Source organism: Kitasatospora sp. NBC_00070, from assembly GCF_045041205.1.
In the GTDB taxonomy this organism is placed as follows: Bacteria; Actinomycetota; Actinomycetes; order Streptomycetales; family Streptomycetaceae; genus Kitasatospora.
The window spans coordinates 5,523,771-5,752,652 of the sequence record NZ_CP108247.1; the positions used below are offsets into that span (position 1 = coordinate 5,523,771).

At 72.3% G+C, this 228,882-nt stretch carries 194 protein-coding genes, 3 rRNA genes, 2 pseudogenes and 1 riboswitch (1 of these 200 cut by a window edge); of the genes and pseudogenes, 118 read left to right on the forward strand and 81 right to left on the reverse strand.

The features are described from left to right. Positions 1–253 precede the first annotated feature (253 nt). Together OHV05_RS25300 and OHV05_RS25305 are read left to right on the forward strand one after the other, a co-directional pair. Positions 254–1,306: a hypothetical protein gene (locus OHV05_RS25300; RefSeq protein ID WP_405019679.1), complete on the forward strand. Its 1,053-nt coding sequence runs from the start codon at positions 254–256 to the stop codon at positions 1,304–1,306. A gap of 64 nt (positions 1,307–1,370) precedes the next feature. Then, positions 1,371–1,784, forward strand: coding sequence for a RidA family protein (locus tag OHV05_RS25305; protein WP_405019680.1), 414 nt, complete (start codon positions 1,371–1,373; stop codon positions 1,782–1,784). Here OHV05_RS25305 and OHV05_RS25310 read toward each other — a convergent pair. Beyond that, positions 1,772–2,176: a DUF3224 domain-containing protein gene (locus OHV05_RS25310; RefSeq protein WP_403036196.1), complete on the reverse strand. Its 405-nt coding sequence runs from the start codon at positions 2,174–2,176 to the stop codon at positions 1,772–1,774. The two genes, OHV05_RS25305 and OHV05_RS25310, sit on opposite strands and share 13 nt — an antisense overlap. 150 nt (positions 2,177–2,326) lie before the next feature. On the opposite strand from OHV05_RS25310, the gene OHV05_RS25315 reads away from it, so the two are divergent. Beyond that, a complete protein-coding gene (locus tag OHV05_RS25315; RefSeq protein WP_405019681.1) occupies positions 2,327–3,424 on the forward strand; it encodes a hypothetical protein in 1,098 nt (365 codons plus the stop codon). A 40-nt stretch (positions 3,425–3,464) separates the two neighbouring features. Here OHV05_RS25315 and OHV05_RS25320 read toward each other — a convergent pair whose 3' ends face one another. The 9 genes from OHV05_RS25320 to OHV05_RS25360 form a co-directional block, all read right to left on the reverse strand. Next, positions 3,465–4,049: an exonuclease domain-containing protein gene (locus OHV05_RS25320; protein ID WP_405019682.1), complete on the reverse strand. Its 585-nt coding sequence runs from the start codon at positions 4,047–4,049 to the stop codon at positions 3,465–3,467. Between the two features lie 46 nt (positions 4,050–4,095). Beyond that, positions 4,096–6,060, reverse strand: coding sequence for a phosphocholine-specific phospholipase C (locus OHV05_RS25325; protein WP_405019683.1), 1,965 nt, complete (start codon positions 6,058–6,060; stop codon positions 4,096–4,098). A gap of 13 nt (positions 6,061–6,073) precedes the next feature. Continuing rightward, entirely contained in the window at positions 6,074–7,474 is a 1,401-nt protein-coding gene (locus OHV05_RS25330) for a hypothetical protein (protein WP_405019684.1), read from the reverse strand. 130 nt (positions 7,475–7,604) lie between these two features. Next, the gene (locus tag OHV05_RS25335; RefSeq protein WP_403036210.1) at positions 7,605–7,925 is read right to left on the reverse strand and encodes a DMT family transporter; all 321 of its coding nucleotides are present in this window, start codon (positions 7,923–7,925) and stop codon (positions 7,605–7,607) included. After that, positions 7,925–8,608 carry an HAD family hydrolase gene (locus OHV05_RS25340; protein ID WP_405019685.1) on the reverse strand — a complete coding sequence of 228 codons (684 nt, stop codon included), beginning with the start codon at positions 8,606–8,608 and terminating at the stop codon, positions 7,925–7,927. Before OHV05_RS25340 ends, OHV05_RS25335 begins: the two co-directional genes overlap by 1 nt. A 21-nt stretch (positions 8,609–8,629) precedes the next feature. Next, positions 8,630–9,703 (reverse strand): ABC transporter ATP-binding protein, encoded by a 1,074-nt coding sequence (locus tag OHV05_RS25345; RefSeq protein WP_405019686.1) that lies wholly within the window; start codon positions 9,701–9,703, stop codon positions 8,630–8,632. Between the two features lie 21 nt (positions 9,704–9,724). Next, complete coding sequence (locus OHV05_RS25350; RefSeq protein ID WP_403036218.1) at positions 9,725–10,564, reverse strand: ABC transporter permease subunit; 840 nt, start codon at positions 10,562–10,564, stop codon at positions 9,725–9,727. Then, complete coding sequence (locus OHV05_RS25355; protein ID WP_405019687.1) at positions 10,552–11,508, reverse strand: ABC transporter permease; 957 nt, start codon at positions 11,506–11,508, stop codon at positions 10,552–10,554. The genes OHV05_RS25350 and OHV05_RS25355 overlap by 13 nt, the downstream gene beginning before the upstream one ends. An 8-nt stretch (positions 11,509–11,516) precedes the next feature. Then, a complete protein-coding gene (locus OHV05_RS25360) occupies positions 11,517–12,689 on the reverse strand; it encodes an ABC transporter substrate-binding protein (protein WP_405019688.1) in 1,173 nt (390 codons plus the stop codon). Between the two features lie 260 nt (positions 12,690–12,949). Here OHV05_RS25360 and OHV05_RS25365 point away from each other — a divergent pair, with 260 nt between their 5' ends. Beyond that, positions 12,950–13,717: a GntR family transcriptional regulator gene (locus tag OHV05_RS25365; RefSeq protein ID WP_403036226.1), complete on the forward strand. Its 768-nt coding sequence runs from the start codon at positions 12,950–12,952 to the stop codon at positions 13,715–13,717. A gap of 303 nt (positions 13,718–14,020) precedes the next feature. Here the strand turns inward: OHV05_RS25365 and OHV05_RS25370 are convergent, their stop codons facing one another. The 6 genes from OHV05_RS25370 to OHV05_RS25395 all read right to left on the reverse strand — a co-directional run bounded on the left by OHV05_RS25370 (position 14,021) and on the right by OHV05_RS25395 (position 21,152). Beyond that, positions 14,021–15,601, reverse strand: a complete 1,581-nt coding sequence (locus OHV05_RS25370; protein WP_405019689.1) for a TauD/TfdA family dioxygenase — start codon at positions 15,599–15,601, stop codon at positions 14,021–14,023. A gap of 134 nt (positions 15,602–15,735) precedes the next feature. Next, entirely contained in the window at positions 15,736–16,731 is a 996-nt protein-coding gene (locus OHV05_RS25375) for a zinc metalloprotease (RefSeq protein ID WP_405019690.1), read from the reverse strand. 209 nt (positions 16,732–16,940) lie between these two features. Continuing rightward, a complete protein-coding gene (locus tag OHV05_RS25380) occupies positions 16,941–17,987 on the reverse strand; it encodes a LacI family DNA-binding transcriptional regulator (RefSeq protein WP_405019691.1) in 1,047 nt (348 codons plus the stop codon). Positions 17,988–18,019: 32 nt separating this feature from the next. Further along, complete coding sequence (locus OHV05_RS25385; protein ID WP_405019692.1) at positions 18,020–18,856, reverse strand: carbohydrate ABC transporter permease; 837 nt, start codon at positions 18,854–18,856, stop codon at positions 18,020–18,022. Further along, positions 18,856–19,770 (reverse strand): carbohydrate ABC transporter permease, encoded by a 915-nt coding sequence (locus OHV05_RS25390; RefSeq protein WP_405019693.1) that lies wholly within the window; start codon positions 19,768–19,770, stop codon positions 18,856–18,858. Before OHV05_RS25390 ends, OHV05_RS25385 begins: the two co-directional genes overlap by 1 nt. 71 nt (positions 19,771–19,841) lie before the next feature. Continuing rightward, positions 19,842–21,152, reverse strand: a complete 1,311-nt coding sequence (locus tag OHV05_RS25395; protein ID WP_405019694.1) for an ABC transporter substrate-binding protein — start codon at positions 21,150–21,152, stop codon at positions 19,842–19,844. Between the two features lie 198 nt (positions 21,153–21,350). Here OHV05_RS25395 and OHV05_RS25400 point away from each other — a divergent pair, with 198 nt between their 5' ends. Further along, positions 21,351–23,366, forward strand: coding sequence for a beta-galactosidase (locus OHV05_RS25400; RefSeq protein WP_405019695.1), 2,016 nt, complete (start codon positions 21,351–21,353; stop codon positions 23,364–23,366). A 175-nt stretch (positions 23,367–23,541) separates the two neighbouring features. Then, complete coding sequence (locus tag OHV05_RS25405) at positions 23,542–25,113, forward strand: arabinogalactan endo-beta-1,4-galactanase (protein WP_405019696.1); 1,572 nt, start codon at positions 23,542–23,544, stop codon at positions 25,111–25,113. Between the two features lie 19 nt (positions 25,114–25,132). Here OHV05_RS25405 and OHV05_RS25410 read toward each other — a convergent pair whose 3' ends face one another. Further along, the gene (locus tag OHV05_RS25410; RefSeq protein ID WP_405019697.1) at positions 25,133–26,215 is read right to left on the reverse strand and encodes a pyridoxal-phosphate-dependent aminotransferase family protein; all 1,083 of its coding nucleotides are present in this window, start codon (positions 26,213–26,215) and stop codon (positions 25,133–25,135) included. 99 nt (positions 26,216–26,314) lie between these two features. Here OHV05_RS25410 and OHV05_RS25415 point away from each other — a divergent pair, with 99 nt between their 5' ends. From OHV05_RS25415 to OHV05_RS25440, 6 genes are all read left to right on the forward strand, one after another. After that, entirely contained in the window at positions 26,315–27,397 is a 1,083-nt protein-coding gene (locus OHV05_RS25415; protein WP_405019698.1) for an amidohydrolase family protein, read from the forward strand. Between the two features lie 167 nt (positions 27,398–27,564). Then, a complete protein-coding gene (locus OHV05_RS25420) occupies positions 27,565–28,242 on the forward strand; it encodes a uracil-DNA glycosylase (RefSeq protein WP_405019699.1) in 678 nt (225 codons plus the stop codon). 186 nt (positions 28,243–28,428) lie between these two features. Then, the gene (locus tag OHV05_RS25425) at positions 28,429–29,352 is read left to right on the forward strand and encodes an SCO1860 family LAETG-anchored protein (protein WP_405019700.1); all 924 of its coding nucleotides are present in this window, start codon (positions 28,429–28,431) and stop codon (positions 29,350–29,352) included. Positions 29,353–29,531: 179 nt separating this feature from the next. Next, positions 29,532–30,554: a glutamine synthetase gene (gene glnII, locus OHV05_RS25430; protein ID WP_403036244.1), complete on the forward strand. Its 1,023-nt coding sequence runs from the start codon at positions 29,532–29,534 to the stop codon at positions 30,552–30,554. An 86-nt stretch (positions 30,555–30,640) separates the two neighbouring features. After that, the gene (locus OHV05_RS25435; RefSeq protein ID WP_405019701.1) at positions 30,641–31,777 is read left to right on the forward strand and encodes a M48 family metalloprotease; all 1,137 of its coding nucleotides are present in this window, start codon (positions 30,641–30,643) and stop codon (positions 31,775–31,777) included. 49 nt (positions 31,778–31,826) lie between these two features. Continuing rightward, positions 31,827–32,216, forward strand: a complete 390-nt coding sequence (locus OHV05_RS25440; RefSeq protein WP_405019702.1) for a glyoxalase superfamily protein — start codon at positions 31,827–31,829, stop codon at positions 32,214–32,216. Positions 32,217–32,242: 26 nt separating this feature from the next. On the opposite strand, the gene OHV05_RS25445 is transcribed toward OHV05_RS25440, so the two are convergent. Together OHV05_RS25445 and OHV05_RS25450 are read right to left on the reverse strand one after the other, a co-directional pair. Then, positions 32,243–32,548: a hypothetical protein gene (locus OHV05_RS25445; protein WP_405019703.1), complete on the reverse strand. Its 306-nt coding sequence runs from the start codon at positions 32,546–32,548 to the stop codon at positions 32,243–32,245. A gap of 130 nt (positions 32,549–32,678) precedes the next feature. Continuing rightward, entirely contained in the window at positions 32,679–33,608 is a 930-nt protein-coding gene (locus tag OHV05_RS25450) for a phosphatidylinositol-specific phospholipase C (RefSeq protein ID WP_405019704.1), read from the reverse strand. A 146-nt stretch (positions 33,609–33,754) separates the two neighbouring features. Here OHV05_RS25450 and OHV05_RS25455 point away from each other — a divergent pair, with 146 nt between their 5' ends. The 3 genes from OHV05_RS25455 (at position 33,755) to OHV05_RS25465 (ending at position 35,308) form a co-directional block, all read left to right on the forward strand. Further along, on the forward strand, positions 33,755–34,309 hold the full coding sequence (locus OHV05_RS25455) for a hypothetical protein (protein ID WP_405019705.1): 555 nt from the start codon (positions 33,755–33,757) through the stop codon (positions 34,307–34,309). A gap of 18 nt (positions 34,310–34,327) precedes the next feature. Continuing rightward, complete coding sequence (locus tag OHV05_RS25460) at positions 34,328–34,705, forward strand: ribbon-helix-helix protein, CopG family (RefSeq protein ID WP_405019706.1); 378 nt, start codon at positions 34,328–34,330, stop codon at positions 34,703–34,705. 114 nt (positions 34,706–34,819) lie between these two features. Beyond that, positions 34,820–35,308, forward strand: coding sequence for a hypothetical protein (locus tag OHV05_RS25465; protein ID WP_405019707.1), 489 nt, complete (start codon positions 34,820–34,822; stop codon positions 35,306–35,308). 15 nt (positions 35,309–35,323) lie between these two features. Here the strand turns inward: OHV05_RS25465 and OHV05_RS25470 are convergent, their stop codons facing one another. Together OHV05_RS25470 and cobC are read right to left on the reverse strand one after the other, a co-directional pair. Continuing rightward, on the reverse strand, positions 35,324–36,205 hold the full coding sequence (locus tag OHV05_RS25470; RefSeq protein ID WP_405019708.1) for a protocatechuate dioxygenase: 882 nt from the start codon (positions 36,203–36,205) through the stop codon (positions 35,324–35,326). Positions 36,206–36,292: 87 nt separating this feature from the next. After that, the gene (gene cobC, locus OHV05_RS25475; RefSeq protein ID WP_405019709.1) at positions 36,293–37,696 is read right to left on the reverse strand and encodes an Rv2231c family pyridoxal phosphate-dependent protein CobC; all 1,404 of its coding nucleotides are present in this window, start codon (positions 37,694–37,696) and stop codon (positions 36,293–36,295) included. Between the two features lie 136 nt (positions 37,697–37,832). On the opposite strand from cobC, the gene OHV05_RS25480 reads away from it, so the two are divergent. Then, the gene (locus OHV05_RS25480) at positions 37,833–38,384 is read left to right on the forward strand and encodes a GNAT family N-acetyltransferase (RefSeq protein WP_405019710.1); all 552 of its coding nucleotides are present in this window, start codon (positions 37,833–37,835) and stop codon (positions 38,382–38,384) included. Here OHV05_RS25480 and OHV05_RS25485 read toward each other — a convergent pair. Genes OHV05_RS25485 through OHV05_RS25505 form a run of 5 tightly spaced genes read right to left on the reverse strand, consistent with a single transcriptional unit; the run spans position 38,357 to position 44,840 of the window. Beyond that, positions 38,357–39,733, reverse strand: coding sequence for a cobyrinate a,c-diamide synthase (locus OHV05_RS25485; RefSeq protein ID WP_405019711.1), 1,377 nt, complete (start codon positions 39,731–39,733; stop codon positions 38,357–38,359). The two genes, OHV05_RS25480 and OHV05_RS25485, sit on opposite strands and share 28 nt — an antisense overlap. A 4-nt stretch (positions 39,734–39,737) precedes the next feature. After that, positions 39,738–40,343 (reverse strand): cob(I)yrinic acid a,c-diamide adenosyltransferase, encoded by a 606-nt coding sequence (cobO, locus tag OHV05_RS25490; RefSeq protein WP_405019712.1) that lies wholly within the window; start codon positions 40,341–40,343, stop codon positions 39,738–39,740. A gap of 2 nt (positions 40,344–40,345) precedes the next feature. Continuing rightward, entirely contained in the window at positions 40,346–42,364 is a 2,019-nt protein-coding gene (locus OHV05_RS25495; RefSeq protein ID WP_405019713.1) for a putative cobaltochelatase, read from the reverse strand. Further along, positions 42,361–43,902 carry a cobyric acid synthase gene (locus OHV05_RS25500; protein WP_405019714.1) on the reverse strand — a complete coding sequence of 514 codons (1,542 nt, stop codon included), beginning with the start codon at positions 43,900–43,902 and terminating at the stop codon, positions 42,361–42,363. The genes OHV05_RS25495 and OHV05_RS25500 overlap by 4 nt, the downstream gene beginning before the upstream one ends. Continuing rightward, a complete protein-coding gene (locus OHV05_RS25505) occupies positions 43,899–44,840 on the reverse strand; it encodes a cobalamin biosynthesis protein (RefSeq protein WP_405021541.1) in 942 nt (313 codons plus the stop codon). The genes OHV05_RS25500 and OHV05_RS25505 overlap by 4 nt, the downstream gene beginning before the upstream one ends. A gap of 82 nt (positions 44,841–44,922) precedes the next feature. Then, a riboswitch (cobalamin riboswitch) is annotated at positions 44,923–45,123 on the reverse strand. 123 nt (positions 45,124–45,246) lie between these two features. Here OHV05_RS25505 and OHV05_RS25510 point away from each other — a divergent pair. The 4 genes from OHV05_RS25510 to OHV05_RS25525 all read left to right on the forward strand — a co-directional run bounded on the left by OHV05_RS25510 (position 45,247) and on the right by OHV05_RS25525 (position 49,665). Then, the gene (locus OHV05_RS25510; protein WP_405019715.1) at positions 45,247–45,654 is read left to right on the forward strand and encodes a YidB family protein; all 408 of its coding nucleotides are present in this window, start codon (positions 45,247–45,249) and stop codon (positions 45,652–45,654) included. Positions 45,655–46,091: 437 nt separating this feature from the next. Continuing rightward, the gene (locus OHV05_RS25515; protein ID WP_405019716.1) at positions 46,092–46,781 is read left to right on the forward strand and encodes an XRE family transcriptional regulator; all 690 of its coding nucleotides are present in this window, start codon (positions 46,092–46,094) and stop codon (positions 46,779–46,781) included. Positions 46,782–46,905: 124 nt separating this feature from the next. After that, positions 46,906–48,024, forward strand: a complete 1,119-nt coding sequence (locus OHV05_RS25520; protein ID WP_405019717.1) for an alpha/beta hydrolase family protein — start codon at positions 46,906–46,908, stop codon at positions 48,022–48,024. 195 nt (positions 48,025–48,219) lie between these two features. Then, complete coding sequence (locus OHV05_RS25525) at positions 48,220–49,665, forward strand: hypothetical protein (protein ID WP_405019718.1); 1,446 nt, start codon at positions 48,220–48,222, stop codon at positions 49,663–49,665. A 224-nt stretch (positions 49,666–49,889) separates the two neighbouring features. On the opposite strand, the gene OHV05_RS25530 is transcribed toward OHV05_RS25525, so the two are convergent. The 11 genes from OHV05_RS25530 to OHV05_RS25580 all read right to left on the reverse strand — a co-directional run bounded on the left by OHV05_RS25530 (position 49,890) and on the right by OHV05_RS25580 (position 63,957). Beyond that, positions 49,890–50,774 (reverse strand): phosphatidylcholine/phosphatidylserine synthase, encoded by an 885-nt coding sequence (locus OHV05_RS25530; RefSeq protein ID WP_057240193.1) that lies wholly within the window; start codon positions 50,772–50,774, stop codon positions 49,890–49,892. Then, positions 50,761–51,450: a phosphatidylserine decarboxylase gene (locus OHV05_RS25535; protein WP_221503563.1), complete on the reverse strand. Its 690-nt coding sequence runs from the start codon at positions 51,448–51,450 to the stop codon at positions 50,761–50,763. Before OHV05_RS25535 ends, OHV05_RS25530 begins: the two co-directional genes overlap by 14 nt. A gap of 382 nt (positions 51,451–51,832) precedes the next feature. Beyond that, positions 51,833–53,035, reverse strand: a complete 1,203-nt coding sequence (locus OHV05_RS25540) for an acyl-CoA dehydrogenase family protein (RefSeq protein ID WP_405019719.1) — start codon at positions 53,033–53,035, stop codon at positions 51,833–51,835. Between the two features lie 118 nt (positions 53,036–53,153). Further along, on the reverse strand, positions 53,154–53,651 hold the full coding sequence (locus OHV05_RS25545; protein WP_405019720.1) for a MaoC family dehydratase: 498 nt from the start codon (positions 53,649–53,651) through the stop codon (positions 53,154–53,156). A 1-nt stretch (position 53,652) separates the two neighbouring features. Continuing rightward, complete coding sequence (locus tag OHV05_RS25550) at positions 53,653–54,612, reverse strand: HpcH/HpaI aldolase/citrate lyase family protein (protein WP_403036301.1); 960 nt, start codon at positions 54,610–54,612, stop codon at positions 53,653–53,655. Between the two features lie 23 nt (positions 54,613–54,635). After that, positions 54,636–56,660: a protein meaA gene (locus tag OHV05_RS25555; protein WP_405019721.1), complete on the reverse strand. Its 2,025-nt coding sequence runs from the start codon at positions 56,658–56,660 to the stop codon at positions 54,636–54,638. After that, entirely contained in the window at positions 56,660–58,030 is a 1,371-nt protein-coding gene (ccrA, locus tag OHV05_RS25560; protein ID WP_405019722.1) for a crotonyl-CoA carboxylase/reductase, read from the reverse strand. Before ccrA ends, OHV05_RS25555 begins: the two co-directional genes overlap by 1 nt. Positions 58,031–58,369: 339 nt before the next feature. Then, positions 58,370–59,272 (reverse strand): TetR family transcriptional regulator, encoded by a 903-nt coding sequence (locus OHV05_RS25565; RefSeq protein ID WP_405019723.1) that lies wholly within the window; start codon positions 59,270–59,272, stop codon positions 58,370–58,372. 191 nt (positions 59,273–59,463) lie between these two features. Beyond that, positions 59,464–61,239: a 3-hydroxyacyl-CoA dehydrogenase family protein gene (locus OHV05_RS25570; protein ID WP_405019724.1), complete on the reverse strand. Its 1,776-nt coding sequence runs from the start codon at positions 61,237–61,239 to the stop codon at positions 59,464–59,466. A 433-nt stretch (positions 61,240–61,672) separates the two neighbouring features. Next, positions 61,673–63,169 carry an MFS transporter gene (locus OHV05_RS25575; protein WP_405019725.1) on the reverse strand — a complete coding sequence of 499 codons (1,497 nt, stop codon included), beginning with the start codon at positions 63,167–63,169 and terminating at the stop codon, positions 61,673–61,675. 140 nt (positions 63,170–63,309) lie between these two features. After that, on the reverse strand, positions 63,310–63,957 hold the full coding sequence (locus OHV05_RS25580; RefSeq protein ID WP_405019726.1) for a TetR/AcrR family transcriptional regulator: 648 nt from the start codon (positions 63,955–63,957) through the stop codon (positions 63,310–63,312). Between the two features lie 304 nt (positions 63,958–64,261). Here OHV05_RS25580 and OHV05_RS25585 point away from each other — a divergent pair, with 304 nt between their 5' ends. The 7 genes from OHV05_RS25585 to OHV05_RS25615 all read left to right on the forward strand — a co-directional run bounded on the left by OHV05_RS25585 (position 64,262) and on the right by OHV05_RS25615 (position 72,602). After that, positions 64,262–66,826 carry an MXAN_6230/SCO0854 family RING domain-containing protein gene (locus OHV05_RS25585; protein ID WP_405019727.1) on the forward strand — a complete coding sequence of 855 codons (2,565 nt, stop codon included), beginning with the start codon at positions 64,262–64,264 and terminating at the stop codon, positions 66,824–66,826. A gap of 106 nt (positions 66,827–66,932) precedes the next feature. Beyond that, a complete protein-coding gene (locus OHV05_RS25590) occupies positions 66,933–67,433 on the forward strand; it encodes a SigE family RNA polymerase sigma factor (protein WP_405019728.1) in 501 nt (166 codons plus the stop codon). A 47-nt stretch (positions 67,434–67,480) separates the two neighbouring features. After that, positions 67,481–68,275 (forward strand): hypothetical protein, encoded by a 795-nt coding sequence (locus tag OHV05_RS25595; RefSeq protein WP_405019729.1) that lies wholly within the window; start codon positions 67,481–67,483, stop codon positions 68,273–68,275. Between the two features lie 216 nt (positions 68,276–68,491). Continuing rightward, complete coding sequence (locus OHV05_RS25600; protein ID WP_405019730.1) at positions 68,492–69,160, forward strand: DUF4097 family beta strand repeat-containing protein; 669 nt, start codon at positions 68,492–68,494, stop codon at positions 69,158–69,160. Between the two features lie 48 nt (positions 69,161–69,208). Further along, on the forward strand, positions 69,209–70,051 hold the full coding sequence (locus tag OHV05_RS25605) for an alpha/beta fold hydrolase (protein WP_405019731.1): 843 nt from the start codon (positions 69,209–69,211) through the stop codon (positions 70,049–70,051). A gap of 115 nt (positions 70,052–70,166) precedes the next feature. After that, on the forward strand, positions 70,167–71,507 hold the full coding sequence (locus OHV05_RS25610; RefSeq protein ID WP_405019732.1) for a glutamine synthetase: 1,341 nt from the start codon (positions 70,167–70,169) through the stop codon (positions 71,505–71,507). Between the two features lie 3 nt (positions 71,508–71,510). Then, a complete protein-coding gene (locus OHV05_RS25615) occupies positions 71,511–72,602 on the forward strand; it encodes an amidohydrolase family protein (RefSeq protein ID WP_405019733.1) in 1,092 nt (363 codons plus the stop codon). Between the two features lie 28 nt (positions 72,603–72,630). On the opposite strand, the gene OHV05_RS25620 is transcribed toward OHV05_RS25615, so the two are convergent. Further along, a complete protein-coding gene (locus OHV05_RS25620) occupies positions 72,631–74,163 on the reverse strand; it encodes a cellulase family glycosylhydrolase (protein ID WP_405019734.1) in 1,533 nt (510 codons plus the stop codon). 211 nt (positions 74,164–74,374) lie between these two features. On the opposite strand from OHV05_RS25620, the gene OHV05_RS25625 reads away from it, so the two are divergent. Together OHV05_RS25625 and OHV05_RS25630 are read left to right on the forward strand one after the other, a co-directional pair. Then, positions 74,375–77,290: a glycoside hydrolase family 48 protein gene (locus OHV05_RS25625; RefSeq protein WP_405019735.1), complete on the forward strand. Its 2,916-nt coding sequence runs from the start codon at positions 74,375–74,377 to the stop codon at positions 77,288–77,290. Between the two features lie 205 nt (positions 77,291–77,495). Continuing rightward, on the forward strand, positions 77,496–78,953 hold the full coding sequence (locus tag OHV05_RS25630; protein ID WP_405019736.1) for a S8 family peptidase: 1,458 nt from the start codon (positions 77,496–77,498) through the stop codon (positions 78,951–78,953). Positions 78,954–79,006: 53 nt separating this feature from the next. Here OHV05_RS25630 and OHV05_RS25635 read toward each other — a convergent pair whose 3' ends face one another. Further along, positions 79,007–79,876: a HipA family kinase gene (locus tag OHV05_RS25635; protein ID WP_405019737.1), complete on the reverse strand. Its 870-nt coding sequence runs from the start codon at positions 79,874–79,876 to the stop codon at positions 79,007–79,009. 129 nt (positions 79,877–80,005) lie between these two features. On the opposite strand from OHV05_RS25635, the gene OHV05_RS25640 reads away from it, so the two are divergent. The 8 genes from OHV05_RS25640 (at position 80,006) to OHV05_RS25675 (ending at position 90,586) form a co-directional block, all read left to right on the forward strand. Next, complete coding sequence (locus OHV05_RS25640; protein WP_403040725.1) at positions 80,006–80,443, forward strand: SRPBCC family protein; 438 nt, start codon at positions 80,006–80,008, stop codon at positions 80,441–80,443. Between the two features lie 111 nt (positions 80,444–80,554). Beyond that, positions 80,555–81,730: a glycosyltransferase gene (locus tag OHV05_RS25645; protein WP_405019738.1), complete on the forward strand. Its 1,176-nt coding sequence runs from the start codon at positions 80,555–80,557 to the stop codon at positions 81,728–81,730. Positions 81,731–82,063: 333 nt separating this feature from the next. Continuing rightward, complete coding sequence (locus OHV05_RS25650) at positions 82,064–83,569, forward strand: sugar transferase (RefSeq protein WP_405019739.1); 1,506 nt, start codon at positions 82,064–82,066, stop codon at positions 83,567–83,569. A 16-nt stretch (positions 83,570–83,585) separates the two neighbouring features. Next, positions 83,586–84,941 (forward strand): O-antigen ligase family protein, encoded by a 1,356-nt coding sequence (locus tag OHV05_RS25655; RefSeq protein WP_405019740.1) that lies wholly within the window; start codon positions 83,586–83,588, stop codon positions 84,939–84,941. Continuing rightward, on the forward strand, positions 84,938–87,499 hold the full coding sequence (locus tag OHV05_RS25660) for a lipid II flippase MurJ (RefSeq protein ID WP_405019741.1): 2,562 nt from the start codon (positions 84,938–84,940) through the stop codon (positions 87,497–87,499). Before OHV05_RS25655 ends, OHV05_RS25660 begins: the two co-directional genes overlap by 4 nt. Then, positions 87,496–88,677 (forward strand): glycosyltransferase, encoded by a 1,182-nt coding sequence (locus OHV05_RS25665; protein WP_405019742.1) that lies wholly within the window; start codon positions 87,496–87,498, stop codon positions 88,675–88,677. The genes OHV05_RS25660 and OHV05_RS25665 overlap by 4 nt, the downstream gene beginning before the upstream one ends. A gap of 65 nt (positions 88,678–88,742) precedes the next feature. Then, the gene (locus OHV05_RS25670) at positions 88,743–89,432 is read left to right on the forward strand and encodes a lipopolysaccharide biosynthesis protein (RefSeq protein ID WP_405019743.1); all 690 of its coding nucleotides are present in this window, start codon (positions 88,743–88,745) and stop codon (positions 89,430–89,432) included. Beyond that, positions 89,429–90,586: a GNAT family N-acetyltransferase gene (locus OHV05_RS25675; protein WP_405019744.1), complete on the forward strand. Its 1,158-nt coding sequence runs from the start codon at positions 89,429–89,431 to the stop codon at positions 90,584–90,586. Before OHV05_RS25670 ends, OHV05_RS25675 begins: the two co-directional genes overlap by 4 nt. Here OHV05_RS25675 and OHV05_RS25680 read toward each other — a convergent pair. Next, entirely contained in the window at positions 90,563–91,636 is a 1,074-nt protein-coding gene (locus OHV05_RS25680; RefSeq protein ID WP_405019745.1) for a glycoside hydrolase family 26 protein, read from the reverse strand. The two genes, OHV05_RS25675 and OHV05_RS25680, sit on opposite strands and share 24 nt — an antisense overlap. Positions 91,637–91,785: 149 nt before the next feature. After that, a complete protein-coding gene (locus tag OHV05_RS25685; protein WP_405019746.1) occupies positions 91,786–92,667 on the reverse strand; it encodes a neutral zinc metallopeptidase in 882 nt (293 codons plus the stop codon). A 185-nt stretch (positions 92,668–92,852) separates the two neighbouring features. Here OHV05_RS25685 and OHV05_RS25690 point away from each other — a divergent pair, with 185 nt between their 5' ends. The 9 genes from OHV05_RS25690 to OHV05_RS25730 all read left to right on the forward strand — a co-directional run bounded on the left by OHV05_RS25690 (position 92,853) and on the right by OHV05_RS25730 (position 99,721). Beyond that, entirely contained in the window at positions 92,853–93,770 is a 918-nt protein-coding gene (locus tag OHV05_RS25690) for a hypothetical protein (RefSeq protein WP_405019747.1), read from the forward strand. A 414-nt stretch (positions 93,771–94,184) separates the two neighbouring features. Then, positions 94,185–95,783: an ABC-F family ATP-binding cassette domain-containing protein gene (locus OHV05_RS25695; RefSeq protein ID WP_405019748.1), complete on the forward strand. Its 1,599-nt coding sequence runs from the start codon at positions 94,185–94,187 to the stop codon at positions 95,781–95,783. 341 nt (positions 95,784–96,124) lie between these two features. Then, positions 96,125–96,358 carry a helix-turn-helix domain-containing protein gene (locus OHV05_RS25700; protein ID WP_405019749.1) on the forward strand — a complete coding sequence of 78 codons (234 nt, stop codon included), beginning with the start codon at positions 96,125–96,127 and terminating at the stop codon, positions 96,356–96,358. A 240-nt stretch (positions 96,359–96,598) separates the two neighbouring features. Beyond that, positions 96,599–97,405, forward strand: a complete 807-nt coding sequence (locus OHV05_RS25705; RefSeq protein WP_405019750.1) for an enoyl-CoA hydratase/isomerase family protein — start codon at positions 96,599–96,601, stop codon at positions 97,403–97,405. A gap of 176 nt (positions 97,406–97,581) precedes the next feature. Further along, complete coding sequence (locus OHV05_RS25710; protein WP_405021542.1) at positions 97,582–98,040, forward strand: Asp23/Gls24 family envelope stress response protein; 459 nt, start codon at positions 97,582–97,584, stop codon at positions 98,038–98,040. A gap of 25 nt (positions 98,041–98,065) precedes the next feature. Next, on the forward strand, positions 98,066–98,257 hold the full coding sequence (locus OHV05_RS25715; RefSeq protein ID WP_403040739.1) for a hypothetical protein: 192 nt from the start codon (positions 98,066–98,068) through the stop codon (positions 98,255–98,257). After that, on the forward strand, positions 98,257–98,577 hold the full coding sequence (locus OHV05_RS25720; protein WP_405019751.1) for a hypothetical protein: 321 nt from the start codon (positions 98,257–98,259) through the stop codon (positions 98,575–98,577). The genes OHV05_RS25715 and OHV05_RS25720 overlap by 1 nt, the downstream gene beginning before the upstream one ends. Further along, positions 98,574–99,107 (forward strand): DUF6286 domain-containing protein, encoded by a 534-nt coding sequence (locus OHV05_RS25725; RefSeq protein ID WP_405019752.1) that lies wholly within the window; start codon positions 98,574–98,576, stop codon positions 99,105–99,107. Before OHV05_RS25720 ends, OHV05_RS25725 begins: the two co-directional genes overlap by 4 nt. Then, positions 99,104–99,721, forward strand: coding sequence for an alkaline shock response membrane anchor protein AmaP (locus OHV05_RS25730; RefSeq protein WP_405019753.1), 618 nt, complete (start codon positions 99,104–99,106; stop codon positions 99,719–99,721). The genes OHV05_RS25725 and OHV05_RS25730 overlap by 4 nt, the downstream gene beginning before the upstream one ends. 190 nt (positions 99,722–99,911) lie before the next feature. Here the strand turns inward: OHV05_RS25730 and OHV05_RS25735 are convergent, their stop codons facing one another. The 3 genes from OHV05_RS25735 to OHV05_RS25745 are packed head-to-tail and all read right to left on the reverse strand — an operon-like array spanning position 99,912 to position 102,526. Further along, on the reverse strand, positions 99,912–100,673 hold the full coding sequence (locus OHV05_RS25735; RefSeq protein ID WP_405019754.1) for an SDR family oxidoreductase: 762 nt from the start codon (positions 100,671–100,673) through the stop codon (positions 99,912–99,914). Positions 100,674–100,702: 29 nt separating this feature from the next. After that, positions 100,703–101,506, reverse strand: a complete 804-nt coding sequence (locus OHV05_RS25740) for an SURF1 family protein (RefSeq protein WP_405019755.1) — start codon at positions 101,504–101,506, stop codon at positions 100,703–100,705. A 30-nt stretch (positions 101,507–101,536) separates the two neighbouring features. Further along, the gene (locus OHV05_RS25745) at positions 101,537–102,526 is read right to left on the reverse strand and encodes a DEDDh family exonuclease (protein WP_403040745.1); all 990 of its coding nucleotides are present in this window, start codon (positions 102,524–102,526) and stop codon (positions 101,537–101,539) included. Between the two features lie 168 nt (positions 102,527–102,694). Here OHV05_RS25745 and OHV05_RS25750 point away from each other — a divergent pair, with 168 nt between their 5' ends. The 4 genes from OHV05_RS25750 to moaA all read left to right on the forward strand — a co-directional run bounded on the left by OHV05_RS25750 (position 102,695) and on the right by moaA (position 107,011). Beyond that, positions 102,695–103,738: a zinc-dependent alcohol dehydrogenase family protein gene (locus OHV05_RS25750; RefSeq protein WP_405019756.1), complete on the forward strand. Its 1,044-nt coding sequence runs from the start codon at positions 102,695–102,697 to the stop codon at positions 103,736–103,738. A gap of 208 nt (positions 103,739–103,946) precedes the next feature. After that, the gene (locus tag OHV05_RS25755) at positions 103,947–104,300 is read left to right on the forward strand and encodes a DUF485 domain-containing protein (protein ID WP_405019757.1); all 354 of its coding nucleotides are present in this window, start codon (positions 103,947–103,949) and stop codon (positions 104,298–104,300) included. Next, positions 104,297–105,907, forward strand: a complete 1,611-nt coding sequence (locus OHV05_RS25760; protein WP_405019758.1) for a cation acetate symporter — start codon at positions 104,297–104,299, stop codon at positions 105,905–105,907. The genes OHV05_RS25755 and OHV05_RS25760 overlap by 4 nt, the downstream gene beginning before the upstream one ends. Positions 105,908–106,021: 114 nt before the next feature. Beyond that, positions 106,022–107,011, forward strand: a complete 990-nt coding sequence (moaA, locus tag OHV05_RS25765; protein WP_405019759.1) for a GTP 3',8-cyclase MoaA — start codon at positions 106,022–106,024, stop codon at positions 107,009–107,011. A gap of 7 nt (positions 107,012–107,018) precedes the next feature. Here moaA and OHV05_RS25770 read toward each other — a convergent pair whose 3' ends face one another. Both OHV05_RS25770 and OHV05_RS25775 read right to left on the reverse strand, forming a co-directional pair. Further along, the gene (locus OHV05_RS25770) at positions 107,019–107,264 is read right to left on the reverse strand and encodes a hypothetical protein (RefSeq protein WP_405019760.1); all 246 of its coding nucleotides are present in this window, start codon (positions 107,262–107,264) and stop codon (positions 107,019–107,021) included. 273 nt (positions 107,265–107,537) lie between these two features. Then, complete coding sequence (locus OHV05_RS25775) at positions 107,538–107,906, reverse strand: DUF3099 domain-containing protein (protein ID WP_405019761.1); 369 nt, start codon at positions 107,904–107,906, stop codon at positions 107,538–107,540. Between the two features lie 146 nt (positions 107,907–108,052). Here OHV05_RS25775 and OHV05_RS25780 point away from each other — a divergent pair, with 146 nt between their 5' ends. Next, complete coding sequence (locus tag OHV05_RS25780) at positions 108,053–108,319, forward strand: GlsB/YeaQ/YmgE family stress response membrane protein (RefSeq protein ID WP_405019762.1); 267 nt, start codon at positions 108,053–108,055, stop codon at positions 108,317–108,319. On the opposite strand, the gene OHV05_RS25785 is transcribed toward OHV05_RS25780, so the two are convergent. The 4 genes from OHV05_RS25785 to OHV05_RS25800 all read right to left on the reverse strand — a co-directional run bounded on the left by OHV05_RS25785 (position 108,302) and on the right by OHV05_RS25800 (position 113,078). Continuing rightward, on the reverse strand, positions 108,302–108,856 hold the full coding sequence (locus OHV05_RS25785; RefSeq protein WP_405019763.1) for an RNA 2'-phosphotransferase: 555 nt from the start codon (positions 108,854–108,856) through the stop codon (positions 108,302–108,304). The two genes, OHV05_RS25780 and OHV05_RS25785, sit on opposite strands and share 18 nt — an antisense overlap. Then, positions 108,853–110,250 (reverse strand): metallopeptidase TldD-related protein, encoded by a 1,398-nt coding sequence (locus OHV05_RS25790; protein WP_405019764.1) that lies wholly within the window; start codon positions 110,248–110,250, stop codon positions 108,853–108,855. The genes OHV05_RS25785 and OHV05_RS25790 overlap by 4 nt, the downstream gene beginning before the upstream one ends. After that, positions 110,250–111,803 (reverse strand): TldD/PmbA family protein, encoded by a 1,554-nt coding sequence (locus tag OHV05_RS25795; protein WP_405019765.1) that lies wholly within the window; start codon positions 111,801–111,803, stop codon positions 110,250–110,252. Before OHV05_RS25795 ends, OHV05_RS25790 begins: the two co-directional genes overlap by 1 nt. Positions 111,804–111,944: 141 nt before the next feature. Beyond that, the gene (locus OHV05_RS25800) at positions 111,945–113,078 is read right to left on the reverse strand and encodes an MBL fold metallo-hydrolase (protein ID WP_405019766.1); all 1,134 of its coding nucleotides are present in this window, start codon (positions 113,076–113,078) and stop codon (positions 111,945–111,947) included. Positions 113,079–113,374: 296 nt separating this feature from the next. Between OHV05_RS25800 and fabG the strand changes: the two genes are divergently transcribed. Both fabG and fabI read left to right on the forward strand, forming a co-directional pair. Continuing rightward, a complete protein-coding gene (gene fabG / locus OHV05_RS25805) occupies positions 113,375–114,094 on the forward strand; it encodes a 3-oxoacyl-[acyl-carrier-protein] reductase (protein WP_403040757.1) in 720 nt (239 codons plus the stop codon). Between the two features lie 2 nt (positions 114,095–114,096). Then, positions 114,097–114,867, forward strand: coding sequence for an enoyl-ACP reductase FabI (gene fabI, locus OHV05_RS25810; RefSeq protein ID WP_405019767.1), 771 nt, complete (start codon positions 114,097–114,099; stop codon positions 114,865–114,867). Between the two features lie 52 nt (positions 114,868–114,919). Here fabI and OHV05_RS25815 read toward each other — a convergent pair whose 3' ends face one another. Beyond that, complete coding sequence (locus tag OHV05_RS25815) at positions 114,920–115,591, reverse strand: FadR/GntR family transcriptional regulator (protein ID WP_405019768.1); 672 nt, start codon at positions 115,589–115,591, stop codon at positions 114,920–114,922. Between the two features lie 71 nt (positions 115,592–115,662). Here OHV05_RS25815 and OHV05_RS25820 point away from each other — a divergent pair, with 71 nt between their 5' ends. The 5 genes from OHV05_RS25820 to OHV05_RS25840 all read left to right on the forward strand — a co-directional run bounded on the left by OHV05_RS25820 (position 115,663) and on the right by OHV05_RS25840 (position 122,168). After that, positions 115,663–116,937: a CynX/NimT family MFS transporter gene (locus tag OHV05_RS25820; RefSeq protein WP_405019769.1), complete on the forward strand. Its 1,275-nt coding sequence runs from the start codon at positions 115,663–115,665 to the stop codon at positions 116,935–116,937. A gap of 43 nt (positions 116,938–116,980) precedes the next feature. Further along, positions 116,981–117,103 (forward strand): SGM_5486 family transporter-associated protein, encoded by a 123-nt coding sequence (locus tag OHV05_RS25825; protein WP_403040761.1) that lies wholly within the window; start codon positions 116,981–116,983, stop codon positions 117,101–117,103. A gap of 73 nt (positions 117,104–117,176) precedes the next feature. Beyond that, complete coding sequence (locus OHV05_RS25830; RefSeq protein ID WP_405019770.1) at positions 117,177–117,707, forward strand: SixA phosphatase family protein; 531 nt, start codon at positions 117,177–117,179, stop codon at positions 117,705–117,707. A 179-nt stretch (positions 117,708–117,886) separates the two neighbouring features. Next, a complete protein-coding gene (locus tag OHV05_RS25835) occupies positions 117,887–119,821 on the forward strand; it encodes an RICIN domain-containing protein (protein WP_405019771.1) in 1,935 nt (644 codons plus the stop codon). Between the two features lie 25 nt (positions 119,822–119,846). Beyond that, positions 119,847–122,168, forward strand: coding sequence for a family 20 glycosylhydrolase (locus OHV05_RS25840; protein ID WP_405019772.1), 2,322 nt, complete (start codon positions 119,847–119,849; stop codon positions 122,166–122,168). A gap of 8 nt (positions 122,169–122,176) precedes the next feature. Here OHV05_RS25840 and serB read toward each other — a convergent pair whose 3' ends face one another. Beyond that, positions 122,177–123,427 carry a phosphoserine phosphatase SerB gene (gene serB / locus OHV05_RS25845; RefSeq protein WP_405019773.1) on the reverse strand — a complete coding sequence of 417 codons (1,251 nt, stop codon included), beginning with the start codon at positions 123,425–123,427 and terminating at the stop codon, positions 122,177–122,179. A 161-nt stretch (positions 123,428–123,588) separates the two neighbouring features. Between serB and OHV05_RS25850 the strand changes: the two genes are divergently transcribed. The 3 genes from OHV05_RS25850 to OHV05_RS25860 all read left to right on the forward strand — a co-directional run bounded on the left by OHV05_RS25850 (position 123,589) and on the right by OHV05_RS25860 (position 127,856). Beyond that, positions 123,589–126,009: an FHA domain-containing protein gene (locus OHV05_RS25850; RefSeq protein WP_405019774.1), complete on the forward strand. Its 2,421-nt coding sequence runs from the start codon at positions 123,589–123,591 to the stop codon at positions 126,007–126,009. Positions 126,010–126,070: 61 nt separating this feature from the next. After that, positions 126,071–127,216, forward strand: a complete 1,146-nt coding sequence (locus OHV05_RS25855) for a GAF domain-containing sensor histidine kinase (protein WP_403040767.1) — start codon at positions 126,071–126,073, stop codon at positions 127,214–127,216. Continuing rightward, positions 127,209–127,856: a response regulator gene (locus OHV05_RS25860; RefSeq protein WP_405019775.1), complete on the forward strand. Its 648-nt coding sequence runs from the start codon at positions 127,209–127,211 to the stop codon at positions 127,854–127,856. Before OHV05_RS25855 ends, OHV05_RS25860 begins: the two co-directional genes overlap by 8 nt. Positions 127,857–127,934: 78 nt before the next feature. Here OHV05_RS25860 and OHV05_RS25865 read toward each other — a convergent pair whose 3' ends face one another. After that, positions 127,935–128,732 carry a hypothetical protein gene (locus tag OHV05_RS25865; RefSeq protein WP_405019776.1) on the reverse strand — a complete coding sequence of 266 codons (798 nt, stop codon included), beginning with the start codon at positions 128,730–128,732 and terminating at the stop codon, positions 127,935–127,937. 202 nt (positions 128,733–128,934) lie between these two features. Here OHV05_RS25865 and OHV05_RS25870 point away from each other — a divergent pair, with 202 nt between their 5' ends. From OHV05_RS25870 to OHV05_RS25895, 6 genes are all read left to right on the forward strand, one after another. Next, entirely contained in the window at positions 128,935–129,726 is a 792-nt protein-coding gene (locus OHV05_RS25870) for an ABC transporter ATP-binding protein (protein ID WP_403040770.1), read from the forward strand. Between the two features lie 115 nt (positions 129,727–129,841). After that, positions 129,842–130,273 (forward strand): NfeD family protein, encoded by a 432-nt coding sequence (locus tag OHV05_RS25875; protein ID WP_403040771.1) that lies wholly within the window; start codon positions 129,842–129,844, stop codon positions 130,271–130,273. 10 nt (positions 130,274–130,283) lie between these two features. Next, positions 130,284–131,297 carry an SPFH domain-containing protein gene (locus tag OHV05_RS25880; protein WP_403040772.1) on the forward strand — a complete coding sequence of 338 codons (1,014 nt, stop codon included), beginning with the start codon at positions 130,284–130,286 and terminating at the stop codon, positions 131,295–131,297. 171 nt (positions 131,298–131,468) lie between these two features. Further along, positions 131,469–132,227, forward strand: coding sequence for a sulfite exporter TauE/SafE family protein (locus OHV05_RS25885; protein WP_403040773.1), 759 nt, complete (start codon positions 131,469–131,471; stop codon positions 132,225–132,227). A 34-nt stretch (positions 132,228–132,261) separates the two neighbouring features. Then, the gene (locus OHV05_RS25890; RefSeq protein ID WP_405019777.1) at positions 132,262–132,558 is read left to right on the forward strand and encodes a 4a-hydroxytetrahydrobiopterin dehydratase; all 297 of its coding nucleotides are present in this window, start codon (positions 132,262–132,264) and stop codon (positions 132,556–132,558) included. A gap of 99 nt (positions 132,559–132,657) precedes the next feature. Then, positions 132,658–134,415, forward strand: a complete 1,758-nt coding sequence (locus OHV05_RS25895; protein WP_405019778.1) for a PQQ-binding-like beta-propeller repeat protein — start codon at positions 132,658–132,660, stop codon at positions 134,413–134,415. 69 nt (positions 134,416–134,484) lie between these two features. Here OHV05_RS25895 and OHV05_RS25900 read toward each other — a convergent pair whose 3' ends face one another. Beyond that, positions 134,485–135,000, reverse strand: coding sequence for an HNH endonuclease (locus OHV05_RS25900; protein WP_184913067.1), 516 nt, complete (start codon positions 134,998–135,000; stop codon positions 134,485–134,487). A 248-nt stretch (positions 135,001–135,248) separates the two neighbouring features. Here OHV05_RS25900 and tyrS point away from each other — a divergent pair, with 248 nt between their 5' ends. The 6 genes and pseudogenes from tyrS to OHV05_RS25930 form a co-directional block, all read left to right on the forward strand. Next, on the forward strand, positions 135,249–136,514 hold the full coding sequence (tyrS, locus tag OHV05_RS25905) for a tyrosine--tRNA ligase (protein WP_405021543.1): 1,266 nt from the start codon (positions 135,249–135,251) through the stop codon (positions 136,512–136,514). Positions 136,515–137,083: 569 nt separating this feature from the next. After that, positions 137,084–138,607: ribosomal RNA gene (locus OHV05_RS25910) — 16S ribosomal RNA — on the forward strand. 275 nt (positions 138,608–138,882) lie between these two features. Then, positions 138,883–142,003: ribosomal RNA gene (locus tag OHV05_RS25915) — 23S ribosomal RNA — on the forward strand. Between the two features lie 108 nt (positions 142,004–142,111). Continuing rightward, positions 142,112–142,228 (forward strand): 5S ribosomal RNA (gene rrf, locus OHV05_RS25920). The 16S, 23S and 5S rRNA genes sit together here, the layout of an rRNA operon. Positions 142,229–142,786: 558 nt before the next feature. Next, entirely contained in the window at positions 142,787–144,091 is a 1,305-nt protein-coding gene (locus tag OHV05_RS25925; protein WP_405021607.1) for a hypothetical protein, read from the forward strand. After that, positions 144,031–144,724: pseudogene (locus OHV05_RS25930) on the forward strand (tetratricopeptide repeat protein); the annotation flags it as partial. The gene OHV05_RS25925 and the pseudogene OHV05_RS25930, both read left to right, overlap by 61 nt. Before the next feature lie 368 nt (positions 144,725–145,092). On the opposite strand, the gene OHV05_RS25935 reads toward OHV05_RS25930, so the two are convergent. Next, positions 145,093–146,445 carry a DUF1015 family protein gene (locus OHV05_RS25935; RefSeq protein WP_405019779.1) on the reverse strand — a complete coding sequence of 451 codons (1,353 nt, stop codon included), beginning with the start codon at positions 146,443–146,445 and terminating at the stop codon, positions 145,093–145,095. A 108-nt stretch (positions 146,446–146,553) separates the two neighbouring features. On the opposite strand from OHV05_RS25935, the gene OHV05_RS25940 reads away from it, so the two are divergent. Then, entirely contained in the window at positions 146,554–147,015 is a 462-nt protein-coding gene (locus OHV05_RS25940) for a tetratricopeptide repeat protein (RefSeq protein WP_405019780.1), read from the forward strand. Between the two features lie 43 nt (positions 147,016–147,058). Further along, complete coding sequence (locus OHV05_RS25945; RefSeq protein ID WP_405019781.1) at positions 147,059–148,096, forward strand: HAD-IIA family hydrolase; 1,038 nt, start codon at positions 147,059–147,061, stop codon at positions 148,094–148,096. A 247-nt stretch (positions 148,097–148,343) separates the two neighbouring features. Here OHV05_RS25945 and OHV05_RS25950 read toward each other — a convergent pair whose 3' ends face one another. Next, positions 148,344–148,691, reverse strand: a complete 348-nt coding sequence (locus OHV05_RS25950; protein ID WP_405019782.1) for an SCP2 sterol-binding domain-containing protein — start codon at positions 148,689–148,691, stop codon at positions 148,344–148,346. Between the two features lie 131 nt (positions 148,692–148,822). On the opposite strand from OHV05_RS25950, the gene OHV05_RS25955 reads away from it, so the two are divergent. The 4 genes from OHV05_RS25955 (at position 148,823) to OHV05_RS25970 (ending at position 151,430) form a co-directional block, all read left to right on the forward strand. Further along, positions 148,823–149,452: a hypothetical protein gene (locus OHV05_RS25955; protein WP_405019783.1), complete on the forward strand. Its 630-nt coding sequence runs from the start codon at positions 148,823–148,825 to the stop codon at positions 149,450–149,452. After that, positions 149,445–149,612 carry a hypothetical protein gene (locus OHV05_RS25960; protein ID WP_405019784.1) on the forward strand — a complete coding sequence of 56 codons (168 nt, stop codon included), beginning with the start codon at positions 149,445–149,447 and terminating at the stop codon, positions 149,610–149,612. Before OHV05_RS25955 ends, OHV05_RS25960 begins: the two co-directional genes overlap by 8 nt. Positions 149,613–149,635: 23 nt before the next feature. Continuing rightward, positions 149,636–150,442, forward strand: coding sequence for a TlyA family RNA methyltransferase (locus OHV05_RS25965; RefSeq protein ID WP_405021544.1), 807 nt, complete (start codon positions 149,636–149,638; stop codon positions 150,440–150,442). A gap of 88 nt (positions 150,443–150,530) precedes the next feature. After that, positions 150,531–151,430, forward strand: a complete 900-nt coding sequence (locus OHV05_RS25970; protein ID WP_405019785.1) for an NAD kinase — start codon at positions 150,531–150,533, stop codon at positions 151,428–151,430. Between the two features lie 18 nt (positions 151,431–151,448). On the opposite strand, the gene OHV05_RS25975 is transcribed toward OHV05_RS25970, so the two are convergent. Beyond that, positions 151,449–152,930: a PLP-dependent aminotransferase family protein gene (locus OHV05_RS25975; protein WP_405019786.1), complete on the reverse strand. Its 1,482-nt coding sequence runs from the start codon at positions 152,928–152,930 to the stop codon at positions 151,449–151,451. Between the two features lie 145 nt (positions 152,931–153,075). On the opposite strand from OHV05_RS25975, the gene OHV05_RS25980 reads away from it, so the two are divergent. From OHV05_RS25980 to OHV05_RS25990, 3 genes are all read left to right on the forward strand, one after another. Continuing rightward, positions 153,076–153,708 (forward strand): YitT family protein, encoded by a 633-nt coding sequence (locus OHV05_RS25980; protein WP_405019787.1) that lies wholly within the window; start codon positions 153,076–153,078, stop codon positions 153,706–153,708. 173 nt (positions 153,709–153,881) lie between these two features. Then, on the forward strand, positions 153,882–155,615 hold the full coding sequence (gene recN / locus OHV05_RS25985; RefSeq protein ID WP_405021545.1) for a DNA repair protein RecN: 1,734 nt from the start codon (positions 153,882–153,884) through the stop codon (positions 155,613–155,615). Positions 155,616–155,725: 110 nt separating this feature from the next. After that, a complete protein-coding gene (locus tag OHV05_RS25990; RefSeq protein WP_405019788.1) occupies positions 155,726–156,910 on the forward strand; it encodes a glycosyltransferase family 4 protein in 1,185 nt (394 codons plus the stop codon). Between the two features lie 194 nt (positions 156,911–157,104). On the opposite strand, the gene OHV05_RS25995 is transcribed toward OHV05_RS25990, so the two are convergent. After that, positions 157,105–159,063 carry a glycoside hydrolase family 15 protein gene (locus OHV05_RS25995; RefSeq protein WP_405019789.1) on the reverse strand — a complete coding sequence of 653 codons (1,959 nt, stop codon included), beginning with the start codon at positions 159,061–159,063 and terminating at the stop codon, positions 157,105–157,107. A 679-nt stretch (positions 159,064–159,742) separates the two neighbouring features. Between OHV05_RS25995 and OHV05_RS26000 the strand changes: the two genes are divergently transcribed. From OHV05_RS26000 to OHV05_RS26045, 10 genes are all read left to right on the forward strand, one after another. After that, on the forward strand, positions 159,743–161,377 hold the full coding sequence (locus OHV05_RS26000) for a CTP synthase (protein WP_403041112.1): 1,635 nt from the start codon (positions 159,743–159,745) through the stop codon (positions 161,375–161,377). A gap of 95 nt (positions 161,378–161,472) precedes the next feature. Next, a complete protein-coding gene (locus tag OHV05_RS26005) occupies positions 161,473–162,114 on the forward strand; it encodes an NUDIX domain-containing protein (RefSeq protein ID WP_405019790.1) in 642 nt (213 codons plus the stop codon). A 433-nt stretch (positions 162,115–162,547) separates the two neighbouring features. Continuing rightward, on the forward strand, positions 162,548–164,479 hold the full coding sequence (locus OHV05_RS26010; RefSeq protein ID WP_405019791.1) for a tetratricopeptide repeat protein: 1,932 nt from the start codon (positions 162,548–162,550) through the stop codon (positions 164,477–164,479). Positions 164,480–164,719: 240 nt separating this feature from the next. Next, complete coding sequence (gene ald / locus OHV05_RS26015; protein WP_405019792.1) at positions 164,720–165,835, forward strand: alanine dehydrogenase; 1,116 nt, start codon at positions 164,720–164,722, stop codon at positions 165,833–165,835. A 348-nt stretch (positions 165,836–166,183) separates the two neighbouring features. Continuing rightward, positions 166,184–167,278, forward strand: a complete 1,095-nt coding sequence (locus OHV05_RS26020; RefSeq protein ID WP_403041116.1) for a ParA family protein — start codon at positions 166,184–166,186, stop codon at positions 167,276–167,278. Next, positions 167,275–167,718, forward strand: a complete 444-nt coding sequence (locus OHV05_RS26025) for a hypothetical protein (RefSeq protein WP_405019793.1) — start codon at positions 167,275–167,277, stop codon at positions 167,716–167,718. Before OHV05_RS26020 ends, OHV05_RS26025 begins: the two co-directional genes overlap by 4 nt. Positions 167,719–167,928: 210 nt before the next feature. Further along, on the forward strand, positions 167,929–168,744 hold the full coding sequence (locus OHV05_RS26030) for a segregation and condensation protein A (protein WP_405019794.1): 816 nt from the start codon (positions 167,929–167,931) through the stop codon (positions 168,742–168,744). Further along, positions 168,741–169,520: an SMC-Scp complex subunit ScpB gene (scpB, locus tag OHV05_RS26035; protein WP_405019795.1), complete on the forward strand. Its 780-nt coding sequence runs from the start codon at positions 168,741–168,743 to the stop codon at positions 169,518–169,520. Before OHV05_RS26030 ends, scpB begins: the two co-directional genes overlap by 4 nt. Positions 169,521–169,575: 55 nt before the next feature. Next, positions 169,576–171,096 (forward strand): pseudouridine synthase, encoded by a 1,521-nt coding sequence (locus OHV05_RS26040; RefSeq protein WP_405019796.1) that lies wholly within the window; start codon positions 169,576–169,578, stop codon positions 171,094–171,096. Positions 171,097–171,212: 116 nt separating this feature from the next. Next, positions 171,213–172,280 carry a helix-turn-helix domain-containing protein gene (locus OHV05_RS26045; RefSeq protein ID WP_405019797.1) on the forward strand — a complete coding sequence of 356 codons (1,068 nt, stop codon included), beginning with the start codon at positions 171,213–171,215 and terminating at the stop codon, positions 172,278–172,280. A gap of 164 nt (positions 172,281–172,444) precedes the next feature. On the opposite strand, the gene OHV05_RS26050 is transcribed toward OHV05_RS26045, so the two are convergent. From OHV05_RS26050 to OHV05_RS26060, 3 genes are read right to left on the reverse strand one after another with little or no spacing between them, the layout of a single operon-like run. Next, positions 172,445–172,807 (reverse strand): DUF952 domain-containing protein, encoded by a 363-nt coding sequence (locus OHV05_RS26050; RefSeq protein ID WP_405019798.1) that lies wholly within the window; start codon positions 172,805–172,807, stop codon positions 172,445–172,447. 58 nt (positions 172,808–172,865) lie between these two features. Beyond that, positions 172,866–174,413, reverse strand: coding sequence for a DUF4139 domain-containing protein (locus OHV05_RS26055; protein WP_405019799.1), 1,548 nt, complete (start codon positions 174,411–174,413; stop codon positions 172,866–172,868). Positions 174,414–174,416: 3 nt separating this feature from the next. After that, positions 174,417–176,405 (reverse strand): DUF4139 domain-containing protein, encoded by a 1,989-nt coding sequence (locus tag OHV05_RS26060; RefSeq protein WP_405019800.1) that lies wholly within the window; start codon positions 176,403–176,405, stop codon positions 174,417–174,419. 194 nt (positions 176,406–176,599) lie between these two features. On the opposite strand from OHV05_RS26060, the gene OHV05_RS26065 reads away from it, so the two are divergent. Together OHV05_RS26065 and OHV05_RS26070 are read left to right on the forward strand one after the other, a co-directional pair. Then, complete coding sequence (locus tag OHV05_RS26065; protein WP_403041125.1) at positions 176,600–176,821, forward strand: hypothetical protein; 222 nt, start codon at positions 176,600–176,602, stop codon at positions 176,819–176,821. Positions 176,822–177,009: 188 nt separating this feature from the next. Continuing rightward, entirely contained in the window at positions 177,010–178,095 is a 1,086-nt protein-coding gene (locus OHV05_RS26070; protein ID WP_403041126.1) for a prephenate dehydrogenase, read from the forward strand. 21 nt (positions 178,096–178,116) lie between these two features. On the opposite strand, the gene OHV05_RS26075 is transcribed toward OHV05_RS26070, so the two are convergent. Together OHV05_RS26075 and OHV05_RS26080 are read right to left on the reverse strand one after the other, a co-directional pair. Further along, complete coding sequence (locus tag OHV05_RS26075) at positions 178,117–178,923, reverse strand: alpha/beta fold hydrolase (protein WP_403041127.1); 807 nt, start codon at positions 178,921–178,923, stop codon at positions 178,117–178,119. A 141-nt stretch (positions 178,924–179,064) separates the two neighbouring features. Continuing rightward, positions 179,065–179,295, reverse strand: a complete 231-nt coding sequence (locus OHV05_RS26080; RefSeq protein WP_405019801.1) for a hypothetical protein — start codon at positions 179,293–179,295, stop codon at positions 179,065–179,067. A 108-nt stretch (positions 179,296–179,403) separates the two neighbouring features. Between OHV05_RS26080 and cmk the strand changes: the two genes are divergently transcribed. Together cmk and der are read left to right on the forward strand one after the other, a co-directional pair. Beyond that, positions 179,404–180,117: a (d)CMP kinase gene (gene cmk, locus OHV05_RS26085; protein WP_405019802.1), complete on the forward strand. Its 714-nt coding sequence runs from the start codon at positions 179,404–179,406 to the stop codon at positions 180,115–180,117. A gap of 123 nt (positions 180,118–180,240) precedes the next feature. Next, complete coding sequence (gene der / locus OHV05_RS26090) at positions 180,241–181,674, forward strand: ribosome biogenesis GTPase Der (protein ID WP_403041130.1); 1,434 nt, start codon at positions 180,241–180,243, stop codon at positions 181,672–181,674. Between the two features lie 54 nt (positions 181,675–181,728). Here the strand turns inward: der and OHV05_RS26095 are convergent, their stop codons facing one another. Both OHV05_RS26095 and OHV05_RS26100 read right to left on the reverse strand, forming a co-directional pair. Beyond that, positions 181,729–182,088 carry a hypothetical protein gene (locus OHV05_RS26095; protein WP_403041131.1) on the reverse strand — a complete coding sequence of 120 codons (360 nt, stop codon included), beginning with the start codon at positions 182,086–182,088 and terminating at the stop codon, positions 181,729–181,731. 296 nt (positions 182,089–182,384) lie between these two features. Then, a complete protein-coding gene (locus OHV05_RS26100) occupies positions 182,385–183,200 on the reverse strand; it encodes a hypothetical protein (RefSeq protein ID WP_405019803.1) in 816 nt (271 codons plus the stop codon). A 587-nt stretch (positions 183,201–183,787) separates the two neighbouring features. Here OHV05_RS26100 and OHV05_RS26105 point away from each other — a divergent pair. The 7 genes from OHV05_RS26105 to OHV05_RS26135 all read left to right on the forward strand — a co-directional run bounded on the left by OHV05_RS26105 (position 183,788) and on the right by OHV05_RS26135 (position 190,062). Next, positions 183,788–184,564, forward strand: coding sequence for a transglycosylase family protein (locus OHV05_RS26105; RefSeq protein ID WP_405019804.1), 777 nt, complete (start codon positions 183,788–183,790; stop codon positions 184,562–184,564). Between the two features lie 145 nt (positions 184,565–184,709). Next, positions 184,710–185,057: a transglycosylase family protein gene (locus tag OHV05_RS26110; RefSeq protein ID WP_403041134.1), complete on the forward strand. Its 348-nt coding sequence runs from the start codon at positions 184,710–184,712 to the stop codon at positions 185,055–185,057. Between the two features lie 30 nt (positions 185,058–185,087). Further along, positions 185,088–185,750: an alpha-ketoglutarate-dependent dioxygenase AlkB family protein gene (locus OHV05_RS26115; protein ID WP_405019805.1), complete on the forward strand. Its 663-nt coding sequence runs from the start codon at positions 185,088–185,090 to the stop codon at positions 185,748–185,750. A gap of 125 nt (positions 185,751–185,875) precedes the next feature. After that, entirely contained in the window at positions 185,876–186,157 is a 282-nt protein-coding gene (locus tag OHV05_RS26120) for a hypothetical protein (RefSeq protein WP_405019806.1), read from the forward strand. Positions 186,158–186,185: 28 nt separating this feature from the next. Beyond that, on the forward strand, positions 186,186–187,778 hold the full coding sequence (locus OHV05_RS26125; protein WP_405019807.1) for an alpha/beta hydrolase: 1,593 nt from the start codon (positions 186,186–186,188) through the stop codon (positions 187,776–187,778). A 7-nt stretch (positions 187,779–187,785) separates the two neighbouring features. Beyond that, positions 187,786–188,283 carry a hypothetical protein gene (locus tag OHV05_RS26130; RefSeq protein ID WP_405019808.1) on the forward strand — a complete coding sequence of 166 codons (498 nt, stop codon included), beginning with the start codon at positions 187,786–187,788 and terminating at the stop codon, positions 188,281–188,283. Positions 188,284–188,499: 216 nt separating this feature from the next. Beyond that, complete coding sequence (locus OHV05_RS26135) at positions 188,500–190,062, forward strand: APC family permease (RefSeq protein ID WP_405019809.1); 1,563 nt, start codon at positions 188,500–188,502, stop codon at positions 190,060–190,062. Positions 190,063–190,123: 61 nt separating this feature from the next. Here OHV05_RS26135 and OHV05_RS26140 read toward each other — a convergent pair whose 3' ends face one another. Continuing rightward, positions 190,124–190,918: a VOC family protein gene (locus OHV05_RS26140; protein ID WP_405019810.1), complete on the reverse strand. Its 795-nt coding sequence runs from the start codon at positions 190,916–190,918 to the stop codon at positions 190,124–190,126. A gap of 114 nt (positions 190,919–191,032) precedes the next feature. Next, positions 191,033–191,731 (reverse strand): TetR/AcrR family transcriptional regulator, encoded by a 699-nt coding sequence (locus OHV05_RS26145; protein WP_405019811.1) that lies wholly within the window; start codon positions 191,729–191,731, stop codon positions 191,033–191,035. A gap of 154 nt (positions 191,732–191,885) precedes the next feature. Here OHV05_RS26145 and OHV05_RS26150 point away from each other — a divergent pair, with 154 nt between their 5' ends. From OHV05_RS26150 to OHV05_RS26170, 5 genes are all read left to right on the forward strand, one after another. Next, on the forward strand, positions 191,886–193,340 hold the full coding sequence (locus tag OHV05_RS26150; RefSeq protein WP_405021546.1) for an APC family permease: 1,455 nt from the start codon (positions 191,886–191,888) through the stop codon (positions 193,338–193,340). Positions 193,341–193,369: 29 nt separating this feature from the next. Next, a complete protein-coding gene (locus OHV05_RS26155; protein WP_405019812.1) occupies positions 193,370–195,004 on the forward strand; it encodes an amidohydrolase in 1,635 nt (544 codons plus the stop codon). Positions 195,005–195,107: 103 nt separating this feature from the next. Continuing rightward, positions 195,108–196,046 carry an esterase/lipase family protein gene (locus OHV05_RS26160; protein WP_405019813.1) on the forward strand — a complete coding sequence of 313 codons (939 nt, stop codon included), beginning with the start codon at positions 195,108–195,110 and terminating at the stop codon, positions 196,044–196,046. A 40-nt stretch (positions 196,047–196,086) separates the two neighbouring features. After that, complete coding sequence (locus OHV05_RS26165; RefSeq protein ID WP_405019814.1) at positions 196,087–196,689, forward strand: hypothetical protein; 603 nt, start codon at positions 196,087–196,089, stop codon at positions 196,687–196,689. Beyond that, positions 196,686–197,438, forward strand: a complete 753-nt coding sequence (locus OHV05_RS26170; protein ID WP_405019815.1) for a hypothetical protein — start codon at positions 196,686–196,688, stop codon at positions 197,436–197,438. The genes OHV05_RS26165 and OHV05_RS26170 overlap by 4 nt, the downstream gene beginning before the upstream one ends. On the opposite strand, the gene OHV05_RS26175 is transcribed toward OHV05_RS26170, so the two are convergent. Genes OHV05_RS26175 through OHV05_RS26185 form a run of 3 tightly spaced genes read right to left on the reverse strand, consistent with a single transcriptional unit; the run spans position 197,371 to position 200,137 of the window. Continuing rightward, positions 197,371–198,030 carry a hypothetical protein gene (locus OHV05_RS26175; RefSeq protein WP_405019816.1) on the reverse strand — a complete coding sequence of 220 codons (660 nt, stop codon included), beginning with the start codon at positions 198,028–198,030 and terminating at the stop codon, positions 197,371–197,373. The two genes, OHV05_RS26170 and OHV05_RS26175, sit on opposite strands and share 68 nt — an antisense overlap. Before the next feature lie 56 nt (positions 198,031–198,086). After that, positions 198,087–198,530 carry a PPOX class F420-dependent oxidoreductase gene (locus OHV05_RS26180; protein ID WP_405019817.1) on the reverse strand — a complete coding sequence of 148 codons (444 nt, stop codon included), beginning with the start codon at positions 198,528–198,530 and terminating at the stop codon, positions 198,087–198,089. Between the two features lie 29 nt (positions 198,531–198,559). Further along, positions 198,560–200,137, reverse strand: a complete 1,578-nt coding sequence (locus OHV05_RS26185) for a cytochrome bc complex cytochrome b subunit (RefSeq protein WP_405019818.1) — start codon at positions 200,135–200,137, stop codon at positions 198,560–198,562. Positions 200,138–200,259: 122 nt separating this feature from the next. Between OHV05_RS26185 and OHV05_RS26190 the strand changes: the two genes are divergently transcribed. Beyond that, positions 200,260–200,913, forward strand: coding sequence for a TetR/AcrR family transcriptional regulator (locus OHV05_RS26190; RefSeq protein WP_405019819.1), 654 nt, complete (start codon positions 200,260–200,262; stop codon positions 200,911–200,913). A gap of 42 nt (positions 200,914–200,955) precedes the next feature. Here the strand turns inward: OHV05_RS26190 and OHV05_RS26195 are convergent, their stop codons facing one another. Next, positions 200,956–201,441 (reverse strand): VOC family protein, encoded by a 486-nt coding sequence (locus OHV05_RS26195; RefSeq protein ID WP_405019820.1) that lies wholly within the window; start codon positions 201,439–201,441, stop codon positions 200,956–200,958. Between the two features lie 147 nt (positions 201,442–201,588). Beyond that, entirely contained in the window at positions 201,589–202,779 is a 1,191-nt protein-coding gene (locus OHV05_RS26200) for an aminotransferase class V-fold PLP-dependent enzyme (protein WP_405019821.1), read from the reverse strand. 137 nt (positions 202,780–202,916) lie between these two features. Between OHV05_RS26200 and OHV05_RS26205 the strand changes: the two genes are divergently transcribed. Together OHV05_RS26205 and OHV05_RS26210 are read left to right on the forward strand one after the other, a co-directional pair. Then, positions 202,917–204,110, forward strand: coding sequence for an FUSC family protein (locus OHV05_RS26205; protein ID WP_405019822.1), 1,194 nt, complete (start codon positions 202,917–202,919; stop codon positions 204,108–204,110). 257 nt (positions 204,111–204,367) lie between these two features. Beyond that, positions 204,368–205,432, forward strand: coding sequence for a cobalamin-independent methionine synthase II family protein (locus tag OHV05_RS26210; protein WP_405019823.1), 1,065 nt, complete (start codon positions 204,368–204,370; stop codon positions 205,430–205,432). Positions 205,433–205,518: 86 nt separating this feature from the next. On the opposite strand, the gene OHV05_RS26215 is transcribed toward OHV05_RS26210, so the two are convergent. From OHV05_RS26215 to OHV05_RS26225, 3 genes are read right to left on the reverse strand one after another with little or no spacing between them, the layout of a single operon-like run. Then, the gene (locus OHV05_RS26215; RefSeq protein ID WP_405019824.1) at positions 205,519–206,652 is read right to left on the reverse strand and encodes an aminotransferase class I/II-fold pyridoxal phosphate-dependent enzyme; all 1,134 of its coding nucleotides are present in this window, start codon (positions 206,650–206,652) and stop codon (positions 205,519–205,521) included. Further along, entirely contained in the window at positions 206,649–207,296 is a 648-nt protein-coding gene (locus OHV05_RS26220; RefSeq protein ID WP_405019825.1) for a transcriptional regulator, read from the reverse strand. Before OHV05_RS26220 ends, OHV05_RS26215 begins: the two co-directional genes overlap by 4 nt. Beyond that, the gene (locus OHV05_RS26225; RefSeq protein WP_405019826.1) at positions 207,293–207,937 is read right to left on the reverse strand and encodes a DUF2306 domain-containing protein; all 645 of its coding nucleotides are present in this window, start codon (positions 207,935–207,937) and stop codon (positions 207,293–207,295) included. The genes OHV05_RS26220 and OHV05_RS26225 overlap by 4 nt, the downstream gene beginning before the upstream one ends. A gap of 110 nt (positions 207,938–208,047) precedes the next feature. Here OHV05_RS26225 and OHV05_RS26230 point away from each other — a divergent pair, with 110 nt between their 5' ends. Together OHV05_RS26230 and OHV05_RS26235 are read left to right on the forward strand one after the other, a co-directional pair. Then, a complete protein-coding gene (locus OHV05_RS26230) occupies positions 208,048–209,181 on the forward strand; it encodes a sensor histidine kinase (RefSeq protein ID WP_405019827.1) in 1,134 nt (377 codons plus the stop codon). Continuing rightward, positions 209,178–209,849, forward strand: coding sequence for a response regulator (locus OHV05_RS26235; RefSeq protein WP_405019828.1), 672 nt, complete (start codon positions 209,178–209,180; stop codon positions 209,847–209,849). Before OHV05_RS26230 ends, OHV05_RS26235 begins: the two co-directional genes overlap by 4 nt. Positions 209,850–209,851: 2 nt before the next feature. Here the strand turns inward: OHV05_RS26235 and ligA are convergent, their stop codons facing one another. Beyond that, on the reverse strand, positions 209,852–211,885 hold the full coding sequence (gene ligA, locus OHV05_RS26240; RefSeq protein WP_405019829.1) for an NAD-dependent DNA ligase LigA: 2,034 nt from the start codon (positions 211,883–211,885) through the stop codon (positions 209,852–209,854). A gap of 49 nt (positions 211,886–211,934) precedes the next feature. Next, positions 211,935–213,830: an FG-GAP-like repeat-containing protein gene (locus OHV05_RS26245; RefSeq protein WP_405019830.1), complete on the reverse strand. Its 1,896-nt coding sequence runs from the start codon at positions 213,828–213,830 to the stop codon at positions 211,935–211,937. A gap of 269 nt (positions 213,831–214,099) precedes the next feature. Here OHV05_RS26245 and OHV05_RS26250 point away from each other — a divergent pair, with 269 nt between their 5' ends. Then, a complete protein-coding gene (locus OHV05_RS26250; RefSeq protein WP_403041163.1) occupies positions 214,100–214,720 on the forward strand; it encodes a TetR/AcrR family transcriptional regulator in 621 nt (206 codons plus the stop codon). Between the two features lie 121 nt (positions 214,721–214,841). Here the strand turns inward: OHV05_RS26250 and OHV05_RS26255 are convergent, their stop codons facing one another. Beyond that, positions 214,842–215,876, reverse strand: a complete 1,035-nt coding sequence (locus OHV05_RS26255; protein ID WP_405019831.1) for a gluconolaconase — start codon at positions 215,874–215,876, stop codon at positions 214,842–214,844. A gap of 196 nt (positions 215,877–216,072) precedes the next feature. Beyond that, positions 216,073–217,350, reverse strand: coding sequence for a cytochrome P450 (locus OHV05_RS26260; RefSeq protein ID WP_405019832.1), 1,278 nt, complete (start codon positions 217,348–217,350; stop codon positions 216,073–216,075). A gap of 297 nt (positions 217,351–217,647) precedes the next feature. Between OHV05_RS26260 and OHV05_RS26265 the strand changes: the two genes are divergently transcribed. The 3 genes from OHV05_RS26265 to OHV05_RS26275 are packed head-to-tail and all read left to right on the forward strand — an operon-like array spanning position 217,648 to position 220,215. Continuing rightward, positions 217,648–219,189 carry an acyl-CoA carboxylase subunit beta gene (locus tag OHV05_RS26265; protein ID WP_403041179.1) on the forward strand — a complete coding sequence of 514 codons (1,542 nt, stop codon included), beginning with the start codon at positions 217,648–217,650 and terminating at the stop codon, positions 219,187–219,189. 2 nt (positions 219,190–219,191) lie between these two features. Further along, positions 219,192–219,407: an acyl-CoA carboxylase epsilon subunit gene (locus OHV05_RS26270; protein WP_405019833.1), complete on the forward strand. Its 216-nt coding sequence runs from the start codon at positions 219,192–219,194 to the stop codon at positions 219,405–219,407. 58 nt (positions 219,408–219,465) lie between these two features. Then, positions 219,466–220,215: a thioesterase II family protein gene (locus tag OHV05_RS26275; protein ID WP_403041167.1), complete on the forward strand. Its 750-nt coding sequence runs from the start codon at positions 219,466–219,468 to the stop codon at positions 220,213–220,215. Between the two features lie 73 nt (positions 220,216–220,288). Here OHV05_RS26275 and OHV05_RS26280 read toward each other — a convergent pair whose 3' ends face one another. Beyond that, on the reverse strand, positions 220,289–221,914 hold the full coding sequence (locus OHV05_RS26280; protein WP_403041168.1) for an MFS transporter: 1,626 nt from the start codon (positions 221,912–221,914) through the stop codon (positions 220,289–220,291). A gap of 189 nt (positions 221,915–222,103) precedes the next feature. Next, the gene (locus tag OHV05_RS26285) at positions 222,104–222,952 is read right to left on the reverse strand and encodes a mycofactocin-coupled SDR family oxidoreductase (protein ID WP_405019834.1); all 849 of its coding nucleotides are present in this window, start codon (positions 222,950–222,952) and stop codon (positions 222,104–222,106) included. Between the two features lie 423 nt (positions 222,953–223,375). Between OHV05_RS26285 and OHV05_RS26290 the strand changes: the two are divergent. Next, positions 223,376–228,882 (forward strand): annotated as a pseudogene (locus OHV05_RS26290) (type I polyketide synthase); its annotated part runs 529 nt beyond the window's last position; the annotation flags it as partial.

Below are 228,882 nucleotides of genomic sequence, written 5' to 3' on the forward strand. Positions count from 1 at the left end.
GATCCGCGGACGGGGTGTCGTTCTGCTCCCCATCGTGCGGAGCCCGCTGTCCCGGACGCCTGGGGCAGGCGTCACCAGACGGTCCCGGTCCGGGGGAGGCTTCCTCTGACAGGGACGCGTCGATGTGCGAACATGTCGACCGCGCAAGCGATCTGACGATCTGCCAGGGGGACTCGCATGATCAGAACGGGTACGTCTTGAGTGGCGGGGCGGGCGGTGCGGCCGACCTGTGGTCGGCCCGTGCCGCCCGGGGGTGACGGTGGACCGGCGGGAGCCCGGCATCCTGGTGGGTGCCGACGGCGCGGGCGGGCACACCGCCTGGGCCGCGCTGCGGATCACACCGGCCCCGGGGCCGGACGCGCACCGGGGCCGGGTCGAGGCTCGGGACGGGGCCGCGGCCGGGGGCGCCGAGCTGGCCTGGCTGTCCGCGCGCTGCCGTCCCGGCGGCCGGTTCGAACTGCGCTGCACCGGCGGTACGGGCGGCCCGCTCCGGGTCGTCCTGCTCGCCCGGGCGGACGCCCCGACCCCGGCCGCGGCGGTCGCCGCCGCCCGGGCCGTGCTGGCCGGTCCGGCCGGGCCGTCCAGCCGGCTGGTCGGTGAACCGGTGGACGTGACCGCCGAGTTGACCGCCCTGACGGCGGACGGCCGCCCGCCCGCGACGGCGGACCTGCGGGAGATCCGGAAGCGGATCGACGTCCGGACCATCGCCCGGGCCGGCTCGCCCCGCCGGCAGGCCGCCACCGCCGCCCGGCTGGTGCCGAGCGGCCGGTCCTGGCGGCTGCTCTGGGCCGAGCTTGCCGGGCAGCCGGTGCCCACCACCCTCTCGGTGGCCCTGGAACCGGTCCAACTGCGCCCCGAGGCCGGGCTGTTGTTCCACCAGTTCGCCGAGCTGTACACCCGGCTGGCCGGTCCGCCGTGGCAGCAGGGCGGCCGCCGGGGCGACCCGGCGGCCGAGGCCGGCCGGGAGTTCTTCGAGGACGCGATCCGCCGCTACCTCGGCCCGGTCTTCCGGCTGCGGATCACCCTGGCCGCTGCCGGCCCGCTGCCTCCCGGCCTGACCCAGCTGGCCGCCGACCAGATCGGCGGCGCGGCCCTGACCCCCGTCCCGTCCGAACGCGGCCTGGCCTGGCGCAACTTCACCACCCTCGCCCTCGACCCGCTGCCCTGGACCCACCGCCCCCCGGTCCACCCGGGCGACTGGGGCGACGTCGAACGCGAACTCTCGGGCCTGGTCGACCGCCAGGAGGCAGCAGCCGCCTTCCGGCTCCCGCCCCCGTACCCCGACGACCCCGGCCACCCGTCCTAGCGGGCGGCGGACCAGGATGGGGGCGGTGCCGGGGCGGCCCGGCCGTTCGAACGAGTAGTGTGCGATGTCCCAGCTCGACCGCATCAGCGACCCGACCGGGGTCGCGCCCAGCAGCCGGTACAGCCATGTTGTGGCGGGCCGTGGGCGGCAGGTGTTCGTGGCCGGGCAGGTGGCCTTCGACGAGAACGGGCAACTGGTCGGGGCGGGGGACGCGTTGGCGCAGGCCCGGCAGGTGTTCGCGAACATCGGGCACTGCCTGGCGGCGGCCGGGGCGGGCTTCGAGCACCTGGCGAAGCTGACCGTCTTCGTCACCGACATCGGCCACCTGCCGGCCGTGCGGACGGCGTGGGACGAGGCGCTCGGCACCGCGCACGCCCCGGCCAGTTCGGCCGTCCAGGTGGCCGGGCTGTTCCAGCCGGGGCTGCTGCTGGAGATCGAGGCGTACGCGATCGTGCCGGAGCCTGGTCAGAGCTCGTAGTCGAACCAGATCCGGTGGGTGCCGTCGGCGTCCACCTGGAGGCCGCCGGCACCGGTGATGCCCGCCAGCTCACCGGTGCCGCTGGACGGCACGATCAGGAAGAACCGGTCGGTCGGCTCGGCACCCGCCGTGGTCATCGAGTGGACGAAGTTGAACGCCCCGGAGCGTCCGTTCAGCGTGCCTTCGAAGGACTCCATCGCCAGGTAGGTGCCGACCCCGGCCGCCTGGTCGTACGCCCCGGTGAAGACGGTGGCCGAGCGGCCCTCGGCCTCGCCCTCGAACTGCTTCTCCATGGTCGCCAGGCCGACCGGCAGCGCGGTCGCCACCACCGGATCGGCCGTCAGCTCGACCGGGACGAAGCTCTTTACGGTGAAGGTGCCGGAAGCTCTCATGCGGCGGATCGTACGGGGAGCCTGCGACATCCCCGTGCGGCCCGGGCTCGTGGCGGACGGGCTGTCGGTGCTTGAACCGATGATGCGCGGGCGGGGCCCTGCAGGTCGCACGACCGGCAGTACGACGAGACGAAGGCACGAAAGATCTCCATGAGCATGGTGGGTTGGCTGTTCGGTCACGTGTTTTCGTGGTGGATGGCCTTCGGCACGGTCGGCATCGGCACGTTGATCATGGTTGAGCTGCAGTTCTGCCGGCAGCGCGGACGTCGTCAGCTCCCGCTTCTCGGCCGGGTCGGCCTGTCGCACGGCTCCGCCCGGGCTGCGGCACGGTCGGCCGCGGACCTGCGGAGGACGCTGAAGGCCAGGGAGCTGACGGTCCCGCACCATCTGCTGCGGGACACGACGGCCTGGCAGGTGGTGACCCGTCGGCAGCACGTGGAACAGGGATGGACCCTCGGGCTGGCTGTTCCGCCGACCCTGCTCAGCCTGGTCGCCCTGTGGAAGCTCGGTTTCGGCTGGCTCGTCGTGGCCGGTGCGTTCCTGCCGACCTTCTCGTTGTTGGGACTGTGCATCGTGCTGTTGCTGTTGGACTCGCGGGCCGTCGAGCGGGGGCAGAGCGACGAGCGGCTGCGTGCGGCGGTCCTGCGGGTGCTGACGGTGAGCGTCGAGCGGTTCGGCTCCAAGGACCGTCGCGGTCAGTTCCGGCTCGCCGAGGCGTTGCGGGCCCTGGATGTGGCCTTGGCCGACCACGCCCGGTACGGGGTGTCGCCGGACCCCGGTGACCAGCAGGCACTGCTGGGACAGGCGAAGGCGATGAGCCTTGAGCTGCACGCCCGCTTCCGTGCCACCGCCGACCGGGACCCGGCTTCCCTGCGCGCCTTCGTGGCCGCCGTCACCGGGCTGCTGGCAGCCGTTCAGGAGCAGCGCTACCTCGCCCTGGTGGATGCGGAGAAGGGCCGGGCCCAGGAGCCGGAGGTGGTGGCGGAGGCCGGATTCGGCTGGCGGACGGCTGCCACCGCCGCAGCGTTCGGCCTCGCGGTCGCTGCCGTGTACCTCGCGGAGTGGGCGGGCATCAGCGGCGAGGGGATGGCCCTGATCGCGGCTCCGGTGATTGCGGTGTCGCAGGTGCCCCACCTGCTGCTGCTGCGCGCCGGACGGCGGTCGGCGATCGGGGCGACTGCCGTGCCCCAGGCGGAGGTTCCTTCCCCGCGCGGCGTCGTCGAGGTCGGTCGGCCGGAGCGTCGGTGACGCCGGCCGGCGGCGCACCGGGCGGGCCGGTCGCGACCGGTCAGGGACGGGCGGCGTCGGGCGGGGCGTCGGGCCAGTCGCCGCGGGCCGCCAGGTCGAGGACCAGGGCGGCGATGTTCCAGGCGTCGTCCTCGCCCCGGTGGTGGCGGCCCTCCAGGGGGAGGCCGGCCAGGGTGAGGGCCTGGGCCATGCCCGGGCGCTTGCGGAGGCCGTGCGCCTCGGTGAAGACGGCCTTGGCGTTCAGGTGGCGGTGCCCGAAGGGGTAGCGGACCCGGGCGGCCGCGCACTGGCGGGTGAACTGCTTGCGGTCGTAGTCGCCCCAACTCGCCCACGGGAGCGCCCCGCTGAGGTGTTCGGCGGCCAGCAGTCGGCACGCCTCGGCGAAGGTCACTCCGCCGTCCACCTCGGCCTGGGTCAGGCCGGTCAGCTCGGTGCAGAAGGCGCCGACCGAGGAGCGGGCGGGGCGCACCACGATCCGGTGCCGCCCCACCCGCTGCCTGCTGCCGAGGTCGACCACGGTCAGCCCGATCTCGATGATCTCGCTCACCGCGCCCGCCGGGGGAGTGCCCTCCCAGCAGGTCGCCTCGATGTCCACCACGTTCAGCAGTCCGGTCGTCCTGTCCATCTGCCGAGGGTAGGACGACCGGGTCTGACGGGCACTCGGATATCGGTCAGTGCAGGGTGCCCGCGTAGCGCTGGGTGAACCGGGTGCCGGTGGCGGCGGTCACCGTGACGTCGTAACGGCCCTGGTCGAGCGCCCAGTTGAGGGTCCGGGTGGACTGGGCCGGGACCCAGACGGACTGCGCCGGGGTGCCGAAGTCGTTCGGTGTGGCGGCGAAGTACCCGGGCGTCCGCCCGGCGTTGGTGAGGGTCAGGGTCAGCGCGGAGCCGGCCACGGCGGCGGTCACCACCGGGACGGCGACGTCGTCCTGCCCGGTCGGCACCACCGCACCGGCGAACCGGCGGACGAAGCCATCCGGGCCGTGCACGGTGAAGTCGTACCGGCCGTCGGTGCCGGCGGTGTCCCACAGGTAGCTCGCGGTGGCCCCGGCGGGCACCGTGTACGGGGTGCCCGCGAAGGTGTACACGATGTTCGGGTAGACCGCGTAGGGGAAGGCCACCGAACCGGAGTTGGTCATGGTGCAGGTGACCCTGCCGGTGCTCCGGTCGACCGCGACCTCGGCCCACGGCCGGTACGGCAGCCTCCGGTGCGGCCGGCTGCCGGACTCCTGGACGGGCATCGCCTGGGCGCCGAGGGCGGGCAGCTTGACGGCCGGGAGACCGGCGGCGGCGTCCGCCTTGGCCATCAGGGCGGCGGTGTCCGGCAGGGTCGGCAGCGAGAGGTCGGGGGAGCCGAAGTCGAAGCAGCTGGTCAGGTCGCCGCTGACGGCCCGGCGCCAGGCGGAGATGTTGGGTTCCTGCACCCCGGTCACCACCTCCAGCAGCCGGAGCACCGAAGTGTGGTCGAAGACCTGGGAGTTGACCCAGCCGCCACGCGACCACGGGGAGGCGACCCAGAGCGGCACCCGGTTGCCGAAACCGATCGCCCGGCCCTGGGTGAACTCGTTCGCGGTGCCCGGCTCGGGGGTGGGCGGCACCATGTGGTCGAAGTAGCCGTCGTTCTCGTCGTACATCACCAGGTAGGCAGTGTGCTTCCACACCTCCGGGTTGGCCATCAGCGACTGCAGCGCGGTGTTCACCCAGTGCGCCCCGTAGTTGGGGTTGGCCGCCGGGTGCTCGCTGAACAGGTACGGCGCGACCAGCCAGGAGACGGTGGGCAGGGTGCCCGCCTTGCAGTGCTGGTCGAAGGCGGTGAGGTCGAACTTGGTCATCGCGTTGATGTAACGCGGGTCGGTGGCGGGGAAGTTGTGGAACTGCTTGAAGTACGACAGCGCGTTGTCGTCGTAGTCGCCGGTCCGGTCGTCCTTGCTGGGGTTGTGGTACACCCGCCAGCTCACCCCGGCGGCGTGCAGCCGCTCGGCGTAGGTGGTCCAGTCGGCCACCGGGTTGTCGGTGACCGGGGTGTTGTCGATCCACGGCCCGGTGGTGCCGTCCACCCCGGGGCCCGAGGTACCGGTCCACAGGTACAGGCGGTTGGGGTCGGTCGGGCCGGCCAGCGAGGTGAAGTAGGCGTCGCAGAGGGTGAACGCGTCGGCCAGCGCGTACTGGTAGGGGATGTCCTCGCGGTTGAAGTACCCCATCGCGCGCTCGCCCTTGGCAGCGATCCACTTGTTCATCGCGCCGTTGTTGATGGCCTGGTGCCCGGTGGCCCAGTCGTGCGCCAGGCCGCCCGCGTTCTGCGCGTTGTACTTGGTGGTGTCCATCCGGTACGGCAGCATCACACCGCCGTCGCTGCGCCCGGCGTCGGGTTGGCGGAACACGTTGCCGCCGTCCGGGAACTGCAGTGCCTGCTTGTCGTCGAAGCCCCGGACACCGTTCAGGGTGCCGAAGTAGTGGTCGAAGGAGCGGTTCTCCTGCATCAGGATCACCACGTGCCGGATGTCGGCGACCGTGCCGGAGAGGCCGACGGATCCCGGGGTGACGGCGGCGGCGGTCTCGGCGGGCAGGCCGATCAGTGCGGCGGCGCCGGCGGCCGCGGTGGCCCCGACGAAGGTGCGACGGCTGAACTCGGTCATCAGGAACAGCCTTTCAGAGGGTGAAGGTCGCGACGGCGGCGGCGGTGTCGGAGGGCCATTCGTTGCCGGTGACGGCCGGGTCGGGCTGCGGGCGGCCGGTGGCCAGGGTGTGCGCCTCGACCAGGGTGAGCGGGCCCGCGTACTGGACCTGGTCGATCCGGTCCTGCGGTTCCGGCTTGCTGCCGCGCTGCTTGCGGGTCGGCGACCAGGTCGCGCCCGGGAAGGCCACCGGGTCGGGGTGCGCGGCGCGGTAGGCGTCGGTCAGCCCGGCGTTCTGCAGGGCCACCGTGACCGGCCAGTTGAGCGGGCGTCCGGTGGCGGCCGTCCAGTCCAGGTGCGAGGGCGAGGCCAGCCCGGCGGCCAGCAGCACCGGGACGCCGGTGGCGATGTCGGCCTTGACGGCGGTGGCCAGCGCGGTGGCCTGCTGCCCCCGGGTGGACGCGGCCTCGGCGGCTGCCACCTGGGTGGCGGTCTGGCCGTCCTGGATCGCGTACGGGCCGTAGCCGGTCTCGTCCAGGTGCGCGCCCCAGAGCCGGGCCGAACGGCCGCCCGGCAGCTGGACGGTGACGCCGACGGCGGGCAGCGCCGGGGTGGTCGCGGCGGCCAGCGGGTAGCGGCTGAGGATGCCCACGCTGCCGGCCGTCTGCTGGGCGTACCAGCCGAGCGCGGTGGCCAGGGTCTGCGCGGCGGTGCCCGCCGTCTCCTGGAGCGCGAGCACGTCCAGGCCCTGGGTGAGGATCACCCGGAGCTGCTTCTCCACCGGGTCGGTGAAGGCGGCGCCCGCGTTGGCCAGGTTCCAGGCCGCGACCTTCAGGCGGAGCGGCGCGCCGGCCGCCTGCACCGGTACCAGCAGGGTGAGGGTGTCGGTGTTGCCCGCCGTGTCCTTGGCCTCCACCGTGAGCACGGCGGGGTCCGCGAGCGCGGTCGCCGGGGCGGTGCCGGTGACCTGGCCGGCCGAGCTGACGGACAGCCAGGAGACACCGCCGGTGCGGCGGAAGGTGACCGCGCCCGCCGCCCGGACCCAGAGGCCGCCGAGCTTCACGCCGACCGCCGCCCCCGGGGCGACCGGGGTGGCGGTCAGCGCGTCCACCGCGAGGTGCGGGCGGACCGGCGCGGGCTTGGGCCGGAAGCTGAACGGCGCGGTCTGGGCCAGGATGCCGTAGCCGTCCTTGGCCAGCAGATAGGCGGTGTACGGGCCGCCGGTCAGCGCCGAGGTGTCCAGCTGCACGTCACCCGAGGCGCCCGGGGTGTACTTCCAGAGCAGCGAGGAGCCGGTCCCGGGCAGCCGGGTGCCGTCGTAGACGCCGACCCAGTTCTTGGCGTCGGGCGCGTCGGTGGTCCAGTGGAAGGTGAGCTTGTCGCCCTCGGCGGGGTTGGTCGGCGTGCTGAGCGCGAGCGTGCTGCCGGTCGCCACGGAGCTCCTGTCCGCCGCACCAACGCTGGTGCGGCTGGGTCGAGTTGGCTGTACAACTGACCCAATTCACTCTAGCCCCGGCGGACTTCGCGTGAACAGGACATGACGGAGCGACGGGAGAACCGCTAACTCAGTGGCTGCTCCGGAGATTGAGGACTATTACCCCCACGATCACCAGGGCGATGCCGATCCACTGCGCCTTGCCGAGCTGCTCGCCGAAGGCCACCACGCCGATCGCCGCGACGGCGGCGGTGCCCGCGCCGGACCAGACGGCGTAGGCGACCGAGACCGGGATGTGCTTCAGCGCCCGGCCGAGCAGCACGAAGGAGAGCGTGTAGCCCAGGCCCACCCCGATGCTCGGCCACAACCGGCTGAAGCCCTCGGTGAGTTTGAGGCAGCTGGTGGCGCAGACCTCGCTCAGGATGGCCAGCGCCAGCAGCAGGTACGGCATCAGCGCGGTCCGGTGAGCCCGGCCAGCAGGGCCAGGTCCACCTGCTCCAGGCTGTCCAGCAGGGTGATCCGCTCGGCGGCGGCGATCGGCACGGCGGAGGACGGCACGGCCAGCACCGCGCAGCCCGCCGCGTACGCCGAGGCGACCCCGGTCGGGGTGTCCTCGACCGCGACGCAGAGCGCCGGGTCCAGGCCGAGCCGGGCTGCGGCGGCCAGGTACGGGTCGGGCTCGGGCTTGGTGCGCGGGGTGTCCTCGGCGGCCAGCGTGACGGCGAACCAGTCCCGGCCGAGGGTGCCGAGCACCAGGTCGACCACCCGCCGGGGCGAGGCGGAGACCAGCGCGGTCGGCACGGCGGCGTCCCGCAGTTCGGCCAGCAGGGCCAGCGCGCCGGGGCGGGGCACCACCTCGGCGGCCACCTTGTCGGTGAACGAGTCGTTCAGCCGCACCGCGAGCTCGAGCTCGCTGAGCGTGGTGCGGCTGGCCCGGTGCAGGTGTGCGGCGGTGTGTTCGACCGCCTGCCCGAGCACCTCGGGCAGGTCGGCGTCGGTGAGCGTGAGGTCGAGCTCGGCCGCGCACTCGACGGCGGCGTCCCACCAGAGTTGCTCGGTGTCGACCAGGGTGCCGTCCATGTCGAACAGGACGGCGGCGGGCTTGCGGGCAGCGGATGTCGCGGCTTCAGGCATGGCGGTACCTTCGGTGGTGGATCAGGCGGTGCGGCGGTCGACCAGCACCGGGCGGTCGGGCAGGGTGAGTTCGGCGTTGCTGCCGATCGGCAGCACGGCGGCCGCCTCGGTCGGCAGGTCGGCCTTCACCTCGGTGCCGTCGGCCAACCGTACGGTGAGCCGGGTGACGCTGCCCAGGAACGAGGCGGAGACCACCAGGGCCGGGCCGGTCGCCGACGGGGTCAGGCCGACGTTCTCCGGCCGGACCAGCACGTCGAGTTCGCCGTCGTACGGCAGGGTGCCGTCCACCGCGAAGGGGCGGCCGAACAGCACCACGGAGTCGCCGGAGCGGACGCACGGGATCCGGCTCATGGTGCCGACGAACTCCGCGACGAACGCGGTGGCCGGGCGGGCGTACAGCTCGGACGGGGTGGCGCACTGCTCCAGCCGCCCGGCCCGCAGCACCGCGACCCGGTCGGCCATCGACAGCGCCTCCTCCTGGTCGTGCGTGACGAACAGCGTGGTGATGCCCAACTCCTGCTGGAGGCGCCGGATCTCGTCCCGCAGGTTCAGCCGGACCTTGGCGTCCAGTGCGGAGAGCGGCTCGTCCAGCAGCAGCACGCGCGGCTGCAGGGCCAGCGCGCGGGCCAGCGCGATCCGCTGCTGCTGACCGCCGGAGAGCTGGTGCGGGTAGCGGTCGGCGTGCTGCGGCAGGCCGACCAGCTCCAGCAACTCCTGCGCCCGGTTGCGTCGTTCGGCCTTGCCGGTGCCGCGCATCCGCAGGCCGAAGGCCACGTTGTCGGCGGCGCTCAGGTGCGGGAAGAGGCTGTAGGACTGGAACACCATGCCGGCGTCCCGGCGGTGGGCGGGCACCCCGGTGATGTCCTCGCCGTCCACCAGCACCTGGCCCGAGTCGTGCGACTCGAAGCCGGCCAGGATGCGCAGCGCGGTGGTCTTGCCGCAGCCGGACGGGCCGAGCAGCGCCACCAGCTCGCCCGGGTTGATGGTCAGGTCCAGGCCGTCCAGCGCGGTGGTGGCACCGAAGGACCGGCGCAGCGCCTTGAACTCGACGGTGGCGCCGACGGCCGTCTTCTTGTCAACAGTGGTGGTACTCATGGGGGTTGTCTCCGCAGAGGGTCAGTGGGTGGTGGCGCGGCGGCGCCGCTCACGGCCGGCCGTGGACAGCAGGAGGAGCAGTACCCAGGTGATCAGCAGGCTCAGCACGGAGACCGCGACGGACATCTGGCCCTGGCTGTTGCCGACGTTGTAGATCCAGACCGCGAACGGCTGGTAGCCGAGGATCGAGGAGGCGGTGAACTCGCCGAGCACCAGCGCCAGGGTCAGGAAGGAGGCGTTCAACAGGGCGCCGCGCAGGTTCGGCAGCACCACCGTGAGCACCGCGCGCGGCCAGCCGGCCCCGCAGTTGCGGGCGGCCTCGACCAGGGTGCGGACGTCCACCGCGCGCAGCCCGGCGTCCAGCGCCCGGTAGGCCAGCGGCAGCGACATCAGCACGTACGCGATCACCAGCACCAGCGGGAACTTCGGGTCCTGGATGAACACCATGGTCTGGAAGAACGGGGTGTCCATCAGGTAGTCGGGACCCCAGCGCAGGACGCCGATCAGTCCGGCGGTCAGCGCCACCGGGGGGACCACCAGCGGAAGGGTGCAGACCACTTCGAGCAGCACCCGCAGCCGGGGCGAACCCAGCCGGACCGCGATCAGCGCCGGCACCAGCAGGAGCAGCAGCACCACGACCGTGACGGCGGCCAGCTCCAGGGTGAGCAGCAGGCTGTCGGTGAAGCCGGGGGCGCTGAGCAGGCCGGTGTAGGCGGCGAAGTCGATGCCCTGGTGGCTGTCGATCGAGAACCAGACCGAGGCCCCCATCGGCACCAGGAAGTACACCCCGGCCAGCAGCAGGACGAGGCCGCGCCAGACGCGCAGTCGGCCCAACGGATTCTTTCGGGTCAGCTGAGCCATCGGGCGCTCCGGCGCTGGAGGGGGAGGTAGACGGCCATCACCAGGACGGCGACCAGGATCATGTCCAGGCTGAGCGCGAGCGCCAGGTTGCCCTGTCCGACCAGCACGTTGCCGGAGAGCGCGTCCGCGATCGAACGGCTGATCAGCGGCACGGTGGCGCCGACCATCGCGGCCGCCGTGGCGTACGCGGCGAACGCGCTGCCGAACAGCAGCACGAAACCGCCGAGCAGCGAGGGGAACAGGATCGGCAGCGCGACGTGCCGCCAGTACTGGAAGCCGGTCGCCCGGTTGTTCTGCGCGGCCTCGCGCCACTGCACCCGCAGCCCGTCCAGCGCCGGGGTGACGGTGAGCACCATCAGCGGCACCAGGAAGTACAGGTACACCACGGTCAGGCCGGTGAACGAGTAGAGCGACCAGCCGTGGTCGGTCAGGTTGAACATCTTGGTGATCTCACCGGCGTTGCCGAGGGTGGCGACGAAGGCGAAGGCGAGCGGCAGGCCACCGAAGTTGGCCAGCACGCCGGAGGCGGTGAGCACCGCCTCGCGCAGCGCGCGGAACCGGGAGGTGACGATCGCCTGGGCGATCGGCAGACCGATCAGGGTGGCGAGCAGCGCGGTCAGCGCGGAGAGCTTGACGCTGCTCCACAGGGCGGTCTGGTAGGCGCCCTGGACCGAGTCGGTCAGGTTGGCCGTGGTGAACTGCCCGGCACCGGTCTCGGCGTCGCTCGACGCGGTGAACGCGCCGATCACGATCGCGACGGCCGGCAGGCCGAAGCCGACCAGGAAGAACAGCAGCAGCGGGACGGTGGCCAGCCAGGAGCCGCCGAGGCGGCTCAGCGACCGGACACGCTTGTGGGGGACGGGAGTTGCGGTGGGGACCCGCGCGCCGCCACTGACCTGGTCAGTGGCGGCGGGGGTCGGCACCGGGGTGGGAGCCGTGGTCATTTCGGTGATCAGCCCGCGATCGCCTTGGTCCAGTTCTCGGTCACGACCTTCTTCACGGCCGTGATCTGCTCGGGGGTCGGGAAGACCGTGAACGGCTTCTCGATCACCGGCAGCTTGGCCGCAGCGGCCGCGTCCAGCGTGTTGTCCTTCTTCATGGCGTCGAACAGCGCCGGGTTGGCGTAGCCGCCCAGGAAGAGGTTCTGGCCCTCGACGCTGAACAGGTACTCCTGCCACAGCCGCGCGGCGGCCGGGTGCGGGGCGAACTTGTTGACGCCCTGGTTGTAGTACTGCGCGTAGCTGCCGTCGACCGGGATCGAGACCTGCCAGTCGATGCCCTTGGGCTTGAACTGGTCGGTGTAGCCGGCGTTCAGGTAGGACCAGTCGATCGAGATCGGGGTCTCACCCTTCTCGATGGTGGCCGGGGTGGACTCGACCGGGTTGAAGTTGCCGTTCGCCTTCAGCTTGCCGAAGAAGTCGATGCCGGGCTGGATGTTGTCCAGCGAACCGCCGTTGGCCAGCGCGGCCGCGTAGACGCCACCGAAGGCCGAGCCGGACTTGGTCGGGTTGCCGTTCAGCGCGACCTTGCCCTTGTACTCGGGCTTGAGCAGGTCCGCGAAGGTCTTCGGGCAGGTCGGGATCTTCTTGGCGTCGCAGCCGATCGAGATGTAGCCGCCGTAGTCGTTGACCCGGGCGCCGCTCGGGTCCTTCATGGTCTCGGCGACCTTGTCGAAGCTCGCGACCTTGTACGGGGCCAGCAGGCCGTCCTTGACCGCCTGGATGGCGAAGGCGCTGCCGAGGTCCACCACGTCGGGGGCGCGGTCCTGGCCCTTGCGGGAGGTGATCGCGTTGATCTCGTCCTGGCTGGAGCCGTCCGGGTTCTCCTCCTCGACCTCGATGCCGTACTTCGCCTTGAAGCCATCGATGATCTTGCCGTAGTTCGCCCAGTCCCGGGGCAGCGTGATGACGTGCAGCTTGCCCTCCTTCTTGGCGGCGGCGATCAGGGCGTCCATGCCGCCGAGGTCGGCCGCGGAGGCGGCGTCCTTGGCCTCCTTGGTGCCCGCCTTCGAGGCGGTGTCGCCGGACTTGGCGGTCGAGCCCGCCGAGCCGCAGGCCGACAGGGAGAGCGCGGCGGCGGTCAGCACGGCCGCGAGGGCGGCGGCACGGGAACGGTGCGTGATCACGGGTGGATCTCCTGAGGAAGGGGAGTTCGCGAGGGGAGGGCCAGCTGACGCTGTGCCAAGTTGGCCAGCCAACTTGGCTGCCGGAGGTAAGTACGCCGGAGCCCGGTGACGGGAAGGTGAACGGATCCCCCAGTACAGGGGGCGGCTGCGGGAACGGTGGCGGCCGACCCCTGCACGGTGATCGGCAGCGGCTACAGTCGGTGGCGTCCGTGCACCATCTGGGTGGACAGGACGTCGCGCTGGGAAGGACTTTGACGCACGTGGCACTCGACCAGGACCGCGCCGCCGGCTCGCTCTACCGCAAGGTGGCCGCCGACCTGCGCGAAGCCATCACCTCCGGCTCCTACGGCGACGCCGGACGGCTGCCCGCCGAGGGTGCCCTGGCCGAGCAGTACGGCGTCTCCCGGGGCACCGTCCGGCAGGCCCTCGCCGTGCTGCGCGCCGACGGGCTGGTCACCTCCCGTCGCGGCACCCGCCGGGTGGTGCTCGGCACCGCCCGGGTGCAGAGCTTCTCCGAGCTGCTCTCCTTCACCCACTGGGCCCGCTCGATGGGCGAGGAGCCCGGTGGCCGGCTGGAGTCCCTGGTCCGCCGGCCCGCCGACGCCGCCGAACGCGAGCAGCTCCGCCTGGAGCCCGGCACGGACGTGTACGTGACGCTCCGTCTGCGCACCCTCTCCGGCACCCCCGTGATGGTGGAACGGACGGTTTACCCGCCGCTGGTCGGCGAGTTGGTCGCCCAGCTCCCCCCGGACGTGGTCTCCCACACCGAGCCCCTGCGCGAACACGGCATCCTCTTCACCGACGCCGACCACACCATCGACGTGGTCGCCGCCAACGCCGACGACGCCCGCCTCCTCACCTGCCGCCGGGGCAGCCCCCTGCTCCGCGAGAAGCGCCGCACCACCGACCCCACCGGCACCCCCGTCGAGTGGTCCCAGGACCGCTACCTCCCCGGCACCGTCGCCTTCAGCATCCACAACTCCCTCGCCTCCTCCGCCCTCTCCCGCCACGCCCGCGAAAGCGACTGACCGTCACCGCGCCATGTGGCAGCTGCTCAGCCCGCTACGGAGTCAGGGGCTCGGGGCTCTGCTGTTGTGCGGCTCCGCCGCGTGGGCGACGCCGATCTTCTGGCACGAGGTGCACCACCAGGGGCTCGGGGAACTGCGACGCCGGCCTCGGAAAAGGTGATCCGTGCGTAAGGGGTCAGGCACTTTCGCAGTGACCCGCACGCCAGATCTCCTCGCAGCTCCCCGAGCCCCTGGGTAGTGCAACTGGACGCACTGCCGAGAGCGCAGCCCCGAGCCCCGAACCGTAGATGCTCGATCGCCTGCCTAGAGCGCAGCTCCCAGCAGTCGGGCCAGCAGCGGCCGGAAGTGGTCGAAGCCCGGGGTGGCCGCGTCGGCGTCCTTCGCCTGGTCGTCCCAGCGCCGGACGGCCACTGCGTCGGCCGCCCCCGCCAGTGCGGCGAACTCCGCCGCCTCCTCCGGCGTCATCGGACCGCCCTGCACCTGGAGGGTGAAGACCGAGGCCTCGGAGAGCAGCGCCAGGTAGGCCGGCTCGACCGCGCACAGGTACCGCTTCGCGGCCACGTGCAGCCGGATCGGTCCGGTCACCTCGGGCCCGAACCACCGGGCGAGCCACTCCGCGCCGGTGTGGCTGTGCCGGTTGTCCCGACCCGCCATCAACTCCGGGCCGGAGCCGCCGAAGTGGCCGATGTCGTGCAGCAGGGCGGCGGCCACCAGGTGGTCGGGGGCACCCGCGGCCTCGGCCAGCGCCCCGCACTGGAGCATGTGCTCGGCCATCGTGACCGCCTCGCCGAGGTACTCCCCGGCGCCCTCGCCCTCGAACAGCCCGGCGACGGTGTCGATCGCGGCGGCCCGCCGGTCCAGCACCGCGAGCGTGGAGGCGAGCGAGTCCAGGTCGGCGTAGCAGCCCTGGAGGTGCCGGGCGCCGTCCCGTTCGAAGGCGGTCCGGGCGTGCAGCAGGCGGGTGTTGTCGAAGATCAGGCAGTCGCCGGGGCCGAGCCGGAAGTCCAGCTGGAGCTCCGGCCGCAGGGTGATCCCGGCGAACCGCCGGTACGCCCGGTAGAACGCCTCGACGTCACCGCCCCGCAGGGTGCCGATCGAACGGTTGTTGAACCGCACCTCGCGGATCCGCCCCAGCGCGTCGACCTCGATCAGCGGCCGGTCGGCCCGCAGCTCGGTGCCCCGGTCGCGGAACACGAACGGCACCGGCGTACCGGTGAGCACCGCGAAGTCCGCCGGGTGCTCGGCCCGCAGCAGGGCGGCCGCCCGGAAGCCGTCCACCAGGCCGGAGTCGCCGCCCTCGGCCTCGTTGCGCAGGCAGTGCAGCAGCTGCAGCGTCGGCACCGGGTCGCGGTAGGGGTTGTCGGTGTGCGGCGCGATCGCCACGTTGGTGAAGGCCAGGTTGTTGGCGTCGGCCTCGACCCGGACGTCGAACAGGTCGCCGTAGTTGGTCTCCCGGACGTACCCGAAGGTCCGGGCCACCGCCAGCACCTGCCGCTCGACCGTCGGCACGCCGCGCAGCAGCGCGAAGCCGAACTGCCGGACCGAGCCCAACACCGCCGCCCGCTCGGCCGGTTCGGCCAGGTAGGTGGACCAGTCGGCCTCCGGCAGCCCGGTGGCGAAGTCCGCGGCGGCCCAGAGCGGCTTGCCCTGCTCGGTCCGCCCGTCGTCGCCCGGCTGCTCCTGCTCGGCCAGGAAGTCGAGCGGGTAGCGGGAGGCGTGTCCGTCCGACCACTCGACCGCCAGCACCCCGTCCGCCTCGGCCGAGGCGGCGATCGTCAGATCGGCGGGCAGGTCGGTGATCTGGAACAGCTTCTGCCCGGTGCGCGGATCGCGGCAGTCGGTGCAGGGGCAGTTGTCGCGCAGCCAGTACGGCGAGAGAGCCATCGGAACGTCCTCCAGGAGCAGAAGTTGTACATACAACTCTGGCCGCCGAAGGTGTCCCCCAGAGGGCCGCGAAACGAACAACGGCCGACGGGCGCCCCTCCGGAAGGAGGAGCGCCCGTCGGCCGTCGACCGGATCAGGCGCGGTACGAGGCCCAGGAGTTGGCCATCCGGGTGACCTGGCCCGGGGTGAACTGGGTCATGCAGGAGTCGTAGGTGTAGTCCATGAAGTTCTTGATCGGGTCCAGGCCCGGCTTGCCGGCGCAGGAGTCGCGGCCGGTCGGGCACTGGAAGGCGGCGCTGCCCTCGGCGGGGGTGTCGCTGACGTAGTCGCCGTTGCCGTTGCAGCCGCCCTGGAAGGTGTGGTAGAGCCCGAGCCAGTGGCCGACCTCGTGGGTGGCGGTGTCACCCTCGTTGTAGTTGGTGGCCGAGCCGCCGGGGAACGAGCTGTCCAGGATCATCACGCCGTCGTCCTTGGGGTTCGACGCGTAGGAGCTCGGGAAGGTGGCCCAACCCAGCAGGTCCTGGCCGAGCTTGGCGGTGTACAGGTTGAGCGCGTTGGCGCCGCCCTTGCGCAGCGTGGTCTTGATGCTCTTCTCGGCGGCCGAGCCCGGCGCGACGCCGTTGTACCAGCTGGAGTTGTCGGTGTAGTCGGTGGAGATCAGCTGGAACTTGAACGGGGTGGCGGTGTTGCCCGACCCCTGCCCGCCGTAGGCCGCGTTCAGGACCGCCAGCTGGCTGCTGACCGTGGCCGCGCTGAGCTTGCCGGTGGTGCCGCTGTGGATCACGTGGACGTAGACCGGGATGGTGGTGGCCGCCAGTGCGCTGCCCGAGAGCAGCTGCTGACCCTGCGCCGACTTCCTCAACTGGGCGACCTTGCCGCTCAGTTCGGCGTCCATCGCCTTGGCCTGGGCGTCGGTCAGCGCGTTCGGCTCGGCGGCGTGGCCGCCCTTGGCCTGACGGGCCGAGGCGTTCTCGCGGGCGGGGCTGTCGACGCAGGTGGAGCCCGGAGCGGCGGCCGCGCCGATCACGGTGGGCATCGCGAACTGACCCGCGGTCAGCATTCCGGCGAGGGCCGCCACACCGAGCAGCCGGCTGGAGGCGTGGGCGAGGGAACGGACAGGACGACGCATCTGCTCTCCTGGTGAAGCCGTGGGGGTCCGGCGGTGAGGGGCCGCCGTGCAAGGAGGCTACGCAGTCTCGACGTGCACGCGTCAGACTTGATCCGGCCGTAAAAAATCCCGCCCCACCGCTCCCGGCCCCCGGGTCCGCCCTGCTGACGGCCCCGCCGCGCCCAGGTGTTACCGCCGCGCAACACCGGGCGCTGTCCGGAAATCGCCGCTCAGGCGGAGTCGCGGATCACCAGTTCGGTCGGGAGGATCACCGTGGAGGGGTCGTCGCCGGCGATCTGGGCGAGCAGCAGGCGGACCATCTCCTCGCTGATCCGGTCCCAGGGCTGCCTGATCGTGGTCAACGGCGGGCGGGTGGTGGGTGCCACCGAGGAGTCGTCGAAGCCGCCGACCGCCACCTGGCCGGGGACGGCCCGCCCGGCCCGGGCCAGCGCGGTGAGGGCGCCGTCGGCCATCAGGTCGGAGGCGACGAACAGGGCGTCCAGGTCGGGGGAGCGGCCCAGCAGCAGGTCGGTGGCGGCCTCGCCGCCCGCGCGGCTGTAGTCCCCCTCGGCGACCAGGCGCTCGTCGTACGGGAGCCCGTACTCGGCCAGCACCTCGCGGTAGCCGGCCAGCCGCTCGACCCCGCCGGGGGTGTCCTGCGGGCCGGTCACGGTGGCCACCCGGCGGCGGCCGGAGTCCAGCAGGTGCCGGACCATCTCCTTGGCGCCCTCCCGGTCGTCGGCCGCGACGTAGGCGAGCCGGCCGCGGTGGCCGAGCGGCTTGCCGCAGGAGACCACCGGGAGTTCGGCCTGCCGGAGCTCGGCCAGGATCGGGTTGCCCGCGTGCGAGGAGACCAGCAGCACGCCGTCCGCGTGCCCGGCCGCCAGGTAGCGGGTGACCCGGCGGCGCTCGGCCTCGTTGCCCGCCGTCATCAGGATCAGCGGGATGTCGTGCTCGGCCAGCGCCGCGGTGCAACCCCGCAGCAGTGAGACGAAGTTGGGGTCCTCGAAGAAGCGCTCCTGCGGCTCGGTGAGCAGGAAGGCGACCGAGCCCGAGCGCTGGGTGACCAGGCTCCGGGCGGCCCGGTTGACCACGTAGCCGAGCTTCCTGATCGCCGCGTTCACCGCCTCCAGGGCGGCCGGGCTGACGTTGTGCCCGCCCTGGAGGACGCGGGAGACGGTGCCGCGCGAGACGCCCGCCTCGGCGGCCACGTCGTGGATGGTCGGCGGGCGCCGGGTACGGCCGGTGGGCCGGGAGCGGGGCGCTGGCTCCGTCATGTGATCCCTCGGGAGATGGTGCTGGCGGACAGTCAGGACTTTACGGCGCCGGAGAGCAGATCCATGCGCCAGTAGCGCTGGAGTCCCAGGAAGAGCGCGATCAGCGGGACGATCGAGAGCAGCGCCCCGGTGATCACCAGGGTGTACAGCGCGGGGGCGTTGGCACCCTGCTGGAGCAGCGAGTACAGGCCCACGGTGACCGGGAACTTCGAGTCGTCGCCGAGCATGATGTACGGCAGCAGGAAGTTGTTCCAGATCGCCACGAACTGGAACAGGAAGACGGTCACCAGACCGGGCAGCATCATCGGCAGCGCCACGCTGCGGAACAGTCGGAACTCCCGGGCGCCGTCCACCCGGGCGGCCTCCACCACCTCGTCCGGGATCGCGCCGGCCGCGTAGATCCTGGCCAGGTAGATGCCGTACGGGCTGAGGATGCTGGGCAGCAGCACCGACCAGTAGCTGTCGGCCAGCCCGGCCTCGGCCATCAGCAGGTACTGCGGGATGGCCAGCGTGATCGGCGGCATCAGCACCCCGGCGAGCAGGGTGGAGAACAGCGCGTTCCGGCCCCGGAAGCGGTACTTGGCCAGTGCGTAACCGGTCACCCCGGAGAGCGCGGCGGAGAGCAGCGCACCCAGACCCGCGTACAGCGCGGAGTTGAGCATCCAGCGCCAGTAGACGCCGTCCCGGTAGGCGGACAGCTCGGCCAGGTTGTCCAGGAAGCCGGAGCCCGGGGCGAAGGTGAAGGTGGTGAACAGCTCCTGGCCGCTCTTGGTCGAGGCCGTCAGCACCCAGAGGATCGGCACCAGGCAGTAGACCGCGCCGAGCAGCAGGATCAGGGTGGGGACCCACCGGGTCGACTTGGTACGCATCAGCTGCCCCCGTCGGTGCGCTTGTTGACCAGCTTGAGGAAGCCGAAGGAGAGGAGCAGGGTGGCGACCGCGACGACCACCGAGGTGGCGGCGGCGGAGTGGATGTCGCCCTGCACGAAGGCGTCCCGGTAGACCTTCATCAGCGGGCTCCAGGTGGAACTGAGCGCGTTGGTCATCGGCTTGAGCGTCATCGGCTCGCTGAACACCTGCAGGGTGGCGATCATCGAGAAGAAGAAGGTCAGCACCAGCGCGGGCAGCACCATCGGGATCTTGATCTTCAGGGCGATCGCCGGCTCCGAGCAGCCGTCCAGCCGGGCCGCCTCGTACAGCTCGACCGGGATCGAGCGCAGCGAGGTGTAGATGACGATCATGTTGAAGCCGGTGCCGCCCCAGACCGCGATGTTGGCCAGCGCGACGTAGAGGCCGTGGCCGGAGAGCAGGTCGGGCCCCGCCATCCCGGCCTGGTCCAGCAGGAAGTAGCCGGGGCTGACGGTCGGCAGGTAGAGGAAGCCCCAGAGCAGCGAGGCCACGATGCCGGGCACCGCGTACGGCAGGAAGATCGCCAGCCGGGAGAACGCGCCGAACCGGATCGCCGGGGTGTCCAGCAGCAGCGCGAGGAGCAGCGCGGCGCCGAGCATCGTGGGCACCAGCAGGATCCCGTAGAGCAGGGTCCGGCCGGCGCCGCCGAGCAGTTCGGGGTCGCTCAGGGCCGAGGTGTAGTTGGCGAGCCCGGCCCAGACCTCGGTGCGGGCGCCGGAGCCGAGGCCGAGGCCCTTGACCCGGACCGCGCGGAAGCTCAGGTAGACCGCGTAACCGATCGGCAGGGCGAAGAACAGGGCGAACAGCAGGGTGGCGGGGGCGAGGAAGGCGTACGGGGCGAGTCGCCTGGTCGGCCTGGGCTGAGGGGGCGCCATGGCGGTCCTTGGGTCGGGGAGGGCGCCCGGAGCTGACAGCGGATCAGCCCCGGGCCTGGTCAACGGGCCGGTCAGCCTTCGGTCTTGAAGCCGTTCTTCTTCAGGTCCGCGACGGTGGCCTGCTGCATCGCGGTCAGCGCGGCGGCGAAGTCGCCCTTCTCCTGGGCGGCCTTGCCGAAGGCGTCCTTGAAGGTGGAGTAGGCGACGTTGACGTTCGGTCCCCAGGCGGCGGCCGCGGTGCCCTTGGCGATCTCGGCGGCCTTCGGGTAGAAGTCGGCCTGGTTGGCGAAGAACTCCGGCGCAGTGGCCAGGGCGGCGCCGGTCTGGGCGGAGGTGGCGGCCGGGTAGACGCCCGCCTCCTTGACCAGCGCGGCGACGGCGGCCGGGTCGGTGTTCAGCCAGGTGGCGAACTGCGCGGCGGCGTCGGCGTGTCCGGCCTTGGCCGCACCGGTGGTGACGCCGGTGCTGGAGCCGCCCCAGCTGCCGGTGACCGACTCGCCCGCGGTCCACTGCGGCAGCGGGGCCATCGCCCACTTGCCCTTGGTGTCGGGCGCCGAGCCGGTGAGGACGCCGGGTGCCCAGACCGCGCTGACCCAGGCGAGCTGCGAACCGTCGTTCAGCGCCTTGCTCCAGGCCGGGGTGTACATCGGCTGGTTGTCGATGGCGCCCTCCTTGACCAGGCCGCCCCAGAAGTCGGCCACCTTCCTGGTGGCGGCGTCGTCGATGCCGACCTTCCAGGTCTCACCGGCGGCGGTCCACCACTTGGCGCCGGCCTGCTGGGCCAGCCCGGCGAACAGGCCGGAGTCGTTGGCGGAGAAGGTGGTGAGCGCCCGGCCCGGCTCCTTCTGCTTCAACTGGCGCGCCGTGTCGGCGAATTCGGCCCAGGTGGCGGGGACCTTGAGGCCGTACTGCTGGAACAGGTCGGTGCGGTAGTAGAGCGCGAGCGGGGCGGTGTCCTGCGGGATCGCGTACACCGCGTCGGTGCCGAGCGAGACCTGCTGCCAGACCCCGGCGGCGAACTGGCCCTTCGCCGCGCCCGCCTGCCGGGAGATGTCGGCCAGCACGTCGTTGGAGACCAGCGTGGGCAGCGCCTGGAACTCGGCCTGCACCAGGTCGGGGGCGTTGCCGGCCTTGGCGGCGGTGATCGTCTTGGTGACCAGGTCGTCGCCGCTGGCCTGCTTCTGCACGCTCACCCGGATGTCGGGGTGGGCCTGGTTCCAGAGCTCCACCACCTTGTCCATGTTCGGGGTCCAGGACCAGAAGGTCAGGTTCACCGGGCCGGCGGCGGCCTTGGACCCGGTGTCGGCCGAGCTGGAACAGGCGGCGAGCACCAGCGTGCCGACCAGGGCGGCGGCGGCCGGGGCGAGGGCGCGACGGTTCATGGGGATCCTCCGGGGATCACTGCTGCGAGGGGAGTGGCGGGGGCAGCCGGAGCGGGTGGGGCCGCGGTCATCGGCTGTGCACGTTCACAGTACGGAAACCAGTCGGACACTTGTCAATGCTTGGAGTCTTACGGTTATCTAGGTGAGACACGCAGCCCGACGGCTGTGCACGTTCACAGAATTCCCCTGGAGTCTGACATGGAACACCCGCTGACCTGGCCCGTCGGGTTGGACGCGCTCGCCTTCGGCGGGGACTACAACCCGGAGCAGTGGCCCGAGGGGGTCTGGCAGCAGGACGTCGAGCTGATGCGCGCGGCCGGGGTCACCATGGTCAGCGTCGGGATCTTCTCCTGGGCCCTGCTGGAGACCGAGCGCGGCAGCTACGACTTCGGCTGGCTGGACCGGCTGCTCGACCTGCTGCACGGGAACGGCATCCGGGTGGACCTCGGCACCCCCACCGTGGTGCCGCCCGCCTGGTTCTACCGCGAGCACCCCGAGGCGCTGCCGGTCAGCAAGGACGGGGTGCGGTACGAGTTCGGCGGGCGCGGCGCGATCTGCCACAGCTCGCCCGCCTACCAGCAGGCCGCCGCGAGCATCACCGAGCAGCTCGGCCTGCGCTACGGCGCCCACCCGGCGGTCGCGCTCTGGCACGTGCACAACGAGTACGGCGTCCCGGTCAGCGCCTGCTACTGCGAGACCTCCGCTGCGCACTTCCGGCGCTGGCTGGCCGACCGCTACCCGAGCCTGGACGAGCTCAACTCGGCCTGGGGCACCACCTTCTGGGGCCAGCGGTACAACCGCTGGGACGACATCCGGCCGCCCCGGACCACCCCCACGGCGGGCAACCCGGCGCAGCAGCTGGACTGGGCCCGGTTCACCAACGACGCCATCCTGGCCAACTTCAAGCGCGAGCGGGACGTACTGCATCGCCGGTCGCCGGGCGTCCCGGTCACCACCAACTTCATGACCGCGCTGTCCCAGTGCGAGTCGCTGGACTACTGGGCCTGGGGCCGCGAGGTGGACATCGTCTCGAACGACCACTACCTGGTCGCCGAGGCGCCGCGCAACCACGTCAACCTCGCGATGTCGGCGGACCTCACCCGCTCGGTGGCCGGCGGCCGCCCCTGGCTGCTACTGGAGCACTCCACCGGCGCGGTCAACTGGCAGCCCCGCAACCTGGCCAAGCAGCCCGGCGAGCTGGCCCGCAACAGCCTGGCGCACGTCGCCCGGGGCTCGGACGGCGCGATGTTCTTCCAGTGGCGGGCCTCCCGCCAGGGCGCCGAGAAGTTCCACTCCGCGATGCTGCCGCACGCCGGGACGGACAGCCGGATCTGGCGCGAGGTGGTCGCACTCGGCGCCGACCTCGGCGCGCTCGGCGCCGTCCGGGGCAGTCGGGTCCGGGCCGACGCGGCGATCCTCTGGGACTGGCAGTCCTGGTGGGCACAGAAGCTGGAGTGGCGGCCGAGCGAGGACCTGGACGCCCGCGAGCGGGCCGACGCCTGGTACGCCGCCGCCTACGACCGGCACCTGACGGTCGACTTCGCACACCCCGAGGCCGACCTCGCCGGCTACCCGCTGGTGCTGGTCCCGGCGCTGTACCTGATGACCGAGGCCGCCTCGCGCAACCTCCGGGAGTACGTGGCCGGCGGCGGCACCCTGGCGGTCTCCTACTTCTCCGGCATCGTGGACGAGCACGACGCCGTCCAGCCGGGCCCGCACCCCGGCGCGCTGCGCGACGTACTCGGCCTCACGGTCGAGGAGTTCGCGCCGCTGCGGGCCGGGGAGCAGGTCCGACTGGACGGGCCTGACGGTCCGTTGACCGGGGACGTGTGGTCCGAGTTCGTCGTCCCGCGCGGGGCCGAACCGGTCTGGACGTACGCCGACGGCCCCGCCGCCGGGCACCCCGCCGTCACCCGGCACCTGCTCGGGGACGGCACCGCCTGGTACGTCTCCAGCCGGTTGAACGGCGCCGACCTGGACACCGTGCTGGCCCGGGCCTGCGCCGACGCGGGCCTGGCCGCGCGGGAACTCCCGCGTGACGTCGAGCTGGTGGAGCGGATCGGCGAGCAGGGGCGCTACCTGTTCGCGATCAACCACGGCTCCGTCGCGGTGCGGCTCCCGCTGCCGACGGCGGGCGTCGAACTGATCACCGGCAAGCCGGTCACGGACCGGCTCGACCTGCCCGCCAACTCCACCCGGGTGGTCAGCAGCTGACCCCGGCCCGAAACCACCTGCCGGAGCCGCCGAGGGTCGGCCCCGGCAGGGCCCGCCGGTCCGGCTCCCCCGGACCGGCCCCGGTGGGGCGCCCGCACCCCCCAGGCGCGGCGCCCCACCGGCACACCCTCGTGGCACCACCTCCCCCACCCCACCTCCATCGCCAAGGATGACGATGCACCAGGGAATCCAGCGCCTGCTGAGCGGCGCCGCCACACTCCTGCTCGCCACCGCCGGTGCGGTCGCGCTCCCCGCCACGGGCGCCGAAGCCGCCACCGGCCTCACCAACCCCGGCTTCGAGTCGGACGGTTCGGCCACCGCCACCTCCACCGGCTGGTCGACCTACTCGGCGGCGGGCCGGAACGCCGCCTCGTACACCGAGGCCGGCGGGCAGGCCGGCTCGTACCGGCTCACCCACTGGTCCGCCACCGCCTACCAGGTGGAGACCTACCAGTACCTCTCCGGGCTGGCCAACGGGAACTACACCCTGACCGCCTGGGTCCGCTCCAGCGGCGGGCAGAACTCCGCCTACCTCGCGCTGCGCAACTGCGGCTCCGCCGAGCAGCGCACCGACCTGCCGCCCACTCCCAACGGCGGCTGGATCCGGCTGGTCACCTCGGTCGCGGTGACCGGCGGCCAGTGCACGGTGAGCATCAACTCCGATGCCAACGCCGGGAACTGGCTGAACGTCGACGCGCTGACCTTCACCCCGGGCGGGACCGGCCTGGCGGTCAAGGGCGGTGACGTCTCCTCGCTGAAGAAGAGCGAGGACAAGGGCGGCGTCTACCGGAACGCGGCCGGGACCACCGGCGACGCCCTGACCGTCCTGAACTCCGCCGGGATGAACTACGTCCGCCTCAAGGTCTGGGTGAACCCGGCCGACGGCTACAACACCAAGGCCCAGGTGCTGGCCATGGCCAGGCGGGCCAAGGCACTCGGGATGGGCGTCCTGGTGGACTTCCACTACTCCGACCACTGGGCCCACCCGGGCCAGCAGGACAAGCCCGCCGCCTGGGCCTCGTACACCACGGCCCAGCTCGGCACCGCCGTCTACAACCACACCTACGACGTGCTGAACGCCCTCAAGGCACAGGGCACCACGGCGGACCTGGTGCAGATCGGCAACGAGATCAACGGCGGGATGCTGCTCCCGACCGGCTCCGCCTCGAACTGGGCCGACCTGGCCGGGCTGCTCAAGCAGGGCGTCAACGCGGCCAAGGCGGTGAGCAGTTCGACCAGGGTCGCGCTGCACCTGGCCAAGGGCGGCGACCTGGCCGGCACCCGGGTCTTCTTCGACAACGCGGTGGCCGACGGCGTGCCCTTCGACCTGATCGGGCTGTCCTACTACGGCTACTGGCACGGCCCGTTGAACGACCTGCAGGCCACCCTCGACGACGCGGCCGCCCGCTACGGCAAGCCGGTCTTCGTCGCCGAGACCGCCTACGCCTTCACCACCGCGAACAACGACGCGCTGGAGAACAACTTCCTCGCGGCGAACGTGCAGAGCGGCTACCCCGCCACCCAGGCGGGGCAGGCCGCCAACCTGCGCGACGTGCTGAACGTGGTCGAGGCGGTCCCGAACGGCCGCGGCCTGGGCGTCTTCTACTGGGAGCCGACCTGGACCGCCGTCGCGGGCAACGGCTGGGATCCGGCGGACGCCGGTTCGGGCAACGCCTGGGAGAACCAGGCGCTGTTCGACTACACCAACAAGGTGACCAGCGCGGCCAGTTGGTTCAAGCACCGCTGACCGTGACGGTGCGTCGACCTCAGCCCGCGAGCGCGGCGGTCCAGGCCGCCTCGGCCGCCTCGGCGACGCCGTCCGCGTCGGGTACCAGCCCGGCCAGCGCGGTCAGGCAGGCCAGCACGGTGTCCAGTGCGGCCGCGCGACCGTAGTGGTTGACGCGGAGCATCCCGCCGGCCAGGGCACCGCCGCCGGCCTGGATCGGCAGCGCCCGGTCCAGGCCGGCCACCAGGGCGGTGGCGTCCACGCCCGGCGGGGTGCGGATCGTGGTGGCGACCGGGGCGGCGTCCCGGTCGGCCGGGACGAACAGCGAGAACCCGCCGAGGGCCCGGACCCCCGCCCGGGTGGCGGCCGCCGCCGCGCGGTGCCGGGCGATGGTGCCGGCCAGCGTCTCGGCCTCGATCCGGTCCAGGCAGGCACCGAGCGCGAGCATCTCCAACTGGGCCGGGGCGTGCGGCAGTACGGTGCGTCCGGCGTCGGTCCAGCGCTCCTTCCAGTCCAGCAGCGAGAGGTACGAGCGGCGCGGGGCGGCCGGGTTGGCGAGGATCCGCTCCCAGGCCCGGTCGCTGACCGAGACGGCGGACACCCCGGCCGGCCCGGCCATCGCCTTCTGGCCACCGACCACGCAGAGGTCGACACCCCAGGCGTCGGTGGGCAGCGGCTCGGCCGCCACCGAGGCGACCGCGTCCAGCATCAGCAGCGCCCCGTGCTCGCGGACCACGTCGGCGATCTCGGCCACCGGGTTGGTGTTCCCGGTGGCCGCCTCGGCGTGCACCAGCGAGACGAAGTCGATCTCCGGCCGGCCCGCCAGCACCTCGGCCACCTGCCCGGCCGTCACGGCGGTGCTGAACGGCACCGTCAGGTCCACCGCCTTGCTGCCGCAGTCCCGCAGCCAGTTGCCGAAGGTCTGCCCGTACGGACCGGTGACGATGTTGAGCGCGGTGGAGCCCGGGTGCGCGGCACTCCGGATCGCGGCCTCCAGCGGGAGCAGCGCCTCGCCCTGGGTGACGATCACGTCGGCCCGGGTCTGCAGCAGCTCGGCGACCTGGTCCTCGATCGCGGCGAACCGGGCGGCGCCGAGCGGCGGGAGGTCGAGGAAGGTGCTCACGGTGGGGCCTTTCGGGAGGGGCCGGGCGGAGGGCTGCCGAGGACAGTTTGCCCCAGTCCGTCCCTCGGCAGGGAGTTCGGGGCTCGGTAGAGTGCGGGCATGGGTGATGCTGCGGTGCTGCACGTCAAGGGCCGGGTGCTGGTCGGTCCGGACGATGTCCGGGACGAACTCTGGGTACTGGACGGCCGGGTGACGTACCAACGGCCCGCCGCCGAGTCCCGTACGGTGCACGGCTGGGCGGTGCCCGGCCTGGTCGACGCGCACTGTCACGTCGGTCTGGACGCGCACGGCGCCGTGGACGCCGCGACCAGCGAGAAGCAGGCCATCACCGACCGGGACGCCGGCACCCTGCTGATCCGGGACGCCGGTTCGGCCGCCGACACCCGCTGGGTGGACGCCCGCGAGGACCTGCCCCGGATCATCCGGGCGGGCCGTCACATCGCCCGTACCAGGCGCTACATCCGCAACTACGCGCACGAGATCGAGCCCGGTGACCTGCCCGCGTACGTCCGGGCCGAGGCCCGGCGCGGCGACGGCTGGGTCAAGCTGGTCGGCGACTGGATCGACCGCGAGCGCGGCGACCTGGCCGCCTGCTGGCCCGGCGACGCCCTGCGGGAGGCCGTCGCGGCGGCGCACCAGGAGGGGGCCCGGGTCACCGCGCACTGCTTCGCCGCCGAGTCGCTGCCCGACCTGCTGGCCGCCGGGATCGACTGCGTGGAGCACGCCACCGGCCTGACCGAGGAGTTGATCCCGCAGTTCGCCGAGCGCGGGGTGGCGATCGTGCCCACGCTGGTGAACATCGCGACCTTTCCCAAGCTGGCCTCGGTCGGCGCGGAACGCTTTCCGGCCTGGGCGGCGCACATGCGGCGGCTGCACGAGCGGCGCTACGACACGGTCGGTGCCGCCCACGATGCGGGCGTCCCGATCTACGTCGGCACCGACGCGGGCGGTTCGCTCGCCCACGGCCTGGTCGCCGAGGAGGTGGCCGAACTGGTCAAGGCCGGGCTCTCCCCGCTCGCCGCGCTCGGCGCCACCACCTGGACCGCCCGTAAGTGGCTGGGCCGCCCGGGCCTCACCGAGGGCGCCCCGGCCGACCTGGTCGTCTACGCCGCCGACCCCCGCACCGACATCCGCATCCTCGCCGACCCCCAACTCGTCGTCCTCCGCGGCCGAATCGTCTGACGCCGCCCTTTGGCACGTGGAGCCCCTGGACAGTGCAACCGAACGCCCTGCCACACGCGCAGCCCCGAGCCCCTGGACCGTAGATGTCGGAGCGCCTGCCTACAGCGCAGCCCTCGGCCGCTGGGCGTCTGCAAAAGGTGCGGCCCGGGCCCGTTAGGGTGGTCCGTATGGCTGCACGTCCGTTGAACGAGATTGTCGAGCCCGGCTGGGCCAAGGCGCTGGAGCCGGTGGCCGGACGGGTCGCCGCGATGGGGGACTTCCTGCGCGCGGAGCTGGCTGCGGGCCGGACCTACCTGCCGTCCGGGCCGAACGTGCTGCGGGCGTTCCAGCAGCCCTTCGACCAGGTCCGGGTGCTGATCGTGGGTCAGGACCCGTACCCGACGCCGGGCCATGCGGTGGGCCTGAGCTTCTCGGTGGCCCCCGAGGTCCGCCCGATCCCGGGCAGCCTGATCAACATCTTCCAGGAGTACGGCCGCGACCTCGGCTTCCCGCCGCCCGCCAACGGCGACCTCACGCCCTGGACCGGGCAGGGCGTGCTGCTGCTCAACCGGGCGCTGACCACCGCGCCGGGCAAGCCGGCCGCGCACCGGGGCAAGGGCTGGGAAGAGGTCACCGAGCAGGCGATCCGGGCCCTGGTGGACCGGGGCGGGCCGCTGGTGGCGATCCTCTGGGGGCGGGACGCCCGCAACCTGCGTCCGCTGCTCGGCGAGGTGCCGGCCGTCGAGTCGGCGCACCCGAGCCCGATGTCGGCGAGCGGCGGCTTCTTCGGCTCCCGCCCGTTCAGCCGGGCCAACCAGATGCTGCTCGGCCAGGGCGCCCAGCCGGTGGACTGGCGCCTGCCGTAGCGGCGCCCCGTCAGCACTCCGCGTCAACTCGACCCGAAAGAGTGAACTGACGCTCAGTGGTGCTCATGTGACGGATTGTTCGAAGAGACTGACGGCAGTCGAGAGCACCGCCCCCTCCCCGTGCCTGTGCCGAGGAGCTTCCGTGGCCGGCTCTGCCCACTCTTCCTCCCTGGGGGTTCCTCCGTCATGCCCGTGCGCCACTCCGTACTCCGTGCCTCGGCTGCCACCGCCCTGACCGCCGCGCTGGTCCTACCTGGCACCGCCCGGGCGGCCGACCCGGCGGGCGGCTCGCCCGGCCGGGCCTCCGCCGTCACGGCCGAACTCGACCTGAAGGTCGCCCTGGTGGCCGGTGCGGCCGCCGTCCCGGTCCGGATCTCGCTGAACAAGGTGGAGTCCCCGGCCAGCCTGGACGGCTCGGTGCTGACCGCCAAGGTGGACGGGGTGGACCAGGGGCGGCCGGTCACCCTGGTGCGGGCGGAGGTCGGCAAGTCGAGCACCAGGGCGGATGCCACCGGCTCGGCCGCCAAGGTCGAACTGCTGGACGCCGACGTCCGGGCCCCCGGTCTGCTGGGGGCGGCGCTGCTCGGTCTCGAGGCGCTGAGCGCCGAGGTGACCTGCCCGGTGGACGGGCCGCCGACCGCGAAGGTGAACTCGCCCGCCCGGATCACCGTGCTGGGCAAGTCCGTCACGCTGGGGCTGAACGGCCCGACCCACGTGGACGTGCCGGGGGTCGGCTCGGTCGACATCCAGTTCTCCCGGCGGACCACCACCTCCGCCACGGCCGCCGCCTCCGCCCTGGAGGTCGCGCTGGACGTGAACCCGCTGCAGCTGAACGTCGCCAAGGTCACCGGCCGGATCACGGTGGCCTCGGTCAGCTGCGAGAAGCCCGTCCCGGCGGCCACCCCGAGCGCCGCCACCGGCAGCACCCCGGCCCGGGCCAACCGGGCGGTCCCCGCGGTGGCGGGCGAGAGCCCCGAGGGCCGGACGCTGGCCGCCACCGGCAGCAGCGGGACCGGCACCGTACTGGCCGCCGCCGGAACCCTGCTGGCGGTCGGGGCGGTGGCACTGGGGATGACCCGGCGGCGCCGCGCGCACGTCCGGAAGCACTGAGCGGTACCGCTCAAGGGGTGGGACCAACTGTCCGGGATGTGGACGTGGCACTTTCCGACCGTACTCGTGCCGCTGCGGACGGTTGGTTCACATGGGCGTTACATAGGAGGAACAACTGGGAAACGGCGGCTTGCGACGCTACGCGGGCACCCACCACCCAAGCAGTGAGGTTCACCGCAATGGCAATCAAGGCCGAGTACATCTGGATCGACGGCACCAAGCCGACCGCCAAGCTCCGTTCCAAGACTCGGGTGCTGGCCAACGCGGACAAGATCCCCACCTGGGGCTTCGACGGCTCGTCGACCAACCAGGCCGAGGGTCACGCCTCGGACCGTGTGCTCGACCCGGTCAAGGTCGTGAAGGACCCGATCCGCGGCGGCGACCACATCCTGGTCCTCTGTGAGGTCCTGGAGACGGACGGTACCCCGCACGAGTCCAACACCCGCGCGCTGCTGCGTCCGGTCGCCGAGCAGTTCTCCGCTCAGGAGGCCATCTTCGGCATCGAGCAGGAGTACACCTTCTTCAAGGGCTCCCGCCCGCTCGGCTTCCCGGAGGGCGGCTACCCGGCCCCGCAGGGTGGTTACTACTGCGGCATCGGCGCCGAGGAGGTCTTCGGCCGCGAGATCGTCGAGCTGCACCTCGACCGCTGCATCGACGCCGGCCTGGCGATCTGCGGCATCAACGCCGAGGTCATGCCCGGCCAGTGGGAGTTCCAGATCGGCCCGGTCGACGCGCTGACCGTCTCGGACGACCTGTGGATCGCCCGCTACCTGCTCTACCGCACCGCCGAGGAGTTCGGCATCGACGCGACCCTGGACGCCAAGCCGGTGCGCGGCGACTGGAACGGCGCGGGTGCGCACACCAACTTCTCCACCAAGGCGATGCGTGAGGGCTACGACGCCATCATCACCGCCTGCGAGTCGCTCGGTGCCTCGCAGGAGAAGGTCCTGGAGCACGTCAACCAGTACGGTGACGACATCCAGTCCCGCCTGACCGGCAAGCACGAGACCGCCCCGTGGAACGTCTACTCCTACGGCGCGTCCGACCGCGGCGCCTCGGTCCGCATCCCGTGGCAGGTCGAGGTGGACCGCAAGGGCTACATCGAGGACCGTCGCCCGAACGCGAACGTCGACCCGTACGTGGTCACCCGCCTGATCGTCAACACCTGCTGCTCGGCCCTGGAGAAGGCCGGCCAGGTCTGATCCGGCTGAACGCCCGTCACGTCGCCCGGCCCGCCCGCCCCTCCGGGGGTGGGCGGGCCGCCGCCGTTCTGCCACCCTTGGCTGTCATGGACGACTTCACCCCCGAGCAGGTGGCCCGGGGCCGGGCGCTGCGCCGGGCCCAACTGCCCTGGGCGCTCGGCGCCCGCGCCGCCGGGCCGGCCGCGTTGCTGCTGCTCGGCCTCACCCCGGCCGGGGCCGGACTGGTCGGCCGGGCCGGCGACCTGTTCGGCGGCACCCGGACGGCGCAGGTGCTGGCCGGGATCGCCGCCCTGCTGCTGATCGGCGAGCTGGTCCAACTCCCGTCCACCGCACGGTTGTGGGTGATCCGCCGGGCGTACGGGCTGATCACCCAGGGCTGGGCCGGCTGGGCGGCCGACCGGCTGCGCGGGCTGGCCCTCGGCCTGCTGCTCGGGCTGCCGGTCGGGTACGGGCTGTACGCGCTCACCGACCGGTCGCCGGAGGGCTGGTGGCTGCCCGCCGCGCTGCTCGCGGCCCTGCTGGTGCCGCTGCTCTCGTTCCTCTTCCCGCTGCTGGTCGAGCCGCTGTTCAACCGGTTCACCCCGCTGCCCGCCGGTGAACTGCGCACCGCGCTGCTGGACTTGGCCGCACGGGACGCGATCCGGGTCCGCGAGGTGCTGGTCGCCGACGCCTCCCGCCGGACCACCGCGCTGAACGCCTACGTCTCCGGGCTCGGCGCGACCCGTCGGATCGTCGCGTACGACACCCTGATCGGCACCGCCGACCCGCGCGAGGTCGAACTCGTGGTCGCCCACGAACTCGGCCACGTCAAGCACCGGGACGTCCTCACCGGCACCCTGCTCGGCTCGCTCGGCGCCGCCGTCGCGGTCGTCCTGCTCGGACTGCTCACCTCCTGGCGGCCGCTGCTCGACGCCGCTTCGGCCGCTTCGGCCGCCGACCCGCGCTCGCTCTTCCTGTTCGCGGCCTGCGCGGCCGTGCTCGGTGCCCTGGCCGGGCCGTTCCAGTGCGCCGCGAGCCGCCGGATCGAGGCCAGGGCCGACCGCCACGCCCTCGAACTCACCTCGGACCCCGAGCAGTTCATCGCGATGCAGCACCGGCTGGCGGTGGCCAACATCGCCGACGTCGACCCGCCCCGGCTGCTCCAGCTGCTCTTCGCCAGTCACCCCAGCACCACTGCCCGGATCGCCGCCGCCCGGGCCTGGGCGGCGGCGCACGCGGGCTGAAGCGCGTGTCGGGGTGAGCGGGCGGCCGGTGTTCGGTAGCGTCGCCGGTATGGACTGGAAACTCGAACTGGTGGCGGTCCCGGTCACGGACGTGGACCGGGCCAAGGCGTTCTACACCGATCAGGTCGGCTTCCACGCCGACCACGACCACACGGTCAGTGACACGGTCCGCTTCGTCCAGCTCACGCCCCCGGGCTCGGCCTGCTCGATCGCCCTGGGGACGGGGCTGCTGGACACGCCGCCGGGCTCGGCCCAGGGGCTCCAGCTGGTGGTCGCGGACATCCACGCCGCGCACGCGGAACTAGCCGCACGGGGTGTGGCGGTGAGCGAGGTCCAGGAGTTCCCGTGGGGCTCGTTCGTCTTCTTCGCGGACCCGGACGGCAACGGCTGGGCGGTCCAGCAGCTGCCCGCCCGGGACGGCTCCGCGCCGGCCGGCTGACCCGGTGTCAGCAGGCCGGGCGGGCGTCAGCCGACCAGCGGCCCGCTGCCGGCCAGCGACGGCGCCCCGCTGAGGGCGTGCATGAGTTCGGCGTCGCCCTCCACCGAGAGGGCGCTGTCGGTGCACTGCTGGACCGGCCCGGCCACCGGCAGCGGCTGGGCGGCGATCGCGGTCATCGCGAAGGCCTGCTGGGCGCCGAGCTTGCCGACCTCCGAGCAGGTGGTGTCCAGCGCCGCACCGGTCGGGTCGGGGGCGGCCCAGGCGACGGCGGGCGCCGCCCCCAGCACGGCGAGTGCGACGGCGGAGACGGAGGCGGCGGTCTTGCGGATCATCAGGTCTCTTTCCCAGGGTGTGCCGGAATCATCGGTGATCATCCCGCCCCGGGCCGCCGCGGCCCCGCCGGACACGCGCCGGTTCCCCGGAAGGGATGACGGCGGGGCGCCGACGGGCTGACGGAGCCGGTCAGATGAAGTTCTTGTCGATCAGGAGCTGCAGGGCGTTGGTGTGGAAGTCGGGGAAGTCCATCGGCACCACGCCGAGGTTCGCCCGCTGCTGCTTGCGGGCCTCCAGGTACTCCCAGACCTTCTGCATGACGGTCTGCGAGGAGTACTTCGGCCACTCGCCGTTCCCGATGCTGGCGAAGTTGAGGTAGAGCTTCGCCGAGTTCTGGTCGTTGAAGGCGTTGTCGAACTGCCGCTGCACGTACGAGGTCCACTTGGTGCCGCTGCTGATGCCGGTGTACCGGTCCTGCAGGTCGATCACGTCGTTGGACAGGAAGCCGTTGTCCCCGCCCGGCCAGTGCAGCACGGACCAGTCGTTGGCGAAGTCGGTCAGCAGCACGATCCGCCCCCGGGCCTGGCCGAGGGTGGGGAACCACGGATTCGTCCAGAACAGCGGCCGGTACCCCTTGGTGTCCAGATAGCCGTTGAAGATCCGGGCGAAGTCCGCGCCGACGTCGTTGTTGGTCCCGTTCTCCTTCTTCACCCGCATCAGCAGCACCTCGCCCGGGTGCCCGGCCAGGAAGCTCCGGCACTGGTTCAGCACCTGGTCGAAGGTGGTGCCCTGGTACCACCCGCCGTGGTAGATCCCGAACGAATCCGGCGCGCCCGCCAGGCCGTTGCACCGGATGTCGAGGAAGCGGATGCCGCGCTCCAACTGCTCCGGTACGCCCCAGTTCTGGGTGTGCGACCACTCGCTGCCGTTCGCCGGGTCGGTGCAGCAGGAGTCGTGCGTGCCCGGGATGGTCATCCGCAGCAGCGACCGCCCGTCCGGCAGGCCGGCCATCCAGGACGCCCCCGCTCTCGGGGCGGCCACGGCCGGGCCGCTGCCGAGCGCCCCCGTGACCAGGGTGGCGGCGGCGGTGCTGAGGAGCGTACGGCGGGTCAGCTGCATCGGTGCCTCCGGTACGGGAGTTGACGGCGTACGGCCACCACGGTCCCGCCGCCCGGGCCCGCTCCACAAGCCCCCCGACGAAATCCGGCGGCGCCCGGCCGTCGGAGTGTCCAGGGTTCCCCCACGTACCGTCCCGAGGAGTCCCGATGCCCCGACCGCTGCTCCTGCTCGACGTGGACGGCCCGCTGAACCCGTACAACGCCAAGCCGCACCGCCGCCCCGAGGGCTACCTGACCCACCGGGTCAGGCCCGCCTCCTGGATCGCCCGGCAGATGCAGTGGCAGCACCGGCCCGCCGACCGGGTCCGCCCGCTCCGGCTCTGGCTCAACCCGGAGCACGGCCCGGCCCTGCTGGCGCTCCCGTACGACCTGGTCTGGTGCACCACCTGGACCGACGAGGCCAACACCTGGGTCTCCCCGCTGCTCGGCCTGCCCCGACTCCCGTACGTGGACTGGCCGACCATGCACCAGGGCGACCCCGAGGACCTGCACTGGAAGACCCGCCACCTGGTCACCTGGGCCGCCGGCCGCCCCTTCGCCTGGGTGGACGACGAACTGACCGAACGCGACACCGCCTGGATCGCGGCCCACCACCCGGCCCCGGCCCTCACCGTGCACGTCGACCACCGCTTCGGGCTCCAGCCCGAGCACTTCACGGCCCTCGCCGAGTGGGCCGCCGGGCTGGTGCCCGGCCGGTCGTAATACGCGTCATACGCTGGTGTGCAGGCCAAGACCAGGATCAGCATCAGCCTCGATCGCGATCACGCCGAGCGTATCCGGGAGCATGCCGAACGAGCGGGCACGGACGTTTCGGCCTACCTCGTGAACGCCGCCACCCGGCAGATGGCCGAGGCCGAGGCAGCCGAAGCACAGTTCGCCCGGATCGACGCGATGATCGCTGCGGCGGAAGCGGAAGCGGAAGCCGCCGAGCTGCCACCGCTGCGGAGGTCGCCGACGGCGAGCTCACGGAGGAGGAGCGGCGGGAAGTGGCGGAGACGCTGGGGCTCGTCTACGGCGATGATGGCCCGGTCACGCGTCCGGGCCACGGCTTGTCTGGCGGCGGTGGACGCCCATGACGTCCACGTGGTTCAGATCTGACGCCGTTTGCCAGGCGGCGAATCTGTTTGACTTCGCGCGGGTGGGGCGGTCACCATGCGTCGATCTCCGTACCGATGTGCGGGTGACGTTTCGAGCAGAGAGCAGCGCCCGCGCATGGACATCACCGCCACCTTCCGGCTGACCGAGCAGGACCTCCGGAGGGCGATCCGGAACGTTCCGGCGCTGCGGCGGATGGTCATGGCCAGTGCGCTCATCACGGTGGTCGGACTGCTGAAATGGGCGGTGGACGGGAAGCCCAACCTGTGGCTGCTGGTCCTGGGGCCGGTGCTGATGGTGTTGTGCGAGGTGATGGTGGTCCGGGGCGGGGCGAAGAAGAGCGCCGAGCTGATCGCGGAGCCGTGGACGGTGCGGGTGACGGAGCAGTCGTACTCGCTGCGGACGGCCGCCAGCGACGCGACGGCGGAGTGGCGGCTGTACCGCGAGGTGACCGAGCGGGCGGGGTTCTGGTACCTCCAGCAGACCAACAAGGCGGTCGGGTTCATGCCGCAGGGGGTGTTCGACGAGGGGCAGCGCGCGGAGCTGGCGGAGTTCTTCGCCCGCGCGCTGCCGCCGGTCAAGCGGCCCTGGTACCGCCCGTTCTGACGATCCGGCAGGTCGCTACTTCCCGTCCTTGTCGGGGTCGACGCCGAAGGTGATGGCGCCGAGGTAGCCGTCGGCGTCCTCGGTGATCTTGAGGAGCATGGGCTCCTTGTAGATGCTGTCGCCGTCGTTGAAGGTGTCGCGGTTGGTGTGCCGGGAGTAGGGCTGCTGGGCGAAGACCTTCGAGTTGAGCGACTCGTCCGTCATCAGCTGGGTGGTGAGGGTGCGGTCGTCGCCGACGTGCACCATGGCGTGGATGTGGACGGTCCGACCGGTGTACCAGCCCGGCCAGACGGTGGTGAACCGGACGATGCCGTCGCCGTTGGTGACCTGGGCGCCGCGCAGGTAGCGCTTGTCGTCCGTCGGCGTGAGGTCCGCGCCGGCACCACCCGAGCCGCCCGGCCCGCCGGACGGGGGAGCGCCGGTCGGTGCCCCCGACGGCGGAGCGCCGCCGCCGCCCGGGCCGCCGCCGGTGCCACCGCCGCCCGAGGAGAGGGATTCGGCGCCGGAGTAGAGGCCGGCCGCGTCGCAGTGCCAGATCTCGACCACGGCGTCGGCCAGCGGCCCGCAGGTCTCGCTGTCCTGGACCCGGATGGCGATGCGGAGCTTGACGCCCTCGCGGTCCTCGCGGATGTCGCTGCGGATCTTGTCGGCGTCGAAGTAGTACGGGCCCTGGGTGGCCTGGGGGGAGAGCGAGCAGGTGCCCGCGCCCGCGAACAGGGCGGTGAGGTCCTCCGACGTGCTGGGGGAGATGCCGGCGGTGGCTCCGGTCGTGGTGGTCGCGGTGCCGGACTTCGGGCTCCCGCAGGCGGCGAGCAGCGCGCCCAGCCCGATGCTGCCGATCCCCGCCAGGGCGGCCCGGCGGCTGACCCGTTGGCCCTCGTGGTGGTCGTGTCCCACGGCTGTGCTCCTCGGTCTCCTGGGTCAACTGCCGGGGAGCCTAGGAACGCCGGGTGAGAGCGGGCTGTGCGCCGGATGAGGGCGGGGTCAGTTCCGGACGAGAGCCGAGAGTGCGTCGAGGAAGCGGTCGCTGGTGGCCTCGTCCCGGACCGCGATCCGCAGCCAGTCCGGGCCGAGGCCGGGAAAGGTGTCGCCCCGGCGCAGCGCGAAGCCGGCGGCCCGCAGCCGGGTGCGCAGCTCCGCTGCGCCGGGCGTGTGGACCAGCACGAACGAGGCGGCCGGCGAGCCGTGCACGGTGATCCCCGGCAGCGCCGCCAACCCCCGCAGCAGGTGGGCGCGTTGACCGGCCAGGGTGTGGGTGGCGGCCTCTGCCTCGGCCAGCGCGGCGAGCGTGCTGCACGCCTCGGCGGCGGCCAGCGCCGGGGTGGAGACCGGCCAGAGCGGCTGGGCCGCACCGAGCCGGGCGATCAGGTCGGCGGGGGCGAGCACGTAGCCGATCCGCAGGCCGGCCAGGCCCCAGGTCTTGGTCAGGCTGCGCAGCACCACCACCTCGCCGGGCAGGTCCCGGACGGCGGCCAGGCTCTCCCGCTCACCGGGGACGGTGTCGACGAACGCCTCGTCCACCACCAGGGTCCGCCCGGGGCGGGCGAGTTCGGCCAGGCCCGGGTGCAGGACGGAGGTGGGGTTGGTCGGGTTGCCGATCACCACCAGGTCGGCCGCCTCCGGCACCGCGCCGGGCGTCAGCCGGAAGCCGTCGGCGGGGGAGAGCAGCACCCGGTGCACCCGGTGCCCGGCGTCCCGCAGCGCGGCCTCCGGCTCGGTGAACTGCGGGTGCACCACCACCGCGTGCCGCGGCCTCAGCACCCGGGCCAGCAGCACGAACGCCTCGGCCGCCCCCGCCGTGAGCAGCACCTCCTCGACCGGCCGGCCGTGCCGGGCGGCGACGGCGGCCCGGGCGGCGGTGCCGTCGGGGTAGGCGGCCAGGTCGGCGAGGGTGGCGGCGAGGTGCTCGCGGAGCCAGTCCGGCGGGGTGCCGGTGCGGACGTTCACGGCCAGGTCGACCAGGCCGCCGGTACGCACCTCGGCGTCCCCGTGGTGGCGCAGGTCGGGGCCGGGACCGGCGACGGCCACCGTGGCGCTCGCGGACTTCCGCTTGGCGGCGAGGAGTTGGCCGCCGGGAGCGGCGGAGAGCAGGGCGGCGGCCTCGGCCACCCCTGGAGTGCCGGTGGCGGCGAGGACGACGTCGGACGGGGTCGGCACCGGGACGGCCGCCAGCTCCTCGGCGGAGTGGCCGACCAGCGGGACGGCGAGGGCCCGTGCGGCGGCCAGCAGACCGGGCTCGCCGGCCCGGGTGGTGACGGTGGCCAGCCGGGCCACCTCGCCCCGGCTCCGCCCGAGCGCGGTCAGGGCGGCGTCGATCAGGCCGAGCAGCTCGGCGGCGGCCACGCCGCTGCGGGCGCCGACCCCGACCGTGAGAGAGGGGTGGTTCACTGCTGGTTCCTCTCGACGGCCGGTGCTCCGGAAATCCCACCACGGTGCCGCTGAACTGGTCAATCGTGCGGGTTGTGAGCTGCGACGCGCCGGAAATCCGGTGGACACCGCCGGTCGGCTGGACGAGCATCCGCCTGTGACCGAACGATCAGCACCCTGGACCTCCGCCCCTTCCGCCGCCACCCGGGTCAGCCTGGTGCAGGTGCCCCGCGCCGCGATGGCCGCCCTGATGGTGGGCGACCTGGACGGCGCGGCCGCCGCGAGCGGCCTCGACTTCCCCGCCGACCTGGCCGACGGCCGGATGCCGGGCGTCTGGGCCCGCCGCTACCACCAGACCGGTGACGACCCGTCGAGTGCCGAGTGGGTGACCCGGGCGGTGCTGGTCGACGGCGTGGTGATCGGTGCGGCCGGGTTCCACGGCCCGCCGGACGAGCGCGGCATGGTCGAGGTCGGCTACGGCGTGGCCGAGGGGCAGCGCCGCCAGGGGTACGCCAAGGCGATCCTGGCCGCGCTGCTCCGGCGAGCCGTGGAAGAGCCGACGGTGACCGTGCTGCGGGCCACCATCAGCCCGGACAACGCCGCCTCGCTCGCCACCGTCGCGGGTTTCGGCCTGGTGCACGTCGGCGAGCAGTGGGACGAGGAGGACGGCCGCGAGCTGATCTACGAACTCCCCACCCCGGCGGCGTAGTCGGCGGCCGCCCGGACGAACCGCGAGGCGAGTTCGGGTGCCCCGGCCCAGTGCAGGTGCAGGTACGAGGCGTGCACCGAGCCGCTCACGAAGCCCTCGGTGCAGGACCCGGCCGGGCCCCGCCAGCCCCAGGCCGGCGGCTCGCCCGCGCCCGGCTCGCAGACCGTCCGGTGGAACTCGTGCCCGCGCAGCCGCGAGCCGGTCGGCGCCAGCACGCTGTCGGTGAGCGCGACCGCCTCCCGGTAGCCCAGGGTGAGCCGTTCGGTCATCCGGGCGGTGGTCGTCAGCACGCCGCACATCGGCGCGCCGTCCAACTCCTGCCCCAGGTACAGCAGTCCGGCGCACTCGGCGCTGACCGGCGCCCCGGCGGCGGCCAGCGCGGCGATCGAGGCGCGCAGCCCGGCGTTCGCACTGAGCTCCTTGACGTACATCTCCGGGAAGCCGCCGCCGATCACCAACCCGGCCGCGCCCGCCGGGAGTTCCGGGGCGTGCAGCGGGTCGAACGGGACCACCTCGGCACCCGCCGCCGCCAGCAGCTCGGCGTTCTCCGCGTACGAGAACGAGAACGCCGCACCGGCCGCCAGCGCGACCCGGGGCCGGCCGGGCACCGGCTCGACCTCGGCGGCGGCCGACCACGGCTCGGCGTCCAACGGCGGTGCACTGCGGGCCAGTTCGAGCAGCGCGTCCAGGTCCACCGAGGCGCCGACCAGCTCGCCCATGTCCCGGACGGCGCGCAGCGCGTCCGCCGACCGCTCGACGGCCGGGATCAGGCCCAGGTGCCGGGACGGTGTGGCGACGGCGGCCGAGCGCCGGACGCAGCCGAGCACCTGCACCCCGCCGCCCTCCTCCAGCGCCTCCCGGAGCAGCTGCTCGTGCCGGTCCGAGGCGACCCGGTTGAGGATCACCCCGGCCAGCCTGACCTCCGGGTCCCAGGAGGCGAAGCCGTGCACCAGCGCGGCCACCGAGCGGGACTGCGAGGAGGCGTCCACCACCAGCACCACCGGCGCCCTGAGCAGCTTGGCGACATGGGCCGTGGAGGCCAGTTCGCCCCGCCCGGCGGCGCCGTCGTAGAGCCCCATCACGCCCTCCACCACGGCCACGTCGGCCCCGGCCGCCCCGTGCAGGAAGAGCGGGGCGACCCGGTCGGGCCCGCACATGAAGGCGTCCAGGTTGCGGCCCGGGCGCCCGGCGGCGAGTGCGTGGTAGCCCGGGTCGATGTAGTCGGGGCCGACCTTGTGCGGGGAGACCGCCAGGCCACGGGCGGCCAGCGCGGCCATCAGGCCGGTGGCGACGGTGGTCTTGCCCGCGCCCGAGGAGGGCGCGGCGACGACGAGACGGGGGATGTTCAACGGACTACCACTCGATACCGCGCTGGCCCTTGCGGCCGGCGTCCATGGGGTGCTTCAGCTTGGTCATCTCGGTGACCAGGTCGGCCAGTTCGAGCAGCTCGTCCTTGGCGTACCGGCCGGTGATCACGACGTGCTGGTTGCCGGGCCGGTTGCGCAGCACCTCGACCACCTCGGCCACGTCGACCCAGCCCCAGTGCATGGGGTAGGTGAACTCGTCCAGCACGTAGAGGCGGTAGGTCTCGGCGGCCAGGTCGCGCTTGACCTGCTCCCAGCCCTCCTTGGCCGCCTCCTCGCTGGACTCGACCATGTCGGCGGAGCGCTGGACCCAGGACCAGCCCTCGCCCATCTTGTGCCAGGCGACCGTGCCGCCCTCGCCGGAGGCGCCGAGCACCTTGAGCGCGTTCTCCTCGCCGACCTTCCACTTGGCCGACTTGACGAACTGGAACACCCCGACCGGCCAGCCCTGGTTCCAAGCCCGCAGCGCCATCCCGAAGGCGGCGGTGGACTTTCCCTTGCCGGGTCCGGTGTGCACGGCGGTGATCGGCTGGGTACGGCGCTGACGGGTGGTCAGGCCGTCGTCGGGGACGGTCTCGGGCTTTCCCTGCGGCATGGTCAGGCTGCCTTTCGGATCGAGGCGGAGGAGGGCCGGTGCGCGTGCACCAGGGCGGCGACGCCCTCGGCCCTGAGGTCGTCCAGGGTGACGGCGGAGGCGTTCAGCTGGGCCGCCAGGGTGTGCGCCAGGCCGAGCCGGACGTGGCCGGACTCGCAGTCCAGCACCACGCTCGCCACGCCCTGGGCGGCCAGCAGCCCGGCCGCCCGGCCGGCCTGCGGCAGCGCGTCCTTGCCGCCGGTGGCCCGGCCGTCGGTGACCACCACCAGCAGCGGGCGGCGGTGCGGGTCGCGCATCCGCTCCACCCGGAGCGTCTCGTGCGCCCGGAGCAGCCCGGCGGCCAGCGGGGTCCGCCCGCCGGTCGGGAGCTGCGCCAGCCGGGCCGCGCCGACCTCGACCGAGGAGGTCGGCGGCAGCGCCAGCTCGGCGCCGCTGCCCCGGAAGGTGATCATGCCGATCTTGTCCCGCCGCTGGTAGGCGTCCATCAGCAGCGAGAGCACCGCGCCCTTGACGGCGGTCATCCGCTGCCGGGCCGCCATCGACCCGGAGGCGTCCACCACGAACAGCACCAGGTTGGACTCCCGTCCCTGGCGCACCTGTTCGCGGAAGTCGTCCTTGCGCAGCACCAGCGCCCGGGAGTCCCGCCCGCGCGCGGCCTGGTGCGGTGCGGCGGCCTGCAGGGTGGCGCTCAGGTGCAGCCGGCTCAGCTGGCCCTGCGGCCGGCGCGAGCGGATGGTGTGCCCGCCGTCGGTCTCGGCGGGGGAGCGGCGCCCCTGGGCGCCCTTGCCGGTGCCCGGCACCTTGAACAGCCGGGTCCGGTACGGCTCCCCGGCCGAGGCCACCGGGGCCTTGCTGCCACCGCCCTGGGCCTGCGAGGGCAGCTCCGGTTCCCCGGCGGGCTCCTCGGCGGCCGTCGAGCCGTCCGGGGCGTCGCCCTGCGGCTCGGGGGCGCCGCCGCCGTCACCGTCCGGGCCGCCGTCGGGGTCGGGGCCGTCGTCCTCCGGTCCCTCGGCGTGCTCGTCCAGGGTGCGGTCGAGCTGCTCCTCGTCCAGCCCGGGGGCGTCGAACGGGTTCCGTCGCCGGCGGTGCGGCAGGGCCAGCTGGGCGGCCTTGCGGACGTCCTGCTCGCTCACCTCGGTCCGGCCCTCCCAGGCGGCCAGCGCGACGGCGGTGCGGGCCATCACGATGTCCGCGCGCAGCCCGTCCACCTCGAACGCCGCGCAGACGGCGGTGATCTGACGCAGCGCCACATCGGTCAGCAGTACGCTCGGCAGCAACTCCCGGGCGGCGGTGATCCGTTCGGCCAGCTCCCGCTCCTCGGCCGCGAACCGGGCCGCGAAGCCGTCCGGGTCGGCGTCGTACGCCAGCCGGCGGCGGACCACCTCGGCCCGCTCGTCCGGCTCCCGGGTGGCGGCGATCTCCACGGTCAGGCCGAACCGGTCCAGCAGCTGCGGCCGCAGCTCGCCCTCCTCCGGGTTCATCGTGCCGACCAGCAGGAAGCGGGCCGCGTGCCGGACCGAGACGCCCTCCCGCTCGACGTAAGAGCGGCCCATCGCGGCGGCGTCCAGCAGCAGGTCCACCACGTGGTCCTGGAGCAGGTTCACCTCGTCGATGTAGAGCACGCCCCGGTGCGCCTTGGCCAGCAGGCCGGGCTCGTACGCCTTGACGCCCTCGGCCAGCGCGCGCTCCAGGTCGAGCGAGCCGACGATCCGGTCCTCGGAGACGCCGACCGGCAGCTCCACCAGGTACGCCGGGCGGCTGTCGCCCCCGGCCGGGGTGTGCGGGCCGTCCGGGCAGCTCTGGTCGAGGGAGGCCGGGTCGCAGGAGAACCGGCAGCCGGGAACGGTGTCGATCGAGGGCAGCAGACCGGCCAGCGCGCGCACCATGGTCGACTTGGCGGTGCCCTTTTCGCCGCGCACCAGCACCCCGCCGACGGCCGGCGAGACGGCGTTCAGCAGCAGCCCGAGCCGCAGGTCGGCCATGCCGACGATCGCGGTGAAGGGGTAACGCACGTCGGTCATCGGTCGGTCTCCGTAGCTCGGGGTGCCCCGGGTGGGACGAACGGCAGGTGGGCGGGTGCGCCGCCCTCGATCAGCTTCCACAGTGCGTCGGTGTCGGCGTGCTCCTCGATCAGGTCGCCCAGGCGGTCGAGACGCTCCTCCCGGGCGGCGGCGAACGAGGTGTCGGGGGCCGGCACGAAGGCCCGGCCCGCCTGCTCGGCCACCTCGCGCAGCAGCGCCCGGCGGAAGCCGTCGTTCTCCAGCGCGCCGTGCCAGGTGGTGCCCCGGACCGAGCCGACCCGGCAGCCGTCCAGGCTCTGCCCCCTGTCATCGGAGATGAACGTGTCACCGCCCTCGACGGTCACCACACCGTGGTGGATCTCGTACCCCTCGACCCGCTCGCCGAAAGCCTCGCCGACCGGCCGGGCCAGCACCTTCTCCCGGCCGAACACCACCCGGGTCGGCAGCAGGCCGAGGCCCTGGACGGTGCCCGTCTTGGACTCCACCTGATCCTCGATCACCTGACCGAGCATCTGGTACCCGCCGCACACCCCGAGCACCGGCCGGCCGGCCGCCGCCCGCGCCTTCAGCACCGGCTCCAGACCGCGTTCGCGCAGCCAGGCCAGGTCCGCCACGGTGGCCCGGGTGCCGGGCAGCACCACCAGATCCGCGTCGGCCAGCTCCTCGGCCCGGGTGGCCCAGCGGACCAGCACCCCGGGCTCCTGGGCCAGCGCGTCCAGGTCGGTGAAGTTGGACAGCCTCGGGAAGCGGACCACCGCGACCCGCAGCACGTCGGCGCCGACCGGGCCGCGCACCGACCCCCGGTCCACCACGGTGGTCAGGTCGAGCGAGTCCTCGGCGTCCAGCCACAGCCCGGACAGCATCGGCAGGGTGCCGAGCACCGGACGGCCCGTCAGCTCGCGCAGCATCTCCAGGCCGGGCGCCAGCAGCCGGGCGTCGCCCCGGAACTTGTTCACGAACCAGCCCGCCACCAGCGCCTGGTCCTCGGCCGAGAGCAGCGCCAGCGTCCCGTACATCGCGGCGAACACCCCGCCCCGGTCGATGTCGCCGACCACCACCACCGGCAGCTTCGCCGCCGTGGCCAGGCCCATGTTGGCGATGTCCCGGTCCCGCAGGTTGATCTCGGCGGGGGAGCCCGCGCCCTCGCAGACCACCACCTCGTACCGGCTGCGCAGGTCGGCCAGGCACTCCAGGGCCCGTTCCAGCAGCACCGGCTTGCGCTCGCGGTAGTCCAGCGCGCCGACCTCGGCGATCGCCCGGCCGAGCAGCACCACCTGACTGCGGCCGTCCGCACCGGGCTTGAGCAGCACCGGGTTCATCGCCGCCTCCGGCTCCACCCGGGCGGCCTGCGCCTGCATCGCCTGCGCCCGGCCGATCTCGGCGCCGTCGGCGGTGACGAAGGAGTTCAGCGACATGTTCTGCGCCTTGAACGGGGCCACCCTGACGCCCTGTCGGGCCAGCCAGCGGCAGATGCCCGCGGTGACCACGCTCTTGCCCGCGTCCGAGGTCGTTCCGGCGACCAGCAGCGAACCGCTCACGACTTCCTCCACGCGTACAGGGCCCGGCCGGTCACGGTGACCGCCAGTGCCAGGGCTCCGACCCGCCGGGACAGCGTGCAGGCCCGTTCGATGTCGTCGACCGTCACCGGCCGCAGCTCGCCGCCGAGTACGGGCCGGTGCTCCACCCGCTCGCCGTACTGGAGGGTGCCACCCAGCCGCACCCCGAGCGCCCCGGCGAAGGCCGACTCGGCCTGCCCGGCGTTGGGGCTCGGGTGTGACGAGCCGTCACGGCGCCAGACCCGCCAAGCGGTCCGCGGCGCGGCCGCGGCCGCCACGGTGAGCAGTGCGGTCAGCCGGGCCCCCGGCCAGCCCGCCAGGTCGTCCAGCCGGGCCGACGCCCAGCCGAACCGCAGGTGGCGGGGGGAACGGTGACCGACCATCGCGTCCAGGGTGTTGACGGCCCGGAACGCGAGCAGGCCGGGCGTACCGGCCAGTGCGCCCCAGGTGAGCGCGTTCACCACGGCGTCGGCGGTGTTCTCGGCGACCGACTCCACCGCCGCGCGGGCGATCTGCGGCCCGTCCAGCGCGCTCGGGTCCCGGCCGCACAGGTGCGGCAGCCGCTCCCGGGCGGCCGCGAGGTCGTCCGCCCGGAGCGAGCGGCCGATGATGCGGGCCTCCCGGGTCAGCGAGGTGCCGCCCAGCACCGTCCAGGTCGCGGCGGCCGCCAGGCCGGCCCGGGCCAGCGGCGCCCGGCGCAGCGCCCGGTCGGCGAGCACCGCCCCGGCCGCGACGGTGCCCACACAGGCGGCGGTGTACGCGGCCCCGGCCGCCCGGTGGTCACGCCAGAGCCGGCCCTCGAGCCGGGACGCGGCGGAGCCGAAGACGGCGACGGGGTGACCCCGACGGGGATCGGCGAACCTCGCGTCGGCCAGGTACCCGGCGACGGACCCGAGCAGGAAGGGGAGCGCGGGGGTCAGTCGGCGCACGACGGGGGAGGGTCGGCTCGGTTCAGGGCTGCCGGCATGGGCGTGGGTGTCCTCACTCAGGGTCCGCGCCCTGGATCGACGTACCGGGGGTGAGAGTCTCCTGGCTTCCGGGTCCGACACACTCCCGGGCCTTCCAACAGCCGCCTGGGCGGGCCGTCGTGACCATGGATCGGGAGTGCTCCCCGGTGACAGTGGCGGGACCGCGCCGGACTCGCACCGGCTTCCTCTACTTGCCTCCGTTTGGCTGAAGGATCCCATCACGCGGCCGGACAGGCAGTCAACAAAGGGTGCGGAGGGGTTGGTCACACGTCTGTTCGCCCCACCGCGCGGGGTGCTCCCGGGCGGGTGAAGCTGGCCCTGGCGCGGCGTGGGTCCGCGACCGGACTGGAGGACGGTCATGACCGATCTCGGCAAGCTTCTCGGGGGTCTGCTCGGCGGCACGGGCGGCGGTGCCGCCGGCGGCGGGGGGAACCTGCTCGCGATGTTGCTCGGCGCACTCGGCGGCGGCCAGGGGGCGGCGGGCGGTCTCGGCGCACTGCTCCAACAACTCACCCAGGGCGGCCTCGGCTCCCAGGCCCAGTCCTGGGTCGGCACCGGTGACAACCACCCGGTCTCCGGCGCGGAGCTCGCCGCCGCCCTGCCCGACCGCGAACTGGACGCCCTGGTCCAGCAGTCCGGCCTCTCCCGCGACGAACTCACCCAACGCCTCGCCGCCCAGCTCCCCACCGCCGTCGACCAGCTCACCCCCACCGGCGAGGTCCCCACCCCGGCCACCCTCGACGAGCTCTTCGGCAAGCAGAACTGACGCTCCGCCGCACAGACGCACGTGGTGCACCACCAGGGGCTCGGGGCTCTGCTGTTGTGCGGCTCCGCCGCGTGGGCGACGCCGGGCTTTTTGGCAGGTGTTCAGCCCGCTACGGAGTCAGGGGCTCGGGGAACTGCGACGCCGGCCTCGTAAAGGGTGATCGTCGCGTGGGCGGTCAGGCACTTTCGCAGTGACCCGAACGCCAGATCTCCTCGCAGAGCCCCGAGCCCCTGGGTAGTAGACCGCTGAGCGCATGCCCAGAGCGCAGCCCCGAGCCCCTGGGCCCGGAGCGCTGCCTCATGGCTACCTCTGAGTAGAGGTCCTGATCAGGCGTCACCATTGGTAGGAATCGCCAACACCCCAGTAGAGGGGACGACGGGGCTTCGTGCGTTCAGCGGGTGCTCGGGCCGCCCGCCCCGGGCCTAGCGTCTGGTGGCATGCGACGAAGACCGCCCGCCCCCACCCCCGTGCCCTTCTCGCCCGCCGCGGCGCGTTCCCACCGCGCCGGCCTGGGCCTGACCCCCGACCAGGTCGTCGAAGGCATGGCCGCGCACGGCGTCCGCCTGCTGCCGATGCACGTGCTCGGCTGGGAGACCGGCGAGTTCCGCCCGTCCGAGGAGGAGTTCATCGCGCTGGCCCGGGCGCTCTGGTGCCCGCCCGCCCAGCTGATGGGCGCGGCCCCGGCCGGCCTGCGCGACTTCCGGGTGGCCCGCGAGCTGTCCCAGGACCAGGCCGCCCAGCGGATCGGCGTCACCCTCCGGGCGTACGAGCACGCCGAGCTGACCGGCAAGTGGGGCGGCGACGCCGGGCAGACGTACGCGCTGGGCCACGTGCTCGGGATCGGCCTGCGGATGCTGGTGCGGGTGACCAACCGTCAGGAGGAGCTGGACCGCTGTCTGCGGCAGTGCGTGGACGGCCGCTGGCAGTCGCAGGTGAAGCCGGTGGCCCGCCTGGTGCCGGTGCCCCGGCCGGTGCTGGAGCAGACCCTCGCGGAGTTCCAGGGCGAGTACCTGGTCCCGATGCACTGGGGCTCCGCGCCGAGCCAGGCCGAGCAGCGGCCGGTGCTGCCGCACGCCGAGCGGTTCTGGGAGCTGCTCTCCGCGCACCGCACCGACATCCCGGTCTGACCGGTCTGACGCCCCGTCCGGGCGGTCACCCGCTCCCGGACGGCCCTGCCCCGGTGGCAGGGCCGGGGCGGCGCCGGTGGAATGGACCGCAACGTCCCGTCCGCCACAGCACACCGGGAGCGCAATGCGTTGGGGAACCGCGGCCATGGTGGCCGCCGCCGCAGTCGGGGCCGGAACCGCGGCCGTCCTGCTGCTCGGCCGCAAGGCGTCCGACGGGGTGGTCAGGCCCGGGCGGGCCGAGCCCGGTGCCGACGCCGACCTGCGGGTGCACGACCTGGCCCCCGGCGGGGTGGTGATCACCCGCAGCACCGCCACCGCCCGGCCGGGCCGGTACGCGCTGGAGTGGCGTGACGGCGGCCACGCGGTGGTCGGCGAGGTGCTCGGCACCGGCCCGCAGACCGTCACCCGCCGCCTGGAGCAGGTGGACGGCGGCTCGCTGCAGATCGGCGACAAGGTCGAGCTGACGCCCCGGGTGTACGTCGGCGACCCCCGCTCGGCGCACGGCCTCGGCTACACCGACACGGTCGCCGAGGGCGAACTCGGCGCGCTGCCCGCCTGGTACGTCGACGGCAAGCGCGGGACCTGGGTGATCCTGGTGCACGGCCCCGGCGCCGACCGTACCCAGGCGCTGCCCGTGCTCCCGGTGCTGCACGCGCTCCAGCTGCCCAGCCTGACCGTCAGCTACCGGGGGGACGCGGGCGCACCGCCCTCCCCGGACCGGCTCGGGCACTTCGGCGAGACCGAGTGGCAGGACGTCGACGCGGCGATCCGGCTGGCCCTCGACAGCGGCGCGGGCCGGGTGATCCTGTACGGCTGGTCGGTGGGCGCCACCATGGTGCTGCAGGCCGCCGCCCGGACGGCCTGGCCGGAGGCGGTGGCCGGCCTGGTGCTGGACTCGCCGGTGCTGGACTGGCCGCAGACCGTCCGGCGGGAACGCGCCAAGGCCGGTGTGCCCGCCGCGCTGGCCGAACTCGGCGCCCTGGCCGCCGAGGGCCGCAGCCGGGTCGACCTGGCCGGGTTCGCCCGGCTCGCCTCGGGTGCCGACCTGCACGTGCCGACGCTGCTGCTGCACAGCCCCGCCGACTCGATCGCCCCCTGGGACGCCGCCGCCCGGCTGGCCGACCTGCGCGGTGACCTGGTCAGCCTGCACCCGGTGCCACGCGCCGAACACGCGGCGCTCTGGAACGCCGACCCGGCCGGCTACGCGGAGACCCTGCGCCGCTGGCTCACCCCGCTGCTCTAGATCACCGGCCCGGAGCGGCGGGCCGGTGACGGTGAAGGAGCCGTGAAATGACCGTTGGCGTCTGGTTTGCCCCCGGCCCGGGAAAAGGCGATGTGACAGAAGGCCGTCGCACGGGGAAGACTGCACGGCGTGACGTCTCGGAATTCGCGCGACCGTGATGCCCCGCTCCCGCCGACGATCGGTACCGGGGCGACGGTGACCCGTCTCCCCGGCACGGCCCGCCGCGGTGACACCGCACAGCCGGGCAGCACCCCCAGCACCTCCCCCACCCCCCGCCGCCGCACCCCCGTACCGAAGCCCGGCCGTGGCCGGGCCCCGGTCCCGGAGGGCTTCCCCGCACCCGCCGAGCTGGCCCCGCTGGCCCGCCGGATGCTCGCCGACGCCGTCCGGATCGCCCGCTGGGCCGGTGAGCTGGGCGAGGTCGACAAGCGCGGCGAACTGCTCCCCGAGGACGCCAGGGCAGCCGGCCGGGCGCTCGCCATGACCGTCGGCGCCGCCGCCAACGCCTGGGGCCAGGCCCTGCTGGTCGGCCTGGTCGAGGCCCGGGACGGCGGTGCCACCCCCGGGTGGCGGCTGCACGCCTGGGAGCACGACGACGAGGCCGTGGTCCGTGGCTGGTCGGCGCTCTTCGACGCCTGGACGCTGGTCGCCCCGATGCCGCCCGCCGCGATGCGCGGCGTGTTCGCCGTGCTGGCCGGGCAGGCCGTGGACCAGGCCCCGCAGCTGCTCTCCTTCCTGCACCTGGTGGACGGTCCGGTGGCCGACAGCGAGCTGCTGGAGCTGCTCCGCCGGGGCCTGGACGAGCGCCGGGTGGCCGCCGGTGCCACGCCGCTGTCGCCCGTCCCGCACGCCGCCTCCGCGGTCTCCGCCGTCCGCGGCACCTGCCGCGAGCCGCAGATCGACACCCCGCACTCGCCGTCCGACGTGGCGGCCGTGCTGGACTGGATGCTCGACGGCCTGGCCGCCGTCGGCGCGCTCACCCGGCGGGACGAGGCGGCCGAGCTCTCGCCGCTCGGCCACTGGGCGGTCCGGGCCAAGCTGGAGGAGATCTGCACCGTCGCGCAGACCGCCGCCGGCCACATCGAGCAGAGCGCGCTGGAACTGCTGGACGCCTGCGCCAGCTACTCGCCGGGACCGGCCAGGGCCGAGTACCGGGCCTGGGTCGCAGCCCGGCCGGTGGACCGCGCGGTGGCCGAGCTGCTGGACGCCGCCCGGGGGGACGACGCGCTGCTGCGCGGCCTCGCCTTCGAGGCGCTCCGGGTCGCCGGGGGCACCGCCGAGCAGGCGGTCCGGGCGGCCGTGGACGAGGGCGTCCTGCGCCCCTACGCGCTGCTCTGGCTGGCCGAGCAGTCGGACGAGGTCGGCGTGTTGCCCTCGGACGTGCTGACCGCCGAGGACGCCGCCTGGCTCTGGGTGGACACCGCGGCCGCCGTGCTGGACCACGGGGAGACCGGCCTGCTGGTCGGTCACGTCGAGGGTGCCTCGGCGGGGGAGCCGGTCCGGCTCTTCAACCGGGCCCGGCAGTCCGGCCACCCGCGCGCCGCCTCCGTGCTCACCGCCGTCGCCGGGGTGCACCCCGACCCGGCGGTGGCCAGGGCGGCCCGCCGGTCGGCCTTTAGCGTGCACAAGGGCGGCGCTTAAGCCGTCCCCCCTAGCCTGCGTTCCAGGGGCTCGGGGAAGGGGCGGCGGGTATGTGGAGTGCGGACCGGCCTGCGACCACGTCCGGCCCTCTGAACGGGTGCGCCGTTCCGAGCGGTCGGCGCTGCTGCTCCCCGGGCTCCTGCCGGTGCGCCCTGACGCGCGACCGGACGCCGAAGGGCCCCTCTCCCGAGCGGGAGAGGGGCCCTTCGTGTGCCGTGCCAGCGTCAGCAGCCGCGCGACTCCGCGCGGCGGGCGCGGACGTCGCCGACCTTCTGGCCCACCTTGCGGCGGATCACCAGCAGCGGCGCCATCGCGGCCAGCGTGATCTGGGCGATCGCACCGACGTGCATCAGGGTGTCGCCACCGGGCAGACCGGCCGCCCAGGCCGCCAGGCAGCCGATCGAGACCACGATCCAGCAGAGCGTGGCGGTGGCCAGCAGGCCCTGCGGCTTCGGGTACTCGATCCGACTGACCATCAGGTACGCGACCCCGAAGATCATCAGCAGACCCGGCACGAACGGCGGGTCCAGCAGGACGATCGCGATCACCGTCATGGCACCCATCGGGCAGGGCATGCCCTGGAAGATCCCCGGCTGCATCTTGACCGCCGAGAACCGGGCCAGCCGGAGCACCACCGCCAACAGCACGGTGAGCGCGATCAGCGCCGAGAAGCGCTGGTCCTGGCCCGGGCTGACGATGCCCCAGACCGCCACGAAGTAGGCCGGGGCGATGCCGAAGCTGATCAGGTCGGCCAGGTTGTCGAGCTCCGCACCCAGCGCCGAGGAGCGCAGCTTGCGGGCCACCAGGCCGTCGAACAGGTCGCACATCGAACCGATCAGCAGCAGCGTCACCGCGGTGGCGGCACTGTGCTTGTCGGGGCCGGCGGCGGACGCGCCGGTGATGTGCGGCATCAGGACCCCGGTGGTGATCGAGTAGATCGCCAGGAAGCCGCAGACGGCGTTCCCCAGGGTCAGGAAGTCGGCGGTGGACAGGTGCTGCGGCGAGCGCGGCGCGCGGAGCTCGCGGTCGCGCGCCCAACGGCGGCGGCGCAGGTCCGTCTCCTCGTCCTCGTTGAGGCCGACTAGCGTCTCAGGATCAGTCACGGTCAAGGCGCGTCACCCCGGCAGTGGTCTTCTGGCCGACCTCGACGCCGACCTCGACGCCGGCCGGCAGGTAGGTGTCGACGCGGGAACCGAAACGGATCAGACCGATCCGGTCGCCCTGCTCGACCTTGGTACCGGCGTCGACGTACGGCACGATGCGACGGGCCACGGCCCCCGCGATCTGCACCATCTCGATGTCGCCGAGCTCGGTGTCGAAGTGCCAGACGACCCGCTCGTTCTGGTCGCTGTCCTTGTTGAACGCCGGGACGAAGCCACCGGCGACGTGCTCGACGGACGTCACGGTGCCGGGCAGCGGCGCGCGGTTGACGTGCACGTTGAGCGGGCTCATGAAGATCGCCACGCGGGTGCGGCCGTCCGGCCAGGCGTCGATCGACTGGACGACACCGTCGGCGGGCGAGATGACCCTGCCGGTCCCGATCTCACGCTCGGGGTCGCGGAAGAACCACAACATGCCCGCGCTGAGCGCACAGGCCGGTACCGCCGCCACGGCCCACTTGCCGCTCCGCCGGGTGAGGGCGGTGGTGAGGGCGGCGGTGGCCAGCGTGGGGACGAACCAGGGGGTGGCTCCGCGCGCGATGGTGACGCGAGGGCGCCGACCGTTCGCCGGGGCGAGGGCATCGCCGACCGGAGCGGAGGAGTGAGGGGACGGGCTGATGGGCATCGAATACCTTAGTCGCGGGCCCCGACTGGCAGAGCTCGGCACCTGGACGGGGGCCACCGCGGGGATCGAGTGATAAAGGGACGGCGTGCTGTCCCGGTGGATGCTATCGGGACCAGGCGGTAGGTGGGCAAGCCGCCTGCTGCTTGAGGTGTCCTGTGCGGTGCCGATCCGTGCCTGCTATGTGTACGACCGTAGCTCGGCCGGCACCGGTTCCCCAAGGGCTCCGACGTGCCGCGTGACCCATGTCTCAGTACGTGGGCGGTCGGTGAGGGGGTGCCGGGAGGCGCGCGGATGCAGCCGTAGGGCGCATACCGGCTGGTACACGCCCTACGGCCGGCCGGGATCCGACCCGCACGTCGGGGCCCGGCCTCCCGGGGTGGTCTCAGTCCGCCAGGCGGTACTCCTCCAGGAGCCGGCGCCCGACGATCATCTTCTGGATCTCCGCCGTGCCTTCACCGATCAGCAGCATCGGGGCCTCCCGGTACAGCCGCTCGATCTCGTACTCCTTGGAGAAGCCGTAGCCGCCGTGGATCCGGAACGAGTCCTCGACGACCTCCTTGCAGTACTCGGAGGCCAGGTACTTGGCCATGCCGGCCTCCAGGTCGTTCCGCTGGCCGCTGTCCTTCTTGCGGGCGGCCATCACCATCATCTGGTGCGCGGCCTCGACCTTGGTGGCCATCTCGGCCAGCTTGAACTGGATCGCCTGGTGCTCGCAGATCTTCTTGCCGAAGGTGGAGCGCTGCTGGGCGTACGAGATGCCCAGCTCGAAGGCGCGACGGGCCACCCCGCAGCCGCGGGCGGCCACGTTGACCCGGCCGACCTCGACGCCGTCCATCATCTGGTAGAAGCCCTTGCCGGGGACGCCGCCGAGCACCCGGTCGGCTGGGATCCGGACGTCCTGGAGCACCAACTCGGTGGTGTCGACGCCCTTGTAGCCCATCTTCTCGATCTTGCCGGGCACGGTCAGGCCCGGGACGGCCGGGTTCGGTCCGAAGCCCGGCGTCTTCTCGATCAGGAAGGTGGTCATGTTCTTGTACGGGCTGGAGCCGCCCTCGTCGGTCTTGCAGAGCACCGCGACCAGGGTGGAGGTGCCGCCGTTGGTCAGCCACATCTTCTGCCCGTTCAGGACGTACTCGTCGCCGTCCCGGACACCCTTGGTGGAGATCGCGGCGACGTCGGAGCCGAGGCCCGGCTCGGACATCGAGAACGCGCCCCGGATCTCACCGGCGGCCATCCGGGGCAGGAAGTACTCCTTCTGCTCCTGGGTGCCGTGCGCGTTGATCATGTGGGCCACGATGAAGTGGGTGTTGACGATGCCGGAGACCGACATCCAGCCACGGGCGATCTCCTCGACCACCAGCGCGTAGGTGAGCAGCGACTCGCCGAGCCCGCCGAACTCCTCGGGGATGGTGAGGCCGAAGAGGCCGAGCTGCTTCATCCCCTCCACGATCGCGGTCGGGTACTCGTCCTTGTGCTCCAGCTCGGTCGCGACCGGAATGATCTCCTTGTCGACAAAGTCCCGCACGGTGGCGAGGATGTCCCGCTGGATCTCGGTGAGGCCGTCGGTCTGTGCGAGGCGTCCCATCGTGCGGCTCCGAATGTCTATGAGGGTGGGGGTGAGTGGCGGGGGCTCCACAGGCGTGACTCCATGGAGCCCCCTTGACCGGAGAGGAGCCGATGACGGCGGCTCCTCGGCCGGAGCTCTAGGAGAGGGGCTCGGGGCGGCCGGGCTGGTCGCCGCCGCGCTCCTTGAGGTACTGCTCGGTCGGCACCATCACCTTGCGGCGGAAGATGCAGACGACCGTGCCGTCCTGCTTGTAGCCCTTGGTCTCGACGTGGACGATGCCGCGGTCGGGCTTCGAGGTCATGTTCTTGTCGAGCACCACGGTCTCGCCGTAGAGGGTGTCGCCGTGGAAGGTCGGCGCGATGTGCCGCAGCGACTCGATCTCCAGGTTGGCGAGCGCCTTGCCGGAGACGTCCTCGACGCTCATGCCGAGCAGCAGCGAGTAGATGTAGTTGCCGACCACGACGTTCTGGCCCTGCACGGTGGTGGTCGCGTAGTTGGCGTCCATGTGGAGCGGGTGGTGGTTCATGGTGAGCAGGCAGAACAGGTGGTCGTCGTACTCGGTGACGGTCTTCCCGGGCCAGTGCTTGTAGACCGCGCCGACCTCGAACTCCTCGTAGGTGCGTCCGAACTGCATGTCAGCTCCCCGGGATCTCGAACTTGGTGGTGCGCTCCAGGCCGGCCGCCCGGCCCTTGCCCGCGATGACCAGGGCCATCTTGCGGCTGGCCTCGTCGATCATCTCGTCGCCGAGCATCGCCGAGCCCTTGGCGCCGCCCGCCTCGGAGGTGCACCAGTCGTACGCGTCGAGGATCAGCTCGGCGTGGTCGTAGTCCTCCTGCGAGGGCGAGAAGATCTCGTTCGCCGCACCGACCTGGTCGGGGTGCAGGACCCACTTGCCGTCGAAGCCGAGCGCGGCGGCCCGGCCGGCCACCTCGCGGTAGCCGTCGGGGTTGCGGATCTGCAGGTAGGGGCCGTCGATCGCCTGCAGGTCGTGCATCCGGGCGGCCATCAGGATCCGCATCAGGATGTAGTGGTAGGCGTCGGCCGGGTAGCCGGGCGGCTGCTGGCCGACCACCAGGGTCTTCATGTTGATCGAGGCCATGAAGTCGGCCGGGCCGAAGATGATGGTCTCCAGCCGGGGCGAGGCGGCGGCGATCTCGTCGACGTTCACCAGGCCCTTGGCGTTCTCGATCTGCGCCTCGATGCCGATCTTGCCGACCTCGAAGCCCATGGTCTTCTCGATCTGGGTGAGCAGCAGGTCGAGGGCCTTGACCTGGGTCGCGTCCTGAACCTTCGGCAGCATGATGCAGTCGAGGTTCGGGCCGGCGCCCTCGACCACGGTGACCACGTCGCGGTACGTCCAGTGGGTGGTCCAGTCGTTGACCCGGACGACCTTGGTCTTGTTGCCCCAGTCGCCGTTGTTGAGGGCGTCCACGATGTTGTGCCGGGCGCTCTCCTTGACCAGCGGGGCGCAGGCGTCCTCCAGGTCGAGGAAGACCTGGTCGGCGGGGAGGCCCTGGGCCTTCTCCAGGAAGCGCGGGTTGCTGCCCGGGACGGCCAGACAGGAGCGGCGGGGGCGCAGGCGGTTGACAGTCATGAGGGTGGGTCGGTCCTTCCGGGTCAGCTGGTCGCGGCGGTGGAGGTCGCGGCCCAGGGCTGAAGCCTGTTGGCGAGCCGGATCTCGTCGACGATCCGGCCGATGATGGTGGTGATGCCGAAGTCCTTCGGAGTGAACACGGCGGCGACGCCGGCGGCCTTGAGGGCCTCGCCGTCCGCTGCGGGGATGATGCCACCGACGATCACGGGCACATCCTCCACCCCGGCCCGGCGGAGCCGGTGCAGGACGTCCGGAACCAGCTCGGGGTGGGCGCCGGACAGGATCGACAGGCCGACGCAGTGCACGTCCTCGGCGACGGCGGCGGAGACGATCTGTTCGGGCGTCAGACGGATGCCCTGGTAGACCACCTCGAAGCCGGCGTCGCGGGCCCGGACGGCGATCTGCTCGGCGCCGTTCGAGTGCCCGTCCAGGCCGGGCTTGCCGACCAGCAGGCGGAGCTTGCCGGTGCCCAGCTCGGCCGCGGTGGCCGCGACCGCCTCCCGGACGGCCGCCAGCTCGCCGCCCGGCTCGGCCGCGACCGCGACCGGGGCGCCGCCCACGCCGGTGGGGGCGCGGTACTCGCCGAAGACGTCCCGCAGGGCGAACGACCACTCGCCCGTGGTGACCCCTGCCCGGGCGCAGGCGAGGGTGGCGGGCATCAGGTTGTCGGTGGTCGCGGCGGTGGCCTTGAGGGCCGCCAGGGCGGCCTGGGCGGCCGGCTCGTCCCGTGCGGCGCGCCACTGCTGGAGCGCCGTCAGGACGGACTGCTCGGAGGCCGGGTCGACCACCATGATGGCGGTGTCCAGATCCGCGGTGAGCGGGCTCTCCTCGGTGGTGTCGAAGCAGTTCACCCCGACGATCTTGTCCTCGCCGGACTCGATCCGGGCCCGCCGGGCGGCGTGCGAGGCCACCAGGTTGGACTTCAGGTAGCCGGACTCGACGGCTGGGATCACCCCGCCCATCTCCAGCACCTTGGCGATCTCGGCCTCGGCGCCGGCCAGCAGCTCGGCGGTCTTGGTCTCGATCACCTCGGAGCCGTTGAAGATGTCGCCGTACTCCAGCAGGTCGGACTCGTAGGCCAGCACCTGCTGGATCCGCAGCGACCACTGCTGGTCCCACGGCCGGGGCAGGCCGAGGGCCTCGTTCCACGCGGGGAGCTGGACGGCGCGGGCCCGGGCGTCCTTGGAGAGCGTGACGGCGAGCATCTCCAGCACGATCCGCTGGACGTTGTTCTCCGGCTGGGCCTCGGTCAGGCCGAGCGAGTTGACCTGGACGCCGTAGCGGAACCGGCGCTGCTTGGGGTCCTCGATGCCGTACCGCTCCAGCGTGACCTTCTCCCAGAGCCGGGCGAAGGCGCGCATCTTGCACATCTCCTCGACGAAGCGGACGCCCGCGTTCACGAAGAAGCTGATCCGGGCCACCACCTCGCCCATCCGCTCGGCCGGGACCTGCCCGGAGTCGCGGACCGCGTCCAGCACCGAGATCGCCGTGCACATCGCGTACGCGATCTCCTGGACCGGAGTGGCCCCGGCCTCCTGGAGGTGGTAGCTGCAGATGTTGATCGGATTCCACTTCGGGAGGTGCCCGACCGTGTAGGCGATCATGTCGGTGATCAGGCGCACCGAGGGCCCGGGCGGGAAGACGTGCGTCCCGCGCGAGAGGTACTCCTTGACGATGTCGTTCTGGGTGGTGCCGGTGAGCTTGGCGACCTCGGCGCCCTGCTCCTCGGCGACCACCTGGTAGAGCGCCAGCAGCCACATCGCGGTGGCGTTGATGGTCATCGAGGTGTTGGTGCGCTCGACCGGGATACCGTCGAACAGCGTCCGCATGTCGCCGACGTGGCCGACCGGCACCCCGACCCGGCCGACCTCGCCGCGGGCCAGGATGTGGTCCGAGTCGTAGCCGGTCTGGGTGGGCAGGTCGAAGGCGACCGAGAGGCCGGTCTGACCCTTCGCCAGGTTCTTCCGGTAGAGCGCGTTGGAGTCACTCGCGGTCGAGTGGCCCGCGTACGTCCGCATCAGCCACGGACGGTCCCGGTCGGCGGCCATCAGATGTTCCGGCCGTGCTGGTCGGTCCGCTCGGAGACCTCGCGGAACAGATTGATGGCCGGCAGGTGCTTCTCCCGGAGCTCCTGGTCGCGGACGCCCAGGCCCTCCTGCGGGGCCAGGCAGAGCACGCCGACCTTGCCCTGGTGCTTGTTCTGGTGGACGTCGAGGGCGGCCTGCCCGGTCTGCTCCAGGGTGTAGACCTTGGAGACGGTCGGGTGGATCTTGCCCTTGGCGACCAGGCGGTTGGCCTCCCACGCCTCGCGGTAGTTGGCGAAGTGCGAGCCGACGATCTTCTTCAGCGACATCCACAGGTAGCGGTTGTCGTACTGGTGCATGAAGCCCGAGGTGGAGGCACAGGTGACGATGGTGCCGCCCTTGCGGGTGACGTAGACCGAGGCGCCGAAGGTCTCCCGGCCGGGGTGCTCGAAGACGATGTCCACGTCCTCACCACCCGTCAGCTCGCGGATCCGGCCGCCCAGGCGCTTCCACTCGCGTGGGTCCTGGGTGTTCTCGTCCTTCCAGAACTTGTACCCCTCGGCGCTCCGGTCGATGATCGCCTCGGCGCCCATGGCGCGGCAGATCTCGGCCTTGGCGTCGTTGGAGACCACGCAGATCGGGGTGGCGCCGCCGGCCAGCGCGTACTGGGTGGCGTACGAGCCGAGGCCGCCGCTGGCGCCCCAGATCAGCACGTTGTCGCCCTGCTTCATGCCCGCGCCGTTCCGCGAGACGAGCTGGCGGTAGGCGGTGGAGTTGACCAGGCCGGGGGAGGCGGCCTCCTCCCAGGTGAGGTGCTTCGGCTTGGGCATCAGCTGGTTGGTCTTCACCAGGGCGATCTGGGCCAGGCCGCCGAAGTTGGTCTCGAAGCCCCAGATCCGCTGCTCCGGGTCCATCATCGTGTCGTTGTGGCCGTCCGAGGACTCCAGCTCGACCGAGAGGCAGTGCGCGACCACCTCGTCGCCCGGCTTCCAGGCGTTGACGCCGGCGCCGGTGCGCAGCACCACGCCCGCCAGGTCGGAGCCGAGCACGTGGTACGGCAGGTCGTGACGCTTGGTCAGCGGCGAGAGGCGGCCGTACCGCTCCAGGAAGCCGAAGGTGGAGACCGGCTCGTAGATCGAGCTCCACACCGTGTTGTAGTTCACCGCGCTGGCCATCACCGCGACCAGGGCCTCGCCCGGGCCGAGCTCGGGCAGGGCGACGTCGTCGAGGTGCAGGGACTGGCGCGGGTCCTTGTCGCGGCTGTCCAGGCCGGCGAACATCTGCTCCTCGTCCTTGTGGAGCGTCACCGCCCGGTAGGACTCCGGCAGCTTGAGCCCGGCGAAGTCCGCCGGGGTGCTGTCGGTGCTGAGGATCGCGTCGAGGATTTCCTTCATGGCTGCCTCCGAAGGCGTACCTGTGTGAGGGCGCACAGGGCGTCTGGGGGAGCCGGGAGCGGACACCGGCTTCGCTGGTTCGGTCTGGGGACGGGAAGTCTGGGTGGCTGCGACGGGTGGTGTTGTCGCATCCGGACACGGCGCGCCGAGGTGGGGAGCCGCGGCGCCGCGACTGGTGAGGAACAAAGTAGTGGCACCCTGTGCCACTAGTAAAGACACCGGGTGCCATCAATTCGAGTGAATCCGACGGCCGTTCGACGCAGCCCCTTGCGGCACACCGAAGGCCCGCCCCGGCGAACCGGAACGGGCCCTCTGAAACTGCTCTGACCTGCGTAAACCTCAGCCGACCGAACCGCTGAGCGCGGCCCTGATCCGGTCCACCACCTGCTCCAGCGGGGCGTCCGTCCGGGTCACTGTGATGAGAACCTCACCCCCGGGGCTGGCACTGAGTGCGCTCACCGCGGCGGCCTCCAGTGAGGACCCGGGTGTCACATTGGCACCGGGTGCCACTACCGTCCCGCGCCGTCGGCCCCCGTTCGGGGCGGTGGCCCAGAACGTCCCGCGGATCACGTCGAACGAGTGGTCCAGCTGTGCCTCCACGTCGCCCATGCCGCCGGCCCGCAGCCAGCGCCGCAGCACGTGGTTGTGCGCCGCGACCACCGCCGCCGCCGAGACCTCGGCCAGCATCGAGTCGTCGTCCCCGCCGCGCTGCCAGCCCGGCGGGATCTCCTCGGCCGCGTCGAACCGGCCCAGCAGGTAGCGGGTGAACAGCCGCTCGTACCGGGAGACCACCGCGATCTCCCGCTCGCGCAGCGCCGCGACCTGACGGATCAGCTGGTACCTGGCCACCGAGACGCCCGGGGTGGAGGCGTACATCCGGAGCACCTCCTTGATCCCGCGGCACACCACGTCGAGCGGGTGCTCCTCGGAGTCGGAGCTGGCCAGCAGGTCGGCCACCCGGACCAGGGTGTCGTCGTGGTCCGGGAAGATCGCCTCCTCCTTGGACCTGAAGTACCGGAAGAAGGTGCGCCGGGCCACCCCGGCGGCGGCCGCGATCTGGTCGACCGTGGTCTCCTCGTACCCCTGGGTGGCGAACAGCTCCATCGCGGCCGAGGCGAGATCCTGCCGCATCTGCTGTCGCTGGGCGGCCGCCCGGCGGTTCCCGGCCCCGGCCTCGGTGGCCGGCCGGACGCCCTCCGGACGCACCGGGGCTGACTGTTCGGATGACTGTTCCCGGTCCATGGCCGGAACGCTACACGTACCGGGTGGCGGGCCAACGGCCTTTGTCCGGCGCAGTGGCGGCACCGGGGCGGCCACCACCGGACGGGGCCAGCGCCCGGTCACCGAGCCCGGGCCCCAGGCGGGCCTGACCGCCCGCCCGCCGGTCGGGTGCGGACCGCCCGGCAGCCCGCCCGGGACCGGCGCCTGGCCGGTCACCGGCGGGCGTGGTCGCGGAATCCGCGACCGGTCTTGCGGCCCAGGCAGCCGGCCGCGACGAGGTGCTCCAACAGCGGTGCGGCGGCCAGCCCGGGCTCGCGGAACTCCTGGTGCAGCACCTTCTCGATGGTCAGCGAGACGTCCAGGCCGACCACGTCCAGCAGCTCGAACGGACCCATCGGGTAGCCGCAGCCGAGCTTCATCGCGGTGTCGATGTCGTCCACCGTGGCGTAGTGCTCCTGGAGCATCCGGACCGCGTCGTTCAGGTACGGGAAGAGCAGCGCGTTCACGATGAAGCCGGCCCGGTCGCCGCACTCCACGGCGTGCTTCTTCACCGTGCCGCAGAGCGCCAGCACGGTGCTGGTGACGTCCGGCGCGGTCAGCACGGTGGAGACCACCTCGACCAGCTTCATCGCCGGGGCCGGGTTGAAGAAGTGCATGCCGATCACGTCCTGCGGCCGCGAGGTGGCGGTCGCGCAGCTGATCACCGGCAGGCTGGAGGTGGTGGTGGCGAGCACCGCGCCGGGCTTGCAGATCTTGTCCAGGGCGGCGAACAGCTCGCGCTTGACCGCCAGGTCCTCGGCCACCGCCTCGACCACCAGGTCGGCCTCGGCGAGATCGGCGTACCGGCCGCTCGGGGTGACCAGGGCCAGCGCAGCGTCGCGCTGCTCGGCGGTCAGCCGGCCCTTGGCCACCGAGCGGTCCAGCGAACGGGCCAGCTGGGCCTTGGCGTTGTCCGCCTTCTCCTGGCTGCGGGCGGTCAGGATCACCGGGTAGCCGGCCTTGGCGAACACCTCGACGATGCCGGTGGCCATCGTGCCGGAGCCGCAGACGCCGACGCCGCGCACCTCGCGCCCGGCCACCGGAGCCGCCGCCGAGCTGCCCGGCTCGGCGACCACCCGGGACGACCCGGGCGCCTGGTAGGTGTAGAAGCCGCGGCCGGTCTTCCGGCCCAGCAGCCCGGCCGCGACCAGCTGGCCGAGGATCGGGGCGGGGGCGTGCAGCCGGTCCTTGGACTGCTCGTACATCGCCTCCAGCACCGTCCGCGCGGTGTCCACGCCGATCAGGTCGAGCAGCGCCAGCGGGCCCATCGGCAGGCCGCAGCCGAGCCGCATCGCGGCGTCGATGTCCTCCCGGGTGGCGTACTTGGACTCGAACATCGCGGCGGCCTGGTTGAGGTAGGCGAACAGCAGCCCGTTCACCACGAACCCGGCCCGGTCGCCGGCCGCGACCGGCTCCTTGCCCAGTTCGCGGGCGAAGTCGGCGGCCTGCTCGGCGACCTGAGGGATGGTCAGCACGGTGCGCACCACCTCGACCAGCTTCATGGTGTGCACGGGGTTGAAGAAGTGCAGGCCGAGCACCCGCTCCGGGCGGGCGGTGGCGGCGGCGATCCGGGTCACCGAGAGAGCGGTGGTACCGGTGGCCAGCACCGTGTCGGGCGGGCAGATCCGGTCCAGCTCGGCGAAGATCTCCCGCTTCAGCTCCAGCTGCTCGGGGACCTCCTCGATCACCAGGTCGGCGGTGGCGGCGGCGTCCAGCCGGTCGCCGACCGAGATCAGCGCCAGCAGCGCGGTGCGCTCCTGCGCGGTCAGCCGGTCGCGGCGGACCGCCTCGGCGGTGCTCTCCTCGATCCGGGCCAGCGAGCGGGCCGCGCTGTCGGGGTTGGCCTCGATGCCGATCACCCGGCGTCCGCTGTGCGCGACGGCGACGGCGATGCCGGCGCCCATGGTGCCGAGTCCGACGACCGCGACGGTGGGGAAGGGACGCTCCATTGTCCTGACTCCTTGTCATGGGACCCCGCGCCGCCCGTCCGTGCCGGGCGCACCCGCTCGTCGTCGAGCGGCGGCCGTCAGGGCAGGGAGGAGGGTACGGCGGAGCGGGGAGAAGGTGATGACGGTTGCGGCGTCACGCGGCAGGCCGGTCCGCTCCGGCCGTGCCGCGGCTGTGCCGTGGTACTCAGGCGAACTGAGAGATGTCGCTGTGCATCGCGCTGAAGTCCCGTACCGCGTCCGGAAGGCGTGCGATCGCACGTCGGACGGCGGCCCCGCCAGTGCGGCTCCCGAAGCCCGGCGGTGGTGCGTGCGGTCACTGTAGCGAAGTTACTCCGAGGTAGGAAGGGGCCCGGCGGGGCGCTTTCGAGTGCGGTGAACGGCCGACGGCCCCCGCTCCTGGTGGGAGCGGGGGCCGTCGGGCGGTACGGGTGGATCAGTGCACGAGCACCGGGACGGCCTCGTCCGCACCGTCGGCCGAGGCCTGGTGGGCGTCCGGACGGCCGGTGTTGATCAGGACCCCGGCGATCGCCCCGGCCAGCACCATGATGCCGAACGAGCACCAGATGGCGATCTGGAAGCCGTGCACCATGGCGTCCAGCTGGAGCACCTTCGGGTTGGTGGCGCCGGCCGCGTGCGAGGTGAAGTACGAGGTGGTGGCGCTGGCCGCGATGGTGTTCAGCAGCGCGGTGCCGATGGCGCCGCCGACCTGCTGGGAGGTGTTCACCATGGCCGAGGCGACGCCCGCGTCCCGCGGCTCGACGCCGTAGGTGGCCAGGCTCATGGCCGGCATGAACGCGGTGCCCATGCCGAGGCCCATCAGGACCAGACCCGGCAGGATCACCGTCGGGTAGGAGGTGTCGGTGCCGATCTGGGTGAGGATCAGCAGACCCAGCGAGGCGGTCACGAAACCGGGGGCCATCAGCTTGCGCGGGGCCACCCGGGTCATCAGCCGGGCACCGATCTGGGTGGAGCCGATGATCATGCCCGCCACCATCGGCAGGAACGCGACGCCGGTGAGCACCGGGCTGTAGTCCAGGACGACCTGGAGGTAGTAGGTCAGGAAGAGGAACAGCCCGAACATCCCGATGATCGCGACACCGAGCGAGAGGTACACGCCACCCCGGTTGCGCTCCAGCAGCACGCGCAGCGGCAGCAGCGGGGCCTTCACCTTGGACTCGACCAGGACGAACAGTGCGAGCAGCAGGGCGGAGGCGACGAACAGGCCGATGGTCAGGCCCGCACCCCAGCCGTCCGACTCGGCCCGGGTGAAGCCGTAGACCAGGGCGACCAGACCGGTGGTGACCAGCAGCACCCCGGGGATGTCCAGCTTGCTGCGGTTGCGGCCCTCGGCGGGCTCGCGGATCACCAGGATGGCGCCGGTCGCGGCGACCACCGCGAACGGGATGTTGACGAAGAAGGTCCAGCGCCAGTTCAGGTACTCGGTGAGCAGACCGCCGAGGATCAGACCGATGGCGCCACCGCCACCGGCGATCGCACCGTAGATGCCGAACGCCTTGGCCCGCTCCTGGCCGGTGGTGAACATCACCGCGAGCAGCGAGAGGGCGGCCGGGGCGAGCAGCGCGCCGAACACGCCCTGCAGGGCGCGGGCGCCGAGCAGCATGCCGGTGTTGACGGCGGCGCCGCCCAGCGCGGAGGCCAGCGCGAAGCCGATCAGGCCGACGATGAAGGTGCGGCGACGGCCCCAGAGGTCGGCGATCCGGCCGCCGAACAGGAGCAGGCTGCCGAAGGCGAGCGCGTAGGCCGTGATGACCCACTGGCGGTTGCCGTCGGTGATGCCGAGGTCCGCCTGGGCGGAGGGCAGGGCGATGTTCACGATGGTGGCGTCGAGGACGACCATCAGCTGCGCCAGGCCGATGAAGGCGAGCGCCTTCCAGCGACGTGGATCGGGCGGTGCGACGGTTCCGGACATGGAGGTACCCACTTAGGTGCGAGGTTCTGAACGAGCTGGAGTGCTGACGCGCCGGATGTTCGGGGCGGCGCGGAAGTCGATGGGGTGTCAGACGTGCGGTCGGGGCTGGTGCGGGGCCGGGCGCGGCACTGGGCGCGGCGTCAGTCGGATCGGCGGAGGTCCTCCATGGTCACGGCGTGACCGGGCAGCTCGGAGCGGGCCGGGGCCCGCATCCCGTCGAGCAGGATCTGGAGGTGCCGGTGGACGAAGCCGTCCACCGAGATGCAGTCGCTGCCGGGCAGCGGCCGGGTGAGCTGGGCCACGGTGGCGAGGTAGTCGCCGGCGCCGATGTCGGCGCGGAGCAGCCCGGCCTGCTGGGCCCGGGTGATCAGCTCGACCACGGAGGCCTGCAGCTGCCCGCCCGCCTGCTCGAGCTCGGGGTCGTCGGGGTCGCCGTGCTGGGAGATCATCGGGCAGAGCGCGCTGATCCGCTCGTCGGCGGCCGCGTGGGTGAAGCGGGCGACCGCCGCGAACGCGTCCGGCTCCTCGGCCATCGCGGCCCGCGCGTGACCGACCATCTGGTGCATCACCGAGAGGGTGACGTGGTGGATCAGCTCGCGCCGGTCGGCGAAGTTGCGGTAGACCGTCGCGTTGCCGACACCGGCCCGGCGGGCGATCTCGTCGAGCGGGACGTCGGGCCCCTGCTCGACGAACGCCTCGCGGGCGGCCTCGATGATCCGCGCCCGATTGCGCGAGGCGTCGGCCCGCAGGCGTGGCGCGGTCGCCTTCTCGGCGGCGGTGACAGTCATGGTCCAACTCCCCTCGGGCCCCCGTACCGGGGACTGGTTCCCCGGATAACTCGAACATAGCGTCAAACGGGGAGACTGTCCCCGGATATTTCGGCCGATGATGTGACCCGCGTCACATCTGAAAACCAGTGGGTTGACAGAGCCGCGCCCGGTTAGGGTGAGCGCCGCGGGGGCGGCTCCGCGGCGTGCTTCCTTCTCACTCACTGCAAATGAATCCGAGTGCGCCCATTCTCCGCCCCCGCACTGACATCTCCGCCCGGGGCACCACCCCGTGAGGCGTCCCGAGGGGGAAGAAGCCACCGCGATGAGCCGCGATCTCGACACACTCCTGCTGCACCGCCAGGGCCTGGTCGTCGTCCCGACCCGCCCCGGCGGCGAACCGGACCGGCGCAGCCGGGACGGGCTGACCGTGCTGGAGTCCGACCTCGCGCTCCGCGGCTACCGGCTCACCGCCCCGCTGTACGCCGCGCTGGCCCGGCAGAGCCCGGTCGCGCTCCGGCAGACCGGTACCGAGCTGCTCCGCCGGATCGACCTGCTGCTCGGCAACGAGCGCCGCCACCGGCCGCTGTTCCACGGTTTCCCGGACCAGGTGCCGGCCGACGCGCACCTGCTGTACTCGGCCCGGGTCCTCGCCTTCCTGCGCAACCAGCCGCACCTGGGGTGCAGTTGGTGCGAGGACGGGCCGGTCGTCGAGCTGTTCGGCCCGTGCGGACACCTGCTCTGCCAGGACTGCCAGGACGTCGCCGACCCGCTCGCGGGCTGCCCGCTCTGCGGCACGGTGCCGACCGGCGAGGACCCGCCGCCGCCCAGCCGGGAGATCCCGGCCGACGCGGTGCTGCGGCCGCTCCGGCTCGCGGTCGAACCGGCCGCCGCCACCCAGGTCGAGCTCGGTCGCCTGCTCGCCCGGCAGACCCCGCTCGCCCCGCAGGACCGCGAGGACCTCGCCGTCCTGCTCGACAGCGCGCCCGCCGATCCCGGACGTTGGCTGCCCGCGACGATCCCGGTCCGGGAGACCAAGGCCACCGTGCTGGCCGAACTCCTGCACCGCGACCTGCCCGGCACGCTGCCCGCGCTGGGTGCCCGGCTCGACACCGCCACCGACGTGCTGCGGCTGCTCTGGGCCTGGAGCGGCGCCGAACCCGACCTGCTGGCCGACAAGCCGCCCCGGCTGCTCGCCGTCCCGCGCCCGCTCCGGCGGGCCCTGCTCGCCGCCCTGGACGCCCTGCCGCCGGCCGGAGCAGCCGAGGACATGCTGCGTCACCGGGCCGCCTGGCAGCGCGCGGGCGAGGTGCTGCACCCGTACGAGCACCACCGCCGGTACCCGAACGCGGCCGCCGCCTTCGCGGTGGTCCGGGGCACCGACCTGCTCCAGCACCCGCTCGGCGACCGCCTGTTGGCCGCCCCGCTGCCCGTCGCCGGTACCGCCGGCGGGCGGAACCGACTGACCGTCACCACCTTCGCCGCCCGGGTCGAGGCCGCCCTCGCGACCGGCGACGTGCCCGGCGCCGTCGCGCTGCTCGCCCACCGCCCGGGCGAGCTGGCCCGGCGACTGCACCACCTGCTCCGCACCCACCACCGCTGGGCGCCCGACGCGCCCTGCCCGCCCGCGCTGCTCGCCGTCCTGCCGGAGGCCCTGCGCCGGGTCGCGCCCGGCCCGCTGCTCGGCGCGTACGGACGGCTGCGCGCGCCCCGGCCCGACAACGAGCGCCGGCTGTACTTCCCGCGCGGCCACACCGCGCACACCCATGCCCGTACCGACTGGGGCAGCGCGCTGCCCGCCCGGATCGGTGCGCCCGTCTGCGAGCTGATCGAGGCCGAGCTGCTGCGCCGGGCCGCCGCCCGGCCCCGGTACGATCTCGCCCTGCTGGACGAGGAGTTGACCGGTCTGACGGTGCCGTCGGCGGAGCGGGCCAGTGCCCGTTCGCTGGTCGCGGTGCCGCGCGGCAGCGTGCTCCCGCTGCCGGACGGCGCCCGGCTGCGGCTCTTCCTGTACTGGCTCCAGCCCAAGGGCGTCCGGGTCGACCTCGACCTCTCGGTGGCGTTCTACGACAAGGACTGGGCGCTCACCGGCCTGTGCGACTACACCAAGCTGGTGCACGGTGCCCGGACGGCGGTGCACTCCGGCGACTTCACCTCGGCGCCGAACGGCGCGACCGAGTTCGTCGACCTCGACCTGGCCGGGCTGGCCGCCGCCGGGGCCCGGTACGCCGTGGTCGTGGTGTTCAGCTACAACGACATCCCGTTCGACGAACTCCCGGACGCCTACACCGGTTTCATGACCCTGGGGGAGCTCGGCCGGTCCGCCGGCCCGCTCGACCCGAAGGCCGTCACCCAGCGGCTCGACCTGGCCGGCGCCGCCCGGGTGGCCCTCCCGATGATCGTCGACCTGGCCGGACGCCACTGGACCTGGACCGATCTCAACCTGGGCGGCACCGGCGGCCTGCACGACGTCCGCCGCCACTCCGGCCGGCTCGGCGTGCTCGCCTCCGACGTCCTGCACCACTTCACCCCGGGCGCCCGGGCCACCCTCGGTGACCTGGCCCTGGCCGCCGCGGCGGCCGGCACCGACCAGGTCCTGATCCGTTCGGGCGGTACGGTCGCCACCTACCACCGCGCCCCGGACGAGCCGGTCGGGGCCTTCGCCGCCCGCATCCGCGACCGCCGGCAGCCGGACCGCACCGCCCCGTTCGACCCGGGCGTGCTCACCGGCCGGCACGCCTTCCTGGCCCTCCTGAACGGCGACCTCCCCGCCACCCCCACCCTGACCGGCACCCTCTACCGGCTCTACCCGGGCGGGCTCGACGCCACCCCGGGCCTCGACCGGCTGACGGCCGGCGACCTGGTCGCCCGCTTCGCCCCGGAGGCGTAGCCAGGCGCCCCGCCTACCCTCCCGGAATGTCTTCGTCCGGGTGTGTAACGTCCGTGCGGTCTCGTGGCGTGGGTACGACGACGGCTGAGACTGAGAGGACCATCTGGTGGGGGAAGCACCCGCGGGCTATTTGGAGTTCGCACACGCCCACAGCGGGCAGCTGTTCCGCACGGCGTGCCTGCTGACCGGCGACTGGCACCTGGCGGAGGACCTGGTCCAGGAGACGCTGGCGAAGATGTACCGGTCCTGGCGGCGGATCGACCGTTCCGAGGCGCCCGTGGGGTACGCGCACACGGTGCTGACCCGGACCTTCATCTCCCAGCGGCGGCTGCGCCGCTCCGGGGAGACGCCCACCGGGACGCTGCCCGAGACGGTCGGTCACGTGGAGGACCCGGCGCTGCGGATGGCACTGCTGGAGGCGATGGCCCGGCTGTCGGCGAAGGACCGCACCGTGCTGGTGCTGCGCTACTGGGAGGACCGCTCGGTCGAGGAGACCGCCCAGCTGACCGGGATGAGCGTCGGTTCGGTGCGGGTGCGCAGTCTCCGGGCCCGGGAGCGGCTGCGGCAGGTCCTCGGCCACGACTTCGCCGAGCTGAGCCGAGCGTGACCACGTCGCGCCGCCGCCTGCCGCACCCCGACCGAACGGAGAGCACCGTGCCCCACGACCCGCAGTCCGACCACGAGCTGCACGACGCGCTCGGCCTCGCTGTGCGCGGATTCTCCCCGCACAGCCCCGACCTGGTCCAGCGCGCCGCCGGCCGGGGCAGGCACCTGCGCCGGGTCCGGCAGGCCCAACTGGCGTTCGCTGCAGTGCTGTTGACCGGAACGGCCGGTCTGGGGCTGAGCCAGTTCGGCCCGCAGACCGGGCCGGCGCCGGCCCCGCCGGCCACGTCCCCCACCGTCTCTCCCTCCCCGGCGCCGCGCTCGCATCTCTCGCCCGCCCCCTCCTACCAGCCCACGGCTGCCGCTCGGAAGGGGCCGGTCAGCCGGCAGCTCCTGGCACTGCTGCCCGCCCGCCTCACCGCGACCAGCACCGTCGGCACCAGCCAAGGCGAGTTCACCGACGGACGAGTGGCCGAACCGGCGACCGGGTCGAGGCCGCAGGAGGGCATGAGCAGGAGCGCGAACGGAGTCGTGCGGCTGTTCGGTGACGAGCAGGAAGGGTCACACGTGCAGATCAGCATCGCCGACCTCGCGTCCCCGGAGCTCAGGACCAAGGAGTGCAAGAGCGACCAGGACGAGTGCGCGACGCTCGCCGACGGCACCCTGGTCTTCACCCAGCAGGCGACGGATCCGGGCCAGGCCCGATGGTCCGTCACCACGCTGCGCCCCGACGGCCGTTGGGTGACGGTGGTCCAGTACGACTACTCGGACCGTTCCCGGGCGGAGCGGACTCTCACCCTGGACGAGCTGACCGCCATCGCGGCGAGCCCGCACTGGAGCAGGTGAGCGCCCGCCGGGGTGTGGGGCTTCGGCGTGGCATTCACTTCCCATTCATTGCAACGACGGCATCTCGCTGACGTTGCGTTAGATTCGAATCCATTGCAACAAAACTATGGCCTCTGCCTGCATTGATGGCATTTCTGCGCAATGAATCTGTTGCCAGAACGCTGAAGGCAACGTAGCGTTTCTCTCATCAGAAACCACGAGCCAGAGGACGGCACGATGCAGAAGTTCGACACCCCCGCCCCGATCGCCCTCGCTCTCGACGTCCCCGCAGGACGCGTCCGGCTGATCGCCGCCGACCGCCTCGACAGCACGGTCGAGGTCCGTCCGGCGGACGCCTCGAAGGGCCGCGACGTGAAGGCGGCCGAGCAGGTCACCGTCGAGTACGGCGACGGCGTCCTGCGGATCGGGGCCGCACCGGCCGGCCACCGGATCCTCGGCAACTCCGGGGCCGTCGAGGTGATCGTCCAGCTCCCGGCCGGCTCCCGGGTGGTGGCGACGACGGCCGCCGCCGAGTTCCGGACCGTCGGGCGGCTCGGCGAGGTCACCTTCGAGGGCGCGCAGGGCCCGGTGGACCTCGACGAGACCGCCGGTGCCCGGCTCACCGTGCTGGCCGGCGACGTCTCGATCGGCCGGCTGGGCGGCCCGGCGGAGATCAGCACCCAGCAGGGCTCCATCCGGATCGCCGAGGCGGTGGGCGGCACGGTCGTGCTGAGCACCCGCTCCGGCGACATCACGGTCGGCGCCGCGCCGCACGTCTCGGCGGCCCTGGACGCCGGCACCGGCCACGGCCGGATCCACAACGCGCTGCGCAACGCCGACGGCACGGCCGCCCTCACCATCCGGGCCACCACCGACCACGGCGACATCACCGCCCGCAGCCTCTGATCCCGCCCGGCCCCGACCACACCCCCACTCCTGGAAGAAGGCCCGACCATGACCAGCAAGCAGCAGTCCGCCTGGACCGGCATGGTGTCGATCGAGGACACCGCACTGGCCGTCACCGACACCGGCGGCCCCGGCCGTCCGGTGGTCTACCTGAACGGCTCCTACGCAGACCAGTCGCACTGGCGCCGCGTCATCGCCGAACTCGGCGGCGACTTCCGGCACATCACCTACGACGAGCGCGCCCGGGGCAGGTCTCGGCGCGCCGGCGACTACTCCTTCGAGGCGTGCCTGCGCGACCTGGACGCCGTCCTGACCGCCAGGGGCGTGCAGCGGCCGATCCTGGTGGGCTGGTCCTACGGCGCCATGCTCGCCGTGCACTGGGCCGCCCGGAACCCGGAGCGTGTCCACGGGGTCGTGTCGGTGGACGGAGCACTGCCGCACGAGTGGCTCGACGACGCGGCGCGGGCCCAGATCCGCAAGCTGTTCCGCCGGTTGAGCCCGATCTTCCCGGTGGCCCGCCCGCTCGGGCTGGCCGCGCGGATGAGTGCGGCGCAGCACGCCGAGATCAACATCGAGATCAACGAGCTCTGTGCGCCCGCCGCCCTCGACCCGGTCTTCGACCGGCTGACCGTCCCGACCCGGTACGTGCTCGCCACCGGCGGCAACCTCGGCGGCGACCCGGAGCTGATGGAGCAGATCCGCGCCAACCTCGACCCGGTGCTCGCCCGCAACCCGAACATCCGGCTCAGCAGCAAGGTCCCGAGCAACCACTCCAAGATCCTCCGCCGGGACTTCCGCGCCGTCGCCGACACCGTCCGCGAACTCGACAGCGTCCGCGAGCGCGCCACCGCCCGCGAGCACGCCACCGCCCGTGAACTCCAGGCCGGTTGAGCGGTGCCGCCCGGCGCCGCCCGCCCGCCGGGAGCCACCCGCACGGGTGGCCGAGTACCGCCGGACGAGTGATGGTGCGCACCCCCGAGCGCGGCGGCGGGCGAGCATGGGCAGCATGAACAGCGCCCCGTCCCGCGCCGAGCGGGCTGCCCAGGCCCGGCTGGTCACCGCCCGGCTGACCGGCGAAGGTGTCGACGGGGTGGCGACCAGCTGGGTCGACAACTCCGGCATCAGCCGGGTGAAGACCTTCCCCGTACGGCAGTTGGAGCACGCGGCGGAGTGGGGCCTGGGTGCGGCACCGAGCTTCGACGTGTTCCTGCTGGACGACTCGATCACCAGCAGCCCGTTCAGCCAGGGCCCGGTCGGGGACCTCCGGCTGATCCCCGACCTCGACCGACTGGTGCCACTGGCCGCCCAGCCCGGCTGGGCCTGGGCCCCGGCGGACCGGTACGCGCAGGACGGCACGCCGCACCCCGGCTGCCAACGGCGGTTCGCCCGGCGGACGGTGGCGGCAGCGGCGCGGCGCGGCCTCACCGTGCAGGCCGGGATCGAGGTCGAGTGGGTGGTCACCGACGCCACCGGTGCCCCCGCCACCACCGCGCCGGCCTACGGGCTGCACCGGTTCGCCGACCTCTCCGACTACCTGCGGGACGTGCTCCGTGCGCTGACGGATCAGCAGCTGACGGTGCTCCAGCTCCACCCCGAGTACGCACCGGGCCAGTTCGAGGTCTCGGTGGCCCCGGAGGACCCGGTCGGCGCGGCCGACACCACCGTGCTGGTCCGGCACACCGTCCGAGCCGTCTCGGCCCGGCACGGCCTGCGGTCCACCTTCGCGCCCGCACTCACCCCTGACGGGGTCGGCAACGGCGGCCACCTGCACCTCAGCCTCTGGCGCGACGGTCACAACCTCGGCCACGGCGGCCCCGGCCCGCACGGCCTGCACCCGGAGGCGGAACAGTTCCTGGCCGGCGCGCTGGAGCACCTGCCCGCGCTGCTGGCGCTCGGCGCACCGAGCGTCGCCAGTCACCTGCGGCTGCGACCCGGCCGCTGGTCGGGCCCGTTCCGCTGCTGGGGCCTGGAGAACCGGGAGGCCGCGCTCCGGCTGATCAAGGGCTCCACCGCCGGGCAGGCCAACGCCGAACTCAAGTGCTTCGACGCCACCGCCAACCCCTACCTGATGATCGGCGGCGTACTGGCCGCCGGGCTCGACGGCCTGGACAGCGGCAGACCCCTCCCGGACGAGGTGAACGGCGACCCGGCCGCCCTCGGCACGGTCGACCGACTCCCCGCGAGCCCGGCCGAGTCGGCGGCGGCGTTCGAGTCCTCCGTCCTGCTCCGCGAGGCGCTCGGCGCCTCGCTGCACGCCGCCGTCCTGGCGGTCCGGCAGGCGGAGATCGAACTCTTCGCCGGGAGCACCCCCGAGCAGATCGTCGCGGCGACGGTCGGCAGGTACTGACCGGTGATCGACCAGCACTGCCACAGCGTCACCCTCGCCGACCTCGACGCCCCCGCCTTCGCGAGCCTGCTCACCGAGTCCGACCGGCTGCCCCCACCCTCCATGTGCCGGTCGGTCTTCGACAGCGCCCTCGGCCTGGCGGTCCGCCGCTGGTGCCCACCGGCCCTCGGCCTCCCGGCACACACCCCGATGACCGACTACCTGTCCCGCCGCCGCGAGCTCGGCCCGGCCGAGGCGACCCGCCGCCTGCTGACCGGGACCGGCATCAGCCACTGCCTGGTCGACACCGGCCTCACCGCGGCGGCCGGTCACCCGCTGCTCCCGCTGCCCGCCCTCGCCGAGCTCTCCGGTGCCCAAGTCCGGGAGGTGGTACGGCTGGAGAGCGTTGCCGAGTCGGTCGACGCCCCGGCGGCCGACTGGGCCTCCGCCGTCGAAGCCGCCCTTCACACGGCCTGTGCGCACGCGGTCGCGGTCAAGTCCGTGCTCGCCTACCGCCACGGTCTCGCCATCCCGGCCGACCGCCCCCGGCCCGCCGAGGTCACCCGAGCGGCCGCCGCCCAGCGCCCCGGCCGCCGCCTGACCGACCCGGTCCTGCTCCGCCAACTCCTCTGGACCGCGGTCGACCTGGGTCTGCCGATCCAACTCCACACCGGATTCGGCGACCCCGACCTGACCCTCCACCGGGCCGACCCGTCGCTGCTCACCGACTTCGTCCGAGCCGTCGAACCGACCGGCACCCCGCTGGTCCTGCTGCACGCCTACCCGTACCACCGGCAGGCCGCCTGGCTCGCCCAGGCGTTTCCGCACGTGTACGCCGACCTCGGGCTGACCCTCTCCTACACCGGCCCGCGCGCCGCCGCCGTGCTCGGCGAGTACCTCGACCTCGCGCCGTTCGGCAAGCTGCTGTTCTCCACCGACGCGTACGGCCTCCCCGAGCTCTATGCCGTGGGCGCCGCCCAGTACCGCCACGCCCTGGCCGGGCTGCTCGCCGACTGGCAGGCGGACGGCGCCTGCACGACGGCGGACGCCGGTCGGATCACCGGCCTCCTCTCGGTGGAGAACTCCCGACGGCTGTACCGGCTCGGGTCGCCCTGACCCGACGTCAGGGCGACCCGGCCGTGGGTCAGCCGAGGCTGAGGAGGTGGTCTCGGAAGCCGGCGCCGAAGGCGGTCGGGGTACCGTCGTAGCCGGTGATCAGGGCGGGGCCGGAGCTGCAGTTCCAGGTGTTCCAGGTCCAGCCGAGGTACGAGAGCCGCTTGCCGTCGAGCCAGGACATCACCTGGTCGATGAAGGCGTGGCCGCAGGTGTTCTCGCCGATCTCACCGGCGACCAGCGGGACCTGGGCCACGACCGGGGCCAGGGTGGAGTTCCAGCAGGCCGCGGTGGAGCAGGTGTTGAAGTTGTACACGTGCCAGGCCGCGCCCAGGTTGCCGGTCGGGTCGGTGGGCTTGTGGGCGAGCCACTGGCCGAGGTCGTTGGAGTAGGCCAGGCCGCCGAGCAGGATGACGTTGCCGGCACCGGTGGCCCGGACGGCGTTGACCAGCGTCTGCATGCCACTGACCTGGTACCCGATGCCGGGGCAGGCGCTGCCGCCGTCCCGCCAGCAGAGCCAGCCCTGGGCGGGCGAGGACTCGGACCGGTCCGCGTACGGCTCGTTGAACAGGTCGAAGACCACCGAGCCGGTGCCCTTGAAGGTCTCGGCGACCGAGCTCCAGAACGGGACGGCGTTCGCGCCCGGCATCGGCTTCTGACAGGTGGCGTTGGTGTCGGAGCAGCCGGACGAGTTGCCGGTGTACAGACCCCGGCTCCAGTGCATCTCGACGATCGGCGTCAGCCCGGCGGTTCGCAGTGAGTCGACCCAACCCTTGATGGCAGCACGGTAGTTGGCGCCGCCGTAGGCCGGGTCGACGTTCGGCTGGCCGAGCCAGCAGTCCTCGTTGAGCGGGACCCGGACGGCGTTCACCTTCCAGCTCTTGATCGCGGCGATCGCGGCGGCGTCCACCGGCCCGTCGAAGATCCCGTACCCCTGGACGCACATGTACTCGGTGCCCGAGCGGTTGACCCCGTGCAGCACGACCGGCGAACCGGCGGCGTCGACCAGGGAGTTGCCGGAGACCCTGAGGTCGGGCGCGGCCCCGGGAGGGGTGGACGTCGTCGGTGACGGCGACGGCGACGGCGACGGCGAGGGTGAAGCTGTCGGCGACGGCGACGGCGACGGCGACGGCGAGGGGGACGGCGACGGCTGCCCGTTGCACGCCACCCCGTTGACCGCGAACGACGTCGGTGCCGAATTCACCCCGGAGTAGGCGAAGTTGGCGCCGGGGGTGGCGTTGCCGCCGGGGGCGATGGTGGCGTTCCAGGACAGGCTGTTGACGGTGACGTTCTTGCCGCTCTGGGTCCACACCCCGCTCCAGCCGCTTCCGGAGAGGGTCTGGTTGCCGGTGTAGGCGTAGGTGAGGGTCCAGCCGCTGAGGGCGGCCGTCCCGACGTTGTTGATCTTCACGTTGGCAGTGAAGCCACTGCCCCAGTCGTTCACGGAGTAGTCGACGGTACAGGCGACGGTGGCGGCCGAGGACGAGCCGGCGATCGGCCCGACCAGGGCGGCCGAAGCCGCCAGCGCGGCCCCGAGGGCGAGCGCGGTGTGGCGCAGGGACATGTCCCGCTCCTAGCTGATGACGGCAGAAATGGGCGCGCTCCCACAGGCCCGACCAGAAAGATAGCCAGCGGCCCCGGAGTTGCCAACTGCCCTGACTGCGCGATCTCTTGACAGTCGCTCAGTCGCTCCCGATATTTGGGAGCGCTCCCACATTTGCGAGTGCCATGCCTCGCGCCCCGCGAACCGTCCACCCACCCGCAGGAGCCGTCAGATGTCACCCCCCACCTCCCGCAGTTCCCGCCTGCCCGCGCTCGGCGCGGCCCTCACGCTGCTGGCCGCCGGACTCACCACGTTCGTCGGCACCCCGGCCTCGGCGGCCGTGGTCCAGTGCGCCGTCGACTACTCCGTGAACGACTGGGGCAGTGGCTTCACTGCCAACGTGAAGATCAACAACGTCGGGACGGCCGCCCTCAGTGGCTGGACCCTCACCTACGCCTACACCGGCAACCAGACCCTCTCCGGAAGCGGCTGGAGCGGGGTGTGGACCCAGAGCGGCAAGAACGTCACCGTCAACAGCCTGTCCTGGAACGCCGGCATCGCCCCCGGCGGCAACGCCACCCCCGGCGCCAACTTCGCCTACTCGGGCAGCAATGCCGCCCCCACCGCCTTCGCGGTCAACGGCACCACCTGCACCGGCGCCCACCAGCCCCCGGTCGCCACCCTCACCAGCCCGGCGCCCGGGGCGAGTTACGCCGCCGGGGCGGCCGTCCCGCTGGCCGCCACCGCGTCCGCGAGCGACGGCGCGGCCGTCAGCAAGGTGGAGTTCTACGACAACGCCACCCTGCTGGCCACCGACACCACCGCGCCGTACGCCTTCAGCTGGGCCGGTGCCGCCGCCGGCAGCCACTCGGTCTACGCCAAGGCGTACGACAGCACCGGTGCGACCGGCGAGTCCGTCCCGGCGGGCATCACGGTGGCGGCCGGCCCGGCCGTCACCGCGACGCCGGTCAGCCTCTCGGTCACCCAGGGCAAGACCGGCACCTTCACGGTGAAGCTCTCCGCCCAGCCCACCGCCGACGTGACCGTCAGCACCGCCCGCAGCTCGGGCAACACCGGACTGACCGTCAGCGGCGGCGCCAGTCTGACCTTCACGCCCGCCAACTGGGCCACCGCCCAGACCGTCACGCTCACCGCCGACGCCACCGGCACCGGCTCGGCGACCTTCACCGCCTCGGCCACCGGCCACACCGCCGCCGCCGTCACGGTGACCGAACTGGCCGCCGGTACGGGCGTCTACAACGACCGCTTCCTGCAGCTCTACAACAAGCTGAAGGACCCGGCGAACGGCTACTTCTCGCCGGAGGGCATCCCCTACCACTCGGTGGAGACCCTGCTGGTCGAGGCGCCGGACCAGGGGCACGAGACCACCTCGGAGGCGTACAGCTACCTGCTCTGGCTGGAGGCCCAGTACGGCCGGATCAGCAAGGACTGGTCCAAGTTCAACGCGGCGTGGACGCTGATGGAGACGTACATGATCCCCACCCACGCGGACCAGCCGACCAACGGCTTCTACAACGCGGGCAAGCCCGCCACCTACGCCCCCGAGCTCCCGCTGCCGGGCAACTACCCGGCAAAGCTCGACAGTTCGGTGACCGCCGGGCAGGACCCGATCGCGGCCGAGCTGTCCGGTGCGTACGGCACCAGCGACATCTACGGCATGCACTGGCTGCAGGACGTCGACAACGTCTACGGCTTCGGCAACTCGCCCGGCAAGTGCGAGGCCGGGCCGACCGACACCGGCCCGTCGTACATCAACACCTACCAGCGCGGTGCGCAGGAGTCGGTCTGGGAGACCGTCCCGCAGCCGACCTGCGACAAGTTCACGTACGGCGGGAAGAACGGCTTCCTGGACCTGTTCGTCAAGGACGCCTCGTACGCCAAGCAGTGGAAGTTCACCGACGCGCCGGACGCCGACGCCCGGGCGGTCCAGGCCGCCTACTGGGCGGACACCTGGGCCAAGGCGCAGGGCAACGGCGGCCTGGTCTCGGCCACCGTCGCCAAGGCGGGCAAGATGGGCGACTACCTGCGGTACTCGTTCTTCGACAAGTACTTCAAGCAGGTCGGCAACTGCGTCGGCCCGACCGCCTGCCCGGCCGGCACCGGCAAGAGCTCCGCGCACTACCTGCTCTCCTGGTACTACGCCTGGGGCGGCGCGACCGACAGCAGCGCCGGGTGGGCCTGGCGGATCGGCGACAGTGCCGCGCACGGCGGCTACCAGAACCCGATGGCGGCCTACGCCCTGGTGAACGACCCGGCGCTGGCGCCCAAGTCGGCCACCGGCAAGGCGGACTGGACCACCAGCCTGACCCGGCAGATGGAGTTCGTGCAGTGGCTCCAGTCCAGCGAGGGGGCCATCGCGGGTGGGGCGACCAACAGCTGGGAGGGCAGCTACGCGACCCCGCCGGCCGGGACGCCGACCTTCTACGGGATGTACTACGACGAGGCGCCGGTCTACCACGACCCGCCGAGCAACCAGTGGTTCGGCTTCCAGGTCTGGGGCCTGGAGCGGGTCGCCGAGTACTACTACGCCAGCGGTGACGCCAAGGCCAAGGCCGTGCTGGACAAGTGGGTGACCTGGGCGCTCGGCAAAACGAGCTTCAACACCGACGGCACCTACCGGATCCCGTCCACGCTGGCCTGGAGCGGCAAGCCGGACAGCTGGAACGCCACCGCACCCGGCGCCAACGCCGGACTGCACGTGAGCGTGGTCGACTGGACCCAGGACGTCGGGGTGGCCGGTTCCTACGCCAAGCTGCTCTCGTACTACGCGGCGAAGTCCGGCAACACGGCCGCGCGGACCGCGGCGCAGAAGCTGCTGGACGGGATGTGGGGCAACCACCAGGACGCCCTGGGCATCGCGGTGCCGGAGACCCGGACCGACTACAGCCGGTTCAAGGACAGCGTCTCGGTGCCCGCCGGCTGGACCGGGACGATGCCGAACGGCGACCCGGTCAACTTCGCCTCGACCTTCCTCTCGATGCGGTCCTTCTACCGGAACGACCCCGCCTTCGCCAAGGTCCAGGCGTACCTGGACGGCGGGCCCGCCCCGGTCTTCACCTACCACCGGTTCTGGGCCCAGGCGGACGTGGCCACCGCGATGGCCACCTACGGTGAGCTCTTCGGCTAGCTGACTGATCGTCAACTCCTGCTGGGCACACGGTCGGAAGATCGTGTGCCCAGTACGAGGAGGCGATGCGCACCTCTTGCGGAGGGTGGTCCGGGGTCACTAGCGTCCCGGGCAGTTCATGCACCTGCCATCCGTGGGTGCGGGCGGAGACTCGGGAGGGCCAACCCCTATGAGAGTTCCTCGGACAGGCCGGTTCGGACGCGGGATGGCCGGGCTGGCCCTGCTGGCCGCGGGCACGCTGACGCTGCCGACCGGCACCGCCGTCGCGGCGACAGCCACCTCGGCGGAGACCGGGCCACTGCTCAACTACCTGGTGAACACCAAGGCCAACCACGGTCAGGTCAAGCTGGCCGAGCGCGCGATCGCCCGGGCCGGCGGCACGGTGGTGCAGTCCTACGAGCAGATCGGCGTGATCATCGCCCGCTCGGACTCGACCGCCTTCACGGCCCAGTTGCGTGCGTCCCACCAGGTCGACTCGGTCGGCGCCAGCCGGACCAAGGCCGTCACCGCGGGCATCGGCGACGACACCGTCGAACTCGCCACCCCGCCGGCCGGGTTGCTGGCCGCCGGTGCCGACGAGCCGATGCAGGCCGACCAGTGGTCACTGGGCACCATCGGCGTTCCCGAGGCGCACCGGACCAGCCTGGGCAGTCGCCGGGTGACGGTCGGCGTGTTGGACTCCGGCATCGACGCCACCCACGAGGACCTGGCCGCCAACGTGGACGCCTCGCAGTCGGTGTCCTGCATCGACAACGGCAGGCCGAACACCGACTTCCAGGCCTGGCAGCCCACCAGCAGCGACCACGGCACCCACGTCGCGGGCACCATAGCCGCCGCCAAGAACGGCAAGGGCGTGCTCGGGATCGCCCCGAACGTCCGGCTGGCCGCGGTGAAGGTGGTGGACGACGGCGGCTACATCTATCCGGAGTACGCGGTCTGCGGCTTCGTCTGGGCCGGCGAGCACCACTTCCAGGTCACCAACAACAGCTACTACGTGGACCCCTGGCTGTTCAACTGCGCCAGTGACCCGGACCAGGCGGCCATCCTGACGGCGGTCCGCCGGGCCACCGCCTTCGCCGAGCGCAACGGCGTGCTGAGCGTCGCGGCGGCGGGCAACGAGAACATCGACCTGGCCCACAAGACCACCGACGACAGCAGCCCGGACGACACCGTGCCGGTGCCCCGGCCGGTGGACACCGGCTGCCTGAGCCTGCCGACCGAGCTCCCCGGCGTGGTGAACGTGGCCTCGGTCGGCGTGAACGGCGACAAGTCCTTCTTCTCCAGCTACGGCCAGGGCAAGATCACGGTGGCCGCCCCCGGCGGCGACTCCCGCTACCAGATCCCCGACACCCCGGCGCGCAACGGCCGGGTGCTGTCCACGATCCGGGGCAACCGGTACGCCTACATGCAGGGCACCTCGATGGCCTCCCCGCACGCGGCGGGCGTCGCCGCGCTGCTCGCCTCCAGCCACCCGTGGGCCGGTCCCGACCAGCTCCGGCGGATGCTGACCGGCCAGGCCACCGAGCACGCCTGCCCGACGGTCTTCGACCCGAGCGGCGACGGCGCCTGGGCGGCGGTCTGCCAGGGCGGTACCGGACAGAACGGCTTCTACGGCGCGGGCATCGTGAACGCGGCCACCGCCGTGCAGTGGTGGCGCTGGTAGCCGTACCGAACGGCGGGCCGGCCCGGGGTGAATCCCCCGGGCCGGCCCGCCGTTCAGCGGGTCCGGGGCCGGCCGGAGAGGTCGGGGACGTCCTGGAGCCAGGTCGGGCGGCCCGCCCGGGTGGCGGCGGCCCGGTCGGCGGCGGTCCGCCGGAGCTGCTCGGGGGTGGCGAAGCCGTCCGGCAGCCAGGCGGCCGACTGGGCGGCCCGGGTGGCGAGTTGGGTCACGTACGCGTCCCTGAGCTGCTCGACCGAGTCGAAGCCGGGCTCGTCGGTCAGCCACTCCTCGGGCACCAGCGCGACCACCTCGCGGAGCAGCTTCGGGGTGACCAGCGGGGCCAGCGCGGCGTCGGCGGCCCGGACGTCGGGGTGGTGCACGCCGAGTGCGTGGTCGCTGAGGTCGTACCGCTTGAGCACCGAGCCGGCCGCGCCGGACCAGCGGTGGTGGAAGACCAGCCCGGCGCCGTTGTCGATCAGCCAGAGCCTGCCGTGCCAGACCATCAGGTTGGGGTTGCGGCAGCTGCGGTCCACGTTGCCGGTCAGCGCGTCCAGCCAGACCACCCGGCCGGCCTCGACCGGGTCGACGTCGATCATGCCGGGCTCGAAGTCCCGGGCACCCGGCAGGTAGTCCATGCCGAGGTTGCGCCCGGCGCTGCCGCGCAGGATGTCCTGGATCTCCGGGTCCGGCTCGTGCGCGGCCACCTCGGGGTCGAAGTCCACCAGGACCAGCTCGGGCACCCGCAGGCCGAGCCGCCGGGCCAGTTCGCCGACCACCACCTCGGCGATCAGCGCCTTGTGGCCCTGGGCGGCGCCGCTGAACTTCACCACGTAGGTGCCCAGGTCGTCGGTCTCCACGATGCCGGGGACGGAGCCCCCGGCGCGCAGCGGGTCCAGGTAGCGGAGAGCGGTCACCTCGGTCAGCACACCGGCCAGCCTAGCCCGACCGGCAGCTGGGGGGCGGCCTCGGCCCGGTCGCCGCTGTGGTTGGCTTGGCTCAGTCCGCAGGGCCCGGCGCGGTCGAGCCGGCGCGGTTTCCAGAGGAGAGTACGGATCATGGGACAGGTGTACGCCACCACCGAGCGCAGTTTCCCGGCCAGCCCCGAGCGGGTGTTCGAGGCACTGGCCGACTACGCGGTGACCCGGCCGAAGCTGCTGCCGGAGCAGTACAGCGAGTACGAGGTGCGGGCCGGCGGCACGGGCGCCGGGACGCAGGTGCACTGGCGCCTGCAGGCGACCGAGAAGCGGGTCAGGGACTGCCTGTTCAGCGTGACCGAGCCGGGCACCCGGACGCTGATGGAGACCGACGCCAACTCCTCGATGGTGATCACCTGGAAGGTGGTCGAGCAGGGCGCGGGCAGCAAGGTCACCGTGCAGGCGAGCTGGACCGGGGCGACCGGCATCGGGGGCTTCTTCGAGCGGACCTTCGCCCCCAAGGGCCTGAACCGGATCCACGACCGGATCCTGGTCGCGCTGGCGACCGAGGTGGCCTGAGCCCGACCGGCCGGCGGGGTCCGAATTCCCGAACGAGTGGTTCTGATCGCCGGTCCGGGTGACAGCGGGATCACGTAGCGTACGCGCCGATCTAGGCTCACGGCCGTGCATATGACGATCCTTCATGTCTCCCAGCCCGTGGACGGCGGCGTCGCCCGGGTGGTGGTCGATCTGGTCCGGGGCCAGCGCGAGGCGGGCTGCCGGGTGCTGGTGGCCTGCCCCGCCGACGGCCGGCTGGCGGCCGAGGCGGCCGCGGCCGGCGCCCTGGTGCTGGACTGGCAGGCGGGCCGCTCGCCCGGTCCCGGGACGGTGGCGGAGGCGTGGCGGCTGCGCCGGATCGTCCGCGGCGCCAACCCCGACGTGCTGCACCTGCACAGCGCCAAGGCCGGTTTGGCGGGCCGGCTGGCCGTCCGGGGCGCCGTCCCCACCGTGTTCCAGCCGCACGCCTGGTCGTTCGCCGCCGTGCAGGGTCCGGTGGCGGCGGCCAGCCTGCGTTGGGAGCGGCTCGCCACCCGCTGGACCCGCGCGGTGCTCTGCGTCAGTGCGCAGGAGCGGGAGGACGGCGAGCGGGCCGGCCTGACGGCCCGTTGGCAGGTGATCCCGAACGGGGTGGACCTGCGGCACCACGCGCCCGCCGACTCGGCGGCCCGCCGGGCCGCCCGGATGTCGCTCGGCCTGGACCTGGAGGACCCGCTCGCGGTCTGCGTCGGGCGGCTCTGCCGGCAGAAGGGGCAGGACGTCCTGCTCTCCGCCTGGCCCGCCGTCGCCGGGCAACTGCCGCAGGCCCGACTGGCGTTGGTCGGCGGCGGCCCGGACGCCACCGCGCTGGCCGACCGGGTGCGCGAGCTCCCCGACCCGTCCCGGGTCCGCCTGGCGGGGGACGTCACCGACCCCAGGCCCTGGCTGGCCGCCGCCGACCTGGTGGTGCTGCCGTCCCGCTGGGAGGGGATGGCGCTGGCGCCGCTGGAGGCGATGGCCACCGCCCGTCCGGTGCTGCTCTCTGACGTGCCCGGTGCGCGGGAGTGCCTGCCGCCCGAATTGCTCGGTGGCGGCCTGGTCGCACCGGAGGATCCGGCCGGACTCGCACAGTTGATCGTACGTGCGCTGAAAGATCCGATCGAGTGCGAACGACTTGGTCTGGTGGCTCGTGAACGAATGTCCGATCATCACGATGTCCGAGAGGTGGTCCGCCAGGTGGAGCTGCTCTATCGAAACCTTCTTCGGGACGGTGTTCCCGGCCCCCGTGCGGCGCAGCACCGCGACACCCGTGTCCCAGGGCGGTCCTGATCGTTTCTCAGACCGTGAATGCTCGCCGCGAGGGTGCTGCCGTGTTCGCATCTCGACCGGGTGACCGAGGATTCAAAGTCCGAAAGTCTGATTAATGGGCGGGTGGAATGAAATGGCAAGTCAACTTCCGGCAATCAAGTCAGCGTTCGGTATTGTCTGATTTTGCCTGCTTCGTGGTCATTTCTGAGCGCGGTTCTCGGAGTGGCCCGAATGCCGCCCTTGGCAGCAGGTGCTACCTGGACCGCATCCGTCGGCCGGGATCAACTCGTCGGTCCGACTCCGGGTCCGGGTGTCCCGTCACGGCGGGTACACAGCAGGGGAGTTCGTGCGCTGATGACCATTGACCACGAGAGCGTGCCACGGCCGGGCCAACCCCTGCCGCCCTCCCGCCGGGTCACCACCGAGCTCCTCGACCGGCGCCCGCCCCGGCGCCCGGTGCAGGCCCGACCCGCTCCGCCGGTCGGGCGGCACCGTCGTCCGTTCCGGTCCCGACTCGCCCACCCGGTCGGCCTGCTGACCGCCGACGGCCTGGCGGTCTGCGCGGCCGCGGTACTGACCGCCACCGACCCGGGGCGCCCCCTGCTCGGCGCCGCCGCCGTCCTGCCGCTGCTGCTGCCGCTCAACCTGACCGCCGGCCTGTACCGGAACCGGCTCACCCTCTCCGCCCTGGACGAGTTCCCCGCCCTGGCGGCCCGGGCCACGGTCGCGACGGCCTTCGCCGTCACGCTCTCCGCCTGCCTGGACGGCTGGCCGGACAGCGGCCCGGCCACCCCGCTGCGGCTGCTCTCCCTGCTGGCCGCCTTCCTGCTGGTCGCCTCGGTCGGCCGGGCCTTCGTCTACCACCTGCTCCGCAAGGCCCGCCGCCGCCGCCCCAGCCCCGTGCTGGTGCTCGGTGCCGGGCAGCTCGGCCAGCAGGTGGCCGCCGCCCTGACGGAGCGTCGGGAGTACGGGCTGCGCCCGGTCGGCTTCCTGGATCCCGATCCGGTGCTGCTGGCCGAGGACACCAAGCTTCCGGTGCTCGGCGGCCGCGAGGTGCTGGAGCGGGAGATCCGCCGCCACCGGGTGCACCACGTGGTGGCCACCGAGGGGGCCGCCGACGAGGCCGAGACCGCCGCCGCGCTGCGCGAGGCCGCCCGGCTGGGCTGTCGGGTGTGGCTGGTGCCCGCCCTGCGCGAGTACGGCGCGGTGGCCGACCGGAGCCGGGGGGACCACCTCTGGGGCTTCCCCTGTCTGCAGCTCGACCGCCCGGCGATGCGCCGGCCCGGCTGGGCCGCCAAGCGGCTGCTGGACATCACCGCCGCCCTGTTCGGCCTGCTGCTGGTCTCCCCGCTGCTGGCCGCCTGCGCCCTCGCGGTCCGGGTGGACACCGGCCCCGGCGTGCTCTTCCGCCAGCAGCGCACCGGCCTCGACGGCAAGGTCTTCACCCTGCTGAAGTTCCGCACCCTGCGCCCCGCCAACGAGCACGAGTCGGCCACCCACTGGAACATCGCCCAGGACCACCGGATGAGCCGGGTCGGCCACTTCCTCCGGCACAGCTCGCTGGACGAGCTCCCGCAGCTCTGGAACGTGCTCCGGGGCGACATGAGCCTGGTCGGCCCCCGGCCCGAACGCCCGTACTTCGTCATGCGGTTCAGCCAGGCGTACCCCGAGTACGCGGACCGGCACCGGGTCCCGGTCGGCCTGACCGGGCTGGCCCAGGCGAACGGTCTGCGCGGCGACACCTCGATCGAGGCCAGGGCCCGGTTCGACAACCGCTACATCGAGAGCTGGAGTCTCTGGCTCGACGTCAAGCTGCTGTTCCGCACCGCCGCCCTGATGCTGCACCCGGACGGGAGCTGAGCCGGTGGCCCTCACCATGCCCCTCGCCTTACCCGGCCGGCTGACGGCCCGGCCCAGTCTGCTGGCCGCCGCCACCGTCCTGCTGGTCTGCGTGCCGACCGGCGACAAGGACGTCACCGCCGCCGTGCACGTGACCGCGGCCGACCTGGCCTCGCTGGCGCTGGTCGGCACCATGGCGGTGGGCCTGCTGCGCGGCCGGCTGCCGGCCCTCAACCGCACGGTCTGCCTGCTGTTCGGCGCGGTGGTCTGCTCGGCGGCGGTCGCCACCGTGCACTCGATCGACCCGACGGCCAGCGTCACCGGCTTCGTCCGGCTGGTGCAGGTCTTCGTGCTGGTACCGGCCGGCGTGCTGTGTTCGCTGCGCGACCGGCGGGACCAGCAACTGGTGCTCGGCTCCCTGGTGGTGGCCGCCCTGGTGCAGGGGGTGGTGGGCGCCAAGCAGTTCCTCACCGGGACGGGCGCCTCGTACACCGGGCAGCCGATCCGGGCGATCGGCACCTTCGGGGCGCTCGACATCATGGCGATGTCCACGGTGGTCTGCTTCGGCCTGCTGGCCGCCCTCGCGCTGGCCCTGGGGGAGCGTGGCCGCGGTGGCAACCGCCGCCTGCGGATCGGCTGTTGGGCCATCGCCGGCTTCCTGACCTTCCCGCTCGCGGTCTCCTTCAGCCGGGGCAGCTGGATCGCCTGCGCGGTCGCCGCCACCGTGCTGCTGCTGCGGGCCGACGCCCGGCTGGCGATCCGGGGCGCGGTGCTCGGCGCGGCCCTCGCCCTGGTCCTGGTCGGCGGCCTCGGCCTGGGCGGCTCGGGGGTGACCAACCGGCTCTCCAGCATCGGTGCGGTCTCCGACACCCCCGACCAGTCGGTGACCGACCGCTACGACCTCTGGGGCACCGCCGGACGGATCTGGCAGGACCACCCGGTGACCGGTGCCGGTCCCAAGGCGTTCCAGCAACTCCGGGACAGTCACGCCCCGTTGCGGCTCTCCTCGGGCAGCGACGCGGCCGACTCGCAGATCGGCTTCACCCGCGAGCCGCTGCTCTCGCCGCACAACATGTACTTCCTGGTGCTCAGCGAGCAGGGCCTGATCGGGGTGCTGGCCTATCTGGCGCTGTTCCTCACCCTGTTGGTCAACTGCCTCCGCCGGGTGGGTGCCCCGGCCCCTGACGGACCGTCGGGGGCCGCCGGCACCGCCCGGGCCCCGACGGTCGACGGCCCCCGGCTGGCGGCCCTCGGGCTGCTGGTCTGGGTGCTGGTGGACTTCCTGTACGCCGACATCGGGGGAACCACCACGGTGCTCACCTCGGTGATCCTCGGCCTGGCCGCCCGTACGGCGCTGCCCGGCCCGAACGCCGGTGAGGCACACCAGACATGAGTACGGACCAGCACGTCGCCGCGGTCGGGGCAGCCGCCCCGCCGGGTCACCCGGCGCCCCGGCGGGACTTCCTCGCCAAGGCGTTCGGGGTCACCGCGCTGCTCACCGCCGCCGGCTCCGCCTTCGGCCTGCTCCGCGACCTGCTGCTGGCCAGGTACTTCGGGGCCAACCAGGGCACCGACGCCTTCCTGGTGGCCTGGACGGTCCCGGAGACCGCCGCGCCGCTGCTGATCGAGGACGCGATGGCGTTCCTGATGGTCCCGGCGTTCAGCCTGGCCCTGGTCCTGCGCGAGGAGCGCCCGGCGGGCCCCGACCCGGTGCGGCAGCTGGTCCGGGCCACCCTGCCCTGGCTGCTGCTGACGCTGTGCGGCCTCTCGGTGCTGACCGCCGTCGGCGCCCCGCAACTGGTCCGGTTCCTGGCCCCCGGGCTGGTCGACCCGGCGCTGGCGGTCACCTGCACCCGGATCACCGCGCTGACCATCCTGCCGTTCGGCATCGCGGGGTACCTGGGCAGCGCGCTGCGGGCGCACCACAGCTTCACCGCCCCGGCCGGCATCTACGTCGCGTACAACCTGGCGATCCTCGGCGTCCTGCTGGCCGGCCACACCGCCCTGGGCGTCCGGTCGGCCGCGATCGGGGTCGCGGTCGGCAGCCTGCTGATGGCCGGGGTGCTGGTCGGCCCGTTCCTGCGCCGGCTCCGGGTGAGCCGCCGTCGGCCCCGGAAGTCCCGCCGGGGCGGCCCGGCCGGGCTGGTGCTGATCCCGCTGGCGATACTGCCGGTCGCGGGCTTCACGCTGACCCGGCAGTCCCAGGTCTTCGTCGAGCGCCACCTCGGCTCGGGACTGCCGCCGGGCACCATCTCGCACCTGAACTACGCGGCCAAGGTCTCCCAGCTCGCGATGACCGCCGCCATCCTGATCTGCACCGTCACCTTCCCGCTGGTGGCCCGGGCCCTCGCCGCCGGTGACCTGCGGACCGCCCGGGACCGGGTGGAGAAGGACATCGGCCAGGCCACCGCGCTGGTGCTGGTCGGCACCGCGTTCCTGATGGCCTGTGCGCCCTCGGTGGTGGCGCTGCTGTTCGAGCGCGGCGCGTTCACCCCGCACGACACCGCCGCCACCGCCGCCGTGATCCGGGTCTACAGCTTCGGCCTCCCCGCCCAGGCGCTGATCGGCGTGATGGTCCGGCCGTACTTCTCGGTCCGCCCGGTGGTCCGCCGGGCTGACGAGGACCCGGCCAGCTTCCGGGTCACCCGGCTGGACTGGTACCCGGTCGCCGCGATGGCGATCGGCCTGCTGGTCACCGTCACCGTCGGCCTGGCCGCCACCCCGCACTTCGGCGGCCTGGGCCTGGCCGCCGGGAACGCCGCCGGCATCACCACCACCGCCGGGCTGCTGCTCCGCGGGCTGCTGCTGCGCGGCCTGGCGATCCGGGTGCCGAAGGTGATCACCGGTCAGTCCCGGCTGCTGGCCGCCGCGCTGGGCGCCGCGGCCGTCGGCTACCTGGCCGACGGGCTGACCGCCTCCCCGCTGCCGGCCACCCTGGTCGGCGGGGTCACGGTGCTGCTGGTCTTCGCGGCCCTCGGCGCCGTCTTCGGCGCGGCCGAGGTCCGCGAACCGCTGCTGGCGGGCCTGGCCAGGTTCGGCCCCGGCCCGCGCACCAGGGCCGAACCGGCCGGGCCCGCCCCCACCCCGCCCGCCCCCACCCCCCACCTTCGGCCGCTGAAGGGAAGCTGCCCCATGGACGTCGACTCCGCCCAGCAGTTGCGCCTCCCGGCGCAGGCAACCGCCGGTCGCACCAAACGTCAGGCCGGGTCCGGCCGGAGCGCCCCGTGGATCCTGATGTACCACTCGGTGGCCGATGAGGAGGACGACCCGTACCTGCTCACCGTCAGCCCGGAGCGGTTCGCCGCCCAGATGGCCTGGCTGCACCGCACCGGCCGACGCGGCGTCAGCGTCCGCGAGCTGCTCCGCGCCAGGGCCGAGGGCACCGCCGGGCAGCTGGTCGGCCTGACCTTCGACGACGGCTACGCCGACTTCGCCCGGCACGCCGTCCCGGTGCTGCACGAGTACGGCTTCACCGCCACCGCGTACGTGGTGCCCGACCTGCTCGGCACCGAGAACGGCTGGGACGTCGAGGGCCCGCGCAAGCAGCTGCTGACCCTGGACCAGGTGACCGAACTGGCCCGGGCCGGCTGGGAGATCGGTTCGCACGGCCTCGGCCATCAGGCGCTGCCCGGACTGCCCGCCGCCGATCTCGCGGCGCAGACCCGGGAGAGCCGCCGGGCCCTGGAGGAGCTGATCGGCGGACCGGTCACCGGCTTCTGCTACCCGTACGGCGCGGTCGACCTGGCCGCCGCCCGGGCGGTCCGGGACGCCGGGTACGACTACGCCTGCGCGATCGCGCACGGCGGGCTCACCGGCCGCTACGCCCTGCCCCGGAGCTACGTCGGCGACCGGGACGGCGCCTTGCGGCTGCGGGCCAAGCGGGGCCGGCACCGGGTCCGGGACCTGCTCACCGCCGTGCGTGCGCACCGTCCCCGGCGGGTCGGCCGATGAAGGTCCTGCACGTGATCACCGGCCTGGCCTCCGGCGGCGCCGAACGCCAGCTGGAGCTGATCCTCCGTCACCTGCCCGAGCGGCACCGGTGCGAGGTGGCCACCCTGACCAACCCCGGCACGGTGGCCGCCGCGCTGACCGCCGACGGCGTCCCGGTGCACGACCTGGGGATGCGCGGCAACCGCGACCTCGGCGTGCTGCCCCGGCTCACCGGTCTGATCCGGCACGGCGGGTACGACCTGGTGCACACCCACCTCTACCGGGCCGGGCTGTACGGGCGGCTGGCCGCCCGGCTGGCCGGGGTGCGCCCGGTGCTGGCCACCGAGCACTCGCTGCACGCCACGGTGATCGAGGGCAGGCCGGTCACCCCCGGCGTCAAGGCGCTCTACCTGGCCGCCGAGCGGCTCGGCTCGGCCACCGTCGCGGTCTCCCGGCAGGTCGCCGCCACCCTGGACGACTGGGGGGTGCCGGCGCAGCGGGTGGAGCTGTTGCCGAACGGCATCGAGACCGCCAGGTACTGCCTGCCGACCGCCTCCCGGCTGGCGCTCCGGCAGGGCGTCCGGGCCGAACTCGGCCTGCCGCAGTCGGCCTGGGTGATCGGCGCGGTCGGCCGGCTGGTCCCCGGCAAGCAGTTCGGGCTGCTGGTCCGGGTGCTGGCCGAGCTGACCAGGCTGGCCGCCCAGCACCCGGCGCTGCGGGAGCCCTGGCTGCTGCTGGTCGGCGCCGGGCCGGAGCGGGCGGCGCTGCTCCGGGAGGCCGGGGAGCTCGGTGTGCTGCACCGGGTGCTGCTCACCGGCGAGCGCTCCGACGTGCCCGAACTGCTCACCGCGATGGACGTGTTGGCGGCCCCCTCGGCCGAGGAGACGTTCGGCCTGACCGTGCTGGAGGGCCTGGCGGCCGGACTCCCGGTCCGGCACAGCGCCTGCCCGGCGCTCGACGAGCTGCCCCCCGAGGCGGCCCCGGGGGCGGTCCGGCTGCCCGGCACGGCGGACGCCTACACCACCTCGCTGTGCGAACTCTGGAGCCGTCGCAGCACCGTGCTGCCGCAGCCCCCGGCGGTCGCGCACTACGACATCGCCCGGATCGCCGACCGGCTGGCGCTGCTCTACGACCGGCTCGGGGGAGCGCCCGGCCGGGCGTCGGACGCCCCCGCACCGGTGGCCGCCCGGTCCCGCTGAACCCGGCCCGGGGCGCCGCACGGTGCCCCAGTCCTGAATCGAACGTTCTAGCCAAGGAGCTTCCCATGTCCGAACTGCGCAGGCGCGCGCGCACCCTGACCCGCCGTTGGTGGCCGGTGGCGCTCGCCGTGCCGCTGGGTGCCATGGCCGGCGCCGGATACGCCGTCGTCTCGCACCCCGGCTACGCCGCCAACTCCTACGTAGTGGTGGTCCCGCAGGGGCCGGGGGAGGGTGCCACCGCCGTCAACTTCGCCCAGGCGTACGGGCGGCTGGCGGGCCAGCCGCAGGTGCTGGCGGGTGCGGCGGCCGAGACCGGCCGGACCATCAACGAGCTGGCCGAGCTGGTCCGGGGGACCACCTCGCCGGACGCCCCGGTGATCGAGATCACCGGCTCCGGCAGCGAGGGCGTCGATGCCGCGCGGGCCGCCGACGCGGTGGCCAAGTCGCTGATCGCCTTCGCCAACACCAGCACCAAGGAGACCGGCGTCAAGCTGGTCCCGCTGGCCGGGGCCGCCGTACCGGACCGCCCGGCCACCCCCTCCGCCCAGCTGGACGTCGCGGTCGGCGCGGCCGGCGGGCTGCTGCTCGGCGCGCTGGTGCTGATGACCCGTCGCCCGAAGGCGGCCGGCGCCGCCGGGCCCGGGGCCACCGAGGGGACCCCGTCCGAGCAGACCGTCCCGCTCTCGCCGGAGGTCCCCAAGGGCCGCGCGGAGACCGCGGCCAAGGAGCCGCAGCAGACCGGGAGCCGTGGATGACCACCGAACTCTCCGTCGGTTCGCTGCCCGCGCAGAGCAGCGCCCCGCGCTGGCGCGCCGAGGTCTGCCGGGCGGACGACGCCCTGGACCGGATCGCCGCCGAGTGGGACGGCCTGGCGGCCCGCTGCGCCACCGCCACCTCCTTCCAGTCGGCCGCCTGGCTGGCCTCCTGGTGGCGCCACTACGGCCGCCCGGGCGCGCTGGTGCTGGTGCTGGTCCGCCGGGACGACCGGCTGGTGGCCGCCGCCGCCCTGCGACGCCGGGGCCCGTTCGGCGGGTTGACCAACCTCGGCGCGGGCCTGGTGGACTTCACCGACGTCCTGCTGGACGACTCCTGCGCCGACCGGGCCGCCGCCGAACTGGCCGCCGCGCTGCCGCTGACCCGCCCCTGGCACTCGCTGGAGCTGCGCGAGGTGCGCCCGGAGGCCGCCGTCCAGCAGGTGTTCCGGCAGTGGAGGGGCCGCCGGCACCGGTTCGCCGACTCGCTCTGCCAGTACCTCCCGGCGGTGCCGATGGAGGAGCTGCTCAAGCGGCTGCCCGGCAAGACCGCCCAGCGCAGCCGGGTCAAGCAGCGCAAGATCGCCGAGTCCGGCATCGAGGTCCGCAGCGCCACCCCGGCCGAGGTGCCGGAGGCGATCGCGGGCCTGCTCCGGCTGCACATCGAGCAGTGGCAGGACCGCGGCGTCACCCCCGAGCACCGCACCGAACGGTTCGCCGCCCACCTGGTCGAGTCCACCACCGGACTGGTCGCCACCGGCCGGGCCGCGGTCCACCGGTTCCACCTGGACGGCGAGCTGGTCGCGGTGAACCTGCTGCTGCTCAGCCCGCCGTTCGGCGGCCTGTACATGTACGGCGCCAAGCCCGCGCTGCGCGAGCGGCTCGACATCGCCGGGCTGCTGTTCGGCGCCGCGCTGGACGAGGTCCGGGCGGCCGAGATCCCGGTGCTCAGCCTGCTGCGCGGCCAGGAGCCGTACAAGCAGCGCTGGCGCCCCGACCAACTCCCCAACCAGCGGCTGGTGCTGGGCCCCGGCCGGCTCGCCCCGTGGGCGGCCGGCCGGGCGGTCCGGGTCCGGGTCAGGCAGGCCCTGGTGCACCAGCTGCGCACCAGGCTGCCGGGGGTGAAGCGGGTGCTACTGGCCCGGATGCGGAGCTGACGGTGCGGTGGCCCCCTTCGAGCCGGACATCAGCTGCTTGTACGCCGCGGACGACCTCGGATTCCGGTCGCACTGCCAGAAGCCGTGCGGGCAGTAGTCGGTGACGGTCTGGTAGGCGGTGTCGTGGGTGCGCATCCACTCCACCATCCGCCGGACGAACTCCGGGTTGTCGCCGTTGCGGAACAGCCCCCACTCCGGGTACGAGACCGGCTTGCCGCGCTTGGCGGCGAACTCCACCTGGTCCTGCAGCCCGTACGGCTCGGAGACGTACTCGTCGAAGGTGCCGCCGGCCGGCTGGTCGTAGCTGTCCATGCCGATGATGTCGACCACGTCGTCGCCCGGGTAGCAGCGCGTCCACGGGATGGCGTCCAGCCCCCGGGTCGGGTTGAAGTCGAACTGGAAGTGCTGCCCGGGCACCGAGCGCATCACCGTCACGATCCGCCGCCAGTACGCCTTCCAAGCCGTCGGGTCGGGCTTGCAACGGCTGGTGTAGGTGGTGCCGTTCATCTCCCAGCCCAACGTCAGGATGGTGTCCTGCCCGCCGAGCGCGACCAGCTTCCTGGCCAGCTTGAGGAAGTGCAGGTCGAACTCGCCCTTGTTCGCCCGGGCCAGCAGCCTGGCCACCTCGGCGTCCGGGGTGTTGTTCTCGTTCGGCACCAGCATCGGCACGCCCAGCACCAGCTTGCGCTGCGGGTCGGCCAGCTTCCACTGCGACCAGAGGCCGAGCACCACCGTCTCGCCCTCGACGTCCCCCCAGCCGTTGCCGGCCAGGTAGGTGTGGCCGACCTGCATGTCGGCCCCGTTCAGCCAGGTGGCCATCCGGGCGACGTTCGGGATGTAGTTGTCCCACGATCCGACGAAGGCGCCGAACGGCGGCTCGTGCCTGGCCCGTTGGACGGCCGGGCGGGGGGCCGCGCCGCGCGGTTCGATGGCGTCCGAGGAGAGGGCGGTGTGCCGCTCGGTCTGGCTCAGCGGAGTACCGGAGGGAACGCTCGCCGTGGTCACCAACAGCAGCGCGGCGGCGGCCAGCGTCAGGCGGGCCAATCGCATGGGTCTTCTCCTCGGGACGGCGTGCCGGGCCCGTCCGGCCCGTAGGCACGACGGTAATCCCACAGACCGTCAGAAAAGCCTCATGTCACTCGATAGTGGTAGGTCGCGCAGGGGGTTGGCCCAGCAGACCGGCGGGATCGGCGGTCCGGTCACCCGAACGTGTCGCACCGCGCCATGTCACCCGTTCGGTACCCGGTGGTGAACCACTGCTGCCGCTGCGCCGAGGACCCGTGCGTCCAGCTCTCCGGGTTCACCCGCCCCTGGGCCTGCTGCTGGATCCGGTCGTCGCCGACCGCCGCCGCCGCGTCCAGCCCGGCCGCGATGTCCGCGTCGGTCAGCGAGGTGATCAGCGGCCGCCCGGTGCTCGCCTGCGGCGTCCGGGTCGCGGCGTACGCCCAGACCCCCGCGTAGCAGTCGGCCTGCAGCTCCAGCTTCACCGAGCCGCTGTTCGCGCCCTGCCGGTCCTGGCCGACCTTCTTCATCTGCCCGGTCAGGTTCTGGATGTGGTGCCCGTACTCGTGCGCCACCACGTACGCCTCCGCGAACGGTCCGCCCTTGGCGCCGAACCGGCTGCTCAGCTCGTTGAAGAAGCCGAGGTCGAAGTACGCCTTCCGGTCGCCCGGGCAGTAGAACGGCCCGACCGCCGAGCTCGCCGCCCCGCAGGCGGTCTGCACCTGGTTGGTGAACAGCACCGTCTCGGCCGGCTGGTACGCCCCGGCCCGCCGGGTGAACTCGCTCTGCCAGAAGTTCTGCACGCTGTTCACCACCGCGACCATCCGGCAGTCCTGCCGTTGGTTGGCGTCCGAGCCCTTCTTGCAGCTGTCCTGCACCTGGCCCGCCGAGGTCTGCCCGGCGGTGCCGCCACCGCCGTCGGAGACCCCGAGGGTGCTCGGGTCCACCCCGAGCAGCAGCGCGATGATCAACCCGACGATCCCCACCGCACCACCGCCCAGCGCGACCTTTCCGCCGGACATCCCGCGCCGGTCCTGCACCTGCGAGGTGTCGAGATCCGCCTGGTCGTCAAACTGCATCGCGTACCACCTCTGTAACAGTCCGTCCAGTGACCGCAGTCGCACCCTAGCCGCGCTCAGGGACGGTCGCGCGTTGGCCGACCTGGGCTTCCGGCCTGTGCGGCGGCCCGCCGGACGCCGCCCGGGACGGGGCGCGCCGTCGCGCCTGGCTGACGCGGGGCGCGCGGGTTGGGTACGCTCCGCCAGTGTCCAGGAAGCCGTTGCGTGCCCTCATCCGTCGATCCGTGCTGCCCACGCTCGCCGTCCTGGCGGTCCTCGGGGTGGGTGCCGCCGCGCACGCCAACCGCCCGGTGCCGTTCGGCGACGTCCTGGTCAAGCCGGGTGACACCCAGGGCATGGAGGCCAGCCCGGTCGGCGCCCAGACCCGCTCGGCCGGCAGCCCGGAGCTCCGGGTCGGCCCCGGTCTGGAGGCCTTCGACCGGCTGAGCGGCGAACACCTCTGGTCCTACCGCCGGGAGGGCGCCACCGCACTGCACCAGGTGATGGTCGGCGAGAGCGCCGTGGTGATCTGGGACGACGGCATGGTCACCTCGGTCCGCCCCAGCGACCACGAGGTCCGCTGGCACCGGGCCGTCCCCGGACTGGCCGACTGGCTGCACGGCTCCGACCTCAAGGAGGGCGTCGAGCGGACCGGCGAGGAGAAGCTGGCCGGCTCGGTCCGGCGGGCCGCAGCGGCCCTCCAGCCGGTCGACGGCGAGGAGACCTGGGTGGCGGTGGTCACCCCGGCCCTGACCATGGGCTTCCGCGACAGTGACGGCGACCTCCGCTTCAACTCCCGCCCACTGGCCGGGTGTTCGTACGACCCGCTGCGGGCGGTGCACACCGCCTACGCGGTCCTGGTGCCGCGCTCCTGCACCGGTACCAACGGCGCGGGCAACCCGCTGCCCGGCGGCATCACCGGCTTCCGGCTCTCCGCCCGCACCTTCCAGCTCGACGTCGGGCCCAACGTGCAGCTCCGCCGCCTCGACGACTCCCGCGTCACCATCGAGGACGGCCCCGTCCTGGGCACCCGCACCTACGACACCAAGCTCGCCGTCCCCGAATCCACCTGCACCGTCCCCTTCGCCGCCCTCCACCCCACCCCGGGCTGCCCGACCGGCTGACGCCGACGCCCGACCTTTTGGCACGTGGTGCACCACCAGGGGCTCGGGGCTCTGCTGATGTGCGGCTCCGCCGCGTGGGCGACGCCGACCTTCTGGCAGGTGGCTCGGAAGAGTCAGGGGCTCGGGGAACTGCGACGCTAGCCTCGGAACAGGTGATCGTCGCGTGGGTGGTCAGGTACTTTCGCAGTGACCCGAACGCCAGATCTCCTCGCAGTTCCCCGAGCCCCTGGGTCGTGCAACCGAACGCCCTGCCCAAAGCGGAGCGCCTGCCAGAAAAGCTCCTGGACGGGTGCCGGTAGACTGGGCGGCATGGCTGTTCTCTCCGGGCATTAGCGGGCGAGCGGCGCCCGAGGCGCCTCACCCCAGCCCCGTCCACATCCCGCCGCCCCGCCTGTCTCAGGAGTTCCCACAGCCATGATTTCCGCCAATGCCCTGGAGCTGCGCGCCGGCGCCCGCGTCCTGATCGAGTCCGCCAACTTCCGGATCGCCCCGGGTGACCGGATCGGCCTGGTCGGCCGCAACGGCGCCGGCAAGACCACGCTCACCAAGGTGCTGGCCGGCGAGGGCATCCCGGCCGGCGGCAGCGTCACCAGCACCGGCCAGGTCGGCTACCTCCCGCAGGACCCGCGGACCGGCGACCTGGACGTGCTGGCCCGCGACCGGATCCTGTCCGCCCGTGGCCTCGACACCGTGCTCCGCAAGATGCGCGAGAACGAGGACCGGATGGCCAACGGCCAGGGCGCCACCCGGGACAAGGCGATGAAGAAGTACGCCAGCCTGGAGACCGAGTTCCTCACCAAGGGCGGGTACGCCGCCGAGGCCGAGGCCGCCACCATCGCCGCCGCGCTGGGCCTGCCGGACCGCATCCTGGGCCAGCAGCTGCACACCCTCTCCGGTGGCCAGCGCCGCCGGGTCGAGCTGGCCCGGATCCTGTTCTCGGACTCGGACATCCTGCTGCTCGACGAGCCCACCAACCACCTGGACGCCGACTCGATCGTCTGGCTGCGGGACTTCCTGAAGACGTACAAGGGCGGCTTCATCGTGATCTCGCACGATGTCGAACTGGTCGAGACCGTGGTCAACAAGGTGTTCTACCTGGATGCCAACCGGTCCCAGATCGACATCTACAACATGGGCTGGAAGCAGTACCAGCAGCAGCGCGAGGACGACGAGAAGCGCCGCAAGCGCGAGCGCGCCAACGCCGAGAAGAAGGCCGCGACGCTCAACTCGCAGGCCGACAAGATGCGGGCCAAGGCCACCAAGACCGTCGCCGCGCAGAACATGGCCCGCCGGGCCGAGAAGCTGCTCTCCGGCCTCGAGCAGGTCCGGGCCTCCGACAAGGTCGCCAAGCTGCGCTTCCCGGACCCGGCCCCGTGCGGCAAGACGCCGCTGACGGCCAGCGGACTCTCCAAGTCGTACGGCTCGCTGGAGATCTTCACCGACGTCGGCCTGGCGATCGACCGGGGCTCCCGGGTGGTCATCCTGGGCTTCAACGGTGCCGGCAAGACCACCCTGCTGCGGATGCTCGCGGGCGTCGAGCAGCCGGACACCGGCGAGGTGATTCCCGGCCACGGCCTGAAGATCGGCTACTACGCGCAGGAGCACGAGACGCTCGACCCGGAGCGGACGGTGCTGGAGAACATGCGGTCCGCCGCGCCGGACACCGACCTGGTGCAGATCCGGAAGATCCTCGGCTCCTTCCTGTTCTCCGGCGACGACGTCGACAAGCCGGCCGGGGTGCTCTCCGGTGGCGAGAAGACCCGGCTCGCGCTGGCCTCGCTGGTGGTCTCCAGCGCCAACGTGCTGCTGCTCGACGAGCCCACCAACAACCTCGACCCGGCCAGCCGCGAGGAGATCCTCGGCGCGCTGCGCACCTTCTCCGGTGCGGTGGTCCTGGTGACCCACGACGAGGGCGCCGTCGAGGCGCTCCAGCCCGAGCGGATCATCCTGCTGCCGGACGGCGTCGAGGACCTGTGGAGCCCCGGGTACCTGGACCTGGTGGCGCTGGCCTGACCGTCGGGTAGACGGCGAGTACCTTCTCCGGCGTAGAAAAGCCGGTCACCGACGGAATCCGGGAATGGGAGAGTCCCGGATTCCGTTTGGAGAGTTCCCCTGCTGGTGGAGCTGTGTTCAGTCCCCGGCCCGCCCGTGCTGATCAGCAATTTCGTCCCCCGCCGCAGCCGGTCGGCCGCCGCCCGAGGGGGCGCGAGCACCCTCAGTGAGCGCCCTTGTGCGCTGCGATCACGACCGGCAGACTGCGCTTTCCCGGTATCGACCTTGTCGAATGGGTGGCCAGGAGCCTGGCTATGGGTGATCATGGGAATCTGACCGAGCAAAGCTACGAGGAGGCACGGGTGGCCGAGACTCTGAAAAAGGGCAGCCGGGTAACTGGTGCCGCGCGTGAGAAGCTCGCGGCCGATCTGAAGAAGAAATACGACTCCGGCGCGAGCATTCGCGCGCTGGCGGAGGAGACCGGCCGCTCCTACGGCTTCGTGCACCGCATGTTGAGCGAGTCCGGAGTGATCCTCCGAGGTCGCGGTGGTGCCACGCGTGGCAAGAGCAAGGTGGCTGCAACGGCCGGGTCCTGACGCATTGTCAGGAAATCCGACCCGGTCGGGCAGTGCCGATTGTGCGCGGTGCTGATTTGAGTGGCGTGCCAGCAGTTCAGTGAACAGCAAGCAGCTCGAGACGAATCGGCGGCCGGAGAACCGGACCGCCGATCGTCGTTTCCCGGTGTCGTTGACCCGGGCCCTTGATGGGCCCTGTCCGGCGGCGCCGGTTTTTGTTACTCTCCGGTAGCCAATTGCGCCGTCGCCGGAGGTACCGCCATGACCACCCCCATCCTGGACACCGACCCGCAGCTCTGGGAGCAGGCCGGAGTACGGCTCGACCTCGACGATGCGACCGCCGTGGTGACGCTCTGTCGGCCGGAGCGGCGGAATGCCCAGTCCCCGGCGATGTGGCGCGCGCTGGCCGGGATCGGCCGCAGCCTGCCGGGCACCGTACGGGTCGTGGTGCTGCGGGCCGAGGGCGTCTCGTTCTCGGCCGGGCTGGACCGGGCGATGTTCACCCCCGAGGGCATTCCGGGGGAGCGGAGCTTCCTGGAGCTCGCCGCCGCGGACGACAAGGACCTGGACGAGACCATCGCCTCCTACCAGGAGGCGTTCACCTGGTGGCGCCGGCCGGACGTGATCAGCATCGCCGCCGTGCAGGGGCACGCGGTCGGTGCGGGCTTCCAGCTCGCGCTCGGCTGTGACCTGCGGGTGGTGGCCGAGGACGTCCAGTTCGCCATGAAGGAGACCTCGCTCGGTCTGGTGCCGGACCTGGCCGGGACCAAGCCGCTCACCGAACTGGTCGGCTACGCACGGGCGCTGGAGATCTGCGCGACCGGCCGCTGGGTCGGCGCGGAGGAGGCGGTGGCCACCGGGCTGGCCAACCTGGCGGTGCCCGCCGCCGAGCTGGACAACACCGTCCGGGACCTGACCGCCGCGCTGCTGGCCGCACCGCGCAGTGCGGTGATCGAGACCAAGGCGCTGCTCCAGGGGGCGGGCGAGCGCTCCTTCGAGCAGCAGCGCGCCGCCGAGCGGGCCGCCCAGGCCCGCCGCCTGCGCGACCTGGCGGGCCTCGGGGACTGACGGCCGGTCAGTCCCTCCGGTGCAGGGCCCACCCCGACGGGGTGGGCCCTTTGCGCTGTCCGGGGGCCTCCGGCGGGCGGGGGTCGTGGCGGAATGCCAGAGTTGGGCTGATTTGCGATATAGCTGGACGCACAGACAGGGAGCCCGCCATGCCCGACACCCCGACGCCCGCTGCGATGCCGAAGACCGACACCCACAAGGCCACCGACCCGCAGCCCGCCGATGAGCGCGGCCGTACCGCGCTGGCGGTCGGCGTGGTGGAGAAGATCGCCGGCATGGCCGCGCGGGAGATCTCCGGCATCCACGCGCTCGGCTCCGGGCTCTCCCGCACCTTCGGTGCCATGCGGGACCGGGTGCCCGGCGGCAAGTCCAGCGTCGGCCGGGGCATCAAGGCCGAGGTGGGCGAGAAGCAGACCGCGATCGACATCGCGCTGATCGTCGAGTACGGCGTGGTGATCCCGAAGCTGGCCGCCGAGGTGCGGGCCAACATCATCGCCGCGGTGGAGCGGATGACCGGCCTGGAGGTGGTCGAGGTGAACATCGCCGTGAACGACGTCCACCTGCCCGACGAGCCGGACAGTGACGAGGAAGAGGAGCCGGTGACCGGCAGCGGTCAGCGGCCCAGGGTCCAGTAGAGCAACAGGACAGGAGCAGAGGCGGATGAATCTCGGCCTGATCGGGCTGGTGGTGGGGATGGCCCTGGGCTTTGCCGGGTACTTCGGCGGGTTCGCCGCTTTCCTGCTGGTCGCGGTCCTCGGTGGGGTCGGCTTCGTGGCCGGCCGGCTGATCGAGGGCGACCTCGATCTCGGTGACCTCGGTGAACTGCTGCGCGGTCGCGACCGGCGCCGCTGATGTCGGCGGCAGTGGTTCCCGCCGCGCGGCCGGCCGCCGAGCGCGGCCGGCTGCGGATCGCCGACCGGGTGCTGGTCCGGCTGACCGAACGGGCGGCGGGGCAGGCGCTCGGCGGGTCCGGCGCGGTCCGCCGGGTCGCGGTCACCGGCGCCGGTGACCCGGTCCGGCTGAACCTCGGGGTCGAACTGCCGTTCCCGGCCGACCTGGCCGTGCTGGCCACGGAGGTCCGGGTGGCGGTGGCGGCCGAGCTGGCCACGCTGACCGGACGCCCGGTCGGCGAGGTCGTGGTGGTGGTCGAACGGCTGGTGCCGACGGTATGACGGTGGATCAGGCCCGGCCCCGCGTCCGCCGGTTGCGCTCGACCCGGACCGGCTGGACGGCGCTGGTGGTGGTGGCCGCGCTGGTGGTCGGCGGCGGCCTGCTGTACGACGCGGCGGCCGTCCGCACCGGCCACCGGGCCCGCCCCTGGCGGGCCGAGACCGCGGACCGGCTGGCCACCCTGCACCTGGACGACCCGGTGGTGCTGGTCTCCGCCGGGGCGGCCGTGCTGCTCGGGGTGCTGCTGCTTGGTCTGGCGGTGGCGCCCGGGATGCGGCGCTGGCTGGCGCTCCGGCAGCCCGGCGCGGTGATCGACCGGGCCGGGGTGGCCGCCCTGCTCACCCGGCGGGCCGGGGAGTTGGACGGGGTGGACGGAGTGCGGATCAAGGTGCGGCGGTCCAGGACGAAGGTCACGGCGGGCGGGTCCGCCGACCCGGCCGAGGTGCAGCGCGAGTTGCGGGCGGAGCTGGCCCGGGTGCCGCTGGCCGGGGAGAACCGGCTGGACGTCCGGACCGGGAAGGTGCGGCGATGAGCCGGAGCACGGTGAACCGGGTCCTGCTGGGCCTGGCCGGGGTCCTGCTGTTGGCCGGCGGGGCGCTGGTGCTGGCCGGGGGCCTCGACCTCTACGGCCGACTCGGGGTGCGGATGCCGCACTGGTGGCCGCTCACCTCGCCGGACCAGCCGGTGCTGAGCGATGCCTCGCGGACCCGGTGGTCGGGCGAGGCGTGGTGGTGGCCGGTGCTGTTCGCGGTGCTCGGGCTGACCGTGGCGGGCAGTCTTTGGTGGCTGTTCGCCCAGGTGCGGCGGAGCGGTCCCGGCTCGGTGCCGGTGCCGGTGGCGACGGAAGGGGTGACGTTGCGGGTGCGCTCGCGGGCGTTGGCCGACGCGGTCGAGACCGAGACGGTGGCGCTGCCCGAGGTGGTCCGGGTGCAGGCCCGGCTGACGGGGCGTCCGAAGCGGCTGCTGCTGCGGGCGGCCGTCCGCCTCACCCCCGACGGCGACCCGGCCACGGCGGTGGACCACTTCCACGCCGGCCCGCTCGCCCACGCCCGCACCACCCTCGGCCGGGACCTCCCCACCGACCTCCGCCTCCAGGTCGCCCGACCCCCGGGCCCCCGCCGGGAAGCCTCCCGCCGGGTCGTCTGACGCAGCGGGAAGTTGCACTGTCCAGGGGCTCGGGGCTGCACCATAGGCGCCGGGGTCACAGGCGAAAGTGCCTGACCACCTGCGCACGGATCACCTTGCAAGGGCCGGCGTCGCCCACGCGGCGGAGCCGCACATCAGCAGAGCCCCGAGCCCCTGGTGGAGCCGTCTGCAGAAAAGGCTGAGCGCCTGGCTAGAGGGACCGGAGGGCGCCGCCGTCGATGGGGAGCATGATGCCGGTGAGGTAGGAGGCGGCGGGGGAGAGCGCGAAGGCGGCGACCTTGCCGAACTCCTCGGGGGTGCCGTAGCGGCCGAGCGGGATGGTGGCACCGGCGCGGGCGCGGGCCGCACCGGCGTCGCCGCCGAGGGCGTCGAGCTCGCGGAGCCGGTCGGTGTCGATCCGGCCGGGGAGCAGACCGAGGACCCGGATGCCGCGGGGGCCGAGCTCGTCGGCGAGGGACTTGGCGGCCATCGCCAGACCGGGCCGCAGGCCGTTGGAGATGCCGAGGCCGGGGACGGGCTGGCGGACCGAGGTGGAGAGCACGAAGGCGATCACGCCGCCCTCGCCGAGGGCGGCGGCTGCGGTGCGGGCGATCCGCAGGGCGCCGAGCACCACGGTCTCGAAGGCGTGCTGCCAGTCCGCCTCGGTGGTGTCGAGCACGGTGCCGGCCGTCGGGCCGCCGACGCTGACCAGGACGCCGTCCAGGCGGCCGAAGGTCTGCTGGGCGGCGGTGACCAGCTGCTGGGCGGTGGCCGGGTCGGTGTTGTCGGCGACCACGCCGTGCACCCGGCCGGGGGCGTCGAGGGCGGCCACCGCCCTGTCCACGGCCTCCTTGGTGCGGCCGCTGAGCACCACCCTGGCGCCGTCGCCGACCAGTTCGCGCGCGGAGGCGAGGCCGAGGCCCCGGGTCGCGCCGGTCACCACGTACACCCTGTCCTGAAGTCCGAGATCCATGAGGGCCATCCTGCCCGATGGACGGAGCGTCAGACGGCGACCGGCGCGGGGTCGGCCCCGGCCTCGGACTCCGCCTCGGTGTCCGGACCTTCGCGGGCCTCGCGGCGGGCCAGCACCACCAGGCCGACCGGGACCAGTCCGGCGAACAGCCACCACTGGACGGCGTACGCCATGTGCGGGCCGATCGAGGAGTGGTCGGGCTCGGAGAGCAGGATCGGGGAGTCGCCCTGGGCCGGGCTGGAGGCGGCGAGTTCGAGGTAGCCGCCGAGCAGCCGGCCGCCGGTCAGTTCGGCCTGCCGGCCGCTGTTGATCAGCTGGAACTGACGGTCCGGCAGCTTGCCGCGGACCTTGATGCCGCTGCTCTCGGGGGTCTCGTCGGCGCGCAGCCGGCCGGTCACGGTGACCTGACCGGTGGGCGGCGCGGGGACGGTGGGGTAGCTGGCGGCGTCCCCGCCGGATTCCACCCAGCCCCGGTTGACCAGCACCGAGCCGTTGCCGTCGGCCAGCGTGAGCGGGGTGATGACGAAGTAGCCGATGCTGCTGCCGTCGGGTTCGGTCCGGTTGCGGATCACGAACTCGTGGCCGGGGTCGTACTGCCCGGTGGCGCTCATGGTGCGCCAGGTGAGGTCCTTGGGCACGGTGTAACCGGGCTTGGAGACCGAGTCGAACGGGACCGGCGCGGCGGTCAGGCTCTGCGTGATCAGCCCGTTGCGGGCGACCCGGTCCTGGTGCCGGTGGAACTGCCAGAAGCCCAGCTCGACCATGGTCGGCACGAGCAGCGCGGCGAGCAGGGCGAACGCCGCCCAGCGCCAGGAGAGCAGAAATCGGTACACATCGGCAAACTACGCGCACCTACACCGCGCTCACACACCGGGGTGGGGGACCACCTCGCGGAGCAGGTGCAGGAAGGCGTCCTCGCCGACCACCGGGGTGCCGAACTCGCGGGCCTTGCGGGCCTTGCCGCTCCAGCTGCCCGCCTCGTTGGTGACCAGCAGGCTGGTCAGGCGGCTGACCGAGGAGGCGATGTGCAGGCCGGCCTCGATCGCGCGGTCCTCCAGCAGCTCGCGGTCGGTGGCGGTGTCGCCGGTGATGGCCACCCGCATGCCCTGCATCAGCGGGCTGCCGTCGGCCCAGCGGCCCGGGTTCGGGTACGGGCAGGCGGGCCGCTTGCGGCTCGGGCGGTAGGACGAGGAGAAGCCGGACCTGGCCGGCGCGGAGGCGTCCTCGCCGAGGTCGGTGACGGCCACGCAGTTGGTCAGCGGCAGCGGCACCCCGACCTGGCGGGCCAGCTGCAGGCTGGGGCGGAACGCCTCGGCCAGTACCCGGGCGTCGTCCAGCGCGTTGTGCGCCTGGCGCTGCTGGACGCCGAAGTACTCGGCCAGGCTGGCCAGCTTGCCGTTCGGCAGCGGCAGGCCGAGGTCGCGGGAGAGCACCATGGTGCAGAGCCGCTGCTCCACCGGGGCGCGCAGCCCGGCGCGCGAGTACTCCCGGGAGATCATGTTCCAGTCGAAGAGCGCGTTGTGGGCCACCATCACCCGCCCGGCCAGCCGCTCGCCCAGCTCGGCGGCGATCTCCGGGAAGGTCGGCGCCCCGGCCAGCTCCCGGCTGGTCAGGCCGTGGATCCAGGTCGGGCCGGGATCGCGCTCGGGGTTGACGAGGGTGTACCAGTGGTCGGTGACCTCGCCGTGCGCGTCCAGCTGGTAGACACCGGCGGAGATCACCCGGTCGGTGCGGCCGAGCCCGGTGGTCTCGACGTCGACCACGGCGAAGCCCTGACCGTGCTCGGTGCTGCGCTGCGCCGGGAGCGGCGCGGCCCAGGTGGGTTCGCCGCTCGGGGACTGGATCGCGTACATGGTGGACCAGCTTAAGGGCGCGCGCCCACACCCAAGGTCGTTCGGCGGATTCCGGACCGCCTGCGAGCGCCGAAAGTGGCGTACGCGACACCCCGGAATATCGTGGGACCCGGAGTGGTCCTACCAGGGCGACCCCGCACAACGCACCAGGCAGAAGGAAGATCCCTCATGCGCGCCACCGTGATCCACGGCCCGAACGACATCCGGATCGAGGAGGTTCCCGACCCCAGGATCGAGCGGCCGACCGACGCGGTGGTCCGGGTGGTGAACGCCTGCATCTGCGGCAGCGACCTGTGGGCCTACCGGGGTGTGGCGGCGCGTCAGCCCGGTCAGCGGATCGGGCACGAGTTCCTCGGCGTGGTCGAGGAGGTCGGCCGGGAGGTCACCGGGGTGCGGGCGGGTGACCTGGTGGTCGCGCCGTTCGTCTGGTCGGACGGGATCTGCGAGTTCTGCCGCGAGGGTCTGCAGACCTCCTGCCCGCACGGCGGTTTCTGGGGCGAGGTCGGCTCGGACGGCGGCCAGGGCGAGGCGGTCCGGGTGCCGTGGGCCGACGGCACGCTGGTGAAGCTGCCGTCGGAGGCGGTGGGCGACGAGAAGCTGCTCGCCTCGCTGCTGGCGCTGTCCGACGTGATGAGCACCGGTCACCACGCGGCCGTCTCGGCGGGCGTACGGCCCGGCGCCACGGTGGCCGTGGTCGGCGACGGCGCGGTCGGCCTCTGCGGCGTGCTGGCCGCGCACCGGCTGGGCGCCGGGCGGATCATCGCGCTCGGCCGGCACCAGGCCAGGACCGACATCGCCCGGGCGTTCGGCGCCACCGACGTGGTGGCCGAGCGCGGCGAGGCGGCGATCGAGGCGGTCCGCGAGCTGACCGGCGGTCAGGGCGCGCACGCCGTGTTGGAGGCGGTCGGCACCGAGGAGTCGATGCGCACCGCGATCTCGATCACCCGGGACGGCGGCGGGGTCGGCTACGTCGGCGTCCCGCACGGCGGCAGCGCGGGCGTGGACATCGGCCAGATGTTCAACCGGAACGTCTCGGTCGGCGGCGGCGTCGCGCCGGCCCGCGCGTACATCCCCGAGCTGCTCGCCGACGTGCTGGCCGGGACGATCAACCCGGGCCTGGTCTTCGACCGCACCGTCGACCTGGACGGGGTGCCGGACGGCTACCGGGCGATGGACGACCGTTCGGCGCTGAAGGTGTGGATCGCCTTCTGAGGCAGCCGTAGTCTGACGCTCACTCACATGGCGGCACCGCTGGGCGGTGCCGCCATGTGACGTCTTCTTGACGGCTTCTGATCAAAGTTCGGTACGGGGTCTGTCACGGGCCGTTCGTAGGCCCTAGCATGCAGCGGATCCGCGACTGTGACGCCCCTCACGTCCCCTCGTTTCCCCCAGTGCCGCCCGAACACACAGGAGACGCCGAATGGATAGCCCACCCACCGCCGACAGCGCCCCGACCCACCTCCAACTGATCGAGGAGAGCGCCGAGTTCGTCGCCCTGCGGAAGACCTTCCGGGGATTCGTCTTCCCGGTCACCGCCGGGTTCCTGCTCTGGTACCTGCTCTACGTGCTGCTCTCCAGCTACGCCCCCGCCTTCATGGGCATCAAGCTGTTCGGCCACGTCAACATGGCGTTGCTGCTCGGACTCCTGCAGTTCGCCAGCACCTTCGCGATCGCCGCCTGGTACGCGCGCTTCGCCGACCGCCGCCTCGACCCGCCCGCCACCCTGATCCGCGAGCGGGCCACCGTCATCAACCCCCGGGAGGCGGGCGAATGAACGACCTGGCCACCGCCGCGACCGAACACCGCGGCCTGACCATGACCCTGTTCGGCCTGTTCGTGCTGGCCACCCTGGGCATCACCATCTGGGCCGGGCGGCAGACCAAGGACGCCGCCGACTTCTACGCCGGCGGGCGGGGCTTCACCGGCTTCCAGAACGGCCTGGCGATCTCCGGCGACTACATGTCGGCCGCCTCGTTCCTCGGCATCGCCGGGGCGATCGCACTGTTCGGCTACGACGGCTTCCTGTACTCGATCGGCTTCCTGGTCGCCTGGCTGGTCGCGTTGCTGCTGGTGGCCGAACCGCTGCGCAACTCCGGCCGCTACACGATGGCCGACGTGCTGGCGTTCCGGATGCGGCAGCGCCCGGTGCGCACCGCCGCCGGCATCTCCACCATCGTGGTGTCGATCTTCTACCTGCTGGCCCAGATGGTCGGCGCGGGCTCGCTGGTCGCCCTGCTGCTCGGGGTGAGCGGGGACAGCGCCAAGCGCTGGACCGTGGTCGCGGTCGGCGCGCTGATGGTGATCTACGTCGCGATCGGCGGCATGAAGGGCACCACCTGGGTGCAGATCGTCAAGGCGGTGCTGCTGATCGCGGGCACCGCGCTGATGACCGTGCTGGTGCTGGCCAAGTACAACTTCAATCCCTCCGCGCTGCTCGGCGCCGCCGCCGACGCCTCGGGCAAGGGCTCGGCCTTCCTGGAACCGGGGCTCAAGTACGGCGCCACCGAGACCAGCAAGCTGGACTTCCTGAGCCTGGGCCTGGCGCTGGTGCTTGGCACCGCCGGGCTGCCGCACATCCTGGTCCGGTTCTACACGGTGCCCACCGCCAAGGCGGCCCGGAAGTCGGTGCTCTGGGCGATCGGCATCATCGGCGGCTTCTACCTGATGACCCTGGCCCTCGGCTTCGGCGCCGCCGCGCTGGTCGGCCCGAAGACCATCAAGGCGTCCAACGCGGCGGGCAACACCGCCGCCCCGCTGCTGGCCGAGCACCTCGGCGGGGGCAGCGGCACCACCGGCGGCGCGATCCTGCTGGCGGTCATCTCGGCCGTCGCCTTCGCCACCATCCTGGCCGTGGTGGCCGGGCTGACCCTGGCCTCCTCGGCCTCGTTCGCCCACGACCTGTACGCCAACGTGATCCGGCGCGGCAAGGCCGGCGAGAAGGAGGAGGTCCGCTCGGCCAAGCTGGCCGCGATCGGGATCGGCGCGGTCGCCATCGTGCTCAGCCTGTTCGCGGAGAAGCTCAACACCGCCGCGCTGGTGGCGCTGGCCTTCGCGGTGGCCGCCTCGGCCAACCTGCCGACCCTGCTCTACTCGCTGTTCTGGAAGCGCTTCAACACCGTCGGCGCGGTCAGCTCGGTCTACGCCGGCCTGATCAGCTCGGTCACCCTGGTGTTCTTCTCCACCGTGGTCTCCGGCACCGACAAGTCGCTCTTCCCGCACAGCGACTTCCACTGGTTCCCGTTGGAGAACCCGGGTCTGGTCTCGATCCCGGTCGGTTTCCTGGCCGGTCTGATCGGCACCCTGCTCTCCAAGGAGAAGGCCGATCCGGTCAAGGCCGCCGAGCTGGAGGTCCGCTCGCTGACCGGTCTCGGCGCGCACTGACGTCCCGCCCGGCGGACGGCGCTGCTGTCCCGGGGGGTCACGGAGTTAAGCTGGCCCGGCCCACCACCTTCGGTGGCCGGGCCAGCCGTGTTCCTTGGGAAGGGGGCCGACATCGTGCTTCTCGACACCTTCGGCCGACAGGCCGTGGACCTCCGGGTCTCCCTGACCGACCGGTGCAACCTGCGCTGCACGTACTGCATGCCCGAGGAGGGGCTCCAGTGGCTCGGCCGGAGCGAGCTGCTGACCGACGAGGAGATCGTCCGGCTGGTCTCGATCGCGGTCACCGACCTGGGCGTCACCGAGGTCCGGTTCACCGGTGGTGAGCCGCTGCTGCGGCCCGGGCTGGTGGCGATCGTGGCCGCCTGCGCCGAGCTGGCGCCGCGCCCGGAGCTCTCGCTGACCAGCAACGGGATCGGCCTGGCCCGGACCGCCGCCGCGCTGAAGGCGGCCGGCCTCGACCGGGTGAACGTCTCGCTGGACACCCTGGACCCGGAGGTCTTCCGGACCCTGACCCGCCGCAGCCGCCACCAGGACGTCCTGGACGGGCTGGCCGCCGCCGAGGCCGCCGGGCTGACCCCGGTGAAGCTGAACGCGGTGCTGATGCGCGGGGTGAACGACCACGAGGCGCCCGACCTACTGGCCTGGTGCCTGGCGCACGGCTACCAGCTGCGGTTCATCGAGCAGATGCCGCTGGACGCCCAACACGGCTGGGACCGCTCGCAGATGGTCACCGCCGAGGAGATCCTGGAGCGACTGGGCACCCGGTTCGCGCTCACCCCGGAGCCGTCCGCCGCCCGGGGCGCGGCGCCCGCCGAGCGCTGGCTGGTGGACGGCGGCCCGGCGAGCGTGGGCGTGATCGCCTCGGTGACCAGGCCGTTCTGCCGGGCCTGCGACCGGACCAGGCTGACCGCCGACGGTCAGGTCCGCAACTGCCTGTTCGCGACCGGGGAGACCGATCTGCGCACCGCCCTGCGGGAGGGCGGCAGCGACGCCGAGATCGCGGCGCTCTGGCGGGCCGCGATGTGGGGCAAGAAGGCGGGCGCGGGGATCGACGACCCCGAGTTCCTGCAGCCCGAGCGCCCGATGTCGGCGATCGGCGGCTGACGGCCGGTCAGCCCTGCCACCGGTCGAAGGCGACGGTCTCCTGCAGGAAGCCGCGCACGCCCAGGAACTGCGACAGGTGCTCGCGGTGGTCCTCGCAGGCCAGCCAGGTCTTCCGGCGGTCCGGGGTGTGCAGCTTCGGGTTGTTCCACACCAGCACCCACTCGGCGGGCCGACGGCAGCCCTTGCCGGAGCAGACCGGCGGGCCCTCGGGACCGGTCGGGCCGCCGAAGAGACTGAGCGCGGGGGTGTCCATGGTGTGCCGTCCTGGAGCCGTGGCGGGAGTGTGCACCGCCAGTCTCGCACCCGGCCCGTCAGCACCCGCCCGGAGCAGGACATGACGACGCCGGGCAGCCACGGGGGGAGCCGCCCGGCGTCGGTCTGTCGCTCCGACGGGGGATGCGGAGCGCGTACGCAGTATGTCACGCTCGACCGCCCGTGTGCCTAGCTCTGCCAAGATTAATCTGAGCTTGTTCTGAGCTTTCTGTCGGTCAAATCGCTTGATACGGCGGCAAATCGGGCAGTCGGATCAAGCCGCGCCCCGGTCGCCGCCACCGCCGGTGCCGCCCGGGCCGAGCATCAGCGGGGTGTCGGCGGGCACCGCGAAGGTGCTCGGCAGACCCGGGGCCCGCTCCCGCCCGGCGTTGGCGATCAGCACCGCGAAGTAGGGGAGCAGCACCGCGCCGGCGAGCGCCGCGAACGCGAGGTACCGCTGCACGTCCCAGAGCACCACCGCGAGCAGCACGCACAGCGTGCGCGCCAGCATCGAGATCACGTAGCGCCGCTGGCGCCCCCGGACGTCCTCGGAGAGACTGCTCCGCGCCCCGGTGATCCGGAAGACCTCGCCCCGCTTGCCCATGCTGCTACCACCCTCGTCGGCACCCTGGTTCGGCGTCATCACCGTACGCCTGGTTCACACGGTCGGAGGAGAGCGGGGGCATGAAACGGCCCACCCGAGGTGCGGATGGGCCGGGTGGGGCAAAAACTGTGGTCCAGAAGGGCAGCACCGCCGACCGTCGGCGGCCCGCGCTCTCGGGAGCTGACATGTGGTCGATCATCTCGGCGCTGATCGAGGGGCTGATCCTGGGCGGCATCGCCCGGCTGGTGATCCCCGGTAAGCAGGACATCCCGATCTGGCTGACCATGGTGCTCGGCATGGTCGGGGCACTGCTGGGCAATCTGGTCGCCCACCTGTTCGGGGTGGCCGACACCCGGGGCTTCGACTGGTGGCGGCACGCCTTCCAGCTCGGTGCCGCCGTGCTGCTGATCGTGGTGATCGCCCCGGTCTGGAGCTCACGCAAGCGGGTGTAGGTACTCCGCGGGGACCGCGTCGGTCAGCCAGACCCCGTTGGCACTGACCCGGAACTCGTGACCGGCCGCCGCCATCGCGGCGGCGTCCACCACCAGCACCACCGGACGGCCGTGTCGGGAACCCACCCGCACGGCCGTCTCGGTGTCCGCGGACAGGTGGACGTCCTGACGGCTCATCGGCCGCAGGCCGTCCCGGTGGATCGCCTCCAGGTTCCGCCCGGTGGTGCCGTGGTAGAGCACCGGTGGCGGCTCGGTGGCGGACAGACCGAGGTCGACCGCCACCGAGTGGCCCTGGCTGGCCCGGATCCGCGAGCCGTCCTCCGAGTACGCGAAGCGGCGCTTGTTGTTGGTCTCCACCACGTGGTCGAGCTCGGCCCGGTCGACCCGGGTGCCGTGCCTGCCCAGCGCGGCGAGCAGGGTGTCGACCGCGACCCAGCCGGCCTCGTCCAGCGTCACGCCGATCGAGGCCGGGTCGTGCCGGAGCACCCGGGAGAGCGTCTTGGAGACCCGTACGGTCCGCTTCGCGTCCGTGGTCATGACGCCTGGCTGACCGAGCTCATGTTGAAGTCGGCCACCCGGACCGGCGGCATCGCGGTGCGGGTGAACCAGTCGCCCCACTCGCGGGGCAGGCAGGGCTCGGTCCGCCCGACCTCGGTGATCCGGTTCAGCAGGTCCACCGGGGACTCGTTGAAGCGGAAGTTGTTCACCTGGCCGACCACCTCGCCGTGCTCGACCAGGTAGACGCCGTCCCGGGTCAGGCCGGTGAGCAGCAGGGTCGCCGGGTCCACCTCGCGGATGTACCAGAGGCAGGTGAGCAGCAGACCGCGCTCGGTGCGGGCGATCATCTCGTCCAGGGTGGGGGCACCCTCCTGGTCCGGGACGGTCAGCACCAGGTTGTCGATCGCCGGGGTGACCGGCAGGCCGGTCAGGCCGCTGGAGTGCCGGGTGGTCAGCAGGTTGGTCAGCTCGCCGTCCGTGATCCAGTCGGTGGCGGTCAGCGGGAGGCCGTTGTCGAAGGCCGAGCTGTCCTCGCCGGAGGACCGGGTCAGCACGAACGGCGCGGCCTCCAGGCCCGGGTGGGCCGGGTCCGAGCGCAGCGTGAGCGGCAGCGGGCTGAGCCGGTCGCCGATCCGGGTGCCGCCGTTGGGCTTGGAGAAGACCGTGCGCCCCTCGGCGGCGTCCCGGCCGCCGGAGGACCAGCTCAGGTAGACCATCAGGTCGGCGACCGCGGTGGGCGGCAGCAGCGTCTCGTACCGGCCGGCCGGGAGGTCGATCTTCTTGGCGCCCCAGGCCAGCCGCTTGGTGACCTCGGCGTGCAGCGCGGCCACGTCCACGTCGGTGAAGTCGCGGGTGGCGGCGCCGGCCCAGGCGGAGCCGGTCAGGTCGCCGGTCTTGGCGTTCAGCTCGACCGTGCCGGTCGGCTGGTCGTGCCGCAGCCGCAGGCCGGTGGAGGTGCCCAGGTAACTGCTGGTCAGCTCGTGCCGGGCGAAGCCGTAGAGCAGCTGGCCGTCCCGGCGGGCCCGGGCGAACGCCTCGCCGAGTGCCGGGGCGAAGGCCGCGAAGACCTCGACCGAGGTCTCGGCCGGCGGTGCGGTGAAGTCCGCGGAGGATTCGCGGACCGGTACCAGCGGCTGGGCGTCCTCGGCCGGGCCCGCGTCGCGGGCGGCGGCCTCGGCGGCCCGGACCAGGCTCTCCACCTCGTCCAGCGTGACGGCCTCGCGGGCCACCACGCCGGAGGCGGTGCCCTCGGCGCCGTCCACGGTGGCGATCACGGTGAGGCGGCGGCCGCGGGTGACGCCGTTGGTGGTCAGCGCGTTGCCGGCCCAGCGCAGGTTGGCGGTGGACTCCTCGTCGGCGATCACCACGCAGCCGTCGGTCCGGGAAAGTTCGAGCGCGCGCTCGACCAGCTCGTGCGGGTGGATGTAGGGCATCAGTGACCCGCCTCCTGCTGGGTGTTGAGCACGTTGACGTCGCGGAACAGCGCGGACGGGCAGCCGTGGCTGACCGCCGCGACCTGGCCCGGCTGGGCCTTGCCGCAGTTGAAGGCACCGCCGAGCACGTAGGTCTCCGGGCCGCCGACCGCGCTCATCGAGCCCCAGAAGTCGGTGGTGGTGGCCTGGTAGGCGAAGTCCTTGACCTGGCCCGCCAGTTGCCCGTCCTTGATGGCGTAGGCGCGCTGGCCGGTGAACTGGAAGTTGTACCGCTGCATGTCGATCGACCAGGAGCGGTCGCCGACGATGTACAGCCCGTTCTCCACCTGGGCGAACAGGCCCTCGGTGCTGGGCCCGTCGGCGGCCGGCTGGAGCGAGACGTTGGCCATCCGCTGCACCGGGACGTGCCCGGGGGAGTCCGCGTAGGCGCAGCCGTTGGAGCGGCCGAGATCCTTCAACCTGGCCATCGCCCGGTCGAGTTGGTAGCCGACCAGGACGCCGTCCCGGACCAGGTCCCAGCTCTGGGTGGCCACCCCCTCGTCGTCGTAGCCGATGGTGGAGAGGCCGTGCTCGGCGGTCCGGTCACCGGTGACGTGCATCAGCTCGGAGCCGTACTTGAGCGAGCCGAGCTTGTCGAAGGTGGCGAACGAGGTGCCCGCGTACGCGGCCTCGTAGCCGAGCGCGCGGTCCAGCTCGGTGGCGTGGCCGATCGACTCGTGGATGGTCAGCCACAGGTTGGACGGGTCGATCACCAGGTCGTAGCGGCCCGCCTCGACGCTCGGCGCCTTCATCTTCTCGGCCAGCAGGGTGGGCAGCTCGGCGAGTTCGGCGTTCCAGTCCCAGCCGGTGCCGAGCAGGTACTCCCAGCCGCGACCCACCGGCGGGGCCAGCGTGCGCATCGAGTCGAAGGCGCCGGTCCGCTCGTCCACCGAGGTGGCGTCCACGGTCGGGTGCAGCCGGATCCGCTGCTGGGTGGTGACGGTGCCCGCGGTGTCCGCGTAGAACTTGTTCTCCTGCACCGTCAGCACCGAGGCCGAGACGTGCGAGACGCCGTCGGCGGCCAGCAGGCGCCGGCTCCACTCGGCCAGCAGCGCGGTCTTCTCCGCGTCCGGCACGTCGAACGGGTTGATCTCGTACGCGGAGACCCAGGTGGCGTCCGCGTGCACCGGCTCCTCGGCCAGCTCGACCAGGTCGGTGCCGCCGGCCGCGCGGCTGATCCCGCCGGACAGCCGGGCCACCGCGACGGCCTGCTCGGCGACCAGCACGGCCGCCTCCGGGGTCAGGTCGACACCGGCCGCGAAGCCCCAGGCGCCGTCCAGCAGCACCCGGACCGCGAAGCCCAGCTGGACGCTGTCGGAAGAGCCGGCCGGGCGGGCGTCCCGCAGCCGCCAGGCGGCGCTGCGGACCCGCTCCAGCCGGAAGTCGGCATGGGCGGCGCCCAACGCGGTCGCCCGGCCCAGGGCGGCGTCGGCGAGGGTGCGCAGCGGGTACGCGAGGAACAGCGGATCGACGGCGCGGCCTTGGGTACGGCCTGCGCTGGGCGTCGGGGGCATCGGGCTCCCTGGGTCGGGGGACGAACGGCGGCGGGCGCCCCGGGCAGGGGCACCCGCCTCGCATCATCGCCTGTCCGGCGACCCAGGGCCAGCAGATTTAGACCGGCCGCCGGGTCGCGACCGGCCCGGCAGGGGCGGCTTTCAGGCCACCGGCTCCCACCAGCCGTCCAGCTCCGGCGGGTTGTCCACGTCCACCCGCTGGCCCGGCCGGGGCACCGCGATCGGCACCGCCTGCTGCTTGGCCTCGGCGAGCAGCCGCTCGATCGGCTCGGCCCACGGGTGCAGCCCCAGGTCGAAGGTGCACCAGTGCACCGGCACCAGCAGCTCCGCCCGCAGCTCCCGGTGGGCCCGGACGGCGTCCTCCGGCGTCATGTGGATGTCGGCCCAGGCGTGGTCGTACGCGCCGATCTGGACCAGCGCGGCGTCGAACGGGCCGTGCTGCTCACCGATCCGGGCGTAGCCCTCGAAGTAGCCCGAGTCGCCGGTGTAGTAGACCTTGCGGGTCGGCCCGGCGATCACCCAGGAGCCCCAGAGGGTGGTGTTGCGGGTGGTGCCGCGGCCGGAGAAGTGGTGCGCCGAGGTCAGCGTCAGGGTCAGGTCGCCGAGGGTGCAGGTCTCGTCCCAGTCCAGCTCGATGATCCGGTGCTCGGGCACGCCCCAGCGGCGCAGGTGGCCGCCGATGCCCAGCGGCACCGCGAACGGGGCGGACTGAGCCGCCGTCAGGCGCTGGACGGTGGCCATGTCCAGGTGGTCGTAGTGGTCGTGCGAGATCAGCACCGCGTCCACCGGCGGCAGCTCCTCCAGCTCGACCGGCACCGGGTGCAGCCGCTTCGGGCCGACGTGCGCGGACGGCGAGCAGCGGTCGCTCCAGATCGGGTCCAGCAGCACCCGGCTGCCCTCCACCTCGACCAGCGCGGAGGCGTGCCCGAACCAGGTGATCTCCACCCCCTCGGCGGCCGGCCGGTGGGCGCCGCCGTCGAACCGGGCCAGCGGCACCGGGCCGCTGGGCTTGCCGTGCCGCTCGAACAGCATCCGGCGCAGGGTGTCCCGGTTGACCGGGGTCTCCGGGGCGGGCCTGGCCAGCTCGGACGGGGCGTTGTGGAAGACGCCGTCCCGGAACTGCGGGGAGCTGCGCACCCGGGGGTCGGCCGCGTCGGGCCGACGGCCGAAGGAGGCGGGTACCTCACGGAACGCCCACGCGGCGGCACCGGCCGCGGCGGTCAGGGCGGCCAGTGCCAGCAGGGTCTTGCGGCTGCCGGGTCGTCGCTCGCTCATCCGTCTCTTCTTCGCTCTCGGTCCGTGGTGGCCGGAACCCGGCCCACGTGGCCAACGGCTTCGGCACGGCGGGTGTTCCCGGCGGAGGGCCGATTCGTCGGACGTCGGTGGGTGCACGCATTGTCGGGATGCGACAGTTCGGGCCGGACGGACCTGTGGGAGCTGGATTCGCCGCTGGCCGGAAACGACCGATAGCGTCACAGTGCGTACGCGTGCACCGCGTACCCACGCGGTCAGGACGGCACCTCACGTGCCGGGTCTGCGTCCGCAGATCTTCTACGGAGAGAGGTGTGTCCGTGAGCCGCTCGGTTCTCGTCACCGGAGGTAACCGGGGCATCGGCCTCGCGATCGCCCTGGCCTTCGCCGAGGCGGGCGACAAGGTCGCCATCACCAGCCGCTCCGGCGAGCTGCCCGAGGAGCTGGCCAAGCACCAGGTCATCGCCGTCCGCTGCGACATCAACGACGCTGCGCAGGTGGACGCCGCCTTCACCGAGATCGAGGCCGCGAACGGCCCGGTCGAGGTCCTGGTCGCGAACGCGGGGATCACCAAGGACACCCTGCTGCTCCGGATGACGGAGGAGGACTTCACCTCCGTCCTGGACACCAACCTCACCGGGGCCTTCCGGGTGGTCAAGCGGGCTTCGGCCAAGATGCTGCGGGCCCGCAAGGGCCGCGTCGTGCTGATCTCCTCGGTGGTCGGTCTGCTCGGCTCGCCGGGCCAGGCCAACTACGCCGCCTCCAAGTCCGGCCTGGTCGGTTTCGCCCGCTCCCTGGCCCGCGAGCTCGGCTCCCGCAACATCACCGTCAACGTGGTCGCTCCCGGCTTCGTGGACACCGACATGACCGCGGTGCTCAGCGACGAGCGCCGCAAGGAGATCGTCTCGGGCGTGCCGCTCGGCCGATACGCCGCGCCCGCCGAGGTCGCGGCCGCAGTGCGCTTCCTCTCCTCCGACGAGGCCGCATACATCACCGGAGCCGTCATTCCCGTCGACGGCGGATTGGGCATGGGTCACTGAACATGAGTGGAATTCTCGAGGGCAAGCGCATCCTGATCACGGGTGTGCTGATGGAGTCCTCCATCGCCTTCCACACCGCGAAGCTGGCCCAGGAGCAGGGTGCGGAGATCATCCTCACCGCGTTCCCGCGGCCGAGCCTGACCGCCCGGATCGCCAAGAAGCTGCCGAGGCCGGTGGAGACCCTGGAGCTGGACGTCTCCAGCGACGAGCAGCTGGCCGGCATCGCCGACCAGGTCCGCGCGGCCGGCCTGCCGACCCTGGACGGCATCGTCCACTCGATCGGCTTCGCCCCGCAGGACGCGCTCGGCGGCAACTTCCTGAACACCCCGTGGGAGTCGGTGGCGACCGCGATGCAGGTCTCGGCCTTCTCGCTGAAGTCGCTCACCACGGCGCTGCTCCCGCTGATGCAGGACGGCGGCTCGGTGGTCGGCCTGACCTTCGACGCGCAGTACGCCTGGCCGCAGTACGACTGGATGGGCCCGGCCAAGGCCGCCCTGGAGTCGACCAACCGCTACCTGGCGCGCTACCTCGGTGAGCGGAACATCCGCTGCAACCTGATCTCGGCCGGCCCGATCGGTTCGATGGCCGCCAAGTCCATCCCGGGCTTCCCCGACCTGGCCGCCACCTGGGAGGACCGGTCGCCGCTCAAGTGGGACCTGACCGACCCGGAGCCGACCGGTCGTGGCGTGGTCGCGCTGCTGTCGGACTGGTTCCCGAAGACCACCGGCGAGATCATCCACGTCGACGGCGGGCTGCACGCGATCGGCGCCTGACGGATCGTCACCAGGGGGTACGGGGCCTGCGCCCCGTACCCCCTCGGCGTTTCTAGTCCCCGCACATGCCGATCGCCCGGCCCGCCTCGACCGAGGCCCGGGCGGCGTCCCCGGCCCGGACCGCGTCCAGGATGCCGCCGTGCCCGACGTACCGGTCGGCGATCAGCTCGGGGCCGACGTCGTGCCGCAGGTGGGCCCGCAGCACCTCGCCCAGGTCGGCGTAGACCGCCGCGATCACGTCGTTGTGCGCGGAGGCCACCACGGCCTGGTGGAAGGCGGCGTCGGCCTGCACGAAGTCCTCGGCCACGCCGGAGTGCCAGGCCGCCTCGCGGCGGGCCAGCGTGGTCTCCAGCAGCTCCAGGTCGCGCGGGGTGCGGCGGCCGGCGGCCAGCCCGGCCGCCGAGGTCTCCAGCATCGAGCGCAGCTCGGCGACCTGGTCCTGGTCGGCGTCGGCGTCGGCGAACCGACGGTGCATCACCCCGGCCAGTTCGCTGGTGGCCAGCACGTAGGTGCCCGAGCCCTGCCGGATGTCCAGCAGCCCGTTGTGGGCGAGCGCCCGGACCGCCTCCCGGACGGTGTTCCTGGCCACCCCGAGCTGTTCGACCAGGGCGGGCTCGGTGGGGATCCGGGAGCCGACCGGCCACTCGCCGGAGGTGATCTGGGCCCGGAGCTGGGCGATCACCTGGTCGGAGAGCGGGGTGCGGCGGGTGGTCGACAGTGCCATCGGACTCCCTGTCAGCGGTGGAGGACACGCTCAGGATAGCGGGGTGCCCAAATTCATCCCATCATTCTATGATGGGGCGCATGCCCACCGCAGCTGAGACCACCACCGACCTGCCCGCCCGGACCGCGCCACCCGCCGCCGGCCCCGTCCGCCGACGCCTCGGCTGGCTGCTCGCGGTGGCCATCGCGGTGGCCGCGCTCAACCTGCGCCCGGTGGTCACCAGCCTGGGCCCGCTGCTCAAGCAGGTGCAGGCGGACCTGCAGATGAGCGCCGCGGTGGCCGGGCTGATCACCGCGGTGCCCTCGCTCTGCTTCGCGCTGTTCGGGCTGGCCGCCCCGGCGCTGTCCCGCCGGTTCGGGCCGATCACGGTGGTCACCGCCGGGATGGGGGCGATCGCGCTCGGCGTGCTGGCCCGCTCGTTCAGCGGCGGCACCGCGGTCTTCCTGCTGCTGACCGCCGTCGCGCTGGCCGGGGTCGCGGTCTCCAACGTGCTGATCCCGGTGGTGATCAAGCGGTACTTCCCGGACCGGGTCGGCCCGATGATCGGGCTGTACTCGATGGCGCTCTCGGTCGGCACCGCCGCCGCGGCCGCCGCCACCGTCCCGCTGACCAAGGCGCTCGGCGGCAACTGGCGCGAGGGCCTGGGCGCCTGGGGGCTGCTCGCGGTGGCGGGGCTGCTGATCTGGCTGGTCACCCGCTTCCTCCGCCGGGACCGCTCCGGCACGGCCGAGGCCCCCGCCGCGGCCGCCAAGCTGCCGATCCTGCGCAGCCGGACGGCCTGGGCGCTGGCACTCTTCCTCGGCCTGCAGGCCACCAGCGCGTACGCCACCATGGGCTGGCTGCCCACCATCTACCAGGACGCCGGGGTCTCGGACGGCAGCTCCGGGGTGCTGCTCGCACTGGTGATGGTGATCAGCGTGCCCGCCTCGTTCATCCTGCCCAACCTCGCCGTCCGGCGCGGTGAGCAGGGCCTCTTCGTGGTGGTGCTGGCGCTGTGCGGGATCGTCGGGTACACCGGCCTGGCTTTCGCGGCGGGTACCGTCTCCTGGCTCTGGGCCTGCCTGGTGGGCCTGTCGATGTGCGCCTTCCCGCTCGCCCTCACCATGATCGGGCTGCGCGCCCGCACTCCGGGCGGGGTGGCCCAGCTGTCCGCCTTCGCGCAGAGCCTCGGCTACCTGATCTCCATCCCCGGCCCGATCCTGGTCGGCACCATCTACCAGGCCACCGGCGAGTGGTACCTGCCGCTGGGCTTCCTGGCCCTGCTGCTGATCCCGCAGATGGCCGTCGGCCTGCGCGCCGGGCAGGCCCGGCACATCGAGGACGAGGGGCACGCCCGCCGGGCCTGACCCGGCGGTGGGGCCGGAGGTGAACGGTGCGAGACTGCTGACCATGCCCGTACTCGAACCCAACCCCCCGAACGGCCAGAAGAAGCTGCTCCAGCTGCTCGCCGTGATCGCCGGCATCGTGGTGCTGGTCTCCGTGATCGCCACCGTCGCGAACGGCTTCGGCTGACCCCGCCACCCCTGGGAGTGGCCGGACCCCCGAGCGCCGCGCCCGATGGGCGGTTTTCTGGAAAGCTCGGGGTATGAGCGCCGACACCCTTCGAAGGATCATCGTTCTCCGCCACGCCAAGGCCGACTGGCCGAACCAGGTGGACGACCACGAGCGGCCGCTGGCCGACCGCGGCCGTCTCCAGGCTCCGGACGCCGGCCGCTGGCTGACCGATTCGGGTATCAACCCCGACTACGTGCTCTGCTCCACCGCGCTGCGGACCAGGGAGACCTGGAAGCTCGCGGTGCACGAACTGCCCAAGCGCGCGCGAAAGACGGTCCACGAGGGCCGGATCTACGAGGCCAGCCCGGGCGAGATCATCGCGGTGCTCCAGGAGACCCCCGACGAGTACCGCGACGTGGTGCTGGTCGGCCACAACCCGGGTGTGCTCGGCCTGACCCAGATCCTGGTCGGCGACCAGGGCGACCCGGACGCACTGACCCGGCTCCAGAACGGCGGCTTCCCGACCGCCGCGATCGCGGTGCTGGGCTTCAGCGGTGCCTGGAAGTCCGTCGAGCCCGGCGTCGCCCGGCTCGACACCTTCCACACCCCGCACGAGGACTGACCTGCCCGAAGGCCCCGACGGCGACGCCGTCGGGGCCTTCGGCGGTTCTCCGCTCCGCCTTCGTGCGTGAAGCTGCTTGTTCTGCCAGTACTTCGAGCATCTCTTGACATCCACTGCCCGCTGCGCTGCACTGGTCCGCGGTCCGGACCACTCGTGCGTTGCGGCAAGTGGAGACACAGATGCGCGTTCGACCTCTGCTCCTCGCCTTCCTCTGTCTGCTGGGCACCGCCGCCGCCACCCCCGCGACGGCCGCGACCGGCGGCACGTACCACCTCGACTGCGCCGCCGGCAGTGACGCGGGCGCGGGCACCGCGCCCGGCACCGCCTGGCGGACCCTGGCCAAGGTCGCCGCCACCACCTTCGCCCCCGGCGACCGGCTGCTGCTCAAGCGCGGCACCAGGTGTGAGGGCACCCTGGCGCCGCAGGGCTCCGGCACCCCCGGCAGCCCGATCACCGTCGACGCGTACGGCACCGGCGCCGCGCCGCTGGTGGCCGGCGGCGGCGCGGCCCGGGCGGTGCTGCTGCGGAACCAGCAGGGCTGGGAGATCCGCAACCTGGAGATCACCAACTCCGGTGCGGCGAAGGGAAGTCGGCGGGCCGTCTCGGTCGAGCTGACCGACTACGGCACCGCGAGCCACTTCGTGCTGGAGAACCTGGACATCCACGACGTCAACGGGGACGACACCAAGGACCTGAACGGCAGCGGCGGCATCTACTTCACCGTCGCCGGGGTGACCACTCCCACCCGGTTCGACGGCATCACGCTGCGGAACAACTCGCTGCGCGCGGTGGACCGGGAGGGCGTCTTCCTGGTCTCCACCTGGAACCGCTCCGGCTTCGAGGCCCCGAGCGCGGGCAGCTTCCTGCCCTGGCCGAACGTGCTGATCACCGGCAACCGCCTCACCGACATCGGCGGCGACGGCATCGTCCCCGGCAACACCACCGGCGCGCTGACCGAGCACAACACCGTGGCGGGCTTCCAGCAGCGCTCGGCCGGCTACAACGCGGGCATCTGGACGTACGACTCGGACCACGCGCTGTTCCAGTACAACGAGGCCTCCGGTGGCAGCACCACCCGGGACGGCATGGCGTACGACGTCGACCAGGGCACCGTCGGCACCGTCTTCCAGTACAACTACAGCCACGACAACGAGGGCGGCTTCCTGCTGCTCTGCAACGCGACCGGCATCCTGCGGGACGCCGTGGTCCGCTACAACATCAGCCAGAACGACTCCTACCGGGGCGTCGAGAACTGCTCCGGCGCCGTCGAGTCCGCCGACGTGTACAACAACACCCTCTACATCGGCCCCGGCATCAGCCAGTCGGTGATCCAGGAGAACAACACCACCCGGCGCACCGTCAGGTTCCGCAACAACACGGTGGTCAAGACCGGCGGCGGCACGGCCGGCCTGACCCTGCGCGGCGGTGGCTACACGCTCGACCACAACGTCCTGGTGAACGTCAGCGGCGCGCCCGCCGGAGCCGGCGGCACCGCCGACCCGCTGCTGCGCGCGCCCGGCACGGCCACCGGCCCGGCGAACGCCACCGGCTACCAACTCTGCACCGGTTCGCCCGCGTTGGGCGCCGGTACGGCCGTCCCGGACGGCGGCGGCGCGGACTACTTCGGCAACCCGGTGCCGACGCCGCCGAACGTCGGTGCCTACGCCGGCCCCGGGGTGCCCTGCCCGGCCGGGCCGGTCGAGTCCGGCTCCAGCCACGGCATCCAGCGCACCGCCGGCGGCCGGGCGGTGGACGTACCGGGTTCGGTCGCCACCCCCGGCACCCAGCTGATCCAGTGGAGCTGGCACGGCGGCACCAACCAGCTCTGGACCTTCACCGCCACCCCGGACGGCAGCTACACCGTACGGAACGTCAAGTCCGGCCTCTGCATGGACGTCGACGGCGGCTCCGGCAGCCCGGGCGCCGCCGTCATCCAGTGGCCCTGCACCGGGGGCGCCAACCAGCGCTGGTGGCTGACCGCCGACGCGGGCGGCCGGCGGATCACCTCCGCCCTCAGCGGCCTCGCGCTCACCGCCCAGGGCACCGCCGACGGCGCCCCGCTCACCCAGCAGGCCGTCGTCGGCGGCAGCACCCAGACCTGGTCCATCCGCTGAACTCCCCTCCTCACCAAGGGATCCCATGCGCATACTCAGGCTCCTGCTGGCCGCCCTCTGCACCGTGGCGGCCCTCGCCCTGCCCCCGCTGACCGCCGCCCAGGCCGCCACCGCACCGGCGGCCGCCGCCGGTGCGCCCCGGACCGTCCCGGCGCTGCGCCAGTGGACGGCCGGCACCGGCAGCTACACCTTCGGCCCCGGCTCCCGGATCGTGGTCGACCCCGCCTACGCCGCCCAACTGGCGGGCGACGCCGCCACGTTCGCGGCCGACCTGGGCGTGCTGGCCGGCCGCACCGTGACCGTGCTGAACGGCACGGCCGCCCCCGGCGACCTGGCGCTGAGCCTCGGCGACGCCACCCTCCCGGCCGAGGGGTACCGGATGACGGTCGGTCAGACCGTCGCCATCCGGGCCGGCAGCACCGCCGGGGCGTTCTACGGCACCCGCACCGTCCTGCAACTGCTGCACCAGTCGGCCACGGTGCCCGCCGGGACGGCGGTGGACTGGCCGGTCAAGGCCGAACGCGGCCTGATGATCGACCAGGGGCGGAAGTTCTTCACCGTCGGCTGGGTGAAGCAGCACATCCAGGAGCTCGCCTACCTCAAGCTGAACTACTTCCACTTCCACCTCTCGGACACCTTCGGCTTCCGGCTGGAGAGCAGCACCCATCCCGAGATCGTCTCGGCCGAGCACTACAGCAAGCAGGAGATCGCCGAGCTGGTCGCCCTGGCCGCCCGCTACCACGTCACGGTCGTCCCGGAGATCGACACCCCCGGCCACATGAACCCGATCCTGACCGCCCACCCCGAGCTCAAGCTCAGGAACAGGTCCGGCGTGGTCAGCAACGAGTTCGTCGACCTCTCGCTGCCCGGCACGTACACCCTGGTCAAGGACCTGATCAACGAGTACCTCCCGCTGTTCCCCGGCCCCTACTGGCACATCGGCGCGGACGAGTACGTCACGGACTACAGCCAGTACCCGCAGCTGCTCAGCTACGCCCGGGCCACCTACGGGGCCGACAGCACCGCCAAGGACACCTACTACGGCTTCGTCAACTGGTCCGACGCGCTGGTCCGGGCCGGCGGCAAGACCACCCGGATGTGGAACGACGGCATCAAGTCCGGGGACGGCACGATCAGCCCGAACCCGGGCATCGTGGTGGAGTACTGGTACAACTACGGCCTGACGCCGCAACAGCTGGTGGACGCCGGGCACCTGGTCGCCAACGAGTCCTGGACGCCGACCTACTACGTGCTCGGCGGCGCCAAGCCGGACACCCGGTGGATGTACGAGACCTGGACCCCGGACCTGTTCCAGGGGAGCAACCGGATCACCGACGCCACGAAGAACCTCGGCTCGCTGATCCACGTCTGGTGCGACAACCCGAACGCCGAGACCGAGGACCAGATCGCCGCCGGCCTGATGTTCCCGCTGCGCGGGCTGGCCCAGCAGACCTGGGGATCGCCCAAGCCGGTCGCGGGCTACGCCGACTTCACCCCGCTCGTCACCGCGGTCGGGCACCACCCGGGCTGGACCGGCGCGGGCGGCCGGCCGGGCAACCTCGCGCTGAACCGCCCGACCACCGCCTCCAGCACCGAGACGGCCAACTTCCCGGCCGCCGCCGCCACCGACGGCGACCCCGCCTCCCGCTGGGCCAGCGCCTACACCGACCCGCAGTGGCTCCAGGTCGACCTGGGCTCGGTCCACCCGGTCAACCAGGTGGTGCTCCGCTGGGAGGCCGCGTACGGCAAGGCGTACCAGCTCCAGCTCTCCGACGACGCGGTGACCTGGCGGACCCTCTACTCCACCACCACCGGCAGCGGCGGCACCGAGAACCTCACCGGACTGACCGGCTCGGGCCGCTACCTGCGGATGTACGGCACCCAGCGCGGCACCGGCTACGGCTACTCGCTGTACGAGATCGAGGCGTACGCCGACCGGCTGACCGGTCCGCACACCCTGACCACCGCCGGGGCGGCCCTGGAGGACCCGGCCGGCTCCGGCACGGCGGGCACCCGGCTGGTGGTGCGGACCGCGAACGGCAGCGCCGAGCAGCAGTGGCGGTTCGGCCAGAACGTCGACGGCAGCTACACCCTGACCAGTGCGGTCTCCCAGCTCTGCGCCGACGTCAACGGCGGCTCCACCACGGCCGGCGCGGCAGTCATCCAGTGGACCTGCACCGGCAACGACAACCAGCGCTGGGTGCTCACCCCGCGCACCGGCGGCGGCTGGGCCGTCGCCTCGAAGAAGAGCGGCCTGCTGCTGACCGCGGCCGCCGCCACCGACGGCGCCCTGCTCAGCCAGCAGGCCGACACCGGCGCACCGCTCCAGCAGTGGCAGGTGTCCTGACCGACGGGCTACTCGTCGTCGGTCGGCGTGCCGTCCAGCTCGTCGGCCGCCTCGACCTCTTCGCGGGTGATCCCGAGCAGGTAGAGCACGGTGTCCAGGAAGGGGACGTTCACCGCCGTGTCGGCGGCCTCGCGGACCACGGGCTTGGCGTTGAAGGCGACGCCGAGCCCGGCCGCGTTCAGCATGTCGAGGTCGTTCGCGCCGTCGCCGATCGCCACCGTCTGCTCCAGCGGGACCTTGGCCAGCTCGGCGAAGCGCTCCAGCCAGCGGGCCTTGCCGGCCCGGTCGACGATCTCGCCGGTGACCCGGCCGGTGAACTTCCCGTCCACCACCTCCAGGGTGTTGGCGGCCGCGAAGTCCAGCCCGAGCTGCTCCACCAGGTGGTCGGTGACCTGGGTGAACCCGCCCGAGACGATGGCCACCTGGAAGCCCAGCCGGCGCAGCGTCCGGACCAGGGTGCGGGCCCCAGGGGTGAACCGGACCTCGGCCCGGACCTTCTCGGTCACCGCGGCGTCGAGACCGGCCAGCAGGGCCACCCGGGCCCGCAGCGACTCGGCGAAGTCCAGCTCGCCGCGCATCGCGGCGGCGGTCACCTCGGCGACCTTCTGCTCGCAGCCCGCGTGGGCGGCGAACAGCTCGATCACCTCGTCCTGGATCAGGGTCGAGTCGACGTCCATCACCACCAGCCGCTTGGCCCGGCGCTCCAGACCGGCCCGGACCACCGCGATGTCCACCTGCTGGGCGGCCGCCTCCAGGGCCAGCACCGCCCGCAGCTCCTCGGTCGCCACGCCGGAGACGGCCAGCTCGACGGCGGTCACCGGGTACTTGGCCAGCCGGAAGACGCGGTCGATGTTGCCGCCCGCCTCGGTGACCCGGGAGGTCAGCGCGGCGACGGCGGTGGCGGTCAGCGGGTGCCCGAGCACGGTGACGTGCGAACGGCCCTCGCGGCGCGGCCGGTTGTCACCGGTGCCGGAGATGATCTCGGTCTGGAGCTTCAGCTCCTCCGCCCAGCGGTGCACGGTGGCGCGCATCGCGCCTTCGGCACCGTGCCCGCCGGCCGGGGTGGCGACCAGGGCGCACAGCGTTATCCGGCCACGGGTGACCATCTGCTCGATGTCGATCACGTCCACGCCGAAGTCACCGAGCGTGCTGAACAGCCCTGCGGTGATACCGGGGCGGTCCTTGCCGAAGACCTTGACCAGCAAGGTGCGCTCGTCGTCGTACGACCGGGGCAGCGGGGGGAGGGGCGCAGCGTTCATGGTGCCACCCACGCTACCGGGCCGTACGACCCGGACCGCAACGGCGTCCGCCCTCTGGACTACCGCAGGCACCCGCTCCCACCCGGGCGGATAGTGCTTCGGGCCCGTACCTGGAAGGATGTCGGGCCGTCAGTTGTCAGCACCAGCAGGGGCAGGCGGAAGTGCCGCAACTCGTAGTGGAGATCGACGGGCGGGAGCTGGTCCTCGAACCGGGCCGTGGCTACCTGATCGGCCGGGACCCGGCAGCGGACCTCCGGTCCGAGGACGCCCGGGTCTCCTGGCGGCACGCCTCGCTGACCGACCGGGACGGGGGCTGGCTGCTCACCGACCACGACAGCACCAACGGCACCTTCCTCCGGGGGGTGCGGTCCCGGCAGGTGCCGTTGCAGCCGGGCGCCGAGATACGGCTCGGCAGTGCCGCCAGCGGCCCCCGGCTGACCGTCCGGGCCCCGGCCCCCGCGCCGGTGCCGACCGCGCCGGTGCTGCCACCGGTGCCCTGGCACGCCGCGATCACCGGGCGCAGCACCCCCAGCCCGTTCCCGGCCGCCGCCTTCCCGCCGGTGGCCTTCCCGGAGCAGCGCGGCTCCGCGCCCACCGTGATCAGGGCGCTGGGGCCGAGCACCCGCACCATCCGGATCGGCCGGGCGCTGGACAACGACGTGGTCCTGGCCGACCTGCAGATCTCCCGGCACCACGCAGAGCTGCGCCAACTCCCGGACGGCCGCTGGGAGATCGTCGACCTGGGCAGCCACAACGGGATCTTCCTGAACGGTCAGCCGGTGCACCGCGCGCTGGTCGGCGAACAGGACCGGCTGACCGTCGGCCGCTCCTCCTTCGCACTGGTCGGCGGCCAGCTCCAGGAGTACGTGGACGACGGCGCGGTCACCTTCTCCGCCCGGCACCTGAGCGTCGAGGTCCCGCACCGGGGCGGCCGGCGGACCCTGCTCAGGGACGTCGGCTTCACCGTCCCGGAGAAGTCCCTGGTCGCGGTGATCGGCCCGTCCGGCTCCGGCAAGTCCACCCTGCTGCGCGCGCTGACCGGCTACCGCCCGGCCGACCAGGGACAGGTGCTGTACGACGGGCGCGACCTCTACCGGCAGTTCGCCGAGCTGCGCTCACGGATCGGGCTGGTCCCGCAGTCGGAGATCCTGCACCACGAGCTGACGGTCCGTACGGCGCTGCGCTTCGCCGCCGAGCTGCGCTTCCCCGGCGACACCGAGGCGGCCGAGCGGGAGCGCCGGATCGACGAGGTGCTGTACGAGCTGCGGCTGGACCAGCGCGCCGACAGCCGGATCAGCACGCTCTCCGGCGGCCAGCAGAAGCGGGTCTCGGTCGCCCTGGAGCTGCTCACCAAGCCCTCGCTGATCTTCCTGGACGAGCCCACCTCCGGCCTGGACCCGGGCATGGACCGGGAGGTGATGCAGACCCTGCGCCGGCTCGCCGACGACGGCCGCACGATCCTGGTGGTCACCCACTCGGTGGCCGAACTGGCGCTCTGCGACCGGCTGCTGGTGCTCGCCCCGGGCGGCTCGGTGGCCTACTTCGGGCCGCCGGACGAGGCGCTGTACTTCTTCGGCTACCAGAGCTGGGCCGACGTCTTCCAGGCGTTCGAGAACCACCCCGACCACGACTGGGCCGGCCGCTACCGCAGCTCCCCGCACCACCTGGAGTACTCCGCCGACTCGGCCGCCACCCCGCTGCCGGTGCTGCCGGTGGAGCGGCCCAGGACCGAACCGCCCAAGCCGCAGCGCTGGCGTTCCCAGCTGTGGACCCTGGTCCGCCGCTACCTCGCGGTGATCGGCGCCGACCGGGGCTTCCTGGCCCTCTCGCTGCTGCTCCCGCTGGTGCTCGGCGGGGTCAGCGCACTGATCCCGGACAGCTGCGGACTGGTCGACTGCGCCGGGCCGACCCGGAACGGCGGGGCCAGGATGATCCTGCTGGTGCTCGCGGTCGGCGCCTGCCTGGCCGGGGCGGCCAACTCGGTCCGCGAGCTGATCAAGGAACGGCCGATCTACGAACGCGAACGGGCCACCGGCCTGTCCCGCTCGGCCTACCTGATGTCCAAGGTGACCGTGCTCGGCGCGGTCAGCGTGGTGCAGGGCGGGCTGATCTCGATCGTCGGCTTCGGCCTGCGCGAGCTGCCCGAGCGGGGCCTGCTGATCACCGGCGCCCCGGCGGTCGAGATGGCCGTCGGCGTCACCCTGCTCGGCTTCGTCTCGATGATGGTCGGTCTGGTGATCTCCGCCCTGGTCCGGACGGCGGAGAAGACCATGCCGCTGCTGGTGATGTTCACCATCGTCCAGCTGGTCTTCACCGGCGCGGTCTTCCAGCTCTACGACGAGCCCGGCCTCGAACAGTTCGCCTGGCTGATGCCCGCCCGCTGGGGCGTCGCCGCGGCCGGCAACACCCTCGACCTGGCCGCCATCTCCCCGGTGGCGCCGGGCACCGACCGGCTGTGGACCCACTCGGCCGGCGTGCTGGTCCTCAACTGGCTGGTCCTGCTGGCCTTCGCGGCCCTGCTCGGCCTGCTGGTCAACCGGCTGCAGCGCCGGCACGAGCCCGAGGTGATGCAGCGCGGGTAGTCCGCAGGACCTACGCCCCGTGCCCCATGCCCGGGCCCGGCGCCGCCGGTAGCTTGGGGGCATGCCAGCCGAACCGTCCCCCTGCGATCCCTCCCTGAGCGGGATCGAGGCCGTCAGCAGCGCCGTCCTGGCGATGAGCCGCCACCTGGAGGTCCGGGAGGTGCTGCGCCGGATCACCGCCGAGGCCCGCACCCTGCTCGGCGCCCGGTACGCCGCGCTGGGCGTGCCGGACGACCACGGCGGCTTCGCCCAGTTCGTGGTGGACGGCGTCACCGACGAGGAGTGGAAGGCGATCGGCCCGCTGCCCCGCCAGCACGGCGTACTGGCCGCGATGCTGCACCAGCTCACCCCGACCCGGCTGGACGACGTCCGGCAGGCCCCCGACTTCGAGGGCTGGCCGGACGCGCACCCCGACCTGACCGACTTCCTAGGCATGCCGATCGTGGACGGCACCGAGGTCCTCGGCGCCGTCTTCCTGGCGAACAAGGAGGGCGGCTTCACCGCCCACGATGAGGAACTGCTGCGGATCCTCGCCGCGCACGCCGCGATAGCGCTCGGCAACGCCCGGCTGTACGAGCGCAGCCGCGAACTCACCCTGGCCGGGGAGCGGGCCCGGATCGCCCACGACCTGCACGACGCGGTCGCCCAGAAGCTCTTCTCGCTCCGCCTCACCGCCAAGGCCGCCGCCACCCTGGTCGACCGCGACCCGGCCCGGGCCCGGGCCGAACTCGCCGAGGTGGCCCGGCTCGCGGCCGAGGCCGCCGACGAACTCCGCACCGTGGTGATCGAGCTCCGCCCCGCCGCCCTGGACGAGGACGGCCTGGTGGCCACCCTGGCCTCGCAGGCCCAGGTGCTCGACCGGGCCCACACCGCCCGGGTCAGGTTCAGCTCGGACGGGGTCAGGACCCTGCCGCCCGGGCAGGAGGCGGCGGTGCTGCGGGTCGCCCAGGAAGCCCTGCACAACGCCCTGCGGCACTCCGGCGCCCAGGCCGTCGAGGTCACCCTGACCGGCACGCCCGGCCGGGGCGCCCGGCTGCGGGTGCACGACGACGGACGCGGCTTCGACCCGGAGGCCGTCCGCCGGGAGGGCCGGCACCTCGGGCTGGTCTCCATGCGGGACCGCGCGGCCGCGGTCGGCGGGACGCTGTCCCTGGAATCGGCCCCCGGCCAGGGGACCGCCGTCGAGCTGGAGGTCCCCGGTGCCTGACGCCACCTCACCGATCCGCGTCCTGCTGGTGGACGACCACCAGGTGGTGCGACGCGGGCTGCGCACCTTCCTCGAGGTGCAGGACGACATCGAGGTGGTCGGCGAGGCCGGGGACGGCGCCGAGGGCGTCGAGAAGACGGCGGCGCTGGAGCCCGACGTGGTGCTGATGGACCTCAAGATGCCGGGGGTCGACGGGATCGAGGCGCTCAAGCTGCTCAAGGAGCGGGGGAGTGCGGCCCGGGTGCTGATCGTCACCAGCTTCACCGAGCACCGGACCATGGTCCCCGCGCTCCGGGCCGGGGCGGCGGGCTACGTCTACAAGGACGTGGACCCCGAGGCGCTGGCCGGGGCGATCCGTTCGGTCCACGCGGGCCACGTCCTGCTCCAGCCGGAGCTGGCGGCCGCGCTGCTCTCCGACGACGCCCCGCGAGCGCCCCAGGGACGGGGCGGGACGCTCACGGAGCGGGAGCGCGAGGTGCTCTCGCACATCGCCGACGGACGGTCCAACCGGGAGATCGCCCGAGCACTCCACCTCTCCGAGAAGACCGTGAAAACCCACGTCTCCAACATCCTGATGAAGCTCGACCTCGCCGACCGCACCCAGGCCGCCCTCTGGGCGGTCCGCAACAACCAGGCCTGACCTTTTCTCCGGCCAATGAGTTGCACTACCAGGGGCTCGGGGAACTGCAACGGTTCGTGGCTGGCGGGTGCCACACATCTAGCGCGGTTCGTCCACCAGGGCGTTGTACGCCGCCGCGGTGGCCCGGCGGGCGGTGCGGCCGAGGGGGGCGAGGATCTCGCGGCGGGCCGTCATCTCGGTGGCGCTGACCGCTGCGCCGTGGCCGTCGAGGGCGATCGCGAGCAGCGCGGTGATCTGCCGGGCGGACTCCAGGACCCGTACGGCGCGCGGCGGGTAGCCGGGGGCGAGCAGCTCGGTGTGCCCGCGCCGGCGCCACTCGGTGAGGGCGCGGACGGCTTCGGGGCCGGCTCCGGCGACGTCCAGCTGGGTGAGCAGCCGGGTGGTCTCCCGCAGGCTGTCCGCGAGCTCGCGCTCGGCTTCGTGCAGTGACGGGACGTCAGCGGGCGGGCCCTCGTTGACGGTCGAGCAGCGCCAGAGCACCCGGACGCCCTGGTCGCCCTGCGGCCCGTACACCTCGATCTCGGGGACGAAGCCGATCGGCAGGCCGACCGCGAGCACCGCCTCGCCGGCGGTCAGGGCGGCCGCGTTGAAGGGGGCCGGGCCGGTCAGGCCGAGCGGGTGGCCGGGGGCGGGCCGGGCCAGCCGGAGGCCGGTGGCGCCGAGCGAGCGGAGCCGGCCGAGGGCCCAGGCGGGGCTGTGGAGTTCGCCGTCGGGGTCACCGGGCAGACCGGTGAACCGGTGGCTCTGGTCGGCGCCGAGGACGGCCTCGGCAGCCTGGTCGGGAGAGGTGAAACCGCCGAGCAACGCGTTGCCCCACGCGGTCAGCCGCCCGGAGCGCGGCTCTTCGTACGGATTGTCAGTGGTTGAAGCAGGCATCCGGCCAGCCTACGGAAAGTACGGCCATCCGCGTGGCGTAGGTTTGGCCTGTGCTGTGAGCGGCGCCCCCTCCGAGCCTTACCCGGCCCCCGGGTGGGCTGCCCGCCCGCGGCCGACTGTCGACACGAGTGGACCGCACCCCGAGGACCCGCGCGCAATGGCCTCGGGCGGCCGAATTTTCTGCATTGGGGAAGGCGTAGGCATGAGCGACGTGCTGGAGCTGGTGGACGTTTCCGTGGTCCGGGAGGGGCGCGCGCTGGTCGATCAGGTCTCCTGGTCGATCTCCGAGGGCGAGCGCTGGGTGATCCTGGGCCCGAACGGCGCCGGGAAGACGACCCTGCTCCAGGTCGCCTCCACCTACCTCTTCCCGAGCGCCGGCGCGGCCGCCGTGCTGGGCGAGAAGCTCGGTGCGGTCGACGTCTTCGAGCTCCGCCAGCGGATCGGCCTGGCCAGCGCCTCGCTGCTGGACAAGCTGCCGACCGAGCAGACCGTGCTGCAGACGGTGCTGACCGCCGCCTACGGGATGACCGCCACCTGGAACGAGAAGTACGAGACCACCGACGAGTTCCGCGCGCTGGCGCTGCTCGACCGGCTGGGCATGGCGGACTACGTGGCCCGCAAGTTCGGCACGCTGTCCGAGGGCGAGCGCAAGCGCACCATGATCGCCCGCGCCCTGATGACCGACCCCGAGCTGCTGCTGCTGGACGAGCCGGCCGCCGGTCTCGACCTCGGCGGCCGCGAGGACCTGGTCCGCCGCCTCGGTGCGCTGGCCCAGGACGCGTACGCCCCGGCGATGGCGATGGTGACCCACCACGTCGAGGAGATCGCGCCGGGCTTCACCCACGTGCTGATGATCCGTCAGGGCAAGGTGCTCACCGCGGGCCCGATCGACACCGAGCTGACGGCCCGCAACCTGTCGCTCTGCTTCGGCCTGCCGCTGACCCTGGAGCGGCACGGCGACCGCTGGTCCGCACAGGGCCTCCCGCTCGGCTGAACCCGGCACTGAACGGCCCGGAACTGGACTGAACTGGGACCGGTCGTACGTACGGCCGGTTTCCGCCCGTCCACCTGCGGGAACTTTCCGCCGGGAGAGACCTCGCCTCCCTAGGATGGAATTCGTGGACAGCTGGATTTGGTGGCTCCTGGCCGCCGTCGGTCTTGGTATTCCGCTGGTGCTCACCGCGGTGCCCGAGTTCGCCATGTTCGCGATCGGAGCCGGTGCGGCGGCCGGCGCGGCCGCACTCGGGATCGGGGTGGTCGGGCAGGTCCTGATCTTCGTCGGAGTCTCGGCCGGGCTGGTGGGCTTCGTCGGCCCGATAGCCAGGCGGCAGCTCAAGAAGGGGCCGCAGTTCAGGAGCGGGGTGGACGCCCTCACCGGCGCCACCGCGATCGTGCAGGAGCAGGTCGACGGGCAGGGAGGGCGGATCAAGCTGAACGGCGAGATCTGGTCTGCCCGCGCGCTCAACCCCGGCAGTGTCTACGAGCCGGGTCAACAGGTCGACGTCGTCGAAATCCAGGGCGCCACTGCCCTGGTCGTCTAGGGGAGAACGCGTGGAACCCGTCCTTATCGTGCTGGTCGTCCTGGTCGTGGTGGCCTTCATCGCACTGATCAAGACGATCCAGGTGATCCCGCAGGCCAGCGCGGCCATCGTGGAGCGTTTCGGCCGCTACACCCGGACGCTGAACGCCGGTCTGAACATCGTGGTCCCGTTCATCGACCGGGTCCGCAACCGGATCGACCTGCGCGAGCAGGTCGTCCCCTTCCCGCCGCAGCCGGTGATCACCCAGGACAACCTGGTGGTCAACATCGACACGGTGATCTACTACCAGGTCACCGACGCCCGGGCGGCCACCTACGAGGTGGCCAGCTACATCCAGGCGATCGAGCAGCTCACCGTCACCACGCTGCGCAACATCATCGGCTCGATGGACCTGGAGTCCACCCTGACCTCCCGCGAGGTGATCAACGCGGGCCTGCGCGGCGTCCTCGACGAGGCCACCGGCAAGTGGGGCATCCGGGTCAACCGGGTCGAGCTCAAGGCGATCGAGCCGCCGACCTCCATCCAGGACTCGATGGAGAAGCAGATGCGCGCCGACCGTGACAAGCGCGCCGCGATCCTGACCGCCGAGGGCGCCCGGCAGGCCGCCATCCTGCGGGCCGAGGGTGACAAGCAGGCGGCGGTCCTGACCGCCGAGGGTGAGGCCCAGGCCGCGGTGCTCCGCGCCGACGGTGAGGCCGCCGCGATCCGGACGGTCTTCGAGGCCATCCACGAGGGCGACGCCGACCAGAAGCTGCTCGCCTACCAGTACCTGCAGACCCTGCCCGAGCTGGCCAAGGGCGACTCCAACAAGCTCTGGATCATCCCGAGCGAGATCGGCGACGCGCTCAAGGGCATCGGCGGCGCGTTCGGCAACATGGCCGGCGGCGGCGCCCCCGGCGCCCCGGCGAGCGCCCCGATCCCGGTCGACCGCCCGGCCGGCCCGCGCCCGGTCGACACCGAGAAGGGCACCGCCCGCCCCCGGGTCGAGCCCAGCCGCGAGTACCCCAAGCTCGACCCCGAGTAGACCTCGGCCACCGACGGGCCCGCCCCCTCCGGGGAGCGGGCCCGTTCGCGTACCGGACAGCTCTGGCCACGGCCGTCCCGGCTGATGCATGATCAGCCGACAACTGCTCGGCCCCGTCCCGACGCGAGCCTCCGTGCCGTGTACCCGACCGGGCCAGAAACTGGGGTACTCATGACGCTCTGGGAGGGGCTCGCCGTCCTGCTCGCCGGGGTCGGCGCCGGGACCATCAACACCGTGGTCGGATCCGGCACCCTGATCACCTTTCCGGTGCTGCTCGCCTTCGGCGTGCCACCGGTGACCGCCAACGTCTCCAACACCATCGGCCTGGTGCCCGGCACGCTCAGCGGCGCGATCGGCTACCGGAGCGAACTCACCGGCCAGCGCGGCCGCCTGCTCCGGCTGGGCACCGCCTCGCTGCTCGGCGGACTGCTCGGCGCGTACCTGCTGGTCAAGCTGCCCAGTGCGGCCTTCGACACGGTCGTGCCGGTGCTGATCCTGCTGGCCCTGGTGCTGGTGGTGATCCAGCCCCGGGTGGCCCGGGCGATGGCCGCCCGGCGACGCGACGACTCGACCTCCGAGCTCGGGCCGCTGCTGCTCGGCGGGGTCTTCCTGACCGGCATCTACGGCGGCTACTTCGGCGCCGCGCAGGGCGTGCTGCTGGTGGCCCTGATGGGCATGCTGCTGCAGGACTCGATGCAGCGGATCAACGGCGCCAAGAACGTGCTGGCGCTGATCGTCAACGCGGTGGCGGCGGTGTTCTTCCTCTTCACCTCGGAGATCGACTGGACCGCCGTGCTGCTGATCGCGGTCGGCTCCACCGTCGGTGGCCAGCTCGGCGCCAAGGTCGGCCGCCGGCTGCCGCCGCCGGCGCTGCGCGGGGTGATCGTCACGGTCGGCCTGATCGCGGTGACCCGGATGCTGCTCGGCTGAGCGCCGATCGCGCGCCCGCTCGTACGCTGGGCGCATGAGCAAGCGAACGCGACTGACCGAGGATCAGATCACGGCCGGCCTGGCCGCCCTCCCGGACTGGACCCGGGAGGGCGAGGCCATCGTCCGGACCACCGAGACGGCGAGCTTCCCCACCGCGATCGCGGTGGTCGGCGCGGTGGCGGAAGCGGCCGAGGAACTCGACCACCACCCCGACATCGACATCCGCTGGCGCACCCTGCGGTTCGTCCTCTCCACCCACAGCGCCGGCGGCCTGACGGGGCTCGACCTCGCCATGGCGGCCCGGATCGACCAGGCGCTGCGCACCGCCTGACCGTTCGTGAGATGCCCGATTGCTCCGGTTCCGGACGGGATGGTCCGACCGGCGTGAGATGCTGACTGCCGCAGCAAGCAGTCGGACGGACGGAACGGTATGGCCCAGGACCACTCCGGCACGGCCGGGCAGGAGCCGGTCGGCTACGACTACCAGCAGGGCTGGTACCCGACCCAGGAGCAGCCGTCCTACGGCGAGCAGGGCTACGGGTACCAGGACCAGCAGTGGCAGTCCGGGATGCCGCAGCAGCGCGAGCCCGAGCAGTACCAGCAGCAGCCCGCGGCCGGGTACGAGCAGCAGCTGTACGCGCCCACCGGCTACCAGGAGCCGCAGCCGTACGAACCGTCCTACCAGCCGTCCGCGTACCAGCCGCAGTCCTACGAGCCGCCGGTGGAGCCCGCCCCGGCGGTGGCCGAGCCGACGCCCGGGCCGGCGCCGGTGACCGACCCGGTGGTCGAGGCCGCGCCCGTCGCCGCCGCCCGGGTCCGCAAGGTATCCGCCGCCGACCGGCTGAAGGACCTCGCCGCCTCGGTGATCTCGGGGGAGCACGCACCGGGCAAGCGCGCGCTGCTGATCCGGGCCGGGGCCGGGGTCGCCGCGCTGGCCGTGCTGCTCACGGCCGGGGTGATGGTCACCGCCGACCGGTCCGAGGGCGAGGCGGCCGGGAGCCCGGCCGAGATCCCGAAGACCTTCACCGTCGCGCACGCCAAGGCGTGGGCCGCCGAGCCCGCCACCGCCCCGGCGGCCGGCGCCGACGACACCCTGGTCGGCAGCTGGCTGCTCGGCGACGCGGTGGTCCGGGCCGACAGCACCGGGGTGCACGCCTACGCGCTCGCCGACGGCAAGCCCGGCTGGACGCTGGCCCCGCCGGTCGAGGGCGCCGTGCCGTGCGGCCTCTCGCCGACCGTCGGCCCGACCGGCCTGGGCGCCGCGCTGTTCCGGGTCTCGGCCGACCCGAAGAGCGCCTGCACCGTGGTCTCCGCCGTCGACACCAAGACCGGCAAAGCCGCCTGGAGCAAGCCGCTCAGCGACACCAAGGACGCCTACGGCGCCCGGGTCGCGGTGCTCGAGGACAAGGTGGTCGCGGTCGGTGACGACCGGGCCACCGCCTGGGCCGCCGCCGACGGCAAGGACCTCTGGACGTACGGCGGGCAGGGCAAGTTCTGCACGCTGAGCGGCGGCGCGAGCGGCAAGACCGTGGTGCTGCACAGCACCTGCGCCGACAGCGTCCCCGCCGACCAGGCGGTCGCGCTGAACGCCGCGGACGGCAAGCTGCAGTGGTGGCGCGGGCTGAACAACCAGCCGAAGACCGTCTCGGTGCTCTCCGCCGAGCCCGCCGTGGTGCTCACCACCGGCGCGCAGCCCGCCGACGACCGGATCTTCGCCTGGGGCGCCACCGGCGACCCGGCCGCCGAGATCCCGGTCACCGCCGAGGGTGGTCGGCTCGGCGTCACCCGGGGCAGCTTCGACGCCACCCCGACGGTCTTCTTCGACGGGCAGACCCTGCTCACCACCCAGACCGGCGCCGACGGCAGCCACCCGGCCGCCGTCGCCTACGACCTGACGACCGGTAAGCCCCGCTGGCGGACCCAGGTCGCCGAGAAGGGCAAGAGCGTCCCGGTCGGCGTGGAGAACGGCGCCCTGCTGCTGGCCGGCGACGAGCGCCTGGACCAGCCCGCCCACCTCACCCGCTACGCCGTCACCGACGGCCGGGCCACGGCGGGCGGCGGCTACCCCCAGGGCACCGGCTCGCTGCTGACCTCCGGCCGGGTGCTCACCGGCGGCGGCAAGGTCGCGGTGCTGCCCGAGCACTCCGCCAACTTCGGGGTGGCGGCGGCCTTCCAGGCCAAGGGCTGACCGTCCGGGAAAATCCGGTGGGCCGACCTGTCCCCCGACCGGGTCGGCCCACCAGCTCGTGGGCGGCGGCTACGCCACCGCCGCAGCCGGCAGCCAGGCCGCCAGCTCGTTCATCTCACTGCGGTGCAGCCCGAGCGCCAGCATCAGGGTCGCCTCCGGCGTCGGCTCGAACGGCTTCCGCAGCAGCCGCATCCCGGCCTGCTCCGGTGTCCGGTCGGCCTTGCGCTGGTTGTCCTCCGCGCAGGCCGCGACGGTGTTCAGCCAGGAGTCGGCACCACCGCGCGACTTCGGGTGCAGGTGGTCCACCGTGGTGGCCCGTCGGCCGCAGTACGCACACAGGTGCTGGTCCCGGACCAGCACACCACGCCGCGACCACGGGGCCCGTTGTCGGAACGGCACCCGCACGTAGCGCTGGAGTCTGATCACCCGGGGCACCGGTACCGAGATACCGGTCGCCCGCACCACACCGAGCGGATGGGCCTGCTCGACCACGGCCTTGTCCTGGAGCACCAGCACCACGGCGCGCTTCAGGGACACCGTCGTCAACGGTTCGTAGCTCGCGTTCAGAACCAGCGTGTTGCGCACCTCGGCCACCTCCCTGCGGACCTGCCGACGGCACGCCCGTCCAGTACCATTCCGCCGCTCGGCGGGACTCCACTGTGACCCGCGCCGGGGCTGCGAACAACGGAATTTCTGTGCGCCGGGCGGGCACCGAGGAAATGCGCTGGCAGGGACCGCGTAGGCTCTAGCACGCTGGAGTCGTCCAGGTGCGGGGCCCGACCGGAACGGGCCCGAGAGCGAGCCTGGCGCCCGACCGAAGGAGAAGCGTGACCGTGACGGACATCGTCGACGAGCTGCGGTGGCGAGGGCTGATCGCCCTGTCCACCGACGAGGACGCACTGCGCAAGGCGTTCGCGGACGGCCCGGTCACGTTCTATTGCGGCTTCGACCCGACGGCGCCCAGCCTGCACCTCGGCAACCTGGTGCAGATCCTCACCATGCGCCGGATCCAGCTGGCCGGAAACCTCCCGCTCGGCCTGGTCGGCGGCGCCACCGGCCTGATCGGTGACCCCAAGCCCACCGCCGAGCGCGTGCTCAACGACCCCGAGACGGTCGCCGCCTGGGTGGACCGGCTGCGTGGCCAGATCGCGAAGTTCCTCGACTTCGAGGGCGAGTACGCGGCCCGCATGGTCAACAACCTGGACTGGACGTCCGGCATGTCGGCGATCAGCCTGCTGCGCGACGTGGGCAAGTACTTCCGGGTCAACAACATGATCGCCAAGGAGGCGGTCGCCCGGCGGCTGAACTCCGACGCCGGCATCTCGTACACCGAGTTCAGCTACCAGATCCTCCAGGGCATGGACTACCTGGAGCTGTTCCGCCGCTACAACTGCACCCTGCAGACCGGCGGCAGCGACCAGTGGGGCAACCTCACGGCCGGCGGCGACCTGATCCGCAAGGCCGAGGGCAGGTCCGTCCACTCGCTCGCCACCCCGCTGATCGTCAAGGCGGACGGCACCAAGTTCGGCAAGACCGAGTCCGGCACCATCTGGCTGGACCCGGAGCTGACCACCCCGTACGCCTTCTACCAGTTCTGGTTGAACGCGGACGACCGGGACGTCTCGAACTTCCTGCGCATCTTCTCCTTCCGCTCGCGGGAGGAGATCGAGGAACTGGAGCGCGAGACCACCGAGCGCCCGCAGGCCAGGCTCGCCCAGCGGGCCCTGGCCGAGGAGCTCACCACCCTGCTGCACGGCGCCGAGCAGTACGAGCGCGCGGTCGCCGCCTCGAAGGCCCTCTTCGGCCAGGGCGACCTCGCCGACCTGGAGCCCGCCACCCTGGCGGCCGCCCTGGCCGAGGTCCCCAAGGCCACGGTCACCGAGCTGCTCCCGGTGGTGGACCTGCTGGTCGAGGCCGGCCTGGCCTCCAGCCGCTCCGGCGCCCGCCGCACCATCAAGGAGGGCGGCGCCTACCTGAACAACGCGAAGGTCGCCGACGAGGAGGCCGTACCGGCCAACTCGGATCTGCTGCACGGGCGTTGGCTGGTACTGCGGCGCGGCAAGCGCAACCTGGCCGCGATCGAGCTCGCCTCGAACTAGTGTCAGTTGGCTGAAACCGTACGCCAGTTGAGCTGCGGAGCAGCCAATGAGGGGCCGGATCTGGACAGATCCGGCCCCTCTGTGTTTGACGCAGGCTGCGCGGTGCCCTAACGTAGTCCGAGTCGCTGAAACCGGGTCACACCGGACAGCGGAACCCCCAAACCCTGACGAGCGACCTCGTCGCGCGCCCATTCGGATGCATATTCGAGCGGGAAAGCGGACCGAATACCTCTGGTAGAGTTCGGGAGTGCCGAAAGGCAAAAGCGGAAGGACGAAATAAAGCCCCGGAAACGGAGCGGAAAACGTCTGATAAGCTTGAAACACGAAAGAACGAAGCGCCCGGAGGGTCCGCCTGATAAGCGGCTCGAAGGAAGTGTCCGTTCCTTGAGAACTCAACAGCGTGCCAAAAGTCAACGCCAGATATGTTGACATCCCCGGCCTCAGATTATTCTGGGGTTGGAGATTCCTTTATGAAGTAAAACACTAGCGAGGACGCAGTGCGCGGGGCCGCCTATTCCGGTGGTTGCCGTGCCGCTCAACGCGAGTGGTTGCAGGATTACCTGCAGACATTCACGGAGAGTTTGATCCTGGCTCAGGACGAACGCTGGCGGCGTGCTTAACACATGCAAGTCGAACGATGAAGCTCTTCGGAGTGGATTAGTGGCGAACGGGTGAGTAACACGTGGGAAATCTGCCCTGCACTCTGGGACAAGCCTTGGAAACGAGGTCTAATACCGGATATGACCTTCCTCTGCATGGGGGTTGGTGGAAAGCTCCGGCGGTGCAGGATGATCCCGCGGCCTATCAGCTTGTTGGTGGGGTAATGGCCTACCAAGGCGACGACGGGTAGCCGGCCTGAGAGGGCGACCGGCCACACTGGGACTGAGACACGGCCCAGACTCCTACGGGAGGCAGCAGTGGGGAATATTGCACAATGGGCGAAAGCCTGATGCAGCGACGCCGCGTGAGGGATGACGGCCTTCGGGTTGTAAACCTCTTTCAGCAGGGAAGAAGCGCAAGTGACGGTACCTGCAGAAGAAGCACCGGCTAACTACGTGCCAGCAGCCGCGGTAATACGTAGGGTGCGAGCGTTGTCCGGAATTATTGGGCGTAAAGAGCTCGTAGGCGGCTTGTCGCGTCGGTTGTGAAAGCCCGGGGCTTAACCCCGGGTCTGCATTCGATACGGGCAGGCTTGAGTGTGGTAGGGGAGATCGGAATTCCTGGTGTAGCGGTGAAATGCGCAGATATCAGGAGGAACACCGGTGGCGAAGGCGGATCTCTGGGCCATTACTGACGCTGAGGAGCGAAAGCGTGGGGAGCGAACAGGATTAGATACCCTGGTAGTCCACGCCGTAAACGTTGGGAACTAGGTGTTGGCGACATTCCACGTCGTCGGTGCCGCAGCTAACGCATTAAGTTCCCCGCCTGGGGAGTACGGCCGCAAGGCTAAAACTCAAAGGAATTGACGGGGGCCCGCACAAGCAGCGGAGCATGTGGCTTAATTCGACGCAACGCGAAGAACCTTACCAAGGCTTGACATATACCGGAAACGGCTAGAGATAGTCGCCCCCTTGTGGTCGGTATACAGGTGGTGCATGGTTGTCGTCAGCTCGTGTCGTGAGATGTTGGGTTAAGTCCCGCAACGAGCGCAACCCTTGTTCTGTGTTGCCAGCATGCCTTTCGGGGTGATGGGGACTCACAGGAGACTGCCGGGGTCAACTCGGAGGAAGGTGGGGACGACGTCAAATCATCATGCCCCTTATGTCTTGGGCTGCACACGTGCTACAATGGTCGGTACAAAGGGCTGCGATGTCGCGAGGCGGAGCGAATCCCAAAAAGCCGGCCTCAGTTCGGATTGGGGTCTGCAACTCGACCCCATGAAGTTGGAGTTGCTAGTAATCGCAGATCAGCATGCTGCGGTGAATACGTTCCCGGGCCTTGTACACACCGCCCGTCACGTCACGAAAGTCGGTAACACCCGAAGCCGGTGGCCTAACCCGTAAGGGGAGGAGCCGTCGAAGGTGGGACCAGCGATTGGGACGAAGTCGTAACAAGGTAGCCGTACCGGAAGGTGCGGCTGGATCACCTCCTTTCTAAGGAGCACATGGCCGGATGTGAGCGAATGTCTCACACGGTTGCTCATGGGTGGAACGTTGACTATTCGGCACACACAGGCGCGTCTCTTAGTACTGCTTCGGCGTGGAAAAGGGTCTGGGTTTGGGTGTGTCGGGCACGTTGTTGGGTCCTGAGGGAACGGCCGTCATGGTCGTTGCTTCAGTGCCGGTCCTACTGGAAGTGCTCTGTATTGAGCATCAAGGTGGGTGTCTGGTCGTTGTTTGAGAACTGCACAGTGGACGCGAGCATCTGTGGCCAAGTTTTTAAGGGCGCACGGTGGATGCCTTGGCACTAGGAACCGATGAAGGACGTGGGAGGCCACGATAGTCCCCGGGGAGCCGTCAACCAGGCTTTGATCCGGGGGTTTCCGAATGGGGAAACCCGGCAGTCGTCATGGGCTGTCACCCGCACCTGAACACATAGGGTGTGTGGAGGGAACGAGGGGAAGTGAAACATCTCAGTACCCTCAGGAAGAGAAAACAACCGTGATTCCGGGAGTAGTGGCGAGCGAAACCGGATGAGGCTAAACCGTTTTGGTGTGAGACCCGGCAGGGGTTGCCAGAGCGGGGTCGTGGGAAAGTTCTTGATCGGTCTGCCGGCCGGTCGGTGAGTCAGAAACCGTATGGATAGTCGAAGGACATGCGAAAGGTCCGGCGTAGAGGGTAAGACCCCCGTAGACGAAATCTGTGCGGCTCACTTGAGCTTCTCCCAAGTAGCACGGAGCCCGAGAAATTCCGTGTGAATCTGGCGGGACCACCCGCTAAGCCTAAATATTCCCTAGTGACCGATAGCGGATAGTACCGTGAGGGAATGGTGAAAAGTACCGCGGGAGCGGAGTGAAATAGTACCTGAAACCGTGTGCCTACAAGCCGTGGGAGCGTCGGACAGTGGGCTTGCCCATTGTCTCGTGACTGCGTGCCTTTTGAAGAATGAGCCTGCGAGTTTGCGGTGTGTAGCGAGGTTAACCCGTGTGGGGTAGCCGTAGCGAAAGCGAGTCCGAATAGGGCGATTGAGTTGCATGCCCAAGACCCGAAGCGGAGTGATCTAGCCATGGGCAGGTTGAAGCGGAGGTAAGACTTCGTGGAGGACCGAACCCACCAGGGTTGAAAACCTGGGGGATGACCTGTGGTTAGGGGTGAAAGGCCAATCAAACTCCGTGATAGCTGGTTCTCCCCGAAATGCATTTAGGTGCAGCGTCACGTGTTTCTTGCCGGAGGTAGAGCACTGGATAGGCGATGGGCCTCACCGGGTTACTGACCTTAGCCAAACTCCGAATGCCGGTAAGTGAGAGCGTGGCAGTGAGACTGTGGGGGATAAGCTCCATGGTCGAGAGGGAAACAGCCCAGAACACCGACTAAGGTCCCTAAGCGTGTGCTAAGTGGGAAAGGATGTGGAGTCGCAGAGACAACCAGGAGGTTGGCTTAGAAGCAGCCACCCTTGAAAGAGTGCGTAATAGCTCACTGGTCAAGTGATTCCGCGCCGACAATGTAGCGGGGCTCAAGTACACCACCGAAGTCGTGTCATTGCAGCTATAGGGCCAACGCCCGCTGTGATGGGTAGGGGAGCGTCGTGTGCCGGGTGAAGCAGCGGAGGAATCCAGTTGTGGACGGTTCACGAGTGAGAATGCAGGCATGAGTAGCGATACAAGAGTGGGAAACTCTTGCGCCGATTGACCAAGGGTTCCTGGGTCAAGCTGATCTGCCCAGGGTAAGTCGGGACCTAAGGCGAGGCCGACAGGCGTAGTCGATGGACAACGGGTTGATATTCCCGTACCCGCTTTGAAGCGCCAACGTCGAACCTCTGAATGCTAAAGCCGCGAAGCCGGCCTGGAGTCTTCGGACAAAGGGACGTGGTGGAGCCGCTGACCCAACAGGGTAGTAGGTGAGCGATGGGGTGACGCAGGAAGGTAGTCCAGCCCGGGCGGTGGTTGTCCCGGGGTAAGGGTGTAGGCCGAGTGATAGGCAAATCCGTCACTCATTGAGGCTGAGACCTGATGCCGAGCCGATTGTGGTGAAGTGGATGATCCTATGCTGTCGAGAAAAGCCTCTAGCGAGTTTCATGGCGGCCCGTACCCCAAACCGACTCAGGTGGTCAGGTAGAGAATACCGAGGCGTTCGGGTGAACTATGGTTAAGGAACTCGGCAAAATGCCCCCGTAACTTCGGGAGAAGGGGGCCGGAACTGGTGATGGAATTTACTTCCTGAGCTGGGGCCGGCCGCAGAGACCAGCGAGAAGCGACTGTTTACTAAAAACACAGGTCCGTGCGAAGCCGTAAGGCGATGTATACGGACTGACGCCTGCCCGGTGCTGGAACGTTAAGGGGACCGGTTAGTCAATCTTCGGGTTGGCGAAGCTGAGAACTTAAGCGCCAGTAAACGGCGGTGGTAACTATAACCATCCTAAGGTAGCGAAATTCCTTGTCGGGTAAGTTCCGACCTGCACGAATGGCGTAACGACTTCTCGACTGTCTCAACCATAGGCCCGGTGAAATTGCATTACGAGTAAAGATGCTCGTTTCGCGCAGCAGGACGGAAAGACCCCGGGACCTTTACTATAGCTTGATATTGGTGTTCGGTTCGGCTTGTGTAGGATAGGTGGGAGACTTTGAAGCGGCAACGCCAGTTGTCGTGGAGTCGTCGTTGAAATACCACTCTGGTCGTGCTGGATGTCTAACCTGGGTCCGTGATCCGGATCAGGGACAGTGTCTGGTGGGTAGTTTAACTGGGGCGGTTGCCTCCTAAAGAGTAACGGAGGCGCCCAAAGGTTCCCTCAGCCTGGTTGGCAATCAGGTGTTGAGTGTAAGTGCACAAGGGAGCTTGACTGTGAGACCGACGGGTCGAGCAGGGACGAAAGTCGGGACTAGTGATCCGGCGGTGGCTTGTGGAAGCGCCGTCGCTCAACGGATAAAAGGTACCCCGGGGATAACAGGCTGATCTTCCCCAAGAGTCCATATCGACGGGATGGTTTGGCACCTCGATGTCGGCTCGTCGCATCCTGGGGCTGGAGTAGGTCCCAAGGGTTGGGCTGTTCGCCCATTAAAGCGGTACGCGAGCTGGGTTTAGAACGTCGTGAGACAGTTCGGTCCCTATCCGCTGTGCGCGTAGGAATATTGAGAAGGGCTGTCCCTAGTACGAGAGGACCGGGACGGACGAACCTCTGGTGTGCCAGTTGTTCTGCCAAGGGCATGGCTGGTTGGCTACGTTCGGGAGGGATAACCGCTGAAAGCATCTAAGCGGGAAGCCTGCTTCGAGATGAATATTCCCACCTCCTTGAGAGGGTAAGGCTCCCAGTAGACGACTGGGTTGATAGGCCGGATGTGGAAGCCCTGTAAGGGGTGGAGCTGACCGGTACTAATAGGCCGAGGGCTTGTCCTCAGACGCTCGCGTTCACTGTGTGGTTCCCGGGTAGCGAACAGCTATCGCCGGTGAGAAACCACTTAAATAAACTAAAAAGTGTGTGTTTCGCTGAATACCCGATAGGGTTTCGGTGGTCATAGCACGAGGGAAACGCCCGGTTACATTCCGAACCCGGAAGCTAAGCCTCGTAGCGCCGATGGTACTGCAGGGGGGACCCTGTGGGAGAGTAGGACGCCGCCGAACAAGTATTCAAGGCCGTTGGCCCCAGCGATTCGCTGGGGCCAACGGCCTTTTTTGTTTTTCCCGAAGCACCTCAGGCCACCGCCCGAAAGCGGATGGTGGCCGGATGCCGGACAATGGAGCTGGTGTGTGGCCACGCGGGCCCCACCACACCGCACCGGGCGACGTCGTCGTCGCCCTGGCCGCGCGGTCGAGCAGAAGAAGCAGAAGGAGTCACCACGATGTCGAACCCTCCCCAGGACCGTCCCGACCGACGATCGGACGACGGCCGTGGCTACGAGCCCCGGTCGCGTGGGGGTTTCTCCAACGACCGTGGTGGCCGGCCGTCGGGTGACCGTCCGTCCTACGGCAACCGTGACGACCGTGGCGGCCGTCCCTCGGGCGACCGTCCGTCCTACGGCGACCGTGGCGGCCGTCCGTCCGGCGACCGCCCCTCGTACGGTGACCGTCGCCCGTCCGGCGACCGCCCGTCTTACGGCAACCGCGATGACCGCGGCGGCCGGCCCTCCGGTGACCGTCCCTCGTACGGTGACCGTCGTCCCTCGGGTGACCGTCCGTCTTATGGCAACCGTGACGACCGTGGTGGCCGGCCGTCGGGTGACCGTCCGTCCTACGGTGACCGTCGCCCGTCGGGTGACCGTCCCTCGTACGGTGACCGTCGCCCGTCCGGCGACCGTCCCTCGTACGGCAACCGCGATGACCGCGGCGGCCGGCCCTCCGGTGACCGTCCCTCGTACGGTGACCGTCGCCCGTCGGGTGACCGTCCGTCTTATGGCAACCGTGACGACCGTGGTGGCCGGCCGTCGGGTGACCGTCCGTCCTACGGTGACCGTCGCCCGTCGGGTGACCGTCCCTCGTACGGCAACCGCGACGACCGCGGCGGCCGGCCCTCCGGTGACCGTCCCTCGTACGGTGACCGTCGCCCGTCGGGTGACCGTCCGTCTTATGGCAACCGTGATGACCGTGGTGGCCGTCCGTCGGGTGACCGTCCGTCCTACGGTGACCGTCGCCCGTCGGGTGACCGTCCCTCGGGTGACCGTCCGTCTTATGGCAACCGTGATGACCGTGGTGGCCGTCCGTCGGGTGACCGTCCGTCCTACGGTGACCGTCGCCCGTCGGGTGACCGTCCCTCGGGTGACCGTCCGTCTTATGGCAACCGTGATGACCGTGGTGGCCGTCCGTCGGGTGACCGTCCGTCCTACGGCGACCGCCGTCCGTCCGGTGACCGTCCCTCGTACGGCAACCGTGACGACCGCCCGCGTCGTGACGACCGCCCGTCGGGTGACCGCCCGTCTTACGGCAACCGCGATGACCGTGGTGGCCGTCCGTCGTTCGGTGACCGTCCCTCCGGTGACCGTCCCTCGTACGGTGACCGTCGCCCGTCGGGTGACCGTCCCTCGTACGGCAACCGCGATGACCGTGGCAGCCGCCCGTCCTACGGTGACCGTCCCTCCGGTGACCGTCCGTCCTACGGCAACCGCGACGACCGGCCCCGTCGTGACGACCGCCCGTCGGGTGACCGTCCGTCGTACGGTGACCGTGGCGGCCGTCCGTCCGGTGACCGTCCGTCCTACGGTGACCGTCGTCCCTCGGGCGATCGTCCGTCGTACGGCGACCGCGGCGGCCGCCCCTCGGGTGACCGTCCGTCCTACGGTGACCGTCGCCCGTCGGGTGACCGTCCGTCTTACGGCAACCGCGATGACCGTGGTGGCCGCCCCTCGTACGGCAACCGTGACGACCGGCCGCGTCGTGACGAGCGGTCGGACTACGACGACCGTCGGGGCAACTTCGAGCCGGTCAAGCGGCTGCCGATCCCGGAGGACGTCACCGGCTTCGAGCTGGACGGCGATGTCCGTCAGGACCTGAAGAGCCTGCCGAAGACCCTCGCGGACGATGTCGCGCGCAACCTGGTGATGGTGGCCCGGACGCTCGACACCGACCCCGAGGAGGCGTACCAGTACTCCCGCGTCGCGCTGCGGCTGGCCTCCCGGGTCGCCTCGGTCCGTGAGGCGGCGGGCTTCGCCTCGTACGTCACGCAGCGGTACGCGGAGGCGCTGACCGAGTTCCGGGCCGCCAAGCGGATGACCGGCCGGGTGGACCTGTGGCCGGTGATGGCGGACTGCGAGCGCGGTCTGAGCCGTCCGGAGCGGGCGCTGGCGATGGCCGGTGAGCCCGAGGTGAAGCAGCTGGACAAGGCCGGCCAGGTCGAGATGCGTCTGGTCGCGGCGGGTGCCCGTGGCGACATGGAGCAGTTCGAGGCCGCCGTGGTGACGCTGCAGAGCCCCGAGCTGGCGTCCAACGCCATCCACCCGTGGACCGCGCGGCTGCGGTACGCCTACGCCGAGGCGCTGATCGCGGCCGGCCGTGGCGACGAGGCCCGTGAGTGGTTCGCCAAGGCGGCCGAGGCGGACACCGACGGGCAGACCAACGCCTCCGAGCGGCTCGCCGAGATCGACGGCCTGGAGTTCACCGACGCGCTCGACCCCGAGATGGCGGACGAGAACGGCCGTGAGATCGCGGACGTCGAGCAGGGCGCGGACGAGGACGACGACGAGCTCGACGAGCTGGTCGAGGACGCCTCCGACGACGTGGACGACGACCGGGATGACCAGGGCGACCGGGACGACCGGGACGACCGGGACGAGATCGTCGAGGAGCGCCCGCGTCGGCGGATCGCCGTGGACGACACCGGCGACGACAAGGTGATCTACGAGGACGAGGAGGACGTCGAGGAGTACTACGACGAGGACGACCTCGAGATCGACGAGGTCGACGACGTCCGGGACTCCGGCGACCGCCGCTGACACCGCAGCACCGCACACGGGAAAGGCCCCGACCGCACCAGCGGTCGGGGCCTTTCCCGTTTCTCAGCCCAGTTCGAGGCTGCGGAGCACCAGCCCGGTGGCCGGCTTCGGGCCGAAGGAGGTGGACTTCCGGGGCATCGTGACGCCCTGTTCGGCCAGCCTCCGCACCACGTTCTCCTCCACCGGGTGCAGCAGGACGGCGGTGCCGCCGGTCCGGGCGGCCTCGCGTTCGGCGGCGGCCGCGGTGTGCAGGTAGCCGATGTCGTCGGGGCCGTCCGGCACCTGCCAGACGTGGTCGAGCAGGGTGGCGTGCAGCACGGTGGCGTCCAGGTGGCGCCACTCCTCCGGCTTGCCGGCCGGGACGGTGGCGGTGAGCAGGGCCTCGTCCGGCTCGGTGACCAGCCGGAAGCTCGCGTCCCCGGCGGTCAGCAGGAAGGCGTTGCCGCCCTGGCGCTTGGCGTCGGCGAGGGCTTGGAGGGCGCGGTCCAGCGGCCCCGGCACCTCCTTGACCTGCCAGCGGTCGCCGAGCCCGGCCAGCGCCTCGGCGAGCGGCAGCCGGTACAGCACCCGGTGGATGGCCCGGACCCGGAGCGGGTAGCGGGCGGTGTCCACCAGCAGCACCATGCCGCGGTCCCAGGGGCTGCGGGGCAGGTGGCGGTGTTCGCGCTGGAGCCGCAGGTACATCTCCCAGCGGTGGTGCCCGTCGGCGATCAGCGCCCGACAGGTCGCCAGGTCCCGGGTCACCTCGGCCAGTTCGGCCGGGTCGGTGACCGCCCAGAGCCGGTGGTGGGTGCCGTCCGAGGTGGTCGTGGTCAGCAGCGGCTCGCGCAGCACGGTGCGTTCGATCACCTGGGCGGCACCGCCGTGGCCCCGGTAGGTGAGCAGCAGCGGTTCCAGGTTGGCCTTGGTGGTGCGCATCAGGCCGACCCGGTCGGCGACCGGACGGGGCATCACGTCCTCGTGCGGCAGCACCACGCCGGCCTCCCGGCCGCTGACCGCCAGCGAGCCGATCAGTCCGCGTTGCAGCAGGCCGTCGGCGCGCTGCTCGTAGACGTACAGCGCGGCCTCCGGGTCGGGGGCGAGCACGCCCTCGCGCTGCCAGTCGGCGAGCAGCCGGGCCGCGTGCCGGTAGCGGGTGTCGCGGTCGGGGCGGTCACCGCCGTCGTCCGGTTCGGGGCGCGGCAGGATCAGCCGGACGATGTTGTGCGGGTCGGCGGTCTCCAGGTCGAGCCGCCGGTTCGGGTCCACCACGTCGTACGGCGGCGAGGTGACGGCGGCCAGGTTTCCCACCCGGTCGGGGCGGTACCGCAGGCCGCGGAACGGGGACAGGGACAGCCCCGCGGTGGCGACGTGCCCGGGGTCTCCGGGGCCGCCGCTCGGAGCTCGGGCTCCACTGTCTGCACTGGGTGTCGTCATCCTGGGCATGGTAACCGGGTATGTGCTGTTCAGTGATCACAAGCGCCCGAGACCGCTCGGAGGGTGTGTCAGATCGGGTGGCGGCGGCCGGAGGGAGCTGGGGCAGGGATGAGTGGAAGCGAAGGGGTACCCGAGGGCGGGGTCTACGACTGGTTCCGGCGCGGGGCGCAGCTGCTGGCGCAGGGGCATCCGGCGGCGGCGGTGCAGCTGCTGGCCAGGGCGGCGGACGCGGAGCCGGAGTCGCGGAGCATCCGGGAGACGCTGGCCCGGGCGCTGTTCGACGCGGGGCGGTTCCGGGAGGCGATGGAGAACTTCAGGGCGGTGGCGCTGGCCGATCCCTCCGACGACTACGCTCAGTTCGGATGGGGCGTGGCGGCCGCCCGGCTGGGTGACTTCGAGACCTCGGCCGAGCATCTCGCACTGGCGGTCGCGATGCGTCCCGGCGCCGAGCACTACCGGGCGGCGTTGCGGCAGACCAGGGCGACCCTGGCAGCCCGGGCCGGCGCGTACGGGCCGCTCCGGCCGGGCGCCCCGGGGTACCAGGGCGAGGCAGAGCAGGACACCGGCTGACGGTGCGACAGCTGACGACTACCGAGGATGAGGTGCAGTGGGCATGACGGAGACCGCGGCCGGGGCAACCGGCCAGGCACGGACCGCTCCCGGGGGCTCCGACCGCCCGCTGACCGAGGCGTACGACACCGCGCTGCTCGACCTGGACGGCGTGGTGTACGCCGGCCCGAACGCGATCGAGCACGCGGCGGACTCGCTGGCCGTCGCCCGGGACGGCGGGATGCGGCTGGCGTACGTCACCAACAACGCCTCCCGGCCGCCCCGGGTGGTGGCCGGGCACCTGACCGAGCTGGGTGTCCCGGCCGAGCCGGCCGACGTGATCAACTCCGCCCAGGCGGCGGCCCGGCTGGTCGCCGAGAAGGTCCCGGCCGGGGCGAAGGTGCTGGTGGTGGGCGGTGCCGGGCTGGTCGAGGCGCTGGCCGAGCACGGCCTGGTGGCGGTCCGTTCGCTGGACGACCAGCCGCTCGCGGTGGTGCAGGGCTACGACCCGTCGGTGGGCTGGCAGCAGCTCGCCGAAGCCTCCTACGCGGTCGCCTCCGGCCTGCCGTGGGTGGCCTCGAACACCGACCTCACGGTGCCGACCGCGCGCGGCATCGCGCCCGGGAACGGGACGTTGGTGGCGGCGGTCCGGACGGCCACCGGGGTGGAGCCCGAGGTGGCGGGCAAGCCGCAGCCGCCGATGCACCGGGAGACGGTGATCCGGACCGGGGCGAAGCGTCCGCTGGTGGTCGGCGACCGCCTCGACACCGATATCGAGGGCGCCTGGAACGGCGGGGTGGACAGCCTGCTGGTGTTCACCGGGGTGACCACGCCCGCGCTGCTGCTGGACGCACCGGTCGAGCACCGGCCGACGTACCTGGCGGCGGACCTGCGCGGCCTGCTGACGGCCCATCGGGCGGCGGTCGCGGTGGACGCGGGCTTCGAGTGCGGGGGCTGGCGCGCCTGGTCGGAGGACGGCGTGCTGCGGCTGTCCGGCACGGGGGAGGACCGGTACGACGGGTTGCGGGCCCTCTGCGGAGCCGCCTGGACGGCGGGTCCGGGGCTGGACGGGCGGAAGGCACTCGCGGAGCTGGGCTTCTAGCCATTTGGCAGGTGCTTCATTGCTACGGAGTCAGGGGCTCGGGGCTCTGCTGATGTGCGGCTCCGCCGCGCGGGCGACGCCGGCCTCGTTCAAGGTGATCGTCGCGTAGGCGGTCAGGCACTTTCGTCTGTGACCCCGGCGCCAGATCTCCTCGCCCACGCGGCGGAGCCGCACATCAGCAGAGCCCCGAGCCCCTGGACCGTAGATGCCCGAGCGCCTGCCAATGGCGAAGCCCCGAGCCGGCTGGTCAGAGGAGCGTGCGCAGGCGGAGCAGGTCGCGGAAGCCGGCTTCGAGCTTGACGCGGCCGGAGGCCCAGGCGGAGGCGAAGTTGAGCTTGCCGCCGACCATGGCGACCAGGTCGTCGCTGGTCATGGTGAGGCGGATCTCGGCCTTGGCCGGGGGCGGGCCGGGGGTCTCGACCACGTCGGTGATCCGGCCGTCCCGGAGGCGGCCGGAGAAGGTCAGGTCGAGGTCGGTGATCCGGCAGGTCAGCGAGCGGTCGAGGGCGGCGGCCTGGCGTACCTCGCCGTTGGTGCCCGCGAGGTTGCGGCTGAGCTGCTCGAGTGCGCTGCGGCACTCCTCGGTGCTGGCCATTGCTGCTGATCTCCCTCGGGTGCTGCGGCTGGCTGCCCACGCTATCGCAGCGCCCGGGCCGTCCCGGCGGTGCCGGAGACGGTAGCGTCGGGTGCGAGGGTTCGCGGACGGCACGGAGGAGGTAGGCCGAGATGCTGCGGGATGCGGTGCGTGGGGTGGTCGTGGTGGCCACCGAGGTCGCCGAGGAGGCCGGCAAGCGGGTGGCCGGGCTGCTGGAGCGGTCGGGGGTGAACGCGGCGGCGCTGGAGCAGTTCCCGCCGTCGGCGAAGACCTTGCAGACACTGGCCGAGGAGGCGGTGACGGCCGGCCGGGCCGGGGTCGACCTGGCGATCGGGGTGACCCGCAGCGAGGTGGAGAAGGTCTTCGAGAAGGTCGGCGACCAGGTGATGAAGGTCGGCGTGGTGCTGAGCTTCCTGGAGAGCCGACTGCGCGAGGCGGAGGAACCCGTGCCGGCCCCGGAGGCCCGTGCGGGCGGTCTGTTCGAGGCCGGCTGGGAGGAGGAGGTCCGTCCGGCCGAATCCGACGCCGAGCCGGAGCAGGAGCACGAGTGGGCCTGGGCGGACGAGACGCCCGAGCCGGTCGCGCCCCCGGTGAGGAAGCCGGCTGCGGCGAAGAAGGCACCCGCCGCGAAGAAGACCACCCCGGCCAAGAAGACGACCGCCGCGAAGAAGGCCACCGCCAAGACCGCGACGGCGAAGAAGACCCCGGCGAAGAAGACCACCGCCAAGAAGGCCGCCCCCCGGAAGCCCGCCGATGGCTGACCTCGGCGAGGAGGGATTCGCCCCCACCGGCCGCCCCGAGGTGGATGCGGTACTGGCCCGGCTGGGCGAGCTGGACGGGGCGGAGACCGGGGTGCACGTGGCGGTGTACGAAGATGTACACCAGCGGCTCGCGGACACGCTCGCCGCTCTCGATCAGTGACAGGAGACGGAACCCCAGTGGCAGTGGCACGACGCCGACTCGACGCGGAGCTGGTCCGCCGCAAGCTGGCCCGTTCGCGTGAACACGCGAGCGAGCTGATCGCGGCGGGCCGGGTGACCGTCGGCGGCACCACCGCGACCAAGCCGGCCACCCAGGTGGAGACGGCGGCGGCCGTGGTGGTGGCGACGGACGAGAACGACCCGGACTACGTCTCGCGGGGCGGCCACAAGCTGGCCGGTGCGCTGGCGGCGTTCCTGCCGCAGGGGCTGGTGGTGGAGGGGCGCCGGGCGCTGGACGCGGGCGCCTCGACCGGTGGCTTCACGGACGTGCTGCTGCGCTCCGGGGTCGCGCGCGTGCTGGCGGTGGACGTCGGGTACGGGCAGCTGGCGTGGTCGCTGCAGAGCGACGACCGGGTGACCGTGATGGACCGGACCAACGTCCGGGAGCTGACCCTGGAGCAGATCGGCGGGACGCCGGTCGACCTGGTGGTCGGGGACCTGTCGTTCATCTCGCTCGGTCTGGTGCTGCCCGCGCTGGCGCGGTGCTCTGCCGAGGACGCGGACCTGGTGCTGATGGTCAAGCCGCAGTTCGAGATCGGCAAGGAGCGGCTGGGCAGCGGCGGCGTGGTGCGCAGCCCGGAGCTGCGGGCCGAGATGGTCCGCCAGGTGGCCGCCCAGGCGTGGGCGTCGGGTCTGGGGGTGCGGGCGGTCACGGCGAGCCCGCTGCCCGGTCCTTCGGGCAACGTGGAGTACTTCCTCTGGCTGCGTCGGGACGCCGCGCAGCTCGACCCGGCCGAGGCGGACCGGGCGGTCGCGGAGGGGCCCCGATAGGGTGCGACGCAGACGTCCGGTCCATCGCGAGTGCGGTGGCCGCTCCGGGGCAACGGCGACCCGGCAGGCGTAGGGAGAGGGCAGCAGCATGAGCGAGGGACGCACGGTCTTCCTGATTGCACACACCGGTCGGGAGGCCGCGCTGCGCAGCGTCGAGGCGTTGGTGCAGGGTCTGTTGAAGGCGGGGATCAGAATCCGGCTGCTGGCGACCGAGGCGGTCGGCCTCGACCTGCCGGACGGGGTCGAGCGGGTGGACGGTGGGCACGGCGCGGCGGACGGCTGCGAGCTGATCCTGGTCGCGGGCGGGGACGGCACGTTGCTGCGCGGGGCGGAGCTGGCCCGGGAGTCCGGGCTGCCGATGCTGGGCATCAACCTGGGCCGGGTGGGCTTCCTGGCGGAGGCCGAGCGGGACGATCTGGCGGTGGTGGTCGACCGGGTGGTGGACGCCGACTACGAGATCGAGGACCGGATGACCCTCGACGTCCTGGTGCGCACCAACGGCGATGTGGTGTACGAGGGTTGGGCGCTGAACGAGGCGTCGATCGAGAAGGCGTCCCGGGAGCGGATGCTGGAGGTGGTGACCGAGGTGGACGGCCGTCCGGTCTCCAACTTCGGCTGTGACGGGGTGGTGCTCTCCACGCCGACCGGCTCGACCGCGTACGCCTTCTCCGGTGGTGGCCCGGTGGTCTGGCCGGAGGTGGAGGCGCTGCTGATGGTGCCGATCAGCGCGCACGCGCTGTTCGCCCGGCCGCTGGTCACCTCGCCGGACTCGGTGCTGGCGGTGGAGGTGCAGCCGAAGACCCCGCACGGGGTGCTCTGGTGCGACGGCCGCCGGTCGGTCGAGCTGCCGGCCGGAGCCCGGGTGGAGGTCCGCCGGGGCAGCACGCCGGTGCGGCTGGCCAGGCTGCACCGGGCGCCGTTCACCGACCGGCTGGTGGCCAAGTTCGCACTGCCGGTGACGGGTTGGCGCGGGCGCGGCGGTTGCTGACGGTGGGTTGACGGTACGTCAGACCGCCAGCGGCAGGGTGCTGTCGAGGCCGTTCCAGCGGCCGGTGGCGGCGAGCCGGGCGGTGGTGGCCAGCCGGGCGACGGCTTCGGCGGCGGCCGGGCCGGGGACGGTGAGCGGGATCCGGATGTGGTGCTCGAAGGCGCCGTCCACACCGAACCTGGACCCGGCCGCGATCCGTACCCCGGTCTGTTCGCCGGCCTGGGCCAGCGCGCCGCCGGACAGTCCGCCGGTGCCCACCCAGAGCGCCAACCCGCCTTGGGGCAGGGTCACTTGCCAGTCGGGCAGCTGCTCGCGCAGGGCGGCGGCCAGGCCCTCGGCGCTGCTCCGCAGTCGGGCGTGCCGGTCGGCCCGGATGGCGGGCAGCGGGTCGGCGAGCATCTCGGCGGCGATCAGCTGGTCGAGCACCGGGCTGCCGATGTCGGTGTAGACCCGGTCGGTGGCCAACTGCCGTACCAGGGCGGCGTTCGCGCGGACCCAGCCGATCCGCAGGCCGCCCCAGAGGATCTTGCTGGCCGAGCCGACGGTGACCACCTGGGCGCTCCGGTCCAGGGCCGCCGTCGGCCGGGGCGTGGCCAAGTCGCCCCGGCCCCAGTCCAGTTCGGCCGGGGTCTCGTCCACCACCACGGTGGTGCCGGCGGCCCGGGCGGCGGCCAGCAGGGCCCGGCGCTGCTCCTCGTCCACCAGTGCGCCGGTCGGGTTGTGGAAGTCCGGGATCACGTACGCGATCCGGGGTGCCGCGCCGCGCAGCACCCGCTGCCACTCGGGCAGGTCCCAGCGGGCCCCGGCGTACGGGACGGGGACCAGCCGGGCCCCGGAGCGGCGCAGCGCCTGCAGGGTGTGCGCGTAGCTGGGTGCCTCGACGGCCACCCGGTCGCCCCGGCTCAGCAGGGCGCGCCGGACCAGCTGGAGCGCGGCCATCGCGCCGGTGGTGACCAGGATCTGGTCGGCCGTGGTGGGCAGCCCGCGCTCGGTGTAGCGCCGGGCGATCGCCTCGCGCAGCACCGGGACGCCGGTCGGGAAGTTGCCGTGCCCGGCGGCGTACGCGGGCAGCTGCTCGACCGCGCGGGCGGCGGCCTCGCCGAGGAAGGGCTGCGGGGCGGGCAGCGCGGCCACCCCGAGGTCGAGGGTGCGGTCGCGCTCGTCCGGCGGCACCGGGTGCAGGGCGTCGGTGGGCGGCCGGCTGCCCTCGGGCAGGGTGGTCCAGCTGCCGGAGCCGCGGCGGCTGCGCAGGTACCCCTCGGTGCGCAGCGCTTCGTACGCGGTGGCCACGGTGGTGCGGCTGAGTTCCAGCGCATGGGCCAGTTCGCGTTCGGCGGGCAGTCGGGCGCCGACCGGCAGGCGGCCCTCGGAGACCAGCAGCCGGACCTGCCCGGCCAGCGTCCGGTAGGCGGGCCGGTGGCCTTCGCCGTCGGGCAGCCGGGTGCCGCGGAGCAGGCGGGCCAGCGCGGGCGGGGTCACGGTGCTCTGCCACTCGGCCATCTGAATCAGTCCAGTTGAGAGGAATTGGCCCTGGTTGTCAGTCAGGTGGACTCCCCATGATGGCAGGGCGGCCACCGAGCCGCCAGGGGCGCCGCTCCGGCCCACCGGACACCCCTGGCCCCACTGCTTCCGGAAGGAGCCACCGATGGCCACCCTCTCCTCCACCGTCCCCCGGACCAGCTGGAGCACCGACCGGCTGGTCCGTCGGCTGCCCCAACTCCTGCTCGGCCTCTGGCTCTACGGCACCAGCCTGGGCGTGATGGTGCGGGCCGGCCTGGGCGTCAACCCCTGGGACGTGCTGAACCAGGGCATGGTGCACCACTTCGGCCTGACCATCGGCAACTGGGTCACCATCATCGGCGCGCTGGTGCTGCTGCTCTGGATACCGCTCCGGCAGGTCCCCGGCATCGGCACGGTCGGCAACGTGCTGATCCTCGGGGTCGCGATGGACCTCACCCTCGGGGTGCTGGACACGCCCGGGAACTGGCCCGCCCGGATCGCCCTGCTGGCCGGCGGCATCCTGCTCAACGGCCTGGCCACCGGCCTCTACATCGGTGCCCGGCTCGGCCCCGGCCCCCGGGACGGGCTGATGACCGGACTGCAGCGCAGGACCGGCCGCTCGGTCCGGCTGATCCGGACCGGCATCGAGCTGACCGTGCTGGCCATCGGTGTCCTGCTCGGCGGCACGGTGGGCGTCGGCACCGTCGCGTATGCGCTGGCGATCGGGCCGCTGGCCCAGTTCTTCCTGCGCTGGTGCACCGTCCCGGAAACCCGCTAGTGCCGTGCCCGGCAGGGCCTGCCCCGTCGCAGGCACGGCACTAGCAGTACGGCCGACCACCCCGGCGACATCACTCGCACAGCGCCCGAAAGGGATGAACTTGCCCGTGCGGGGCCGCTGCTCGTCGCGCGGCGGGGCCGGAACCTCGTAAGGTCGTCTCCGTGTTGGACGAGATGCGGATACGGGATCTTGGCGTCATCGACGACGCGGTGGTCGAACTTGCCCCCGGCTTCACCGCCGTCACCGGTGAGACCGGGGCGGGCAAGACCATGGTGGTGACCAGCCTCGGGCTGCTGCTGGGCGGCCGGGCCGACCCGGCGCTGGTGCGGCGCGGCGCGGACCGGGCCGTGGTCGAGGGGCGGCTGTCGCTGCCGCCCGGCTCCGCGGTGCTGGAGCGGGCCCTGGAGGCCGGGGCCGAGCTGGACGACGGCGCGCTGCTGATCAGCCGCACCGTCTCGGCGGAGGGCCGCTCGCGGGCCCACGTCGGCGGCCGGTCGGTCCCGGTCGGCCTGCTGGCCGAGCTGGGCGAGGACCTGGTGGCCGTGCACGGCCAGACCGACCAGCAGCGGCTGCTCCGGCCGTCCCGGCAGCGCGGTGCGCTGGACCGGTACGCGGGCGCCGCCGTGGCCGGACCGCTGGCCCGCTACCGGGAGACCTACCGGGCCCTGCGCGAGGTGGCCGCCACCCTGGACGAGCTGACCGTGCGGGCCCGGGAGCGGGCCCAGGAGGCCGACCTGCTCCGGTTCGGCCTGGACGAGGTCGCCGCCGCCGAACCGGTCGCCGGGGAGGACACCGAGCTGGCCGCCGAGGCCGAGCGGCTCGGCCACGCCGACGCGCTCTCCTCCGCCGCCACCCTGGCGCACGCCGCCCTGGCCGGGCACCCGAGCGACCCCGAGGCGGTGGACGCCGGCACCCTGGTGGCCCAGGCCCGCCGCGCGGTGGACGGCGTCCGCCAGCACGACGAGCGGCTGGCCGGGCTGGCCGACCGGCTGAACGAGGTCGGCTACCTGCTGGCCGACGTGGCCCAGGACCTGGCCGGCTACGCCGACGACCTGGACGCCGACCCGGTCCGGCTGGCCGCGGTCGAGGAGCGCCGTTCGGTGCTGGCCCAGCTGCTGCGCAAGTACGGCGGTCCGGAGAACACCCTGGCCGAGGTGCTGGCCTGGGCCGAGGCCGGCTCCGCCCGGCTGTCGGAGCTGGACGGCGACGACGACCGGATCGAGCAGCTGACGGAGCGACAGGACACCCTGCGTCAGCAGCTGACCGCCCTGGCGGCCGAGGTCTCCGCGGCCAGGCAGGCCGCGGCCGGCCGGTTCGCCGAAGCGGTCTCCGCCGAGCTGGCCGAGCTGGCCATGCCGCACGCCCGGGTCACCTTCGACCTGTCCAGGACCGACGACCCGGCCGGGCTGGAGCTGGACGGCCGGACGGTCGCCTTCGGTTCGCACGGCGTCGACGAGGTCGAGGTGCTGCTCGCCCCGCACCCCGGCGCCTCGCCGCGCCCGATCGCCAAGGGCGCCTCGGGCGGTGAGCTGTCCCGGGTGATGCTGGCCGTCGAGGTGGTGTTCGCGGGCGCCGACCCGGTGCCCACCTACCTCTTCGACGAGGTGGACGCGGGGGTCGGCGGCAAGGCCGCGGTCGAGATCGGCCGCCGGCTGGCCAAGCTCGCCGAGACCGCCCAGGTCGTCGTGGTCACCCACCTCCCGCAGGTGGCGGCCTTCGCCGACCGGCACCTGGTGGTGGAGAAGACCCACGACGGCACGGTGACCCGCAGCGGCGTCAAGGTGCTCTCCGACGAGCAGCGGGTACGCGAACTCTCCCGGATGCTGGCGGGCCTGGAGGACTCCGAGCTCGGCCGGGCGCACGCCGAGGAGCTGCTGGCCACCGCCCGCGCACCCCGGCTCGGTTGACCGCTCGGCGGGCGCGCCGCCGGGGTGGGCCCCCGACACGTAGGGGTGCCGACTGTCCAAGAGGGCGCCGGACCTGGCAAGGTGGCCGCTGGACACTGACTGACCAGTTCATGATCGAGTCGGAGCGAGACGACGTGGACCCTTTCGCCACCAGGGCCGGCAAAGGCACCGAACCGGGGCAACTGCACGTGGTGCTGGTGCTCTCCGCGGCCAGCGGGGGCGTCGGCGCCCACGTGCGTTCGCTGGCCCAGGGCCTGGTCGCGCACGGCGTGGCCGTGACCGTCTGCGCCCCCGGCGGCACCGACGCGCTGTTCGGGTTCTCCCGTACCGGCGCCCGGTTCCACCTGGTGGACATCACCCCCACCTCGGGGGCCCGCAGCGACGCCACCGCGATCGGTGAGCTCCGGCGGGCCTTCACCGGCGCCGACATCGTGCACGCGCACGGCCTGCGGGCCGGGCTGCTGGCCGACCTGGCGCTGCGCACCGCGGGCCGGTTCCCCGGCCTGCGCCCGGAGACCCCGCTGGTGGTGACGTCCCATCACGCGATGCTCGCCACCGGACTCGACCGCCGGCTGCAGCGCCTGATGGAGCGTCGGGTGGCCCGCTCGGCCGACCTGGTGCTCGGCGCCTCCTCCGACCTGGTCGCCCGGGCCCGCGAACTCGGCGCCACCGACGCCCGGCTCGGCCCGGTCGCCGCCCCGCCGATGCCGGCCGGCGGCCTGGACCGGACGGCGGCCCGGGCCGCCCTGCTGCACGGCACCGCCGAGCGGCCGGTGGTGCTCGCGGTCGGGCGGCTGGTCCAGCAGAAGTCCTTCGGCCTGCTGCTGGACGCCGTCCGGTACGGCCTCGGCGACGGCGACCCGCTGGTGGTGATCGCCGGTGAGGGCCCCGAGGAGGACGTGCTGCGCGAGCGGATCACCGCCGAGAAGCTCCCGGTCGAGCTGCTCGGCTACCGCACCGACGTGCCCGACCTGCTCGCGGCGGCCGACCTGGTGGTGGTCAGCAGCCGCTGGGAGGCCCGCTCACTGGTCGTCCAGGAGGCGATGCGGGCGGGGGTCCCGGTGATCTCCACTGCGGTCGGCGGCGTCCCCGAACTGGTCGGCGAGGCGGCGCTGCTGGTGCCCTACGGCGACCCCGCCGCGCTCGCCGGAGCCGTCCGCGAGCTGCTCGCCGACCCCGACCGCCGCAGCAGCCTGGCGGCGGCCGGCCGGCTCCAGGCCGAGACCTGGCCCGACGAAGCCGCCACCGTGGCCCAGGTCCTCAGCACCTACGACGAACTCGTCCAGCGCCCCTGAGCCTTCGGCACGTACTCCGGAAGAGTCAGGGGCTCGGGGAACTGCGACGCCGGCCCTTGTCAGGTGATCGTTGCGTAGGTGGTCAGGCACTTTCGTCCGTGACCCCGGCGCCAGATCTCCTCGCAGTTCCCCGAGTCCCTGGACAGTGCAACCTTGCGCCCTGCCAAAAGCTGAGCCCCTGCCAAAGGGCCACCTCAGAGGGCCGCTTCCTCCCGTTCGCGGCCGTCGGGCTGGGCGGCGAGGTAGGCGCCCGCGCAGGCGGTGAGGCGGAGGGCGGTGTCGATCAGCGGCACGTGGCTGAACGCCTGCGGGAAGTTCCCGACCTGACGCTGGGTCCGGGAGTCCCACTCCTCGGCCAGCAGGCCGACGTCGTTCCGCAGCGAGAGCAGCTTCTCGAACAGCTCCCGCGCCTCCTGCACCCGGCCGATCATCGCCAGGTCGTCGGCCAGCCAGAACGAGCAGGCCAGGAAGGCCCCTTCGTGCCCGGACAGCCCGTCGACGTTGTTGCCCTCCTCGTCGTGGGTCGGGTACCGGAGCACGAAGCCGTCCTCGGTGGACAGTTCGCGCTGGATCGCCTCGATGGTGCCGATCACCCGCTTGTCGTCCGGCGGCAGGAAGCCGACCTGGGGGATCAGCAGCAGCGAGGCGTCCAGCTCCTGGCCGCCGTAGTACTGGGTGAAGGTGTTGCGGTCGGCGTCGTAGCCCTTCTCACAGACGTCCCGGTGGATCTCCTCGCGGAGGGCCTTCCAGCGCTCCAGCGGGCCCTCGGCGGGGGTCTGTTCGATCAGCTTGATGGTGCGGTCCACCGCGACCCAGGCCATCACCTTGGAGTGCACGAAGTGGCGGCGCGGGCCGCGCACCTCCCAGATGCCCTCGTCCGGCTCGCGCCAGTGCTGCTCCAGGTAGGTGATCAGCTTGAGCTGGAGCAGGTGGGCGTGGTCGTTGCGGGTCAGGCCGGTCATGTGGGCCAGGTGCAGCGCCTCGACCACCTCGCCGTAGACGTCCAGCTGGAGCTGGCCGGCCGCGCCGTTGCCGACCCGGACCGGCTGGGAGCCCTCGTAGCCGGGCAGCCAGTCCAGCTCGGACTCGGTGAGCTCCCGCTCCCCGGCGATGCCGTACATGATCTGCAGGTTCTCCGGGTCGCCGGCCACCGCGCGGAGCAGCCACTCGCGCCACGCCCTGGCCTCCTCGCGGTAGCCGGTGCGCAGCAGCGAGGAGAGGGTGATCGCGGCGTCCCGCAGCCAGGTGTAGCGGTAGTCCCAGTTGCGCTCGCCGCCGATGTCCTCGGGCAGCGAGGTGGTGGGGGCGGCGACGATGCCGCCGGTGGGGGCGTAGGTGAGCGCCTTGAGGGTGATCAGCGAGCGGACCACCGGCTCCCGGTAGGGGCCCTGGTAGGTGCACTGGGCGACCCAGTCGCGCCAGAACTCGACGGTGTCGTCGAGCATCGCCTCGGCGTCCGGCGCGGCGGGCGCGGGCAGGTGGCTGGCCTGCCAGGTGAGCGCGAAGGCGATCCGCTCGCCCGCCTCGACGGTGAAGTCGGCGTACGTGGTCAGGTCGCGGCCGTAGGTCTCGGCCACGCCGTCCAGCCAGACCGAGTCCGGCCCGGCCACCGCGACCGTGCGGTGGCCGCCGTCGGGCTGCTCGACCCGGTGCACCCAGGGCACCACCCGGCCGTAGCTGAACCGCATCCGCAGGGCCGAGCGCATCCGGACCCGGCCGGAGACGCCCTCGACGATCCGGATCATCTGCGGGACGGCGTCCAGCCCGGCCAGCGGGCGGGGCGGCATGAAGTCGATCACCCGGACGGTGCCGCCCTGGGCGTCCCACTCCTGCTCCAGGATCAGCGAGTCGCCCCGGTAGCGGCGCCGGTCGGCCGGTACGGCGGGGGCGGCGGCGGTCGGCGGGATCGGGATCTCGCCGCTGTCGGTGAACGCCGAGCGGGCGGGCGGCGGGGCCGGGGTGGCGGGGCCGGCGACCGGTTCGGCGGGGCCGATCCGCCAGAACCCGTGTTCATCGGTCCCCAGCAGACCGGCGAACACGGCGGGAGAGTCGAATCTGGGCAGGCACAGCCAGTCGACCGCCCCGTCCCTGCTGACCAGGGCGGCGGTCTGCATGTCCCCGATGAGTGCGTAGTCCTCGATACGGCCGGCCACGTGGGTCTCCAGTTCGCAAGATGAGCTCGGCGGCCACCGATGGCGGGGCGCGCGGATGCTGCGGGGCCGGAGACGTCCGGGCGGTGGCGGCTGGTGGCCACCGGGGCGGGGCCGTGATGGGCCCCTGGCCTGGACGGGAACTGGTACGGGAGGCGGTTGTCCGGTCGCGCATCGGGGACCGAGAGGCGTCGTCCTGACCCCTCGCCCTCCGCGTGCTCTGTCTGTCGGCGATGCGTCCGTGCAGAATACGTCGGCGGCAGTGGGCGAGGCACCCCGAAGAACCCCTGTTCGTCAGCTGTCACACGGTTTGACGTCACATTGGTCCGGCTGGGGCAGCCGGACTGGTCCGGACGAGTCAGGCGGAAGTGATCCTTCCGGGCCAGCCCGGACGGTGTTCCGCGAACGCCGGATGAACGCGGGGCGGACGCGCCGAGGTGCCCGTGACCGCGTCCGCGGCCTCGCGCTGATACCCTGGTATCCCGTGGACTGGTGGGCATTCGCCCCGGAGCCGCCGACCCCGACGACCCCGCCGGAGCAGCCGAAAGGCTTCCGGCCGAGTGCGAACTCCTCGTCGGCCAGGCGACCGGCGGTCCCTCCACCGGCGTCACCTTCGACAGCGACCCACGGGAGCCCCCTCTTGGCACAGCCCCAATCCGGCAAGGCAGCGAACGGCCGCGCCGTGACGACCAAGCACCTCTTCGTCACCGGGGGTGTCGCCTCCTCGCTCGGCAAGGGCCTCACCGCCTCAAGCCTCGGTGCCCTGCTGAAGGCGCGCGGCCTGCGTGTGACGATGCAGAAGCTCGACCCCTACCTCAACGTGGACCCGGGCACCATGAACCCGTTCCAGCACGGTGAGGTCTTCGTCACCGACGACGGGGCCGAGACCGACCTCGACATCGGTCACTACGAGCGCTTCCTCGACACCAACCTGCACGGTTCGGCGAACGTGACGACCGGCCAGGTGTACTCGACGGTGATCGCCAAGGAGCGGCGCGGCGAGTACCTGGGCGACACCGTCCAGGTCATCCCGCACATCACCAACGAGATCAAGTCCCGGATCCGCCGGATGGCGACCGAGGACGTCGACGTGGTGATCACCGAGGTCGGTGGCACCGTCGGCGACATCGAGTCGCTGCCGTTCCTGGAGGCGGTCCGCCAGGTCCGCCACGAGGTCGGCCGGGACAACGTCTTCTTCGTGCACGTCTCGCTGCTGCCGTACATCGGCCCCTCGGGCGAGCTGAAGACCAAGCCGACCCAGCACTCGGTCGCGGCCCTGCGCAACATCGGCATCCAGCCGGACGCCATCGTGCTGCGCGCGGACCGTGAGGTGCCGCAGGCCATCAAGCGCAAGATCTCGCTGATGTGCGACGTGGACGAGGAGGCCGTGGTCGCGGCCATCGACGCCAAGTCGATCTACGACATCCCCAAGGTGCTGCACTCCGAGGGCCTGGACGCGTACGTGGTCCGCCGGCTCGACCTGGCCTTCCGGGACGTCGACTGGACGGTCTGGGACGACCTGCTGCGCCGGGTGCACGAGCCCCAGCACATCGTGAAGGTGGCGCTGGTCGGCAAGTACATCGACCTGCCGGACGCCTACCTCTCGGTCACCGAGGCGCTGCGCGCCGGCGGCTTCGCCAACAACGCGCGGGTCGAGATCAAGTGGGTGACCAGCGACGACTGCCTGACCCCCGAGGGTGCGCAGGAGCAGCTCGGCGACGTGGACGCGATCTGCATCCCCGGTGGCTTCGGCGACCGCGGGGTGGACGGCAAGGTGGCCGCGATCACCTACGGCCGCGAGCACAAGATCCCGCTGCTCGGCCTGTGCCTCGGCCTGCAGTGCGTGGTCATCGAGGCCGCCCGCAACCTGGCCGGCCTGCCGGACGCCAACTCCACCGAGTTCGACGCGGCGGCCAAGTACCCGGTCATCTCGACCATGGCCGAGCAGCTGGCGATCGTGGACGGCAAGGGCGACCTGGGCGGCACCATGCGTCTCGGCCTCTACCCGGCCAAGCTGGCCGAGGGCTCGATCGTCCGTGAGGTCTACGGCGGCGAGCAGTACGTGGACGAGCGCCACCGTCACCGCTACGAGGTCAACAACGCGTACCGCGCGGACCTGGAGAAGACCGGCCTGCAGTTCTCCGGCCTCTCCCCGAAGGGCGACCTGGTCGAGTACGTCGAGTACCCGCGCGAGGTCCACCCCTACCTGGTCGCCACCCAGGCGCACCCGGAGCTGAAGTCCCGGCCGACCCGCCCGCACCCGCTGTTCGCGGGTCTGGTGGCGGCGGCCATCAAGATCAAGACCGCCGGCGAGTAAGTCCCTCCCCGGCGGGTGACGGCGGTCGTGCGATTCTTCGCGCGGCCGCCGTTCTGCGTGGGTTAGTGTCGTACTGACGAAAAGGGGAGTGCGAGATGACGGACGGTCAGCGGCAGATCAGGGACCAGGCGGAGGAGTGGACCGTACGCTCCAGTGAACAGCCCTTCCAGGGGCGGGTCACCGGGGTCCGGACCGACGAGGTCCTGATGCCCGACGGCGGGTACGCGCGGCGGGACTACCAGACCCACCCGGGCTCGGTCGCGGTGCTCGCCCTGGACGAGCAGCAGCGGGTGCTGATCCTGCGCCAGTACCGGCACCCGGTGCGGCAGCGGCTCTGGGAGCTCCCGGCCGGGCTGCTCGACGTACCCGGCGAGAACCCGCTGCACGCGGCGCAGCGGGAGCTCTTCGAGGAGGCCCACTGCAAGGCGGGGGAGTGGCGGGTGCTGGTCGACTTCTACACCTCGCCCGGCGGGACGGACGAGGCGCTCCGGCTCTTCCTGGCGACGGACCTGTCGGCGGCGGACGGGGAGCGGTACGAGGCGCACGGGGAGGAGCTGGAGATCGAGACGGCGCGGGTACCGCTCGCCGAGCTGCTCCGGCTGGTGCTGGCGGGCGAGCTGCACAACCCGACGCTGGTCTCGGGGGTGCTGGCGGTGCACGCCGCCCAGACCTCGCCGGTCGGGCTGGCGGGCCTGCGTCCTGCGGAGTCGCCCTGGCCGGCCCGGCCGTTCAGCTAGGCAGGGGCCTGTGCCTTTGGCAGGTGCTCCGCCCGCTACGGAGTCAGGGGCTCGGGTCAGTTGCGCTCCGGGCTCAGCCATCAGGGGCTCGGGGAACTGCGACGCCGGCCTCGTTCAAGGTGATCGTCGCGTGGGTGGTCAGGGACTTTCGCAGTGACCCGAACGCCAGATCTCCTCGCAGTTCCCCGAGCCCCTGGGTAGTCGACGGCTGAGCGCCTGCCTGCAGCGCAGCCCCGAGCCCCTGGGCCGTAGCACCGGAGCGTCTGCCAAAAGCTAAGCACCTGCGTCCGCAAGGGTGATTTGGTGGTTGGTAGTACTGGTGTCAGCTCCTGTGCGGGTGGTGGGTCGAACTACGCTTCCCGGACGGGGCCCCGGTGCGGGCCCGTCGGCTGACCGGTCGGGAGTGGCGCAGGTGGCGAGGAAGACGGCGACGATGGACGCACGGCCCGCCCCGGTTCCCGGTCAACTGCCTGAGGGGCCGGGGCTGTTCGTCGGCAGGGGGGCCGAGCTCGCGGCGTTGGCGGCGGCCCGGGGACGAGTGGTGGCGGGGCGCTGCCCGCTGTTGGTGGTGGCGGGGCGGCCGGGGTCGGGGCGGACCTCACTGGCCGTCAGGTTCGCCGCGTCGGTGGCGGAGGAGTACCCGGACGGGGTGCTGTTCGCCCGGCTGTCGGCGCCGGACGGGACCAGGGTGGCGCCCGGGACGGTGGCGCGGCGGCTGCTGGAGCAGCTGGGCGAGCCGGCCGTGGGAGCGCTTCCGACGGGGGAGGAGGAGGGTGAGGACGACCCCGCCTGTGCGGCGGTGCGGGCGGCGGTGAGCGGCCGCCGGGTGCTGCTGGTGCTGGACGACGCGCGGGATTCGGGCCAGCTCTGGCCGTTGCTGGCCAAGGCGCCGGAGGTGCTGGTGGTGGCCACCACGGCGGGGCCGCTGACCGGGATCGAGGGGATCGACCCGGTGATCCTGGGCGGGCTGTCCCAGTCGGCGTCGGTGGAGCTGTTGAGCGGCCTGGTGGGTGGCACCAGGATCGGCTGCGACCCGGTCGGCGCCGCCGGCCTGGCGGAGAGCTGTGCCTGCCGGCCGACCGCGCTGCGGCTGATGGCGGGCTGGCTGCGGGCCGCCCCCAAGGCGGCGGTGACCGATGCGGCCCGGGAACTGTCCGAGGCGGTCGGGGTGCGGACGCCCCCGGCGTCGGAACGCCGGAAGAAGCGCCGGGGCAAGGCCGAGGCGGACCGGGCGGAGCCCGCGGCGACCGAAGAGCCGACCGCCGAGGGCCCCGTACCGGTGCCGGACGGTGACCCGCTGGGGGCGGCGTTCACGCTGCTGCACCGGTCGCTGCCGGCGGCCGAGGCGCGGATGCTGCGGATGCTCACCCTGGCGCCCGCGCAGTCGGCCGATCTGCGCACCGCCTCGGCCCTGGTGGGCTGCCCGGCACCGGAGGCGGGCGTGCTGCTGGAGAAGCTGACGGCGCGTGAACTCCTGGACCGGGAGGGCGAGTCGGCGGACGGAACGCCCCGGTACCGGGTGCCCGGGCGGCTGTACGGGCGGCTGCTGGCGCTGCGGGCGGAGCTGGACCGGCCGTCCGAGGTGGAGCTGGCCAGGGCGCGGCTGTTGGAGCGGCTGGTCCGGCTGGTGGACTCAGCCCGGGCGCTGCTCGACCCGGCCGCCGGGCCCGGCCCCGACCCGCTGCCGGGGCCGCTGCGGCTGCGCACCCCGGCGCTGGCCCGGCTCTGGCTGACCGAGCGCAGGGGTGAGCTGCTGGGCGCGGTCGGGGACGCGATCGGCCGGGCGGATCTGGACGGTTCGGCCGGCCGGCTGGTGACCGCGCTGCTGCGGGCCCTGCCGCTGACCGGCCAGGCCGCCCCGGCGGACCTGTACGAGCTGCACGGGCTGGTGCTGAAGGTGGCCGAGCGGAGCGGGAACCGCCGCCGGGCCGCCGCCGCGCTGCTCAACCTGGCCGATCTGCAGGCGGCGGCGGGCCGCTGGGAGGTGGCCGCCGACCGCTACCGGGCCGCGTTGGACCAGGGCCGGGCGGTGGACGACGAGGTGGCCTGTGCCCGTGCCCTGGAGGGCGTGGCGGAGAGCCGGCGGGCGCTCGGCGACCCGGTGCGCGCCGCCGACTGGTACGGCCGGGCGCTGGAGCTGCGGCAGGGGCTGGGCGATCACCGGGCCGAGGCCAGGCTGCTGGCCAGGACGGCCGAGGCGCACCTGGCGCAGCGCCGGTTCGAGGAGGCCGAGCGAGAGTACCGGGCGGCCCTGGCGGTGCTGCGGCGACTGGGCGACGAGCGGGGGCAGCGGGGGGTGACGACGGCCCTCGAACACCTGCGGGAACTGGTCGAAGCCGAGCGGGGCCGGACGACTTCGGAGTGATGTCCGGAAGGTCGCTTTGAACCCGGTTTGCCAGACCATGTGGAGTGCAAGCCTACGAATCTGCCAATGTGGCCAGCAGATTTATTCAGTTTGGAAGGCTGACGGATCACCTGGGCTTCATTACACTCGACCATAGTCGCGTAGCGAAGCGTGCCCCGGCGTCTCCGGAGGTCTCCACGTGCGCGTTGCCCGCCGGTGTTCTCCGGCCGGGCCCCAGAGGCAAAAGGGACGTGTTCAGTCGTGAAGGTCGGCATCCCCCGCGAGGTCAAGAACCACGAGTACCGCGTGGCCATCACGCCCGCCGGCGTGCATGAGCTGGTCCGTAACGGACACGAGGTCGTCATCGAGGACAACGCCGGTCTCGGCTCCTCGATCCCCAACGAGGAGTACGTGGCCGCCGGTGCCACCATCCTCCCCACGGCCGACGAGGTGTGGGCGGCCGCCGACCTGCTGCTGAAGGTCAAGGAGCCGATCGCGCAGGAGTACCACCGCCTGCGCAAGGGCCAGACCCTCTTCACCTACCTGCACCTGGCCGCCGGCAAGGCCGGCACCGACGCGCTGGTCGCCTCCGGCACCACCGCGATCGCGTACGAGACCGTGCAGCTCCCGAACGGCGCCCTGCCGCTGCTCGCCCCGATGTCCGAGGTCGCGGGCCGGCTGGCCCCGCAGGTCGGCTCGTACCACCTGATGCGCCCGGCCGGCGGCCGCGGCACCCTGCCCGGTGGCGTGCCCGGCACCCACGCGGCCAAGTGCGTGGTCATCGGCGGCGGCGTCTCCGGCTGGCACGCCGCCACCATCGCGATCGGCATGGGCTACGAGGTGACCCTGCTGGACCGCGACATCAACAAGCTGCGCGAGGCCGACAAGATCTTCGGCACGAAGATCAAGGCCATCATGTCCAACGCGTACGAGCTCGAGAGCGCGGTGCTCGAGGCCGACCTGGTGATCGGCGCCGTGCTGATCCCGGGCGCCAAGGCCCCGAAGCTGGTCACCAACGAGCTGGTCTCCCGGATGAAGCCGGGCTCCGTGCTCGTCGACATCGCGATCGACCAGGGCGGCTGCTTCGAGGACTCCCGCGCCACCACGCACGCCGAGCCGACCTTCCCGGTCCACAACTCGGTCTTCTACTGCGTGGCCAACATGCCGGGCGCCGTTCCGAACACCTCCACCTACGCGCTGACCAACGCGACGCTGCCGTACGTCGTCGAGCTGGCCAACCGGGGCTGGAAGGACGCGCTGCGCCGCGACGCCGCGCTGGCCAAGGGCCTGAACGTGCACGAGGGCCAGATCACCTACGGCGCCGTGGCCGAGGCCTTCGGCCTGCCGTCGGTCTCGCTGGAGAGCGTGCTCGCCTGACCTGCTGACACCCCGTCAGCAACCCGTCGAACGCCCCCGGCCGGCTCCCCTCCGGCCGGGGGCTTCGGCGTGCCCGGCCGCTGCCCCGATCGACGGATGTCGACAATTCGGGGTGGTCGGGTGACCGTGTCAATTTATGTGCTCGCTGTCACCCGGCGCAGAAACGTCAGGTGCGTACGGCCTCACAGCCCTTGACAGTGACCGGTCCAGTGGCCGACACATCCGGCCCACTACCGTGGATTGTGTTGCTGCGAACGCCGCGGACAGCCTAGAGTCGCAAACCGTCGGCATGCTGCCACGCTGACGAATCGACAACAGTCCTGGATGCCCAAGGAGGTAAGACGACTTGTGAATGAGTCGACATTTGCTCCCGGGGGTGGTCAGCCGGGACTGGCGGAGCACTCGGTCGCGGTCCGTACCTTCGAGGCACGTCAGAACACCGCGCCTGCCACCACCAACGACGAGACCGATCTGCCGTCACACGGCCTGGCCTACGGCGACTTCGCGTACGGCTCCTACGACGACCCCGACGCCGAGTACGAACCGGACCCGGAGTACGCCGCGACCCTCGCCCCCGACGCCGCCCGCCAACGCCGCGAGCGCGTCGGCCCGACCGGTCGTCCGCTGCCCTACTTCCCGATCCCCGCGCCGCTGGCCGAGCACGGTCCGGCGCAGATCATCGCGATGTGCAACCAGAAGGGCGGCGTCGGCAAGACCACGTCGACCATCAACCTGGGTGCCGCGCTGGCCGAGTACGGCCGCCGGGTCCTGCTGGTCGACTTCGACCCGCAGGGCGCGCTCTCGGTCGGCCTCGGGGTCAACCCGATGGAACTCGACGTCACGGTCTACAACCTGCTGATGGAGCGGGGTCTGACGGCCGATGAGGTGCTGCTGAAGACCGCCGTGCCCGGCATGGACCTGCTGCCCTCGAACATCGACCTGTCGGCCGCCGAGGTCCAACTGGTCAGCGAGGTGGCCCGGGAGTCCGCACTGGCCCGGGCGCTGAAGCCGCTGCTGCCGGACTACGACTTCGTCATCATCGACTGCCAGCCCTCGCTCGGCCTGCTCACCGTCAACGCCCTGACGGCGGCTCACAGTGTCATCGTCCCGCTGGAGTGCGAGTTCTTCGCGCTGCGCGGGGTGGCGCTGCTCACCGAGACCATCGAGAAGGTCTGCGAGCGGCTCAACCCCGACCTGCGGCTCGACGGCATCCTGGCCACCATGTACGACTCGCGCACCGTGCACAGCCGCGAGGTGCTGGCCCGGGTGGTCGAGGCGTTCGGCGAGCACGTCTTCCACACCGTGATCGGACGGACCGTCAGGTTCCCCGAGACCACCGTGGCGGGCGAGCCGATCACCACGTACGCGACCAACTCGGTCGGCGCCGCCGCCTACCGCCAGCTCGCCAGGGAGGTGCTCGACCGGTGCCGCCCCGCCGAGTGAGTCTCCCGGGTGCCGACGAGCTGTTCCGGACCACCGGCGGGATGGCGCTGTCGCCGTCCCTGAGCCGGCCCGAGGCACCCCGCACGGAGACCGCCCGGAACGCCGAGCAGGGCGGTCCGGTGGCGGAGGTCCCGCAGGCCAGGCCCGAGCCGCAGCCCGCCGCCGAGGAGACCCCGGGGGAGGCCGCCCGGCGGCCCCGCCCCCGGGGCCGGGCCCCGCGCCGCCCGAGCGGGCGGGAGCGGCACGACGAGAAGATCACCGTGTACGTCTCCGCCGAGGAGCTGATGGACCTGGAGCACGCCCGCCTGGTGCTCCGGGGCGAACACGGCCTCGCGGTCGACCGCGGCCGGGTGGTCCGGGAGGCGATCGCGGTCGTCCTCGCCGACCTGGAGCAGCGCGGCGAGGCCAGCATCCTGGTCCGCAGGCTCCGCGGGCGCTGAGCTCAGGTCGCACCACCAGGGGCTCGGGGCTCCGCTGATGTGCGGCTCCGCCGCGTGGGCGACGCCGGCCTCGGGAACGTGAGCCGACGCGCTTGGTCAGGTACTTTCGCAGTGACCCCGGCGCCAGATCTCCTCGCAGTTCCCCGAGCCCCTGGACCGTAGGACTGGGCGCCCTGCCTACGGTGCAGCCCCGAGCCCCTGGATCCGAAGATGGCTGAGCACACCGCGTTCCAGGTGCGGCTGGAGAACTTCGAGGGCCCGTTCGACCTGCTGCTGGGGCTGATCGCCAAGCACAAGCTGGAGATCACCGAGCTGTCGCTGTCGACCATCACCGACGAGTTCATGGCGCACATCCGCGCGATGGGTCCGGACTGGGACCTCGACGTGGCGACCGACTTCCTGGTGGTCGCCGCCACCCTGCTGGATCTCAAGGCGGCTCGGCTGCTGCCCGCCGCCGAGGTGGAGGACGAGGAGGACCTCGCCCTGCTGGAGGCCCGCGACCTGCTGTTCGCCCGGCTGCTGCAGTACCGCGCGTACAAGCAGGTGGCCGCCGTGCTGGCGGACCGCTGGGCGGCCGAGGCGCGACAGCGGCCCCGCACCGTCGGGCTGGAGCCGCAGCTCGCCGGGCTGCTGCCCGAGGTGGTGATCAGCATCGGACCTGAGGGCTTCGCCAGGCTGGCGGCCAGGGCGATGGCGCCCAGGCCAAGGCCGGTGGTCTACGTCGACCACATCCACGCCCCGCCGGTCAGCGTCCGGGAGCAGGCGGCCCTGGTGGTCGAGCTGCTCCGCACCCTGGGCGAGGCCGACTTCCGCCGCCTGGTGGCCGACGCCGGGGACGACACCCTGGTCGTGGTGGCCCGCTTCCTGGCGCTGCTGGAGCTGTACCGGGAGCGGGTGCTGGACTTCGACCAGCCGGAGGCGCTGGGGGCGCTGACCGTCCGCTGGGTGGCCGAGGCCGACCGGCTGGTCGAGGTCACCGACGAGTTCGACCGCCCGCCGGAGCCGATCGAGAAGGAGCCGTCATGACCGAGGAGCCGTCACGGCCCGCCAGGCGCTCGCTGGGCGTCCCGGGGCAGTCCCGGGCCGAGGAGTGGCAGGAGTCCGTCTACGGGGCGGCGCAGGACGGCCACGAGTGGCCGGAGCCCGCCGCCGAGGTGCCCGGCCCGGCCGTCGAGCCGGCCGAGCCGTTCGACGGGCCGCCGGCGGTGCCGCTGCGGGCCGAGTTGGAGGCAATTCTGCTGCTGGTCGACGAACCGGCCACCGAGCGGCACCTGGCCGCCGTGCTGGAGCGTCCGGTCGCCGAGGTGACCGCGACCCTGCGCGAGCTGGCCGCCGAGTACACCGCCCAGGGCAGGGGCTTCGACCTGCGGTTCGTCGCGGGGGGCTGGCGCTTCTACACCCGGGCCGACTGCGCGCCGGCCGTCGAACGGTACGTCCTGGACGGCCAGCAGGCCCGGCTCACCCAGGCCGCGCTGGAGACGCTGGCGGTCGTCGCGTACCGGCAGCCGGTGTCGCGCAGCCGGGTCTCGGCGGTCCGTGGTGTGAACTGTGACGGCGTGATGCGTACCCTGGTACAGCGAGGACTGGTGGAAGAGACCGGCTCCGAGCCGGAAACAGGTGCAATCCTGTATCGGACGACGAACTACTTCCTGGAACGGATGGGGTTGCGCGGCCTGGAGGAACTCCCGGAGCTGGCGCCCTTCCTGCCCGAGGTCGACGACGTGGAAGCGGAGTCCCTCGAAGGCACGATGATCGCGGAGGCGGTCGCCGCCGCACGTGCGGACGGCAGGGAAGTGCAGTGAGGTCGGCCGGGCACGACGAGCACTTCCAGACGGAACACGACGTACGGATATTTTGATGCGTAGCAGTGGCAACGGCAGGAACAGCAGCGGCGGTGGCGGGAGCCAGGGCCGTGGCGGACAGGGCGGGGGCCGGGGCGGCGACTCCCGCGGCGGTTCGTCCTTCGGCGGCAGCGGTGGCGGCCGCAGCGGCGGCGCGCCCGGCGGCGGCCGCAGTGGGGGCGGCTCCTTCGGCGGCGGTGGCCGTGGTGGCGACTCGCGTGGTGGTTCGTCCTTCGGCGGGAGCCGGGGCGGGGACTCGCGCGGCGGTTCGTCCTTCGGTGGCGGCGGTCGCGGTGGCGACTCGCGCGGCGGCTCGTCCTTCGGCGGGAGCCGGGACGGGGACTCCCGTGGGGGTTCGTCCTTCGGTGGCGGCGGTCGCGGTGGCGACTCCCGTGGCGGCTCGTCGTACGGCGGGAGCCGGGACGGGCGCGGCGGCGGTGGCGGCTCCTTCGGCGGCGGCCGCAGCGGTGGCGGCTCGTACGGCGGTGCCCGCACCGGTGGCGGCTCCACCGGTGGCGACCGCCGGGACGACCGCCGGGACGACCGTCGGGACGACCGGCAGTACCCGGACCGTCCGCTCCGCCCGGAGGAGCGCAAGTACGACCGCCCCGAGTTCGGTGGCGGCCCGCATGCGTACCCCAACCGTGGCAGCGCCGCCCGCAAGCCCAGCCCGGCCCCCCGGCCGCGCCGTGAGGGCCAGGGCGCCCCGGGTGACCCGCGGCGTCAGCCGCAGCGGACCCGTGAGCTCCAGGGCAAGATCGAGGACGCGGTGCTGGCCCGGCACGAGCAGGGCCAGGGCGTGAAGGGCGGCAACGAAGAGGGCGAGCGCCTGCAGAAGGTGCTGGCGCGCGCCGGTATGGGCAGCCGTCGGGCCTGCGAGGAGCTGATCGAGCAGGGCCGGGTGTCGGTCAACGGCCGGCAGGTCACCGAGCAGGGCAAGCGGGTCCAGCCGGAGACCGACGAGATCAAGGTGGACGGCCTGACCGTCGCCACCCAGTCGTTCCTGTTCTTCGCGCTGAACAAGCCGGCCGGCGTGGTCTCCACCATGGAGGACCCGGACGGCCGGCAGTGCCTGGGCGACTACGTGAACAACCGGGAGACCCGGCTGTTCCACGTGGGCCGGCTGGACACCGAGACCGAGGGCATCATCCTGCTCACCAACCACGGCGAGCTGGCCCACCGGCTGACCCACCCCAGGTACGGCGTCACCAAGACGTACCTGGCCGCCATCCAGGGCCCGATCCCGCGTGACCTGGGCAAGACGCTGGCCAAGGGCATCGAGCTGGAGGACGGCTACGCCCGCGCCGACAGCTTCAAGGTGGTCTCCAACGTCGGCAAGAACTACCTGGTCGAGGTCACCCTGCACGAGGGCCGCAAGCACATCGTGCGACGGATGCTCTCCGAGGCGGGCTACCCGGTCGAGAAGCTGGTCCGGACCGCCTTCGGTCCGATCACGCTGGGCGACCAGAAGTCGGGCTGGCTGCGCCGCCTGACCAACCCCGAGGTCGGTCAGCTGATGAACGAGGTCGGTCTCTAGCACCGGTCGCCCCGGAGGGCCTCCCCGTCACACGGCGGGGAGGCCCTCCGGCGTACGGCGGGGTTGTGTGAGCCTGGCCGCATCCGGCTTGTCAGCTCAGGGACTCGTGGCGGAGGATGGCCAACGGACAGCGGCGCGCCGAATGGCGGATCTGCGCCACCAGGGGCGGTGGCGAGGGGGAGCCGGTGGGGGAAGGGAACAAGGTGCTCGACTCTTTCGGGGTGCTGGGCCTGGGACGGCCCGACGGCCAGGTGTACGCGGCGCTGGTGATAGCTCCGCAGTCGACTGCGGACGAGATCGCCACGCAGTGCGGCCTGACGCTGCAACAGGGCCACGCCGCGCTCGACCGGCTGGCCGAGCAGGGCATGATCACCCGCGCCCCGGTGGACCGGGAGCGCTACCTCGCGGTCGCCCCCGACGTGGCCATCGGCACCCTGATCGGCCACCGCGAGGCCCAGCTGCGCAGCGCCCGGGCGGAGATGCACCGCCTGATGGACGCGTTCCGGGAGGCGTCCCGGTTCACCGACCCCGCGCACTCGGTCGAGGTCCTGACGGGCGGTGAGGCGATCGCCCAGCGCCTGGAGCACCTGGTCGAGACGGCCCAGTACCAGGTACGTGGCTTCGACTGCCCGCCGTACATCCAGGACCCGGTGGCCAACCTGCCCCGCCAGCGGCAGCAGCTCAAGGCCGGGGTGCGGTTCCGCACCGTCTTCGACAAGGAGGCGGTGGCCTGGCCGGGGCGGCTGGAGAAGGAGATCCTGATCGGCGTCGCCGACGGCGAGGAGGCCCGGGTCAGACCGGTGCTGCCGATGAAGATGATGATGGCCGACGACCGGATGGCGATCATCCCGATCAGCGTCGGGGACGCGGTGCTGGACGCCGCGTACGTGATCCACCCGTCGGCGCTGTTGCAGGCGCTGGACGGGCTGTTCGAGGCGGAGTGGGAGCGGGCGGTCCCGCTGCAGGCCGCGATCGGTGACGGCGACGGTGGGCCGGGGCCCGAGGACGACCAGCGCAAGCTGCTCGGACTGCTGGCGGCGGGGCTCACCGACGAGTCGATCGCGCGGTCGCTCGGCTGGAGCGCCCGCACCACGCAGCGGCGGTTGCAGACCCTGATGCGGGAGCTCGGCGCGACCACCCGCTTCCAGGCCGGCATGGCCGCCCGCGAGCGGGGCTGGCTCTAGAGAGGCCCTCCGGGCATCAGCCGTCAGGGGCTCGGGGAACTGCGACGCCGACCCGTGCAAGGTGATCCGTCCGTGCGTGGTCGGGCACTTTCGCAGTGATACCCGCCGGCCACGAACCGTCGCCGTTCCCCGAGCCCCTGGGTGGTCGACTGCTGAGCCCCTGCCTAGCTCCAGGGGAGGAGCGTGGCCCAGTGGCCCGAGCTGTTGCGTTGGAGCTTCTCCAGGCCGAGCACCGCGGTGCGGTTGAGGCGGCCGTAGATGTGCGGGAAGCGGATGTCGGGGGTGGCGCCGGGCGGGGGTGCGCCGTTCGGGGGCTCCCACTTGATCATCGGCTCGACCAGCTTCTCCTCGATCAGCAGGGCCATCAGGGGATCCCGCGCGTCCCGGAAGAAGGCGTTGGCGACTGCGAGCAGGGTGGTCTCGTCCGCCGAGCAGTGGATGAAGCCGTCGGTCAGCAGGGAGGCGGCGGTGTACGGCCGTCCGGGGTCGCGCAGCCAGTCGTCCAGGGGTGCGAGATGGTAGATCATGGCTCCATTTTTACCGGAGCTGACGGCATTTCACCGGAGTTGACCGGGTGATCCGGGTTCAGAGTCCGGCCACCTTGGCCGTCGCCGAGATCTCGTAGACCAGGGTGACGGTGCGTCGGCCGCCCGGCGGCAGGGCGAGCTGCCAGTGGACGATGCCGTCGGGGTCGGGGCCGGAGGGGGCGGGGGAGCAGAGGTCGGTGCGCAGCCGGACCTCCACCGCCGCGACCTCGGAGACCGGGATCCGCTCCCGGACGGTGACCGGCCGGTCGGTGTGCTCGTCCGGGCCGGTGAAGCGGGACAGGTGCAGGCGGACCGTCCGGGTCTGCACGGTGCGGGAGGACAGGGCGCCCGCGCTGCTCCGGGCCTCCTCGGTCTCCCGGAGCACCCGGTAGGCGTCGGAGCTGCCGAAGGAGAGCTCGGCGGGGGCACCCGGGGCGGTGAACTCCAGCTCGGCGCGGCCGGTGAAGCCGCTGCCCAGCACCAGGTCGACCGGGCCGGCCAGCAGGGCGTGGCCGGTCGTGTTGGTGAACCGGGCCACCCGGGTGACCAGCGGGGAGAGTTCGGGGGCGCAGCGGTACTCGCTGGTGGCCGGGGCGGTGAAGGTGGTCAGCGGCACCCGGTGGGGGCGGCCGTCGCTCGGCACCCGGGCCGGGGACGGCGCCCGCAGCACCCGGACCTCGCCGCCGTCGTCCACGCCGGGCAGGCCGTCGGTGGCCGGGCCGGTGGAGCCGATCTCCTGCTCGCGGAGCTCGACCTCGACGGTCTTGCGCTCCTCGGTGGTGCGTGGACGGAGCGTCAGCACGTCCTCGGTGAGCCGGGGCGGTTCGCCCGCGAGGGCGGAGCGGGCGGTGGAGAGGGTGAGCCGGACGTCGGACCAGTCCTCGCCGGTGCGCTGCCAGACCACCGCGCCGGTCTCCAGGGTGAGGGCGCCGTCCTCGGCCAGGGTGGCCCGGTAGGCGGGGCGCCAGAGGGCGCACGGGGTGAGGTGGCTGACGGTGAGCCGGCCGGGGCCGCCGGGCGTGTCGACGGTCAGCTCCAGGAAGCCGAGCAGTTCGGCCGGCGCGGGCTCGGTCAGCTCCACCGCCGCCTCGGCCCGGAGCAGTTCGTCCTCGACGGTGATCAGCCGGGCGTCGGTGGCGCGCAGCCGCTCGCCGTACGTCTCGCGCTCGGCGTCCACCCGGTCCAGCTCGCGGGACCAGCGGGCCGGCTCGGTCTCGCCCTGCCCGGCGCCCTCGGCGATCTCCCGGAGCAGGTCGGTGGCCAGCTGGGCGAGCAGCGCCAGCCGGGCGGTCAGCCGGAGCCGTTCGGCGCCGAGCCCGGCCTGCTCCTGCTCCAGCTGGTGCACCCGGTGCCGGAGTTCGGAGTCGCCCTCGCCGGGCGGCGTCGGGGCGGGCGGGGTCCAGACCCGGGTGATCCGGGTGTCCAGCACGCTGCCGGTGGAGAGCTCGGCCCGCAGCGTGAGGTCGGCGGCCAGTGCGGTGACCGGGCCGAAGCGCAGCCGCTGGACGCCCGGGGCGAGGTCGAGCTCGGCGGAGCGTTCGACCAGGGCCCGGTCCTCCAGGCAGGTGACGGCCGTGACGGGGAGCGGGGTGGTGGCAGTGGTCATCGGTCAGTTCCTCCGGTCTCCGCCGTGCAGGGTCTGGGCGGCCGGGATGCGGATCTCGTAGCCGCCGTCCAGTTCGGCCCGGCCGTGGGCGGGCAGCTCGACCCGGCGGAGCCGGGTGCCGGGCGGGCAGTCCTCGGACGGTTCGTCAGGGGCGGACCAGCCCGGGCGCTCCTGGATCCGGACGTCCGGCTCGGCGGTCACCGGCACCCGTTCGCGGACCTCGACGGTGACCGCCTTGGCCAGCCGGTTGGCCAGCTCCAGGTGCACCCGGTGGTCGAGCACCAGGGTGTTGTTGCGCAGGCCCGCCGTCGACTCGTGCAGCTCGGTCCGCCGGGCCACCCGGACGCCTTCGGCCACCCCGAGCCCGAGCCGCCCGGTGGCGCCGGGGGCCAGCGTGGGCAGGGCGGCGGTCCGCAGGAAGTCGCCGTCCACCGTGACCTCGACCGGTCCGGCCAGCAGCGCCCGGTCGGTGGAGTTGGTGAGCAGCAGGGTGCCGTAGACGGTCTCCTCGACCGAGGGCACGCAGACGTACTCCGGGGTCACCGAGAGCGGGATCTCGCCGATGGTGACGGTGTGCCAGCCGCCGTCCGAGGGCAGGTCGACCGGGGCGGCGGTGTCGAACCGCTGGTCGAAGGAGCCGGCCGAGCGGCGCGGCGGCACGGCGTGCGGGGGGAGCGGGCCGGTGAGTTCGTGGCCGGCCCGGTGCTGGGTCGGGGCGGGGGTCAGCTGTCCCCGGCCCGGGCTGTGCGGACCTTGCAGGGTCAGCGCGGCGTAGTCCAGCCAGCCGGCGCCCGGGTGCGGCGGGGCGGGCTCCGGCGGCGGGCCGGACGGTGCCGGGGCGAACGAGGCCATGGCGGCCATCGACGCGGCCGGCGGGGCGGGTGCGGGCGGGCCGCCGTAGCCCGGCGCGCCGCCGCCGTAGCCCACCGGGGCGCTGCCCGGGGCCTGCGGGAGTTCGTCCCGGGCCGTCGCGGCCCGGGACCGCAGCGGCGACACGCTCTTGCGCTGCACGGTCTTCTCCTCGCCAGGCGCGGCGGCGGCGCGACTCCCGAAGCGGACGTCGGAGCTCTTGGCGCTCAGCCTGATCTGTTGCAGGAACGCCTGGTCGAACCCCCGGAACAGCTCGTCGAGCCCGGGCGGGGCCTCCCGCCAGCCGGACGGGGCCGGGGTGGCCTGGCGGCGGCCGATCCGGACCGACTGCAGCCGGGGCAGGTCGGTCCGGCGCTGCAGGTCGGCGGTGGAGAGGGCGAGGCGGACGCCCGTCCAGTCCTCACCGGTCGCCTGTGCCACCGAGGCCCGCAGCACCAGCTGTCCGCCGGGGTCGCCCTGACGGTGGCTCAGCCGGTAGGTGGGCACCCAGCGGGCGCCGGGGACGCCGTACTCCAGCTCCAGGTCCACCGGGCCGGCCGCCGGGCCGTCGGCGGTCAGCGTGAGCAGGACGGTCGCGGTGGTCGCGGTCGGGGCGGTGTGCTCGGTGTCGGGTGCCGAGTCCAGCCGGTCCTGGGCGAGCTGGAGGGTGTGCTCGGCGAGCTTGCACTGCTCGGTCAGCCGGGCCGCGTCGGCCTGCAGCCCGGTCAGCCGGGCGGCCACGAAGTCGGCCAGCTCCAGCCAGGCGTCGGCCGGGGTGCGGCGGTGCGGCTCCTCCCGGCGGCGGGGCGGCGGGACGGCGCGCAGCGCGGTCAGCTCGGCGATCCGCTCCTCGGCCCGGCGCGCGCGGGCCCGGGCGGCGTCGTACTCCTGCCGGGCCAGGTCGCAGGCGCGGCGCAACTCGGGGGTCCGGTCGGGGGAGCGGAGTTCGGCCGCGTACTCGACCCTGGCCTCGGTCACCCGCCAGCCGGCGCCCCGGACGGTGGCCCGGACCGACGACGGGTCCAGGGTCAGGGGCAGACCGGTCAGCCGGAGCCGTCCGTCCGCCGGGACCGCCCCGTACGCCCGCCGTCGGCAGAGCGCCCCGGTGGCGTACACCACCACCTCGTCCAGTACCGACTCCACTCGGACCCCTTCCGCCTGCCTGGTCAGCGCGGCCCAGTCTGCCCCGGTCGTCGGGCGCTGTCAGTGGTTTTCCCGCCCCGCGCGTCGGCCGGGCCTGGCGGGCACCGTCACCCGGTTGGGTTCCGAGGGTCGCCGGGAGTCCGGAGGTGTCCAAGGCTTGGCCCCAACTGACCGGTGCTACCTGGAGGTTCCGCGTGACCGTCTCCGCCGATCTCGACAAGCTGCTCGACAAGGCCTACGAGAACCTGACCCTGACCGAAGTCCTGGACGCCCCGGTGGCGGCCATCGCCGGTCTCACCGACGCCCACGGCGAGGCGCTCGCCGCGCTGAAGATCAAGACCATCGGTGACCTGGGTCGGAACAAGCACGTCCGGGCCGCCGTCGCGCTCGCGGACCTGGGCGACCGGGCGAAGTGACCTCTGGGCGCGGCCTGCGGGTCGCGCCCCCCGTGGCCGGGCCCCGCCGTGGAGGCGTCGGGCCCGGCCGGTGCGTCCGGGCGACGGGCCGGACCTGACACCATCCGGACGGTGGCCGCCGCCGGGGCCTCCGGTGCGAGAGGATTGCCCCGACCCTGGCCCTACCGCCTTCAGGAGACGCACCCGTCATGCGCACAGTCGCCGTAGTCGGCACCGGACTGATCGGCACCTCCGCCGCGCTCGCCCTGACGGGGCGTGGGCTGCACGTGTACCTGGAGGACGCCGACCCGGACGCGGCCCGGACGGCGGCGTCGCTCGGGGCGGGCACCACCGAGCCGCCGGAGGGCCCGGTGGACCTGGCGATCATCGCGGTGCCGCCTGCGCTGGTCGGGAAGGTGCTGGCGGACTGTCAGCGCCGGGGCCTGGCGCGCTGGTACACCGACGTGGCCAGCGTGAAGGAGGGCCCCCGGGCCGAGGTGGCCGCGCTCGGCTGCGACACCGTGAACTACATCGGCAGCCACCCGATGGCGGGCCGGGAGCGCTCCGGGCCGCTGGCGGCCCGGGCCGACCTGTTCGAGGGGCGCCCGTGGGTGCTCACCCCGACGGCGGACACCGACACCGAGACGCTGAACGCGGCGCTGGAGCTGGTCGCGCTCTGCGGCGCGATGCCGATCGTGATGGACTCGGCCGCGCACGACCGCGCGGTCGCGCTGGTCTCGCACGCGCCGCAGCTGTTCTCCTCGCTGGTGGCCGCCCGGCTGGAGCACGCGGACGAGACCGCCATAAGGCTGTCCGGCCAGGGTGTCCGGGACGTCACCCGGATCGCCGCCTCCAACCCCGCGATGTGGGTGGACATCCTGTCGGCGAACGCCGGCGTGGTGGCCGAGATCCTGGAGGAGCTGGCGGGCGACCTGACCGAGACGGTCGGCGCGCTGCGGGCCATGCAGGCCGGCGACGAGAGCGAGCGGCGGGCCGGTGCGGCGGGCATCGAGGCCGTGATGCGCCGGGGCAACACCGGCCAGGCCCGGATCCCGGGCAAGCACGGCGCCCCGCCCACCCGGTACGAGACGGTCGCGGTGGTGCTGGGCGACCAGCCGGGCGAGCTGGGGCGCCTGTTCGGCGAGGTCGGCGCGCTCGGGGTGAACATCGAGGACGTGGTCATCGAGCACTCGTCCGGACAGCAGGTCGGCTTCGTCCAGCTCGCGGTGGCACCGTCGGCGGTCAAGCGGCTCATCGTCGCGCTGCGGGCGCAGGGCTGGAGCGTCCGGGACTGACCCGTCGTCAGCCGGCCCGGCTCAGAGCGAGCTCAGGAACTCCCGCACCGCGGCCGTGAAGCCGACCGGGTCGATCTCGTGCACGAAGTGGTCGGTCTCCAGGCTGACCAGCCGGGTGCCCGGTCGGCGGTCGGCCATCGCGTCGGCCAGCTCCTGGGACAGGCAGGGGAACTTGCTGCCGCGCACCAGCAGGGCGGGGCAGTCGCTGCCGAGCCAGTCGGACCAGTGGTCGCCGCGCACCAGCTCCTCGGAGCGCACGGTGTCCGCCGGGTGGAACGGCAGCCGCCAGCCGCCGAACGGGAGCTCGCGGAGCCGGTCGCCGACCATCGGGGCCAGCGGGCCGAGCGCGCTGACCAGCTCCTCCCGGGTCGGAGCCGTCCACGGCATCTTCAGCACGAAGGACAGCGGGCTCGGCCCGGTCGGCAGCTCGGCCGGGCCCTCCTCGTTGATCAGGGCGCTGACCAGCTCCGGGTGCCGGGCCGCCAGCTGGTACGCGGTGATCCCGCCGCCGGAGTGGCCGAGCACCGGGACCGGCCCGAGGTCGAGGTGGTGCAGCAGCGCCACCAGGTCCGCCAGGTAGCCCTCCCGGCTGTACTCGTCGGCGCGGTCCGAGTCACCGTGCCCGCGCTGGTCCGGCGCGATCACCCGCCACTCCGGGCCCAGCTGCTGCGCCACCGCGGCGAAGCTGAGGCCCTCCGAGACGTGCCCGTGCAGGGCGAGCAGCGGCCGGCCCGTACCGCCGAAGTCGAGGTAGGACAGGCGGCGGCCCGCGAGATCCAGCTCGATGCGGGTGGGGGCGGTGGTGGTCTCGATCACGGTCATGGGCATGGTGTGGCTCCTCCTCGATCGGCCTCGGGCGACTCCAACTCTAGGGGAGATACATACGTTTGTCCAAGACTCTTGTACAAGACCTCCGTCTAATACAAACGTATTGATTTGCGGGGGTCAGCCCCAGCGGGGAACCGGGGGTCAGCCGGTTGGACGGGCCGCGGCGCAGGTGCTGGAGTGGTCGGCCACCACCTCGCCGACCACCGGGACGGCCGCCACCTGGGGGGAGCAGACGGCGCTGGCGGTGAGACTCCAGCCGGCGGGGGCCTGGGCGACGTCCCCGATGGTGTTGTTGCTCGCGGCGTGGCCGGGGGCGGCGGCGCCGGTCAGGGCGGCGAGGGCGAGGGCCGCTCCGGTGATCGTTCGCTTCATGGCCGGTCCAACGAGAGCGGGGGCCGACGGTCACTGGGCCGGGACCACGGCGCGGGTCGACTAACCTTGGGGGAGTTCCCGCCCAGATTCAGTAGAGAGGTTCGCGCCGTGGACACTGCCGACCGAGGAGGAGCCCCGGTCGTCGTCGCCATCGACGGACCTTCCGGCTCCGGCAAGTCGACCGTCTCCCGGGCGGTCGCCGCCCGGCTCGGGCTGAGCTTCCTGGACACCGGCGCGATGTACCGCGCGATGACCTGGTGGATGCTGGCCAACGGGGTCGACGTCACCGACGCCGACGCGGTGGCCGTCGCCTGCGGCAAGCCGGTGATCGTCTCCGGCACCGACGCGGCCGGGCCGACCATCACGGTGGACGGCCAGGACGTCTCCGGGCCGATCCGCGGCCAGCAGGTCACCTCGCAGGTGAGCGCCGTCGCCGCGGTCCCGCAGGTGCGGGCCCGGCTGGTCGAGCTCCAGCGCGGCTGCGCCGAGGTGGCCGAGCGCGGCATCGTCGCCGAGGGCCGGGACATGGGCTCGGTGGTGTTCCCGGACGCCACCGTCAAGGTCTTCCTGACCGCATCGGAGACCGCGCGCGCCGAGCGCCGGGCCGCTGAGCTGCGGGCCAAGGGCCTGGACGAGGCGACCATCACCGCGATGGCCGCCGACCTGGCCCGCCGGGACGCGGCCGACTCCAACCGGGCGACCGCCCCGCTCACCCAGGCCGCCGACGCGGTCCTGGTGGACACCAGCGAGCTGACGCTGGAGCAGGTGATCGACACCATCTCCGGCCTGGTCGAGCAGCGGGCCGGGCTCTCCGCGGTCTGACGACCGCCCACACTCTCGCGTCCGCCGGAACGAACCGGCGGCTCGCACCGCGCTGCCCCCCGGGGCAGGTACGCACGGCGCATCCCTGGGAAGGGACGGGCCGGGAAACGGAAGTACGCAAGCATGACGAACGACACCAACGGCGCGCTGGACGACGCCGACTACGCGGAGTTCCTGGCGCTCGCCGCCGAGGAGGGCTTCGAGGGCGAGGACCTCGACGGCCTGAACGAGGGCCCGATGCCGGTGCTGGCCGTGGTCGGCCGCCCGAACGTCGGCAAGTCGACCCTGGTGAACCGCATCATCGGCCGCCGCGAGGCGGTCGTCGAGGACAAGCCCGGCGTCACCCGGGACCGGGTCAGCTACGAGGCGACCTGGAACGGCCGCCGGTTCAAGGTGCTGGACACCGGTGGCTGGGAGATCGACGTCCTGGGCCTGGACGCGATGGTGGCCGCGCAGGCCGAGCTCGGCATCGAGACCGCCGACGCGGTGCTCTTCGTGGTGGACGCCAACGTCGGCGCCACCGACACCGACGAGGCCCTGATCAAGATCATCCGGCGGGCCGGCAAGCCCACCGTGCTGTGCGCCAACAAGGTGGACGGTCAGTCCACCGAGGTCGAGGCCACCTACCTCTGGTCGCTCGGCCTGGGCGAGCCCTACCCCGTCTCGGCCCTGCACGGCCGCGGCTCCGGCGACCTGCTGGACGCCGTGATGGCCGCCCTGCCGGACGCCCCGCCGCAGACCTTCGGCGTCCCGACCGGCGGCCCCCGCCGGGTGGCGCTGATCGGCCGGCCGAACGTCGGCAAGTCCAGCCTGCTCAACAAGGTCGCCGGCGAGGAGCGGGTGGTCGTCAACGAGCTGGCCGGCACCACCCGTGACCCGGTCGACGAGATGATCGAACTCGGCGGCAAGACCTGGAAGTTCGTCGACACCGCCGGTATCCGCCGCCGGGTGCACCTGACCGCGGGCGCGGACTTCTACGCCTCGCTGCGCACCTCTGCCGCGCTGGAGAAGGCCGAGGTCGCGGTGGTCCTGGTGGACGCCAGCGAGACCCTCGCCGAGCAGGACACCCGGATCATCACGATGGCCGTCGAGGCCGGCCGGGCCGTGGTGATCGCGTACAACAAGTGGGACCAGATCGACGAAGAGCGCCGTTATTACCTCGAGCGCGAGATCGAGAAGGACCTGGTCCAGGTCCAGTGGGCGCCCCGGGTCAACGTCTCGGCGAAGACCGGCCGCCACATGGAGAAGCTGGTCCCGGCGATCGAGACCGCGCTGGCCGGCTGGGAGACCCGGATCTCCACCGCCCGTCTGAACGCCTTCCTCGGCGAGCTGGTGGCCGGTCACCCGCACCCGGTCCGCGGTGGCAAGCAGCCGCGCATCCTGTTCGGCACCCAGGCCGGCGTCAAGCCGCCGCGGTTCGTGCTGTTCGCCTCCGGCTTCCTGGAGGCCGGTTACCGCCGCTTCGTCGAGCGCCGCCTGCGGGAGGAGTTCGGGTTCGTCGGGACGCCGATCTCGATCTCCGTGCGGGTGCGGGAGAAGCGCAAGCGCACCAAGTAGGTCATGACACGACGAAGGGGCCGGGCGGCGTTCGCCCGGCCCCTTCGTCGTACCTCAGTACCCGGCCGGGGGCAGCGAGAGCATGCTGCGGTGGCGGCCGCCGACCGCCGGGGAGAGGTAGCCGGTGGCCACCCAGCCCTGGCCGGTGGCGGGGCTGCTCGACTGGGCCGGCATGAACTGCGGGGTGCCCTGCGCGTGACCCGGGTAGGTGTGGAAGGTCTGCTGCTGCGGCGGGTACTGCTCGGCCCGCCCGGCGGCGTACGGGTCACGGGTGGCGAACCCGGTGAAGCGCAGGTCCTCCTCGCCGGTCCGGTCGCCGGGCAGGGCCCGGAAGAGACGGCGGTACTCCGAGTACAACGCGTCGTAGATCGGGGTCGGCGAGGTGGGGTTCTCCGCGTCGTACGACGGGCGCATACCCGGGATGGGACGGCTCGTGGGCTGGCGGTGGGCGGCGGCGACCTCGTAGCTGTACACGTAGGACCCAACGAGTGAGAGCGGCATGAGATGCGGGGGCACTCCGTGTGGCTTGGGGCCTTTCGCAGGTGGTTCGGGAGGGTCAGGGGCTCGGGGAACTGCGACGCCGGCCTCGTGCAAGGTGATCCGTTCAGGGGTGGTCGGGGACTTTCGTAATGACCCCGGCGCCAGATCTCCTCGCAGTTCCCCGAGCCCCTGGACCGTAGACCCGGAGCGCTTGCCACAGGCGGGGTGGCTCAGGTGCCGGCGAGGGGGAGGGAGGCGGCGACCAGGAGGCCGCGGGCGGTGGCGCGGTCGAGGGCCTGGCGGAGCAGGTCCTCGCGGGGCTGGCGGCCGATGGTGCCGGCCGGGGCGGCGTACATGGTGACGGCGGAGAGCTGGCGGGCGGCGGAGCGCCAGGCTTCGGTGACCTGGAGCGGCTGGTGGGCCTGCCACCAGGCGGCGTTGGTGCCGGTCGGGGTGGGGTGCAGGATCGCGTGCAGCTGGCCCATCGCCATCAGCACCGACCAGCCGGGCAGCTGGGCGGGGGCCTTGTTGACGTCCTCGACGAACTGGAAGCCCTGCTCGGTGAGCAGGTCGAGGAACTCGTCCTCGCCGGTGGTGTTGCCGGGGCGGCCGACCGCGCCGGTCGGCTCGATCACCAGGGCGGCGTGCCCGGTGTCGCCGCAGAGCACCAGGCCACAGGTGATGCCGAGGACGGCGGGCTGGCCGGTGCTGGAGACCGAGGGCTGCCCGGCCACCGGGGCGGCCGGGGCCGGGACGGGCGCAGGGGCCTGGGCCTGGCTGATGCTGCGGACGGCGCCGGCCAGCTGCTCCTCGGAGACCGGGACCACCTGGGAGGGGATGCAGCGGGAGTGGGCGAAGGCCAGCACCGCCGTCTCGTCGGCGACGAAGAGCACCGTGCTGGTGGCCTCCCGGCTGGAGTCGCCGGGGGTTCGGCAGGAGGTGCAGTCGTAGCTGTCGGGCGCGTGGGCGCCGGCGAGCAGACTGTCTGCCTCGTCGTCACCGATTTCGGCGCGGACCTCGTCGCTGACTTCGAGCATGCGCGGCACGGGGGACTCCTCGGTTGGTCGTGGGGGTGGCGCGGGCACGCCCGATCGCCATTACCAACGGGCCGTTGTGGCTGCGGTCACGGGTCCGAGTGATCGTGACGGGATTTGCCCCGAATCCGACTGCGCTGCGTGGAGCAGAGGTCACAATCTGTCGACATTGTGCGCGAGCTCACAGGGCCTCGAATGTGACCCAGGCCACTCGGGGTAGAGGTTTGATCATGGAATGAGGGCCCAAAGCGGACATTCAACCCACATTTACTTGATCTTTACTGCCGGTAACAGGCGGCTGAGCTGGGTAAACCCGAAAACGTTTGGAGCCTGTCGATCCGGCTCGTAGCTTCGTAACCAGTGCAACGAGCACTACCCGGGTTCACCTCCCGGTGCACGGCCCCCGGTTCCCACCGGTGCGGCAGGTGCCCACCAGCGTGACTCGCCCTCAGGGCGGCGCAGGTGTGCGGGAGGTTGCCGGGGCGGCGGGCACGTTGATTCCTAGACGTGCACGGCCGTCTTGCGGACGCGGCAGACGAAATCACGCTCTTCCAGGGCTTGGTTCCGCATGCCTGCCCGGGATTGTCGAGAGGATACTCATGACCTTCCGTAACGAGACCGCCGCTGCCACCACCGCCGTCAAGCGCAACCGCGTTCGGCTGGCTGTCATGGGCGGCGTCATCGCCGCCCTGCCCGTGGCCGGCCTCGTCACGGCCAACTCGGCCTCCGCCGCCTCGGTCTCCACCTGGGACCAGGTCGCGCAGTGCGAGTCCACCGGTAACTGGAGCATTGCCAACGGCAACGGCTTCTACGGTGGCCTGCAGTTCACCTCCAGCACGTGGGCCGCCTTCGGCGGTACCTCCTACGCCCCGCAGGCCAACCAGGCCACCAAGGCCCAGCAGATCGCGGTCGCCGAGAAGGTGCTCGCCTCGCAGGGTCCCGGCGCCTGGCCGGTCTGCTCCGTCAAGGCCGGTCTGACCAAGGGCGGCGCCGCTGCCGACGTCGACACCTCGGCGAGCAGCAGCAACTCCTCCTCCAACAAGGCCTCGCGCTCCGAGACCCGTGCCCAGGCGCCGAAGAGCACCCCCACGGTCGCCCCGAAGACCGAGACCAAGGCCGCCGCGGCCCCCAAGGCCGAGGTCAAGGCCGCCGCGCCGAAGGCCGAGACCAAGGCTGCCGCCCCCAAGGCGGAGACCAAGGCCCCCTCGGCTCCGGCCAAGTCCAACGGTGGCAACTACACCATCAAGAGCGGCGACACCCTGAGCAAGATCGCCGCCGACAAGGGCCTGGACTGGAAGACGGTCTACAGCAACAACGCCTCCGTCCTCGGTGGCAACCCGGACCTGATCTTCCCGGGCCAGGTCATCTCGCTCTGATCACCGCCCGACGCTCAGTGAGCTGAGCAGACAGCGCATCGGCAACGGCCGCCCGCTCCCTCGTGGAGCGGGCGGCCGTCGTGCGTCGTCGTCCGGACGGACCGGCCGCGGTGCCGAGGGGCCGGGGCCGTGCCTTCATGAGGCCATGCGACCGATACTGCTGCCGACCCTCGCCACCGCCCTGCTCACCGCCGCCGCGCTCGTCCCCGGCGTGCTGCCCGCCGCTGCGGCGAACTCCGTCCCGGACACCACCTGGGAGCGGCTGGCCCGCTGCGAGAGCGACGGCGACTGGCACGCCGACACCGGCAACGGCTACTACGGCGGCCTGCAGATCTGGCCGCCGAGCTGGCAGGAGGCGGGCGGGCTCCGGTTCGCCGACCGGCCGGACCGGGCACCGCGCCGGCACCAGATCACCGTGGCCGAGGAGATCCGCCGCGAGCAGGGCTGGGAGGCGTGGGGGCACTGCGCCCGGGAGCTCGGCCTGCTCCGCTGACCCGCCCGGCCGGGCTGCCAGGATGGAGCCATGGAACTCTTCCCGCGCGAGCGGGCCGACCCGGCGCCCGGGGTGGTGCACCTGCCGGACTGGCTGAGCCCCGCCGAGCAGCACGACCTGGTCGCGGCCTGCCGGGAGTGGGCCCGGCCGCCGGCCGGGATGCGGACGGTACGGATGCCGAACGGCGGCGAGATGTCGGTCCGCTCGCTCTCGCTGGGCTGGCACTGGTACCCGTACCGCTACGTCCGGACGGTGGCGGACGGCGACGGTTCGCCGGTCAAGCCGTTCCCGCCGGTGCTGGGGGAGCTTGCCCGGCGGGCGCTGGCCGACGCGTACGGCCCCGAGCCGACCGGGATCGCGGGCACGGCCGACTACCGGCCGGACATCGGGGTGGTGAACCACTACGCGCACGGCGCGCAGATGGGCCTGCACCAGGACAAGGACGAACGGTCCGACGCGCCGGTGGTCTCGCTCTCACTCGGTGACGGCTGCGTGTTCCGGCTGGGCAACACCGAGACCAGGACCAGGCCGTGGACCGACCTCGAACTCCGCAGCGGTGACCTGCTGGTCTTCGGCGGCCCGATGCGGTTCGCCTACCACGGCGTGCCGCGCACCCACCCCGGGACGGCCGATCCGGCCCTCGGTCTGGTCGGCCGGCTGAACCTCACGATCCGTCAGTCCGGCCTGGTTTAGTCCCGGGTCGGTGACGGTTCGGCGGCCGGGATCGCGAGCGGAGGCTCACGTTCACTAGGGTGTCGCCGACAGTTGACCGAGTGCGGCCGATTCGTGGGGGCGAAACCTTGTCATCGCAACTGAACGTGGATCCAGCGGAGCTGGACAGCGCGGCCAAGGTGGTCACCGACCTCAGCGGCGACCTCAGGCCGGTCTCCGACCGGGCGGTCAAGGACGCCGACGAGGCGTCCTCCTCAACCGCCGGCTGGTCGGTCTCCGCCCAGCTGGGCCAGATCGCGGACAGCTGGCGCACCGCGCTGACCGGTCTGCACCGGTCGATGGACGGCAACGCGGACGCACTCACCGGCACGGCCGCACAGTACCGGAGCAACGAGCAGTTGGTCGCCTCCTCGATGAAGGTGGGCTGACGCGATGGCCGGCAGCTACGCGCTTCTGATGAAGCAGAACTTCGGTGACCTGGAGGCCGCCGCGGCCTCCTGGCGCAAGCTCGGCGAGGGCAGCGGCGAGGCCCAGTCCCGCCATCGCGGTCAGGTGAGCGGTGCGCTGCGCCGGTCCGGCTGGGCGGGCGACGACGCCGACGCGGCGTACGGGAAGCTGGAGCGGGCCGAGGAGCAGCTCGGCATCGTGAACGCCGAGGCGATGGCGATCGCGGTCACCATCGACACCGTGCACCAGCGGATGTCCGCCGCCCAGCAGGAGCTGCGGTCCGCCGTCTCGGAGGCGGAGAGCAACAACTACCAGGTGGACGACGACGGTTGGGTCACCGGGCCGCAGCTGGACCCGGTGGCGCGGCACGACCCGGACGCCCAGGAGATCAACCGTCAGCAGAACGCCCGGCTGGGCGAGTTCAGGCAGCGGATCGAGGACGCGGTGCGCAAGGCCGAGCAGGCCAGCGCCGACGGCGCGGCCTCGTTGGGCCAGTTGAACGGTGACGTGGTCAACGCGGACAGCGCCAAGGCGCAGGCGGAGGTCGCCAACGACGTGGCCGGGATGCGGACCTCGCTCGGGCTGGCCTCGGTGGTGCCGAACAACGACAATCCGGCGGACAACGCCAAGTGGTGGAACTCGCTGACCCAGCAGCAGCAGCGCGAGTACCTGGCGCTCTACCCGGCCGAGGTCGGCAACCGCAACGGCATCCCGAGCGAGATCCGCGACGTGGCCAACCGGGCCCAGCTGGAACAGCAGTTGGACCTGAACCGGGCGGACACCTCGGACGACGGCAAGAAGCGGATGCAGGCACTTCAGGACCTCAAGAACCGCCTGGACAAGGAGGATCACGACCCCAAGGGGCCTGAGGTCTTCCTGATCGGCCTCGACCCGAAGGACGACGGCCAGGCCATCGTGGCCTTCGGCAATCCGGACACCGCGAAGAACACGGCCGTCTACGTCCCCGGGACCACGGCCGAGCTGGCCGGGATCGGCGGCGACCTGGACCGGATGAAGAACCTGCACACCGCGTCGGAGCAGTTCAGCGGCCCGGGCCAGACTTCGACGATCATGTGGCTCGGCTACGACGCGCCCGACTCGGTGGTCAAGGACGCACCGTTCGACAACTACGCGGAGGACGGCGCTCCCAAGCTGGACCGCTACGTGGACGGACTCGGTGTCACCCACGACGGCGGGCCGCGGCACACCTCGGTGATCGGCCACAGCTATGGTTCGGTCGTGGTCGGAGAAGCCGCCAAGAACGGCAACGGCCTGGCCGTGGACGAGATCATCGTGGCGGGCAGCCCCGGGATGCACGTCCAGCACGCGAAGGACCTGAACATCGACCCGAAGCACGTCTGGGCGGCCGAGGCGGACGGGGACCCCGTCCCCGAGCTCGGGGTGCTCAAGCACGGTCGGGGCGGATGGTTCGACTTCCCCAACACCCCGACCTCGGACGACTTCGGCGCGAATCAGATCAGCACCGACGGCAACCACGGCCACAGTGAGTACTGGGAGAACAACGACGAACCGCACAGCGCCCTGCGGAACCAGGCGGCGATCGTCACCGGCAGCTACGGCCAGGTCGACCTGAAGGATTGAGCGGCTCATGAAATTCCGGACGGCGGCTGCGGCCGTCCTCGCACTGACTCTGCTGACCTCCTGCGGGACGACCGCGGGCTCCACGAAGGACACGTCGTTGCGCATCGCCACCGAGGATCAGATCGGGAACGAGTTGAAGCAGGTCTCCGCGAAGGTGCAGGAGGCGTTCGCGGTCAAGGGGCGGACCGGGCAGAGTGAGGCCCTGAACTTCTCGGACTGCGAGGACAAGGACGCCGACAAGGGCGCCCGGGACGCGATCCACTTCTGGCAGATCGACGACCTGGCGCCGGCGGACCTCGACCCGGCGGTCAGCCGGTTGTACAAGTACTTCGAGGTCAACGGCTGGATCGGGCTCGGTCAGGAACGGACGGCGGACAAGGCCGACCTGAAGGTCTGGGCGAAGAACCCGGAGAAGACGGTCGCGGTCTTCGCGCAGTCGTTCCACCCGATGAACCGGATCATCGTTCAGGTGAGTTCGAGCTGCTTCAAGATCCCTACGGGGTGAGGCAGATCACACACCTGGTGATACCGGGGCAATTTCGGTAACGGTGCGGGTTTCGTTGCACCGGTGATCATGACATGTGCCTGCGATGTCAAGGCAATGGTGCGTTAATGCCAGGTAATCCAGGGTTAATCCTTGAATTCACCCGCATGATCCATGTCACGGTTCGTCACCTGCAAGCCCCTGAGCTGCGGAAACAGTTCAACGTACGGTTCGAGCATGGTTCAGCTCGACTCCCGCCCGAAGGCCGCCGGTCCGGCGGCCGGAGCGGACGCCAAGGACGGCGTCCGCTCCAAGGGCCTCAACAGCAACTCGGTCGGCCTGCTCGGGAACTCCGTCATCGGTGTCTCGACGGTGGCCCCGGTCTACTGCCTGACCACCACGCTCGGCACCACGGTGGCGGCGGTCGGGCTGCAGATGCCCGCGCTCTTCCTGGCCGGCTTCCTGCCGATGATGCTGGTGGCGTTCGCCTACCGGGAACTCAACAAGGCCGTCCCCGACAGCGGCACCTCGTTCACCTGGACCGTCAAGGCCTTCGGGCCGCACGTCGGCTGGATGTGCGGCTGGGGTCTGGTGGCGGCCACCATCATCGTGCTGTCGAACCTCGCCGGGGTGGCCACGGAGTACTTCTACCTGCTGCTCGGGGAGGTCACCGGCAGCGAGTGGATCACCGGACTGAACGACGACAAGCTGGTCCACGTACTGACCTGCCTGGCGCTGATCGCGGTCGCCACCGCGATCAGCTACCGGGGGATGACCGCCACCAAGGGCGTCCAGTACGCCCTGGTCGGGCTGCAGCTCTCGGTGCTCGGCATCTTCGCGGTGATGGCGATCGCCAAGGCGGTCACCGGTGACGCGCCGGGCGCACTGGACTTCTCCTGGACCTGGCTCGACCCGTTCCAGGCCGGCTCGTTCAAGTCCTTCGTGGCCGGGCTCTCGCTCTCGCTCTTCATGTACTGGGGCTGGGACGCCTGCCTGAGCGCCAACGAGGAGACCGGCGGCAGCGAGAAGACCCCCGGCCGGGCCGCGCTGCTGGCGATGGTCGTGCTGGTCGGCTCGTACCTGTTCACCGCCGTCGCCGTGCAGATGTACGCCGGCGTCGGCGATACCGGCACCGGGCTGGGCAACCCGGAGACCTCCTCGAACGTCTTCGCCGCGCTGGCCGGCCCGGTGATGGGCCCGACGCTGGGCATCCTGCTGTTCGTCGCGGTGCTCGCCTCGGCCGCCGCGAGCCTGCAGACCACCTTCATCCCGGTCAGCCGGACGGTGCTGGCGATGAGCGTCTACGAGGCGCTGCCGCCGTCCTTCACCGAGGTCAACGAGAAGTACCGGACCCCGGGCCGGGCCATCGTCACGGCGGGCGTCGGGACCGGCGTCTTCTACACCGTGATGACCCTGATCAGCGAGCACGTCCTCGCGGACACCATCGCCGCGCTGACCCTGATGATCTGCTTCTACTACTCGCTGACCGCGTTCGCCTGCGCCTGGTACTTCCGTCGGGACTTCACCCGCTCGGTCCGGGACGCGCTGCTCAAGGTGGTCTTCCCGCTGCTCGGCGGGCTGACCCTGGCGGGCATCTTCGGGCAGAGCCTGCGCGACATGGTCCACCCCGGCTACGGCCAGGGCAGTTCGGTGTTCGGTATCGGCTCGGTCTTCGTGATCGGGGTCGGCGTACTGGCCCTCGGCCTGGTGGTGATGGCCGTGATGACCCGGCGCAGCCCGGCGTTCTTCCGGGGCGAGGTGCTGACCCGGGAGACCCCGGCGCTGGTGCTGCCGGAGTAGGCACGGAGCAGGCGCGCCGGAGGCGGCCACCCCGACCGGGGTGGCCGCCTCCGGCGTACCGTCAGACGTCCGTCAGCGGCGGCATCTCACCCTCGGTGGTGTCCGGGTCGATCACCGAGAAGTTGGCGCCCTGCGGGTCCGTCAGGCTGGCGAACCGGCCGAACGGGCTGGTCATCGGGCCGAACCGGAGCTCGGCGCCGAGCCCGGTGGCGGTGGCCACCGCCGCGTCGCAGTCCGGCACCGCGAAGTAGACGTTGACGAACGACGGCACCTCGGCCGGGAACTCCGGGCCCATCGCCATCCGGCCGAGCGCCGGGCGGCCGGCCACGCTGTACGTCCGGAAGTCGACGTTGGCGTCGTTCACCTGCTGCGCCGTGTACGGGAAGACCGCCGGGTAGAAGACGTCCACCTTCGCCGGCTCGCGGGTGTAGACCTCGGCCCAGCAGTACGCACCGGGCTCCTCGCGCTTCTCGAAGCCCTCGTGCTGCCCGCCCTGCCAGACGCCGAAGACGGCGCCGCCCGGGTCGGCCGCGAGCAGCATCGAGCCGAAGTCACCGACCTGCATCGGGTCCATCAGCACCGTGCCGCCGTTCGCCGTGATCTTCGCCGCGGTGGCCTTCGCGTCGGGCGAGGCGAGGTACAGGCACCAGGCCGACTGGCCCTCCGCCCCCGGCATCGGCGGGACCACGGCCGCCACCGCCTTGCCGTCGGAGTAGGCCTGGGTGTAGTTGCCGAACTCGGACGACGCCTCGCCGAACGTCCAGCCCAGCACCTCGCTGTAGAAGGACTTGGCGCCCTCGACGTCGGCGAACATCGCGTCGGCCCAGCACGGGGTTCCCTCGGCGTACGCAGCCATGATGATGACCCTTCCCTGCCCGGAGAGTTGTCCTGTGCGTCACCCTAACCACGGCTGCCGACACCCGCGCGCGGGCTGCTGCTCCGGGCGGCCGGGCCGGCGCCGGGGCCGAGGTCAGCGGGGCAGGCGGGCGGCGAAGGAGGTGAGCAGCAGGTCGAGCGCCAGCGGGTAGGCGCTGCGGTTCATCTCGGCGGCCAGCAGGGGGGCGGTGGCCGCGATGTGCGGGTGGGTGGCGGCGGAGAGGTGGGCGTAGCTGGTCTGCCAGACGCCGTGGTCGGCGGCCCGGGCCGGGGCCGGGAGGGCGTCCACGGCGGCGTCCAGGGCGGCGAAGGCCAGGCCCTGGTCGACGAACGCGTGGTAGAGCTGGACGGCCTCCCGGTCGGGGAAGCCGGCGTCCCGCAGCAGGCCGAGGATCGACTCCACGGCCTGGATCTCGTACGCCCGCCCGGTGGTCCGGTAGGCGGCCAGCAGGGCGGCCTGCGGGTGGGCCTGGTAGGCGCCGTGGATCCGCAGGCCGATCGCGCGCAGGTCGGCCTGCCAGTCGCCGGTGGGCTGCCAGCCCTGCTGGGCGCGGCCGATCAGTTCGTCGGTGATCGCCAGCAGCAGGTCGTCGGTGCTGCGGAAGTACCGGTAGATCGCGCTCGGGTCGGCGCCCAGCGCCGCGCCGAGGCGGCGGACGGTGAGCGCTTCGGAGCCGTGCTGGCCGAGCAGCCGGAGCGCGGTGTCCACGATGCCCTGTGCGGACAGTACGGTGCCCTGCTTGGTCGGCCGGCGTCGTCGCCGGGCCGGCTCGTCCACCACCCGGTCGCCCATGGCCGTAACCTTATGACAACGGCATTGACGTGTGAAGACCCCCGGAGTTTCATTTGCCGGACCCGGGGCCGACCGAAGGCCCCCTGGTCAAGGCGGTGGTCTGTTGACTACGACAGCGAAGGACGGGGCGAGAACCTCGCCCCAGAGCGTCACCATGCGGAAGTCGATCGGCGTGGTGGACGGGGTGGTGATCGCTGCCTCCAGTACGGCGGCGACCTCGAGCATCGGCATCGGGCTCGGCCTGACGGCGGGTGTGGTCGGCCTGCACCTGCCGGCCATCATGCTGCTGGCCTTCCTGCCGGTGCTCGGCATCGCGGTCGCGTACGGCCGGCTGAACCGGGTCGAGCCCAACGCGGGCAACAGCTACACCTGGGTCGGCCGGACGCTCAGCCCCTGGCTCGGCTTCCTGACCGGCTGGGTGAACGTGGTCGGCACCATCGTCTTCATGGCGTACACCACCGCCGTCACCGGCTCGGCCGTGCTCCAGCTGGCGGGCGAGGCGGGGCTGCACAGCGTCGCCGGCCTGGCCCTGGACCCGGACTCCACCCTGCAGACCACGCTGCTCGGCCTGGTCGTGCTGGCCGGCGCCACGCTGGTGGCGATCCGTGGCCTGGCGCTGGCCGCCCGGCTGCAGAAGTACCTGCTGATCTTCGAGTACGCGGTGCTGCTGGTCTTCTGCGGCTGGGGGCTGCTGGTCGGTGACCAGCCGTTCTCGCTGGAGTGGTTCAACCCGTTCGCGATCCCGAGCATGGACGCGCTGGCCCAGGGCATGGTGCTGGCGGTGTTCTGCTACTGGGGCTTCGAGTCGGTGTTCACCGTCGCCGAGGAGGTGCACGATCCGAGGGACGCCTCGCGCGGCGGCATCGTGGCGCTGGTGATGATGCTGCTGCTGTTCGTGCTCGCCGGGACCGCCTTCCAGCGGGTGCTGCCGCTCGACGAGCTGGCCGACAACGGGGCGCAGGGGCTGACCTACTTCGGCGCGAAGCTGGCCGAACAGCCGATCGCCGCCCTGCCGTTGATCGCCCTGACGTTCTCCGCCGTGGCCTCGCTGCAGGCCTCGGTGATCCCCACCGCGCGCGGCACCTTCGCAATGGGCCGGGACCGCACGCTCGGCCCGGTCTGGATGCGGATCCACCCGAAGCACGGCACCCCGGCCGCCGGGACGGTGCTGCTGGTGCTGATCGCCGGTGCGATCGCGCTGCTCTCGCTGGTCATCCCCACCGTCACCGACCTGATCAGCGCGGCGGTGAACGCGATCGGCATCGTGGTGGTGCTGTACTACGCGCTGACCGCCGTGGCCGCCGCCGTCCGGTTCCGCCACCTGCTCCGGGACGAGCCGCTGGCCGGGCTGCGGGTGGTGGTCGCCCCGCTGGTGAGCGCGGCCGCGCTGCTCGCCGTCGGCGGCTACCTGACCTGGACCTTCTACGACTCGGCCGACCACTTCGAGGTCAGTGCCGACAACGGCTGGTTCCAACTGCTGGTCCCCGCGCTGATGATCGGCACCGGCCTGGTGGCCGCCGCCTGGGCCCGCTGGGTCCGCAAGTCCCCGTACTTCGTCACCGGTCGCGGCACCGACGCCGACTCGATCGAACTCACTCCCTCGGTCTGACGACCCGAAACCCCTCTGGAGACACCCGCATGAACCACGCAGACCTGGTCTTCACCGGTGGCCCGGTGTTCACCGCCGACGCCGCCAGGACCCGGGCCACCGCGCTGGCCGTCACCGGCGAGCGGATCACCGCCGTGGGCCACCAGGAAGTCCGGGAGCTGATCGGGCCCGGCACCGAAGTGGTGGACCTGAAGGGCAGGTTGCTGCTCCCCGGCTTCCAGGACTCGCACATCCACGCGGTGTACGGCGGCACCGAGCTGGCCGAGTGCGACCTGACCGAGACGGTCGGGGTGACGGACTACCTGGACCGGGTCCGGGCCTTCGCCGACGCGCACCCGGACCGGCCGTGGATCACCGGCAGCGGCTGGTCCCTGGAGAGCTTCGAGGGCGGGCTGCCCACCCGGCAGCTGCTCGACTCGGTGGTCGCCGACCGCCCGGTCTACCTGGTCAACCGCGACCACCACGGCGCCTGGGCGAACACCCGGGCGCTGGAGCTGGCCGGGCTGACCAGGGACAGCCCGGACCCGGCCGACGGCCGGATCGAGCGGGAGCCGGACGGCACGCCGAGCGGCGTCCTCCAGGAGGGTGCCACCGCGCTGGTCGCCCGGCTGGTGCCGCCGACCACGGCGGCCGACCGGCTGGCCGGGCTGCTCCGGGCCCAGCAGCTGCTGCACTCGCTCGGCATCACCGGCTGGCAGGACGCGCTGCTCGGCGTCTTCAACGGCCAGCCCGACCCCTCCGACGCCTACCTGGCCGCCGCCCGGGCGGGCAGCCTGACCGCCCGGGTGACCGGCGCGCTCTGGTGGGACCGGGACCGGGGCGCCGAGCAGATCCCCGAACTGGTCGCCAAGCGTGCCGAGTTGACGCACGGGCGGTTCCGGGCCGGTTCGGTGAAGATCATGCAGGACGGCATCGCGGAGAACTTCACCGCCGCGATGACCACCCCCTACCTGGACGGCTGCGGCTGTGCCACCGCCAACTCCGGGCTGAGCTTCGTCGACCCGAAGCTGCTCGGCGGGTACGTCACCGAGCTGGACGCGCTCGACTTCCAGGTGCACTTCCACGCCCTCGGCGACCGGGCCGTCCGGGAGGCCCTGGACGCGGTCGAGGCCGCCCTCGCGGCCAACGGGCAGCGCGGCAACCGGCACCACCTGGCGCACCTCCAGGTGGTGCACCCCGAGGACCTCGGCCGGTTCGCCCGGCTCGGCGCGATCGCCAACATCCAGCCGCTCTGGGCCGCCCACGAGCCGCAGATGGACGAGCTCACCATCCCGTTCCTCGGCCCCGAGCGGGCCGGCTGGCAGTACCCGTTCGGCGAACTGCTGCGCACCGGTGCCACCCTGGCGGCGGGCAGCGACTGGCCGGTGAGCAGTCCCGACCCGCTGGCGGGCATCCACGTCGCGGTCAACCGGGCCGAACCCGGCGCCACCGACGGCCGGGTCTTCCTGCCCGAGCAGCGCCTCGACCTCGGCACCGCGCTCGCCGCCTACACGGCGGGCTCGGCCCACGTGAACGGCACCGACCAGGCGGGCAGCCTGCGTCCGGGCCTGCTGGCCGACCTGGTGGTGCTGGACCGCGACGTGTTCGCCCGTCCGGCGGACGAGATCGCCGAGGCTCGGGTCGAACGTACGTACGTGGGTGGGCAGTTGGTGCACCTGGCCTGAGGCTGAGCGGAGCTGTTCCGGCGTCACCGTCCGACCCTCTGCGGAGTTGTCACCTCTGAGGCTCCGTGGGAGATCCGCTATCTGGAGAGGGACGGTTCTGGAGATGAGAGTTCTGACGCCGCGACTGCTGGTGATCGCTGCCGCGTTCGCGTTGGTGGCCGCCGCCGGGCCGAGTGCCTCGGCGGCGGCCACCGAGCGGCCGGTCGAAACCAATGCCACGGTGGGATTCCTGGCGGGGTTCCCGAAGCCCGGGGTGGCCCCGGACGGTGCGAACGACTGGTCCTGCCGGCCGGGGCCCGCGCACCCGAACCCGGTGGTGCTGGTGCACGGCACCTTCGAGAACATGAACGACAACTGGGGCGGTGCGGCGCCGCTGCTGGCGAACAACGGCTACTGCGTCTACGCCCTCGACTACGGCGGACCGGCGGGCGACCCGATCCAGGGCACCGGCCCGATCGAAGCGAGCGCGGCCCAGCTGGCCGCCTTCGTCGACCGGGTCACGGCCGCCACCGGCGCGGCCAGGGTGGACCTGGTCGGCCACTCGCAGGGCGGCATGATGCCCCGTCACTACCTGAAGAACCTGGGCGGTGCGGCCAAGGTGGACAAGCTGGTCGGGCTGGCCCCGAGCAACCACGGCACCACCTTGCTCGGCCTCACCGGGCCGGCGTCGACGCTCGGCCTGTTGGAGCCCGCCAACCGGTTCCTGCTCGGCCCGGCCTGCCCCGCCTGTGTGCAGCAGGAGCGGGGCTCGGCCTTCCTCACGGCGCTGAACGCCGGCGGCGACACGGTGCCGGGCGTCCGGTACACCGTGATCGCCTCCCGCTTCGACGAGGTGGTGACGCCCTACGACTCGGCCTTCCTGACCGGTCCGGACGTCACCGACATCACCCTCCAGGACGGCTGCCCGCTGGACGCCGCCGACCACCTGGAGATCGCCTACGACCCGGTCGCGCTGACCCACGTGCTCAACGCCCTCGACCCGGCGCACCCCCGCCCGGTCCCGTGCGGGCTGGTGCTGCCGCTGGCCGGCCCGTTGGTCTAATTCGGAGGCCGCGCCGGACGCGGTCGGTGATACTCGCCGGATGATCGTCATCCGCCCCGTACCGGAATCGCCCTCCCTCGACGACTTCACCCTCTGGCCGGTCGGGTCCGGGCCGTCCCCACCGCTCGGCGGCGAGCTGACGTCCGATCAGGTCGGGGCGGTGGTCGCCCGGATCGCCTGCTACAACGAGAGCACCGCCGACGAGAGCCTGGCCGACCCGGTCGCCCGGATGCTGAGCGGGTTGCTCACCGAGGATGCGTTCGTCGTCGCGGGTGGCCTGCGGGTCGAGGACACCGCGACGGGTGTGGTGCTGGAGCCCGGCTGCTGCAACGGTCTGGAGGAGTGGCGGTCCTGGCTGGACATCGAGTTCGGCGAGGAGCCGTGGCTGGGGCACGACCCGACCCCGGGCGCCGAACTGATCGGGACGACGGTCCGCCTGCACCCCGACGCGGGGCAGCCGGGCCCGGTGATCGAACTCCCGCCGGCCGACCTGCTGACGCTGCTGGCCGGTGTCCAGCGCGACCTGCTCGCCTTCCTCGGCCTGCTTGCCAACTGGGCGGACCGCTACGCCCCGGGCTCGGCGGAGGCTCTGGTCGCGGCCTTCGACCGGGCCTTGGAGATCACCGCGGCGGGCACGCGATGACCAGCTTTGTCACTCATCGGGAGCGGGTGCTCGATCCCGCTCTGTCGGTGATGCAGCGGCACCGGGCGCTCTGGATCTGTCTCGCCGTCTTCGCGCCGTACGGGTTCCACGGCACGTACCACCATCTGACGGTCAGTGCCGGGATGCCGCGGGATCTGGAGACCGACCCCGACTCGCTGGTCCGGGCGGTGACCGAGCTCGACCGGGCCAGGGCGCTCTGGCAGGCGGCGGCGGTCCGGTACGCGGAGCGACGCCGCGTGGAGAAACGGGAGTCGGGGCTGCGCACACCGCAGCGGCCGGGGCCCTGGTGGCAGGGCGGCCCGGCGCAGGGCTGCTACGTGGTGGACGTCCTGTGCCACCCCGCCCTCGGCCTGCCGGAGTACGTCCACCGCCAGGTGCTGTTGGCCGAGGGGGCGGAGCTGCCGGGGTGCCCGCAGTGCGGGGACGAGCGGCCGGTGGTGTCACGGTCCACCGGGCACGGGTTCATCGAACTCTGCCCGGGGTGTGCGGCGGTGCGGCGCTCCTGCGCCTGCGGGGTGCGGCACGTGCTGCGGGCCGGCGCGGCGGTCGGCCGGCAGAGCCTGCGGCTGCGGGAGCACCTGACGGAGGACGGACGGCCGCGCGAGACGGACGGGATCGCCGAGCGGATCGCGCAGTTGGAGTTGGTGCCGCCACCGCGGGTCAGCTCGTGGGGTAGCCGGTTTCTTCCAGGTCGTCGGCCAGGTCCGTCAGGGTCAGGTCCGGGTTGAGGGCGCGGATCACCTCGGTGGTGAGCGGGCGGAGGGCCAGGACGTGGCGGACGGCGGGCAGGTCGACCGGGACCTCGTAGTAGTCGGTGGCGAAGTCGGCGTACGCCTCGGCCGAGCGGTCGGTGAGGGACTGGAAGAGCCAGTCGGCGCCGTCCGGGTCGGGGTGGCCGGGCGGGAGGTCGACGGTGCCGGTGTGCCACTGCTCGTCGGTGGTGAGCCGCCAGAGTGCGGCGGTGACGGCCGGGAGGCCGTCGTCGGTGAAGGCGGGCTCCTCGGCGCAGGCGCGGAGCGGTTCGGGGACCTCGTCCAGGACGCCGGGCCAGACCCGGTCCTCCGCGTACGGGCTCATCGGGGACTCGTGGTCGAAGCCGCGCAGGTACGTGCCGGCGGGGGTGAAGGTGACCGTGTACTCGTCGCCGGAGCCGTTCTTCATCGAGGCCAGCTGCTCGTTGGGGGCCCAGTCGGCGTCGAAGGAGAAGTAGCGGTCCGGCCACTCGGGGCAGAGGATCGCGTCCAGCACGGCCAGCGCCCGGCAGTGGTCCCGCAGGACGTCCGGGGCGGGCAGCAGCGGGGCTACATCGTTGGCGGTCATGATGATCATCCAACCGTACGGCTCCGACAGTGCTCGCCCCGGCCCGGCCCCTGCGGTCAGTTGAGGCTGTACGAGGCGGGCGGGGTCCAGGCCGCGCCGAACAGCAGCGCGGCGTCCGGGTCGGTCAGGGTGATCCGGATGCCGACCGTGCCGGCCAGCCCGAGCCGGAGCCGGCTGCGGAACAGGGCGAGCATCGCCGTCAGGCCGTACTTGTTGAGCAGCGAGGTGCGGTAGCAGGCGGTGGTGTCCGGGTCGCAGAGGGCGGCCCTGGCCTGCTGCCGCCCGCCGAGCGGGCGGCCGTGCGGGTCGCAGGGCTCGACCAGGATGCCCGGGTGGCTCCGGACGTGCCGCACCACGGCCGAGTCGGTCGGGGCCCAGACGCCGAGCGCCTGCCCGTCCGGCACCACCCAGGTGGTGGCGGTGGCGGTGGTGCCGTCGGGTTCGAAGGTGGTGATCAACAGGTAGCGCCTGTCGGCGAGTTGGACGCTGGGCCGGCTCATCTCACGCTCCGTCGGTGGTCGGTGCCCGGTCAGTGCTGGTCGGTGTGCGAGATCTCGCGGTACTGCTCGGCGGTCGGGCGGTCGATCTGCCCGCCCGGGCCGAAGTACGCGCGGGAGGCTCGGACCCGGACCTTGGTCAGCAGCCCGGCCCGGGGCGGGAGTTCGGCGGGGGAGTACTGCTCGTGCGCGGTCAGCCGGTGCAACTCGGCCTGCGGCAGCGGCTCGTGGAGTTCGACGAACTCGCCGTGCGGCATCCGCTTGATGATGCCCGTCTCCCGGCCGTGCAACACCTTGTCCCGGTCCCGCCGTTGGAGCCCGAGGCACCAGCGCTTGGTGATCAGGAAGACCGCGACCGGCACCACGAACACCCCGACCCGGACCGCCCGGGTGATGCCGTCCAGCGAGAGGTGCAGGTGGGTGGCGAACAGGTCGTTGCCACCGGCGGCCAGCAGCACCAGGTAGAGGCTGATCCAGGCCGCGCCGAACGCGGTCCGCACGGGCGCGTTCCGGGGGCGGTCCAGCAGGTGGTGCTCGCGCTTGTCCTGGGTGATCCAGCTCTCGACGAACGGGTAGATCGCGATCGCGCCGAGCACCAGCGGGAAGGCCAGGAAGGGGATCAGGATGCCGAGGTTGAGGGTGTGGCCCCAGAGGCCGACCTCCCAGCCCGGCATGATCCGGATCAGCCCCTCGGCGAAGCCCAGGTACCAGTCCGGCTGCGCGTCGGTGGAGACCTGGTCGGGGCGGTACGGGCCGTACGCCCAGATCGGGTTGATGGTGGCGATCGCGGAGATCATCGCGATGATGCCGAAGACCAGGAAGAAGAAGCCGCCGGCCTTGGCCATGTAGACCGGCATCAGCGGCATGCCGACGACGTTCTGCTCGGTCCGGCCGGGCCCGGCCCACTGGGTGTGCTTGTGGTGGAAGACCAGGATCAGGTGGGCCACCAGCAGGCCCACGATGACGCCCGGGATCAGCAGCACGTGCAGGGTGAAGAAGCGCGGCACGATGTCGGTGCCGGGGAACTCGCCGCCGAACAGGAACATCTGCGCGTAGGTGCCGACCAGCGGCAGCGCGAGGAGGGAGCCCTCGACGAAGCGGATGCCGGTGCCCGACAGCAGGTCGTCGGGAAGGGAGTAGCCGAACAGGCCGTCCAGCAGCCCGAGGAACAGCATCAGGAAGCCGAACACCCAGTTGACCTCGCGCGGCTTGCGGAACGCGCCGGTGAAGAACACCCGCATCATGTGCACGAACATCGCCGCCACGAACACCAGCGCGGCCCAGTGGTGGATCTGACGGATCAGCAGGCCGCCGCGCACCTCGAAGCTGATCTGCAGGGTGGAGGCGTAGGCCTCCGACATCGGTATGCCGTTCAGTGGCAGGTACGGGCCGTGGTAGACCACCTCGGCCATGCTCGGCTTGAAGAACATCGTCAGGTAGACGCCGGTCAGCACGATGACGATGAAGCTGTAGAGGCAGATCTCGCCGAGCATGAAGGACCAGTGGTCCGGAAAGACCTTGCGGAGATTGGTCCGGGCGAGCGTGTAGACGCCCAGTCTGCCGTCCAGCCAGTCCGCCGTGCGGCGCCCCGAGTTCTGACGGGTGGTCATGGCACTCCCCTTGTGCGCGATCCGTGCAGCAGGTTGAAACGGGGACTGCCCCCCGGTTCTGGGCGCTACTCTAGCAGTAGTGGGGAGTCATCCCCGTTTCAGTGACTGACTAAGGTGGATCCATGACGGATCAGCAGGCCACGCCCCGCCGGCGGGACGCCCGGCGCAACCGCGAGGCACTGGTCGAGGCGGCGGCCGAGCTCTTCGCCCAGCAGGGGCTGACCACCCCGCTGGACCTGATCGCCCGCCGCGCGGGCGTCGGCAACGCCACGCTCTACCGGCACTTCCCGACCCGGGAGGACCTGATCGGCGAGGTGTTCGCCACGGCGGGTTCGGTGCTGGCCGAGGCCGGCGAGCAGGCGCTCGCGGGCGAGGACGCCTGGGCCGAGATCGAGCGGTACTTCGCCCGGATCTTCGAACTGGTGGCGGCCAACCGGGGGTTCAACGACCTGGTGACGATGGCGATCCCCAGCGTCCCGGCGCTGGCCGAGATGAGCCACCGCAACGCCGCCACCGTCACCGCCCTGATGGTCAGGGCCCAGAAGCAGGGCAGCATGCGGCTGGACGTGGTCCCGATGGACCTGCTGTTCCTGCTCGGCCCGCTCTGCCGGGCCGTCCCGGCCGCCGACGACCTGCGCCCCGGCCTGTGGCGCCGGTACCTGGCCCTGCTGCTGGCCGGGTTCCACACCAGGGCCACCGATCCGATGGCCGAACCCCCGGTCGGCGAGGAGCAGTTGGACCAGCTCTTCGCCGGGCTCTGGGAGGCCGAGGGCTGACCGGACGGTGGTGGGGCCGCCCGGTCCGCACCGGGTGGCGGGTCACTCGCCCGCGTAGGCCCGCTCCAGCGCGGCGAGGTCGATCTTGACCATCGTGAGCATCACCTCGGTGGTGCGCCGGGCCTTCTCCGGGTCCGGGTCGGCGACCATGTCGATCAGGGCGGTCGGCACCACCTGCCAGGACACCCCGTACCGGTCCTTCAGCCAGCCGCAGGCGACACCGTGGCCGCCGTCCTCGGTGAGCCGGCTCCAGTAGTGGTCGATCTCCGCCTGGTCGGCGCACGGGATCTGGAACGACACCGCCTCGGTGAAGCGGAACTCCGGCCCCCCGTTCAGGCCGACGAACTTCTGCCCGTTCAGTTCGAACTCGACCGTCACCACCGAACCGGCCGGGCCGGGACCGGCCTCGGTGTAGCGGGTGATCCGGCCGAGCCGGGAGTTCGCGAAGACCGACAGGTAGTACCGGGCGGCCTCCTCGGCCTGGCCGTCGAACCACAGACAGGTGGTGAAGCGGTCGTCGCTGCGCATACCGGTGCCCTTCCGACTGGCCTGCCGGTACCCCTTCTGACGCAGGGCCTTCGAGCGCACGCGGCCGGCGGGTGCTGCGCCGGATCCGGCGCCCGAAAAGTGAGCATAGGACCGGATCGGCACGCCCCAGGGGGACGACGCGCGGGGTCAGCCGAGGCCGGTCGGCCGGGGGGCGGGCAGGGCGGCGCAGAGCCGGTCCAGCTCCTGCTCGGTGTTGTAGTAGTGCACCGAGGCCCGCAGCACCGACTCCAGGCCGCGCTCGGCCAGGTCCCAGCGGGCCTGACCGACCGTCGACACCGAGAGGTTGATCCGCTGCGCCCGCAGCTCGCGGAGCAGGTCGGGGCTGTCGTGGCCGTCGACGGTCAGGCTGACGATCCCGCACTGCCGCACACCCCGGTCGTGCATCCGTACACCGGGCAGTGCCCGGAGCCGCTCGCGCAGGCCCTCCGCCAGCTCGGTGATCCGCTGTTCGATCGCGGGCAGCCCGAGGTCGAGGGCGTAGTCCACCGCGACCCCGAGCCCGATCCGGCCGGCCACCCCGTTCTCCCAGCTCTCGAACCGGCGGGCGTCGTCCCGGACCCGGTAGGAGTCCGGGCCGGTCCAGACCGCCGACTGCAGGTCGAGGAACGGCGGCTCCAGACTCTCCAGCAGCCGTTCCGAGCAGTACAGGAAGCCGGTGCCGCGCGGCCCGCGCAGGTACTTGCGGCCGGGGGCGGTGAGCAGGTCGCAGCCGATCTCCCGGACGTCCAGCGGCAGTTGGCCGACCGACTGACAGGCGTCCAGCAGGTATCTGACCCCGGCGGCCCGGGCCACCTCGCCGATCTCGGCCGCCGGGTTGACCAGCCCGCCCTGGGTCGGGACGTGGGTGACGCCGATCAGCTTCACCCGCTCGTCGATCAGCTCGCGCAGCGCCGGTACGGAGATCTGCCCGTGCTCGTCGTCCGGCACCACCTCGACCCGGACGCCGTACCGCCGGGCGGTCTGCAGGTAGGCGATCGCGTTGCTGGCGTACTCCGAGCGGCCGGTCAGGATCCGGTCGCCGGGCTGCCAGCGCAGCCCGTGGAAGGCCATGTCCCAGGCCCGGGTGGCGTTCTCCTGGAGCGCGATCTCGTGCGGACCGGCGCCGATCAGCCGGGCCAGCGCGTCGTAGACGTGCTCGATCCGGTCGGTCTCGGCGAGGGCGGCCTCGTAGCCGCCGCCCTCCTCCTCCAGTCGCAGGTGGTGCACCACCGCGTCCACCACCTGACGCGGTGGCAGGGCCGAGCCGGCGTTGTTGAGGTGGGTCACGTTCGTGCAGCCCGCCGTGTCCCGCCGGGCCCGTTCGACGTCGATCGGCACTGTCGCCTCCCTGTGATCCACCGTTGCGTCCACCCTACGCAGCGGTGGTCGGGTGCGCCGGTGGGTTCCACGCGTTGCCGGCCGGTCGCTGCGCGTCTCGACCCGGCATCGGCGGGCAGGCGGGGAGAATGTCCGAGATGCGAGCGATCCTGTCCGCGAACGTACGCCGGTACCTCCGCGACCCGGTGGTCCACCTGACCGTCCGGGCCACCCTCGCGGCCACCCTCGCCTATGCCGTGGCCGTGCGGCTGAGCACCGAGCCCGCGCCGCTCACCGCTCCGCTGACGGCGCTGCTGGTGGTCCAGGTGACCGTCTACTCGACCCTGACCACCAGCATCCGCCGGGTGAACTCGGTGGTGGTGGGCGTGCTGATCGCGATCGGCTTCAGCGCGGTGATGGGGCTCAGCTGGTGGAGCCTCGGGCTGATCATCCTGGCCTCGCTGACGGTCGGTCAGTTCGTCCGGGTGGACGAGTTCGTCAACGAGGTGGCGATCAGCGCGATGCTGGTGCTGGGGGTGACCCGGCTCGCCACCCAGGCCTGGGACCGGGTGCTGGAGACCCTGATCGGCGCCGGCGTCGGTCTGCTGTTCAATCTGCTGTTCGCGCCCCCGGTCTGGCTCGACACGGCCGGCGAGTCGATCGAGGACCTGGCCCGCCGGGCCCGCCACCTGCTGCTGCGGCTCGCCGAGCAGCTGCACGGACCGACCGAGGTGGACCTGGCCGCCGCCCGGCTGCACGAGGCGCGGGCGCTGGACCAGGCGATCGCCGAGGTGGACGCCGCCCTGCGGCAGGCCGAGGACAGTCTGCGGTTCAACCCCCGGATCTCCGAGGGGCTGCTCTCCCGGCTGGTGCTGCGCACCGGGCTGGACACCCTGGAGATCTGCGTCGTGGTGATCCGGGTGCTGGCCCGCTCGCTCACCGACCTGGCCAAGCGGCGCACCGGCGAGCAGGCGCTGTTCCCGCCGGACGTGGCGCTCGCGCTGGAGGAGCTGTTCGCCCACGTGGGCGGCGCGCTGGTGAGCTTCTCGGTGCTGGTCACCACGCAGGTCAGCCGCAACGCCGAGGCCGCCGAGCGGCGGCTGGCCGACGAGCTCAGCGCGGCCCTGGCCAGCCGGGAGAACCTCGCCCGGCTGCTGCTGGACCAGGTGCGGCAGCACCCCGACGCCTGGCAGCTGCACGGGTCCCTGCTGGCCGAACTGGACCGGATACTGGACGAGCTGGACCTCGAACACCGCTCCCGCCGCCTGATGGAGGAGCTGGACCGGGCGACCGTGGCCAGGAGCGAGCGGCTCACGCCGCTGTACCGGCTGCGCAGGCTGGTCCGGGGCTGACCCGCCGCCCGGTGGCCGGCGGGGACAATCCGATCGGATCCTGAATCAACCCAACGCGGCGGCCGACACCGATTGGTGAACTTTCGTCGACGGTATCCGGCCGGACCCGGCCCGTCCGTTCTCCCGGACCGCCGCCCGAAGACCCGGCCGACCTGCGGTCTTGTCCACGGCCGGGGTGTACCGGGGGACCGACGGACCGGACGGGTGCGATCGATGCCTTGTTGCGGAGGGGAGTGCCACTTCCTACGGTCGTCACCATGAGTATCCCCACGGAGTCAATCGGTAGCATCCCGCGCCCGCGTGCCCTGCAGCAGGCACTGACCGAGCACGCCGAAGGGCGGCTGAGCGCGGCGGATCTGACGAAGCTTCAGGAGCAGGCGACGGCCGACACGCTGGCCGCCCTCGAGAAGCTGGGCTGCCCCGTCCTGGTGGACGGGGAGCAGGCCAAGCCCAGCTTCGTCACCTACCCCCTGGCGGGGCTGACCACCCTCGACCCGGACGGCGCGGTCATCCCGTTCGCCGACGGCCACACCCGGCAGCTGCCGAAGCTGACCGCCGGGCCGTTCCGCTACCAGGTCGGCGCGGAGAGCTATCTGCGGGGCGCCCAGCGGCACACCACCCTCCCGGTCAAGCAGGCGGTGATCGCCCCGTCCGCGCTCAGCCTGCTCTACCCGGCCGACGCGATCGCCGGCTACTCGCGGGAGGCGTTCCTGACCGACCTGGCGAACGAGGCCGAGGCCGACATCCGGGGCTGCCTGGACGCGGGTGCGCACGCGGTCCAACTCGACTTCACCGAGGGCCGGTTGTCGCTCAAGCTCGACCCGTCCGGATCGGTGCTGGACGACTTCATCGCGCTCAACAACGAGGTGCTCGGCCGGTTCGACGAGGAGCAGCGCTCGCGGCTGGGCGTGCACACCTGCCCGGGCGGCGACCACGACTCCACCCACAGCCTGGACGTCGACTACGCCGACCTGCTGCCCAAGCTGTTCCGGCTCAAGGTCGGCAACTTCTACGTCCAGCTGGCCGGCGAGGCGGACCCGGACCGGGTGCTCGGCATCATCGCCGAGCAACTCCGGCCGGGCATCCGGGTGTTCATCGGGGTGACCGACCCGATCGACCCCGTGGTGGAGACCCCGGAGCAGGTCCGTGACCGGGTGCTGGCGGCGGCCCGGTACATCCCGGTGGACCAGCTGGGCACCACCGACGACTGCGGCTTCGCGCCGTTCGCGGACGACACCTCCACCTCCCGCGAGCTGGCGTTCGCCAAGATCTCGGCCCGGGTGCAGGGCACCGCGCTGGCGGCGGCGGCGCTCGGCCTCTGAGCCGTCGGTCGCCGAACCGCCCCCGGTGGCCCGCCCGTTCGGGCGGGTCACCGTCGGTGCGTCTCGGGCGGGTCACCGTCGGTGGGTCAGCGCCGGGTGCGGAGCCAGTCGGCCAGGGCCGCCAGGCCCGCCTCCGGGTCGCGCCGGCCGAGGCCGATCCGGAACCGGTCGGTGGGCGTGGGCGTCAGCTCCGAGTGGTAGATGCTCGCGGGCAGCAGCAGGACGCCGGCCTCCTGGACCAGCCGGGTGCAGAAGGTCTCCACGCCCTCGGCGCCCAGGTAGCGCGGGTAGGCGACGCAACCGCCGTCCGGGGCCCGCCAGTCGAAGAGTTCGGGGAAGTCGGCGAAGAACGCGTCGAAGACCGGCAGGTTGGCCGCCAGCAGCGCCCGGTTCCGGTCCAGGATGGTGCTGCGGGCCTTCAGGGCGATCCGGGCCAGCACCTCGCTCGGGGCCGAGTTGCAGATCGTGGTGTAGTGCTTGGCCCGCTCCAGCCGGGACCTCAACTCCCGGTCGCGGCAGACGATCCAGCCGATCCGCAGGCCGGGCAGGCCGAGCGACTTGGACGTCACGTTCAGCGAGAGCGCGCTCGGCGAGAGGTCGGCGGCCTGCGGGAGGGTCCGGTCCCGGTCGCGCTCCAGGCCCCGGTAGACCTCGTCGCTGAACAGCCGGATGCCGCGCTCGTCGCAGAGCTGCGCCAGGGCGGCGAAGTCGGCGGCGTCGATCACCTTGCCGGTGGGGTTGTTGGGGAAGTTGACCGACAGCACCCGGGTGTTCGGGCGCAGCGCAGCCCGGACCAGGTCGAGGTCCAACGTCCAGTCCCGGTCCGGGTCCAGGGCGACGCCGGTGACCTCGCAGAGGGCGAGCGGGACGGTCTCGGCGGCCTGGTAGTTCGGGGTGACCACCACGGCGTGGTCGTCCGGGCCGAGCAGCACGTTCATCGCCAGGTAGAGCGCCTCCTCGGCGCCGGCGAAGCAGATCACGTCCTCCGGACCCGCCTCCCGGTGGTCGGCCGCGATCGCCGCGCGCAGGCCCGGGTCGCCGAAGGTCTCGGTGTAACCCAGGGCGAGGTGCTCGAAGGCTTCGCGGTCGCCGTCGTCGGCGAGGGCGAGCAGCTCGCCCATGGTCATGGTCTGGGCGTCGGAGGCGGTCAGGTGGTGCCGGGCGGTGAACTCCCAGCGGGAGAAGTGGGTTTCGAGTCGGAAGTCGGGCAGTCGGGTCATCGCGCCAGTCCTTCGGAGGGGGTGGACCTGAGCTCGGTCAGCAGGGCGTAGACGGTGGACCGGGAGATCCCGAGCGCCTCGGCGACGGCGGGGGCGGCCTTGCGGACGGCGAACACCCCGGCCTGGTCCAGCTCGGCCAGCACGGCCAGCCGGTCCTGCCGGGTGAGCCGCTCGACCGGGCGGCCGTGCTCGCGGACGTAGCCGCCGACGGCGTGCTGGATCCGCTCGGACCAGTCCTGTTCGAACAGCGGCTCCGGCCGGTGCACGGTGGGTGCCCCGAAGGCGGACAGCACGGCGGCGGCCTTCTCCAGCGGGGTGCGGTCGAGGTTGACGCAGAGCACGGCGGCGGCCCGGCCGTCCCCGTCGCGCAGCACGGCGCTGACCGAGGACAGCCGCCGGCCGTCCGCGAGCAGCTTCTCGTACGGCCCGTAGACGTCCCGGGCCGCCGGGTCCAGCGCTTCCAACTCGCCCAGCAGGGACGGGTCGCCCGCCCGGCGGGAGCCCAACGGGTGCCAGATCTCCAGCACCCGGTCGGTGTCCGGGTCGTGCAGCACCACCTCGGCGTACGGGCCGAGCAGCAGTGCGACGGCCTCGCACACCGGGCCCCACATCCGTACCCGGGGGTCCTCCGTGGTCTTGGTCATTCCTGGACTGTACGTCTGACCTGGACGGATCGTCCAGCGGCGCGCCGGGCGATCAGGTGCTCGGCCACCAGCAGGTTGACCAGCCAGGCCGACCAGGCCCCGCTGGTGTACGCCTGCTCGAACGGGACCCCGGCCGCTGCGCCGGCCATCAGCCAGAGCCGGAAGGTCACCCCGGTGAAGACCAGCGCGTACGAGCGGATCATCCAGACCCGGTGCCCGGCCACCCGGCCACAGCGGATCGCGCCGAACGCTGCGCCGGTGGTGACCAGCACCGCGACGGCCAGCCCGGCGAACCCGGCCGGGGCGATCGGCGGGTACAGGCCGTTCGGTACCAGCAGCAGCCCGCCCACCGCCGTCGCCAGCGCGCCCAGCAGGTAGACCCGGCCGACGAACCGGTGCACGGCCGGGCGACGGGCCCGCAGCCGGGGCAGGAACTGCCAGGGCCCCAGCAGCAGGGCCGTCACCGCCCCGCCGACGTGCAGGGTGAGCGGGACCAGGTGGGCCAGGTAGGTGGCCCGCTGCTCCGGCAGGAAGGTCTCCGGGTCCAGGGTCAGGTAGCGGGCGGACAGCAGGGCGATCGCGGTGGCCAGGAAGGTGACGGTGAGCCAGCCGGAACGGCGGAGCAGGGCGGCGGAGTTCATGGCCCGGAGGCTAGGCGGCGGGCGCCGCCCCGGGCGTCCCCCCGCCGAGGTGGCCGGAGTACCCCCAGCGGGCGATGTGCCCGGCCCGGCGGCTCGCTACCGTACGGCTCATGACGGCCCTGACCCGAAGGCTCGCCCTCGGCAGGGGCTGGCGCACGCCGGGCGCTGCGGTGCCGGACGTGCTGCTCGCCCTCGCCTTCCTGCTCGCGATGACGGCCGAACGCCTGCTCACCGCACCGGAGTTGCCCGCACTGCTGCCGGGCGTGGTGATCGCCGGTTCGCTCGCCTGGTGGCGCCGGGCCCCGCTGACGGCGTATCTGCTCGGCACCGCCGCACTGGCCGTGGAGGCGCAGACCGTGCTGCCCGGCCCGCTGTCGCCGTACGCCAACCTGATCGGCCTGTACGCGCTCGGCCGGTACGCGACCCGGGCCCGGGCCCGCTGCGGTCCGGTGGTGGTGCTGGTCGGCATGGCCGGGTACTTCGGCGACCCGGCGGTGCCGGCCGGGGTGCTGCTGCCCTGGCTGCTGGTCTGGGCGCTGGGCTACGCCACCGCCCGGCGGCAGGAGGAGCGGGCGGTCGCCCGGCAGCGGCTCCGGCAGCGGGTGGCGGAGCAGGAACGGGCCCGGATCGCCCGGGAGTTGCACGACATCGTCGGCCACACCCTGAACCTGATGCTGGTCCAGGCCGGGGCGGCCCGGCGGGTCCTGCCACGCGATCCGCAGCAGACCGTCGAGCTGCTGTCGGGCCTGGAGCACACCGGCCGCGAGGCGCTCGACGAACTGGACCGGGTGCTCGGCCTGTTGCGCCGCAACGGCCCACCGGACGAACCGGACCCGCAACCGAGCCTGCAGCCGGGGCTGGCCGACCTGCCCCGGCTGGTCGGACGGCTGGAGCAGGCCGGGCTCCGGGCCACCGTCCGGATGGCCGCCGGGGCCCGCCGGCTGCCGCGCACCCTCGACGTGTCGGCGTACCGGATCGTGCAGGAGGCCCTCACCAACACGGTCAAGCACGGGCGGGCCGACACGGTCGAGATCACCGTCGACCGGAGCCCGGAACAGCTGGACATCCTGGTCCTGGACAGCGGGCGCGGCGCGCCCGGCGGGTACGTCCCGGGCCGGGGGCTGCTGGGGATCGCCGAGCGGGTCGCGATGTTCGGCGGCAGCGTCGAGCACGGCAGCGTGGGACAGCCCGGCGGGGGTGAAGGGGGCGGCTTCCGGCTGCGGGTGACGCTCCCGGTCGGGTGAGCATCCGGGTGCTGCTGGCCGACGACGACGCCCTGCTGCGGGCCGGGATCGCCCTGGTGCTCGGTACCGAGGACGGGATCGAGGTGGTCGGCCAGGCCGCCGACGGGCTGCAGGCGGTCGAGCTGTCCGCGGCGCTCGCCCCGGACCTGGTGCTGATGGACGTCCGGATGCCCGGCGTCGACGGTGTCGAGGCGACCCGGCGGATCGTCGCGGCCGGACTGCCGGTCAAGGTCCTGGTGCTGACCACCTTTCACCACGACGAGTACGTCTGGGGCGCGCTGCGGGCCGGGGCCGACGGCTTCCTGCTCAAGCGCGCCTCACCGGAGCGGCTGGTGGACGCCGTGCGGACGGTGGCCGCCGGCCAGGCCCTGCTGGACCCGGCGGTCACCCGCGATCTGCTCACCCACCTGGTGGCCCGGGCGCCGGAGCCGCCGCCCCGGGCCGACCGGCGCCTGGAGCAGCTGACCGCCCGGGAGCGGCAGGTGCTGCGGCTGGCGGCCGAGGGGCACTCCAACGCGGAGATCGCGGACGCCCTGGTGCTCGCCGAGTCCACCGTGAAGACCCACATGAAGCGGGTGGTCGCCAAGACCGGCGCCCGGGACCGCGCCCAGGCGGTTGCCATCGCCCACCGCGGCGGCCTGATGGCGACCCCGGGCCCGGCCGGCTGAGCTCAGGCGGGCAGCTGCTCGGCCACCAGCTCGGCGAACTCCTCCGGGGTGATGATCCGGACGCCGAGCTCCTCCGCCTTGGCGCGCTTGGAGCCGGCCTTCTCGCCCGCTACCAGCAGGGTGGTGCGCTTGGAGACCGAGGAGGACGCCTTGCCGCCGGCCCGCTCGATCAGCTCGTTCATCTCGTTCCGGGAGAGCTCGCCGAGGGCGCCGGTCATCGAGCCGGTGACCACCACGGCCTGGCCGGAGAGCGGGCCCGCCGGGGTGTCGTCGTCGGCGGCCGGGGCGGCGACGGCGGTCGGCTCGGTCTCCGCGACGCCGACCTGCTGCGCGATCAACTTGTCCAGCAGCGGCGCGAGTTCGGCCAGCTCGGCGACGATCACCCGGGCCTTCTCGGTGCCGATGCCGGGCACCCCGGCCAGGGTGTCCTGGTCGGCGGCCCGGATCGCGGCCATGTTGCCGAAGTGCGCGGCGATCCGGCGCGACATGGTCCGCCCGGTGCCCCGGACGCCGAGGGCGCAGAACACCCGGCCCAGCGGCTGGTGGCGGGCGGTCTCCAGGGCGGCGAGCAGGTTGTCGGCGCTGGTGTCGCCCATCCGCTCCAGGGTGAGCAGCTGCTCCCTGGTCAGGGTGAACAGGTCGGCCAGGTCGGCGACCAGGCCGGACTCGACCAGCTGGACCGCCCGGGAGCCGCCCAGGCCCGCGATGTCCAGCTGGTCGCGGGCGGCGGCGTACCGGATCGACGCGACCGCCTGGCAGCCCCGGCCCTGGACGCAGCGCCAGCGCTGCTCCGAGGTGTCGATGTCGCCGCCGCAGCGGGGGCAGACCTCGGGGAAGACGATCGGCTGCTCGGCGCCGGTGCGCTGGTCGACCAGCGGCGCCTCCACCCGGGGGATCACGTCCCCGGCCCGGTAGACGAAGACCTGATCGCCCGTCATCAGTCCGCGCCGGGTGATGTCGGCGGGGTTGTGCAGGGTCGCGTAGGTGACCGTGACGCCGTCGATCAGCACCGGCTCCAGCACCGCGCGGGGCGCGATGATGCCGGTGCGGCCGACGTTCCACTCCACCTCCAGCAGGCGGGTGACCTTGTGCTGGGCGGGCAGCTTGCGGGCCACCGCCCAGCGCGGCGCGCGGGAGCCCGCCCCGGCCTGCCGCTGGTCGGCGGCGGAGTCCGCCTTGACCACCACGCCGTCGATGCCGAACGGCAGCACCGGCCGGAGCGCGGCGATCTCGTCGATCCGCTGCTGCACCTGCTCGACCGTCGCGCAGTGCTGCGGCCCGGCCTCGGTGCCCGCGGCCGTGTTCGCACCCAACTCGGCGATCCGGGCCAGTAGTTCACTGTGCCCGAGCCCGTCAAGACCGACGGCGTCGTAGGCGAACAGGGTCAGCTCGACCCGGTACGGCCGGTCCTTGGCCCGCAGGGTGCCGGCCGCGCCGCTGCGCGGGTGCGCGAACGGGGCCGCGCCGTGCGCGGTGCGGGTCTCGTTGGCCAGCTCGAACTGCTCGTGGGTGAGCAGCACTTCACCGCGCAGCTCCAGATCCAGCGGCTCGGTCAGGGTGGCCGGAAGACCGAGCACGGCGTCGGCGGAGTGGGTGATGTCCTCGCCCGCCAGGCCGTCGCCCCGGGTGAGCAGCTGGACCAGCCGCCCGGCCCGGTAGCGGGCCGCCACCGCCAGGCCGTCCAGCTTCGGCTCCACGCACCAGCCGTCGACCGGGTGCCCGAGCCGGCGCTCCAGACCGGCCGCCCAGCCGCCGAACTCCTCGGCGGAGAAGACGTTGTCCAGCGAGAGCATCGGCACCGAGTGCGGGACGTCGCCCTCGACCGCGCCGCCGGCCACCTTGCCGGTCGGCGAGTGCTCCAGCGCCTCGCCCGGGTGGGCGAGTTCGTACGCCTCGATGGCCCGCACCAGGGCGTCGTACTCGTCGTCGCCCAGCGGCGTCGAACCGTCGTCGTAGTAGGCCGCGGCCGCCCGGACGGCGGTGTCCACGGCGTCGGCGTAGGCGGTGGGAGAGGCGAGGGTGGCTGCGTCCGTCATACCCACATTCTCTCGCTCCGCACTGACATCGCCGGTGGTCCGGGCGCGGTCACAGCCGTGCGCACTGGCCCGTCCGGGCGCCTCCGACGGTGTTGGGCGCACCGCCGTCGCCGGGCGGCGGGGTGTTGCCCGTGCAGTGCAGGGATCCGCCGACGGTGTTGGCACCGACCGTCGCCCCACCCTGGTTGGAGGACAGTTGGACCGATCCGGAGATCCGGTTGCCGAGGCAGCCGTGCCCGGCCGGGTCCCCGATGAGTACCGAGCCGGCGGAGTCGGCCGCGGCCACCGAGCCGGTCAGGGTGCTGTCGCAGACGCCGAGGTGGGCGGCGCCGCGTGCGGTGATGCTGCCGAGGGTCGAGTGGCCGACGAACAGCGTGGCCCCGGGCTCGACCAGGACGGCGTCGGCGGTCGCGTCCAGCAGGCAGGTGCTGGGCCCGGTCGCCACCACCGAGCCGACCTGGCCGGTGAGGGTCCGGGCGCAGCCGACCCGCTGGGTGATGCTCACGGGCGGACCGGGCCGGTAGGCGGTGTCGCCCGGGTAGCCGGCGGTGACGGTGTGCGTGCCGGGCAGCAGTCCGTCCCGGCTGATCCGGGTGAGCGCGCAGTTCGGGCCGCCGCCGGGGGAGAGGGCGCCGGTGCCGATCGGGGTGGCACCGTCGGTCAGGGCCACGGTGCCGGTCGGCGGTCCGGCCGGCGCGATGCCGGGTGCGGCCGGGCAGACGGTGGCGGTGAAGGTCACCGGGCTGCCGAAGGGGGCCGGGTCAGCAGAGGAGGTAAGGGTAGTGGTGACGGGGCGTCGGCTGGTGTTCAGCAGGACCGAGACGGCGCTGTCGTTGCCGACGGCGAGGTCGGGCCGGCCGTCACCGTTGAGGTCGCCGACCACCGGCCGGCCGCCGAACGCGGCTACCCGGTACGTCTGTTGGGGCTGGAAGGTGCCGTCGCCGTTACCCGGCAGCACGGCCGCCCGGGAGTCGTCCCCGGTGGCGACCAGGTCGGCCCGGCCGTCCAGGTCGAAGTCCCCGGTGGTGATCGAGCCGGGGAAGTCGCCCATCGGGACGACCGTCGGTGTGCCGAAGCCGCCGTTGCCGTCGCCGAGCAGGATGTTCACCGCGTCGGCCGTAGCGGCCGTCACCGCCAGGTCGGGCCGGCCGTCACCGTTGAGGTCGGCGGCCGTCAGGCCGAGCGGGGTCGAGCCGGTGGGGTGGCCGAGCGCGGGTCCGAAGCCGCCGCTGCCGTCGCCGCGCAGGACGAACACCGCCCCGGCGCCGAAGCCGCCGTCGTCGGTCACCGCGAGGTCGAGGTGTCCGTCCCGGTCGAGGTCCACCAGGACGAGGTCGGTCGGCTTGGCGCCCACCCGGTGGATCTGCTGCGGCCGGAGGGTGCCGTCGCCGTTGCCCAGCAGGACCGACACCGTCCCGTCGTTGCCGTTCGCGGTCACCAGGTCGGGCCGGCCGTCCTGGTTCAGGTCGCCGGTCGCCAGCCCGACGGGATGTGCCCCGGCGGCGAACTCGCGCGAGGGCTGGAAGGTGCCGTCGCCGTTGCCGAGCCGCAGCTCGACCGCGCCGACGTTGCTGACGGGGTGTCCGCCGGTGGCGACGGCCAGGTCGATCCGGCCGTCCCCGCTGAAGTCGCCGGTGACGATCCGGGACGGGGAGTCGCCGACCGGCGAGGTGTCCGGGGCGCCGAAGCCGCCGTCCCCCCGGGCGGTGAAGACCGAGACGCTGTTCTCGTCGTTGTTGACCGCGACCAGGTCGAGGCGGCCGGTGCCGTGGAAGTCCCCCAGCGCGATCTCGAAGGGGTAGTGACCGGCCCGGTAGGAGACCGTGGGGGCGAACAGCCCGCCGTCGGGCTCCGCCGACAGCGCGGGGACCGGGCCCGCCACCAGGCCCGCGGCGCCCAGGGCTGCCACCAGTACCGCACGCAGCGGCACACCGATCCTGCTCATCCGGCTCTCCTCCCGGCCAGCGGCCGACCGGTTGCCCCGGCCGTCACCGGTTCTGATGGTCCGTCAGAACGGTGGTGCGGGTGCGGACGACACTCCGGCCGGTGGTCCGCCGGTCATCCGCGACCGGGCCCGGGTTGGTGACGCTGGGTAGTCGAAAGGGGAGAGAAGCCCCCCTCTTTCCGGGTCTTGCGCGCAGTTGATTCCCTGCTATTGGTCAAAGGTCGGTCAAGTGTATTAATGATCCCTTTTCCGTCGGGTACAGTTCCTGCATGGGACATCGTGAGGACCTGCTGGAGGGCGCCAAGCGGTGCCTTATCGAAAAGGGTTACGGCCGTACGACAACTCGAGACATCGTCGCGGCTTCCGGAGCCAACCTGGCGTCCATCGGTTATCACTACGGATCGAAGGAGGCGCTGCTCAACGCCGCCCTCCTGGAGGCGCTGGACGACACCGGCGGGGAGTACCAGCCGACCTCGGTCGAGGACCCGCGGCCCGGTGCCGATCCGCTCGAGCGGTTCGAGGCGGCCTGGGGGCAGATCGTCGAGAAGTACGCCACCCGCCGGCAGCTGCTGCTGGCCAGCTTCGAGGTGTTCGCGCAGGTGGACAGGGTCCCCGAGCTGCGAGCGGCGCTGGCCGACGGCATCCAGCAGGGGCGCGAGTCGATGGCCGAGCTGTTCCAGAGCATCGCCGGCGAGAGTGCCGAGCCGCTCGACGCGGAGCGGCAGAACGCGATCGGTTCGTTCTACCAGGCGCTCGCCACCGGCGTGATGGCCCAGCTCCTGGTGGATCCGGACCGGGCCCCCTCGGCCCGTGACCTGACCCTGGCGCTGCGCACCATGGTGAACTGGCACACCGCGCTCCTCCCGGAGCCCCAGCCCGCCCAGATCTGAGCCTCCCGAATCCGCTCCGAAATACCCGGGAAAAACAATTCGGAGAATGTCGAAATGACCGGCGGTCGAGTATTCCTCGACCGCCGGTTCACGTTTTCCGGCGCTGTTCCCCGAGAGGTGGTCAGATGCGGTGCAGAACGAATTCGTCGGTGGTCTCGCCCTTGAAGAGCAGATCGGGACGGCCACTCAGCGTGTAGTCCCCGTGCGGGGTGACCAGCACGTCGGTGGGCAGCCGCTCGGGCCACGGCTGGACGCGCTGGATCTCGTGCGCGGCGTCCCAGTGCCGGTCGGTCGGACGGAGCACGATCACCGCGTCCACGCCCTCCGGGTTCGCCAGGTCGTTGCTGACCACCAGCAGGGTGCCGTCCGGGCGCAGGGCGATCGAGTCGCCGCCGACGATCGGACGGTCCAGGGTGACGGCGTGGGCCTGGTGCGGGGCCTTCAACGGGATCCGGACCAGCTGGCCGGTGCTGTACTGCAGGGTCAGCAGGAAGCCGGCCGGGTGCAGCAGCAGGCCGATCACACCGGCGCCGGTGCCGAGCTGCCAGCCGGGCGAGATCACCGAGGTGTCGGCCAGCACGGAGGCGTGGCCGTCGGTGGTGACCTTGTAGATCTTGTTGGCGGCGGGGTCGCTGACGTACGCGGTGCCGTCCTTGTCGATGGCGACCCGGTCGGCGGCGTGCATCGGCTCGTCACCGATGCTGAGGTCCACCAGGAACAGCTGGCGGCCGGTGTTCAGGTCGAAGACCCCGAGCCCGGACTCCTTGAGGTAGGTCTCCGGGGTGGAGCGGGTGCCGAGGCCCAGGTCGTGGTAGCCGAGCAGCAGCCGGTTGCGGTGCAGGTCGATGGCGATGCCGACGGTCGAGACGATCTTCGGGTCGGGGTCGCCGACCAGCGTGGTGACCGAGCCGTCGGAGTTCAGGATCGAGGCGGTGCCGTGCCGGGTCGAGCTCAGCAGGATGGCCTTGCGCCTGGGGTCCCAGGTCATGCCCTCCGGGTGCAGTGAGTCGGCGTGGCCGGTGATGACACCGGGGTAGGGGCAGGACGAGGCCGTCTCGGTGGCGGCCTCGGCCGAGGGTGCCAGACCGGCCGTGGCAGCGGCGGCGACCACTGCGGCCCCGAGCACGCCGCGGCGGCTGATCTCAGTGTCGGTCATGTTCTTCGTCTCCTGGTGGGACAGGCGTGCACGGACCACGAGCGCCCGACGGCGAGACGGGAAACTTGGGCAGGATCGACGACGCCGCCGCACTGGGTTCGTCCGGGAACGGGTGCCCCCAGCATCGAACTTGGCACGAAACTAACGCCGTGAAGGTCCTGCTCCCACCCCTACCTGCCCCCTGTCCGACCGCCGGCTACCGGATCAGGACGGGGAGCGTCTCGACGCCGTACACGATCGACAGCTTGCGGAACGCCAGCTCCTCCGGGGGTACCGCAAGCCGGAGTTCGGGAAACCGCCGGACCAGGGCGGGGAAGGCGGCGCGCAGCTCCATCTTGGCCAGCTCGGCACCGATGCAGCGGTGCATGCCGTACCCGAAGGCCAGGTGCGAGGGCCCCTGCCGGTCACCGTCGAAGCGCTCCGGGTCGGCACCGAAGACGGTGTCCCGGTTGGCGCCGCTGAGCGAGCAGAGCACCACGTCGCCGGCCGAGATCCGGGTGCCGGCGATCTCCATGTCCTCCCGGGCGAACCGGGGGAAGGCCATCTGGACCACCGTCAGGTAGCGCAGCAGCTCGTCGACGAACGGGGCGGTCGCGGCGTCGTCGTCGCGGACCCGGGCGAACGCCGCCGGGTCCTGCAGCAGCACCAGCGAGCCGAGCGCCAGCATGCTCGCGGTGGTCTCGAAGCCACCGGTCAGCACCCCGTCGGCGAGACCGGCCAGCTCCTGGTCGTCGATGTCGTCGCCGTACTCCTTGATCAGCATGCCGAGCAGGCCGTCGCCCGGCTCGACCCGCTGGCGCTGCACGACCTCCTGCAGGTAGGCCAGCGACTCGCTGATCGCGCCGAACGGGGTGCCCGCACCGGCGAACAGGTCGAACCTGGCGGTGCCGAGCCGCTGGAAGTCCTCGCGGTCCTCGTACGGTATGCCGAGCAGCTCACAGATGGTCAGTGAGGGGATCGGCAGCGCGTAGTGCTCCACCAGGTCCACCGGGCCGGGCCCGGCCGCGGCCATCTGGTTGAGCTGCTCGGTGACCAGGGCGTCGATCCGGGGGCCGAGCCGGCTGAGCCGGCGCATGGTGAACTCGGGGGTCAGCCGGCGCCGCAGCCGGGTGTGCACCGGCGGGTCGCTGAAGCCCAGACCACCCGGGTTCTGACCCTCGGTCACCCCGGCGTTGCCGATCAGGTTGGCGAAGTCGCTGCTGAAGCCGGTCGGCCGGCCGAGCACCTGCTTGACCTCCTCGTAGCCGGTCACCAGCCAGGCGTTGAAGCCGAACGGCAGCGGCACCCGGCTGATCGGCGCGGCCGCCCGGGTGGTGGCCATCGCCGGGACCGGGTCCAGTCCGTCCCGCTTCAGCGGCATCAGGACCGATTCGGGCAGGAACGAGACGTCGGAGAGGTCGAAGCCGTTCCGAGCGGTCCGGGCGAGGTACCGGCGCCCGATCCAACTGGTCGCACGTGAACGGAGTTTGGTCATCAGCACTGGGTGCTCCAATCCGGGCAGGAGGCCGACTGGCCAAGGGGTCGTCGAGCGGCCGTGCGCGGCGGCGGGCATCAGCGTATCCACAGACAGTCGTACGTATGACAGCCGGATGGCCGTTAGGGGTTCCACCGGAGCTCTCAGGGGGGTGGGTCGGCTGGTTACGCCGCCCGGGCCCGATTTGAATGAATCGTTCGACCGCTTTCTGTATCGCCCGACCGGTTGGAGAGGTGGAGCGTGACTACTGTTGAGGAGGACCTGGCGGTGCTGCGGGACGTCGAACGACGTCCTGACATGCGGGCCAGGGTCGACGAGTTGCTGGCGACCAAGGACGAGGTGGCGCAGGGTGCGCCGCAGGCGACCAGGAACCAGCGTGCCAAGGGGAAGCTGACGGTCCGTGAGCGGATCGACCTGCTCTTCGACGAGGGGACCTTCCGGGAGATCGAACAGCTCCGGCGGCACCGGGCGACCGGTTTCGGGCTGGAGAACCGGCGCCCGCACACCGACGGTGTGATCACCGGGTGGGGAAAGGTCTGGGGCCGGACGGTGTTCGTCTACGCCCACGACTTCCGGATCTTCGGCGGCTCGCTCGGCGAGGCGCACGCGGAGAAGATCCACAAGGTGATGGACCTGGCCGAGGCGGCCGGTGCGCCGCTGGTCAGTCTCAGCGACGGCGCCGGGGCCCGGATCCAGGAGGGTGTCACCGCGCTGGCCGGGTACGGCGGGATCTTCCGCCGGAACGTCCAGGCGTCCGGGGTGATCCCGCAGATCTCGGTGATGCTCGGCCCCTGCGCGGGCGGCGCGACCTACTCGCCCGCGCTGACCGACTTCGTCTTCATGGTCCGGGACATCTCGCAGATGTACATCACCGGACCCGACGTGGTGAAGTCGGTGACCGGCGAGACGATCAGTCACGACGGGCTCGGCGGCGCCGAGGTGCACGCGGCGGTCTCCGGCGCGGCCGGCTTCCTGCACGACAACGAGGCCGACTGCATCGAGGACGTCCGGCACCTGCTCTCGCTGCTGCCGTCCAACAACCGTGAACTGCCCCCGGTGGAGCTCTCCGAGGACCCGCCGGACCGGCGCAACGACGCGCTGCTCGACCTGGTGCCGGCCGACCCGAACCGGGCCTACGACATGCGCAAGGTGATCGAGGAGGTCGTCGACGACGGCGACTTCTTCGAGGTGCACGCCTCCTGGGCCACCAACATCCTCTGCGGGCTGGCCCGGCTCGACGGGCACGTGGTGGGCATCGTGGCCAACCAACCCGCCTCGTTCGCCGGGGTGTTGGACATCAACGCGTCGGAGAAGGCGGCACGCTTCGTGCAGCTCTGCGACGCGTTCAGCATCCCGCTGGTGACCCTGGTCGACGTGCCGGGCTTCCTGCCAGGCCGGGACCAGGAGCACGAGGGCATCATCCGGCACGGCGCCAAGCTGCTGTACGCGTACTGCAACGCCACCGTGCCCAGGATCCAGCTGATCCTGCGCAAGGCGTACGGCGGCGCGTACATCGTGATGGACTCGCGTTCGATCGGCACCGACATCTCCTACGCCTGGCCCACCAACGAGATCGCCGTGATGGGCGCCGAGGGTGCCGCCAACGTGGTGTTCCGCCGGGAGATCGCGGCCGCCGACGACCCCGAGGCGGCCCGGCAGCAGCGGATCAAGGAGTACCAGGAGGAGTTGATGCACCCGTACTACGCCGCCGAGCGCGGTCTGGTGGACGACGTCATCGACCCGGCCCGGACCCGGTCCACGCTGATCGACGCGCTGGCGATGCTGCGCACCAAGCACACCCGGCTGCCGGCCCGCAAGCACGGAAACCCGCCGGTGTAGTGATGCCGCAGACGCAGCAGGTCTCGCAGATCACCGTGGTCCGGGGCGCCCCGGCCCCGGAGGAGCTCGCCGCCGCCGTGGTGGCGCTGCTCGCACTGGCCCGGCGGCGGTCCTCCGTCGCCGGGCCGGCCGGCCGGCCGCCCCGGGGCGCCGGTTGGGAGCCGGAGGGCTTCGGGGCGCCCGGAGCCTGGAACGCCGGCTCCAACCCCCGGTCGTGATCCAGGTCGCGGCCGGGGCAGTCCTCAGCGAAGTTGTCAGGAAGGAAGCTCAACCACCATGTCAGTGACGTCCGTTGAAAGCGGTGCCTGGACCCGAAGGTTCCATCCGGCACCCGAGGCTCCGACCAGGCTGGTCTGCTTCCCGCACGCCGGCGGGTCGGCCACCTACTACTTCCCGGTCTCCCGGGCGCTCTCGCCCGGTCTGGACGTGGTCTCGATCCAGTACCCCGGCCGGCAGGACCGCCGGCACGAGCCCGGTGTGGACTCGGTGGACCGGCTCGCCGACCTGGTGGTCGAGGAGCTGGGGGAGTGGCTGGACCGCCCGGTGGCGCTGTTCGGCCACAGCCTGGGCGCCACGCTGGCGTTCGAGGTGGCGAAGCGGCTGGAGAAGCGCGGCGTGGTCCCCACCGCCCTGTTCGCCTCCGGCCGCCGGGCCCCGTCCCGGCACCGGCCGGGCCGGGTCCACCTGTACGGCGACGCCGAACTGATCGCCAACCTGAAGAAGATGAGCGGGACCGACGCCCAGGTGCTGGGCGACGACGAGATGCTGCAGATGATCATGCCCGCGATCCGCAGCGACTACAAGGCCGCCGAGACCTACCAGTACCGCCCGGGGCCGAAGTTGAGCTGCCCGATCATCGCGCTGACCGGCGACGAGGACCCGGAGGTGAACCTGGAGGAGGCCCGGGCGTGGTCCGAGCACACCACCGCGGGCTTCGAGCTCCAGGTCTTCCAGGGCGGCCACTTCTACCTGAACCACCACGCCCCGGCGGTGCTGCGGGCGATCACCACCCAGCTGGGCGGCTGACGGCGGCAACGCGAAAGGCCGGCGGGCCGGGGTTCTCACCCCGGCCCGCCGGCCTTTCACTGTGTGTCCCCGGTCAGCGCTGGCCGGCCGGAGCCCGGTTGCCGCCGGGCTGGGGGATGGTGGGAGTGCCGTCGCCGTCCTCGTCCTCGATCGCGACCGGCTCCTTCGGCAGCTTGCCGAGGACGACCGCGGAGAGGATCGCACCGAAGATCATGACGCCACCGGCGGTGATCGCCGCCGCGTGCATGCCGTCGGTGAACGCCACCCGGGCGATCCGGACGACGGTGTCGCGCAGTCCGTCCGGGAGCTGGTTGGCCACCGCGACGGCGTCGCCGAGGGCCTCCCGGGCGTGCTGGGCGACGTTGGCCGGCAGGTCGGACGGGAGCTTGTCGGCCAGGCCGCTGCGGTACACGGCGAAGCCGACGCTGCCCAGCACGGCCATACCGGCCGCACCACCGAACTGCTGGGTGGTCTCCAGCAGGGCGGACGCCGAGCCGGCCTTGGCCTTCGGGACGGTGGACAGGGCCAGGTCACCGACCAGGACCATGGCCATCATCAGGCCGACGTTCGCCACGCCGACACCGGTGAGCAGCACCCAGAGCGGGGAGTCGAACTTGGTGAGCAGGACGAAGGCGTAGCCGATGACGGAGACCGTGAAGCCCGCGCTGATGACGTAGGCGCGGTGCATCTTCTGCGACAGGACGGCCGCGACCGGACCGGCCACCGCGACCGCGAAGGACGGGATGAGGCACCAGAGACCGGCGCTCAGCGCGCTGAGCCCGAGCACCGACTGCAGGTACTGGGTGGAGAAGATGCCGAAGCCGACGATCGCGAACATCGCGGTGGTGTTGATCGCGGCCGAGCCGCCGAAGCCGCGGCTGAGCAGCAGCTTGGTGTCGATCATCGGGGTCTCGAGGCTGCGCTGACGGCAGATGAACAGCACACCGACCAGGACGCCGGCCCCGGCCGCGATGCCCGAGCCCAGGTTGAACTTGTCGGCGGCCAGCGTCTGCATGGCGTAGATGATCGGGAGGATGGTGCCGAGCGAGAGGACCGCGCTGGGCAGGTCGAAGCGGCCCGGGTTCGGGTCCTTGGACTCCGGCAGCAGGATCGGTGCCAGCACCAGCATCAGGACCATCGCCGGGATGTTGAGCAGGAAGACCGAGCCCCACCAGAAGTGGTCCAGCAGCAGACCGCTGACCACCGGGCCGATCGCGACACCGAGGCCGGTACCGGCGGTCCAGATGCCCACCGCCGCGGTGCGCTCCTTCTCGTCCCGGAAGATGTTCAGGATCAGGGCCCGGGTCGAGGGCATCAGGGTCGCGCCGCCGATGCCCAACAGGGCTCGGGCGATGATGAGTTGGTTGGCGCTCTCGGCGTAGGCCGCGCCGACCGAGGCGAGGCCGAAGCCCAGGATGCCGATGAGCAGCAGCTTGCGGCGGCCGATCCGGTCGGCCAGCGAGCCCATGGTCACCAGCAGACCGGCCAGGATGAAGCCGTAGATGTCGAAGATCCACAGCTGCTGGTCGGTGGTCGGGAGCAGGTCGGCACTGAGGAAGGGCACCGCGAAGTACAGCACCGAGGTGTCCATCGAGACGATGACCAGGGGCAGCACAAGCACGCCGAGGCCGAGCCACTCCTTCGCGCCGGCCTTGGGCGCCGCGTGGGCGCCGGAGGTGGTGCTCTGTTGGTTCGTCATTTCTAGGCTCTCTCCAGCCTTGTGGTGATTCGGTCGGACCAGTGGGTCGGACTAAGGGTCAGGTGGTTCGGACAGTATTTGTCCTGGCCATGTCACGTCTTGGACAGTCGGACCGACCCCGGGACGGGCCTGCTGAAGCCCGTCCCCGGGCCGGTCGTGGTGCGTCGTGCGGGTGGGGCTCGGTGCTGCTTACTTGCCGGCCTTGACGACGGCGCCGCCGTCGACCTTGAGCTGGAGGCCGGTCACGTAACGGGACTCGTCGGAGGCCAGGTAGGTGACCGCGTGCGAGACGTCGAGCGGCTCCACGTACGGGATCGGCATGCCCTGGACCACCGGGAACGCCAGCTCGGCGTCCTCGCGGGTGGGCGTCTCGACGTCCGGGCGGAAGACCTTGTACATCGCCGTGTTGTGCAGCATGACGGTGTTGGCGTTGGTCGGGTGGACCACGTTGAGGCGCCGGCCGGTCGGTGCGAGGTACGGCGCGAACCAGTTGACGTAGTCGTTCAGGACGGTCTTGGCGAAGGAGTAGCCGATGCCACCGGGGCCCATCGGACCCGGGGCGCCCGCCTCGGCTATGTAGGCCGCGGCCGAGCCGATCAGGATGATCGACGCGCCCTCGCCCAGGTGCGGCAGTGCGGCGTGCACGGTGTTGAGCGCGCCGCTCAGGTTGACGTCCACCGCGTCGGTGAACGCGTTCAGCGGGCGGTCCGCACCGACCGGGCCGATGGCCGCGTTGGCGACCACGACGTCCAGTCGGCCCAGCTCGGCCACACCCTCGTCGATCGCGGCCTTGAGTGCGGCGCGGTCGCGGACGTCGGCCTGCTTGGTGACGATGCGACGCCCGGTCTTCTCCACCAGCCGAGCGGTCTCCTGCAGCTCCTCGGCGGTGGCCAGGGGGTACTCGACGACCTCGATGTCCTCGCAGATGTCGATCGCGATGATGTCGGCGCCCTCCTCGGCAAGTCGTATCGCGTGGCTGCGGCCCTGACCGCGACCCGCACCGGTGATGACGACGACCTTGCCCTCAACGCGGCCCATAAGGCCCTCCCGATCATGTGTCGTTGAATTATTTATACCCAAGGAAACCTCCCCTCCGATGGGCTGGGCACCCCCTAATCGCCCCTGCCGAATCAAGACAGGGGTGGGGCTAGGGGTGGGTAAGGGGCCTGACTTGACAGGGCAGTTGGGACCTTCGCCGTTCACCTTCAGACTAGCGCGGCCCCCTGACAGCCCGTCGGCTCGCGGGTGGCCCCCGGTGCGTGCTAAGGGGCTTTCTAGGGGTTCCGCGCGGGCGCCTTCTCATTACGGTGGAGGAGCCTGGGCCGGGTGTCCAGCAATAACGTCGCGCGCATATGCGAATACGGGACGGGGGTTCGGTGGCGACCCGCCATTTCACATTCCCCGCCTCCCGATTCCTCGTCCGAACTCGTCGGCGCTCACACGGGAAGCGGGATAACTGAAATGGCCAACCTCAACTCCGACGAACGGCTTGTCGAAGCACTCCGGGCGTCGCTGAAGGAGACCGAGCGGCTGCGCGGGCAGAACCGGAAGCTCTCGGCGGCCATGCGGGAGCCGATCGCGATCGTGGGGATGGCCTGCCGCTACCCCGGCGGCGTCGCGTCGCCGGAGGACCTGTGGCGGCTGGTGGCCGACGGGGTCGACGCGGTGTCCGAGTTCCCCGACAACCGCGGCTGGGATCTCGACGGCGTGTATGACCCGACCGGCGAGCGGCCCAACACCACGTACACCCGGGAGGGCGGATTCCTGCACGACGCGGGTGAGTTCGACCCCGCGTTCTTCGGCATCGCCCCCAACGACACGCCGTACGTCGACCCGCAGCAGCGGCTGCTGCTGGAGGTCAGCTGGGAGGCGTTCGAGCGGGCCGGGATCGACCCGGGCACCCTGAAGGGCAGTTCGACCGGTGTGTTCGCCGGACTGATGTACCACGACTACCCGTTCAGCAGCGCGGCCGGCTCGATCGTCTCCGGCCGGGTGTCCTACACCCTGGGCCTGGAGGGCCCGGCGGTGACCGTGGACACCGCCTGCTCCTCCTCGCTGGTCGCCCTCAACCTGGCCGTCCAGGCGCTCCGTTCGGGCGAGTGCTCGCTCGCCCTGGCGGGCGGCGTGGCCGTGATGGCCACCCCCGAGACCCTGGTGGAGTTCAGCCGGCAGAAGGGCCTGGCCAAGGACGGACGCTGCAAGGCGTTCGGCGCCGGCGCCGACGGCACCGGCTGGTCGGAGGGTGCGGGCGTGCTGCTGGTCGAGCGGCTGTCGGACGCGCGCCGCAACGGCCACCCGGTGCTGGCCATCGTGCGCGGCACGGCGATCAACCAGGACGGTGCCTCGAACGGCCTGACCGCCCCGAACGGCCCGGCCCAACAGCGGGTCATCCGGGCCGCGTTGGCCAACGCCCAGCTGACGCCCGCCGACGTGGACGCGGTGGAGGCGCACGGGACCGGCACCACCCTGGGCGACCCGATCGAGGCGCAGGCGCTGCTCAACACCTACGGCCAGGGCCGGGCCGAGGCCGGGCCGCTGTGGCTCGGCTCGCTGAAGTCGAACCTGGGCCACACCCAGGCGGCGGCCGGGGTCGGCGGGATCATCAAGATGGTCATGGCGATGCGGCACGGCGTGCTGCCGCGCACCCTGCACGTCGAGCAGCCGTCCGCGCAGATCGACTGGTCGGCCGGAGCGGTCGAGCTGCTGACGGAGGCCCGGGACTGGCCGGAGACCGGCCGGGTGCGGCGGGCGGCCATCTCCTCCTTCGGCATCAGCGGGACGAACGCGCACGTGATCATCGAGCAGGCCCCGGCGGAGGCGGAGCAGCGCGAGGCCGTGGCCGCCGCTCTGCCGGTGGTGCCACTGGTGGTGTCGGCGAAGAGCGCGGAGGCGCTGCGGGCGCAGGCGACGGCACTGCTCGAACGGATCGACGGCGAGGGCGGGTCGGAGCCGGTCGACGTCGGGTTCTCGCTGGCCACGACGCGAGCGGTGCTGGAGCACCGGGGCGTGGTGGCCGGAGCCGACCGGGCGGAACTGGTGGCGGGGCTGCGGGCGCTGGCCGAGGGTGGGGGTGTGTCCGGTCAGGCGAAGGGCGGTCGGACGGCGTTCCTGTTCACGGGGCAGGGGTCGCAGCGGTTGGGGATGGGGCGTGAGCTGCACGGTGCGTTCCCGGTGTTCGCGGCTGCCTACGACGAGGTGTTGGCGGAGTTGGGCGGGTCGCTGCGGGAGGTGGTCTGGGGCTCCGACGCCGACGAGCTGAACCGTACGGTCAATACCCAGCGCGCGCTGTTCGCATTCGAGGTGGCGCTGTTCCGTCTGGTGGAGTCCTGGGGTGTGCGGCCTGACTACCTGTCGGGTCACTCCGTGGGTGAGATCGCGGCCGCGCACGTGGCCGGGGTGCTGTCGCTCTCCGACGCGGCGAAGCTGGTGTCGGCGCGGGCCCGGTTGATGCAGGAACTGCCCTCGGGTGGTGCGATGGTGGCGATCGAGGCGACGGAGGCCGAGGTGCTGCCGCTGCTGACCGACCAGGTGAGCATCGCGGCGGTGAACGGTCCGCGTTCGGTGGTGGTCTCGGGTGACGAGGCGACCGTGCTGCGGATCGCGGAGGGCTTCGAGCGGACCAAGCGGCTGACTGTCTCGCACGCGTTCCACTCCCCGCTGATGGACCCGATGCTCGATGAGTTCCGTTCGGCGGTCCGTGAGTTGACCTTCGCGGAGCCGGTGATTCCGGTGGTGGCTTCGGGTTCCTTCACGGACCCGGAGTACTGGGTGAGCCATGTCCGGGACGCGGTCCGGTTCGCCGACAGCGTCCGGGAGTTGGAGTCCTCGGGTGTCTCACGGTTCGTGGAGATCGGTCCCGACGGAATCCTGACCGGGCTGGCCCAGCAGTCGGTCGGGTCCGAGGGCGCGGTGCTGATCGCGACGGTGCGCCGGGACCGCCCGGAGGTCGCCACGCTGGTGGCGGCGCTGGGCCGACTGCACGTCTCCGGCGGCTCGGTGAAGTGGCCAGCGTTCTTCGCCGACTCGGGCGCCCGGCGGGTGGACCTGCCGACGTACGCCTTCCAGCGGAAGCACTACTGGCTCGACGCCGCCTCCGTCTCCGGCGGCGACGCGTCGAGCATCGGTCTGCTGCCCGCCGACCACCCGCTGCTCGGCGCCGTCGTGGTGTCGCCGGACGGCGAAGGGGTGGTGCTGACCGGGCGGCTGGCGCTCGGTACGCAGCGCTGGATCGCCGACCACGGGGTGCTCGGCAACGTCCTGCTGCCGGGCACCGCGTTCGTGGAGCTGGCGGTGCGGGCGGGCGACCAGGTCGGCTGTGACCTGCTGGAGGAGCTGACCCTCCAGGCGCCGCTGATCCTGCCGCCCGGTGGGTCGGTGCAGGTCCAGGTGGCGGTGGGGGAGGCGGACGGCGACGGTGACCGGCCCGTCACCGTGCACTCGCGGCCCGAGGGGGACGAGGGCGGGGCCTGGACCCTGCACGCCGACGGCGTGCTGACCTCCGGAGCCGCGGCACCGTCCTTCGACCTCGCGCAGTGGCCGCCGGCCGGCGCCACCGCGCTGAAGCTGGACGGCGTCTACGACCGGCTGCTCGCCCAGGGCTACGGCTACGGGCCGGTGTTCCAGGGCCTGAAGGCCGCCTGGAAGCGTGGTGACGACCTGTTCGCCGAGGTGGCGCTACCCGAGGTGGCTCACGCGGAGGCATCCCGGTTCGGGTTGCACCCGGCGCTGCTGGACGCCGCGATGCACGTCGCCCTGGTGGACGATGGCGAGGGCAAGGACGGCGAGCCGGTGCTGCCGTTCGTCTGGAGCGGGGTCACCCTGCACGCGGCCGGCGCCTCGTCCCTGCGGGTCCGCATCTCGCCCGACGGGCCGGAGAGCGTGAACGTCGTGGTGGCCGACGGTGTGGGTGTGCCGGTGCTGTCGGTGCGGTCGGTGGTGGGGCGGCCGGTGTCGTCGGAGCAGTTGTCGGCGGGGCGTGGGGTGGAGTCGCTGTTCCGGGTGGAGTGGCCGGTGGTTTCGGTCGGTTCTGCTTCGGGTGCACTGACCGCCTGGGAGGCGCTCCCGGCGGACGGTGCGGTGCCCGATGTGGTGGTGTTGGAGTGTGCGACACCGGCTGCGGGTGATGTGCCAGGCGCTGTCAGGGAGTTGGCCGGGCAGGTGCTGGGCGTGGTCCGGGACTGGCTGACCGACGAGCGGTTCGCCGCGTCGCGTCTGGTGGTGCTGACGCGCGGTGCGGTGGTCGTCGGTGACGGTGATGTGGTGGACGTGGTGCAGGCTCCGGTGTGGGGTCTGGTGCGGGCCGCGGTCGCGGAGAACCCGGGCCGGTTCGTGGTCGTGGACTGGGACGGTCTGGCCGAGTCGCGTGCCGCGTTGAGCGCGGTGGTGGCTTCGGGTGAGGTGGAGGCCGCGGTTCGGGCCGGTGTGGTGCGGGTGCCGCGGCTGGCGAAGGTCGGCGCGGTCGAGGGTGCGGTGCCTTCGGTGGTCGACGGCACGGTGCTGGTGACCGGTGGTACCGGTGGTCTGGGTGCGGTGGTGGCCCGGCACCTGGTGGTCGAGCACGGGGCCCGCAGTCTGGTGCTGACCAGCCGCCGGGGCCTGGGAGCGCCGGGTGCGGCCGAGTTGGTGGCCGAGCTGGAGTTGCTGGGCGCACGTGTGCAGGTCGCGGCGTGCGATGTGGCGGATCGCGCCTCGGTGCGGGCGCTGCTCGCTTCGCTGGAGCGTCCGTTGGTGGGTGTGGTGCATGTCGCGGGTGTGATGGACAACGGTGTGGTCACTTCGGTGACGCCGGAGCGGTTGGATGCGGTGTTGGCGCCGAAGGTGGATGCGGCGTGGCATCTGCACGAGCTGACCGCTGGCAGTGAGTTGGCGTTCTTCGTGATGTTCTCCTCGGCCGGTGGCATGGTGCTGGCGGCGGGTCAGGCGAACTACGCGGCGGCGAACGTCTTCCTGGACGCGCTGGCCACCCACCGTCGGGCGGCCGGTCTGCCGGCCACCTCGATGGCGTTCGGCCTCTGGGGCGTCACCACCGGCATGACCCAGCAGACCCACTCGCTGGAGGAGGCGGAGCAGCGGATGGCCCGCCTCGGTCTCCCGGCTCTCCCGCAGGCCGAGGCGCTCGCCCTGTTCGATGCCTCGATCGCGACCGGCGAAGCCGTCCTGGTGCCGCTCCGGATCGACCCCAAGGCCCTTCGCACGCAAGGCGATTCGCTTCCCGCCCTGCTGCGCGGACAGGTGACCGTCCGGCGTCGGGCGGCGGTCGGCAAGGCCGAGGCGGAGTCGCTGCGGCAGCGGCTGGCCGGGCTGGACGAGGCCGAGCGCGAGCGGGCACTGCTCGCCGTGGTGCTCGGGTACGCGGCCAACCTGCTCGGCCACAGCGGGCCGGAGGCGGTGGAGCCCGAACGGGACTTCCTGGAGGCCGGGTTCGACTCGCTGAGCGCGATGGAGCTGCGCAACCTGCTGAACAAGGCGACCGGTCTCCGGCTGCCCCCGCTGGTGGTCTTCGACAGCAAGACCCCGGCCGCGCTGGCCCGGCTGATGCAGGGCGAACTGGCCCTGGAACCGGTCGCCGCCACATCCGGTGGCGAGGCGGCCCAGGGCGGTGGCGCCGACGGCCGGCGCGGTCAACTGTCGGTCCCGGGCGACGAGATCGGCCGGGACAGCCTCAGCCAGCTGTTCCGTGAGGCGGTGCTGTCCGGCCCGATGGCGCAGGCGTTCGGCCTGCTGAGCGCGGTCGCCCGGACCAGGCCGAGCTACTCCTCGCTGGCCGATCTCGGCGCGGTCCCGCAGCCGGTGCGGCTGGCGGACGGCCCGGGCCGCCCCCGGCTGGTCTGCGTCAGCACCCCGATGGCGACCGGTGGCGCGTACCAACTCGCGCGACTGGCTTCGCACTTCGGCGACGTACGGCCGGTCTCGGCGGTGCCGCTGTCCGGGTTCGTGCCCGGGGAGAAGCTGGCCGACTCGGCGGAGGC

Coding starts and splice junctions, on each gene's coding strand:
- OHV05_RS25305 (WP_405019680.1), top strand. CDS start 1,371: ATGTCCCAGCTCGACCGCATCAGCGACCCGACCGGGGTCGCGCCCAGC.
- OHV05_RS25310 (WP_403036196.1), bottom strand. CDS start 2,176: ATGAGAGCTTCCGGCACCTTCACCGTAAAGAGCTTCGTCCCGGTCGAG.
- OHV05_RS25315 (WP_405019681.1), top strand. CDS start 2,327: ATGAGCATGGTGGGTTGGCTGTTCGGTCACGTGTTTTCGTGGTGGATG.
- OHV05_RS25320 (WP_405019682.1), bottom strand. CDS start 4,049: ATGGACAGGACGACCGGACTGCTGAACGTGGTGGACATCGAGGCGACC.
- OHV05_RS25325 (WP_405019683.1), bottom strand. CDS start 6,060: ATGACCGAGTTCAGCCGTCGCACCTTCGTCGGGGCCACCGCGGCCGCC.
- OHV05_RS25335 (WP_403036210.1), bottom strand. CDS start 7,925: ATGCCGTACCTGCTGCTGGCGCTGGCCATCCTGAGCGAGGTCTGCGCC.
- OHV05_RS25340 (WP_405019685.1), bottom strand. CDS start 8,608: ATGCCTGAAGCCGCGACATCCGCTGCCCGCAAGCCCGCCGCCGTCCTG.
- OHV05_RS25345 (WP_405019686.1), bottom strand. CDS start 9,703: ATGAGTACCACCACTGTTGACAAGAAGACGGCCGTCGGCGCCACCGTC.
- OHV05_RS25350 (WP_403036218.1), bottom strand. CDS start 10,564: ATGGCTCAGCTGACCCGAAAGAATCCGTTGGGCCGACTGCGCGTCTGG.
- OHV05_RS25355 (WP_405019687.1), bottom strand. CDS start 11,508: ATGACCACGGCTCCCACCCCGGTGCCGACCCCCGCCGCCACTGACCAG.
- OHV05_RS25370 (WP_405019689.1), bottom strand. CDS start 15,601: ATGGCTCTCTCGCCGTACTGGCTGCGCGACAACTGCCCCTGCACCGAC.
- OHV05_RS25375 (WP_405019690.1), bottom strand. CDS start 16,731: ATGCGTCGTCCTGTCCGTTCCCTCGCCCACGCCTCCAGCCGGCTGCTC.
- OHV05_RS25380 (WP_405019691.1), bottom strand. CDS start 17,987: ATGACGGAGCCAGCGCCCCGCTCCCGGCCCACCGGCCGTACCCGGCGC.
- OHV05_RS25385 (WP_405019692.1), bottom strand. CDS start 18,856: ATGCGTACCAAGTCGACCCGGTGGGTCCCCACCCTGATCCTGCTGCTC.
- OHV05_RS25390 (WP_405019693.1), bottom strand. CDS start 19,770: ATGGCGCCCCCTCAGCCCAGGCCGACCAGGCGACTCGCCCCGTACGCC.
- OHV05_RS25395 (WP_405019694.1), bottom strand. CDS start 21,152: ATGAACCGTCGCGCCCTCGCCCCGGCCGCCGCCGCCCTGGTCGGCACG.
- OHV05_RS25400 (WP_405019695.1), top strand. CDS start 21,351: ATGGAACACCCGCTGACCTGGCCCGTCGGGTTGGACGCGCTCGCCTTC.
- OHV05_RS25405 (WP_405019696.1), top strand. CDS start 23,542: ATGCACCAGGGAATCCAGCGCCTGCTGAGCGGCGCCGCCACACTCCTG.
- OHV05_RS25415 (WP_405019698.1), top strand. CDS start 26,315: ATGGGTGATGCTGCGGTGCTGCACGTCAAGGGCCGGGTGCTGGTCGGT.
- OHV05_RS25420 (WP_405019699.1), top strand. CDS start 27,565: ATGGCTGCACGTCCGTTGAACGAGATTGTCGAGCCCGGCTGGGCCAAG.
- OHV05_RS25425 (WP_405019700.1), top strand. CDS start 28,429: ATGCCCGTGCGCCACTCCGTACTCCGTGCCTCGGCTGCCACCGCCCTG.
- glnII (WP_403036244.1), top strand. CDS start 29,532: ATGGCAATCAAGGCCGAGTACATCTGGATCGACGGCACCAAGCCGACC.
- OHV05_RS25435 (WP_405019701.1), top strand. CDS start 30,641: ATGGACGACTTCACCCCCGAGCAGGTGGCCCGGGGCCGGGCGCTGCGC.
- OHV05_RS25440 (WP_405019702.1), top strand. CDS start 31,827: ATGGACTGGAAACTCGAACTGGTGGCGGTCCCGGTCACGGACGTGGAC.
- OHV05_RS25445 (WP_405019703.1), bottom strand. CDS start 32,548: ATGATCCGCAAGACCGCCGCCTCCGTCTCCGCCGTCGCACTCGCCGTG.
- OHV05_RS25450 (WP_405019704.1), bottom strand. CDS start 33,608: ATGCAGCTGACCCGCCGTACGCTCCTCAGCACCGCCGCCGCCACCCTG.
- OHV05_RS25455 (WP_405019705.1), top strand. CDS start 33,755: ATGCCCCGACCGCTGCTCCTGCTCGACGTGGACGGCCCGCTGAACCCG.
- OHV05_RS25465 (WP_405019707.1), top strand. CDS start 34,820: ATGGACATCACCGCCACCTTCCGGCTGACCGAGCAGGACCTCCGGAGG.
- cobO (WP_405019712.1), bottom strand. CDS start 40,343: ATGCCGCAGGGAAAGCCCGAGACCGTCCCCGACGACGGCCTGACCACC.
- OHV05_RS25495 (WP_405019713.1), bottom strand. CDS start 42,364: ATGACCGACGTGCGTTACCCCTTCACCGCGATCGTCGGCATGGCCGAC.
- OHV05_RS25510 (WP_405019715.1), top strand. CDS start 45,247: ATGACCGATCTCGGCAAGCTTCTCGGGGGTCTGCTCGGCGGCACGGGC.
- OHV05_RS25515 (WP_405019716.1), top strand. CDS start 46,092: ATGCGACGAAGACCGCCCGCCCCCACCCCCGTGCCCTTCTCGCCCGCC.
- OHV05_RS25520 (WP_405019717.1), top strand. CDS start 46,906: ATGCGTTGGGGAACCGCGGCCATGGTGGCCGCCGCCGCAGTCGGGGCC.
- OHV05_RS25535 (WP_221503563.1), bottom strand. CDS start 51,450: ATGCCCATCAGCCCGTCCCCTCACTCCTCCGCTCCGGTCGGCGATGCC.
- OHV05_RS25540 (WP_405019719.1), bottom strand. CDS start 53,035: ATGGGACGCCTCGCACAGACCGACGGCCTCACCGAGATCCAGCGGGAC.
- OHV05_RS25545 (WP_405019720.1), bottom strand. CDS start 53,651: ATGCAGTTCGGACGCACCTACGAGGAGTTCGAGGTCGGCGCGGTCTAC.
- OHV05_RS25550 (WP_403036301.1), bottom strand. CDS start 54,612: ATGACTGTCAACCGCCTGCGCCCCCGCCGCTCCTGTCTGGCCGTCCCG.
- OHV05_RS25555 (WP_405019721.1), bottom strand. CDS start 56,660: ATGGCCGCCGACCGGGACCGTCCGTGGCTGATGCGGACGTACGCGGGC.
- ccrA (WP_405019722.1), bottom strand. CDS start 58,030: ATGAAGGAAATCCTCGACGCGATCCTCAGCACCGACAGCACCCCGGCG.
- OHV05_RS25565 (WP_405019723.1), bottom strand. CDS start 59,272: ATGGACCGGGAACAGTCATCCGAACAGTCAGCCCCGGTGCGTCCGGAG.
- OHV05_RS25570 (WP_405019724.1), bottom strand. CDS start 61,239: ATGGAGCGTCCCTTCCCCACCGTCGCGGTCGTCGGACTCGGCACCATG.
- OHV05_RS25575 (WP_405019725.1), bottom strand. CDS start 63,169: ATGTCCGGAACCGTCGCACCGCCCGATCCACGTCGCTGGAAGGCGCTC.
- OHV05_RS25580 (WP_405019726.1), bottom strand. CDS start 63,957: ATGACTGTCACCGCCGCCGAGAAGGCGACCGCGCCACGCCTGCGGGCC.
- OHV05_RS25585 (WP_405019727.1), top strand. CDS start 64,262: ATGAGCCGCGATCTCGACACACTCCTGCTGCACCGCCAGGGCCTGGTC.
- OHV05_RS25600 (WP_405019730.1), top strand. CDS start 68,492: ATGCAGAAGTTCGACACCCCCGCCCCGATCGCCCTCGCTCTCGACGTC.
- OHV05_RS25605 (WP_405019731.1), top strand. CDS start 69,209: ATGACCAGCAAGCAGCAGTCCGCCTGGACCGGCATGGTGTCGATCGAG.
- OHV05_RS25610 (WP_405019732.1), top strand. CDS start 70,167: ATGAACAGCGCCCCGTCCCGCGCCGAGCGGGCTGCCCAGGCCCGGCTG.
- OHV05_RS25620 (WP_405019734.1), bottom strand. CDS start 74,163: ATGTCCCTGCGCCACACCGCGCTCGCCCTCGGGGCCGCGCTGGCGGCT.
- OHV05_RS25625 (WP_405019735.1), top strand. CDS start 74,375: ATGTCACCCCCCACCTCCCGCAGTTCCCGCCTGCCCGCGCTCGGCGCG.
- OHV05_RS25630 (WP_405019736.1), top strand. CDS start 77,496: ATGGCCGGGCTGGCCCTGCTGGCCGCGGGCACGCTGACGCTGCCGACC.
- OHV05_RS25640 (WP_403040725.1), top strand. CDS start 80,006: ATGGGACAGGTGTACGCCACCACCGAGCGCAGTTTCCCGGCCAGCCCC.
- OHV05_RS25645 (WP_405019738.1), top strand. CDS start 80,555: ATGACGATCCTTCATGTCTCCCAGCCCGTGGACGGCGGCGTCGCCCGG.
- OHV05_RS25650 (WP_405019739.1), top strand. CDS start 82,064: ATGACCATTGACCACGAGAGCGTGCCACGGCCGGGCCAACCCCTGCCG.
- OHV05_RS25655 (WP_405019740.1), top strand. CDS start 83,586: ATGCCCCTCGCCTTACCCGGCCGGCTGACGGCCCGGCCCAGTCTGCTG.
- OHV05_RS25660 (WP_405019741.1), top strand. CDS start 84,938: ATGAGTACGGACCAGCACGTCGCCGCGGTCGGGGCAGCCGCCCCGCCG.
- OHV05_RS25665 (WP_405019742.1), top strand. CDS start 87,496: ATGAAGGTCCTGCACGTGATCACCGGCCTGGCCTCCGGCGGCGCCGAA.
- OHV05_RS25670 (WP_405019743.1), top strand. CDS start 88,743: ATGTCCGAACTGCGCAGGCGCGCGCGCACCCTGACCCGCCGTTGGTGG.
- OHV05_RS25675 (WP_405019744.1), top strand. CDS start 89,429: ATGACCACCGAACTCTCCGTCGGTTCGCTGCCCGCGCAGAGCAGCGCC.
- OHV05_RS25680 (WP_405019745.1), bottom strand. CDS start 91,636: ATGCGATTGGCCCGCCTGACGCTGGCCGCCGCCGCGCTGCTGTTGGTG.
- OHV05_RS25685 (WP_405019746.1), bottom strand. CDS start 92,667: ATGCAGTTTGACGACCAGGCGGATCTCGACACCTCGCAGGTGCAGGAC.
- OHV05_RS25695 (WP_405019748.1), top strand. CDS start 94,185: ATGATTTCCGCCAATGCCCTGGAGCTGCGCGCCGGCGCCCGCGTCCTG.
- OHV05_RS25705 (WP_405019750.1), top strand. CDS start 96,599: ATGACCACCCCCATCCTGGACACCGACCCGCAGCTCTGGGAGCAGGCC.
- OHV05_RS25710 (WP_405021542.1), top strand. CDS start 97,582: ATGCCGAAGACCGACACCCACAAGGCCACCGACCCGCAGCCCGCCGAT.
- OHV05_RS25715 (WP_403040739.1), top strand. CDS start 98,066: ATGAATCTCGGCCTGATCGGGCTGGTGGTGGGGATGGCCCTGGGCTTT.
- OHV05_RS25720 (WP_405019751.1), top strand. CDS start 98,257: ATGTCGGCGGCAGTGGTTCCCGCCGCGCGGCCGGCCGCCGAGCGCGGC.
- OHV05_RS25725 (WP_405019752.1), top strand. CDS start 98,574: ATGACGGTGGATCAGGCCCGGCCCCGCGTCCGCCGGTTGCGCTCGACC.
- OHV05_RS25730 (WP_405019753.1), top strand. CDS start 99,104: ATGAGCCGGAGCACGGTGAACCGGGTCCTGCTGGGCCTGGCCGGGGTC.
- OHV05_RS25735 (WP_405019754.1), bottom strand. CDS start 100,673: ATGGATCTCGGACTTCAGGACAGGGTGTACGTGGTGACCGGCGCGACC.
- OHV05_RS25745 (WP_403040745.1), bottom strand. CDS start 102,526: ATGTACGCGATCCAGTCCCCGAGCGGCGAACCCACCTGGGCCGCGCCG.
- OHV05_RS25750 (WP_405019756.1), top strand. CDS start 102,695: ATGCGCGCCACCGTGATCCACGGCCCGAACGACATCCGGATCGAGGAG.
- OHV05_RS25755 (WP_405019757.1), top strand. CDS start 103,947: ATGGATAGCCCACCCACCGCCGACAGCGCCCCGACCCACCTCCAACTG.
- OHV05_RS25760 (WP_405019758.1), top strand. CDS start 104,297: ATGAACGACCTGGCCACCGCCGCGACCGAACACCGCGGCCTGACCATG.
- OHV05_RS25770 (WP_405019760.1), bottom strand. CDS start 107,264: ATGGACACCCCCGCGCTCAGTCTCTTCGGCGGCCCGACCGGTCCCGAG.
- OHV05_RS25775 (WP_405019761.1), bottom strand. CDS start 107,906: ATGACGCCGAACCAGGGTGCCGACGAGGGTGGTAGCAGCATGGGCAAG.
- OHV05_RS25780 (WP_405019762.1), top strand. CDS start 108,053: ATGTGGTCGATCATCTCGGCGCTGATCGAGGGGCTGATCCTGGGCGGC.
- OHV05_RS25785 (WP_405019763.1), bottom strand. CDS start 108,856: ATGACCACGGACGCGAAGCGGACCGTACGGGTCTCCAAGACGCTCTCC.
- OHV05_RS25790 (WP_405019764.1), bottom strand. CDS start 110,250: ATGCCCTACATCCACCCGCACGAGCTGGTCGAGCGCGCGCTCGAACTT.
- OHV05_RS25795 (WP_405019765.1), bottom strand. CDS start 111,803: ATGCCCCCGACGCCCAGCGCAGGCCGTACCCAAGGCCGCGCCGTCGAT.
- OHV05_RS25800 (WP_405019766.1), bottom strand. CDS start 113,078: ATGAGCGAGCGACGACCCGGCAGCCGCAAGACCCTGCTGGCACTGGCC.
- fabI (WP_405019767.1), top strand. CDS start 114,097: ATGAGTGGAATTCTCGAGGGCAAGCGCATCCTGATCACGGGTGTGCTG.
- OHV05_RS25815 (WP_405019768.1), bottom strand. CDS start 115,591: ATGGCACTGTCGACCACCCGCCGCACCCCGCTCTCCGACCAGGTGATC.
- OHV05_RS25820 (WP_405019769.1), top strand. CDS start 115,663: ATGGGGCGCATGCCCACCGCAGCTGAGACCACCACCGACCTGCCCGCC.
- OHV05_RS25825 (WP_403040761.1), top strand. CDS start 116,981: ATGCCCGTACTCGAACCCAACCCCCCGAACGGCCAGAAGAAGCTGCTC.
- OHV05_RS25830 (WP_405019770.1), top strand. CDS start 117,177: ATGAGCGCCGACACCCTTCGAAGGATCATCGTTCTCCGCCACGCCAAG.
- OHV05_RS25835 (WP_405019771.1), top strand. CDS start 117,887: ATGCGCGTTCGACCTCTGCTCCTCGCCTTCCTCTGTCTGCTGGGCACC.
- OHV05_RS25840 (WP_405019772.1), top strand. CDS start 119,847: ATGCGCATACTCAGGCTCCTGCTGGCCGCCCTCTGCACCGTGGCGGCC.
- serB (WP_405019773.1), bottom strand. CDS start 123,427: ATGAACGCTGCGCCCCTCCCCCCGCTGCCCCGGTCGTACGACGACGAG.
- OHV05_RS25855 (WP_403040767.1), top strand. CDS start 126,071: ATGCCAGCCGAACCGTCCCCCTGCGATCCCTCCCTGAGCGGGATCGAG.
- OHV05_RS25865 (WP_405019776.1), bottom strand. CDS start 128,732: ATGCCTGCTTCAACCACTGACAATCCGTACGAAGAGCCGCGCTCCGGG.
- OHV05_RS25870 (WP_403040770.1), top strand. CDS start 128,935: ATGAGCGACGTGCTGGAGCTGGTGGACGTTTCCGTGGTCCGGGAGGGG.
- OHV05_RS25875 (WP_403040771.1), top strand. CDS start 129,842: ATGGAATTCGTGGACAGCTGGATTTGGTGGCTCCTGGCCGCCGTCGGT.
- OHV05_RS25885 (WP_403040773.1), top strand. CDS start 131,469: ATGACGCTCTGGGAGGGGCTCGCCGTCCTGCTCGCCGGGGTCGGCGCC.
- OHV05_RS25890 (WP_405019777.1), top strand. CDS start 132,262: ATGAGCAAGCGAACGCGACTGACCGAGGATCAGATCACGGCCGGCCTG.
- OHV05_RS25895 (WP_405019778.1), top strand. CDS start 132,658: ATGGCCCAGGACCACTCCGGCACGGCCGGGCAGGAGCCGGTCGGCTAC.
- OHV05_RS25925 (WP_405021607.1), top strand. CDS start 142,787: ATGGCAACCGTGACGACCGTGGTGGCCGGCCGTCGGGTGACCGTCCGT.
- OHV05_RS25935 (WP_405019779.1), bottom strand. CDS start 146,445: ATGACGACACCCAGTGCAGACAGTGGAGCCCGAGCTCCGAGCGGCGGC.
- OHV05_RS25940 (WP_405019780.1), top strand. CDS start 146,554: ATGAGTGGAAGCGAAGGGGTACCCGAGGGCGGGGTCTACGACTGGTTC.
- OHV05_RS25945 (WP_405019781.1), top strand. CDS start 147,059: ATGACGGAGACCGCGGCCGGGGCAACCGGCCAGGCACGGACCGCTCCC.
- OHV05_RS25950 (WP_405019782.1), bottom strand. CDS start 148,691: ATGGCCAGCACCGAGGAGTGCCGCAGCGCACTCGAGCAGCTCAGCCGC.
- OHV05_RS25955 (WP_405019783.1), top strand. CDS start 148,823: ATGCTGCGGGATGCGGTGCGTGGGGTGGTCGTGGTGGCCACCGAGGTC.
- OHV05_RS25960 (WP_405019784.1), top strand. CDS start 149,445: ATGGCTGACCTCGGCGAGGAGGGATTCGCCCCCACCGGCCGCCCCGAG.
- OHV05_RS25970 (WP_405019785.1), top strand. CDS start 150,531: ATGAGCGAGGGACGCACGGTCTTCCTGATTGCACACACCGGTCGGGAG.
- OHV05_RS25975 (WP_405019786.1), bottom strand. CDS start 152,930: ATGGCCGAGTGGCAGAGCACCGTGACCCCGCCCGCGCTGGCCCGCCTG.
- OHV05_RS25980 (WP_405019787.1), top strand. CDS start 153,076: ATGGCCACCCTCTCCTCCACCGTCCCCCGGACCAGCTGGAGCACCGAC.
- recN (WP_405021545.1), top strand. CDS start 153,882: ATGCGGATACGGGATCTTGGCGTCATCGACGACGCGGTGGTCGAACTT.
- OHV05_RS25990 (WP_405019788.1), top strand. CDS start 155,726: ATGATCGAGTCGGAGCGAGACGACGTGGACCCTTTCGCCACCAGGGCC.
- OHV05_RS26005 (WP_405019790.1), top strand. CDS start 161,473: ATGACGGACGGTCAGCGGCAGATCAGGGACCAGGCGGAGGAGTGGACC.
- OHV05_RS26010 (WP_405019791.1), top strand. CDS start 162,548: ATGGACGCACGGCCCGCCCCGGTTCCCGGTCAACTGCCTGAGGGGCCG.
- OHV05_RS26030 (WP_405019794.1), top strand. CDS start 167,929: ATGGCTGAGCACACCGCGTTCCAGGTGCGGCTGGAGAACTTCGAGGGC.
- scpB (WP_405019795.1), top strand. CDS start 168,741: ATGACCGAGGAGCCGTCACGGCCCGCCAGGCGCTCGCTGGGCGTCCCG.
- OHV05_RS26040 (WP_405019796.1), top strand. CDS start 169,576: ATGCGTAGCAGTGGCAACGGCAGGAACAGCAGCGGCGGTGGCGGGAGC.
- OHV05_RS26045 (WP_405019797.1), top strand. CDS start 171,213: ATGGCCAACGGACAGCGGCGCGCCGAATGGCGGATCTGCGCCACCAGG.
- OHV05_RS26050 (WP_405019798.1), bottom strand. CDS start 172,807: ATGATCTACCATCTCGCACCCCTGGACGACTGGCTGCGCGACCCCGGA.
- OHV05_RS26055 (WP_405019799.1), bottom strand. CDS start 174,413: ATGACCACTGCCACCACCCCGCTCCCCGTCACGGCCGTCACCTGCCTG.
- OHV05_RS26070 (WP_403041126.1), top strand. CDS start 177,010: ATGCGCACAGTCGCCGTAGTCGGCACCGGACTGATCGGCACCTCCGCC.
- OHV05_RS26075 (WP_403041127.1), bottom strand. CDS start 178,923: ATGCCCATGACCGTGATCGAGACCACCACCGCCCCCACCCGCATCGAG.
- OHV05_RS26080 (WP_405019801.1), bottom strand. CDS start 179,295: ATGAAGCGAACGATCACCGGAGCGGCCCTCGCCCTCGCCGCCCTGACC.
- der (WP_403041130.1), top strand. CDS start 180,241: ATGACGAACGACACCAACGGCGCGCTGGACGACGCCGACTACGCGGAG.
- OHV05_RS26095 (WP_403041131.1), bottom strand. CDS start 182,088: ATGCGCCCGTCGTACGACGCGGAGAACCCCACCTCGCCGACCCCGATC.
- OHV05_RS26105 (WP_405019804.1), top strand. CDS start 183,788: ATGACCTTCCGTAACGAGACCGCCGCTGCCACCACCGCCGTCAAGCGC.
- OHV05_RS26110 (WP_403041134.1), top strand. CDS start 184,710: ATGCGACCGATACTGCTGCCGACCCTCGCCACCGCCCTGCTCACCGCC.
- OHV05_RS26115 (WP_405019805.1), top strand. CDS start 185,088: ATGGAACTCTTCCCGCGCGAGCGGGCCGACCCGGCGCCCGGGGTGGTG.
- OHV05_RS26125 (WP_405019807.1), top strand. CDS start 186,186: ATGAAGCAGAACTTCGGTGACCTGGAGGCCGCCGCGGCCTCCTGGCGC.
- OHV05_RS26130 (WP_405019808.1), top strand. CDS start 187,786: ATGAAATTCCGGACGGCGGCTGCGGCCGTCCTCGCACTGACTCTGCTG.
- OHV05_RS26135 (WP_405019809.1), top strand. CDS start 188,500: ATGGTTCAGCTCGACTCCCGCCCGAAGGCCGCCGGTCCGGCGGCCGGA.
- OHV05_RS26140 (WP_405019810.1), bottom strand. CDS start 190,918: ATGGCTGCGTACGCCGAGGGAACCCCGTGCTGGGCCGACGCGATGTTC.
- OHV05_RS26145 (WP_405019811.1), bottom strand. CDS start 191,731: ATGGGCGACCGGGTGGTGGACGAGCCGGCCCGGCGACGACGCCGGCCG.
- OHV05_RS26150 (WP_405021546.1), top strand. CDS start 191,886: ATGCGGAAGTCGATCGGCGTGGTGGACGGGGTGGTGATCGCTGCCTCC.
- OHV05_RS26155 (WP_405019812.1), top strand. CDS start 193,370: ATGAACCACGCAGACCTGGTCTTCACCGGTGGCCCGGTGTTCACCGCC.
- OHV05_RS26160 (WP_405019813.1), top strand. CDS start 195,108: ATGAGAGTTCTGACGCCGCGACTGCTGGTGATCGCTGCCGCGTTCGCG.
- OHV05_RS26165 (WP_405019814.1), top strand. CDS start 196,087: ATGATCGTCATCCGCCCCGTACCGGAATCGCCCTCCCTCGACGACTTC.
- OHV05_RS26170 (WP_405019815.1), top strand. CDS start 196,686: ATGACCAGCTTTGTCACTCATCGGGAGCGGGTGCTCGATCCCGCTCTG.
- OHV05_RS26175 (WP_405019816.1), bottom strand. CDS start 198,030: ATGACCGCCAACGATGTAGCCCCGCTGCTGCCCGCCCCGGACGTCCTG.
- OHV05_RS26180 (WP_405019817.1), bottom strand. CDS start 198,530: ATGAGCCGGCCCAGCGTCCAACTCGCCGACAGGCGCTACCTGTTGATC.
- OHV05_RS26185 (WP_405019818.1), bottom strand. CDS start 200,137: ATGACCACCCGTCAGAACTCGGGGCGCCGCACGGCGGACTGGCTGGAC.
- OHV05_RS26190 (WP_405019819.1), top strand. CDS start 200,260: ATGACGGATCAGCAGGCCACGCCCCGCCGGCGGGACGCCCGGCGCAAC.
- OHV05_RS26195 (WP_405019820.1), bottom strand. CDS start 201,441: ATGCGCAGCGACGACCGCTTCACCACCTGTCTGTGGTTCGACGGCCAG.
- OHV05_RS26205 (WP_405019822.1), top strand. CDS start 202,917: ATGCGAGCGATCCTGTCCGCGAACGTACGCCGGTACCTCCGCGACCCG.
- OHV05_RS26210 (WP_405019823.1), top strand. CDS start 204,368: ATGAGTATCCCCACGGAGTCAATCGGTAGCATCCCGCGCCCGCGTGCC.
- OHV05_RS26215 (WP_405019824.1), bottom strand. CDS start 206,652: ATGACCCGACTGCCCGACTTCCGACTCGAAACCCACTTCTCCCGCTGG.
- OHV05_RS26220 (WP_405019825.1), bottom strand. CDS start 207,296: ATGACCAAGACCACGGAGGACCCCCGGGTACGGATGTGGGGCCCGGTG.
- OHV05_RS26225 (WP_405019826.1), bottom strand. CDS start 207,937: ATGAACTCCGCCGCCCTGCTCCGCCGTTCCGGCTGGCTCACCGTCACC.
- OHV05_RS26230 (WP_405019827.1), top strand. CDS start 208,048: ATGACGGCCCTGACCCGAAGGCTCGCCCTCGGCAGGGGCTGGCGCACG.
- ligA (WP_405019829.1), bottom strand. CDS start 211,885: ATGACGGACGCAGCCACCCTCGCCTCTCCCACCGCCTACGCCGACGCC.
- OHV05_RS26245 (WP_405019830.1), bottom strand. CDS start 213,830: ATGAGCAGGATCGGTGTGCCGCTGCGTGCGGTACTGGTGGCAGCCCTG.
- OHV05_RS26250 (WP_403041163.1), top strand. CDS start 214,100: ATGGGACATCGTGAGGACCTGCTGGAGGGCGCCAAGCGGTGCCTTATC.
- OHV05_RS26255 (WP_405019831.1), bottom strand. CDS start 215,876: ATGACCGACACTGAGATCAGCCGCCGCGGCGTGCTCGGGGCCGCAGTG.
- OHV05_RS26260 (WP_405019832.1), bottom strand. CDS start 217,350: ATGACCAAACTCCGTTCACGTGCGACCAGTTGGATCGGGCGCCGGTAC.
- OHV05_RS26265 (WP_403041179.1), top strand. CDS start 217,648: ATGCGGGCCAGGGTCGACGAGTTGCTGGCGACCAAGGACGAGGTGGCG.
- OHV05_RS26270 (WP_405019833.1), top strand. CDS start 219,192: ATGCCGCAGACGCAGCAGGTCTCGCAGATCACCGTGGTCCGGGGCGCC.
- OHV05_RS26275 (WP_403041167.1), top strand. CDS start 219,466: ATGTCAGTGACGTCCGTTGAAAGCGGTGCCTGGACCCGAAGGTTCCAT.
- OHV05_RS26280 (WP_403041168.1), bottom strand. CDS start 221,914: ATGACGAACCAACAGAGCACCACCTCCGGCGCCCACGCGGCGCCCAAG.
- OHV05_RS26285 (WP_405019834.1), bottom strand. CDS start 222,952: ATGGGCCGCGTTGAGGGCAAGGTCGTCGTCATCACCGGTGCGGGTCGC.